Origin of the sequence: Mesorhizobium denitrificans, from assembly GCF_003403035.1 — a bacterium.
Taxonomy (GTDB): Bacteria; Pseudomonadota; Alphaproteobacteria; order Rhizobiales; family Rhizobiaceae; genus Mesorhizobium_G; species Mesorhizobium_G denitrificans.
This window is the reverse complement of sequence record NZ_QURN01000005.1, coordinates 114,105-344,790: the sequence shown is the minus strand read 5'-3', so window position 1 is coordinate 344,790 and position 230,686 is coordinate 114,105. Positions and strand designations below refer to the sequence as shown.

The window sequence follows — 230,686 nt, the reverse complement described above, 5'->3', positions numbered from 1 at the left end:
CGGAACGGATGCGCTCAGGCCGAATAGACAGGCTCACCTGCGTGCCGGCATTCAAGTTGGGCGCGCTCGCTTCAAGTGTGCTTCCACTTGGCAGCTGGATTATTGCGCGACCATCGCCTGATTGTTTGATCGTCCCCATGATGAGGTTTGTTTCACCAACAAATTCCGCAACGAAGCGCGTCGTCGGGTGATCGTAAATCTCCGAGGGTTTTCCGATCTGCTCGATCTTGCCGTGATTGAAAACGGCGATGCGGTCGGACATCGTCAGCGCTTCGCCCTGGTCATGTGTCACGAAAATGATCGTGAGGCCGAGCCTGCGGTGCAACTCGCGTATGTCGAGTTGCATCTGTTCGCGCAACTTCTTGTCCAGCGCACCCAATGGTTCATCCATGAGCACGACTTCCGGTTCGAAAACCAGTGCGCGCGCGAGCGCCACACGCTGCTGCTGTCCACCAGATAGTTGCGATGGCCTGCGCTCGCTCATTGTGCCAAGCTGCACCATGTCCAGCGCGCGCTTGATACGCCCGTCAGCTTCGGCGCGTGGCATTCGGCGCATTTTCAGTGGGAAGCCAACGTTCTCTGCAACGCTCATATGAGGAAAGAGAGCGTAGTTCTGGAAAACGACGCCCATGTTTCGCTTGTGAGGCGGTAGCGCGTCGACCTGCCGACCGCCGACGAAAATCTTGCCGGAGGTGGGCTTTTCGAAGCCGGCAAGCATCATCAGGATCGTCGTCTTGCCAGAACCTGATGGCCCCAGCATGCTGACGAACTCGCCCCTACTGATGGATAGATACAGCTCGTCAACAACGTTGAACGTTCCGAAAGACTTGCTGACTTTTTCAAAACTAATGAATGGGTCTTGCATCAATGCCGCCGCAGAAATCCTGTCAGGAGAAATACAGGTTAGCGCGCATTTGGCGCAGCGCCAGAAAAATCAGCGGAACGTCGCGCAAACGACGTTCCGCTATTGTTAGGCGACCCTACTGTGCGAGCCACGCGTTGAAGCGCTGCGTCAGCTCTTCTGAGTTGTCCGTCCAGAAATCGGCATTAAGCGGAATGGCGTTTTCCAGATTGGCCGGAGTGGTCGGAAGCTCAGGTTGGAATTTCGCATCGACCATTTTGGCTGCCTCGAGATTCGGCAGACCATAGGCGACATATTCCGGGAGCTTCGACTGGTTTTCAGGTTTCCCCGCGAAAGCGATGAAATCCATCGCGGCGTCCTTGTTCTCGCTACCCTTCAGGATCACCCAGCTATCGATAGCATAGATGCTCTGCGGGAAAACAAAGTTGAAATGCTTGCCCTCGGAACGATTGATGCCGGTGATGCGGCCATTATAGGCCGATGTCATAACCACTTCGCCGGAGGACAGGAGCTGCAACGGCTGCGCGCCCGCTTCCCACCAGACCATATGCGGCTTGATCTCATCGAGCTTCTTGAAAGCGCGGTCCACGCCTTCCGGGGTTCCAAGCACCTTGTAGACATCTGCGGGCGCAACGCCGTCAGCCATCAGCGCGAACTCAAGCGAATATTTTGCGCCTTTGCGAAGGCCGCGCTTACCGGGAAACTTCTGCACATCCCAGAAATCTGCCCAGGATTTCGGCCCTTCCTTCAGCTTGTCACCGTCATAGCCAATGCCGGTGGACCAAACGATGGCGCCAACGCCACAATCGCTGACTGCTGCGGGCAGATATGCTTCCTTGCCGCCAAGCTTCGACCAGTCGATTGGTTCGTAGATGCCGTCAGCGCAGCCAAGTGCGAGTTCTTCGGACTCAACCTGCACAGCATCCCAGTTCGGCGAGCCTGCCTTTACCTTAGCCTGGAGAACGCCATAGCCGCCATCCCAGCTTTCATCCAGCAAAGGCTTGCCGGTTTCCTTGGCGAATGGCTCGAAATAGATTTTCTTCTGTGCATCCTGATAGTTTCCGCCCCACGACACGACGGTGAGATCTCGCGCTTGCGTGGTGAGCGTTCCACCGATCAGGGCTGAACAGGCGATGAGTGAAGATATCAGAAGTTTCATTGGCCTTCCCCTTTTTATCCTTCAAAAACACGGCTTTTTGCGCCGCATTAATGACAGAAGATCACAGACAAGCGGTCCTGTCAGTCAATTCGCGCCCTGTGGTGATTATTCTCAACCGGTCAGTAAGTAGGTGGTGTGACGGCGCTAACGATTTCGCTTGTTCCGTCGTGCACATTTCGAAAGCGATGTGGTTGCCGGCTGTCAAAATAATAGCCGTCACCTTCGCGTAGTATCTGGACGTGGTCGCCAACAGTGACCTCCACCGCACCTTTCGTCACCATGCCCGCTTCTTGCGCGGCGTGGGTGAAAGTGTCACCGGAGTCGCCGCCAACAGGATAGATCTCGTGCAGCATCAAGACCTGCCGGTTCGGATGATCCAATCCTATGACGCGGTAAGAAATCGTCTCCGGCCTGCCGATTTCCACCATTTCTGACGCTTTATAGAATGGCGAATAGGGCAGACTGGACTGCAGATCCGAAAAAAATCCGGGCAGGGTGGTGCCCAGCGCGTCGAGTACAGCGCTTAGCGTGTCGATGGACGGCGACATACGATCTCGCTCAATCAGCGATATTGCAGAGTGTGAGACGCCAGATCGTGTCGCGAGTTCACGCACGCCCAAATCGCGCCTGCGCCTGAGTTCTCTAAGCTTCGCGCCTATTCTTGGCATGGTCTTCTCCGCACAAACCGTGGTGAGAATAATGAACGATGATGCCTTGGGCAATTGCCGCATGAGTGGGTTTCAACGAGTGTTGGAGTGGCGCGAGGCCGCATCAATCAGCAAAGGCAATCCAATGGCGACCGGATCGGGATTTGAAAGCAAGATCGTTCATGTAAAGGCGCCCGAGGCAGATGCCGCGTCCGACGCTGTGGCGGTGGAAGCTGCGGTTAAGAAGATCGTTGCGGATGTGCGCGCCGAGGGCGATGCGGCGGTGCGTCGCTATGCAAAGCAGTTCGACAAGTCGGATCTCGAAGTCTTTGAAGTGAGCATGGCGCAGCGCGAAGCCGCTGTTGCCGCGCTGGACCCGCAGACGCGCAAGGACACGGAGTTTGCCATCGGTCGCGTACGAGCTTTTGCCGAGGCGCAGCTTGGTACAATGCTTCCGCTTGAGATCGAGGCGCTGCCGGGCCTTCATCTTGGGCATCGCGTGATACCTATCCATACTGTCGGTGCCTATGTGCCGGGCGGTCGTTATCCGATTCTGTCCGCGCCGGTGATGACAATCGTGCCGGCCAAGGTTGCTGGCTGTGCCGAGGTGATTGCATGTCTGCCGCCCGTAGCGCATGAGGCGATGATTGCTGCCTGCCATCTGTCAGGTGCGGATCGCATTTTCCGGGTGGGCGGGGCGCAGGCCATCGCTGCAATGGCGTTTGGAACGGAAACGATTCCTGCCGTCGACAAGATTGTCGGCCCCGGAAACGCCTATGTAAACGAGGCCAAGCGTCAGGTGTTCGGTCCGGTTGGCATCGACCAGCTCGCTGGGCCGAGCGAAATTTATGTTGTGGCGGATGAGACAGGCAAGGCGGCGATGATTGCCACGGATTTGCTGGCACAGGCGGAGCATGACATTCGCACCCGCGTTGGCCTGATAACCACTGATCGGGCGCTGGCTGAGGCGACCCTGGTCGAGGTGGAGCGCCAACTCGAAACGCTGCCCACGGCGAATGTCGCGGGCGCAGCTTGGCGCAGCAATGGTGAGATTGTTGTTTGCGCCGATGAGGCGGCGATGATCGCTTATTCGGATCATATTGCCGCTGAGCATTTGCAAGTTCACACACGCGACCCGCAGGCAACCGCGAAAAAGCTTTCGAACTACGGCTCACTGTTTATCGGAGAATTGGCGAGCGTCGTGTACTCAGACAAATGCTGCGGCACGAACCACACCCTGCCGACGATGGGCGCGGCGCGCTATACGGGCGGGCTTTGGGTAGGTTCCTACGTCAAGGTCTGCACGCATCAATGGCTTGAAAAGCCCGGCGTTGAAGCCGTTGCACCGCCCGCCATTCGCCAGAGCGCGACAGAAGGTATGGAAGGCCACCGCCGCGCCGCGGCCCTAAGATTGAGCTAAGTTACGAAGTCGAACTGATCGACATCTACGAGCCCGCGATCCGTGATTTTCAGGTGGGGGATCACGGGCAGAGGCAGGAATGCGATCTGCAGGAATGGCTCTTCCAGTGTCGCTCCGAGTTGCTTGGCGGCTGCGCGCAGCGGTCCCAATTGTTGGCGAACATAATCATAGCTTTCGAGACTCATGAGCCCGGCAACGGGAAGAGCGATTTCGGCAAGTACCTTACCTTCGTCAACGACGACGAAACCACCCTCGATTTCAGAGAGACGGGTTACGGCACGAGCCATGTCGGCCTCGCTTGTGCCGACCACGCATATGTTGTGGCAGTCGTGTCCGACTGTTGAGGCGATTGCGCCGCGCTTGAGGCCGAAGCCTTTCACAAAGCCCACCGAAACGTTGCCGTTTCGTCCATGCCGTTCCACAACGGCGACCTTGATGACATCCTGATCGAGGTCGATCAGTGTTTCGCCATTGCCCTGCGGCAGGCCAATCCGCAAATGCTCTGTAATGATCTTGCCGGGAATGACGCCGATGACAGAACTCTCGTTCGCCGGAGCGGCAATGAAATCGGATGCGGAAACAGAACGAATGGAAACACTGCTTCGGCCTACTGGCGCGACCGTTTCGCGGCCATTGAATAGCTCGTCTGTTACGATCCGCCCTGCCGAAATAACGGTCTGCGCATGGCAATTCTCAAGACTGTCGAGGACCACGATATCGGCGCGCCAACCCGGTGCGATCAGGCCGCGGTCACGTAGGCCAAATGCGCGCGCGCCGGAAATACTTGCCGCGCGATAGATTGCCAGCGGTTCGACGCCATTCGCGATGGCGTGGCGGATCATGTAATCCAAGTGACCATGTTCGGCGATGTCGAGCGGATTGCGATCGTCGGTACAGAGCGCGATGAAAGGCGAATATCGTTCGGTGATAATCGGCAGAAGGCTGTCGAGGTCTTTCGAGACGGAGCCTTCGCGGACCAGGATATGCATTCCCTTGGTGAGCTTTTCGCGTGCTTCTTCTGCTGTGGTTGTTTCGTGATCTGTGCTAATGCCTGCAGCGAGATAGCCGTTGAGCGGCTTGCCGCGCAACAAGGGTGCGTGGCCGTCAATGTGGCCTGTCTGAAAAGCCTCCAGCTTGGCTATGCAGGTGGGATCCTTGGCCAGCACACCCGGATAGTTCATGAACTCCGCAAGCCCGATCACTTTGGGATGGTCGGCAAACGGCAACAGGTCTTCGATGTCGAGTCGCGCGCCGGACGTTTCCAGATGAGTGGCCGGAACGCAGCTTGAAAGCTGCACTCGTACGTCCATGATTGTGCGGTCTGCACAATCGAGAAAATAGCGAATACCTTCCGCGCCGAGCACATTGGCGATCTCGTGCGGGTCGCAAATGGCAGTTGTGATTCCGCGCGACAGCACACAGCGGTCAAACTCGAACGGCGTCACCATCGAGGATTCGATGTGGAGATGCGTATCTATGAAGCCGGGAACCAGCACTTTGCCAGATACGTCTATCTCGGTTTTACCTTGATAGCTGTCACAGGTGCCGACGATGCGGTCGCCGCAAATTGCGACATCGCCCGCCACCAACTCACCTGAAACGAGATCGAAGAAACGGCCATTCTTCAGCACGAGTTCGGCGGGCTCGCGACCTATCCCTTGATCGATGCACTGCTCAAGATTGTTGCTCAATACTCTTTTCCCGGATTCGCCTACCGTGCTCCAGAGAGCACGATCCGCCCGGAAAGAGCAATCACTAGCCGTTCGACGCCATACGGATGCCGGTTGACCGTCCACCGCTTGGAATAACGACGATCTGCCTGACCTTGCCTTGCTTAAAGGCTTTCAGGAACTTGTTGTAATCTTTGAAAGCGACGCAGCCATGCGACTCTGCGCGCCCACCGCGCAACAAATAGCTGTGAGTCAGGAAGCCATCGCGGCCGTATTTGTTCCTGCCGTCAACCGGCAGCATGCGGATGGCCTCTACGCCGTGAAACAGGCGCTCGCGCATTTTCAGATTATAGGTGTGAGGCGGGGTAGGGCCGCCCATTTTCACGCTTACATAGCGCGCATTGTCGGCCATTTTGCCAACGCCGGAATGTGCTTCGAGCACCGAACCATCCGGCATGTAAACCTTGGCCGCGCTAATATCGTAAACCGCCACGCCACCGCCACCCTTTATGCTGCCGCTGCCGCCGAAAAGATCGCGCAGTGAACGGCCAAGCGAGCCACGCTCTGGCTGATTTGGCGCATCTGGGCGAGCATAAGCGAGCGAGCGGGGCTTCGTTGCGGGTTCTGGCGCGGGCTTGGCTTGCTCTTCCTGATCGTCCTGAGGCTCGACCTGCTTGGCCGCGCCCATTGGCTTCAAAGGAAGCTGCACGTTGGGACGAAGCTGTGGCAATGGCCCATCGGAAGGCGTTTCGTCATATACGTTTGCGGAATCGTCGTCTGGTGCTGCGCCTTCGTCCGGCACGGCGGCCATATCGTCTTCCTGATCCGCGTCCTCAGACAGCAAGGCCGAGAAGGCGGTAACAGCGCTGGCATCATCGCCCGGCGTCGCATAGGCCAGCATGACTGGCGCTTTATCTGACGCGGCATCCGCGTTGTCGCCAAAGCGCTCGGAAGCGGGCATATCTTCGCTGGCCGCTATGCGCGAGGATTTTGCTGGCGACGGCTTGGCGAAAAGGCTGGCAAGTTTTTTAGAGTTCAGGCCGGCTTTTTTCTGGACGGCTTCAAAGCGCGCGTCAGGCGTTTCAGTATCGCCTTTTAGAGCTAGATCGAATTGACGAGCCAGAGTCTGGCCGTCGACAACAAAGCTGGCCGCAACGACGGGGCGCGAATTCGGCGCGATCAAGAGGCGCTGATGCGCGATATTAACCTTGACGGTTGATGCATCTTGCTGAGGTTCTTCAACTTTTGCGATTGCTGGGCGCGGCATCTTCATATCGGCTGCAAGAGCCAAAGGATGCCCAAACCCCAAAATTCCGGCCATAGCCCAAGCTGCGCCGCCGCAAAAAGCGGTGGCAATGCAAGTAATTAAGAGGCGATGCCGAGACTGAGAACCGACGGGATTATTCACCAACTCATACCAACCAGTTTGTCGCGCAGATACACGCTGTCGGCGAATTTGCCGAGCCTGCACGAATTCCGGATTGTCCCCAATTTGTCCAATCGTTCGAGCGAAGATGGACAAATATGGTTAAATTTTGCTTTGCGGCAACCCTGCTTTTCAATGCTTTTTTCGCCTAATCACCGAAATTATCTAGTTGCGCCGCTTCCATGCAGATCGGATGTGGCGAATTTCTGGCCTCGCTTTAGGTGTTATTTTTGCCTCTCGGTGCCGGACCCAGCAGAGAAAGATCGGCGAGGCTCAGCCTGTCAGACGCGGTCTGCATCTGGTGCCAGTAGGGATACAGAATCGGTGGGGCGCTCACCTCATCCAGTCGCGCGCGCTCCTCATCGGTCAATTTTAGGTCCGCTGCTTTCAGATTGTCAGCGATCTGTGCCTCGGTGCGTCCGCCAATTACGATTGATGTAACCGCAGCGCGCCCGAGCAGCCATGCCAGAGCAACCTGAGCACCGGAAACGCCGCGTGCGTCAGCGATTTCCACCAACGCGTCGACAATATTCCAAAGCCGGTTTTCATCGCGAATTGGCGGTTCGTTCCAACCCGCGAGTTGGCGCGTGCCTGCCGGCGTCTTCTGATTGCGACGGTGTTTTCCCGACAACAAGCCGCCCGCGAGGGGCGACCAGACAAGAATTCCGAGACCTTGATCCAGCGAGATCGGAACGAGTTCGTATTCTGCTTCGCGTGCTTCCAGCGTGTAGTGAATCTGTTGCGAAATGAAGCGAGGCAGGTGCTTCGACTCGCTGACCGCCAGGGCCTTCATGATGTGCCAGCCGGAATAGTTGGAACATCCGACATAGCGGATTTTGCCTTGCTCGATCAGTGTGTGCAGAGCGCCGAGTGTTTCTTCCAGTGGCGTTTGACCGTCCCACTCATGAACCTGATATAGGTCGATTACATCTGTGCGTAGCCGCTTGAGGCTAGCTTCGCACGCACGAATAATATGGTGTCGCGAAAGACCGCGATCATTTGGACCATCACCCATGGGAAAGCGCGCCTTGCTTGCGAGCAAGACACCACCCGGCCTTTTGCCGCCTAGAGCTTCGCCAATGATCTCCTCGCTTCCCCCTCTGGAGTAAACGTCTGCTGTGTCGATCAGATTGACACCAGCATTAATCACCATCTCGATTTGGCGTTTGGCCTCGGCTAACCCGACATTTCCGACCTTTGCGAACGGCCCCTTGCCGCCCATTGTCATGGTGCCGAGTGTAAGCACGGATACTTTCAGACCTGAGCGACCGAGCAGGCGATATTCCATCGAGCGACTCCTTTTGAGGGACGATATTGAACGGTGAATTGGCGACTGTCACCGTTTGTGTGGGGAGATGCTTGCCGACATTCATCAATGAGGCTACGCAATTGTCAAAGTTGAGGGTGACAATGCGGATCTTGCGCAATTTATGGAATTCTCTGACGGCAATCGGCTTGCTGATCGGTACGATATTCTTTGCCTTTTCGCTGACACCCAGTCTCCTGCCACGCGACTTTGTATTGCAGGGAGCTCTGTCGGGGGTCTGCCTGACCGCCGGATATCTTCTAGGCACGATCCTTGTCTGGCTTTGGCGCTATCTGGAATTGCCTCCATTGCCCGAGTACGTCGCACGGGCGTCACTTTGGGTAGCTGCCATAGCCAGCGCCCTGGTCGCGACGGTCTTTCTTTGGAAGTTCGTTGAGTGGCAGAATATCACCCGCTCACTCATGCATATGGAGCCTGTTGAAAGCGGAAGACTGGTTGAGGTCGGCTTGATCGCCCTCGGCGTATTCGTGGTTCTTCTTCTGCTTGGCAGGCTGATCGGAAAGCTCGATCGCGGCGTAAGTGGCAAACTCGGCAATCTCATGCCACGCCGCGTGGCCAATCTGGTGGGTTTGCTACTCGTCGGATGGATCATCTGGGCGGTGACCGACGGTGTGCTTTTCCGGGTAGCGCTGCGCGCGGCAGATTCGTCCCTCCAGCGGCTGGATGCGCTGATCGAACCCGATGTCGCCAGGCCGACAAGCGCGGAAAGAACGGGTGGCCCCGGTTCGATTGTCGGTTGGGAGGGACTTGGTCGAATGGGGCGAGCCTTCGTGGCCTCGGGGCCGAGCGGCAAGGATATTACTGCATTTACGGGCAAAGAGGCGAAAGACCCCATTCGCGTCTATGTCGGGCTGAATTCTGCCGACACTGTGCAGGATCGGGCAAAACTGGCGCTTGAGGAAATGAAGCGCACCGGCGCTTTCGACAGGTCGGTTCTGGTTGTGATAGCGCCTACAGGAACCGGTTGGGTCGACCCGGAGGCGATGGATACACTGGAATATCTGCAGCACGGCGACATTGCGAGCGTGGCGGTTCAGTATTCCTATTTGCTAAGTTGGCTGTCGCTGCTGATCGAGCCTCAATATGGCTCTGACACAGCCAGGGCGCTTTTCAATGAAGTCTATAAATACTGGTCGGCGCTACCAAAAGAGCATCGGCCGCGCCTATACCTGCATGGGCTTAGTCTGGGTTCGCTCAGTTCGGATGCCTCACTGGATATTTTCGACATTGTCGGCGATCCGATACAGGGTGCGCTGTGGAGTGGCCCGCCATTCTCCAGCAGAACCTGGAAATCAGCTACCGCAGGGCGCGAGGCGGGATCGCCAGTATGGCTCCCGCGTTTTCGTGATGGTTCCATTATCCGCTTCTACAGTCAGTCAGGAGTTGCGCCCGGCGATTACGCGCAGTGGGGACCAATACGTATTGCATACCTTCAATATGCGAGTGACCCGGTGGTTTTCTTTGATCCTTTCGCGTCGTATCGAGAGCCGGATTGGATGAAGCCGCCGCGAGGCCCGGATGTTTCGCCAGCTCTACGTTGGTTTCCGATTGTTACACAACTGCAAATCGGGCTGGATATGGCGATTGCCACAAGCACACCGATGGGCTTTGGCCATGTTTACGCGCCAGAAGACTATATCCAGCCTTGGGTAGACGTAACTCAGCCATCCGGCTGGAGTGCTGAAGATATTGAGCGGCTCAAAACCTATTTTCGAGCCAAACGAGACTGAGTTCGACCGTTAGCCGCTGCTTTTTGCATCCTGCTGCGGTTCCGTGATGGCTGCGGGAAGCACGAACTCTCGCTCAAACGCAATGTGTCGCCTCACGGTGTCAAAAAAAGCGCGAAGCATAAAGCCGAGCGCTTCCGGATTGTCGATTTCTCCACCGTGGCCAATCCATAATAGATGCTCGCAGATTTGTTCCGCTGCGCCTTCATCATACATATGCTCGGATTTGAGTCGAAGCACAGTGGCTCTGCGCATCGGATGCACATCGCTCTGCCGCTCGAAAATCGGAAAAAGGACTTCTTCCTCATAGCGGTGAGATTCGCGAAGTAACGGCAGCAGCCGGCTTGCAATGCGAATGCAATCAAGCCTGCATACCCGATATGGCAAACTGTCAGCGATCGATTCAAGTTGGTCGCACAGATATGCTTTTTCCGCGTAAACAAGCGAAAGCTGCACACACGGTGTTTGTTCTCCAGCTTTGCAGACGCATGCGACCATGCATTCGTCGTTGTGGAGGCAAATCAAAGACGTTTTTGACTGCGCAGCCGCCTTCACTGCCTTCTCCCAATTTTTCGGCAAAGCTTATGCGCAAGTAAGTCAGTTGTTTTTGATCTGGATCAAGGCACACTGCGCATGGCAATCATAGGTGTCCAGCAAGCTTGGAAGTCCGATGAGAGGGGTCCATGAGATACGGTACTGAAATCGCACTGTTGGTGCTTTTTACATTCCTAGCCTTGCTGGGTGCGGCTTTTGCCGCTGACGAGCCATTTCGTCAGCATATGACGATTCTGTTCTTCGTCCTTGCTGTCAGCACTGTCGTGCTGCTGCGAAATACGAATTTTGCACCTGCCGCGCCGGTGGACCCCGACGCTTATATGGACGGGCCAGTCCGCTACGGCGCGATTGCTACCGTTTTTTGGGGTGTCGTGGGCTTCCTGATTGGGGTCGTTGTGGCACTCCAACTCGCTTACCCGGACCTCAATATCGAGCCTTGGTTCAATTTTGGGCGTATGCGGCCACTGCATACTTCGGCAGTCATTTTTGCCTTTGGTGGCAACGCGTTGATCGCGACGTCGATGTATGTCGTGCAGCGCACTTCGCGTGCGCGCTTGTTCGGCGGCAATCTCCCCTGGTTTGTGTTCTGGGGCTATCAGCTTTTCATCGTAATGGCTGCGACAGGTTATCTGTTGGGTATCAGTCAGAGCCGCGAATACGCTGAGCCGGAATGGTATGTCGACATTTGGCTGACTATCGTTTGGGTCGCCTATCTCGTCGTTTTCCTCGGCACTATAATCAAGAGAAAAGAACCGCACATCTACGTTGCGAACTGGTTCTATCTCTCGTTTATCGTAACCATCGCGATGCTGCATGTCGTGAACAATCTCGCCATGCCGGTTTCGATCGTCGGTTCGCACAGCTATTCGCTCTTCTCGGGCGTGCAGGATGCGCTGACGCAGTGGTGGTATGGTCACAATGCGGTAGGCTTCTTCCTGACCGCAGGCTTCCTCGGCATGATGTATTACTTTGTGCCTAAGCAGGCTAATCGCCCGGTATACTCCTACCGTCTTTCGATCATTCACTTCTGGGCGCTGATCTTCCTCTACATCTGGGCCGGTCCGCACCACTTGCACTATACGGCGCTTCCCGACTGGGCGCAGACGCTTGGCATGGTGTTCTCCATTATGCTGTGGATGCCTTCGTGGGGCGGCATGATCAACGGTCTGATGACGCTCTCGGGTGCCTGGGACAAGATTCGTACTGACCCAATTATCCGCATGATGGTCACTGCGATCGCGTTCTATGGCATGGCAACGTTCGAGGGGCCGATGATGTCGGTCAAAGCGGTCAATTCGCTTAGCCACTACACAGACTGGACGATCGGTCATGTGCATTCAGGTGCGCTGGGCTGGAATGGTCTGATCACCTTTGCTGCCATGTATTACATGGTGCCGAAACTGTGGGGTCGCGAGCGTCTTTACTCGCTGCGCATGGTTACATGGCACTTCTGGCTCGCGACGCTTGGCATCGTGGTCTACGCAGCAGTCATGTGGGTTGCCGGCATTCAGCAGGGTCTGATGTGGCGCGAATATGATGATCACGGCTTCCTGGTCTATTCCTTCGCGGAAACGGTCGCAGCCATGCATCCCTACTACGTCATGCGTGCGCTTGGTGGTGCCATGTTCCTCGCTGGTGCACTCGTCATGGCCTACAACATCACCATGACTATCCTCGGCTATCAGCGTGAGGAAGAGCCGATTGGCGGTCGTTCAACCGCTCTTCAGCCTGCAGAATAAGGACTGACGCCATGTCGTTGATGGATAAACATGCAATTATCGAAAAGAATGCGACGATATTGCTGATCGGTTCGCTGCTTGTCGTAACGGTCGGCGGTATCGTCGAGATCGCCCCGCTCTTCTATCTCGAGAATACCATCGAGAAAGTCGAGGGAATGCGGCCTTACTCACCGCTGGAACTGGCTGGGCGCGACATATACGTCCGCGAAGGATGCTATGTCTGCCACAGCCAGATGATCCGCCCGTTCCGTGATGAGGTAGAGCGCTATGGTCACTACAGCCTCGCCGCGGAATCTATGTATGATCATCCGTTCCAATGGGGCTCAAAACGCACCGGGCCAGATCTGGCGCGGGTGGGCGACCGCTATTCGAATGCCTGGCATGTCCAGCATCTGGAAGAACCTCGTTCGGTGGTTCCTGAATCGATCATGCCTAGCTATGCGTTCCTGAAGAACACGCAACTCGACGTAAAAGACTTCTCCACTCACCTGGTGGCGAATGCTCGCGTCGGCGTTCCGTATACGCAGGAGATGATAGACAACGCCCAGGCAGATTTGCTTGCGCAGGCTAACCCCGATGCGGATACGACTGGCGTAGAGGCGCGTTACCCCAAGGCTAAGCTCGGCGATTTCGATGGCAATCCGCAAGCGCTTACCGAGATGGACGCGCTTATAGCCTATCTCCAGATGTTGGGCACATTGGTTGACTTCAAGACCTACGATGAAGCCAAGAACGCGCGATAGGAGGGCATGATGGAAACCTATACCGCCATGCGGCACTTCGCAGACAGCTGGGGCCTTTTGGCCATGGCGATTTTCTTCGTCGCAGCAGCAATTTTTGCGTTCCGTCCCGGCAGCCGCAAGTCTGCGGACGATGCAGCGCGCATCCCTTTCAAGGAAGATTGACATGAGCGAGAAACATATTGACGAAATCTCGGGCGTGTCCACAACGGGCCACGAATGGGATGGTATCCGCGAGCTTGATAACCCTATGCCGCGTTGGTGGGTGTGGACGTTTTACGCCACTATCGTCTGGGCAATCGGCTACACGATTGCTTACCCGGCCTGGCCTTTGATCAGCAGCGCAACACCCGGGCTATTGGGTTTTTCAAGCCGGGTTGAAATCCAGAAAGAGCTTGCGGCGGCAAATGACGCGAAGGCGCAATATGTTGCGTCCATCGGAACAAAAACCATTGAAGAGATTCAGGCGGACGATACGCTGCGCACATTCGCGACCGCAGCTGGCGCGGCGGCATTCAAGGTGAATTGCGTGCAATGTCACGGCTCTGGCGCGGAGGGCTCCAAGGGTTTTCCAAACCTGAACGATGACGACTGGCTCTGGGGCGGTAAAATTACCGATATTCAGCAGACAATCGCGCATGGCATTCGTTTTGATGCCGATCCCGACACGCGCATTTCGGAAATGCCGGCATTCAAGGATATACTGCAGCCGGAGCAAATTTCCGCTGTTTCGTCCTATGCCGCATCGCTCATGGGCTTCCCTGCGGATCAGGCGAAGCTGGACGATGGCAAGAAGCTCTTCGCGGAGAATTGTGCCTCTTGCCACGGTGAGGATGGAAAAGGCATGACAGATGTTGGCGCGCCGAATTTGACCGACGCAATCTCGCTTCTGGTTCACTCGGAAGCTGATATTGAGAGCCAGGTTCGTTCGCCGAAACACGGCGTGATGCCTGCATGGCAGGGACGTCTTGGTGAAACGACGGTGAAGGAACTGGCGACCTACGTCTATTCGCTTGGCGGCGGACGATAAGAGCTGGGAGGACTGGCACCGTCGCCCATGTGGATCCGGTAGAAATGCCGGGTCCACGAATTGCTTTCTGGCGTTTGACGCAGGTCAACGCAATTGCTGCCGCCTCGTGCAAAACGGGGTCGCATCGCTCGGCGCGGCAGTCGGGCAGGAGAATATGTGATGCTCGATTCAAGCGAGGTCGAACGGTTGGAAGTCAGTGCGGTTAACTCCGCACACGTTCGCCGACCACTCTATGCAAAGCGCGTCAAGATTTTCCCCAAGCGTACTGAAGGTCGCTTTCGCAGCTTCAAGTGGATCGTCATGGCGGTCACTCTCGGCATCTATTATCTGGTGCCGTGGCTACGCTGGGACCGCGGCCCTTACGCACCGGACCAGGCCGTTTTGGTCGATCTAGCAAACCGGCGTTTCTATTTCTTCTTTATCGAGATTTGGCCGCAAGAATTCTACTTTGTCGCAGGTCTGCTCGTTATGGCGGGCTTTGGTCTGTTCCTTATAACCTCCAGTGTCGGGCGCGCATGGTGCGGCTATACCTGTCCACAAACTGTCTGGGTTGATTTATTCATTGCGGTGGAACGCTTCGTCGAGGGCGACCGCAATGCCCGCATGAAACTCGACCAAGGATCGTGGACTGCGGGCAAGATTTCCAAGCGGGTGCTGAAGCACACCATCTGGCTTTTGATCGCCGTCGCTACGGGCGGTGCATGGATTTTCTACTTTGCCGACGCGCCGACGCTTTTTCTCGACCTTTTCAAGGGTCAAGCCGCTGCGGTGGCATACATCACTGTCGCCGTGCTGACCGCTACGACCTACGTTTTTGGCGGGCTGATGCGCGAACAGGTATGCACATATATGTGCCCGTGGCCTCGCATCCAGGCCGCGATGCTCGACGAAAACTCGCTCACCGTTACCTACAATGACTGGCGAGGAGAGCCGCGTTCGCGCCATGCGAAAAAGGCCGCCGCAACCGGCCAACAGGTCGGCGATTGCGTAGACTGCAATGCATGCGTTGCCGTCTGCCCCATGGGCATTGATATTCGAGACGGTCAGCAGCTTGAATGCATCACCTGCGCCCTCTGCATCGACGCCTGCGATAGCGTTATGGACAAAGTCGGTAAGGAGCGGGGCCTCATTTCCTACGCGACGCTGGCTGACTACAATCGCAATATGGCGCTGGCGACAGCTGGTGGTACGCAGCCAATATCGCCTGAACTGGTTTACGACGACGACAAGAAGATCAAGCCGCAATTCGTGCACTTCCGGTTGCGCGAATTGTTCAGACCGCGCACGCTGATTTACTTTGCGGCCTGGTGTGCGGTGGGCCTTTTTATCATCTACGGCCTGCTTACGCGCGACCGGCTTGAGGTCAATGTTCTGCACGACCGAAATCCGCAATTCGTGCGTCTGTCAGACGGGTCGATCCGCAACGGCTTTACCGTCAAGCTCCTCAACATGATACCGGAACCCCGCACCGTTACTGTTACACTTCAAGGCTTGAAGGGTGCACAGATGACCGTGGTCGGGCTCGATCTGCCGGAAGATCGTGCCTTTGCAGTCGAGGTGGAGCCGGACAAGCTGAAGACGATCAAGGTCTATGTGCGTCAACCGGCGGAAAACATCTCAGAGCCGACGCAAAACTTCAACTTCGTGGTCGAAGATAAATCGAGCTTCGAGACAGACCAGTACACTGCAACTTTTGAGGCGCCGGGAGCGGGCAAATGAGCACGAACGGTCAATCAGCAGGTTTTACAGGGCGCCATATGCTCCTGATAATGCTGGCGTTCTTTGGCGTCATCATTGCAGTCAATTTTCTGATGGCATATTTTGCGCGCTCAAGCTGGACTGGACTTGTCGTTGAAAATTCTTATGTCGCCAGCCAGGAATTCAACGCGAAAATGGCGGAGACGCGAGCGCAGGAAGCCCTTGGCTGGACCGGTAATCTGGTCGTTGCGGATGGCCGCGTGCGTTATAGCCTGACCGACAAGGGTGGCCATGCCGTGCGTCTGAAATCTGTCGGCATTACTTTCATGCATCCCGTCGATGATCGCGAAGACGAGCATATCGATCTCGTGCGCGGGGGCGATGGCATTTTTGACGGGCCGCACACGTTCTCTGATGGAGTCTGGCTGGTGGAGATTGTGGCCGATGCCGGGCTTGAGAAGCCGTATCGTGAAACGCTTCGTGTCCATGTCGAACAGGGAAAAAGAACATGACCTGTTGCGCGCCCGGTGCCGATATGGCGCTTCAAGCTGCAGGCGCTTTGCCTTCGGACGATGAAGTGGTCCTTTCGTCGCGTGCGCTGGGCAATGGACTGCATCAGGTTGAGCTTGCTGTTCCGGGCGTGCATTGCGCCGCTTGCATTCAGACAATCGAGAAGTCACTTGGCAAATTGCCGGACGTAGTAAGCGCCCGTGTGAACCTTTCCACCAAGCGTGTTTCTGTGCAGTGGGTAGGGGAAAAACTGCCGCCCATCGTTCAGACGCTTGTAAGTGTCGGCTACGTGCCGAATCTCTTCAGCACGGAGGCGCTTGCCAGCGACAAAGCGTTGTCCGAACTCATTCGTGCGGTGGCTGTTTCCGGGTTCGCGGCAGCAAACATTATGCTGCTTTCGGTGTCGGTCTGGTCAGGGGCGGAAGGTTCTACGCGTGATCTGTTCCACTGGATTTCGGCGCTGATTGCCATTCCCGCGCTGATGTTTGCCGGACGGATCTATTATCGTTCGGCGTGGAGTGCGTTGCGGCAGGGCCGCATGAACATGGATGTGCCTATCGCGATTGGCATTTCGATGGCGTATGCGATGAGCCTCTACGAGACGATTACCCACGGCCACTACGCCTATTTCGATGCGTCGGTGACGCTGCTGTTTTTCCTATTGATCGGCCGGACGCTCGACCATGTCATGCGGGATCGCGCGCGCTCAGCCGTTATCGGGCTTGCTCGCCTCCAACCGCAGGGCGCGGTGGTGGAAGAAAAGAACGGTCGGCGCGAATACCGTCCGGTCTCGGAAATCGTTGAAGGATCGCGCCTGTTGGTTGCCGTTGGCGAGCGGGTGCCGGTCGATTCAATCGTGGAAAGTGGGCAGTCGGATATCGACGCGTCAATTGCAAATGGTGAGAGCGCGCCGCAGCCTGTCGCGCCGGGCAAGGAGCTTCACGCAGGGGTGCTGAACCTGACTGGCCCGTTGGTACTGCGCGCGTTGCGCCCGGCGTCTTCATCCTTCCTTGCCGAAATGACGCGGTTGATGGAAGTGGCGGAAGGTGGCAAAGCGCGCTATCGGCGCATTGCAGAGCGTGTTTCCACCCTTTACGCGCCAGTGGTTCACCTGACAGCCATTCTTACTTTCGTTGGCTGGATTTTCGCAACGGGCGACTGGCACCGGTCGATCACTGTTGCGATCGCTGTCCTGATCATCACATGCCCCTGCGCACTGGGGCTTGCAGTGCCAATCGTGCAAGTCGTTGCGGCGCGGCGCTTGTTTGAGGGCGGCGTGATGATGAAAGATGGCTCAGCGCTGGAGCGTATGGTCGGCGTTGACACGGTAGTTTTCGACAAAACCGGCACGCTTACGCTTGGTACACCGCGTCTCGTCAATGGGCGCGAAATCAGCCCATCCAAAATGGCAATTGCTAGCGAGTTGGCAACGCATTCGCGTCATCCAGTTTCCAAAGCGATCATGGCCGAGGGCATTGGGATGGGCGAGCGTTTCGATGAAGTGCACGAGGTGCCGGGTTGCGGCGTGAAAGGCCTGCTTGGCAAGGATGAATGGGCACTTGGCCGCGCACAATGGGCCGCACCAAAGTCACTCGATGCAAATGGAACTGTGCTCGCCAAAAATGGCAGTGAGGTTGCGCGATTCGTGTTCGATGATCGGTTGCGTCCTGATGCGAAGTCTGTTGTTGCGGAACTCGCCGGACGTGGTGTTTCCGTTTCGATGTTGTCGGGTGATCAAGAGGCGCAATGCGATGCGGTAGCTGCACGTTTGGGCATTGATGACTACGCTGCTGAATTGTTGCCGGCAGATAAGGTGCTGCGCGTGCAGGCGTTGGCGGAGGAAGGCCGCAACGTGCTGATGGTCGGCGATGGCCTGAATGACGCGCCCGCGCTGGCTGCAGCGAAGGTTTCGATGGCTCCGGCCACGGCTGCTGATATTGGTCGAAACGCCGCCGACTTCGTTTTCCTTGGCGATAGCCTCGATGCAGTTCCACTCGCGATGGAAGTTGCCAAAGGCGCAGACCGGTTGATCAAGGAAAACATTGGGCTGGCGATCTTGTACAATGCACTTGCCGTTCCAATCGCTATTCTTGGCTATGTCACGCCGTTGATCGCGGCGATTGCGATGTCGGCTTCCTCGCTTTTGGTTATTGGCAATGCGCTAAGGCTCATGCGACGCAAGCGGCGGCATAAGGTTGCAGAGGTGGTTGCTCCGCTGCGCGAGGCATTAACGTGACCAATCTGATATTTCTCATTCCCGCGGCGCTGTTTCTTGGCGGCATGAGTCTGATCGGTTTTTTATGGGCTTTGCGCAGTGGTCAATATGAGGATCTCGACGGCGCGTCTCAACGCATCCTGATGGACGATGAAAAAGAAGAGGAAGCCGCGCGCGCGGCCAAAATGCGCTAGCCGTTCGCGGCGCGTGGCGTCTCGCGCACAGGCAGGCCGCCGGCTTCGATAAGAAAATCGATGATTTTGTCCAACCCCTCGCGGCGCCGCATATCCGTGAAGACAAAGGGCCGTTGCCCGCGCTGCTTGATTGTGTCGGAGCGCATCACCTCAAGGTCCGCGCCCACATGTGGTGCAAGGTCGATCTTGTTGACGATCAAAAGGTCAGAGCGCGTGATGCCAGGTCCACCTTTGCGCGGGATTTTTTCACCCGCTGCGACGTCGATCACATAGAGCGTTATGTCGGCAAGGTCTGGCGAGAAGGTGGCCGCGAGATTGTCGCCGCCGGACTCGATAAACACCACGTCCAAGTCAGGAAATCGCCTCCTCATTTCAGCTACCGCCGCGAGGTTGATAGATGCATCTTCGCGGATGGCCGTGTGTGGGCAGCCACCCGTTTCCACGCCAAGGATACGGTCTTCCGGCAGCGCCTGAAGACGATTGAGGATCAGAGCATCTTCCTTGGTGAAAATATCGTTGGTCACGACAGCGACGGAATAGCTGTTACGCATCGCCTTGCAGAGCATTTCGGTTAGCGTCGTTTTACCCGCGCCGACAGGGCCGCCGATGCCTACACGCAGCGGTCCGTTTGGAGAACTCATGAGCGGAACACCCTCGAATATTGCGTTTCGTGCTGCATGGACATGATGTCGGAGCGGAATGCTGCCGAACCCAGATCATCCAGCGTTGAAGAGGCAGCACGCCCCGCGCGCTCCAGTATGGTGCTTTCCAGCCCGGCTAATACTGCAACGCCATCGCGCTGGCCTAGCGGAACCAAGCGTACGGCTGCTTGTATGAGATTGGACGCGAACGCGTGGAGATAGGCGATTACCGCCGGTTCAAGCGCTACGGATTGGCGTGCGGCCATAACGCCAACTGCGACGGGGTAGGGCAGAGGTGAATTGCTATCGCCGCCCCATGCCGCTGCGGCTTCGCCAAAGGCTGCGCCCTGCAATGTGGTTTCCATGTGGCGCTCGCGCGTAGTTGCCATTGCAAGAGCCAGTTCAGCGACGGCAGCACCGTCGCCGCCAACCGCGGCGTCGCGCCAGCTTTCGGCAAGCAGCACGGCATCGTTCCACGCCGAACCTGCTTCGAGCAGATCCCTTATCCAGTCAGCCAGCGTGGCGCGGTCGCGAATAAGCCCGTCATGAATGGCGCGTTCGATGCCGTGACTATAGGCGAAAGCTCCTACTGGAAAGGCTGGCGACAGCCACGACATGAGACGGAGCAGAGACCTCTGGTCAGTCATGGTGACGGTGGTCGTGAAGGTGGTGGCCGTGAGCGTGCGGATGGTGATGGTCGTGATGGTGCGCGTGTTCGTGGCCGCCATGCTGGTGATATGCGCCATGCACCGGCTGGAAGCGTTCGATCACTTCGGTCACATGTACTCCTAAACCTTCCAGCATCGCGCGGATCACGTGGTCGCGCTGGATCAGAATGCGCTCCTCGTCGATCTGCGCGGCAAGATGTCTGTTGCCGAGATGCCAAGCCAGATGCCGGATCGGACAGGCGCTTGTGGGTGTCACCGCGTAGAGCTTTTCCTTGGCTGCAATTATCTCGACGGTCCTGCCATCTTCCATAACCAACCGGTCTCCGTCTGCGAAAAGCACAGGTTCAGGTAGATCCACCATCACCTTGTCGCCTTGACTGGTGGTGATCGCCTTGCGTCTCAAATGCCGCTCGGTGTGGTCGAGCACGACCGTGCCGAACGGTTCGGTTTCGTCTTCATGGCGATGCGAGATAGCGCGAAGCATTGCTCAACCTAGAACAGGAAATAGCGCTGCGCCATCGGCAGAAGCGTCGCGGGTTCGCAGGTGAGCAATTCACCATCGGCGCGCACCTCGTATGTCTCGGGATCGACGTCGATCTGGGGCAGAGCGTTGTTCAGGATCATGGATTGCTTGGAGAGGCCGCCACGCGTGTTTTCTACCGCGACCATGCTCTTGGCGACGCCGAGTTTGGCCTGCAAGCCAAGGTCTATCGCTGCCCGGCTGACGAAAGTGACTGACGAAACAGCAGGGCTGCGACCAAGCGCGCCAAACATGGGACGATAATGCATTGGCTGCGGAGTGGGTATCGATGCATTTGGGTCGCCCATCGGGGCCGCTGCAATGGAGCCGCCTACCAGCACCATTTCCGGTTTTACACCAAAGAAGGCCGGATTCCACAGAACCAGATCGGCGCGTTTGCCGACCTCGATTGAGCCGATATGCTTTGAAAGCCCCTGCGCGATAGCTGGGTTGATCGTGTATTTTGCGATGTAACGGCGCACGCGCAGATTGTCGTTTTCGCCCTTTTCTTCGAGAAGGCGTCCGCGCTGCACCTTCATTTTATGCGCGGTTTGCCAGGTGCGGATCAGCACCTCGCCCACGCGGCCCATCGCCTGGCTGTCCGACGAGATAATGGAAAACGCGCCGATGTCGTGAAGGATGTCCTCTGCCGCGATGGTTTCCTTGCGAATGCGGCTTTCGGCGAAAGCAATATCCTCCGGAATCGACGGCGAAAGATGATGGCAGACCATCAGCATGTCGAGATGCTCTGCAATTGTGTTTTGCGTATACGGGCGGGTCGGATTGGTGGAGGAGGGGATGACATTTATCAACCCGCAAACTTTGATGATGTCAGGCGCGTGGCCGCCGCCCGCGCCTTCTGTGTGGAAGGCGTGAATTGTTCGGCCTTTGAATGCTGCGACCGTATCTTCCACAAAGCCGCTTTCGTTCAGCGTGTCGGTGTGGATCATCACTTGGACGTCGTAATCATCGGCAACCGACAGGCAGGTATCGATTGCGGCGGGCGTGGTTCCCCAATCCTCATGCAGCTTGAGCGCGCAGGCGCCGCCTTCGATCATTTCGATCAGCGCGGCTGGTCGTGACGCGTTGCCCTTTCCAGAAAGGCCGAGATTGATCGGGAACGCGTCGAACGACTGGATCATGCGTCCCAAATGCCACGGGCCGGGGGTGCATGTCGTGGCGAGCGTTCCGTGAGCAGGCCCGGTGCCGCCGCCAAGCATGGTGGTGACGCCCGACATCAGCGCCTCATCGATCTGCTGCGGGCAGATAAAATGGATGTGTGCGTCAACGCCGCCTGCGGTTAGAATGCGGCCTTCGCCGGCAATAATTTCGGTGCCGGGGCCGATGATAATGTCGACGCCGCTCTGCGTGTCAGGATTGCCCGCCTTGCCGATGGCAACGATGCGCCCGTCTTTCAGTGCGACATCGGCTTTCACAATGCCCCAATGATCCACGATCAGCGCGTTTGTGATGACCGTATCCACCGCACCGTCGGCGCGCGAGATCTGGCTTTGGCCCATGCCGTCGCGAATGACCTTGCCGCCGCCGAACTTCACTTCTTCGCCATAGGTGGTGAGGTCTTTTTCGACTTCGATAATGAGGTCTGTGTCCGCCAGCCGCACGCGGTCGCCGACAGTTGGCCCGTACATTTGCGCGTAGGCAGCGCGAGTGATTGTCGCGCGCATCAGAGTTTTCCCATTATCTTTTGCTGGAAGCCGTATACTTCGCGCTTGCCGCCATATGGAACGAGACGCACTTCGCGCGTCTGGCCGGGTTCAAAGCGAACAGCTGTGCCTGCCGCGATATCCAGCCGTTTGCCGCGCGCGACCTCCCGGTCGAAAGCCAAGACGTCGTTGGTTTCAAAGAAGTGGTAGTGTGAGCCGACCTGAATTGGCCGGTCGCCAGTGTTCGCCACGGCAATCGTTACGGGCTCGACGTCTTGGTTGAGCGTGATGAAACCGGGGGCAGTGATTATTTCGCCGGGGATCATGGTTATGCTCCCGCGACCAGCCAGAGCCCGCCGAGGGTGGTAAGCGCACCGGCCATACGGGTCGCGACCCGTCCACTGCGGCCGGTCAGCAACCCAAAGCTGGCACCAAGCCCATGAAGCGTTGCAGTTGCTATCGCGAAGCCCACCATGAAGGGCATTGCGCCTGCTGCGCCAAGCTCGCCGCCATGTGCGTAGCCGTGGAAGAAGGCGAAGAAACCGACCACCACCACTCCGACAATCGTCGGCACTTGCAGCGCGACAAGCGCCAACAGGCCGAGCACAACAACAGAGGCGGCGATGGTAGGTTCAACGAAGGGGAGTGCAATTGGTGTGAACGATGTTGCGAAGCCGAGCACCATCGTGACCACGAAAGCAGCTGGGATAGCCCAGAGCGCGCGACCCCCGAGTAGCGATGCCCACAGGCCGACGCCAACCATCGTCAAAACGTGGTCTGCGCCGAACAGCGGGTGCGAAAAGCCCGCGGCGAGCGAACCGTGTTCGGCAGGGGTGAGATGTGCAAAGGCCGGTGTCGAGAGTGTCAGCGCTGCGAGCAGAATGGCGAATCTTTTCATGGTTCTGTCGTCCTGAATTAACGGATCGGTTCGTGGACCGTGACGAGCTTGACGCCGTCCGGAAAAGTGGCTTCGACCTGAACGTCGTGGATCATCTCAGCAATGCCCTCCATCACCTGTTCGCGGCTCACAACATGTGCGCCTGCTTCCATGAGATCGGCGACCGAGCGACCGTCACGGGCACCTTCGACGACGAAGTCGCTGATGAGGGCTATTGCTTCGGGATGATTCAGCTTAATGCCGCGCTCCAGCCTCTTGCGGGCAACGATCGCAGCCATCGCAATCAGTAGTTTGTCTTTTTCGCGGGGTGTCAGATTCATAAGGATACTCAGATTTGCCAAACTTTGGGTAGAGTTCGCCCGCGCATCAGAATGGCGAGCGCCGGTTCGAGATGTCGGCGCAGCACCAGACTGTCAGGTGCGGTCATACGGGCAACGAGCTTGCCCTCAAAAGCAGTCGCGCCACCAAGGTCGTCAATGGCCTCGCGGACAGGCTGAAGTAACTGTTCCGTGTCGTCGCCGATCAGAAGCAGCGTTGCCATGGCCATTTGGTTGCCGAAGAAACAGGGCCGGGCCAGTTTCTCTGCAATATTGCCTTCAAGCCGAACATCGTCTGCAAAAACCAACTTGCCATCGCGACGGATGCGCCAGCGGTCGTGAAATGAGCCGCAGCGCACCGCTTCATTCATGGCTTTGCGTCCGAACAGAACAGCTTCAACGGCCAACAGTTCTGCGTTTGCGTGAAGTTGGACATCAAGTGTGCGCGCCAACCGCCCCTCGTTGAACAGGATCGTCTCTTGCGGAAGCCAAGCAAGTCGCGCGTTTTCTTCAACGGTCAAACGCGTTGCGACGGTCGCCATGTCGCCGGTTGAGCGATAGATGCGTTCGCAAGCCTGCGTGGTTACGATTGCGTCCGAGCCATTCACTGCGAGGATTTCGGTCTCGATCCGGTCGCCGCCGGTCAGCCCGCCTGCGGTGTTGATGAGAATGGCCTCCTGCGAGGCCTGCGATACCAGCTTTGTGGGCAGGCGCAGCTTCGTGCAGCCCGACTGGAGCAGTTCGCGCACGCGCGTTGCGCCTGCCTTGCGATGTAAAGCAACGCGAACAAGTCCTTCCGCCCGCTGCATGCGCAGCTTGGTAGCGGGCGTTTCAGAGCATAAGATGTCTGCGTACATCTGGATCGTCCAAGCGTGCGGCTTCGCCATCGAATACGATTTCGCCACGATCCATGATCGCGGCGTGGTCCGCAACCCCGCGAGCAAATTCCAGATATTGTTCCACCAAAATGATCGTCCGGTCGCCACTGTCGCGCAGGAACTGAATGGCGCGGGCGCGAGCAAGCCGGTAGCGCTTCCGATACCGACTCGTTTGCCGATGCCTAGTGTGCGATATTATTAGTCTAAAATAGGCGGATCATTTCGGAGCGTTCTTCGCAAGCCAATCCTGCAGTTGCTTAATCTCGCGCTCCTGCGCGGCGATAATATCTTCTGAAAGTTTGCGGATTTCGGGATCCTTCCCGTATTCGAGTTGCGCTTTTGCCATGTCGATGGCTGCCTGATGGTGCGGGATCATGCCTCTTGCGAAATCGACATCGGCATTGCCGCTTGGTTGAACTGATCCCATGTCCGCATGCATTTTGTCCATTGCCGCTTTATAGGCCGCTGCTGCTGGGTCGTTGCTCATATCCATGCCCGGCATTTGATGGTCGGTGTGATCTTGGGCGACTGCCGGGGAGGCTAGGCCAATAAAGGCGAGCGATGCGCAAAGTATGAGGGCGCGGTTCATCCGAATCTCCTGGCTAGATGAGGTCAGGAGGTAGTTCTAGGCCTTCCAGTAGCTGGAAGCTCAAGGGGCTTTTCGGTTCTATTGGCGTTTTGCAACCGGTCGATGTGCTGGCGTATATGTGCAGCTTCGGCGGGAGTATTTGCGAGCGCTATGGCGCGATCGAAGCTGCGTCGCGCTTCTGCGGATTTGCCGACCTGCAATAAATAAGCGCCCTTCACTCCGTGAAAATGAAAATAGCCATCAAGCGCTTTTTCCAAGGGCTTAATCATCACAAGCGCAGCTTCGGCGCCTTGCGTCTTGGAAATCGCAACGGAACGATTGAGTGTTATGACCGGCGAAGGCTGAATGCGTTCCAACAAACCATAGAGCCGGTCAATCTCCCCCCAATTTGTGTCTTCCGCTCTTGCTGCACGCGCATGGGCGGCCGCGAGCGCAGCCTGTATCTGGTATGAGCCGGGGCGGGCATGGCGCAAGGCTTTGTCAATCAGCACCAAGCCCTCATTGATAAGAGTTTGATCCCAACGGGTGCGGTCCTGATCTTCCAGCAAAACGATTTCGCCGCTGGCGTCCAGGCGTGCAGTGGTTCGGGCATGTTGAAGCAGCATGAGCGCTAGTAGGCCCATAACCTCCGGTTCGGCAGGGAACAGCCTCAACAAAAGCCGTGTTAGCCGGATCGCTTCCACGCAAAGCGGTGCGCGCACATGCGCATTGCCTCCCGTTGCCGAGTAGCCTTCGTTGAAAAGAAGGTACAGCATGGCCGCAACCACGCCGAGCCGTTCCATGCGATCGGTCGCGTTTGGCGTTTCGAACTCGCGCCCGGCAGATGAAACGATGCGCTTGGCGCGCGTGATGCGCTGTTCCATTGCCGCTTCGCCAACCAAAAAGGCGCGGGCGATTTCCTTCACCGTCATGCCTGACACGATGCGCAAGGCTAGCGCAATCTGCTGCGTTGCAGGCAAGTCTGGGTGACAGCAGATGAACAGAAGACGCAGGACGTCGTCGCGATAGTGCGAATTGTCGAGCCGTTCGGCCATGTCCGCTTCGCGGTCTTCCAGATCGGAAAGATGCTGCTCATCAGGCAGCACCGTCTGGCGGCTGGTCTTGCGAATCTGGTCGACGCCGAAGTTACGTCCGACAAAGATCAGCCACGCTGCCGGATCGCGTGGTGGCCCTTTGTCTGGCCAACTCTTCAGTGCGCGAAGGCAGGCCTCTTGAAAGGCTTCCTCCGCAGTGTCGAGATCGCCGAAATAGCGCAGCAACGCAGCCACGACCTGTGGCCGTGCCGAAGTGAGCGCCGCGTCTATCCAGCGAAGATCGCTCATGATGCAGCTTTTCCATCCATGAACATAAGGAGAGGACGCACCTCCATCGAGCCTGTTTCCTTATGTCCTGCGAGTTCTGCTGCAAGCGCTAGCGCTTCGTCATGTGTATCTGCATCGATGATCCACAGGCCGAGCAATTGCTCCTTCGTTTCCGCGAATGGACCATCGAGCACGACCGGCTTATCGCCTGAGCGCACCGTCATAGCAGTGCTGGTGGGGAGCAACCGCAGCACAGGGCCAAGCTTGCCACGTTTGGCTATTGGCTTAGTTGCCGCCTGATGCTTGCCGATCACCTCGTCTAATTTGGCATCAGGCCAGGATTCGATAACGGCCTCGTCGTCATAACAGAGTATTGCATATTGCATCGCTTGCATCCTCGTTCATACACAGGACGTACAACTATGCACCGCTCCGACACGGTAGGTCGAGTTTTTGAAAGGGTTTGTTAAAGGTGAAGCAAGCGCGCAACAGCCCTTCCAGAAATGTCTGACAGGCGCTCGCTACCCTGCGTTGCGAAGGGTTGTTGGTTCGCTTTCATCGTGTTAGGCGATTTTTGTTGCGACTGACTGGAGGACGGAGGGGTCCACCGCAAACGTAAATGCGCCATCTTTTTGCTGGCAGTGTCGGGATATTGACCTAGGGCCGGTCGGAGAGGTTTGTTGAAGAATTTGCTATTCCGGCGTTGTGTAGCGTCCGCCGCCATAGCCCTCGCCAGTGTGTTCGCCGGCGCGCCTGCCTATGGATTCGAGCTTTTCGGCATTAAGATTTTCGGGAAAGACAAGCCCGATCCGTCCGAAGATGTTATCGGCGAGCCGCAGCATTATGCCGTGACATTTAATGTCAGCGGCGAAGATAACGCTCTTAAAAAGAAGCTCGAAAGCGCATCCACTCTCGTTAAAGACGATGAGAAGCCTGCATCCGGTGCGGCTGGTCTGTTGGCCAAGGCGCGAGGCGATTACAGGCGCTTGCTGTCCACTCTTTATGGCGAAGGGCGCTACGGCGGCACAATCTCGATTACTATTGATGGTAAGGAGGCCGCTGACCTTCCGCCGGATACACAGCTTCCCGATCCGGCTGCTGTTGTAGTCACAATCGATCCCGGCCCGCTTTTCCATTTTGGTGAGGCGAATATCGTAAACCCTGCACCTCCGGCGCAGCACCATAATGACGAAGTTCCGCTGCCTGCGAATGAAGGCTACGCAACCGGAGAAATCGCGCGTTCCGGCACCATTCTCAGAGCTGAAGCCTTAACCGTTGAGGCATGGCGTCAACAAGGCCACGCGAAAGCGAAGGCGATAGATCGTCGCGTCGAAGCTGCGCATGATCGCGATGTCGTTGATGCAACGGTTGGCGCGGACCCCGGCCCAGTGACTTATTACGGGGACGTCTCTGTTTCCGGCGCGGAGCGAATGGACCCCGCCTACGTTGCTTATATGACCGATTTGTCACGTGGGAAGGAGTTCGATCCAGACGATCTGGAACGCGCGAACAAGCGACTTTCAAAGCTTGAGGTTTTCCGCGCGCTTCGAATCGAAGAAGGCGCGGAGCTTGGGCCGGGAGGCTCGCTGCCAATCAGCGTTATCGTGCAGGAGCGTCTGCCGCGCCGCTTCGGCGTCGGTGCAAATTACTCTACGATCGACGGTGCTGGCTTTGAAGCATACTGGATGCACCGCAACCTTTTCGGCAGGGCCGAGCGCCTTCGCTTCGACGCGAAGGTAGCCGGACTTGGCCCAACCGTTGATCCGGCCGAACTCACATATCGGGCAGGCGTGACGTTCACCAAGCCCGGTGTTTACACGCCGGATACGGATTTCATCGCCTCTCTGATTGGCGAGCGTGAAGTGCTGGATACCTATACGCGCAACGCTGTTACAGCGCAGGCTGGTTTCACGCACATGTTTACCAATGAGCTTCAAGGCAAGCTGTTTGGCGTGGCCTCGCGGTCGCAGTTTGAGGACGACGTTTTCGGCAAGCGCGACTTTATGACTATCGGTATGCTTGGTGGCCTGACTTATGACAGCCGCGATAATCCGGCAGATGCTACCCACGGCATCTTTCTGGATGGCACAATCGAGCCGTTCTATGAGGCCGAATATGGCAACTTCGCCACACGTTTTCAGGGAGAGGCGCGCGGCTATCTTGGCTTTGGCGAAGATCGTCCCTTTGTGCTCGCTGGTCGCGTGAAGCTTGGCTCCATCGTAGGAGCTGACAGTGCAGAATTGCCGCCTGACAAACTCTTCTTTGCAGGCGGTGGCGGATCGGTGCGCGGCTATGGCTACCGTACCATCGGCGTGCCTGTTGCCGGAACCAATGAGGTTATAGGCGGGCGCTCGCTTATCGAAGCCTCGGCTGAAATCCGCGCCAAAGTAACGGATTCCATTGGCGTCGTCGGCTTTATCGATGCTGGCTATGTGGGCGAAGAATCCTTTCCCAATTTTGACGAGGATTTGAAACTGGGTGCGGGCGCAGGTCTTCGCTACTACACCGGCCTTGGTCCGATCCGGCTGGATCTCGCCGTGCCGCTTGATCGTGGGCCTGACGATCCGAGTGTCGCCTTTTATGTTGGCATAGGACAAGCCTTCTGATGCGCTTTCTTGTTGCCCTTCTGATGTTCTTTTTAATCTTGCCCGCACAGGCGCAGGACAATTCTGAGCAGGCAGACCGCTCCTGGCTGGTCGGAATGCTGGAAGACCAGCTTTCGACGCCGAACCGCCAGTTCCGAATTAACGGTATACAGGGCGCGCTGTCTTCGAACGCTACGATCGGCGAAATAAGCATCGCGGATAGGCAGGGTGTATGGCTGCGCATCGTGAATGCGCGCATCGTCTGGACGCGCTCGGCGTTGCTGTTGGGTCGGCTCAATATTGATCAGCTTGGCGCGGAGCGCATTGAAGTTCTGCGCAAACCTTTGCCGGATGAAAGCTTGCCTGCGCCGGAAGCGGGTGGCTTTCAGTTGCCGGAGCTTCCTGTTTCGGTCAATTTGCGCAATCTGGCGGTAGAACGCGTGACCTTCGGACAGGATGTATTCGGACTCGCATCCGAAATGTCCGTCACCGGTCGTGTGTCGCTCGCGGATGGGTCGCTTGATGCTGCGCTGGACATCACCCGTCTTGATGGGCCGGGCGGCAAGCTGACGCTCGCAACGACTTACGCAAACTCCACCCGTCAACTCGCGCTAGACCTCAAGCTGGACGAACCGGCAAACGGCATTGTCGCCAATCTTCTAAGCGTCGACGGTCGCCCGCCGATGCTGCTCACGGTTAATGGCGCAGGGCCGCTCGACGATCTGAAAGTGGCGTTGACACTAGATGCCGATGGCCAGCGCGTGCTTACAGGCTCGACCGATCTTGCCCGCCGCAGTGAGGGCTTAGGCTTCAACGCCAATCTTGAGGGGCCAATCTCGCGCCTCATATCACCGGTTTTTCGCGAGTTCTTTGGTGATGACACGCGGCTCACTGCAGCCGGCTTAGTGCCGGATGCAGGCGGCTTTGTGCTTGAAAGTCTCGATCTGACAAGCGCGGCGCTTAGCCTCAAAGCAGCACTCGAAACGACGCCGGACAAGTTCCTTCGCCGTGTCTCCATTAATGCAGATATCGCAGATGGTAACGGCAAAAAGGTCGTGCTTCCTGTTGCCGGTGGTCAAACCAAGGTTACGCGTGCGCAGTTCAATGTGTCCTACGGCGAAAACGCAGACAATTGGACCGGTAAGCTCGATATTGATGCGTTGGAAACAGGTGCATTCGCTGCTAAAAACGTAGTGGTCGATCTTGGCGGCGATGCGCTCAACCTTGACGATCCAGCTTCGCGGCGCGTGACGTTCAATGCAAAGGGTGCCGCAACCGGTATCACAGCCACCCGCGCCGATGTTGCGGAAGCGCTTGGCGACCGGATCGATCTCGATATTCAAGGTGCTTGGCAGTCAGGACAACCCGTCGAGATCGCGAAAGCGATGCTGACCGGCAACGGCTTGACCGCAGCGCTTTCAGGCACTGTTGCGGACTACGTTTTCAACGGCGATATAGGCTTGCAGGCGGCGAGCATCACCCCCTTTGGCACGCTGGCTGGCCGCGATCTTTCTGGTGCACTCGACCTGAAGGCAAAGGGAACCGTGACGCCAATTGGCGGCGGCTTTGATCTGGTGCTTGACGGTACCGGCAATGAGCTTCGAATCGGGACGCCAGCCGTTGACAATGTCATTCAAGGCGAAACGCGCATCACGGGCCGCGTGGCGCGTGGCGAACAAGGTCTGGTTGCACAAAACCTGAAAATCGCGAACGCGCAGGCTGAGATATTGGCTGATGGGACATACGCGACCGGCGCTGCCGATTTCAATCTCAACATAATGCTAGCTGATCTGGCGCTGCTGTCAGATCGTGCTTCAGGTCGCCTTACCGCGAAGGGCAGGGCGGACGGTGCAGACGGCGTCATCAAGCTTGATTTCGCCGCGGAAGTGCCGCAGGGCACGCTTGTTGGCAAGAGCCTGACAGGCGGCAAGGTCACGTTCCTTGGCCTCGCCCGAAACGGTGGTGTCGATGGCAAGATTGGCGGTGACGCGTTTCTGGACGGCAACCGCGTCTCGCTTTCCAGCAACGTTGCATCCGCGCCGGAAGGCAAGGCTCTCACGGATCTGAATTTTCAGGCTGGCGGAACTACCATAACCGGCAACGTGAAGCAGGGCGCAAGCGGGCTGCTTGACGGCAAACTTGCGCTCAAATCTGCTGATCTTTCGACCGTTGCGGCCTTGATGCTCGTACAGGCGACGGGTGCGGCGCAGGCCGATATTTCATTGCAAGCAGTGGATGGAAAGCAGCAGGCTGCGATAAAGGGGAGCATCCAGAACCTCGTTGCCGATCAAGCTCGGGTTGCCAACGCACAAATCGAGGCAACGCTTGCCGATCTCCTCAATGTACCCATTATAAATGGATCGCTGGAGGCGTCTGGTGTCTCAGCGAGCGGCATCGACATCAACAAGCTTTCCGCTAATGCGCAAAGCCAGGGCGATACCACCAATTTTAACGCAAACGCCGCTCTGAAAAACGGAACGAATGTTGCCACGGACGGTTCTCTTGCTCCCGAAAGCGGCGGTTATCGTGTTAAGCTTTCTAAGCTGGATCTTGCTCAGGGCAAGCTGACCGCAAACCTCGCGGAGCCTGCGTCGGTTCTGGTTCAGGGGCAGAATGTAACTATAGACGCATTCACTCTGAACGCAGGCGGTGGCCGTGTTGCTGTAAAAGGTGGGGTAGCCGAGAATCTTGGCCTCGACGTCAATATTCGCGCGCTGCCACTCGCGCTCGCCAATGCGATCAAGCCTGATCTGGCGCTGGGTGGCACGCTGGACGGTACAGCCACGATTGGTGGTACACGCAGCACGCCAGAGATTCAGTTTACCGTCAATGGTCAGTCGCTTACAGCCGCTGTGCTCAGGCAGGCAGGGCTTTCCACGCTTTCAGTCAACGCCAAGGGCAACTCAACAACCAGCCGCCTGAATTTGGATGCGTTGGTCACTAGTCCTGAAGGGCTGAAAGCTACGGCCAGTGGAGCCGTGCCGCTGGACAAAGGTCAGATGGCGCTCGACGTCAATCTTAACGCGTTTCCCTTGGCGGTGCTAAATGCTGTTGCGAAAGGGCAGGGCCTTGGCGGGACCGTCAGCGGCACCGCACATGTAACGGGCACTTTGGCAAAACCCGCTGCGACCTTCGATGCGCGTGGCTCTGGATTGCGCGCAACGGCGCTCGACAATGCTGGCCTTTCACCACTCGAACTCAATCTTAGCGGGCGCTTTGCGGATCGCACTGTTCACCTGAACTCCGCGAATGTCGCGGGGCCTCAAAGCTTCAATTTGCAGGCATCGGGCGCGATTCCGCTTTCCGGTCCAGGGCTTTCAGTTTCAGTCAAGGGCGATGCACCACTGGCCTTGGCGAACCGCTTTCTCGCAGAGCGCGGCGCGCAGGCGGCTGGTAACATCACGTTGTCAGCGTCCGCGACTGGCAGCATAAGTCAACCGCAGCTTCGCGGCATGTTCTCCACCGTTGGCGCAAGCTTTGTCGATCCGGAATCCAATCTCCGCTTAAACGACATCGCAGTTATGGGCTCGCTTGATGGCGACCGCATTACGCTGCGCAATGCATCTGCAGCGCTGGCTTCCGGCGGTCGCATCAGCGCAACAGGTTCCATCTCAACCAATGCCGCACAGGCGTTTCCGGCGGATATCACGATCAATCTCGACAAGGCGCGTTACGCAGACGGCAATATGTTGATCGCTACCGTGAACGGAGTGCTGCGACTAAGCGGTTCGCTTACGCGCGACCCGATGCTAAGCGGCCGCATCGACGTGGATCGTGCGGAAATCACGGTCCCTGAAAGCCTTGGTGGTGCTGCGGCGGATATCAACGTCAAGCATATTGACGCGTCACGAGCAGTTGAGGCTACGCTCAAGCGTGCAAAGGCGAACGATGGCACTCCGGTGCCTACTGCGCGTCCAAGTGTTTTGCGTCTGAATATTGCACTAAATGCACCGAACCAGATTTTCGTGCGTGGTCGTGGCCTCGACGCTGAACTCGGCGGCTCACTCCAACTGACTGGGCCCGCGACCGCCATTGAGCCGGTCGGTGGCTTCAAGATGATCCGCGGGCGGCTCGGCATTCTCGGTCAGCGCATCACCTTTGATGAGGGGACTGTCACGTTGGTGGGTGACCTCGATCCGTTCCTCGATTTCGTCGCGCGCTCTGATGGCAATGATATCACCGTATTCATCACTGTCCGCGGTCGCGTTTCTGCGTTGAACATTTCTTTTTCCTCGCAGCCGCAACTGCCCGAGGACGAAGTGCTCGCACGCCTCATCTTCAAGCGCGGTATAAACGAGCTTTCGCCGCTTCAGATTGCGCAACTCGCGGCCGCCGCTGCTGAACTCGCCGGCGGTTCCAACACGTCTCTGCTCGGCAGCCTTCGCAATGCGACCGGGCTGGACGATCTGGATGTCGTCACCGACAGCAAGGGCAACGCTGCCGTGCGTGCCGGGCGTTACATTCAGGACAACATTTATCTTGGCGTTGAAGCAGGCGCGGGCGGCACTACGCGAGGTACTGTGAATCTTGACATAACCGATAATCTAAAAGCCAAAGGCGCTGTTGGATCAGATGGCGACTCCAGCGTTGGCGTGTTTTATGAAAAGGATTATTGAGCCTTCCGGCAGGTTGGCGTAATCGGCGCAACCAATCGTGCTTTCAAAGCATTGATTTTTTGCTGGTCGCACCGCGGGGAGGAAAAGCTCGCATGAATATGGCGCAGTGGCTCTCGATCGCGGTTATCGTGCTGATGATGGCGGCGTTCATCTGGGGCAAGTACCGCTATGATCTGGTTGCTGCAGGTGCACTTCTCCTATCCTTGGCATTGGGCGTGGTGCCATTCGAGGACGCGTTTACAGGTTTCTCCAACGACATCGTCATTATCGTAGGCTCGGCTCTACTGGTCAGCGCTGGCGTCGCGCGCTCCGGCATAATGGAGCTGGTTATCCAGCGCATTGCGCCGAACGTTTCGTCGGTGCGGGCGCAACTCGCAATATTGGTTATCGCCGTTACGATTATGTCCGCCTTCGTCAAGAATATTGGCGCATTGGCGATCATGATCCCTATAGCGTTCCAGTTCGCGCGGCGGTCCAATACATCTCCGTCGGTATTTCTTATGCCGATGGCGTTTGGCTCGTTGCTTGGTGGCCTCATGACGCAAATCGGCACCTCGCCGAATATCGTCGTTTCTGGCATCCGCAAAGACATGACTGGAACGGCCTTCACGATGTTCGATTTCACGCCGGTTGGTGCGATACTCGCAGTTGTCGGTGTTGTGTTTCTCGTGCTGTTTTGGTGGCTGGTGCCAATCCGTCACCGCCAAGGCGCGGATATCCATGAAGCCATCAAGATCGAAGATTATATATCAGAGGCAAGAGTTCTCGCAGGCTCGACGATTGTTGGCAAAACCGTTGGCGATCTGATGAAGCTAGCGCAGGGCGATACGCGCGTGACCTCCATCATGCGCGCAAATGATCTGCGCATTGCGCCGCTGCCAGATGCGGTCCTTAAAGAAGGCGACATATTGCTGCTCGAAGGTGATCATGAATCGCTTCACCGACTGGTCGCGCAGTCGAAACTCAGCCTCACCAATGAGCGCCAAGCTGTCAGCAATGGCGGTGAGCTTGGTGCGATTGAAGCCGTTGTTGCGGAAGGCTCGCCATTGATCGGCTGGTCCGCACAGCGGCTAAATCTTTTCGAGCGTTACAATGTCAATCTCCTCGCAGTGAGCCGTAGAGGTGAGCGCCTCACCGAGCGTCTGGGACAGGTCACGCTCCGGCTGGGCGACGTGATTGTGCTTCAGGGCGACCGCGCGAGCCTGCCTGAATTGCTGCGCGATTTCGGGTTGCTGCCGCTGGCGGAGCGAGCGGTGAAACTCGGCAGCGCGCGCAATGGTCTTATTCCCCTTCTGATCCTCGTTACGGCAATGGGCGCGACGGCTATTGGCCTGTTGCCAGTAGGTATTTCGTTCTTTGCCGCTGCCGTGACGATGGTGTTGTTGAAGGTCATCCCTAGCCGCGAAGTCTATTGGGCGATGGATGGGCCAATTTTGGTGATGCTGGCAACGCTTATCCCAGTCAGCGACTCACTGCGCAAAACCGGTGCGACCGATGTTATCGCCAAATGGCTGGCGGAAGTCGGTATGAGCTTGCCGCCCTATGGCTCTCTGGCGCTAATCATGATCGCGGCGATGGCGATCACACCTTTCCTCAACAACGCCGCGACCGTGTTGGTCATGGCACCCATCGCGGCATCGTTTGCTACCAGCCTCCACTTCAAGCCGGAAGCGTTTTTGATGGCCGTTGCGATTGGTGCGGGTTGCGATTTCCTCACGCCCATTGGTCATCAATGCAATACGCTGGTTATGGCTCCGGGTGGATATCGTTTCAGCGACTACCCGCGTCTAGGCTTGCCGCTATCTGTTCTGGTCATTCTGGTTGGCGTACCAGCGCTAATGTTCGTTTGGCCACTGCAATAGCTCGCAGCTTGATTCCGGCAATGTGCGTAATCAATTGTTATTCAACGAAAATGCGCACGCTGGCTGCGCGGCCAGCCGCGTCTATCACCGTAAGAGTGGAGTAACCGCGTCCATCCGGTTGCCACTGGGAAGCGCGGCGTCGATCTGGCGTTGACAATGGCTTGCCATTCGCCAGCCATCGGAAAGGCGCGCGCCCGCCTTGAAGTTTCAGCACAACCGGCATGGTATCTGCGGCGTCATCGCCTATGGCAATATGCGCGCCGTCTGGCGGGAAAACGATGCGCGGCGCCGGTTCCGTCGCCGCAATTATTGTCAGTCCGCCATCTGTGCCGAACCGCCGCATGGTAACGGGCAATTGGTCTGGCGCTTGACGCAGCGCGCCAGCCGGAGCGGGGGGCAATGGCACTGCGGCGAGACCTGAACGCTCGAACGCCTCGAACAAAATTGGAGCAGCCGAGACATAGCCGGAAATGCCAGGCACTGGTTGCCCGTCGGCGCGGCCCGTCCAGACGCCGAGTACATAGCGTCCGTCGAACCCCACCGACCACGCATCGCGATAGCCGTAGGATGTGCCGGTCTTGTAAGCGATGCCGCGCCGTGCTGCGCCTTGTGGCGGCACGACCCCGGATAGAATGTCGCCAACCTGCCATGTCGCGCGTCGATCCAGCAGATATTGGGCAGGATTTTCCGGTTTCTGCTTTTCAGTGCCGTCGTGCAGCGCGCGCACCTGTCCGCGATTGGCGAGGCCGGTATAGAGCTGCACCAGATCGCGCAGCGACATGCCGACACCGCCAAGTGCGATGGCCAATCCCGGCGGCTCGTCGTGCGGCAGCATTGGCGTCACACCGGATTGCCGGAAGCGGGCTACCAATCGCGCAGGACCGACAGCATCCAGAAGCTTTACGGATGGTACGTTGAGCGAAAGCTGCAACGCTTCGCGGATCGTAACGTCTCCCTGATAGGCCATATCGAAATTGCGCGGGCGGTAGCCCGCGAAGTCCGATGGCCGATCTTCGATCATCGTTTCTTGCGCTATCAGTCCCTGTTCAAAAGCAAGGCCATAGATGAACGGTTTGAGTGTCGACCCTGGGGAGCGCACGACCTTTGTCATGTCGATCCAGCCGAACCGGCTGGCATTGAAGAAATCCGCAGAGCCCACTTCGGCCAGAATATCGCCTGTCGTTGCGTCGGCGAGCACCATCGCGACAGAAAGGCGAACACCGAGCTTTTGAGCAGATTCCCGCGCGACCGCCTCCAGATTTTGCTGGACTGCCTTGGTGAGCGTCAGTTGACGCGTAGCTTCCGAGGGAGCGTTGCGCACCGCCGTTTCGGAAGCGTGCGGCGCCAGGAGCGGCAGCGCGAGCCGCTTTTCTGGCAGCGCTTCTTTTGCTGCGCGATCAGCCTCGCGTTGATCGATCATGCCTGCGCTGACCATGCGAGCCAGAACGCGGTCACGTGCGGTGCGCGCGTTGTCGGGATACCGGTCGGGACGGCGGCGCTCGGGAAGTTGAGGCAACGCAACCAGAAGGGCCGCTTCCGAAATCGTCAGGCGTTTCGGCTCCTTGCCGAAGTAAGCGAGCGATGCCGCGCGCACGCTTTCAAGATTGCCGCCATAGGGTGCGAGTGTCAGATAGCGTTCCAGAATTTCATGCTTGCTCAATCGACGCTCAATCTGGACTGCGCGAAAAAGCTGCCGCGCCTTTGCCCACAGGCTGCGGCTCTGGCGCGGCTCTATCAGCCTAGCGACCTGCATGGAAAGCGTCGATCCTCCGGATACGATGCGGCCATTGCTGGCGAACTGAAAGGCTGCGCGAGCGAGCGCGAGAAGATCCACGCCGGAATGGTCGAAAAAGCGCTTGTCCTCATAGGCGATCAGCATGTTGACTAACTTGCGATCCACCTGATCGGTGGTGGTGTTCAGCCGCCATCTGCCATCAAGGGTAGCGAATGCGCGAAGCAACTCTCCGTCGCGGTCATGAACCTCGGTAGAGATGTCGAGGCGTTCCGGCAGCGGTGGCGGAAAAGCCCGGTCCGCCCATTCGAAGGTGAGCCAACCGCCAGCGACGACTGCTGCCGTCCCTGCGATTATCCAACTCACCCGCCGCATTGTCGGTACACCATCACAATTCTGCTCGGTCTATTCCGCCTTTATCTCCATCATGCCCATCGCGGTTCGAGCCGAGAATTGTGGGCGGTACATATCCTCCACACTCGCGGCGGGGAGCGTGTAAACGCCCGGCGTCACGGCTCTCACTACATAGGCCAGTGTGAAGCTGCGATCCTCAGAGCCAGTCCGATCGAATGCCGCCACGAACCGATCATCGCGGAATTCAAGATGCGCGGCTTGCGTCTGTGCCAGCCACTCGAAATTCGAGAGCTCCGCGCTGGATACCAGACCTGGATTGTCGATCTCAAATCCTGCGGGCAGCAGGTCGTTGACCAGAACGCGCGACGGCCATTCATTGTCTTCCGTGACCGAAAGCACAACAACGAACCGCTCGTTTTGCCTGGTCTCGCTGATGTTGGCCTCGCTGCCATCCAGCCGGTAATAGGCGCGCGAGATGGTAAAGCCGTCGCCGCCTGCGGGCAGGGGCTCGCGCGGAGTTGCAACTGTTGTCACGACCGCCTGCACAGGCCGTGCGCCTGTATTGGTGATGCTGATCGGGCTATCGACCAGCGATTCACCTGTCACGCGATTTGCATAAACGCCCTTTTGAGGCGAGCCGTTCACGTCGAGCGTGATGTCATCGCCCTGCGTTTTCAGTGCGCGCGCCGCAAGCAACAGCCAAGCCTGATCCTGCGTGCTGGTCCAGCGCACGCGCGGACGCTCGTCGGAGACATACTTCACCAGTTCCGGCAGAACCGATGGAGCGGGCTGGCTTTCGGCAGCAAGCGATAGCATCGCTGCCCCGTCGCGCAGCTTCGAGCCATAGTCTGAACGATACCAATCATATTCCGGCTGAGACTTTGCAAGTGTAAGCGCTGCCGAGAAGGTCTGGTTCGAACGCTCCACGTCGCCATAAAGCGAAAGCGCTGCTGCAAGTTGGGCCACCGCCATTGGGCTGCTGAAGGCCTCAAGCTTGGTGTCGGTATAGTAGCGCAGATCGCCAATAGCAGCGCGCTTGTTGCGCGCCAGCACATAAATCGCATAAGCGATTTCCGTGCCCCGATCCTCCACGTCGGCATCATAGCCGATCGAGTTCTGAAGGTTGTTCAGCGCTTGAAGCATGGCCTCACGCGGCACGTCATAATTCGCTTCGCGAGCGCGGCTCAAGAAGTCCGTAACATAGGAATCCAGCCACAAATCGCCCGAGCCCGGCGACCAAAGTCCAAAGCTGCCGCTTGATGATTGATAGTTCAACACGCGATAGATCGCGTCTTGCACGCGCTTGCCCAGGTCTGGATCATCACGCATTCCGGCTTCACCGGCCATGTCGTTGACATAGAGCAGTGGCAGGGCGCGACTGGTTGTCTGTTCCGCGCAGCCATAAGGATAGCGGTCGAGCGCCATGAGGAGCGATGGCACGTCCAGCGCCGCCGAGGGCGAAACGCCGACGCTAACGGTCGCGCCTTCGATAAGGCTTGCGGCCAGCAATTCGCGGTCCACCTTGAGGCTCTTGCCGTTCGGTCCAAGATCGACCACCAACCGTTGAGTGACAGGCAGTTGCGCGGGGCGCACTGGCAAATCCAGCACTTGCTCTACGTTAGGCCCGCCATCGCGCGAAATGCGCAGGGTTAGTTGGCTGTCGCCAATCGTATCGGCGCGGAGTGGAACGATCAGAGATTCCCGCTTGCCTGCGGTGAGTTGTACTGTGTCAGGTATGTTTGGCCCGCCTGCAAGAATGCCGCCTTGGGCTTCGATGCCAAGCGTATATTCGCCGTCTGGAGCATCGGTGTTCGCGATATCGAGGCGCAGTTCGGCTCGGTCGCCGGGCGCCATGAATCGCGGCAAACCAGCTGTGATGACAACAGGCTCGCGCACGATGACATCCTGTTCAGCGTTGCCCACACCGTCATCGGTCCACGCAACGGCCATCAGCCGAACGGTTCCGTTGAACTGCGGAATGGCGAAATCGACCGTCGCTTTTCCTTCCGCATCAAGCTTTACCGGCCCGGAGAAAAGCGCGACCAGCTTGCCTTTCGGCGGGCTGCCTTGCGAGGTCATTTGCGCGCCGTCGCCGCCCGTACGCAACTTGCCCGCAACGCCCAGGGAACCGTCGATCAAGCGGCCATAGAGGTCGCGGATTTCAAGGCCGAGTTTACGTTGGCCGAAATACCAATCGACTGCATCCGGCGCCTTGTAGTTCGTCAAGTTGAGTATGCCTACATCTACGGCAGCAACGGTAGCATAGGCTTCCTTGCCTGCTGCACCATCAACTGAAACGGGGACTGAAAGCCTGGCGTTCGGAGTGGATTTTTCAGGCGCGCCAAGCGTCACATTTAATGCCCGCTGTTCGGGATCTACCGACAGCCATTTCAGACCGATCGCGCGCGCTGGCATGCGCGATTCCTGCGTTTCGCCGGGGCGAAATAGCGTGGCGGTGATGTATGCGCCTGCTCCCCAATCCGCTTCGACCGGAATATCGACCGTAGCGCCCTCCTTTGGAACCGAAACGTTGATCGTGCGGTAGAGTCGATCCGCTCCAATCGCGACCAATAGTTCGCCAGCGAAGCGCGGCGAAACTCTCAGCTTGGCCGTTTCGCCGCGCTTGTATTCTTCCTTATCCAGCGCGACTTCCAGACCATCCGGTGTTTCCGTGGAAGTGGCTTCGACATACCATCCAGCATCGAATTCATAGCTTGCAGGCTGACCGCTGCCGTCCGCAGCTTCGACCTCAAGCCGATAGCGTCCCCAATCGACCGGCATGCTGATTTTGCCGGATGCATCGGCAGATACATCCACCGTGCCATTGCCTACCGCTTTTGTCAGCGTCACCGGTTCGTAGTTCCACGAGCCGTCAGACCGATACCATTGATATTGGCGATCCAGCTTTACGAGTGTCCAGATCATGCCCTTGGACGCCTTGCGCGTTCCATCCGGCTGCACGGCAATCACGTCGAACGTCGCAGTGCCGCCTTGTGGAACAGAGTCGCCCTCGAAGCTCGGCTTGATACCGACCATATCGGTCTGCGGGCGAATGGCGAGGTCCAGCTTCTCTTCAACCGCCCGCCCACCGCCTTCGCGCATACGTACGGTGACACCTGCATTTATCAGACGTGTTGTGGAGGGTAGTTGTTCGATGGAAACAGGGAAGGTGGCTTTGCCGTCATCGCCCACCAGCGGAAGATCCGCGAGTGGCTGCTGGATCGCGTCGCCTTGTTCTTCATCCTCAAGGCCGAACGCGTAGCCGGGGAAACGCTTCCAGTCGCGCGTCGTGTTCAAGCGCACGTCGCCTTCAAGCGCCAGACCAGCAGCGGGCGCACCGTAGAGGAAACGCCCATCTACAGTGATATTTGCGGTTTCGCCGGGAGCGATTTCGTCCCGATCTGAAGTCAGCGTGAACTCGATGCGATCCGGCACGAAGTCCTCAACGAGGAACATCTGCGACGCGACCGAAGCTTCCTTCGGGTCGGTGTAGATGTTCATCGTCCAGGTGCCGCGCATGGCGCTGGCGGTCAGCGGAAATTCAACATTGTGGCCGCCTGCATTCGCACCGTCAGAAACAATGCGCCTGTCTTCGACACCATCAGGCCGCGTGAAGATGAAGGTGAGCGGCAGTTTGGGAACGGCCTTCGCCGCATCGTTGCGCGCAAGAGCGGACGCATGCACGGTTTCGCCAACGCGGTAAATGCCGCGCTCTGTCCAAGCGTAGACGTCCAGCGCGCCGGGTGCGTTGCGACCTTCCACGCCACGATCCGAAAGGTCGAAGCCCGCCTTGGTCATGTCGAGGAACACGAAGTCATCGCCACCGCTCGCGCTGGCGGTCAGCACGGCGGGAACCATGCTTTCTTCGCCGCGTGTCAGACCGGCGCTGAAGGTCGCGCGACCATCAGCGTCGGTTGTGGCCTTGCCCAGTACTTCGTTATTGCGGGCAAGTAGGGTCAGTTCCACGCCGGAAAGCGGTTTGGCGGTACCTAGCGAACGAGCGAACACGTTGAGGCCGTCTTGGCCTGTCAACGTCGAAAGACCGATGTCAGAAACAACAAACCATTGTGTGGCTCGGGAATCGTAATCTTCGCCCGCCTTGTCCGGCTGCGCCGTCAGCACGTAGACGCCGGGCTTGCGCTGCGGGATGGCTTCGTCCACCGGGAAGGAAGTTGTCACCTCCTTGTTCAACTGGTTGGTGATGTCGATCTCACCCTTCCAGACGGGGGTACCGAGGGATTCCGAAACATTGCTGATATCGTATCCATCAAGCTGCCGCAGGAATTGATAGCCGGTCAGGAGTTGCGCCAGTGAGCGGTCGCCGATGCGGTAAAGCTCAAGCTTGGCCTTATCCATGTTGACGGTCACGAGCGGAATGCCGCGACGCCCCGTCGCGGGAAGCACAAAACTGTCACCAGTGAAGCGGGCCGATTGCACGCGATCCGGCATGTAGATATTGAGCACGGTTGGCACTGTTGTCACTTCGCCAATCTGCGCGGGAATGCCTTGCCGATAAGTCACGCGATAATTGTGGCCGTGCTCCAGCCCGCCCACGCAAATTTGACGCCCGGATGCCTCAACTGACTGTGGCGCTTGACCATCCACGCTTACGAAGGGTGCAAAATCTACGCCGGCTTTGGTCAAGTCCTCCGAGAACTGCGCGCAGACCCGCGGCGACGAATTATCTGAATCCACCGAGTGATCTACGATGCGGAAACCCTTCCGCGCTTTCAAATCTTCATATTCGGCGCGCAGCGAGGAATTGTTCACGAGCGCAAGGCTCGCCTCATAGGCTTGCAGGGCGGGGCGGAACTGGTCGCGCTTATCGAGCGCCGCGGCCAGCACTGCCAGCGCTGCTGCGCGGTCGTTCGTGGTGTGTGAGGTGGTGTAGCCGTTTATAGCAGCCGCCGTCCCGTTGCGTTGCAGTGTGTAGGTCTCCGAGCCGTTAGCAGGCTGTACGCTAACAATCGCGCGCGCATATTTCGTCCAGATCGCACTGTCGTCCGTCGATAATGTCAGCGCGCGCGCAAACTGGTCCATTGCGGTGCGTGGGTCGCTCGCGGCCATTGCGGTGTCGCCCGCTGCGACAAGTCCGGAAAGCCCAAGCCCGTTACTGTCTTTGGTCGCAGCGGCGCGCTCGCGGCGAAGCGCTGCTGCTTCATCGCTCATTGAAGCCGTTATAAAGCTGAGGGCAGGGGCGGCGCCGATGTCTGGTGCTGCCGCCGCTTCCACAACCTTGCCTGCTACGGCGCCGTTGAAAGGCTTAATTTCGCGGAAGTCTGATTTCAGGAAGCACCAGCGCGCTTTCACGTTATAAGTAAATGCTTTGCAGGCTTGCTCAGAGATGCAGATTGCCTTGCAATCATCAAGCGATACGTCCCGCTCGGCGCGAAGATCGAATCCGAAATAATCGCTGTTTTGAGTGGTTGTGATTTGCCGCTCCTGTGCTTGGGCAGGAGCGAGCCACAAAATCGTCGCCGCGAGCAGGCCGAAAAGCAAGCGCAGTTTCATGAAGTCCCCCTCCAAACGTGCGCGCGACAACCGCATTGTCGCTGCAACGGCATTCTGGATGATTGATTGTGGCGCCTTTGGTGCAGAACGGAAAGCACTAGAATGATTTTTCGTTAAAGCGCGCTGCGCCGGGGTGTTTGTCGCAAATTGTTCCGACTAGAAATTTTGCGCCAATTGTGTCGCATTACAGACAACTGTCCTGCCGGCAACGTTGCAGACTGATACTACTGGGGAACATTCTCGCGGAACTTTGACAGTCCGAACGAGATAGGAAATGATAAAATTCAACGAGACTATAAAAATGGGAGTTGGTCATGGCGTTCTACAAGAGTAACGGGGACGTTGTCCCTGATCATATCCATGAGATGGCGGAGAAGGCCCGCAAGGGTGAGGTAGACCGCCGTGAGTTTCTGGCTTTAGCCACCGTTTTCGGCGCGTCGACAGCAATGGCGTATGGAATGCTGGGTCTTCCAACCCCTGCGCAGGCTCAAGATGCGACACCCAAGCCGGGTGGAGTTCTGCGCGTGCAAATGTTCATCAAGGCGCCGAAGCAGCCGCGTCTCGCGGACTGGACCGAGATCGCAAATACGATGCGCCAGCAGCTCGAAGCGCTCGTCCTCTACACTCCCGAATATACGTTTGAGCCCTATTTGCTCGAGGGTTGGGAGGTAAACGACAACGCTACCGAATACCTCATGAAGCTGCGCAAGAACGTAACGTGGTCTAATGGAGATCCGTTTGTAGCAGACGATTTGATCTACAACCTCAACGCGTGGTCGGACGCAACGGTCGAAGGCAATTCGATGGTTGCGCGCATGGGTACGCTCGCTGACAAGAACACCAAGAAGATCCGTGAAGGCGGCGCGACCAAGGTCGATGACCACACGGTCAAGGTGGTTCTCACTGAGCCGGACATCTCGTTCATTCCGAACCTTGCCGATTATCCGGCCTTGGTCGTTCACAAGACCTTCTATGAATCCGGCGCGGATTTCGTGAAGAACCCCATTGGCACCGGCCCGTTCCAGCTTGTCTCCTTCGACGTTGGCCAGCGCATCGTCTACAAGCGCCGTGAAGACGGCAAATGGTGGGGCGGTGAGGTCATGCTCGATGGCGTTGAATTCATCGATTACGGTACCGACCCAAATGCCGCCGTCAGCGCGTTTGAATCCGGCGAGGTGGATGCCAACTACGAAACCACCCCGGATTATCTGCAGGCGCTCGATGATCTAGGGCTGAAGAAATCGGAAGCCGTTACCTCGATCACCATCGTTGCGCGCACCAACGTCAACAACAAGCCTTATGACGATCAGAAAGTTCGCAATGCGCTCCAGTTGGCGGTGGACAATGCAGTCGTGCTGCAGCTTGGCCAGAACGGCGCAGGTATTCCGGCTGAAAACCACCATGTCGCGCCGATCCATCCGGAATATGTCGAATTGCCGAAGATCGCGCGCGATACGGAGAAGGCAAAGGCACTTCTTACCGAAGCTGGTCAGATCGATTTTGAGCACGAGCTGATCTCGTCGGATGAAGATTGGCACAAGAATACGGGCGACGCTATTGCCGCCCAGTTGCGCGACGCCGGCATCAAGGTGAAGCGCACGGTTCTGCCGGGCTCCACCTTCTGGAACGACTGGACGAAGTATCCGTACTCGCTCACCAACTGGACCATGCGTCCGCTTGGCGTGCAGGTGTTGGCGCTGGCTTATCGCACCGGCGAAGCATGGAACGAGACCGGCTGGTCGAACCCCGACTTTGATAAGGCGCTCGCAGAAGCGCTCTCCATCGTCGATCCGGAAAAGCGCAAAGTGCCGATGAAGACCTGCGAGGAGCTTTTGCAGAGCTCGGGCATTATCATTCAGCCTTTTTGGCGCAAGGTGTATAATCACCATGCTGCAAAGGTGCAGGGTTATGTCCAGCACCCGATGCAGCAACTCAATCTCGGCAAGATCTGGATCTCCGAGAGCTAAGATTACGACAGGAGCGAAGGGCAGACGCCCTTCGCTCATCGTTCGTGGCGGGAATGTAGCCGAGGGGTCATTGCCGCCGCGTCACCCAACCTGATTGGACGGCAGGGGACGCAATGCTTCAATTTATTCTGCGACGGCTAGGCATCATGGCGTTGACCATGCTGTGCTTGACGGTTGTTGTCTTTTTCCTAATCAGTCTTGAGCCGAACCTGAAAAAGCTTGCAATCAGCCAAACTGAATCGCGCGCTACGCAGGAGCAGCTTGAAAGCTGGCTGCTGCGCAATGGCTATCGGCAAAATTTCTTCGTGCGCTATGGCCAGTGGCTGGGGGTGGTGAAGAAACAGCCGAACATTGATGCTTCCACCGGCAAGGCAACACCACGCTTCGTATTTTGCGATGAAGCCGACGTGCCTACTTATTCAGGCATTCTTCAAGGCGACTTCGGGTGCTCGACCAAGTTTCGCGTGCCCGTAGCTGCAAAGCTGTTTCCGGCACTTGGAGCCACCGGCCTGCTCATGTTCTGGGTCATGGTGACGATGGTGCCCGTCTCCCTGTTGATCGGTGTCTTGGCGGGAATGCGAGAAGGCTCGCGCACCGACCGCGTTTTGTCCGCGGCTTCCATTATGACCACGGCCACGCCTGAATATGTGTCGGGCGTTATCTTCTCTGTGGTGTTTGCCTCGTGGCTGGGTTGGCTGAACGGCTCCGCTGCCAGCGCCACCGCGCAGGGGATTACATTCTATAATTTCACGCTGCCGGTCATGACGATGGCGGTATACGGCATCGGCTATATCGCGCGCATGACACGCGCCTCGATGGTCGAGGTCATGACGCAGCAATATATCCGCACCGCGCGCCTGAAAGGATTGTCCTTTAGCGCCGTGGTCATCAAGCACGCGTTGCGCAACGCGCTGATTGCGCCGTTCACGGTCATTATGCTGCAATTCCCGTGGCTGCTTACCGGCGTCGTGATCGTGGAGACGATGTTCCGCTACCAGGGCTTCGGCTACACGCTGGTTGAGGCGGCGAGCAACAACGACATCGACCTGCTGCTCGGTTGTTCGCTCGTGTCGGTGTTCGTCGTGCTGTTCACGCAGCTCCTGTCGGATATCGGCTACGCCTATCTCAATCCACGCATCCGTGTGCAGTGAGGAGCCGAAGCCATGAATCTTGAGCATATCGGCGCATTTCAAATCCTCATCAGCGTGATAGCGCGCTTTTGGCCAGTCTGGATTTGCATGGCTATCGTGATGGGCGCGAGCTATTTCTATCGCAAGAAGCTCGGCCTTTACGGTCAACTTTACGGAACCGGCGTCGGCGTTATCGGTCTCGCGGTCTGCTTCTTCTGGCTGTTTACAGCGATATTCGCATCCGTTATCGCGAATTTCGATCCAATCGCGCAGATCGCTGTGATGAAGGATGCGCTGCCGGGGGCGGTCGTGCCGGAAGGCTCGGGTCACGGAGTCTATCTGTTTGGGGGTGATAAGCTCTCGCGCGATGTCTTCTCGCGCATGGTCTTCGGCAGTCAAATCGTTCTCATCATCGCGCCAGCTGCTACGATGTTCGCGCTTATGGTCGGCGCGACGCTCGGGCTGCCTGCCGGATATTACGGCGGAAAGATCGACACTTTCTTGTCGTTCTTGGCGAACCTTGTTCTGGCTTTCCCTGTGATCTTGCTGTTCTACCTGTTGGTGACGCCGGGCATCATGGAAACGCCGATCCCATATGTGATGGCCGGCATATTCTTCCTGTTTCCTATCATCTTTTTCTGCATGCTGTTTTACACGCGGTTCAAGAGGCGTCCGGACAGGCTTTACATTCTGCTGGGTCTCACGATCCTGATCGGCGGCTGGGTTTATCTGGGATTGGTGTTCAATGCTGACCCGCTTGGCATTGTCGCAATTGACCCGAACCAGTTGAACATCTTCATCGCGGTCGTGTTCGCGTCTAGTCCCGGCGTATTCCGTATCGTGCGCGGTCTTGTGATGGATATCAAAACGCGTGACTATATTGCTGCGGCTCAAACCCGTGGTGAATCACCTTGGTACATCATGCTTTGGGAAATCCTGCCCAATGCGCGCGGCCCACTGATCGTCGATACATGCCTTCGTATTGGCTACACGACGATCCTGCTCGGCACGCTCGGCTATTTCGGTCTAGGTCTTGCGCCTGAGAGCCCCGATTGGGGTACTGCGATCAAGGACGCCAGCCGACTGCTGCGTACTACCATCCATCCGGCGCTGCCCCCCACCATTGCTCTAATGAGCTTCGTGCTGGGGTTGAATCTTCTGGCCGACGCGTTGCGCGAGCAATCGCTGAAGGATTGAGGAAAGAACGATGAACGAAGCGATAAAAGCCACGTCCGTCAAATCCGCAAGACCGATACTCGAAATCGAGAACCTTTCGATTTCGTTTTTTACGAAGCGCGGTGAAATCCCTGCGGTTATGGATTTTTCCTGCACCGTCATGCCGGGCGAGGCGATGGGCATCGTCGGTGAATCGGGCTGCGGAAAGTCGACTGTTTCGCTCGGCATCATGCGCGACCTGTCAAATGTGGGAAAAATCGTCGACGGCCGCATAATCTTTCAGGGCAAAGATATGGGCGAAATGAGCGATGAAGAACTTCGCTCAATTCGTGGCAACAAGATCGCCATGATCTATCAGGAGCCGATGGCGAGCCTGAACCCGGCAATGAAGATCGGCCAGCAGCTCATGGAAGTCCCGCTGATCCACGACAAGGTGTCAAAGGACGAGGCATATAATCGCGCGCTGGAAATGGTGCGTGCAGTGAAGTTGCCAGATCCCGAGCGTATGATGCGCTCGTATCCGCACCAGCTTTCAGGCGGCCAACAACAGCGCATCGTCATTGCAATGGCGCTGCTCTCAAAGCCCGCCCTGTTGCTGCTTGATGAACCGACCACCGCGCTCGATGTTACCGTTGAGGCGGGCATTGTCGACTTGGTAAAAGGGCTTGGCGAGAAGTTCGGCACGTCTATGATTTTCGTGTCGCACAATCTCGGCCTTATCCTTGAAACCTGCGACCGCATTACGGTCATGTATTCGGGAGAGGCTGTCGAAACCGGCAAGATCGAAGACGTTTTCGACCGGATGCGACATCCCTATACGCAGGGGCTTTTCCGGTCGATCCCGCTGCCTGGCGCCGACAAGAACTCCCGACCGCTGGTTGCGATTCCCGGTCAACTGCCATTGCCGCAGGATCGTCCGAAGGGCTGTAACTTCGGGCCGCGCTGCCATCACTTCGTGGATGGCTTGTGTAACGCAGCCGAAATTCCCATGATCCCGGTCGAGGGGCATGACGGCCATTTCAGCCGTTGTGTGCGCTTCAATGAAATCGATTGGGCAGCGCTTCCGCCTGGTGCGGACCGCAAGCATGAGCCAGTCAAGCCGGGCGCGCCAGTTCTCAAGATCAATGATCTTAAGAAATACTACAAGGTCGGCGGCAACGAGGTCTTCGGTGCAAGCGGTGAGGCGCGTGTTGTTAAAGCCAACGAGGCGATCAGCTTCGAAGCTCGAGAGTCCGAAACGGTCGCCATAGTAGGTGAATCCGGCTGCGGCAAGTCTACGCTTGCCAAGGTCTTGCTTGGTCTGGAAACGGCAAGTTCAGGCACAGTCACACTCGACAATATTGATATCGAGTCGAAGCCCATCGAAGTGCGCGACGTGCAGACCGTTTCGGGCATTCAGATGGTGTTCCAGAATCCGTTCGACACGCTCAATCCAAGCCATTCGGTCGGCTCGCAGATCATCCGTACGCTCGAAAAGTTCAACTATGGAAAAACGCCGGACGATCGTCGCAAGCGCATGTTTGAACTGCTCGACCTCGTAAAGTTACCGCGCGCTTTTGCGGACCGCATGCCGCGCCAGCTATCGGGGGGCCAGAAGCAGCGCATCGGCGTCGCGCGGGCATTCGCCGGTCAAGCTAAGGTCGTGGTGGCCGACGAGCCGGTGTCGGCGCTGGACGTGTCCGTTCAGGCGGCAGTTACAGAATTGCTGATGGACATTCAGCGCAAGAACAAGACGACCATGCTGTTCATCAGTCACGACCTCTCTGTCGTGCGCTACATCGCGGACCGTGTGGTGGTCATGTATCTCGGTCACATTGTGGAGCAGGGGACGACGGACCAGATCTTTGCGCCGCCCTACCATCCTTATACAGAGGCGTTGCTGTCGGCGATCCCGATTGCCGATACCAGCGTGGTCAAGAAGCACATTGTTCTTGAGGGCGACATACCGTCAGCAATGAATCCACCACCGGGTTGCCCATTCCAGACGCGTTGTCGCTGGAAGAAGTTCGTCCCGGACAACAGGTGCGAAACGCAGCTTCCGCCACTTCGCGATCTTGGCAATGGTCATAGAAGCCTGTGCTGGCTGGACGACGCAACGCTTGCCACAATGGAGCAGGTCATCCGCTTCGAAGGCGGAACAACCGAACCACCGGCAGAAGATGTTGTGCCAACCGACGAGCCTGCTGCCTTGGAGGAAGCGCGCGAGCGCGTCGCGGTTGCAACGCCAGCACCTCCCAAGCGAGCAAGGTCTACCCCTGCTGTTTCGTTGATAAGCGAACCGCGCAAGACAGCCAAAAAGGCGGCAGCGCCGCTTAAAAAGGACAACAAGCCCGCGCGCATCGCTAAGCCGTCAAAGCCTGATGATCTCAAGATGATTTCCGGCGTCGGGCCGGTGATCGAGTCAAAGCTTCATCAGCTTGGAATCTATACCTTTGCGCAAGTCGCAGCGTGGACCAAGGCCGAGCGCGATTGGGTGGATGAGCACCTTGCATTTCGCGGGCGCATTGAGCGCGAGGACTGGAAACGGCAGGCTAAGGCACTCGCAAAGGGCGGGGCCGCTGAATATCGTAAGGTGTTCGGCAAAGACCCGCGCTAGCGGCAGTTGTTCAGCTGGCCTGCGTAGGAGAGTGCCATCGCTTCCGTGTCGCGAGCAATCTTGTCGATGCCGGGCTCCCAGTTGCCCCGTTTGTAGCCACTCCAGCCGAGGTAATAGGCGAGGTAGAGGCGATATGTATCTGCCGGGTCTATGCCCAGTGCAGCGGCTGAACGCGAATGGTACCAACCAATGAAATCCACCGCATCGTCGAAGTTTGAGCGGCGTGCGCCGAAATTTCCTGTCTCTGCCTTATATGTCGCCCACGTTCCGTCCAGCGCTTGCGAATACCCATAGGCGCTGGACTCACGGCCGAGTGGAATAAAGCCGAGCATTGTCTTGCGCGGGGGACGCGCATTTGACTGGAAACCTGACTCCTTGCGCACTGTTGCCATCAGCACATGCACAGGAACGCCGTACCGCGCTGATGCTTCCTCTGCAGACGAGCGCCAATTGTTGAAAAATCCCTCGCGCTGCTCAAATACAGCGCAGACGTCGTTGATGCGCGTAGGCTGACTAGCGCATCCGGCGACAAGGACCAGTGCGCCGACACATACAATTTTACTCAAATGCGAAATACTCATGTCATGCGCGTATAGCGCTGGATCCTGAATAGAATCTTATGCGCTCCATTAACCATGATGCGCCCGCTGCCTTTCGGCCGCGCCCACGGACTTTTCTTGACTAAAATTATCATATTTTTTCTTATACAAATCAGATACTTATGAAAATTTTTGACCGATTGATAAAATTCCAGACTGTGGTACCGTTCGACAGCGGGAACATAAAAATAGACGGGAGTGAGCATGGCCATAGGTCTGTTCAAGGATGGCATCGAGCCGGGGCGTCTTGCGCCCGCTGAATATGCCGATAATTTTTCCGATCTGCATCCACCGCTCGACAAGCACGAAGCGCTGGTTGAGGCCGATCGCTGCTACTTCTGTTATGACGCGCCATGCATGCAGGCGTGTCCGACATCAATCGACATTCCGATGTTCATTCGGCAGATAGCAACCGGCAATCCGCTCGGTTCAGCCAAGACCATTTTCGATCAGAACATCCTCGGCGGCATGTGCGCGCGTGTATGCCCCACTGAAACGCTCTGCGAAGAAGCCTGTGTGCGCGAAAAGGCTGAGGGCAAGCCGGTACAGATCGGTCGCCTGCAACGCTATGCCACCGACGAAGCGATGGAGCAGGGCAAGCAGTTCTATACCCGCGCTGAGAAATCCGGGCGCAAGGTCGCGATCGTTGGTGCTGGTCCGGCAGGGCTGGCGGCGGCGCACAGGCTGACGAGTTATGGCCATGACGTAACCATTTTCGAGGCCAAGCCGAAAAGTGGCGGCCTGAACGAATATGGTATTGCCGCCTACAAGAGCACACATGATTTCGCGCAGGCTGAAGTCGATTATGTAACCGCGATTGGCGGCATAGAAATCGAGCACGGCAAGGCGCTTGGCCGTGACATTCATTTGGGCGAATTGTCCGAGCAGTATGATGCGGTGTTCCTCGGTATGGGGCTAGCGGGCGTTAACGCGTTGCGCGCGGAAGGTGAGGATGCGCTCGGCGTCACTGACGCGGTTGATTTCATTGCTGAACTGCGCCAGTCGACCAATCTATCGCGGCTGCCGGTCGGTCGCCGCATTGTTGTCATTGGCGGCGGCATGACGGCCATCGATGCTGCGGTTCAATCCAAGTTGCTTGGCGCGCAGGACGTTACGATCTGCTACCGGCGCGGTCAGGAAGACATGAACGCCTCGGAGTTTGAGCAGGATCTTGCGACGGCCAACGGAGTTGTCATCCGTCACTGGATACAGCCGAAGCGCGTGCTCATCGAGAATGGCAAAGTGTCTGGTATCGAGCTTGAATATACCGTCATGAGGGGTGGCAAACTCACCGGCACCGGCGAAACGCTGGTGCTGCCAGCGGATCAGGTGTTCAAGGCCATTGGCCAGCAATTTGACGCGAACGCGCTTAACGGCAGTCGACCGAAAATCGCACTCGAAAAGGGTCGTATCAAAGTCGATTCTGAAGGTCGCACTTCAGTGAAAAATGTTTGGGCTGGCGGTGATTGCGTTGCCGATGCGCGGGAAGATTTGACAGTTGCCGCCGTCGCTGCGGGCCGCGATGCGGCCGAGAGCATCAACCGCTTTTTAAAAGCATAGTTTGTCGAAGGCCTAGGAGAGAAACCCCATGGCAGACATTCGTAATAATTTCGTCGGGATCAAATCGCCGAATCCGTTCTGGCTGGCCTCTGCGCCGCCGACCGACAAGGCCTATAACGTTGTCCGCGCCTTTAAGGCGGGCTGGGGCGGGGTTGTCTGGAAGACGCTAGGCGAGGAGGGCCCGCCTGTCGTCAACGTCAACGGCCCGCGCTATGGCGCAATCTGGGGTGCCGACCGGCGCTTACTCGGCCTCAACAATATCGAGCTTATCACCGACCGTCAGCTTCAACTCAATCTGCAGGAGATAAAGCAGGTCAAGAAAGACTGGCCTGACAGGGCGCTTGTCGTGTCCCTGATGGTTCCTTGTGTAGAGGAAAGCTGGAAGGCGATTCTTCCTGTTGTCGAGGAAACCGAGGCAGACGGCATAGAACTCAACTTCGGCTGCCCGCATGGTATGAGCGAACGCGGCATGGGCGCTGCTGTCGGTCAGGTGCCGGAATACATCGAAATGGTTGTTCGCTGGTGCAAGGCCAATACCCGTATGCCCGTCATCACCAAGCTGACACCGAACATTACAGATGTTCGCCGTCCGGCGCGTGCCGCATTTGCTGGCGGCACCGATGCGGTGTCGCTTATCAATACGATCAATTCCATCACCTCGGTAAATCTCGATACTTTTTCGCCCGAGCCATCCATCGATGGCAAAGGCTCGCACGGCGGCTATTGCGGCCCAGCCGTGAAGCCGATTGCGCTCAACATGGTTGCTGAAATTGCTCGAGATCCGGAAACTGCAGGACTGCCGATTTCCGGCATTGGTGGCGTTACCACTTGGCGCGATGCCGCGGAATTTCTGGCGCTCGGCGCGGGCAATGTTCAGGTCTGCACGGCCGCGATGACCTACGGCTTCAAGATCGTTCAAGAGATGATCGCCGGCCTGGAAAACTGGATGGACGAAAAGGGTCACCAAACGCTGGACGACGTATGTGGTCGCGCGACCAAGAACGTTACCGATTGGCAGTACCTCAACCTGAATTATATCGCTAAGGCGCATATCGATCAGGAAGCCTGCATCAAATGTGGTCGCTGCTACATCGCCTGTGAAGATACTTCACATCAGGCGATCACGAGCTCGGTCAATGGTGTGCGGCACTTTGAGGTGATGGAAGATGAATGCGTGGGCTGCAACCTTTGCGTCAATGTTTGCCCGGTAGAGAACTGCATCACGATGGTGCCGTTGGCTGCGGGCGTGCTGGATCAGCGCACGGGAAAAACCGTTTCACCGGAATATGCGAACTGGACCACGCATCCGAACAATCCGATGTCGAAGCAAGCCGCCGAGTAGGTTCAGGTCTTAGGCCGAAGACCATCCAGATAAAGGTTTTCGAGGAAGCGCGCCGCGTCCTCGAAACGGCCTTCGCCGCCACGGTCGGTACCAAGCACTGCGCGCACCTGCACGTCAAAATCGGCATAATGCTGTGTGGTCGCCCAGATCGAGAAAATCAGATGATAGGGGTCGGTCGGTGCAATCCGCTCGGCTTTTATCCAACTCCTGATGATCTGCACCTTTTCGTCGACTAGCAATTTCAACTCGCCTTCCAGAAGCGGAAGTATGCGCGGTGCGCCTTGTAGAATCTCATTGGCGAACAAGCGACTCTCACGCGGAAAATCTCTGGCCATCTCCAACTTGCGGCGAATGTAGCTGCGAATCTCCACCAGCGGGTCGCGCACATCATCAAGTTCCCGCAACGGTTCCAGCCACGTCGTCAGCAGCTTTTCAATCAGTGTCTCGTGAATGTCTTCCTTGCCGCGAAAATAATAGAGCAGGTTAGGCTTCGACATTCCTGCCGCTTCGGCAATCTGATCGATGGTCGATCCACGGAAGCCATGCGTCGAGAAAATCTCCAGGGCGGCATTCAGGATGAGGTCGCGCTTTTCTGTTTGAATCCGCGTGCGCCGCAATGGTTTGACGGGTGCATTCATTGAATTTTAGCAGGCTGGAATTTGTGAAAGAATCTGGTCTAATCGGCTGGACCAGATGATCGGCTGGTGTGGCGCGGGAAGTTGAATGTTCATTCCCATAGTAATCCCTTGACCGCACCAACGGCGATGCTAACGTTTGTCCAATCGGTCAAAAAAATTTCTAGCACAAAAGTGCAGAAAAAACCAAGCGTTGGCGTTCGCAAACCGGACAAAAGAACCCAAGTTTTTTGGGACCATTGAAAGGAAAGTTTCTCCATGTCCAATCGCTTGAAAGCCATGCCAAACGATCTCTCTGCATTCTGGATGCCGTTCACTGCGAACCGGCAGTTCAAGCAGGCTCCGCGTATGCTTGTTGCCTCAAAGGACATGCACTACACCACCAGCGATGGCCGCAAGGTCATGGACGGCACCGCTGGCCTTTGGTGCGTGAATGCAGGTCACTGCCGTCCGAAGATCACAGAGGCAATTCGCGAGCAGGCCGGTGAACTTGACTATGCGCCAGCCTTCCAGATGGGCCACCCTATCGTGTTCGAACTTGCGAACCGTTTGGTTGATATTGCCCCCGCTGGAATGGACCACGTTTTCTTCACCAATTCCGGTTCGGAATCGGTCGAAACAGCGCTCAAGATTGCTCTGGCTTATCACCGCGCACGTGGCGAAGGTTCGCGCACCCGTTTGATTGGCCGTGAGCGCGGCTACCACGGCGTCAATTTCGGTGGTATTTCGGTCGGTGGCATCGTTAGCAATCGCAAGATGTTTGGCACCTTGCTTGGTGGCGTCGATCATCTGCCGCACACGCATCTGCCTGCGAAGAATGCTTTCACCAAGGGCGAGCCGGAATATGGCGCAGAGCTTGCCGACGAGTTGGAGCGTATCGTCACGCTGCATGACGCTTCGACGATTGCGGCGGTCATTGTGGAGCCGGTTGCAGGTTCGACCGGCGTGCTGATCCCGCCGAAGGGCTACCTCAAAAAGCTGCGCGACATTTGCACCAAGCATGGCATCCTGTTGATCTTCGATGAAGTCATCACCGGCTTTGGGCGTCTCGGAACACCGTTCGCAGCAGATTATTTTGGCGTAGTGCCGGACCTCATCACAACGGCGAAGGGTATCACCAACGGCGTCGTTCCGATGGGCGCTGTGTTTGCCAAGAAGGAAATTCACGACGCCTTCATGAACGGCCCGGAGCATATGATCGAGCTGTTCCACGGCTATACTTATTCCGGAAATCCGATTGCGTGCGCCGCTGCGCTCGGCACACTGGATACCTACAAGGAAGAAGGCTTGCTCACACGCGGAGCGGAACTCGCCCCACATTGGGAAGAAGCGCTGCACTCGCTCAAGGGCGAGCCGCACGTGATCGACATTCGCAACATCGGTCTTGTCGGTGCAATCGAGCTTGAACCGATTGCGGGGCAGCCGACCAAGCGTGCATTTTCGGCATTTATCAAGGCGTTCGAGCGCGGCGCGCTTATCCGCACGACGGGCGACATCATCGCTCTTTCGCCGCCGCTGATCATAACCAAGGGCCAGATCGATGAACTCATCGACCATGTCCGCGAAGTGCTGAGGATGATCGACTGATGATTGCGCGCGAAGTCGCTGAACCCACAGTTTTGATCGATGATGCGCGGGTGAAGGTTACGCGCTGGGACTTTGCTCCTGGCGCGGAAACCGGCTGGCACCGGCACGGCATGGACTACGTGATCACCACGATTACGCCGTGTTCCATGCTGCTTGAAGAGCCGGGTGGTGGCACGCGCAGCGTCGAGTTGGAGGCAGGTATCTCTTACCGGCGCGACGAGGGCGTGGAGCACAACGTCATAAACGGCGGCTCCGCTCCCATGGCTTTTGTTGAAGTTGAATTGAAGTGAGGTTTTGAAAGTGGCGGCTCCCGGCGAGAACCTGAAGATCAATGCTGATCGTTTGTGGGATTCCATACACGAGATGGCAAAGATCGGCCCTGGTGTGGCCGGAGGCAGCAATCGTCAGACGTTGACTGACGAAGATGGTGAGGGCAGGCGGCTTTTCCAGAAATGGTGCGAGGAAGCCGGCCTAACCATGGGAGTGGACGAGATGGGCACGATGTTTGCCCGCCGCGAGGGAACAGACCCGAATGCGCTCCCTGTTTATGTCGGTTCACATCTCGACACGCAGCCGACGGGCGGCCGCTATGACGGCGTTCTCGGTGTGCTTGGTGGCCTTGAAGTTATTCGCTCGATGAACGATCTCGGCATCAAGACCAAGCATCCGGTCATCGCCACGAACTGGACGAATGAGGAAGGCGCGCGTTTCGCTCCGGCAATGCTCGCATCAGGCGTGTTCGCTGGCGTCATTGAACAGGATTGGGCCTATAATCGCGTTGATGCCAAGGGCAAAAAGTTCGGCGAAGAGCTTGAACGGATTGGCTGGAAAGGTGACGAAAAAGTCGGCGCTCGAAAGATGCATGCGTTCTTTGAACTGCATATCGAGCAAGGCCCGATCCTTGAGGACGAAGGCATCGACATTGGCGTGGTAACGCACGGGCAGGGCCTGAAATGGCTTCAGGTCACGATCACGGGCAAGGAAGCCCATACTGGCTCCACTCCGATGCCGAAGCGCCGCAATGCCAGTCTTGGTATGGCGCGCGTTATTGAACTCGTGCACGAAGTTGCGATGGATTATCAGCCCGATGCGGTCGGCGCAGTCGGCCACATCGAGGTCTATCCGAACTCGCGCAATATCATTGCGGGCCGCACGGTTTTCACTATCGATATTCGCTCGCCCGACAAGCGCGTGTTGGACGAAATGGACGCCCGCGTTCGCGAGGGTATCGCGACAATCTGTGACGCACTTGATGTGCAGTATGAGATTGAGCAAGTCGGGCATTTCGATCCCGTTACATTTGATAAGGGCTGCGTGAAAGCTATTCGGAGCTCAGCCAAGCGCTTGGGCTACTCTCATCGCGATATCGTTTCAGGAGCGGGGCATGATGCCTGCTGGATCAACCGCGTTGCGCCAACTGCGATGGTGATGTGTCCCTGCGTGGATGGTTTGTCACATAACGAAGCCGAGGAAATAACGAAGGAATGGGCAGGCGCGGGCTGCGACGTGCTTTTCCATGCGGTGCTGGAAACAGCGGAGATTGTGGAGTGAGCATCGCTCTTTCCAATACTCTCAGCTTCAGGCGACGGACCACATAGATGGACGTCGAGGCACTACTCCAAGGCGTTGTCCGCTTCTCGAACTTCATGACGTCGAGATTGTTGGTTGCCGGGGTGGTGTTTTACGTATTCGCCGGCTTCGTGCCAATCGGCAACGCGACGGAAGGCTTTCTTCCGTCAATGGATCTGCTCAACGGTGTCGTGCAAAACTACCAGAACATTTTCGATACGCTTGGTGTTTCGGATGTCGCGATTTTCCTGATCCTGTTCATCTTCGTTACGACAATTCACATCACTTACGTGCTGTTCGAATCCATTGGTTACTATCTGCCGCCGACAATAATTCCGGCATCGGGATGGGCGGCAATCGATGACATCACGCATAAGGCGTTTGAAACGCTGCGTGTTGCGCGCGGCGAGGAACATACTGAGGAAGAGAACCAGCGCCTTTACGAATTCTCGAAAAAGCTACGTTCCATCGAGATCGAAAGCGACGAACACACTAAAAATAAGGTGCAAAGCACGCTCTCGGCGTTTCGCATTTCCAAGACGTTTGTGGTGCTGTCCCTAGCGGTTTGGCTCTATGCGGAAATATCCGACAGCTATTCGGGCACCGCGCATTATCTGCTCATCGTTTTTGTGGTGGCGGTCGCTGTCGTTGCGATTTCGGCGATGTCCATCTTCCGCATGAACTATGTGCGCATCAGTCGGCTGCGGGCGAACGTAATCGCCGAACTGTTGGAGTTTTCGCGCATCTGGGTTGACGAGGAACATCAACGTCAGATCGCTGCTGATTGCGTTCCCAAGAATATCATGAAGCCTGCGACGATGGCGGTCGCTGTGCCTATCTTTGGAACGCTTGACGCCTTGGTAAAAGATTTGCGCAACTGGCGTTCAAGACGAGCTTAGGGAGTAAGGCTGATGTCAAAGGTCATCAAGAACGGCACGGTCGTTACCGCGGACCGCACATATAAAGCCGATGTTTTTATGAAGCACGGCAAGATTGAGGCGATAGGGCCGGATCTTCACGGCGACCATGAGTTCGATGCGACCGACTGCTACATCATGCCAGGCGGCATCGATCCACATACGCATCTCGAAATGCCTTTCATGGGAACTTACTCTGCCGACGATTTTGAAAGCGGCACGCGCGCCGCGCTTTCCGGTGGCACGACGATGGTCGTGGATTTCTGCCTGCCATCGCCCAATCAATCGCTGCTTGAAGCGCTTACGATGTGGGACAACAAGACCAGCAAAGCGGCCTGCGATTTCTCCTTCCACATGGCAGTTACATGGTGGAGTGAGCAGGTCTTCAATGAAATGAAGACGGTCGTGGAAAAAGGCATCACCACCTTCAAGCACTTCATGGCCTATAAGGGTGCGCTGATGGTGAACGACGACGAGATGTACGCGTCATTCCAGCGCTGCGCCGAGCTTGGCGCGCTGCCGCTTGTCCATGCAGAAAATGGCGATGTGGTTGCCGCGCTCAGCCAGAAACTTCTCGCAGAAGGAAACAACGGGCCCGAGGGCCATGCCTATTCGCGCCCACCGGAGGTCGAAGGAGAGGCAACCAACCGCGCGATCATGATTGCTGATATGGCGGGTGTGCCGCTCTATGTCGTCCACACATCCTGCGAGCAGGCGCATGAAGCGATCCGTCGCGCCCGCCAGAAGGGTATGCGTGTTTACGGCGAGCCGTTGATCCAGCATCTCGTGCTCGACGAAACCGAATATTTCAACAAGGATTGGAACCATTCAGCGCGCCGCGTCATGAGCCCACCCTTCCGCAACAAGCTGCATCAGGATTCGCTCTGGGCCGGACTTCAAGCCGGGTCGTTGCAGGTCGTTGCGACGGATCACTGCGCATTCACCACCAAGCAGAAGCAATTCGGCGTAGGCGATTTCACGAAAATCCCGAACGGCACTGGCGGTCTTGAGGATCGTCTGCCTGTCCTTTGGACGAAAGGCGTCAGCACCGGTCGTCTGACCATGAATGAGTTCGTGGCGGTTACTTCGACCAACATTGCGAAAATCATGAACATGTATCCGAAGAAGGGCGCAATCGTTGAAGGCGCCGATGCGGACATAATCGTCTGGGATCCGAAAAAGAAGAAAACGATCACCGCCAAGAAGCAGCAATCCGTCATCGACTACAACGTGTTCGAGGGCGTCGAAGTCACCAGTCTTCCGCGCTTTGTTTTCACGCGCGGCGAACTGGCGGTGAACGATGGCAAGGTTGATGCTCATCCGGGTCATGGCGAATTCGTTGCACGAGAACCAAACGGCGCGGTCAATCGTGCCCTGTCGAAATGGAAGGAAGTGGTGGCGCCGCGTAAGGTTGAACGCACGGGAATTCCTGCAACGGGCGTGTAATTATCTGGATAGAGGAGGGCTGCGGCAAGGTAGTCTCTTGCCGCGGAGAGACTGTCAGGCAAAACCTGACTCGGGAACATAAAAACAAAATAGCCAGGACCGAAGTTTGAATCCGACCCAGCAATACAAAAGGGCCGATGGAACGCAGAGTGCGGTTATTGCCGCCTCTGGCCTCGGCCTTACATTCCAAACAAATGACGGGCCGGTGCAGGCGTTGTCGAATGTTGATCTCACCATAGGAAAGGGCGAGTTCGTGTCGTTCATCGGGCCGTCCGGCTGCGGAAAAACGACATTCCTGCGCGCCATCGCAGACCTTGAGAAGCCGACTGCCGGAACCCTCACGGTCAATGGCATGACGCCGGAGCAGGCCCGTGAAGCACGCGCCTATGGCTATGTCTTTCAGGCGGCAGCGCTGCTCCCATGGCGGACCATCGAACGCAATGTCGGCCTCCCACTCGAAATTATGGGCAATACCAAAGCCGACCAGCAAGCGCGTATCAAGCGCACACTGGACATGGTGAATCTTACGGGGTTCGAGAAGAAATATCCGTGGCAACTGTCTGGAGGTATGCAGCAGCGTGCATCTATCGCGCGAGCGCTCGCTTTCGACGCCGACTTGCTTTTGATGGATGAACCATTCGGCGCGCTGGATGAGATCGTCCGCGACCATCTTAACGAGCAATTGCTGGAACTTTGGGCGCGCACGAACAAGACGATCTGCTTCGTTACGCACTCTATTCCCGAGGCCGTTTATCTCTCCACTCGTATCGTGGTCATGTCACCTCGACCGGGCCGGGTGACCGATGTAATCGAGTCCACACTGCCGCGCGAGCGCCCGCTGGACATTCGCGAAACGCCGGAATTTCTCTCCATCGCCGCTCGTGTCCGCGATGGCCTCAGGGCAGGGCACAGCTATGACGATTGAGTCCGATTTCGAGGATCCGTCGTGGTCTCGCATCAGTGTTTTAGATCAGCGCGGGGAAACCAGGATTATTATACCTGCTCCCCGAACTTGGTTTGTGATCTTGTTTCTAATTTTCTGGCTGGGCGGGTGGAGCGTCGGTGGTTTCTCTGCTTGGGCGAAATTTCAGGCCGGGTCCGGTGAGGGAAAGACCTTCTTGGGTTTTTGGTTGTGTGCGTGGCTGCTGGGTGAACTTTTTGCTCTGTGGACCCTACTTTGGATGTGCCTTGGAAGAGAGATAGTAGCTGCAACGCAAACCTCTGTTTCTCGTACCTACAGTTTGCTGCTCTTCTCCCGAACACGTTATTTCAAGTCCAGTTCAATTAGTGACCTACGCTGGCAGAAGGGCGAGGCTTTTCCGTCTGAATCGGGGCAGCAATCGTGCATTTCCTTCGAATATGGCCCGAGAACGATTTCCTTCGCAAAGGGCCACGATGCAGGCGTAGCAGCTAAAATTATCTCGACGCTGGAAAAAAATGCCGGGTTGTCGCTGATGCATCGGGCTCGCATGAGTGGCGCAAGATGAACAGCGTCACGGAAAAAATCGTTCCTGTGACGACCATCCTGATCGCCATTGTGATCGGGTGGTATGCGCTGGCGATGGTCATGAATGCGCCGTTCCAGCGCGACATGAACCGTCGCGGCAACGTTACACCGAGCACTGTGGAGTTTCTTGAAAGCACTCTTGCGCAGGCGAAGCCGATTGTTCCAGCTCCGCATCAGGTCGTGCAGAATGTCTACGAAAACACGTTCCTGCGGAAGATCACGAGTAACCGCAGCCTAGTCTATCACGCGGGCGTCACGCTTTCATCCACGCTGCTTGGGTTCACTTTCGGCACCATACTCGGCATCCTGATTGCCGTCGGCATCGTTCATGTCGCTGCGCTTGATCGCAGCCTCATGCCCTGGATCATTGCATCGCAGACGATCCCCATCCTCGCCATCGCGCCCATGATTATCGTCGTGCTTGCGGCGGTAAATATTACGGGTTTGCTGCCCAAGGCGCTGATCTCGACCTATCTGTCATTCTTTCCAGTGGCGGTGGGCATGGTGAAGGGCCTGCGCTCGCCGGAACTCATGCATCTCGATTTGATGCACACCTACAATGCCAGCCCGTCGCAGGTTTTCTGGAAACTGCGCGTTCCGGCATCCGTGCCTTTCTTGTTTGCGTCGATGAAAGTTGCGATTGCCGCCAGCCTTGTCGGCGCGATTGTGGGTGAATTGCCGACCGGCGCGGTCGCCGGCATCGGCGCGAAGCTGCTCAGCGCATCCTACTTCTCGAACACCATCGACATGTGGGCGGCGCTGGTCGCTGGCTCGGTTGTCGCGATGCTGCTGGTCGGTCTGGTCGGGATCGTGTCCCGGCTGGTTGAACGTGCGATGGGAGCGCGACCTGCATGACGTTCGCTGCGCGCTCATGGCAGGCATGGATTGTGCTTCTGCTGACCATTGTGGCGGCGATAACCTTGCCGTTTACAACAAATTCGACGGGCTTCAATTCCACCTCTGCGGTGATCACGCTCGCCTTGCTCATAGCGGCGATCATTATTGATGGATTGCGTCTCGGAAACGCGCTTAAGGCCGTTTTGCTATTCATTGCCGCGCACGGGGCAGCTTGGCTTCTCATTAGCGGGATTGCCGGACAGGAAGGAACGGCGAAGCTGTCCTTTTATCTTGCAATCGCGGCCGCGTGGTTGATCGCCTGGCGCTGCGTCACCTTACTGTCGGGCCTGCGCGTCAAGAACAGGTCCGTCGATACTGCATTGCGGATCCTTATCCCTGCAATATTCGGCGCTTGGATTCTCATCATCTGGGAAGCACTGGTGCGGGGCGCGGGCATCCCGTTTATCCTGCTGCCGCCGCCTGCGGCCATCGGCCAGCGGATTGCGAATTCGCTGCCGGTACTCGGCGCGGACGTGCGCCAGACCATCTTCAAGTCTGTGTTCGTGGGCTATGTCATCGGCTGCGCAGCTGGTTTTGTGACCGCTATCCTCGCCGACCGTGTCCCCTTCCTGCGCAAGGGGCTGCTACCCATCGGCAACATGGTTTCGGCGCTGCCGATCATAGGCGTTGCGCCTATCATGGTCATGTGGTTCGGTTTCGACTGGCCGTCAAAGGCAGCCGTCGTCGTCATCATGACGTTTTTCCCAATGCTGGTGAACACGGTCGCTGGCTTGGCCGCGTCCAGCCACATGGAACGCGATCTCATGCGAACCTATGCGTCCGGCTACTGGCAGACGCTCTGGAAATTGCGGCTGCCCGCTGCTGCTCCGTTCATATTCAATGCACTTAAGATCAACTCGACGTTGGCCCTGATCGGAGCCATCGTGGCGGAATTCTTCGGTACTCCCGTGGTCGGAATGGGCTTCCGCATTTCCACCGAAGTCGGGCGCATGAATATCGACATGGTATGGGCCGAAATCGCTGTTGCAGCGGTCGTTGGTTCGGTCTTCTATGGCGTGATAGCCCTCATCGAGAGGGCAACCACGTTCTGGCATCCGTCTATCCGCGGGGGATAGGCGCGACTTTAACGCAGTGAATCAAAACCAGAGGGTCAATAACATGAAAAAACTGACATTTTCCCTGTTCGCTACGGCGATGGCGCTGGGTGCCTTTCAGGCTCATGCCGCCGATCCGGTGACGCTGCAGCTCAAGTGGGTCACGCAGAGCCAGTTTGCCGGCTACTATGTTGCGAAGGAAAAGGGCTTCTACGAGGACGAAGGGCTCGATGTGACGATCAAGCCGGGCGGTCCCGACATCGCACCTGAACAGGTAATCGCGGGAGGCGGCGCCGATGTGATCGTGGATTGGATGGGTGGTGCGCTGGCGGCTCGCGATAAGGGCGTCGGTCTGGTTAATATCGCACAGCCATTCAAGAAAGCCGGTATGGAACTGGTTTGCCCGAAGGATGGTCCGATCAAGTCGGAAGCTGATTTCAAGGGCCATACGCTGGGCGTCTGGTTCTTCGGCAACGAGTATCCGTTCTATGCATGGATGAACAAGCTCGGTTACTCGACTGAGGGCGGAGCTGATGGTGTTACCGTGCTGAAGCAGTCTTTCGATGTGCAACCGTTGATCCAGAAGCAGGCGGACTGCATTTCGGTCATGACCTACAATGAGTACTGGCAGTTGATCGACGCTGGCTACAAGCCGGACGACCTAATCGTTTTCAACTACACGGCCATGGGCAACGACCTTCTTGAAGATGGTCTCTATGCGATGGAAGACAAGCTCAAGGATCCGGCGTTTGAAGACAAGATGGTTCGCTTTGTGCGCGCGTCGATGAAGGGTTGGAAGTACGCGACGGAACACCCGGACGAAGCTGCGGAAATCGTCGTCGAAAATGGTGGCCAGGACGAAAATCACCAGAAGCGCATGATGGGCGAGGTTGCCAAGCTCATCGATAACGCAGACGGCAAGCTGATTGAAGCCGCGTATGACCGTACGGCGAAGGCGTTGCTCGATCAGAAGATCATCACCAAGGAACCATCCGGCGCCTGGACCAGCGCAATCACCGACAAGGCGATCAAGTGAGGTGAGCGTCTGATGCACCGCACCCGGCCATTTTGTGGCCGGGTGGGGCGATTTCACTTTGTGTTAGCGCTTCTCGCGAATATCCGTCAGCGTGCGCGTGGGTGTGATCGCTTCCGGGTCAAGCCGCACCTCAACAATTGCAGGCTTGCCGCTCGCTCTTGCGCGCTCGAAAGCAGGGGCGAAGTCGGCGGTCTTTTCGACCACTTCCCCATGTCCGCCATAGGCGCGCGCCAGCGCTGCAAAATCCGGGTTGCGAATATCGGTGCCGGAAACGCGGCCCGGATATTCGCGCTCTTGATGCATACGGATTGTGCCGTAAATGCCATTATTCACAACGATGGTGATGATCGGCAGATTATACTGCACCGCAGTCGCGAACTCCTGTCCATGCATCATGTAGCACCCATCGCCAGCGAAGCACACGACCGTGCGATCTGGGTATATGCTTTTCGCGCCAACCGCCGCGGGCAGGCCATAGCCCATTGAGCCGGAGGTCGGCGCTGCCTGCGTGCCGTAGCGGCGAAAGCGATGGAAGCGATGAATCCAGGTCGCGTAATTTCCCGCGCCATTGGTAATGATCGTATCGTCAGGCAGCACGGTTTCGAGATAGGCCATGATCGGTCCCATATGCACTGCGCCCGGTCCACTTTCTGGCGGCGTCGACCAGTCCAGATAGGCTTTGTGCATGGCTTCCGTGCGATCTTCCCACGCTGGCGGAGCCTTCGGCAGAACTTCGACAAACGCACGAACGAAAGCGGACGGCGTCGCGTTTATCGCAAGCGTCGGTCGATAGACCCGGCCAAGCTCATTGGCGTCTGCATGAACATGCACGAGTTTCTGGTCAGGGTAGGGACTTTTCAAGAGCGTGTAGTCCGAAGACGGCATTTCGCCGAACCGCCCGCCGATCAACAGCACGAGATCGGCTTCCTTGACCGCGGCAGCGAGTTTCGGATTGGGACCAATGCCAACGTCGCCCGCATAGCAGGGGTGCAAATGGTCGAACAGCATCTGCCGCCGGAACGAGCAGCCAACCGGTAGCGCCCACGCTTCGGCGGCTTTTTCGATGTCGGATTTGGCCTCTTCGGACCAGCGCGTGCCGCCCAGAATAACGAATGGCCTCTTCGCGTTTGCCAGCATGTCGGCAAGCTGACGCATTTCAGCTTCGCCTGGCGAGGTTTCCACCGGCGTGGCGGGCAGCGCCTTCGGCGCTTCTACCTCAGTCGTTAGCATGTCTTCGGGGAGAGCGATTACAACCGGACCTGGACGCCCGGAGGTCGCCACCGCAAACGCGCGTGTCACCAGTTCGGGCACGCGCGCCGCATCGTCGATCTCCACGACCCATTTGGCTATGTCTCCGAAGAAGCGCTTGTAGTTCACTTCCTGGAATGCCTCGCGTTCGCGGATGCCCGTCGCGATCTGTCCGATGAACAGGATCATCGGGATGGAATCCTGCATGGCAATGTGGATGCCTGCCGACGCGTTGGTCGCGCCGGGGCCGCGTGTCACGAAGCAGACGCCCGGCTTGCCGGTCAGGCGCCCTTCACAATCAGCCATCATCGTCGCACCGCCTTCCTGACGGCAAACGATAGTCTTGATCGGCGAGTCATAAAGCGCGTCCAGCACCGCGAGATAGCTTTCGCCGGGCACGCAGAAAATGCGCTCGACCCCGTTTGCCTCAAGGGCCTCAACGATTAATTGCCCGCCAGTGCGCATCATTTCAGTGTTTCCAGTTCCGCAAGTATTTCTGCTGTGTGCTCACCAAGCCGAGGCGAGGGGCGCTCATAGGTAATAGGTGTTTCCGAGAGCACGATTGGCGTGCGAACAGACGGCAATTTATTCCCATCCTGGTCATTCAGATCAAGCTTCATACCGCGCGCAATTGCCTGCGGGTCGGCAAATGCCTGACCGATATCGTTGATCGGGCTGGCTGGAACGCCCTCTTTTTCGAGTGCGGCCAGCAGCGTTTCGCGGTCAAACGATACCAGCGCAGAAAGCATCAGCGCGCGCAGCGCATCGCGATTAGCTACCCGCGCCGCATTTGTTGCGAAATTGGGATGTGTCGCGCAGTCGTCCAGTCCAACCACGTGGCAGAATTTCCGGAACTGACCGTCGTTACCCACGGCCAAAATGAGATGTCCATCGCGAACCGGCAAAACCTCATACGGTGCGATGTTGGGGTGCGCGTTGCCCATCTGCACAGGCGGCTTGCCGGAAACGAGATAATTCAGGTTCTGGTTGGCCAATACGCCCATCTGCGTGTCCAGCAGCGCCATATCAATATGCTGGCCTTGCCCGGTTGCTTCGGCGTGCCGTAGCGCGGCCTGAATGGCGATGACAGAATAGAGCCCGGTGAAAATATCAGTCACCGCCACGCCGACCTTCTGTGGCTCGCCGCCAGCCGGTCCCGTAATCGACATCAGTCCGGACATGCCCTGCACAATGAAATCATAGCCAGCGCGGGCAGCGTAAGGGCCGTTTTGTCCAAAGCCGGTGATAGAGCAATAAACGAGCCGTGGGTTTTCAGCCTTCAACGTCTCATAATCGAGACCGTATTTCTTGAGTCCGCCAAGTTTGAAATTCTCGATCAGCACATCCGCACTGCGCGCAAGCTTGCGTATGATTTCCGCGCCTTCGGGCGTCGAAAAATCCACTGCGATGGAGCGCTTTCCGCGATTGCAGGAATGGTAGTAAGCAGCCGACAGGTTTTCGCCATGATGCCCTTCCACGAAAGGGGGACCCCATTTGCGCGTATCGTCGCCACCATCGGGATTCTCGACCTTAATGACGTCCGCGCCAAGATCGGCCAGCAACTGACCCGCCCAAGGCCCAGCCAAAATGCGGGCCAGCTCGATAACGCGAATTCCATGAAGCGGGGGTTGAGCCATGTGTGACCTTTGACTTTGCCGTCAGCCAATACAGGCGGCGCTGGATTATGTCACTCGTTGTGCGCTGGTCCAGCCGAATGCAAAGCTGAATCCGCCCATTCAACAAAATCCGCCATCACTTCGTCGCGGTTTATGTCGTTGAGAGATTCGTGGCGAGTTTCTGGATAAATCTTTGAAATGAGATTCGAAAAGCGCATCGCGGACATGCGGCTTGCGAGCATCTCGACTGCCTTGCCACGGTCTGTTCCCGGATCTTTTCCACCGCCGACAAGAAAAAGCGGCAGATCGCGATCAATCTGGATGAAGTTCTTGTTCTTTCCCCCAGAAAATATGAAGCCGAACAGATCGCGCCAGAGCGAAACAGATGCATCCCATCCACAGAATGGATCGGCGATGTATTTGTCTACCTCAATCGGGTCACGCGACAGCCAATCAAAGGGCGTGCGGGCGTTTGGCACTGCTTTGCCCCAGGCCTGAAACGTCAGTCGCGGCAACATGCGCGAAGGTGTGTCTGAACCGAGCCGCATCCGCTCCCATGCGAGAACGATCTGGGCCAGACGGCCCAGTGCGCCGCCGGAAACATTGGCGTTAAAAATGGCGGCACCCTTCAGGTGTGAAGAGTGCTGCTGCAGGAAATTCAGCGCAATTATTGCTCCCATCGAATGTCCGAAAAGGATTAGTGGCAGAGTAGGGTGTTCGCGCCTGATAAGGTCGTGCATGGCCGTAATGTCGGCCAGCACCTTTGTGCGCCCATCCTTCCAAGCGAAAACGCCGAGTGGTGCATCCGGCGCAGTTGTTGCGCCATGCCCGCGATGGTCGTGCGCATAGGTTGTGTAGCCGCATCGCGCCAGAAAATCAGCAAAGCGTGCATAGCGCGCGGAGTGCTCGGCAAGTCCGTGACTGATGTGCACGATCCCGCGCGGCCTGCCTTCGGCTTTCCGCACATAGTAATTCAGCATGGCCCCGGTGGGGGATTGAAGCACGTGCTGTTCGCTGAACCGCATAAAAGTCTCCGAACCGGCGGCGACTGTTGGCGAAAGGCAACGCCAGCGTCAAGTCGTGTCAAGCTTCACGATGATGGATTGCCGTTTTGCGCGTCCTCGCCTACATAGCGCGCAATTCTCCGATCATCGAAGACAGGACAGGCAAGCGTGGCCCGCCAATTTATCTACCATATGTCCGGCCTGACCAAGGCCTACGGCACCAAGAAGGTGCTGGATAACGTGCATCTTTCTTTCTATCCCGACGCCAAGATCGGTATTCTCGGGCCAAACGGCGCGGGTAAGTCCACCATCCTGCGCATTATGGCCGGCATGGATAAGGAATATTCCGGCGAGGCGTGGCTCGCGGAAGGTGCGACCGTCGGCTATCTGGCGCAGGAGCCACATCTCGATCCGAACAAGACCGTGTTTGAGAACGTCATGGAAGGCGTTGCGAAAAAGACCGCCATCATCGAGCGCTACAACGAGCTGATGATGAATTATTCCGACGAGACGGCAGACGAGTCGGCAAAACTTCAGGACGAAATGGACCGCCTCAATCTGTGGGATCTCGAACAACAGATCGAGATGGCCATGGATGCGCTTGCTTGTCCGCCGAAAGATGCGGACGTCACCAAGCTCTCCGGCGGTGAGCGCCGCCGCGTTGCCCTTTGCCGTTTGTTGCTGGAGCAGCCTGACCTCCTGTTGCTGGACGAGCCGACCAACCACCTTGATGCCGAAACGACCGCTTGGCTGGAAAAGCATCTGCGCGCATATCCCGGCTCAGTGCTGATCATCACCCACGATCGTTACTTCCTCGACAATGTGACCGGTTGGATTCTCGAACTCGACCGTGGTCGTAGCATTCCATACGAGGGCAATTACACGGCCTATCTGGAAGCCAAGGCCAAGCGCCTCAAACAGGAAGGCCGCGAGGACGACGCCCGCCAGAAGGCCATCACGCGCGAGCGCGAGTGGATCGCTTCCAGCCCGAAGGCACGCCAGACCAAATCCAAGGCACGTATCAAGGCGTTCGAGGAATTGCTGGAGCAGGCGGACAGCCGCAGGCCAACCGATACGCAGATCGTCATTCCGCATGGTGAGCGTCTGGGCAATGTAGTTATTGAGGTCGACGGTCTGTCCAAGGGCTATGGCGACAGGCTCTTGATTGAAGACTTGGACTTCAAGCTCCCGCCCGGCGGCATTGTCGGCGTGATCGGCCCGAACGGTGCTGGTAAAACCACGCTGTTCCGTATGATCACCGGGCAGGAAACGCCGGATCAGGGCTCAATTCGCGTAGGTGAAACCGTCAAGCTCGGCTATGTCGACCAAAGCCGTGACGCGCTGGATCCTAACAAGACCGTTTGGGAGGAAATCTCTGGCGGGGCCGAAGTGGTCAAGCTCGGTAAGTTCGAGGCGAATACGCGCGCTTACTGCTCCTCGTTCAACTTCCGTGGCGGTGATCAGCAGCAGAAGGTGGGCAACCTTTCCGGCGGTCAGCGCAACCGCGTCCACTTGGCCAAGATGCTGCGCACTGGCGGCAATGTTTTGCTGCTGGACGAGCCGACCAACGACCTCGACACCGAAACGCTTGCTGCGCTTGAAGACGCGCTGGAAAACTTCGGCGGCTGCGCGGTCATCATCAGCCACGATCGTATGTTCCTTGACCGTCTTGCGACTCACATTCTCGCCTTCGAGGGCGACAGCCATGTCGAATGGTTCGAGGGCAACTTCGAGGATTACGAGCAGGACAAAATCCGCCGTCTCGGCCCCGAAGCGGTGAATCCGCACCGCATGACCTACAAGCGCCTGACGCGCTGACCTTATCCACCGCGCCGGTCTGGCATCGTCTGGCATCGGCGCGGCGGGCTTTCTTCTGCCGTTGTTCTGGCGTAAAGGGCGCGGGCAATTGCGGAGTTGCACGGTCGTCGGTGGTCGTGCCTGTGAAAGAAGACTTGCATGAATCGCGTAATCATTAGCGGCATCGGGGTGGAAATTCCCGAAGCGGTCGTCACCAATGACGAACTTGTCACCAGCTTCAACACATGGGTCGATCAGGAAAACGCGCGCCGCGAAGGCACTGGTCAGGAGCCTTTGCAGAAATCGTCATCGGCATTCATCGAGCATGCCTCCGGCATTCGCACCCGTTATATGATCGATCGCGAAGGCGTGCTTGATCCGAACCGTATGGCCCCGCGCATTGCGCCGCGCGCCGACGAAGAGCTTTCCGTGGAAGCAGAGTTCGGCCTCGCTGCAGCGCGCCGCGCCATTGAGCATGCGGGGTGCAAGCCACAGGATATTGATCTGGTGATCTGCTCGTCCTCGCATCATCAGCGGCCCTATCCGGCAATCGCCATCGAGATCCAGAATGCACTCGGAACCTCCGGCGCGGGGTTCGACATGGGGTTGGGCTGTTCTTCGGCAGCGGCTGCGCTGCATGTCGCGTGCAACATGATCCGCGCCGGTGGGCAGAAGCGCATCCTCGTTGTCGTGCCTGAAATCGTTACATCGCCGCTCGATTTCCGCGACCGGCAAACGCATTTCATCTTCGGCGATGCCGCGGTGGCAATGGTGGTCGAGCCGCGCAATGGCAGACGTTCGGGACGCTTCGAAGTCATCGACTCGCGCACCTGGACGCAGTTTTCCTCAAATATTCGCAATAATCTCGGCTTCCTCACGCGCTCGGAACAAGAGGATCCTTATACGATCGACATGCAAGGCAATCTGATCAAGCAGGTTGGGAACAAGGTTTTCAAGGAAGTCACGGTCGCGGGTCACAAGTTCATCGTAGATTTCCTCGCTCACCATGATCTGACACCGCACGACATGCGCCGTTTCTGGCTGCATCAGGCGAATGCCCGTATGAACTCCATGATCCTGAAACTCGCATTCGGCGAAGAGGTTGGTCACGATCGCGCCCCGATGGTTCTTGACCGATATGGCAACACCGCTGGGGCTGGTGCGGTCATCGCGCTAAAGGAAAATCACGAGGACATGAAAATCGGCGACTATGGATTGCTCTGTGCGTTTGGCGCGGGCTACTCCATCGGCGGTGCTCTGCTCAGGATGATGTGATGGACAACGCTGGAGTGGCACTCGAAGAAGGCGTCGTCGCGCAGCAGAAATTGGCGGCGCGAGTTGACGGCGTTTTTGCTGCTCCGTTCGACCATTTCGAGACGCGCTCGGTTGATGCGCTTGAACTCGGCTTCGATGGCATAGCCAATGATTTCCATGCTGGTATCACGCGGAAATCCGGTGGCCGCGAGCCCTGGTATCCGCGCGGAACCGAAATGCGCAACGAGCGGCAGCTGACAATCGTATCGCCGGACGAGTTGGCGATCATTGCACGGCGAATGAATCTGCCGGAAATCAAGTCGGAGTGGATCGGCGCAAACCTGCTGGTTTCCGGCCTTCCTCGATTGTCGTTCCTGCCCGCGGGCAGTTTGCTGTTTTTCCGTAACGGCGTGACCTTGAAGGTCGATGCGATGAACCATCCATGCCGTCTGGCGGGTCGCGCGATTGCCGAAAATGCGAAGATGCCGGACCATAAGGTTGGAGCGCTCGAATTCGCTCGCCAAGGTCGCCGTCTACGCGGTCTCACCGCTTGGGTTGAAAAGCCGGGCCGCATCGTTGCAGGCGAGGAAATCACCGTTCGCGTACCAGAACAGTGGATTTATCGCGCCTAGCTGTCCTCGTCGTCCGGGTCCAGCAGGCGCGTGGCGCGCCAACGCGTCAGCACGTCATTGATTTTGTTAATCACGAAAAATCGCGCAGAATCGCGGTCATAGCCCTCAGCCAGCAGCCGGTCATATTCGGTGTGCTGGTGGCGCACATGCGCGACCGTAGCCAGCCAAATCGCAACGGATGGTGGCAACGTTTTCATATGCACAGCGTTCGCGTCCGCTCGAATAACTTCCGTGTCCGCATAAGGCGCCCACGGCAACAGTGTCGTGAGCGCCTTCGCTATGGCGCGTTGACGTTGCGTTGCCATCAGAACTTGCCGGGTCGCGTCGCGTCGGGAATCGCATCGGTCGACGCGTAGTACGGCTTGATGTCGATTACCGGCGTGCCATCCAACACGTCGATTGCCTCGAGCGTCAGCAGACCCTTTTCCTTGTCGATCCCGGTCAGGCGAACGATATGCAGGCCGATGGGATTGGGGCGGGCAGGGGAGCGTATCGCGAAAACGCCTTTCGTTTCAGTCGCATGGCGCGGCTTCTGGATAATCAGATTCCGTTTGGCGCGGTCGAGCCATGTCAGGATCGCGATGTGGCTATAACCTTCCAGTCCTAGTAATCCGTGCCGATAGGCCGCATCAAGCTCCAGAACAGCCTGCTTCCCGGTTTCGCGCGCCTGCGTCGTATTCTTCGGGCAATCTTCGCGGGCGGTCCACGGCGAGCGAATACGCCCGATGAACACGATCTGCCCATCCGCCGCTGCATGGCCCGGATCGAACGGCAGGGCGACTTCTCCTTCGCGCAATTCATTCATATGGATCGGTCCGCTTGCATGGTGTGCATTTTTCACATAAAGATATGTTTATGTCTTTCATGGATTGGCAGCCATGCGTGTTTCATTGAGCAAGGTCGTTGATAGCTTGAAGGCGGCTGCGGAATCCAGCCGCATGCGCATTCTTGCGCTTCTGTCGCAGGGTGATCTCACCGTGTCCGACCTTACGGAGATTCTCAACCAGTCGCAGCCGCGCGTTTCGCGCCATCTGCGGCTGCTGCTGGAGGCCAGCCTTATCGACCGTTATCAGGAAGGGTCGTGGGCCTTTTTCCGCCTTACTGACACGGAAGCTGACCGCGCCTTCGTTAAAGGCCTCATCGAGCGCATCGACCTTGACGATGTGCAAATTCAGCGCGATTTTGAGCGGTTGGCAGACGTCAAGCGCCGTCGGCAAGACACTGCCCGCGCCTATTTCTCCGAACACGCGGAAAGCTGGGATCAGCTTCGTTTACTTCATGCGCCCGACAAAGCGGTCGAAGCTGCCTTGCTAAAGCTCATAGGTAAGCGGCCATTCCAGTCCATGCTCGACCTCGGCACCGGCACGGGTCGCCTGCTCGAAATCCTCGCGCCATACTACACGCGCGGCGTCGGCATAGACCTCTCCCGCGAAATGCTGTCGGTTGCGCGCGCTAATCTCGATCGCGCAGGTGTCACGCATGCGCAGGTGCGGCAGGGTGATATTTTCGCGGCGCAGATCGAGCGCAACGCCTTTGACCTGGTGACCATGCATCAGGTGCTGCACTATCTGGACGATCCGGCCCGAGCCATCCGCGAGGCAGGGCGCATGTTGCGTCCGGGCGGCCGGCTCGTGGTTGTAGATTTTGCCCCGCATTCGCTGGAAATACTGCGCGATCACCACGCGCATCAGCGCCTCGGCTTTTCCGACCAGCAGATTCGCGAATGGTTTGAGGCTGCGGAACTCAAACTTGAGGAATCGCAGGCTTTCCAGCCATCTGCACCGGGCGACGACAAGTTGACCGTAAAGCTTTGGCTTGGGCGTGACCAGCGCCTGCTCATCGCCGATAATGCCACCCAAGATTCAAGAGTAACAGCCTGATGTCCCAGTCCCGATTTTCGCGCCTTCCCGATCTCGGAGACCGCATCAAGGTTTCCTTCGAATTTTTTCCTCCGAAATCCGACGATATGGAAACGCGGCTTTGGGAAACCGTGAAGCGGCTTGAACCGCTGAATCCGCATTTTGTGTCTGTCACGTATGGCGCGGGCGGCTCAACGCGTGAGCGCACTGCGCGCACGGTTGGCCGCATTCTCGGCGAAACGACCCTGTTGCCCGCCGCGCACCTCACCTGCATTGATGCGACATGCGAAGAGGTGGATGGGGTTATCCGGCAGTTTGTCGATCTTGGCGTGAAGCGCTTCGTCGCGCTGCGCGGTGATCCGGCGTCGGGTGTTGGCACGCGCTATCAGCCACATGAAGGCGGTTACGCGAACGGCGCGGAAATGGTCGCGGCGATCAGCCAGCACGGCAGTTTCGACATTTCTGTTTCCGCCTACCCGGAAAAGCACCCCGAAAGCCCGGACTTCGCCACTGACATCGACATGCTGAAGCGCAAGGTCGACAATGGCGCCACCCGCGCTATCACCCAATTCTTCTTCGATAACGACATTTATGAGCGGTTTGTGGAGCGTGTTCGCCGTGCTGGCATCTACATTCCCATCGTTCCGGGCATTCTGCCGGTGCACAACATCAAGCAGGTCGGCAACTTCTCAGCTCGCGCTGGAGCGCACGTTCCTGCTTGGCTACTTGAGCGTTTTGAGGGGTTGGAGAACGATCCGCAAACACACATGCTGGTCGCGGCGGCTGTTGCTGCAGAGCAGGTGCTGGACCTGATTGAACGCGGCGTTGGCGATTTCCATTTCTACACGATGAACCGCGCTGATCTCGCCTTCGCCATCTGCCACATGATTGGCGTGCGTCCGCAGCATGCATTGAGCGCAGTAGCTGAAACGACTTCCGCTGCGGCCTAAAGCAAAAGGCCGGGTTAAAACCCGGCCTTCTGGAACTGTCGTATTGCCTGAGTAGCTGCCTTCGGGGCTTAGGGCAGGACACCCATTATGAGGGCGCCCACAAATGCAAAAGCAGCACAAAACATTAGGGCGTTAATTGGCCTTGTCAGTCCCATGCATAGCCTCCTTCAACTAAAGAGCTATATCGTGGAATCTAGGTGAGTTTCGGCTTCGAGCAAGCGCAAACTATGCTGCATTGCGACACGATTGTGAAAAAAACGCCTCAATGTCGCCGGTTTTCCAAACAGTTCCAAGAAGATAACACCGCGAAACATTTTGTGAAAAAAGTTTTGATCGATTGGTCAAATACGCCTGAAAACCCGTCCATCGATCGTGATGAGGCCCAACCCGATCAAAACCATGCCCATCATTTCGAATGTTTCCAGCGCTTCGCCCAGAAAAATTACGCCGAGCAATATCGCGCTCACAGGCACGATCAGCGTCACCAGCGAGGCATTTGTTGCGCCCGCTGATGCCAATATCCGGAAGTAAAGAATATAGGCGAAGGCGGTTGAAACCAGCGCTAGCGCTAAAATCGCGGCCCACACGTGGCTGCTTGCGGTCATCACAATCGTAGGGCTGTAGAGTGTGGCTACAACGGGAATCATGATTATAGTTGCGGCGCTTAGCTGCCCTGAAGCCACGACAGGCGCGGGGACGCCGACAAATTTCTTGCGCGCAAGCACAAGCGCGAATGCGTAGGAAAGTGCTGCACCAACAAGCGCGAGTTTCGCCCATACAGGACCGCCGAGGCCCGCAATGGCACCCGGCCCTATCATCACGGCAGTGCCTGCTATTCCGAGCACAATCCCGATGGATTTATTTACTGTCAGCTTTTCGTCGGCGGTCAGCATGCTGGCGATGATCAGCGTCCACATGGGCGTGGTTGCGTTTAGAACCGACGCCAATCCGGCGCCCATTTGCGTTTGTCCAGCAAAGATCAGCGAGAAAGGGATTACATTGTTCAGCAAGGCCAGTGCGAAAAATGGCCCGATCCGTTCTAGAACGGGCTTGAATGATATTCCCGTTGCAGACAGATAGATCTGTAATGCAATAGCTGCGATGGCGACGCGGAGCAGCACCAGAACCAGTGGTGGAATTTCCTGCACGGCAACGCGCGCGAAAAAGAAAGAGCCGCCCCAGATCGCGCCGAGAACCAATAGAAGCGCCCAGTCGCGAGCGGACATTGGCCGGGGTGCGGATTGCGCGATTGCGGTCATCTAAATTTGCCTTTGGTCTTGTTTACGTGGTCCTAGCTCGCGCATCTGGCTCGCGCCACCCGATTCACACTTACCAGAGCGCTTGTTCGGTGGTTTCTTCAATCTCGAAAACCCAATAGGGTCCGGCAAAAATCGAGGTGGTCGATGCAGCGATTCGAAAGCGCCCGTGAGGCGGCCCGGACATTGCGCCCAGATGCGCCGGTTTATTGTTTCCGGCCAGATGTGCTGAAGGCGGATGCTCGCCGCTTTATGGAAATGTTTCCGGGGCGCACCGCTTATGCGGTCAAGACCAATGGCGAGGAACTGGTTTTGCGAACGCTGGCGGAGGCGGGCGTCACTATGTTCGACGTTGCCTCGCCGGGCGAGTTCGAGGCTGTTCGTGCCGTCTCGCGTGGTGCAGAGATGATCTACATGCATCCCGTCAAGGCGCAGTCCGATATTCGGCTGGCGCTGGAAAGCTACGGCATTCGCGTTTTGGCGGTCGATCATGAGGATGAGGTTGCGAAACTTACCCGCGTCGTGCGCGCACTCGACATCGATCCGGGATCAATCACGGTTTTTGTCCGCATTCAGACCAAGGGCCACGCGGCGTATGAGCTTTCCAAAAAGTTCGGTGCAGGCCCGGCCCACGCGGTCGAGATCGGCGAAAGGCTCAACAAAATCGGCTACCGCGTTGGGCTTTGTTTTCATGTCGGGAGCCAGATCGAGGACCCCGACACCTACGAGCGTGCGCTTGCTTCCGCCGATTGGGTGCGCAACCGACTGAGCTTTGACATTGCTGGCCTGGATGTGGGTGGCGGGTTTCCTGCTGAATATGGCCTTGATCCCAACAGCAAAAAACCGCCAATGCCCGCGCTCGGACAATTGATGTCGCGCGTGCGCGGCGATCTGAAAGAGTATGGTTTCGACGAAGTTCCCCTTGTTGCCGAGCCGGGCCGCGTCATCGTTGCGCGCGCGTTCTCGCTCATCGTGCGGGTGCTGCTGAGAAAAGGCCGCAGGCTCTACATAAATGACGGCATCTGGGCGTCGCTGTCCGATAGTTGGACCGGCAAGATTACGCTGCCCGCACGCTATATTCCCGATCCGGCGATAAAGAGCCGGGCAGGGGAAGCGGACAAGATCGTGCCGTTTCGTGTTTGTGGCGCGACCTGTGATTCGGTTGACATTCTCTCGCGCCCGTTCTGGCTGCCCGAGACCGTCCACACCGGCGACTGGATCGAAATCGGTCACATTGGGGCCTACTCGCTATCGCTGCGCACGCGGTTCAACGGCTTTTATCCCGACACCTTTGTTGAGGTCACCACGCCATTTGATGAGGGTGACACGCCTGAAGGCTTCGCCAGTCTAGAAACGATGGCCGGTGCGATGGATTTGCCAGAGGGGTGACGAATGGGGTGACGAATGGTCCGCAAGCGGACGAAAAGCCCCATAAATGTCCAGAGCCATATCAGAGCCGCGCAGTTTTATCCTCACATTCTTCCGTCATCCTCGGGCCAAGCCCGAGAATGACTGCAGTGAATTGATGGCGGTTGTGGATCGAGGTGTCATGCCCGGCCACAAGCTTCAATAGCGCGACCTAAGCGGTCACCGAGAGGCTGTATTGCTGCGGCTTTTAAGCCGAAGCTCTGGGCATGGCTGCAGCCTCCCATGGTTTAGCCGCGCTGTTCGCCGAGCTTGGGCACCAGACGTATCATCGCTGATATCATTCCTCTTAACTGGAGAGAGCAGCATGAGCGGATCATATGATTACTATGTGGGTCTCGACGTCTCGCGGAAGATGACCTCGGTTTGCGTGATCGACGTTGCGGGCACGAAACAGTGTGAAGGCAAATGCAATTCGCGGCCGCAGGACATTGGTGGCTGGTTGAGCAATCGCGTTGCGGCAGGCAAGACGCTGCGGATTGGCCTGGAAGCCGGCAGCGGCTGACACCACGTCAGTTCCAATCCGGGGAAACAAACTTCATGGGCACCATCTCTCGTCGGGGCGACCCGGCAACCCGCCGGGTTCTGGTCAGCAAAACCAGCTTCTGGCGCGCTGGAGCAAACCGGCGGCGCAATGATATTGCGTTCTCACCCAGCCTTGAAAAGGCACGCCATCACAAAATCAACGGCTTAGCCTAGACAAAAAGAAAATTGACAGCCGCGCGACTAGAGATCGGCCATAAGACACGAGGAGATGCCGCTTTCGATCGACATCGACCGCCTGTTATGGGGTTTCTAAGGCCCCGGAACCGGCCGGACGACCGGTTCCGCCGAAGTCATATTCCATCAATTGCTAAAATAAAAGAGCAATATTGATCCTCTGGAATGGCGAGGGGGCAGCGCGAAGTCGGCGAGTGTCTTATTTGATCTACAAACTGCCGAGCAATTGCTGTGTCGGCCAGCCGTCCACGATCAGCCCAAGACGCATTTGTTCCTGCCGAACCGCTTCGCGCGTGTTGGTGCCGAGTACACCATCCACGGATCCGACGTCATAGCCGCGTGCTTCCAGCTTGGTCTGCAGGGCTTTCATTTGATCGAATGTCAGCGCATCCACCGGCTGGCGTCTCTCAAACGGCGGTGCGCCTGCAAGCTGTGCCGCCAGATTCGCGGCCGTTAGCGTATATGTGCCGGATTGGTTCCATTGCAGATAGACATCATAATTGTCGTAGACGAGGAAGGCCGGACCACGATGGCCCATCGGCAACGACAAGCCCGCTTTTAACCCGTTATCAGTCAGCGGTTTGCCTTGGTGATCCGTCACGCCCCACGCGATCCACTGCGATAGCGGCAGCCTGTTCTCGCGGCCCGTCTGGTCCCACGGCAGACTGTCGGGCACGCGCACTTCCTGAATCCAAGGTTCGCCGCGTTTCCAGCCGCGCGACAGGATCTTGTTCGCGGTAGTCATGATCACGTCTGCGGGATCGTTGCGCAGGTCCACCATGCCGTCGCCATCGCCATCGATGCCACGCAGCAGATAATCCGATGGCAAGATTTGCGTTTGTCCAACTTCGCCGGCCCACGCGCCCTTCACATCGACTGGAAGTGTACCGTCGTCGAACAGCTTGAGAAGCGGCACGATCTGCTGGCGGAACAGGTCCGGGCGGCGGCAATCATGCGCCAGCGTGACCAGTGCATTCAGTGTGCCGAAATTGCCCTGCACGGCGCCGAAATCTGTTTCCAGCGCCCAGAATGCGGCCACGACCGGACCCGGCACACCGAACTCCTGCTCGGCGCGCGCAAAAATATCCGCATATTTCTTGAGATTCGCCGCCCCTTGCTTCAGCCGGTACGCGGAAATCATGCGGTCCGAGAACTGAAGAAAATTCTGCGAAAAAACACCCTGCGCGCGGTCACGCTTCAGCACCTCGGGGTCGATGCGCGCATTGTCCAGTGCGGTCAGGCCCGTTTCGCCGACGCCTGCCTGCTGCGCCTCGGCGTGCATTGCGGCCTTCCACGCCGCGAAATCACCGCCGCATTGCTGCGCGAGCGCGGGGGAAGTCGCGGCGAGAACGCCAACAACAAGGGCACCCGCGCGGCGGGTTATCGCAATTCGGAATCTGCAACGCATGGCGCGGCTGTTGCCCAGCACTTCCGTCAAAAATGTGATCCAGCAGATGCATGGCTACCATGCAAGCCCGCCCGGTACATGACCGTTAATTTTCGGTCAATGCGTGTTTTGTGCGATCCATTGCCGCCATTCGCGGTGCGTGCCGTTGAAAACGTTGATATCGGCGTTGCCGCGAATGCCCGGAATGACCCCTGTTCCGGTATATTGCCAGAAAGAGAAGGGGTGGCTTCCATATTTCTCGGTTGGATGACCCGCCACTGATCGCAACCAGTAGCGATAGCCCGCAAAGGTCGCGAGATTGTTATCGTCGAAGAAGTCGATGGACGTGTAGATAATCGGCTTCTTGCCGTAGTAGCGCTCGACCGTTTCGAGGAAAATCTTCATCTCGCTGCGCACTGTGGCCGCAGACGGACGCAGCTTGCAGGTCGGAGAATCGGGGTTCCACTCCATGTCCAGCACTGGCGGCATTGCGCCTTTTTCGCGCGGCACATTGCGGATGTACCAGGCGGCCTGCTCGGACGCCGGACGGCAGAAATAGTAGAAATGGTACGCGCCGCGAGGCACGCCGGCTGCACGCGCATTTGTCCAATGTTCGCGGAACTTGTCGTCTACGCGGTCGCCGCCCTCGGTCGCCTTGATGAAAGCGAAGGAAATGCCGTTCGAGCGTGCTGCTTCCCAGTCGATATTCGTCTGATATTTGGAAACGTCAGTTCCGTGAACCGCATATTCCCAAGGCTTCTGCGCCTGCCAATCATGCGGGTCGTTGTCGCCAAAGCGTGGGAAGGTTTTTGCGATGCTGCCAGTGACTTGTTTGGTCGCGACGGCGTTATACGCGCCGTCTGGCATCATGTCGTCAACGGTCGAGCAGCCACCAAGCGCGGCCACGCCAAGAATAACGCCGATCTTCCACGCCGAATTGAGTGGCATCCCGTCCCCGAAAACCTTGTTGCCCTATTATGCAGTCAACGCGCCGTAAAGTCACGATGCGGTTTGTCTGTATATGAATGCCCTATGGTTGATTTTACGTTGACGTATTAGCGGTTGGTTCTATGAAGGCCACCATGTCGATTTGGCAGAGACTCGGCGAGTTCGCCTCGCGCATATCAACGGCAGTGATAACGGGCGCGTCGTCCGTCGTTGCCGCAGTGAAAACTGCATTTGGCGGTGATCCTGAACTGCGCCGCAAGGTTGCCTTTTCTGTCGCGATGATTGCGCTTTCGGCAAAGATGGCAAAAGCGGACGGCGTCGTTACGCAGGACGAGATTCGCGCTTTCCACGAGATATTTTCCGCGCCCGATCACGAACTGCGCAACGTCGCGCGCCTTTATGAACTTGCGCAGACCGATACTGCTGGATTCGAGGCGTATGCCGCTCAAGTTGTGCGGTTATGCGGTTCGGGCGACTCCAACTGTGCGATCCTTGAAGATATTCTCGACGGCCTGTTCCATATCGCCAAAGCAGATGGCGTGCTGCACGAGCGCGAACACCTTTTTCTCCACCGCATCGCGGAAATATTCCAGATCAGCGAAGATCACTACCACAGCATCGTTGCGCGACATCTCGATCTGGGTGAGGCAGATCCCTATGTCGTGCTCGGCGTCGCGCGCAACAAATCCTTTGATGAAATCCGCACGGTCTACCGCAAACTTGTCGCCGAAAACCACCCGGACCGCCTGATAGGGCGTGGTATGCCGGAAGAGTTCATAGCCATCGCGACGCGACGGCTCTCCGCCATTAATGCCGCTTTCGAGTTCATTGAGCGGGAGCGCAGGGCAGCATGAGCGGTTTTGTAGCAGACCATCAGGGTGCTGAAGTGCGCGTTTCGCCGAATTTCGGTTTGCGCGCCAACGGCCAGCAGCCCGACATGATCATCCTTCACTACACCGGTATGGAAACCGGGCAGGGAGCCGAGGAATGGCTCTGCAATCCGGCTAGCGAGGTTTCGTCGCATTATCTCGTGCATGAAGATGGCCGCGTGGTTCAGATGGTTCGTGAATCTGACCGCGCGTGGCATGCGGGAAAAAGCTTCTGGCGCGGAGTGACCGATATCAACTCCTACTCAGTCGGAATCGAAATCGTAAATCCGGGCCATGCCTTTGGATATGTCGATTTTCCTGAGCCGCAAATGGCCAGTGTTGTTGATTTATGCTGCGGCATTGCGGCGCGGCACGACATTCGCCCGGAGCGCGTTCTTGCGCATTCGGATGTCGCGCCGGGGCGCAAGGTGGACCCCGGCGAAAAGTTTGATTGGCGGCGCTTGGCGCAGCATGGTCTTGGCCAGTTTGTCGAGCCGGAACCGCTGCGTCCCGGCTCCGTGCTAAAGTACGGAGATCGCGGAATTCGCGTGCAAACTCTGCAATCTATGCTTGCGATGTATGGGTACGCCATCGAAATCAGCATGGAATATGATCGGCAGACCGAAACAGTCGTGTCCGCTTTTCAGCGCCATTTTCGGCCCGCTTTGGTAGACGGGATAGCCGACCGCTCCACCGGAGCCACCCTTTTGAAACTCGTTCGTTCGCTACCCAATTGCATGAACTGGGAAGTCGCGTAATATTACGCGTTGAAACAAAGTGTGATCTATACGGTCACTTTCGAGTCTGATTTCGCCTCCACACGCCGGAACATTCACTGTGTCGCTTCGTCTGAAGCGGTGCGAGGCCCAGAAAAACGCCGCCATACATCCACTCTCCGAGCGGCGAGCCAATAAGCAAAGGTCACAATGACAATTCGGTTGTTTGTAGCGGCAGCGCTTGCTGCCGGCATGATTTCTGTTGCCGCGAAAGCCGAGGAGCTTCCAAAGGACCGGGCTGGAGGCGTCGTTCGCGCCATCGATAAGCCCGCCTCAAAGAAGGCTTCCAAGGAAGGCGCGAAAACCCGCACCGCCAAAGCTCAGACAGGTAAGGCGGAGAAGAAGACGGCAGCGAAGTCATCAAAAAGGAAATCACAAGTTGCGCTCATGGCGCGTGAGCGCAAGTCAGGAAAAGCGCTTCGCAAGGGCCGCAGTGTGCCCGCATCGGTTGATAAGATGACGACTGCCGGGATTGCAGGCGTTGTCGCTGCCCGCACTGCCGTTGATGCCAGCGCATACAGTTCGATCATCGCGCGCTATGCCAATCAGTACAGCGTGCCGCTTTCGCTCGCACACGCCGTCATTCAGGTCGAAAGCAATTACAGGCCTGGGATCGTCGGCAGCGCTGGCGAAATAGGACTGATGCAAATCAAGCCATCGACGGCGCGTATGCTCGGTTATAGTGGTTCCGTCGCGGGTCTGCACGATCCAGAAACCAACATCCGCTTTGGCATGAAATATCTTTCGATGGCAAAGGAATTGGGCGACGGAAGCACTTGCGGAACCATACTGAAATACAATGCGGGCCACGCGGCAACGCGCATGAACCCGACATCTTCGGCCTACTGCGCCAAAGTTACAAAGCTTATCGCAGGCATTTAAATATATAAGCATCTTGCAAAACAGGTGCGGCTCCCCTTATTACGGCCTGCCAGCTGGCCGGGCGGCCGCACGTGCAAGCGCCGAAAGGCCGCATGTGAGGAAAGTCCGGGCTCCATGGAACACGGTGCCGGATAACGTCCGGCGGGGGCGACCCCAGGGACAGTGCCACAGAAAGCAAACCGCCATCGCCTTCGGGTGATGGCAAGGGTGAAAGGGTGGGGTAAGAGCCCACCGCGCGGCTGGCAACAGTCGTGGCAAGGCAAACCCCACCGGGAGCAAAACCGAATAGGGACAGCGAGAGGGGAAACCCTTGGGGCTTGTTTCAGCCCGCTGTCCGGGTTGGTTGCGTGAGGTGCATGGCAACGTGCCCCCAAGATGAATGGCCGCCACGTTCTGCTCGTGAGGGCGGGGCCATACAAAACCCGGCTTACAGGCCAGCTGGCGCCTGCTCCTGAAATGCGAATCCAATCAAGCGCTTATGCGGCTTGGCTGGAATCGCGATTCATCTGGTTGATGTTTTGATTCAACGCGTTTTCGCGGCAAAACAACCACACCAATCACTTAACAAATATTTGCATCGAATGCGCTCTAATAACCCTTCGTTAGCCTTAATGGACGATAAAGCGGGATGGTGCTGGATGGAGGGGTTTCCCTGCGGCTGGCTACCATCAAATTTGAATCGGATTTTATCGAAGACTGATGGCCTGCCGTGCATATGCGCACAGTCGAGTTGAAAATTCCGGTGGCAGAACCACCGAGAGAAGGCGTGGCGTGCGTCCGTTTGGCCGCACCCTGCGGAGGCATGTTGCGCACATGAGCCAGCATAATACCAACGAGCGGCATGTTCCGGTACTTCTGAACGAAGTGCTTGAGGCGCTTCGTCCGACAGCGGGTGAGGTGATCGTAGATGGCACCTTCGGCGCCGGCGGCTATACGCGCGCGATTCTTGGCGCGGGCGCGTCCGTGTTGGCTTTCGACCGTGATCCAACCGCGATTGCTGCGGGCCGGGCTCTTGTTGCCACTTCGAATGATCAATTGAAATTGGTCGAGGCTCCATTCTCGACGATGGATGAGCATGTCGAAGCCGTCGATGGTGTGGTGCTTGATATTGGCGTGTCGTCGATGCAACTTGATGAGGCCGTGCGCGGCTTTTCGTTCCGCAATGACGGACCGCTCGACATGCGCATGTCGGGGCAGGGCCTCAGTGCCGCTGATGTCGTCAACACCTACAAGGTTGGTGACCTTGCTCGCATCTTCAATTTCCTCGGCGAAGAAAAGCATGCGGGCCGCATCGCGCATATGATCGTTGGCCGCAGGCAGAAGCGGCCATTCGAGCGCACCTTGGATCTCGCCGATGCCATCGCGACCGATATCGGGCGTGGGCCGAAAGACAAGATTCATCCGGCGACGCGCGTTTTCCAGGCACTCCGCATTTACGTGAACGATGAGCTAGGCGAACTGGCTCGCGCGTTGATCGCCGCCGAACGCATTTTGAAACCCAACGGCCGGCTGGTCGTGGTCAGCTTTCATTCGCTCGAAGACCGCATCGCCAAGCGTTTCATTGCAGATCGCAGCGAGACGCAGGGCGGCTCCCGCCACATGCCGCAAGTGGTCAGCCGAGCGGCAACATTCCAGAAGCTTGGCGGCGCGGTGAGCGCTTCCGAGGCCGAAACCGATGCCAATCCCCGCGCCCGTTCCGCGAAACTGCGCGCCGCGCTGCGCACAGATGCTCCGGCTCGCACTGCCGATTTTGCACTTTTCGATCTCCCGAAGCTTCCAGAGCTTCAGCATCCAGCGGAGTTGTGACCCTTGTTTCGTACCACTGACACTGTGTTGATTGCGGTGATGGTTGCGGCGGCGGCGCTGACCTACAAGACCAAGCATGACGCCGAAAACCGTCTGCGCGAGGTGCGCAAGATCGAGCGCTCCATCCGCTACGAGGAAGACACAATTGCAATTCTCAAAGCCGACTGGTCGCTACTGACACAGCCTGCGCGCCTGCAAAAACTTGTCGAGAGCTATCAGGCGCAGCTCAACCTCGGACCCTCCGATCCGCGCCGGATCGTTGGGCTGGATGCTATCCCGGAGAAAGAGTTGAAGGTTGAAGACCTGCTGGCTGGCGAGCCGAAGCCAGAACAAGACAAGACGACGACCGGGAGTGTTTCGCAATGATCGGCTGGCTCAAGAAAAGGCTATCCAGCGGCAAGGTCTCCACGGCCTCCCAAATGGTTTTTGAGGCAACTCGCCAGCCTTCCGGCGGCAGGTCGCGCAATCGCACGCGCATGGCAATGGGCGCATTCTTCCTGTTCTACGCGGTCATTGCAGGTCGGCTCGTTTATTTTGGCTTTCAAGATCCCAATGGCGATGGTGGTCCCGCCGCTCACATCACCGCGTCCCGGCCTGATATCGTTGACCGTAACGGCTCAGTACTTGCGACCGACATCAAGACCTTTTCGCTTTTTGCTGAACCGCGCCGCATTATCGATGCGGACGAAACAATCGAAAAGCTCTCTACCGTCCTTCCCGATCTCGCGATGGAAGAAACCTATAAGAAGCTCAAGAGCGGCAAGGGTTTCATCTGGTTGCGCCGCCAGCTTTCGCCACGCCAGCAGAATGACATTATGCAGCTTGGGCTTCCGGGCATCGGCTTCCGCACCGAGAACCGCCGCTTTTATCCTGCCGGTCCGGTTGCATCATATATTGTCGGCCTGACGAACAGGGATAATCAAGGCATTTCCGGCCTTGAAAAATACATTGACGATCAAGGGCTTGCAGATTTGCAGGCAAGCGGCCTGGCAACGCCCGCTGACCTTAAGCCGGTCAAGCTTTCCATTGATCTGCGCGTGCAGCACATCGTGCGTGATGAAGCACTGCAAGCGATGCAGCGTTTCCACGCCATCGCCGCTGGTGCTGTGGTCATCAATGCCAAGACCGGAGAGATTGTTGCGATGGCTTCTGTGCCGGATTTCGACCCGAACAATCCTGTGGGCGCAAACGACAAGGACAAGCTGAACCGCATGTCCGCGGGCCTTTATGAGATGGGCTCGACCATCAAGAGCTTCACCACCGCGATGGCGCTGGATTCCGGCAAGGTCAATCTCAACAGTACATTCGACGCGCGGCGTCCCATCGTTATCGGGCGCCGCACCATCCGCGACTTCCACGGCAAGAACCGCATTCTCAGCGTGCCGGAAGTCTTTATTTATTCATCCAACATTGGTTCCGCGCGCGAAGCAGATGTGGTCGGCATTGAAGGCCACCGTGAATTTCTCAAGCGCATGGGCCTGCTGGATCGTATGCAGACCGAACTGCCGGAAGTCGCAAAGCCAACCGAGCCGAAAGTATGGAAAAAAGTGCATTCGATCACGATTGCTTTCGGTCACGGCATGTCCACCACGCCGCTGCAAACGGCAGTCGGTGCGGTTGCGCTCATGAATGGCGGAAGGTTGATGCCGCCGACTTTCCTGCCGCGCACGCTTGATGAGGCAATGGCTGTCTCGAAGCAGGTTGTCACCGAGAAAACCAGCGAGGACATGCGCTACCTGTATCGTCTGAACGCCGAGAAGGGTTCGGGCAAAAAGGCCGAAGTCCCAGGCTATCGCGTCGGTGGTAAAACCGGCACGGCCGAAAAGGTGGTGAACGGCCGTTATTCCAGCAATAAGCGCTTCAATGCGTTCCTTGCTGCCTTCCCGATGGACGATCCGCAATATGTGGTTCTGTCGATCATTGATGAGCCAGAACCCGAAAAACCAGGCATGGGCGCGACGGCAGGCTCGAACGCTGCACCTATTGTTGCCAATATTATTCGTCGTTCTGCGTCAATGCTTGGCGTTAAGCCTGATTTCAGACAAGAGGAGCCTGTTACTCTTGTATCATATGAATGATTCGAGAATTTCCTGAGCTAGTGAACGAATTTCATGCGCTTTTCTGAATTTGCCGATGTCCTTCCTTCTGAAAACTCCCTTTCGGGAGCTTTTGACGTTGCGGGCGTTACTTCAGACTCTCGGCACGTTGCACCGGGGGCGCTTTTTTTTGCGGTTGCCGGTTCCAAAGCCGATGGTGCTGCCTATGCCGCCGACGCGGCGCGCAAAGGCGCAGCAGCAATCGTTGCCGGTCTGGGCGCTGATCTCGGCCCGCTGACCATTCCCGCCATCCGTGTAGAAGATCCCCGACGCGCATTGGCACTGGTTGCGGCGCGCTTTTATGGAGCGCAGCCTGCTACGATGGTTGCAGTTACAGGCACTAGCGGCAAAACCTCGGTCGCTTCGTTCACGCGACAGATCTGGGAGTATGATGGCCTCGCCGCCGCCAGCATTGGTACGACCGGCGTGGTTGCGCCGGGCCGTAACGATTACGGCTCGCTGACAACGCCCGATCCGGTCGCGCTGCATAAACTGCTGTCAGAACTTGCAACATCCGGCGTTACCCACGCCGCGATGGAAGCTTCGAGCCACGGCCTCGACCAGCGCCGCTTGGATGGTGTTCGCCTCGCCGCTGCCGGTTTCACCAATCTTGGTCGTGACCACATGGATTATCATCCTACGGTCGAGGACTATCTGAACGCCAAGATGCGGCTCTTCGATACGCTGCTTCCGAAAAGCGCGCCCGCCGTCATTTTCGCTGACGATCCATATTCAACCCCCGCTATCAAGGCTGCCACTGCGGCTGGGCTTGATGTTCGCACAGTTGGCCGCCACGGCGATTTTCTGCAACTGAAGCGCGTCGAGCACGAGCGCTATCGTCAGCGTGCGGAAATCGCTGCAGGTGGTGAGATTTTTGAAGTCGATTTGCCATTGGCGGGTGACTTCCAGATTTACAACGCGCTCGTCGCAGTGGGTCTGGCGATCTCAACCGGCGTTCCCTTCGCCAAGGCCATGAAAGCTTTGGAGAAATTAAAGGGCGCTTCTGGCCGTCTTGAACTCGTCGGAACAACTCCAACCGGGGCGCCCGCCTACGTCGATTACGCGCATAAACCGGATGCATTGGAAAACGTGCTGAGTTCTGTGCGCCCCTTCACGACTGGTCGCATCATTGTGGTTTTCGGCTGCGGCGGCGATCGGGATCGTGGCAAGCGTCCAATTATGGGCGAAATCGCCACGCGCCTTGCTGATGTGACCATCGTTACCGACGATAATCCGCGCTCTGAGGTTCCCGCAGAAATTCGCGCGGCAATCATGGCCGCAGCGCCCGGCGCCATTGAAATCGGCGATCGTCGCGAGGCTATTCACGAAGCCGTGTCGATGCTCAAGGCGGGTGATACGCTGATTGTTGCGGGCAAAGGCCATGAAGAAGGCCAGACCATCGGCGCTGAGACTTTTCCCTTCTCGGATCATGACGAAGTGCGCAAAGCGCTTAAGGAATGGTCTGCATGAACCATCTCTGGACCGCCGACGAAATCATTGAAGCGACTGGCGGCCGGCCGTTCGGCACAATGCCTGAAAGCGTTGGCGGTATTTCCATCGACAGCCGCAGCCTGACGCCGGGCGATGCGTTCTTCGCGATCAAGGGCGATGCGATGGATGGCCATGATTTCATCACAGCTGCCGTCGCAGCGGGTGCGGCGCTGTTCATTGTTTCAGAAGGCAAATTGCCTGCTCTTGGGCGACTCAACATTCCCATGATCGTCGTGCCGGATGTGCTTGCTGCATTGGAAAAGCTCGGCGTTGCGGCGCGGGCGCGCACGAAGGCGAAGGTAATCGCCGTTACTGGTTCTGCGGGCAAAACCAGCACCAAGGAAGCGCTGCGCCACTGTTTGTCAGCGGTTGGGCAAGTTCACGCCTCGGACAAGTCTTTCAACAATCATTGGGGTGTGCCGCTTAGCCTCGCGCGTATGCCCGCCGATTGCCAATATGCGATCTTTGAAATCGGTATGAACCACCCGGATGAAATCCGTCCGCTGGTCAAGATGGTTCGTCCGCATGTTGCGTTGGTCACGCTTATTGCAGCTGCGCATCTTGGCCATTTCAAGAACCTTGCAGAAATTGCCAAGGCCAAGGCTGAGATTTTCGAGGGACTGGTTCCGAACGGGACTGCGCTTATCAATCGCGACGATGCGCATTGGAAATCGCTGGAGAAAGACGCCACTGCGGCTGGCGTGAAGAACATCGCCTTTTTCGGTGAGCATATCCGCGCAACCTATCGGCTGCTTGATATAAAGCTGCACTCTGATCATTCCACGTTTGTCGCGAAGATTGGCGGCAAGGAAATTCTGGCGCGCGTCGGCGCTGCAGGTCGTCACATGGTGCAAAACGCGCTTGCCGTTCTTGCCTGTGCGCACCTTGTTGGCGCAGCACTTCCTGCTGTGGCTCTCGCGCTGGGCGATCTCAAAGCCGAGGCCGGTCGTGGTAAGCGCCATCGTCTGCGCCACCCGAAGGGCGCGTTTACGCTCATCGACGAAAGCTACAACGCCAATCCAGCTTCCATGCAGGCCGCGCTATCGCTTCTGAAGGCTATGGAAATACCCGAGCGTGGCAAGCGCATCGCCGTGCTGGGCGATATGCTGGAGCTTGGCAATCATTCGCCAAAGCTTCATGTCGAGCTTGGCGAATTGCTGGTCGATGCAGGCGCGCAGCGTGTGTTTCTGGGCGGTGAAGCCATGCGCGCACTCGCAGATGCGATGCCTCAAGGTATCAAATTCGAGTATCGCGCAAAGACGGATGAATTGCTTCCGCTTGTTTTGGCGGCAGTGCGGCCGGGGGATGCGGTCGTGGTTAAGTCGTCAAAATCGACGGGCTTTTCCAAAATCGTCGATGCAATGCTGAAACAGTTTCCGGCAGACACCGGAAACGCAAAAGCGTCTTAGCAGGGGCGGGGGACAAGCCAGACCGATGCTTACATTTCTGGTCAATTTTGCGGAACATGTCTCGTTCTTCAACGTGTTTCGCTACATCACTTTCCGCACCGGTGGAGCCCTGATCACATCAGCGCTGATCGTTTTCATTTTTGGACCCCAGATTATCAATTCGCTGCGCGTCAGGCAGGGCAAGGGCCAGCCAATCCGTGCAGACGGACCCCAAACCCATTTCAAGAAGGCGGGCACCCCGACAATGGGTGGCCTGATGATACTCAGCGGCATCATCGTCTCGACGCTGCTTTGGACAAATCTGTCCTCTATTTATGTCTGGGTGGTGCTGCTGGTGGCGCTCGGTTTCGGTGCAATCGGCTTCTATGACGACTATCTCAAGGTCACAAAACAGTCGCATCTCGGTCTTTCGGGCAAGAAGCGCCTCGGCATCGAATTCATTATCGCGGCTGTGGCTGTAACGATCATCACCTGGGCCGGTCAGTCGCCATTTTCTACCTCGCTGACATTCCCGTTCTTTAAAGACGTATTGCTGAATCTCGGCTGGTTTTTCGTTCCGTTTGGCTGTTTCGTCATTGTCGGGGCCGGCAATGCGGTAAACCTGACCGACGGTCTGGACGGCCTCGCCATCGTGCCTATCATGATTGCCGCCGCAACCTTCGGCGTTATCGCTTATCTTTCGGGTAACGCGGTCTTCGCTGATTATCTGCAAATTCACTTCGTTCCCGGCACCGGCGAACTCGCCGTTGTGCTTGGCTCGGTCATTGGCGCGGGCCTCGGCTTTTTATGGTTCAACGCTCCGCCCGCCGCGATCTTCATGGGCGACACGGGTTCGCTCGCGCTCGGCGGGCTCATTGGCACCATCGCGGTAGCGATCAAGCACGAGATCGTGCTTGCGATCGTCGGAGGCCTGTTCGTCATGGAAGCGCTGTCGGTCATCATTCAGGTCGGCGTATTCAAGATGACCGGCAAGCGGGTCTTCCTGATGGCCCCGATTCATCACCATTTCGAAAAACTCGGCTGGACGGAGAGTCAGGTCGTGATCCGCTTCTGGATCATCGCCGTCATTCTCGCGCTCCTCGGCCTCTCCACCCTCAAGCTGAGGTAGTATCGTGATTCCAGCGTCGTCCTTTAGCGGCAGGCGGGTAGCTCTCTTCGGGCTTGGCGGTTCCGGCATGGCCACGGCACGCTCGCTTATCGAAGGCGGCGCTCAGGTCGTTTGTTGGGATGACAACCCCGAAAGCGTGGCAAAGGCGGAAGACGAAGGTCTTCCTGTTGGCGATCTGCGTGGCGAGGACTGGTCGCGCTTCTGCTCATTCGTGCTGTCGCCGGGCGTTCCGCTCACGCATCCCAAGCCCCATTGGACAGTCGAGTTGGCCCGCGCCGCGGGTGTCGAGATCATCGGTGATGTCGAATTATTCGTGCGAGAGCGCAATCTTCGCGCGCCGGATGCGCCATTCTTCGCCATCACCGGCACGAACGGCAAGTCAACAACCACGGCGCTCACCGCGCATATTCTCAGATCAGCCGGTCGTGATGCGCAGATGGGCGGCAATATTGGCCGTGCAGTCATGACACTCGATCCGCCTGCGCCGAGCCGCTTTTACGTTATCGAGTGCTCGTCCTATCAGATCGACCTCGCACCTTCGATCAATCCGACGGCAGGCGTGCTGCTCAACCTCACGCCGGACCACCTTGACCGTCACGGCACGATGCAGCGTTACGCGGCCATCAAGGAACAGTTGGTCGGTGGTTCGCAGACAGCCATTGTCGGCGTGGACGATCCATTCTGCGCGCAAATCGCGGACAGGCTCGAACTGGCAGGTCGCAAGGTCGTGCGCATTTCCAAGCGTCTTTCGCTTACCGATGGATATTACGCAGAGGGCACGGATTTGATGGAGGCGAAGGACGGCCATTACAGCCGTATCGCTTTCCTCGAAGGTATTGGCTCGTTGCGCGGGCAGCACAATGCGCAAAACGCGCTGGCTGCCGTTGTAGCTTGCCTCGCGGTTGGGCTTGATCTGGGCGAAATCCAGTCAGGTCTGGAGAGCTTTCCGGGTCTTGCGCATCGCATGGAACAGGTTGGACGCAAGGACAATGTCCTGTTCGTCAACGACTCCAAGGCCACCAATGCGGATGCTTCTGCGCCCGCGCTGTCCAGCTTCCCGCGCATCTATTGGATTGCGGGCGGCTTGCCGAAAGAGGGTGGCATAGAACCGTTGCGCGGCCTCTTTCCGCGAATCGCTCGTGCCTACTTGATTGGCGAGGCCGCACCGGCTTTTTCCGCTACGCTCGGCGGCTCGGTACCATACGAGATTTCCGGCACGCTCACGGCAGCCGTGGAACACGCCGCGCAGGATGCCGCAAAGGACGAAAGCGGAGAGGTGGTTGTGCTGTTATCGCCTGCCTGTGCCAGCTTCGATCAATTCAAGAATTTCGAGGTCCGTGGGGACGCCTTCCGCAAGGCTGTCCACTCGATTGAAGGTATCACACTGCTCGGAGGGGAATAATGCTGAGCCGTCTGGATAAAAGCCCTGTTGCCACCTGGTGGTGGACTGTTGATCGCTGGTTTCTCGCGGCGTTTCTATCGCTCATGGGGTTAGGCATTGTGCTGTCCTTCGCGGCCAGCCCCGCCGTCGCGGATCGCATCGGTCTGGATACGTTCCATTTTGCGACCCGCCAGATCATGTTCATGATCCCGGCGCTCGGTGCGATGCTTGCGGTTTCATTTCTCTCGCCCCGGCAAGTCAGGCGCATGGCGCTCATCATGCTCGGAATATTCCTCGTCATGATGGTTGCTGTGCTGTTCATGGGTGTGGAAGTGAAGGGCGCGCGGCGCTGGCTATCGTTCGGCGGCCTTTCTGTTCAGCCCTCCGAGTTCCTCAAGCCCGCCTTCGTCGTCATCTGCGCATGGCTGTTTGCGGAGCAGGCCAAGCGCACAATTCCCGGCAATATACTGGCAATTGGATTGCTTGCGGTTGTCATCAGCCTGCTCGTGCTTCAACCCGATCTCGGTCAAACCATGCTCACGCTCGGCACGTGGGGCGTGATGTTCTTCCTCGCGGGCATGTCGTGGTTCTGGATCGCGCTATTCGGCGGCGTCGGCGTAACAGGTGCATTCGCCGCCTATACGATCTTCCCCCACGTCGCGAGCCGTCTCGACCGATTCCTGTCGGGCGAGGGTGATATGTATCAGGTCGATATGGGCCGCGATGCGGTAATCGCCGGCGGCTGGTTCGGTGTTGGCCCCGGTGAAGGCGTCGTGAAGCGCATGATCCCCGACAGCCACGCAGACTTCGTGTTTTCCGTTGCGGGCGAAGAGTTCGGCATTATGGCGTGCATGCTCATCATGTCCATCTTCGCTTTCATCGTCCTGCGTGGCATGAAGATTGCGCTCAAGGAGCATGATGAGTTCACTCGGCTGGCCGTCGCCGGTCTGGTCACGGTGTTCGGCTTCCAGTCCATCATCAATATGGGTGTGAACCTGCAATTGCTGCCCGCAAAGGGCATGACGCTGCCATTCATTTCCTATGGCGGTTCTTCGCTGATCGCTATTGCAATTTCGATGGGCATGGTGCTGGCGCTCACGAGGCGCGGACCTGAAAAGCTCAAGAACCATCGGCTTTCCATGCCACGCACTCTGGTTCCGGCTGAGTGATGGCGAAGCGCACCGCATTGCTTGCGGCAGGCGGTACGGGAGGCCATCTGTTTCCCGCCGAAGCGCTGGCGCATGAGTTGAAGGCGCGCGGGTGGTCCGTGCATCTGGCAAGCGATGATCGTGCAAACCGCTATGCCGGATCGTTTCCTGCCGATGCGATTCATCCGATTGCGTCGGCAACATTTGGCTCCAAGAATCCGGTCGCTCTGGCGAAATCCTTTTGGACCATCTGGAAGGGTGTCCGGCAGGCATCGGGCGTTATCAAGAAAATCGACCCCGCAGTGGTGATCGGCTTTGGGGGCTATCCTACTCTGCCGCCGCTCTTCGCTGCGACCCGGCGCGGGGTGCCAAGCCTGATACACGAGCAAAACGCCGTCATGGGTCGCGCAAACCGCGCCTTGGCTGGTCGCGTTACGGCAATAGCAGGCGGCTTCCTCGATCCCGCCAAATCGGGCTACGCGGAAAAGACCTTCGTAACCGGCAATCCCGTGCGTCCCGCCGTGCTGGCTCTAGCTGGCGCGCCTTACGTGCAAGCGCGGTCCGCCGATCCGTTCAGCCTGCTGGTGTTTGGCGGCAGCCAAGGCGCGCAGTTCTTTTCTCAAGCTGTTCCGGCAGCAATCGCCAAGCTTCCGGCCAGTGAACGCAAGCGGCTCGTGCTGACCCAGCAGGCTCGCAAGGAAGATGCCGAAGGCGTTATTGCGGCTTATGCTGCACTCGGTGTACAGGCGGACGTCTCGCCCTTCTTCACCGATATGGCGCAGCGCATTGCTGATACTCAACTCGTCATTGCGCGTTCGGGCGCATCCACCGTTTCCGAAATCGGCATCATTGGTCGCCCCGCAATGCTGGTTCCATATCCGCACGCGCTCGACCACGATCAGGCCGCAAACGCCGCTGCACTGGAGGCTGCGGGCGGCGCAGAGGTCCACCAGCAATCCACGCTTTCGCCGGAGCGTCTTGCGGAATTGATTTTCGCCTTTATGACAAGCCCAACGCGACTCGCGACCATGGCGGCTGCGTCGCTTTCAGTGGGCAGGCCACACGCTGCGCAGTTGTTGGCCGATCTCGCAGAGGCCGTCGCCAGCCGTGCATCCTTGGAAACGTTCAGGAAGGAAACCAGCGCATGAAGATGCCGCAAACGATAGGGCTGGTGCATTTCATTGGCATTGGCGGCATCGGCATGAGCGGTATTGCCGAAGTCCTGCACAATCTGGGCTATCGTGTGCAGGGTTCCGATCAGGCCGACAGCGCCAATGTGCAGCGCCTGCGCGCCAAGGGCATCGAGTGCTTTGTTGGACATCGGGCGGAAAACATTGGCGATGCGGAAGTCGTCGTTGTTTCCACTGCCATCAAGAAAAGCAATCCCGAACTGATTGCTGCCCGCGAAAAGCTGCTGCCAATCGTTCGTCGCGCTGAAATGCTGGCGGAACTTATGCGCTTCCGCCAGGCGGTCGCCATTGGTGGCACGCATGGCAAAACCACTACAACGTCAATGGTCGCTACACTGCTGGAAGCCGGTGGTCTGGACCCGACCGTTATCAATGGCGGCATCATCAACGCTTACGGGACCAACGCACGCATGGGCGAGGGTGAGTGGATGGTGGTGGAAGCCGACGAGAGCGACGGGACGTTCCTCAAGCTGCCCGCGGACATCGCTGTTGTCACCAATATCGACCCCGAGCATCTCGATCATTACGGCACCTTCGACAAGGTGCGCGAGGCGTTCCGCCAGTTTGTCGAAAACGTTCCGTTCTATGGCTTCGGCGTCATGTGCACTGACCACCCGGAAGTGCAGGCGCTTGTCTCGCGCATCGAAGATCGCCGCGTCATAACCTACGGCGAAAATGCGCAGGCCGATGTGCGGTTCACCAATCACCGCATGGAGGGCGCGACCTCGCGCTTCGACGTTGTGATCCGTGATCGCAAGAGCGGCCAGCATACGACAATCAAGGATTTGTCATTGCCCATGCCGGGACGGCACAACGTTTCAAACGCCACTGCGGCAATCGCCGTTGCGCATGAGCTCGGGCTCGATGATGAGGCCGTCAAACGCGGGCTTTCGTCGTTCGGTGGTGTGAAGCGCCGTTTTACACCGACCGGCAACTGGAATGGCGTCCACGTCTTCGACGACTATGGACACCATCCGGTTGAGATCAAGGCGGTGCTCAGCGCGGCACGCGATGCCACCAAAGGCCGCATCATTGCTATCGCCCAACCGCATCGCTTCACACGCCTGCGTGACCTTTTTGATGAATTTTCCGCCTGTTTCAACGACGCAGACACCGTTCTGGTCGCGCCCGTTTATCCGGCTGGCGAAGACCCGATTGAAGGCGTGAACTCGCAAGCGCTCGTTTCGCGCATTCGCTCCGGCGGACATCGCGACGCGCGCCTGATTGAAAGTCCTACAGAAATCGCGCCGCTGGTGCGCAAGCTCGCGAAAGATGGCGATTTTGTCGTTTTCCTCGGCGCAGGCAACATCACGAATTGGGCCTATGCGCTTCCGAAGGAATTGGAAAGCGAGGCCGCATGAGTCGCGGGCAGGATCTTCTCGCACGCCTCGGCGATCAGCTATCAGCCATTCAGGGCCGTCTCACGCCGGATGCCGAGATGGACAAGATCACGTGGTTCCGCGCGGGCGGTAAAGCAGATATTCTTTTTCAACCGGCAGACGAGGCCGATCTCGCTGCCTTTCTGAAACTTCTTCCGGCTGATGTGCCGTTGCTGGTTGTGGGTGTCGGGTCGAACCTGCTTGTTCGCGAAGGCGGCGTACGTGGCGTGGTGATCCGGCTTTCCGCCAAAGGCTTTGGTGAGGCCGAACGCATTTCGGATACGCGCATCAGGGCAGGGGCCGCCTGTCCCGACAAGCGGGTCGCAGCGCTCGCGCTCGACTCCGGCATTGGCGGTTTTCATTTCTACCACGGCATTCCGGGCGCCATCGGCGGCGCACTGCGCATGAACGCCGGCGCAAATGGCGTCGAAACCCGCGAGCGGGTCATCGAGGTGCGCGCGCTAGATCGCCAAGGCAATGTCCATACGCTTTCAAATGCGGATATGGGTTATGCCTATCGCCACTCTTCCGCTCCTGCCGACTTCATTTTCGTGTCGGCTGTTTTCGAGGGCTATCCCGAAGATGCCGCGACCATCCGCGCAGCGATGGATGCCGTGCAGCATCATCGCGAAACAGTGCAGCCGATTCGCGAGAAAACGGGCGGCTCCACCTTCAAGAATCCAGAGGGTACCTCGGCGTGGAAAGAGATCGACCGCGCCGGTTGTCGCGGCTTGATGATCGGCGGCGCGCAGATGTCGCCCATGCATTGCAATTTCATGATCAACACCGGCAGCGCGACCGGCTACGACCTCGAATATCTTGGCGAAACAGTGCGCGCCCGCGTGCTGGAAACCTCTGGCATTCGGTTGCAATGGGAAATCAAGCGCGTTGGTGAGTTCAAGCTGGGCCGTGAGGTCCAGGAGTTTTTAGGGCAGCTTCTTTAGCTTCGCCAAACCGTTGCTAATGCGCATCATTTCGCGATGATCGGCATTTGATTCAAAAAATATGAATCAATCCGAGTCAAATGCGTTGCGCGCGAATCAAGTATATGATTCCTTGGGTTCAAGCGTTTCCTGATTTGAGTCGTAGCAACATCGTCCAACTGTCGCGGGCGGGTCGGCAGACTCTGGTTTGTGAAGCAGGACTAGGCAGCCCGATCAGAGGGGAAGACCGGGTATGGCATTAAAGCATGTGGCAGTTCTTATGGGAGGGTTCTCGTCCGAACGCCCTGTTTCTTTGTCATCCGGCGAAGCGTGCGCGAGAGCCCTTGAAGGTGAGGGATATCATGTCACTCGGGTCGATGTGGATCGCAATATTGCGACTGTACTGTCTAATCTGAAGCCGGACGTTGCTTTCAATGCGCTGCATGGGCCTTTCGGAGAAGATGGAACTATACAGGGCGTCCTTGAATATCTGCAGATCCCGTATACCCATTCGGGCGTGCTGGCCTCGGCGCTCGCTATGAACAAAGAGCGCGCAAAGGTTGTTACTCGCGCTGCCGGAATTCCGGTTGCTGAATCGAAAGTCGTGAACAGGTTCGCCATCGGCGCCAAGCATCCGATGAAGCCGCCTTATGTGGTCAAGCCCGTCAATGAAGGATCAAGCTTTGGCGTCGTGATCGTCAAGGAAGATCAGTCCCACGCGCCGCAAATCATCTCGTCGCCAGAATGGCGTTATGGCGAGCAGGTCATGGTGGAGCGCTATGTGCACGGCCGCGAGTTGACTTGCGCGGTCATGGGCGATGTTGCGCTTGGTGTCTGCGAAATCATCCCTACAGGTCATAGCTTTTACGATTATGACTCGAAATATGTGCCTGGCGGCTCAAAGCATGAGGTGCCGGCTAAAATTTCATTAAATATTTACCAAAAAGTTCAAACACTCGCGCTGGCGGCTCACCAAGCAATCGGATGCCGCGGGGTTTCGCGTTCCGACTTCCGCTATGATGATCGTTTCTCGGAGAATGGCGAGCTGATCTGGCTGGAGGTTAACACCCAGCCGGGCATGACGCCGACCTCGCTCGTACCAGATATTGCTTCGGCCGCAGGGCACTCGTTTGGCGAGTTATTGCGTTGGTTAGTGGAGGACGCGTCTTGTTCTCGGTGAGGCGATTGAATCGGATGTTGAACGGCCTTTGGCGGCCGGTTCCCGGCTCGCGCCTGGAAGCCGAGCAGGGCTTCGTTCTGCCTCGCCCTTTGCGCAAGCCAGTGCGTTTTCTAGCTCGCTATTGTCGGGGCGAAATCCAGCCTCCGCGCTATACCAACGCCGCCATGACGGCATTCCTTTTTGCTGCCACTGGCATTTACGGCACCTATCTCGGTGGGTTCATGCCGGATGTTGCGCAGGCGGTTACGGCTCGCACCGGTTTCGCTGTCGATGAGATCAATGTCACCGGCAATCGCGAAGTCTCGGAGATCGATGTTCTCGACCGCCTCGAGTTGACCGGCTGGACTTCACTGATCGGCTTTGATGCTTCCGCCGCGCGGGATCGCATTACGAAGCTGCCTTGGGTGGAGAATGCTTCGGTCCGCAAGATTTATCCCGATACAATCGAAGTGAAACTGGACGAGCGCAAGCCATTCGCCATCTGGCAACATGATGGCCAATTGTCGGTGATTGAGCGCTCCGGCAACATCATCGCCTCATACAATGATGGTACGCGCAGCCCGCTGCCGCTGTTGCTTGGTCTGGGCGCGCCGGAGGTTGGCGCAAACTTCGTTTCCAGCATGCAGGACCATCCCGACATCGCGACCCGCGTGCGCGCTTATATTCGTGTTGCCGATCGCCGCTGGGACTTGAAGCTCGATAATGGTGTGGACGTCATGTTGCCGGAAACCAGCGTTGATGAAGCGCTGGACAGGCTCGACAAGATGAGCCGTGAGCAAAAAATCTTTGATCGTGACATCGTTTCTATCGACCTGCGTCTCGCGGATCGTGCCGTCTTTGCTTTGACTGATGAAGCAATGATCCGCCGCGAAACAGAGTTGAAAGAACAGGCTGCCGCGAACCGCAAGAAAAAGCCGGAGACAAGAACATGAGCTGGCTCGCCGGCCAAAAGGATGGGGTGCAGCGGTCAGGCATCGTTACTGTGCTCGACGTCGGCTCAAGCAAGGTGTGCTGCGTTGTTGCGCGGCTCAAGCCTTGTGGTGACAGCCAGCTTCTTCGCGCTCGCACGCACAAGGCGCATGTCATTGGCATCGGCCATCAGAAATCGCAGGGCGTGAAGTCCGGCGTGGTGATTGATCTTGACCGCGCTGAGCAGTCGATCCGCCAGTGTGTTGATGCCGCTGAGCGAATGGCTGGACTTACGGTCGACTCGCTCATCGTGAATGTTTCCGCTGGCCGTATGCGCAGCGAATCCTTCTCCGCCACTATCAATCTGCGCGGTGGCGAAGTGAATGAGTACGACATCGATAAAGTGCTGGCTGCCGGCGCAAAACAGGCCATGAAAGCCGAGCGCCAGGTCATGCATTCGCTGCCGGTCGCCTTCTCGCTGGATCAGGAGCGCGGTGTGCGCGATCCCCGTGGCATGGTGGGCGAAACGCTCGGCGTGGACATGCATGTGCTGACCGGCGATGCAGCGCCGCTGCGCAATCTGGAAGCAGCAATTAATCGCTCGCATCTCAGCGTAGAGCGCATGGTCGCGACGCCTTACGCCAGCGGTTTGGCAGCGTTAGTCGACGATGAATTGGAAATGGGTGCGGCCTGCATCGATATGGGCGGCGGTACAACGACCGTTTCCGTGTTCTCGGAAGGAAAATTTGTTTACGCAGACTCGGTTCCTTTGGGCGGGAATCATGTAACGCTTGATTTGGCGCGCGGACTCTCTGTGCGCATTGAGGATGCAGAGCGTTTGAAGGTTATGCATAGTTCCGCATTGCCGGGCGGCGGTGACGACCATGACATCGTTAGCGTCAGCCCCATGAGCGGTGACGATCACGAGCCGCCATTGCAGGTGCCGCGTTCGGCCATCACGCGCATTGTGCGCGCTCGCGTTGACGAAACGCTCGAAATGCTGCGCGACAGGCTGGCCAAATCTGGCTACGGCGCGACTGTGGGACGTCGTGTGGTGCTTACCGGCGGCGCGAGCCAGCTTGCAGGACTGCCGGAGGCTGCGCGGCGCATCCTTGGAAGAAATGTGCGAATCGGTCGCCCGCTCGGCGTGGCCGGTTTGCCGGAAGCCGCTAAGGGCCCGGCATTCTCCACTGCGGTTGGTCTGCTGATCTATCCGCAACTGGCGACGTTCGAGAGTGAGAGCATCAACAGCAGTATGCGTTTCAAGTTGACCGGTACCGGGGGGCGGTTCCACCGGATGAGTCAGTGGATACGAGAAAGCTTCTAGTTTGGCAGGGGATAGCCCCATAGCGCCGCGCGGCGAGGCGGCAAAAAGGCAGAGGACAGACACAATGACGATCAATCTACAAAAGCCGGACATTACAGAACTTAAGCCACGCATCACTGTGTTCGGCGTTGGCGGTGGTGGCGGAAACGCAGTCAACAACATGATTTCCGCCGGTCTGCGCGGCGTTGAATTCGTGGTTGCAAATACTGATGCGCAAGCGCTGACAATGTCGAAGGCCGACCGGCTCATCCAGCTGGGCGCCAACGTCACTGAGGGCCTGGGGGCGGGTTCTCAGCCTGAAGTCGGTCGTGCTGCTGCCGAAGAGTGCATCGACGAAATCAACGATCATCTGTCAAATACGCATATGTGCTTCGTCACCGCAGGTATGGGCGGCGGCACCGGCACGGGCGCTGCTCCGGTTGTGGCGCGCGCTGCTCGCGAACGCGGCATCCTCACCGTCGGCGTCGTCACCAAGCCTTTCCATTTTGAAGGCATGCGCCGCATGAAAACTGCAGACCTCGGCATTGAGGAACTGCAGAAGAGCGTCGATACGCTCATCGTCATTCCGAACCAGAATCTGTTCCGTCTTGCCAATGACAAGACCACCTTCGCCGACGCGTTCGCGATGGCCGATCAGGTGCTTTATTCGGGCGTTGCCTGCATCACCGACCTGATGGTCAAGGAAGGTCTTATCAATCTCGATTTCGCTGACGTTCGCTCTGTCATGCGCGAGATGGGAAAGGCGATGATGGGCACCGGCGAAGCTTCAGGTGAAGGCCGTGCGATGGCCGCTGCCGAAGCTGCTATATCCAACCCGCTGCTTGACGAAACGTCGATGCGCGGCGCGAAGGGCCTGCTGATCTCCATCACCGGTGGTCGTGATCTTACGCTGTTTGAAGTTGACGAAGCTGCAACCCGCATCCGCGAGGAAGTGGACCAGGAAGCCAACATTATTCTTGGCGCAACCTTCGACGAAGATCTGGAAGGCGTTATTCGCGTGTCCGTCGTTGCCACCGGAATCGATAAGACGGCAGCGGAAATCGCAGCTACGCCAATCGCTATCCGTCAGCCGATCAAGCAGCAGCCTGCACCGCGTCCAGCGGCTGAGGCTCCAATTGCGGCCCAGAAGCCGGCTGTGTCAGATCCGGTTGCAGAAGCGATGCGCGCAGCCGAACAGGGTGGTTATGAAGCTCCGCGGGCCCAGGCGGTGCCCGCTGATGACTTTCGCCCCCAGAGCAAACTCTTTCAGCAGCCGCAACCAGTAGCCGCAGCTCCAGCGCAGGTCGCACAGCAGCCCGCTCCTCAGCCGGTTCGCGAAATGCCGCAGCCGATGCGTGAAATGCAGCAGGCTCCGCAGCAACGTATGCCACGTGTAGAGGATTTTCCTCCGGTCGTGCGTGCTGAGGTTGAAGCGAAGAGCCGTCCAGCGGCCGAGCAGCACGATAGCGGCCCGATGGGTCTGCTCAAGCGCCTGACCAGCGGACTGACCCGCCATGTTGAAGAGCCGGCGCGTCCGGTCGTTGCCGAACAGCCTCGCGAGCCGAAGCTGCGCCAAATGGCTCCGGAAGCTCGCCGCCTGAACACCAATGACGCGCAGCTTTATGCGCCGCGTCGCGGCCAGCTTGATGATCATGGTCGCCTGACGCCGCAGAACAAGGCGGTTCACGAGGAGGATCAGCTGGAGATTCCTGCTTTCCTTCGCCGGCAAGCGAACTAAATCCCGCCCCATATATTAACGGGTGCTAACCTTCGCGAAACACGGGCGTCATCGGCGCCCGTTTTCATTTTATAAAACATTCTGTTTTTCAATAGCTTGCGCTGATTCGGCGAAAGATTTTTGAGTAACAGTGGGTAAGAATCCGTGATTTGGCGTCTGCCACTTGCGCCATTATCTTCGCGGCGAAATCAGAGAGCTTTCCGGGGAGGGGACGCTTCTCGAAAAGTGCAGATGAGCAGGTGGTCACGAGACGAAAGCTTGGCCGCTCGCATGTAAGAGTACGGGGATTGAATTGCACGATTTGCAAACAACGCTGAAGGCGCGGGTTTCGCTGTCCGGTACGGGCGTTCATAGCGGTCAACCCGTTAGCATCCATTTCATCCCTGCGGATCCGGATACGGGCGTTATCTTCAATCTCGCTGAGAACGATGGCACGACGCGCGAAGTGCGTGCGCTTGTCTCGGAGGTTGGCGCGACTGATCTTTGCACCGCGCTTGGTGATCGCGGCGGCGCCTATGCTGCGACGGTTGAACACCTCATGGCTGCGCTTTCCGGCCTTGGCATCGACAATCTCATTGTCGAGCTCGATGGCAAGGAAGTTCCGATTCTTGATGGCAGCGCAGCAACCTTCGTGGACGCATTCGATCAGGTCGGGCTCGAAACCCAGCCGGTCAAGCGGCGCTATATCCGCGTCTTGAAGCCGGTTCGCATTGAAAACGGCGCCTCATGGGCGGAGTTCCGGCCTTACACCGGCACTCGTTTTGAGGTCGAAATCGATTTCGAAAATCCTGCCATTGGTCGTCAGGCTTATGCTGCTGATATGGATGCTGAAACGTTCCGCCGGGACATTGCTCGCGCGCGCACGTTCGGCTTTATGAAAGACGTAGAGCGTCTTTGGGCAGCAGGCTTTGCGCTCGGCGCATCGCTGGATAATTCGGTCGTTATTGGCGACGATAGCAAGATCATCAATGCAGAAGGTCTTCGCTATTCGAACGAGTTCGTGCGTCACAAGACGCTGGACGCAATGGGTGATCTGGCACTCGCTGGTGCGCGCTTCCTTGGTTGCTTCCGTTCATATCGCGGTGGACATCGCCTTAACGCGATGGCGTTGCAGCGATTGTTGTCTGATCGCACGGCGTTCGAATTTGTGGAAGCGGGCCGCCGTGAGCGTGGCCGCCGTGTGGACCTCGTGGCCGTAAACGCGCCCGTTTATGCGCCTTGGGTTCTCTGAAACCGTCAACCATCGTTAAGGTTTTTCGGGCTATTGCTGTGGGTAAGGCCTCGTCGCCTGTTAACTTTGCGACGATGCGTCGGCAGATTGCCACAAAAATGCACCATTGGCAGACCAATGCGTTGCCGCGATGGGGGCGTTTGTGGTTAATGGCCGCGTGTTTTTCGAATGTTCGAAGCGCCCGAAAGGCGGAATTGTAATCATGGCATTTGAACTTCTGAAATTACGGTTCACCCGCACATTGGTTTGCGCGTCGATTATCGTCACGCCGCTGGTCGTTTCGGGTTGCATGTCAAAAGACGATGACGTGGACCTCGCCACTTATGTCGACCAGACCGAACCGCCAGATCAGCTTTACAATCAGGGCCTTGCAAACTTGAACGCAGGCCGCCTTGGTGAAGCCAGCAAGAAGTTTCAGGCGCTTGATCGCCAGCATCCTTATTCAGACCAGGCACGCAAGGCTATGGTTATGGATGCGTTCGCCAGCTACAGGCAGGGCCGCTATCCGGACGCCATCAACGCCGGTCAGCGTTATGTGCAGCTTTATCCGTCGTCGCCCGACGCGGCTTATGCGCAGTATATTGTTGGCCTCAGCTATTTCCGCCAGATTCCAGACGTGACCCGCGACCAGAAGGCATCGCGTCGCGCCATCGAGGCGATGGAGGAGGTCGAGACTCGTTGGCCTGATTCGGAATATGTGGATGACGCAAACGAGAAGATTCGCTTTGCGCGCGACCAGCTCGCCGGCAAGGAAATGCAGGTTGGCCGCTATTATCTTGAGCGCCGCGAATATATCGCCGGCATCAAGCGCTTCCGTTATGTTGTGGAGAATTATTCCAACACGCGGCACGTGGAAGAAGCGCTCGCGCGCCTCACGGAAGCCTATTACGCTATGGGCTTGACCTCGGAAGCGCAGGCAGCAGCTGCGGTTCTGGGCCAGAATTACCCCGATAGCCCGTGGTACAAGGACAGCTACAAGCTGCTGCAGTCCAAGGGACTTGAGCCGCGCGAGAACAGCGGTTCGTGGCTTGCGAAGATCGCAAAGCCGGTTACGGGCTAGCCAGAAATACGGAATCTGATCTAAGAGGTCTCGATGCTTTCGAGACTGTCGATCCGCGACATCGTACTCATAGAACGGCTGGACATCGATCTGACGTCCGGCCTTTCTGTGTTGACTGGCGAAACTGGCGCGGGCAAGTCGATCCTGCTGGATGCGCTTTCGCTGGCGCTCGGCGCGCGCGGAGATGCCTCGCTCGTGCGGCAAGGCGCTGCGCAAGGGCAGGTTATTGCGGTTTTCGACGTTCCCGTCGGCCATCCCGTCCGCGCGCTTTTGGCTGAAAATGCTATCGAAGACGATGGCGATGTTATCCTGCGCCGCGTTCAGACAGCCGATGGCCGCACGCGTGTTTTCATCAATGATCAGCCTGCAAGTGTCACGCTCATGCGCGATCTTGGCCGTGCGCTGGTCGAAATTCACGGACAGCATGACGAGCGCGCGCTGGTTGATCCGGCTGCGCATCGCGCTTTGCTGGATGCGTTTGGCGGGCATACCGGCGCCCTGAACGCCTCCCGCGAAGCCTGGCGACAGTGGCGGCACGCGGAAGGCGCGTTGGCGCGGCTGAAAGCGCGCGTCGAATCGGCTGCGCGAGAGGCCGAATTCCTGCGTTCGTCGGTGGATGAACTTGTGCAGCTTGATCCTCAGCCCGGCGAGGAAAGTGCGCTGGCGGAAAAGCGCGCTGAAATGATGCGGTCTGAAAAGATTGCCGGAGATGTTCGCGAGGCCGAGGAAATGCTTGCCGGCCCATCTGCGCCGTCGCCGCAGCTTGCTGGTCTGCTGCGCCGTTTGCAGCGCAAGGCGGCGGATGTTCCGGGCCTGCTGGATGATGTCGTGCAGTCGCTCGACCAGGCATTGATTGCACTTGATGCCGCGCAGTCCGGTGTGCAAATCGCGCTGCGAACCATCGATTTCGAACCGCAGGCGCTTGAACGCGCGGAGGAACGTCTGTTCGCGTTGCGGGCAGTGGCGCGCAAGCACAATGTCGCCGTGGATGATCTCGCTGAATTGCGTGACACCATGTCCGCCAATCTGGCTGACCTGGATGCGGGCGCGGATCGCCTCTCAAAGCTCGAAGGCGAATCGATCGTTGCTCGCAAAACTTTTGACGATGCCGCCGCTCATCTCTCGGAATTGCGAGAATCGGCCGCCGCGGCACTTATGCAATCAGTCATGGCCGAGTTGCCTGCACTCAAGCTGGAGCGTGCAGAGTTCATCGTCGCCATTTCTACTGACGCTGAGAATCGCGCGGAAGAGGGCATTGACCAGATCGAGTTCTGGGTTCGCACCAATCCGGGCTCTCGCCCCGGTCCGATGATGAAAGTTGCCTCAGGTGGCGAGCTTTCGCGATTTCTGCTGGCGCTCAAAGTTGCGCTGGCGGATCGCGGTTCTGCGCCCACACTGGTTTTTGACGAGATCGATTCCGGCGTCGGCGGCGCGGTTGCTGATGCCATCGGCCAACGCCTCGAACGGCTTGCTGAGCGCGTTCAGGTGCTCACCGTCACGCATGCGCCACAGGTCGCCGCGCGTGCGCTCGCCCATTTCCTGATTTCCAAATCCGGGGCAGACCGCGTCGCGACGAAGGTGGAGCAGATGGATCAAGGTGCGCGGCAGGAAGAAATTGCGCGTATGCTGGCGGGCGCAACAATCACCGACGAGGCGCGTGCAGCAGCGGGCAAGTTGCTTGCGCGTTGACAGTAGACTTCGCCGCAGCCACTTGAAATTTCAGCCGCGCGGCAATCATAGTCCGGCTCGAATGGAAGCGGAGAAACGCCCATGTCCGACAAGTTGAAATCCGTCGAGGCACTGGACGAAATCGAAGCTGCGGAAGAGCTTGCGCGTCTCGCGCTGGAAATTTCCGGTCACGACGAACGCTATTATGCCGAGGACGCGCCCACCGTTTCAGACGCCGAGTATGACGCGTTGCGCCGGCGCAATTTGGCAATCGAGCAACGATTTCCCGCGTTGGTCCGCGAGGATTCACCGTCTCGTAAGGTCGGTGCTGCCGTATCCGCCAAGTTCGCCAAGGTCGCCCATGCGGTGCCTATGCTGTCGCTGGACAATGCTTTCAGTGATCAAGACGTTCGCGAGTTCGTTGAGCGTATCCGCCGCTTTTTGCGTCTCGCGCCGCATCAACCGGTTCCGATCACCGCAGAGCCGAAAATCGATGGCCTGTCCCTCTCTCTTCGCTATGAGTCTGGCCGGCTCGTGTCGGCGGCGACCCGTGGCGACGGAGCGGTCGGTGAAAACGTCACCGCCAATGCGCGCACCATCACCGACATTCCGAATGTGCTTTCCGGCGATGCACCCGACATTCTGGAGGTGCGCGGCGAGGTCTATATGAGCCATGCAGATTTTGCCGAGCTTAACCGCCGTAATGCTGCGGCGGAAAAGCAGATTTTCGCTAACCCGCGCAATGCGGCTGCTGGCTCGCTGCGTCAGTTGGATACGTCGATCACCGCCAGCCGTCCGCTCCGCTTCTTTGCCTATGCGTGGGGGGAGGTCAGCAAAATGCCTGCCGACACGCAGATGGGCATGGTCGCAGCATTCGCGAGCTATGGTTTCAAGACAAATCCGTTGATGCGGCTGTTCGACAATGTCGACGACATGCTGGCCCATTACCGGGCGGTTGAGGAGCAGCGAGCCACGCTCGGCTATGATATTGACGGTGTCGTCTACAAAGTGGATAGCCTTGAACTGCAGAGTAGGCTTGGCTTTGTATCCCGCTCGCCGCGCTGGGCCATCGCGCATAAATTCCCCGCCGAAAAGGCTTCGACGGTTCTCACCGGCATAGACATTCAGGTGGGCCGCACCGGCGCGCTTACGCCGGTTGCGCGTCTCGCGCCTGTGACTGTTGGCGGCGTCGTTGTAACCAACGCAACCTTGCACAATGAGGATTACATCAAGAGCCTCGATATTCGCGTTGGCGATACGGTGCGCATCCAGCGGGCAGGGGACGTCATCCCGCAGGTTCTCGGCGTGGAACTCGACAAGCGCCCCGCTGATGCTGCGCCATACGAGTTCCCGCACACCTGTCCGGTTTGCGGGAGTCATGCGGTTCGCGAAGATGGCGAGGCGGTGCGCCGTTGTACCGGTGGTCTCATCTGCAAGGCTCAAGCCGTCGAGCGGCTCCGTCATTTCGTTTCGCGCGGCGCGTTCGACATTGAAGGTCTTGGTGAAAAGCAGATCGAGTTCTTCTTCAACGCCGAGGATCCCGCGCTTTCCATCCACTCCCCGGCCGATATTTTCACGCTGCGCAAGCGGCAGGCCGAATCGCTCACCAAGCTGGAGAACATTGAGGGCTTCGGCACAACATCCGTGCGCAAGCTTTTCGACGCGATAGACGACCGCCGTACGATAGATTTTTGGCGCTTCCTGCACGGGCTTGGCCTCCGCCATGTTGGCGAAACCAATTCCAAGCGCCTCGCGCGGCATTTCATCGGCTTCGCAGCTTTGCGAGAGGCAGGCGAGCAAGCCGTCGCACCACAGGGCAAAGGCGATCCGGGCAACGCCGCGTGGCAGGAATTGCGCTCCGTTTCCGGCATCGGCGATGTGGTTGCCGAAGCCGTGGTCGATTTCTTCGGCGAAGAACACAATCGCGAAGTGCTGAATGCGTTGCTCGCTGAAGTGACGCCGCGTGATGAGGAGCGCATTGCCGCAAGCTCTTCGCCTGTAGCCGGCAAGACCGTGGTTTTCACCGGTTCGTTGGAAAAAATGTCGCGCGACGAGGCCAAGGCGATGGCCGAAAAGCTCGGTGCAAAAGTTTCCGGTTCTGTGTCCAAGAAAACCGATCTCGTCGTTGCTGGCCCCGGCGCGGGTTCCAAACTCAAACTCGCGACCGAATTAGGCATTGAAGTCATCACCGAGGATCAATGGTTCGAGCGGGTTGCTGGCTGATCCATCAATCGCGCTCACCGAAAGGTTCAGCGAAATTCGCGTGACATTGCAGCGCGTCGTCCCTACCTAGCAGGCTCTTGGAGTCTGGAAATGTCAGCCGAAATAATTACTCAATTGCCTGCGCGAAGATCCTCGCTTTCCGAGTTTCTCGATGGCGCGCGTCGGGCCATTCCTGTCGTCGTCGCTTCGTCGCCTTTCGCGGTGCTGTTTGGCGCGCTGGCCATCGACAATGGCCTGACGCCGTTTGACGCGCTGTTCATGAGCATGACCGTTTTCGGCGGCGCAAGCCAGATGGTTGGCATTGAGCTTTTTGGCCATAAAATTGCGCCTTGGCTCATTGTGCTTTCGATCTTTGCCGTGAATTTCCGGCACGTGCTGTATTCGGCGGCAATTGGCCGTCATTTTGCGCATTGGCCGCTCTGGCAGCAGGCTTTGGCCTATTTTCTGCTGACTGATCCTCAGTTTGCGGAAGCTGAAAGCCGCGCGCAGCGGGAGCGTGTTCCCTTCGCCTGGTATTTCGGAATGGGCCTCTGCATCTATGTTTTCTGGAATATGGCAACGCTCGCCGGTGCGCTGTTCGGACGGCTCATACCGGACCCGCATGCAATCGGGCTGGATTTCCTGTTGCCGATTTATTTCCTTGGCATCGTCATGGGCTTCCGCAAGCGGCCCATGTGGTTGCCGCTGGTTCTGGTCAGCGGCGTCGCATCCATGATCGCCTACAAATTTGTCGGCTCGCCTTGGCACGTTTCGCTAGGTGCGCTGGCAGGCATAATTCTGGCGCTCATCGTGCCGCCATCTTCGCAAAAGGCATAGGCCATGAACGAAACGATCTGGATCATCATCGCCTCGGCTATCGCGACCTATTTCACGCGCGTTGGCGGCCATCTCGTGTTGTCGCGGTTTGAAACGATCCATCCGCGCATTGAAGCGGCACTCAACGCTGTACCTGCTGCGGTTTTGACTACGCTCGTCGCGCCGTCATTGCTTAGCGCCGGACCACGGGAAATGATAGCGATTGTCGTTGCCGGTCTTGTCGCGCTGCGAGGCGGCATCATGACGATGTTTATCACCGGCGCCTTGGTGCTTATCCTGCTCCGCAATTTTACCTGACGGATTACCCGATCGGCGCGGTCGCTGCCTCCAGCCATTTCAGCGTTTCGCCATCGACCATCGGGCCGATCTCGGCCAGTACGCGTGCGTGATATGCATTGAGCCAACTCAGTTCTCCGGTGCTCAGCAGGTCCGCGCGCACCAACCGCCTGTCGAATGGCGCAAGGGTCAGCGTCTCGAAGCTGTGCATTTCAATATCGCCGTTCTCAATCTTGCTCGGCGCATCGACCACGATCAGGTTTTCGCAGCGAATGCCGTAATGGCCTTCCTTATAGTACCCTGGCTCGTTGGAAAGTATCATGCCGGTCAGCAGCTTTTCCGTGCCGGTTTTCGCCAGCCGTTGCGGGCCTTCGTGCACCGCCAGATATGATCCCACGCCGTGACCGGTGCCGTGCGCGTAGTCGAATCCATGCTGCCACAACGCGTAGCGCGCGAATGCGTCGAGGTCGGAGCCTCGCGTTCCGGGCGGAAAGCGCAGCCGCGAAATCGCCATAAGCCCTTGCAGAACCAGCGTGAACCGCTCGCGCATTTCATCGCTTGGCGTACCGATAGCGATTGTGCGCGTTATGTCGGTCGTACCGTCTTGATATTGCGCGCCGGAATCGAGCAGGAACAATTCGTCCTTGCCGAGCTGGCGATTAGACGCGCGCGAGACGCGATAGTGGATGATAGCGCCATTCGGACCTGAACCTGAAATCGTCTCGAACGAGACATCTTTCAGCGCGCGCTGCGTTTCTTCGCCAACACGATGGCGCGCTTCTTCAAGCCGTGTCACGGCGGTTATCTCATCAATAGTGCCGGGCTGCTGCGCATCCAGCCAGCACAGGAACCGTACCACTGCCGCGCCGTCGCGCCGATGTGCGGCGCGCGAACCAGCCAGCTCCGCCTCTTTTTTTGTCGCGCGGGGCAAGCGGGCCGGGTCCGCCGCTTCGACAACCTTACCGCCATTGCCCTCCACGATCATGCGCAGTCGGTCGGCGGCCAGCACAGGGTCGAGCGAGATCCGCGAACCGGCTTTCGCCAGTTTCGCAATTTCACCTTCCAATGAATCGGGCGCGCGCAGATCGGCCAGTTGGGTCAGATAGGCCTCGGCCTCAATCCCGAGCTTGCGCTCGTCGATGAAAAGCAGATGCGGCCCTTTTGCCGCGATCACAGCAAAGCCCAGCGCCAGCGGTGTGTGCGGTACATCGGCACCGCGAATGTTGAAGGCCCAGGCAATTGAGGAAGGATCTGTCAGCACCGCATAGTCAGCGCCTTGCTTGGCAACCGCCTCCGCGAGCCTTGCCAGCTTGTCGCGCGCCAGCTCTCCTGCCAACTCATTTGGCTGAAGCGTAACCGCGCCCAGCGGCGGCCGAGGGCGATCCTTCCAGATGGCATCAATCGGATTTTGCTCCAGCGGCAGCAATTCAGCGCCTGCGCGCGCGGTAGACCTGCGCATCGCCGCCGCCTCTGCAATAGTGTGCAGCCAAGGGTCGAAGGCAATTCGCGCGCCCTTGCCGACATTTTCGGCCAGCCATTGCGCAGGCGGGTTTTCAACCAGACTTTCGACCTTGAACAGGTTCATATCGGCCTGGTGCCGCACTTGAAGCGTGTAGCGACCATCTACGAAAATTACCGCCCGGTCGCGCAATACGATTGCCACCCCCGCCGAACCGGAAAACCCGGTCAGCCAGCGCAGCCGTTCGGAGCAGGGGGCGACGTACTCGCCCTGATGTTCATCGGAGCGCGGCACGATAAACCCATCGAGATCGTGCTTTGCCAGCCATTCGCGCAGCAACGCCACGCGAGGCACGCCGACCGAGGGATCGCCGGTGACTTCAAAATCCTGAAACTGCGCTTCATACATGGGCTTCAATTCTCCGCCTTCGCGGCAAGTGCTATCCGAAGTCCCGTCCGAAATCAAAGCTATGTGCTCTGTGCGTAGATGCCTTGCGTTCCGGTTTTTATTGCCGGGTACAAAAGGTCATGACCGCGCTGCGCTCAAACGGGCAGCACGCTTTTAGCGCTTGAGATGAAGTGTCACCCAGCCTTCGCGATGCAGGGTGGTAATGTGGCGGAACGATTGGCCGACATAGGCCGAAATCACTGCATCACGCTGGCGATCCAGAATGCCGGAAAGTATCACGGATCCGCCCGGAAGAATAAACCGCGCCATTTGTGGTGCCAGCCGCATCAGTGGCCTCGCAAGAATATTTGCAACGATCAGATCAAACGGCGCGCGCCGCGCAAAAGCGGGATTGCCAAAGCCAGTCGCGGTCAACGCCTCGACATACGCGCCAACCCCATTTAGTCGCGCATTTTCGTGCGCGACCTTCGTGGCTATAGGGTCAATGTCTGTGGCAAGCACTGGAATATGCGCCAACTTTGCGAGAGCAATGGCCAGAACCGCGCTGCCGGTGCCAAGGTCCAGCGCGTTGCGCGGATTCTCGCGTCGCACGACGCGTTCGATCATTTCGAGACACCCCGCCGTGGTGCCGTGATGGCCCGTACCGAACGCCAGCCCGGCCTCAATCTCGATGGCAATGTCGCCGATGTGCCGCTTTTCGCGATCGTGCGAGCCGTGAACGAGGAACCGTCCTGCGCGCACCGGCTTCAGCCCTTCCAGCGACTTGGCGACCCAGTCGATGTCCGGCAGCACTTCGACTTCCAGCGGCGCGGAGATGGAAAGCTCCTGCAGCCGCCGCGCGGTCGCCGCGCGCACCTCATCCGGGTCGTGCTCCACATAGATCGAAAGCTCGTGAATATCCGCATCCTCATCAACTTCGAGGATTGCGATTGGATGGCCGACATCTTCGAAATCCAATTCGAGAGCGGCAAAGGCGCGCTCGACATCGGCGCGGTTCATGCGAGCAAAGATGCGTGTCTGGGTCATGGAGCGGCGATAGCCGAAATCAGCCTTCCGCCGCCAGTCTTTTCAGCTTGGCAAGCGCTGTATCCTGATTTTCGCCATAGGCGATTGTCCCGAAGAACTGTCCGTTACTGCCAAGCAGCAGAACAGACGCTGTGTGATCCATGGTGTAGTCGCCGCCATCCGTCGGCACTTTCCGCGCATAGATTTTGAAGTCCTTGACCATCTGGTCGACCTTCGCTGGGTCGCCGGTGATCCCCATGATGCGGCTGGAAACGTTGGTCACATAATCATTCATCACCTGCGGCGTGTCGCGTTCGGGATCGACCGAAACGAAATAGGCGTGAATGTTCTTGCCTTCATCGCCGAGCGTTTTCAGCCAACCATCCATTTCGACCAGAGTCGTTGGGCAAACTTCCGGGCAATGCGTAAAGCCGAAGAACACTATCGTTGGGTGGCCGCGAAATGCCTGCTCATCGATTGCCGCGCCGCGACTGTCAACAAGCTGAAACTTTCCGCCAAAAGCTTCCTCGCCATGTGTCGTGCGGTACCAGTCAAAAGTCATCCAGCCGACAGCGATTGCCATCAGAAAAATAATGCCGGCCAGAATGAAGCGCATCATACGATAATTTCCAGTTTTGTCGTGAGATCAGTAGCTTACATGCACCAGGCGAGGCCGGATTCAACCACGGAAAGGAAAATTCCGTCCGCGTTGTTCATCCACCCAGCGAATGCGATGCCGGTAATACCAGCCAGCAGTGCCGCTGCCAGCGCCACCTTGCCGCCTGTCCAGATCATGGTCTTTGAACTAGGTTTCATTACAAAAATATAAGATGCACGCCTTTGCAAAGAAAGGCACCATATCGTCGCTGTCAGGTTTGGACCATCAGAATGAAAACATCCACCGGATATTCGGGCTTTCAAATCGCGCTGCATTGGACGATCGCAGCACTTATCGCCTTCCAGTTTTTGGCCTCGGATGGCATCGGGCAGGCGTGGCGTGCATTTCGACGTGATGGTGTCGTTGGCGATGCATTTTCCCCGCTCGCATTGGCTCACATCGTCGCTGGCGTGGCAGTATTGTTGCTCATGGCGGTGCGGATCTGGCTACGGCTCAAATATGGTGCTCCGCCTGCCGACCCAACTGAGCCGGTGGCGCTGCAATGGCTGGCCAAGCTCGCGCATATCGCGCTTTATCTGCTGCTGATCGTCCTGCCCATTTCCGGCCTGGCGGGCTGGGTTTTCGGCGCGAGCGCGTCCATTCAGGTGCATCTCATCGCGAAAACAATTCTGCTGCCGCTGATTGGCCTGCATGTGCTGGGGGCGTTGGCGCATCACTTCGTTTGGAAGACAAAAGTTCTGCGGCGCATGATGGTGCCTGCGGCCTGATACTTGCACCGGCCGTGCAGATATCCCATCTGTGGCGCATCGAACCGCAGTTCATCAGGGAGCACTCGATGCGCAATGTCTTGGCGGCCTTGGCCGTAGCTTCAGCCGCGATTTTCGCCGCCCCGGCCTATGCCGATCAAGTCGGCCAGGTTGGCGTTGACTGGTTTGGCAATGACATCATGGTCGAAGCCATCAAAGACCCCAAAGTTGAGGGCGTAACTTGCCATGTTTCTTATTTTGAGCGTGGCATTGTGGACCGCCTGCAGAAAGGCAACTGGTTCGAGGATCCGTCTGACACCGCCATTTCCTGCAATCAAACTGGCCCGATCAAGATTGGCGAAATCGATCTAGACCAGGGCGGCGAAGAGGTTTTCAAGCAGGGCATCAGCCTGATCTGGAAGAAGCAGGTCGTGAATCGCATTTACGACAAGGCTAACAACACCCTCATTTATCTGTCGCATTCGCGGCAGGTTCAGGATGGTTCGGCCAAAATGGCGATTTCTACCGTTCCGCTGTTCGGTCAGAATGTCGTCTGGGAAAAAGGCCAACCGCAGTAGCGCCTGCCGCGCGTTCGCGCTAATCGAACTTATGGACGACGCGCTTCGCTTTCAGGACCCGCAGCCCCGTATTCACTCGACAGCAGAGCTTAAATCCTGCCGTCTTGGTAAATACGCGTCCATCGGCGAGCGCTGCGTGCTTCGCGAGGTCATTGTCGGCGACTTCACTTATTTTGAGCGCCACGCCGAAGCCATTTATGCAGACATCGGCAAGTTTTGCTCCATCGCGGCCAACACCCGCATCAACGCGCTTGAACATCCGATTGAGCGCATCACCCAGCACAAGATCAGCTACAGGCCGAACGAATATTTTCGCTATCAGGGCGTGGATGCCGCCTTTCGCGAGCGTCGCCAGTCCAAGCGCGTGCGTATCGGTCACGATGTCTGGATCGGTCACGGCGCGGTCATTATGCCCGGTGTAGCCGTAGGCAACGGCGCAGTGATCGGCGCGAATGCGGTGGTAACGCGCGATGTCGCATCCTATCAAATCGTTGCCGGAAGTCCCGCCAAGCCGATCCGTTCCCGTTTCAGCCAGCCAATTGCCGAACGCATTGAGCGCCTGCAATGGTGGGATTGGCCGGTCGCGCGGCTTTTCGAGGCAATTCCGGATATGCAGAATTTTTCTATCGAATTGTTTCTTGAACGCTGGGAAGGCACAGCAGGGCAGGGAACCTGAACCACAGAAGCTCGTTTCTGTCTCGCGCATTGTCGAGCGAAACGATCTCCATGGAAAAAATCTTTACACGCATCGCGAATAAGGTTGCTTACGCAACCGGTACTCCGATTGCGTTTATACTCTGCGTATCCATCGTGGTTATTTGGGCGGTGAGCGGCCCGGTCTTCGATTTTTCTGATACGTGGCAGCTTATCATCAACACCGGCACAACAATCGTGACCTTCCTGATGGTGTTCCTTATTCAAAACACGCAAAACCGCGACGGAGCAGCCATTCAGGCCAAGCTTGATGAACTAATCCGCGTCGGCGAGGCGGGGAACCACTTCATCGGCATCGAGCACCTTACTGAGAGCGAAGTCGAGGAAATCCGCCGCAAATGCGAACAGGCAGCCAAACGCGCCGAAAAGGGTGAGGCACCTAGCTCGCTTTCTGACGATGAAAAGCCGCAGCGCGCCAATTCCCGCGCGCGCAAAAACACGACCAAGCCGAAGACCACGCACTCAGCCTAATCCTTACCCTCTTTTTCCTTCTCCCGAAGGGTCGGATGAGGGGCAGCGCGAAGCTATCCCAGCAAATTAGCAGCGACGCGCATGAAAATGCGCGCGCCCGGCTCGATCAATGCATCTGGAAAATCAAAATCCGGGTTGTGAAGTTGCGGCGTGTTTTCTCCTGATCCGAACAGAAACATCGCAGCCTTTGCCGAGCGTCCGAACAACCCAAAATCTTCCGAGCCGCGCATGGGGTCGCTTTCACCATGCGACACGCCTTCGTCGTCGAACGCTTGCCGGAGCAGTTTCACCGCTTCCGCGTCGTTGTCGCAGTGATGGAAAACATCGTGATAAGTAATTTCGATCCCAAGCCCACAACGCGACGCGCTCTCGCGCACGAGAGCCTCAGCTTCGGCACACATTGCGTCCATTTTTTCATCGCGCAGTGTACGCAAGGTTGCCCAGATTTCCGCGTAACCAGGCGCGATGCCAAATGCCGGTTCGCCCATTCTCGCGTGCGTAACCGTCACCAGCCGATAGTTTTCGTCCAGCGCGCCGCCTTTGCCCAATGCGGTTAGTGCCGGCATCAGATCGGCGACCGCCCGCATAGGCGAACGGCCAGCTTCCGGCACCGAGGCGTGCGAAGTCTTGCCTGACAGCGAAATGCGCATTCCGCGAGAAGCGCAATTCGCCGGTCCGGCCGAAAGCGTTGCAAACCCCAGCGGCAGGCCGGGCATGTTGTGCAAGGCAAATGCGTAGTCCGGCTCGATTTCTGCGAATTTGGGGTCAGCAATAACCGCCGCCGCGCCCGCGCCGTTCTCCTCTGCAGGCTGAAACAGCAGCACCGCGCGCCCGTGCCTGGGCGGCTCGCGATGGAGTGCCCGCGCCAGCGCGGCTAGAATTGTCATGTGTCCATCATGGCCACACAGATGGCCTTTGCCCGGCACTTCGGAGCGATAAGACGAGTCTGAAATCTCCTGAATCGGCAGTGCATCCAGTTCGCAGCGGAACATCGCCGTTGGCCCCGGTTTCCCGCTGTCAAAAATCGCCGCAACACCATGTCCGCCGAGTTCAGTGATTATGCGATCAGGCCGTGCCGCTTGCAGAAACCGCACGACGCGCCGAGCCGTGTCACGCTCCTCGCCCGAAATCTCCGGCGAGAGATGCAACGCGTGCCGGAAATCGATCAGTTCAACGATGTCCGCATTCGAAAAAAGCGCCGAGCCGTGCTGGATCATTGGTGCACCATAGAATGTCGGTTTTTGCTGCCGAAACGCTTTATACTTCGGTTTGCGAATTAAGAAGAACTCGCGTAACTCCCGGATTGACAACAAATATATGCTAATATAGCAACTTTGAATTCAATTTGCCTGTTGCGTTAGGGGTGAGTGGTATTGAAAATCGCTGGGTTCGAAGAGCAAATTCGATCTCTCGGAGCTGTTTCCGGCGACGTTCTGTATATGCGGGCATCACTCAGCAAGATCGGCCTGCCTCGACCTGAGATTGAGACTGTCTTTCTACAGGCGGTGCGCAACGTACTTGGATCCAGTGGAACGATCATCGTTCCCGCATTCGTCAAACAGTATCCTCGCTGGAAGCGAAACATCCCTGTTTCCGACAAGGATACCCCCTCAAATGCGGGTGCGTTGGCGCAATTGATCCTCTCACTGCCGGGTGCGATTCGGTCAGAGCATCCGACCCATTCGTTTGCGGGTTATGGACCCAGAGCCCGCGAAATTCTGGAAGGCCATATAGGCGACAGGGCGTGCTTCGAGCCCATGCGGTCGATCGCGGAAATGAACGCGTTGATGTTGCTGGTCGGTTGCGTTGAGGAAAGCCCCGGCTTCTCCACGGTGCATCTTGCCCAGTTTGATCTCGGCTTATCACAACAACACTATCTGAAATATGTCAGCCACGTTCGCGTACGAGACAAATCGGGTGGCGAAAGCTTCTTTCATCCAATCGAATCTCCCGGGTGCAGTAAGCAATTCGGACGGTTCTACGAGGTCTATTCTGAGCAAACAGCTGGCTTGATCGGCAAAGCTTCGTCGATGTCTGTGCGAGCAAAATCAGCATTGAACATAGAGAAATCAGTACTGGAGAGAAATCCACGTTTTACTATTTGCGATAATGGAAAATGTTTGAGCTGTTCCCTAAGGGGATACAATAAATCGTCAATACCAAAGTATTTCTTATCAAGAATACAGAGAATATTCGAATAGCCTAACAAATGATTGCAGCCAGTTCTGTCGATCTGACGCCAGATCGAACCCTTCCGCTCGTCGGTTATGCAGCTACATTGCGAGAATCCGATGGAGTAAGATCCAGACTCGAATCCAACGTAATTCTCTTTGAAACGAACACCGCAAGGGTGGCTCTGCTGGGAATTGACGCGCTGTTTATCGGCTCGAGCTTCATTGACGCCGTGCGCGGCGACCTTATCGATCCCACCGTTGAGCTACTGTTCGTCGCAACGCACACGCATTATGCTCCCTCTCTGGATCAGTCCAAACCTCGGCTCGGCGAGACCGACAATGACTGGTTCTATAAAGCGGCAAAAATCGTAGCGGCGCAGATCAACGCGCTGCTGGGAGAACGGGGAATTGATGCTCGCGCTTCCTACGGCTCGCTCCCTTGCAACCTCTCGGTGTATAGGCGGCGGAGAATACCTACGCCGAAATCGCGATTTCCATTTCTGCAAGGCAAGATTTTGCTTGTTCCCAACCGGTCCAGGAAAAATCCGAATGAACTTCAGCTCTTTCAATTGCAAACCATGGAAGGGGTGCCGCTGGCGGTCATATGGAGTTGGCCCTGCCACCCGGTGGAGGCGTCGAACCGCAACTCCATCAACGCCGCGTTTCCTGGCGCCGTGAAGGCCGCGATCCGTGCTGCGACCGGGCTTGAACAACTGCCTGTGATTTTCCTTCCCGGCTTCTGTGGGGACATTCGCCCCGCGATTACTCAGTCAGTGGCAAGAACGGCCTTTATCGAGATGTTCAAAGCTCCCTCGAAAGGAGACATTGAGGCTTTTGAAAAGGGAGTGTGTGCGTCCGCGCTGAAAGTTCTTGCCAGTGCCAGTCCTGTCGATTTGGCCGAAAGTTTTCAATTTCAGCGCTTGGAAATGCCGCTGTCTGAGTTGCTGGAAGATTCTACTTCGACATTGCCGATCGCGTCCCTTTCCTGCGGCCCGTTCAGCGTGACAGCACTCGGAGCGGAGGTTTGTTCGCCTTACCTTGACCAACTTGGCTTCAACGCCTCAAAGCCGACTTTCTTCACAGGCTGCGCAGCTCCGACATTTGGCTATTTGCCCACCGACGCGCAAATTGCGGAAGGGGGTTATGAGGCTGAACGGTTCAAGGAATTTTTCGGCGTTACCGGATCGTGGAAACCGAAGGTAACAGCGCGTGTCGTTTCGGAGATGCGCGCCGTTACTCGAGCGCCGACTTCCATCTCAAGCCGGCGTCACAAACCCGTCGAGGACCTTCTTCTGCCCGGCCTTGTCGAAGTCGATGGTTAGCTTGTTGCCTTCGATTGCCGAGACATTGCCGTTGCCGAACTTCTGGTGAAACACGCGGTCGCCGATGCTGAAAGCTGAAGGGAAATCCGAGACAGATTTGGCGACCAGTTCTCCGTCAATGACCCGGCCTTTGACGGAGCCGCGCCCCGCGCCGAAACCAGAATCCGCTTCGCCGTAACCGATGCGTTCAAAGTTGTGGCCGGAACGTGAGCCCCAGTTCCGGTCTGTCGCCTCCGTGCGATTTGCTTTCGCACGCGCCCATCCCGGCGTGGCGTAGTTGTTGGAAAACGACTTTTCGCCAACGCTGTCGAAGCGCGAGGCTCCATAAGGGTTTTGTCGTCCATATCCTCCGCGCCCGGTTGCAAATCCGGATTGGCCATATCCGCCATACGAATTGCCCGCATCGGCGATTTCGACATGTTGCTCCGGCAGTTCTTCGAGAAACCGCGACGGAATTGTCGATTGCCAGAGCCCGTGAATGCGTCGGTTTGAAACAAACCACAGGTGCAAATTCTTTTTCGCGCGCGTCAGCCCGACATAGGCCAGTCGCCGCTCTTCTTCCAACCCGGAGCGACCGCCTTCATCCAGCGCGCGTTGATGCGGGAAAAGCCCTTCTTCCCAGCCCGGCAGATACACCGTCTCGAATTCAAGGCCCTTGGCCGAGTGCAGCGTCATGATCGAAACGGCATCGAGTTCTTCGTTCTTCTCCGCATCCATCACCAGTGCGACGTGTTCAAGGAACGAGCGCAGCGACTCATAATCCTCCATCGAGCGGATCAGTTCCTTGAGGTTTTCCAGCCGCCCCGGCGCATCTGCGGAACGGTCGTTCTTCCACATATCCGTGTAGCCGCTCTCCTCTAGGATTGTTTCCGCAAGTTCGGTATGCGGCGTCGTTTCCAGCGCCTTCTGCCAGCGCTCGAAATTGGCGGCCACCTCGCGCAGAGCCGCGCGCGGCACGGGCTTCAACTCGTCGCTTTCAGCGAGCTTGGCGGCAGCCTCCAGCATCGGGACGCGAAGTGCGCGAGCCGTGGCGTGAATCTGACTGATCGTTGCCTCTCCGATTTTGCGCTTCGGCACGTTCACAATGCGCTCAAATGCCAGATCGTCGGCGGGTTGCGCCACCACGCGGAAATACGCCATCGCGTCTCGAATTTCCTGCCGCTCATAGAAGCGCGGACCACCGATCACGCGATAGTTCAGCCCAAGCGTTACGAACCGGTCTTCGAATTCGCGCATCTGGAACGACGCCCGCACAAGGATCGCCATGTCGTTCAGCTTTTCGCCTTTGCGCTGATACTGCTCTATCGCCTCGCCAACTGCGCGCGCTTCCTCCTCCGAGTCCCAGGCGGCGTGTACGTTCACCTTGGGATCGTCGGGGGCAGGGTGGTCGGTGAACAGCGTTTTGCCGAGACGTCCCTCATTATGCGCAATCAAATGCGAGGCGGCGCCGAGAATATGCGCCGTCGAACGATAATTTCGTTCCAGCCGAATAACCGTTGCGCCGGGAAAATCCTTGTCGAAGCGCAGGATATTGTCCACTTCCGCGCCGCGCCATCCATAGATGGATTGGTCGTCATCGCCCACGCAGCAAATATTGACACCCTGTCCGCGCGGCCTTTGTGCAAGCAACCGCAGCCACATATATTGAGCGGTGTTGGTGTCCTGATATTCGTCCACCAAGATATATTTGAATTTGCGGTGATATTCCTCCAGCACATCCGGCTTTGAGCGGAATATGCGGATCGGATGCAGCAGCAAATCGCCGAAGTCGCAGGCGTTCAGCGTGGCGAGACGCTCCTGATAGGCGCGGTATAGTTCGCGGCCCTTGCCATTTGCAAAGGCGCGCGCGTCACCCTCTGCGATCTCTGAGGGCGCAAGCCCCTTGTTCTTCCATCCATCGATCATCTGGGCGAACTGGCGCGCCGGCCAGCGCTTGTCGTCCAGACCTTCCGCTTGAATAAGCTGCTTTATCAACCTGATCTGGTCGTCGGTATCGAGGATGGTGAAATCGGTCCGCAATCCAGCCAGTTCGGCGTGGCGGCGCAGAAGCTTCACGCCAATCGAGTGAAACGTGCCGAGCCACGGCATACCTTCCACATTGCCTTCGCCAATCAGCAGGGCAATTCGCTGCTTCATTTCGCGCGCAGCTTTATTCGTGAAAGTCACCGCGAGTATTTGGCTCGGATACGCCAACCCTGTTGCCAGAATATGCGCGATACGGGTCGTCAGCACACGTGTCTTCCCGGTCCCGGCACCTGCCAGCACCAGAACTGGTCCTTCGGTCGTCTCCACTGCAAGGCGCTGTTCGGGGTTTAAGCCCTCAAGATAGTTTGGCGCAGAAGCGCGCCGCGCGGCCATCGCTCGCGCAGCTATCCCGCCCGCTTGCACACTCGGCTGCGGCGCAGGGTCTTCGTCAAAGAAGGGCATATCATCGGGGAATCCGGACATCGCGCCCGAATGTAGTGATTCCGCTGCGAAAGGCCAGCAATGTTTCTGGTTTGTACTGAAAAATGCCCACTAACCGGCCGCCCAAGCCGACGACAACCGAGATGCGAGCGTAAAACTCTCCGGTTGCGCCACAGCTGGCGGCGGGCGCCTGATCCCTTGTTCCAGATATTGCAGGCTGGTCAGCAGCCCATTGATCGAATAGGGCTTTGCGATCACACCACATGCTCCGGCAAGATCCTCGGGAAGTCGTTTCGGATTCGCGGTAAGAAACACGTAGTATATCGAGGGAAATCGGCCCAAATGGCGAGCGACATCTATGCCGCTGCCGCCGTCGCGCAACTGTACATCGATGAAGGCGAGGTCGATCGGCGTGCTTTCGATAATCCCCATCGCTTCCTTCACGCCGGGCGCCCACCCCGCTACGTTGTGTCCCGCCTCTTCGATCAGGCTCTCCAATTCCAGCGCGAGAAGGGCCTCATCTTCGACTATCAATATCTTCATAGGCTGTGCGTTCATCGCGACGTTCCTCTTATGATATCTGGCTCGCCGGAACTGAGAGACGCACGAGCGTGCCGGGTTTGGTCGGCACCCATTGCGCACGAGTCCTGAGTTGTTGCCCGAGCGACTCGATCAGCTTCATGCCGAATGAAGCAGTCGAACCCTTGCCTTCGAAGCCCTTGCCGTCGTCGGCAACTTCGACGATCACCTTGCCGTCACCATCCTTAACGCGAACGTAAATCTTGCCCGGCTGCTCGGGCTCAAACGCATGTTTCAGTGCGTTCGTCACGAGTTCATTGATCAGCAGCGCTATTGGTGACGCCTTTTCTGCTGGAACTTCAATGTCATCGAGATCGAAGCTCACGGCAATATTTTCGCGCGCAGACGAAGCCATAAGGTTTGTTACAAGGTCGCGCACCAGGTGGGCGACGTTTAGCAGCGGCAAATCATTGCTCTGGTACAGCAGCTTGTGGACCGCGCTGAGCGCTTCAATTCTGCCCAGCACAGAACGCAACGTGTCGCGCGCCGCTTCATCCTTCACGTTTCGGCTTTGCATCAAAATCAGCGATGCGACGATCTGCAGATTATTCTTTACGCGATGATCCACTTCATGGATCAGCGTGTTCTTGGACTCCAGCGCGCGTTCCAGTTCCTTGGTCCGCGCACGCACGGCCACTTCAAAACTAGTCTTTTGCTGGAAAATTTCCTGTTCCGCCTGCTTCCTTTCTGTGACGTCCAGTTGGGAAGCAAAAAAATAGAGCAGTTTGCCGGACTCATCGATCACGGGGCTCATATACAGGGCATTCCAAAAGGAGCTGCCATCCTTGCGGTAGTTCAATAAATCAACGGCAATATCTTCCCTGTTCTGAACCGCATCCCGAATTTTTGCCACATCGTTGAAGTTGGTCTGTGGACCTTGCAGAAATCGACAATTCTTGCCGATCACTTCACAGTGTGAATATCCGGTCAGCTTGAAAAATGCCTCATTGGCGAAGACGATTGGGTTGTCCGGCTGGTTCGGATCGGTAATCAGCATTGGCATTCTGGTTGCGCGGATCGCAGCAGCAAACGGGTCTCCCTTGCCCCTGGGGGCGTGCAAATCGTCCGTCTGATGCCAGTCGTTTCTGTTTGTCGCGTCGTTCATTCCGTTGCCTGTTGAGCGAACCTGTAACATTCAACGGCGAAACAATGCGTTTGGTTCAACGCAAATGGCTATTTTCCTTCGACTTCCGGACGGCACACAGCCATAAGAATATTGCCGGTCGAGCGCATGGAGGAAAAGATGGCTTTGAAGGACTTGGCTGCGGTGGCGCGCAACGAAAACGGTATCGCAGCGATGCTTGGTATTTTGAAGCAGCGTTTTGGCGACCGCTTTCAGACCGGCAATGCCATTCGTGAGCAGCACGGCCACACCACGACCTACATTCCCAATCAGGCTCCCGACGCGGTCGTGTTTCCGGAGAATACGGAGGAGGTTCAGGAAATCGTTCGCGCCTGCGCCGAGCACCGCGTGCCGGTGATTGCTTATGGCACCGGCACGTCGCTGGAAGGTCATGTCAATGCGCCGGGCGGTGGCATCTGCGTCGATACATCCCGCATGAACCGAATTCTTGCGGTCAACAGCGAGGATCTGGATTGTACCGTCGAGCCGGGCGTCACCCGCGAAGACCTAAATCGGCATCTGCGCGACAGTGGCCTGTTTTTCCCGATTGATCCGGGCGCGAATGCCAGTCTTGGCGGGATGGCGGCAACGCGCGCTTCCGGGACCAATGCTGTGCGCTATGGCACCATGCGCGAAAACGTTATTGCGCTGACCGCCGTCATGGCCAATGGCCGCGCCATCACTACTGCAAGCCGCGCGCGCAAGAGTTCGGCGGGCTACGATCTCACGCGGCTGCTCGTTGGATCAGAAGGCACGCTGGGCATCATCACCTCGCTGACACTCAAACTCGCCGGAATCCCTCAGGCAATCTCCGGCGGCGTCTGTCCGTTTCCGAGTGTGGAGGCGGCGTGCAACGCCGTCATCATGACTATTCAGATGGGCATTCCCGTCGCCCGCATCGAGCTTGTCAATCAGCTTCAGATGCGTGCCATGATTGCTTATTCGAAGCTCAATTACCCGGAAAGTCCGTGCCTGTTTCTCGAATTTCACGGCTCCGAGGCCAGTGTTGCTGAGCAGGCCGAAACTTTCGGGGAAATCGCGTCCGAGTTCGGTGGCGGTCCATTTCTGTGGACGACTGTCGCGGAAGAGCGCAACGAGTTGTGGAAGGCGCGACATAACGCCTATTGGTCGTCGCAAACCCTGCGTCCCGGCGCGAAAGCCTTATCCACCGACGTGTGCGTGCCGATTTCTCGCCTGGCGGAATGCATTGCCGCCACGGAGGAAGATATTGCCCGTTCGAGCCTTGTAGCGCCGATCGTCGGCCATGTCGGCGATGGCAATTTCCACGTTCTTGTTCTCATGAATCCCGATGATCCAAAGGAGATCGAGGCGGCGGAAAGCTTTGTGGCGCGGCTGAACGCGCGAGCAGTCGCAATGGACGGAACCTGCACCGGCGAGCATGGAATAGGGCAGGGGAAAATGGGATTTCTCCGGCATGAACTTGGTGATGCCGTCGACTTCATGGTTGCCATAAAGCACGCACTGGACCCGCACGACATAATGAACCCCGGTAAGGTGTTCTTTCGCTATTGATTTATTGCTTTATCGGCTCAATGAAGCGTTTAAGATAAGCCCAACTCGCTGTAACTGTTCAGCGAGCCAAACCCCGGCCAGTTGTTGAGAGTCGATGCTCGCTCGCCTTTTTGTTTTTGTCGGCAGCCTGATCGTACTGGCGCTTATGGTCGCGCTGGTGGGGCCGTATTTTATTGACTGGACATCCTACCGCTCGGATTTCGAGCGGGAGGCCAGTGCCGTTCTTGGCCGCGAGGTAAAGGTCAATGGCTCGGCCACGGCTCGAATCCTGCCCTTTCCGTCCGTGACCTTCTCCGATGTAAGCGTGCGCGATGCCTCTGGTGAGCTTGCCATGACCGTCGATCAATTCTCGATGGATGCGGAGCTTGCGCCGTTTCTCAGCGGCGATGTTTTGATTTTCGATATGCGGCTCGTACGACCCAAGGCCAGCATCAATATCGACAATGACGGCAAGGTTGATTGGGTGCTTCGCCCGAATACGCCGTTCGATCCTCGCAACATCACGTTAGAGCATGTCGCCATCACGGATGGCGAAGTCAGCATTCGCTCTGCAAATGGCATCCAGCGCGAGATTACCGAGGTCAACGCCACCGTTTCTGCGCGAAGCCTTGCCGGACCTTGGCGGGCTGACGGTAGTCTGCGCTTCAACGGACGCAAAGCGACCTTGTCCGGCTCGTCCGGCGTGGCAGATGCCGAAGGCTTGCGGCTTAAAGTCAAGGTTGAACCCGCTGATCTGCCGGTCACTGCCGAGCTTGAAGGTTTGGCCGCCAGCAATAGTGGGGTGCTTAGCTATAAGGGGCAGTTCCATGCCAATGAACGCCTTCCTGCCGCGAAGGGTAACAGGCAAGGCAATGCTACTGAGGCGCAGGTAGGAAATCGCGCCAGCGGTCGTTTTGAGCTTGGCGACAAGCGCCTGTCGATTGAAGAATTCCGCTTCGAGGCGGGGCCGGTCGATGATCCTTATGTTGCTAACGGAACGGCGACCGTTGAATTGGGTGCCGAGCCACACTTCTCCGTCACTGCAACGGGGCAGCAAATCAGGCTTGGCGATGATGCCGACCAGCAAGGCGCAAGCGATGCAACAATGGCGCAACGCTTTGATACGATCGAATCCCTGTTGGGCAGTATTCCGCTGCCCACAATGCCCGGTGCAGTGGACATCAAACTTCCTGCCATCGTAGCCGGTGGCACAACTGTTCGCGATGTTGCCTTCACGGCCACCACCGCCGAGCGCGGCTGGAACATCGACAAGCTGACAGCATCGTTGCCGGGTCGCACGACTCTGGAAGCGAATGGCGTTTTTTCCGCGCGTCCGTCGCTCGGATTCAACGGAAAATTGCTTGTGGCAGTTGGCCAGCCTTCCGGCTTCGCAAGTTGGCTCGCAAATGACATCGACGCGCCGGTTCGCCGCTTGTCCAACGCTGGGGTCGAAGCGAATGTCGAGCTTACCCCCGATAAGCAAGTGCTCAACGATCTCGAGCTCATTCTTGGCGGCGCGCGCTTCAAAGGCACTGTTGCGCGCACCCAAGGGCAGGGCGCAAAGCCCCATCTTGCGGTCACCCTCGATGGCGGCGCGACCAGTTATGATTCCGCCGCAGCACTCGCGTCATTCTTCTTCGATGCGGATTGGAAAAACCGTTTCACGGATCATGATGTCGATTTGAAGCTTACGGCCGGACCGGTCGGCGATGCTCCTCAGGCTGCGGACAATATCGCCCTTGCTCTGCGCCTGTCTGACCAGACGGCGGATATTGATCGCCTGTCCATATCCGGCCTCGCGGGCGCTTCCATTGCCGCAACGGGACAAGTGGAACAACTTGGCACGCAACCGAAAGCCAAGCTCGACGCCACGCTCATTGGCGATGACCTCGCGCCACTCATGCAGTTGGCTGAGCAATCGTCCTCCAGCAAATTCGCTGCATGGATGGCGCGCAGCGCGCAGGACTACACCGGCCTGCTCAAGGACGCGCGGATCGACGTCGTTGCCAATGCGAACGTGCATGATGATGACGAGGCGAACTTGCACCTCACCGCGAAGGGAACTGCAGGCGGCACCGCAATCGATGCGGTATTTTCGGCGTCTGGTGCGCTCGATAAACCCGATGCCGCAGTGCTCGATGTGAAAGCCAATCTCTCCGCTGAGGATGGAGCAGCGCTGCTGGCGCTTGGCGGCTCACCTGTGCTGCCGCTCGGCCTCATTGGACCCGCAAAGGCGGAAATTACATCCAACGGCATTGCCGCGACCGGTCTGCAAACTTCGATCAAACTAAGTTCGGACACTGGCTCAGCTTCCTTTGCCGGTATGGTTGCCGCGCCCGCCGATGGCTTGCGTCTTCGTGGCGCTGCCTCGCTGGATACCACCGATATCGAGCCGTGGCTCATGACGTCCGGCCTTGCTTTTCCCGGCATGGGCACAGGAATGGGCGCAAAGCTCAAGGCGGATGTTGATTATGCAAAAGCGTTGCTCGTGCTCGGCAATCTTGGCGGCACGCTAGCCGACCGTGCCGTTTCTGGCGACCTGAACGTCGAGGTGCGCGAGGGCCTGCCGAATATCACCGGCACTCTGGTCACGGACGAAATCGATCTGGGGCAAGCCGCCGAGATGGTGCTTGGGCCAAATGCTTTCGACCACGCGGGCGAGGGTTGGCCATCCGCGCCCTTCCAGTCCGATATGAATGCGCCGGTGCGCGCGGATCTCGATGTCAGCGCGGCCTCGCTCGTTTTCGGCGCAGATGTCGCCGCGCAGGATGCCGTCTTGTCGCTCAAGCTCGACGATGAGGGTTTGAAGGTTCCCGAATTTAGCGCGCGCTTCAATGACGGCACGCTAACGGGCCTGTTCGACCTCAAGAATAGCGCCGCCACCGGCCTGTTTACGGGACAGTTTCGCCTTGCCGGTGCGAAGCTCGAAAACGTGCTTCCGACGCTCGGCGTGGATTCCTCTGCATTGTCCGGCGCGGCCGATATTTCCGCCAGTCTTACCGCCAGCGGCAAATCCATCAGCGCCATGATTTCATCGCTGGCGGGGTCCGGCAGCGCGTCACTCAAAGGCGTTGTGTTCAAAGGGCTGGACCCCTCTGCTTTCCCCGAACTTATCAAAGCGGCCGATGCGATTGGCCGCGATGTCGATGCACCGCGCACCGCGCGCTTCGCGCCGGAAATCGTGCGCAAGGCTACGTTCGACGCGGGCGATACGGATGTAGCTTTCACTGTCGCTGGCGGCGTCATGCGGGTCCCGCCTATCCGGTTTGAGCGTGCCGATAGCGTGCTAACCGGTGAAATCAAACTCGACCTCAATCGTTTCGACGTCGAAGCCAAGGGCTCGCTCGCCTACAATCCCGGCGACGAAAAGCTTGTCGGGTCAGAGCCCACGATTGCCTTCACGCTCGCCGGACCGCTGGCCAGTCCGGCAATCACGCTGGACACTCAACCACTCGGCCAGTTCCTCACACAAAGAGCTTTGGAGATTGAACAGGCGAGGGTGGAGGCTATGCAGGCCGCGCTGCTCGAAAAACAACGTCTGCGCCGCGAGGCAAACTATTACGCATCGCTTGACCTGGAGCGCAAACGCGCTGCCGAAGAACAGCGCCGCCTTGAAGAAGAGGCACGTCGCAAGGCTGAAGAAGAAGCCCGCGTGAAAGCCGAGGAAGAGGCGCGGCGTCTGGCCGAAGAAGCCGCCGCGCGCAAAGCGCAGGAAGAAGCCGCTCGCAAGGCGGAGGAAGAGGCTCGCGCCCGCGCTGCTGAAGAAGCTCGTAAGGCAGAAGAAGTGCGTAAGGCCGAAGAGGCTCGTAAGGCGGAAGAAGCGCGCAAGATCGAGGAAGCGCGCAAGGCTGAGGAAGCTCGAAAAGCGGCGGAGGAGCGTGCACGCGCTGCACAACCGGAAACTGAACCTCCGGCGGATCAAACGCCGCCTGCTGCGCCGAATCCTGCTCCCGCAGACACCTCGCCGCCAGTGCCCACGCCAGCTCCGGCACCGGCTGCGCCGGTGGAAGCCGTCGTTCCTCAAACGGCGCCCACGCCACAAGCAAGGCCAGAGCAGCCACCCGCTCAGGAGCGTCCCGCGCCGGCGCCTCAACCTGCTCCGCGCCGTGCAGTTCCCGCGCAGCCGCAACAGTTCCCGCCTGCGCCAAAGCCGTCCACCATCACGGACTTCTTGCGTTCACTTGGTGCTGGCGGCTAGCTCGTGTATCGGCGGCGTTGGTAGACAACGTAACGAGTAGCGTGGCTGTCGCGCTCGCCTGCTGGATGGTCCGTGCTTTCGATGGCTTCCCAATCAACCGGTGAAATTGCTGGAAAATGCGTATCGCCCGGCACTTCGCCCAATACATGCGTCACGTTGAGCCTGTCGGCTTGATCGAAAAGCAAGCGGAAAATATCCCCGCCACCAATTACCGCAATCTCGTCCGCCCCCGCATCGCACGCAATTCGCAGCGCGTCATCGACAGAAGTCGCCAGCGCAGCGCCATCTGCGACATAGGAGGGATCGCGGGTAACAACGATATTCAGCCGTCCCGGCAAGGGGCGACGCGGCAGGCTTTCCCAGGTTTTGCGCCCCATAATGAGGGGCTTGCCCATTGTATCAGCTTTGAAACGCTTGAGATCGGAGGATAGTCGCCACGGAAGTCCGCCCTTATGACCAATGACGCCATTGTCAGCGATGGCAACGTAAAAGGCGATGCGCATGGATACGATCAGACCGCGATCGGCGCTTTAATCGAGGCATCCGCGACATAGTTTTCCAGCCGGAAATCCTCGTATTTGAACGCAAACAAATCCTTCACCGCAGGATTGATCCACATCGTAGGCAGCGGCTTCGGAGTGCGGGTCAATTGCTCGCGCGCCTGCTCGAAATGGTTCGAATAGAGATGCGCATCGCCCAGCGTATGAACGAAATCACCCAGACCAAGGCCGCGCACCTGCGCAACCATCATGGTCAGCAGCGCGTAAGACGCGATATTAAACGGTACGCCGAGGAAAATATCGGCGGATCGCTGATAGAGCTGACAGGAAAGCCGTCCGTCTGACACATAAAACTGGAACAGGCAGTGGCAGGGCGGCAGAGCCATCGCCTCCACTTCGGCAGGGTTCCAGGCTGAAACGATCAGTCGTCGCGAATAGGGGTTGCGCTCCAATTCGCGGAGAAGATTTTTGATCTGGTCGATGGGCTGGCCATCATGACCGCCCGGCCATGAGCGCCACTGCTTGCCATAAACCGGACCCAGATCACCATTCTCGTCGGCCCACTCGTCCCAGATGGTTACATTGTGGTCCTTCAGATATTTGATATTCGTATCGCCCGCCAAAAACCACAGCAGCTCATGTATGATCGATTTGAGGTGCAGCTTCTTGGTAGTCAGAAGCGGGAATCCCTGCGAGAGATCAAACCGCATCTGATAGCCGAAAACACCACGCGTTCCCGTGCCGGTGCGGTCGCTCCGGTCGGTTCCGTGATCCAGTACGTGCTGCAGAAGGTCAAGATATTGGCGCATGGCTGCCACTGATTCGGGTTCGTGGCTCAAGATAACGAACGGCGCAGAGCAGCGCTATCTGCTCCGCGCCGATTCGGATGAACTGTGGAAAGAACTCAGAGGCTGGCGAGCTTCCCATAGTGCTTCGCGACCAGATAATAGAAGGTCACGCGTGCCTTGGTGCGGTCCGCCGACATGGCCTGACATACCTTTTCCAGAATGGAATCAGCCTTGGAAGCGTCAGATTCGCCAAGTTTCTTGGCGATAAAGCCCTTTTTGATGCGATCCAGCTCTTCCCGGTCGGAGCACGACACCAGCGCTGCATCTGCATTGCGCAAGGCAATACCCAAATGTTTTACGATCTTGTCCACGACCTCCTGCGAAGCGGTCGCGTCATACTTTTTCACGTCTGCAAGATAGTCAGCCATTATTCCCTCCGTCTCAACCACAGCTTGCGCTTTAATGCATCGCCTGCGGTCCACATAACCAAGCTGCGATTTTTGGCGGTTTCAAGTCAAGTTCAAGACGCTTTTCTTTTTGTCTGTGCATGCCTATATGTGCCGCGTCAGCTTGCCTGACTATGGCGATAAACGGCCGATGAAATAAGCCATTCGGACCCGGGGGCGGTACCCGGCGCCTCCACCACAAACCGCAGCGACATTGTGCGCTGCGGCTTGTGATGGGGGCGAAATAGGATCGACGAGGGTGTAAAGATCGGACTTTTGCCCGGCATAGTACCACCGTTATCGGGCTAAACTTATAGTTGCAAACGACAACTATGCTGAGGCACGTCTCGCTGCTTAATGCGGCGCGATAGTCTCGAATAAAGCCCTGTGGGTTAGCACCTTCAGGCGGGGTTCGGAGGTACCTGGCAACAGAAACCTCCACTTTTCTCCACAGCTATGATCTTCAAGAAATTGCCGAGGTTTGCGCGCCCGCGGTGTTGTCACTCGTCAATTTCGCGTTCCAGCGCGCGATAGCAGTTTACCTAGGCGTCAAGCTTGACTAGACGTATGCAACGGAATCGAAAGAAACTTGAGCCCCATGGCGGAAGACCAAATCCGATATGACATTCTAGCCCAGGAGGCCTTGCGCGGTGTTATGCGTAAGGTGCTGGCGGAGGTCGCGCGCACCGGGCTGCCGGGCAACCATCACTTCTTCATCACATTTCTCACAGGCGCGCCGGGTGTCCGTGTTTCAAGCCGCCTGCGCGAGCGCTACCCGGAACAGATGACCATCGTGCTGCAATTCCAGTATTGGGATTTGAAGGTCACGGAGACAGGTTTCGAGGTCGGGCTTTCCTTTGCCGACGTGCCGGAAAAGCTGGAGATTCCTTTCTCCGCAGTGCGCGGTTTCTATGATCCGTCGGTCAATTTCGAGCTGGAGTTCGATGTAAAGACCGATACGGTCGTGGAAGAGCCGGTTTCGCTGGTTCCCGAGAAGAAGACCAAGACGAAGAGCGAAAAAGCCAAGAAGGCTGTAGCCGAACAGCCTGCAGAACCAGCGACCGACGATTCCGAAAACGGAAAAGGCGCGCAGGTGGTTTCGCTCGACGCATTCCGCAAGAAATAGGCATGGCTGAAATCGTCAATCTGCGCATGGCTCGCAAGCGGAAGCAGCGGGCCGATGCACAGAGCGTTGCCGAGGAAAACCGCTTGCTGCACGGGCGCAGTAAGGCGGAAAAGCGCATTGCCGAAGCAGAACAAGAAGCGGCCGTGCGGCATCTGGACGGCCACCGCCGTGACGTGCCGGACGACAAATGAGCGCTGTCGCAAAGCGCTCAGTCTCCATTCGCGGCCACCGCACATCATTTTCCGTTGAGCAGCCATTCTTTGAGGCATTGCAGGAAATTGCTGCTGTGCGTGGGCAGGCCTTCGCTGCACTTATTGCCGAAATTGATGAAACGCGCTCGCGTGATACGAACCTGTCGTCTGCGATCAGACTCTACGTATTGGAATATATGCGCGCGCGCCAACAGGCATCCTGATGCGCAATGTCGCAGATATCTGAGATTCTCTTATCCAATTGGTCACAAAATGCGGCGCGAAGGCTTGGCCGCGTTGAAAGGCGCGTGTCCACTCCCTATAGAGGATAAAAATCTTCGACGCCGGCCTTCAACCCGGCGCAGCGGGAAAGGACTTTCATGCCCTGGAATAATCAGAGTGGCGGCAATGGCGGCGGCCCTTGGGGAGGCGGCGGCAATAATGGCGGACCGTGGGGTCAAGGCCCCAAAGGTCCAAGCGGACCGCAAGGTTCGCCGCCCGATCTGGAAGATATTATTCGTCGGGGTCAGGATCGCCTTAAGAACGCGCTGCCGGGTGGCGGCACATCGCGCACAGCAATCGCCGCATTTGTCGTGCTGGCGCTGCTGGCTGGCTGGCTGTTCAAATCGATCTACACCGTCCAGCCGGACGAACTCGGCGTAGAACTGGTGTTCGGCAAACCCAAGGCAGAACTATCGCAGCCCGGTTTGCATTTCCATTTTTGGCCGGTTGAGACTGTCGAAAAGGTCAACACCGCCGAAAAGCTCGTGACCATCGGCTCGCGTTCGCGCGATGCCGCGACTTCCGGCCTCATGCTTTCTGGCGACCAGAATATTGTCGATGTCCAATTCTCGATCGCCTATCAGGTAAGTGACCCGAAAGCCTATCTGTTCGATGTCACAGACCCCGATTCGATGGTGCGTCAGCTTGGTGAAAGCGCGATGCGCGAGGTTGTTGGCCGTCGTCCCGCGCAGGATATTTTCCGCGACGACCGTCAGGGCATTGCCGATAATGTTCGCAGCATCGTGCAGAGTTCGTTGGACGAATACCGTACCGGCGTGACCGTCAACGCGATTTCCATTGAAGATGCGTCGCCACCGCCAGAAGTTGCGGATGCATTCAATGAGGTGCAGCGCGCCGAGCAGGACGAAGACCGTTTTGTCGAGGAAGCGAACCAGTATTCCAACCAGAAGCTCGGTCAGGCGCGCGGACAGGGTGCGCAGATTACCGAAGACGCCGCCGCTTACAAAAACCGCGTTGTGCAGGAAGCGGAAGGTGAGGCCCAGCGCTTCATTTCTGTCTATGACGAGTACGCCAAGGCGCCGGATGTGACCCGCAAGCGTCTCTTCCTTGAAACAATGGAACGTGTTCTGAAGGATTCGAACAAGGTGATTGTCGACGAAAAGGGAGGGCAGGGCATCGTCCCTTATCTGCCGCTGCCTGAGTTGCAGAAGCGTGCCGTTGAGGGAGCGAACTAATGTTGACCCGTCTCCAGATCATCGGCGCAGCCATCGCTATTATCGCCGTTCTCGTCTATTCGTCCGTATTCGTGGTGAACGAGCGCGAGCAGGCAATCGTCCTGCGCTTCGGCGAAATCGTCGACGTAAAAAGCGATCCGGGCATTTATTTCAAGCTGCCCTTCGGCATGTTTGACGCTGACAATGTCCAGATCATCGAAGATCGCCTGATGCGCTTCGACATGGACAACATCCGTGTGCAGGTGTCAGGCGGCAAGTTCTATGATGTCGATGCGTTCGTCGCTTATCGCATTGCCGATCCTCGCCGTTTCCGCGCAGCGGTTTCCGGTCAGGTCAGCCTTGCTGAACAGCGTATTCGCACGCGTCTCGACGCTGCATTGCGCCGTGTATATGGCCAGCGCGGTTTCGAGGCGGCGCTGTCGGAAGAACGCGGTGTCATGATGGGCGAAGTCCAGCAACAGATAGCGCCTGACGCGATGTCGCTTGGCCTTGAAATCAAGGATGTACGCATTCGCCGTACCGACCTGACGGCGGAAGTCTCGCAGCAGACCTATGAGCGTATGAAGGCCGAGCGTCTTGCTGAGGCCGAAAGGCTTCGCGCAAACGGTCGTGAGGCCGCGCAGCGTATTAAGGCGCGTGCGGATCGTGAGGTTGTCGAAATCGTTGCCGCTGCCCAGCGCGACGCGGAAATCGTGCGTGGTCAAGGCGAAGCTGAACGTAACAAGACTTTCGCCGAGGCGTTTGGCCGTGACCCGGAATTCTTTGAATTCTATCGCTCGATGAATGCCTATACACAGGCGCTCGACGGGCAGGGCACCACCATGCTGCTGTCGCCGGATTCCGAGTTCTTCCGGTATTTCAAGAATTCCGGTGGAAACGTGCCGGCTGGCGCGCAAGCGCCTGCAACTCCAGCTACGCCTGCGCCGGCCCAATAGTCCGTGGAGTACTTATTCACGGCTGTCGGGCTGGTTTTGGTGTTCGAAGGTCTGGTTTATGGAGGGTTTCCAAACGCTGCGAAGCGTTTGGCCCGCGATATGATCGAGATGCCAGAACCTGTGCTCAGAATTTCGGGCATTGCTGCAATGGCGGCTGGCGTGCTGATTGTTTGGTTGGCGCATGGCTGATTATCACGAAACAGCGGTTTGGAGCCTAAAGCCCCAAACCCGCCCCATTTTTATCCAAGAACCGGCGGGCTGAAATTCCGCCAACATCACGACTGCCGGGAGGCGCTTTTTCGATGACCAGACTCCGCAGCTATGTATTGGCCATGAGCGCGGCGCTCATGTTGGGAGCGGCAACCTTACCCGCGACGAGCATTCCGGCTTTCGCGAAGGGTCCAGAATCAGTGGCCGATCTGGCCGAAGGGCTGATGCCTTCTGTCGTGAACATTTCCAGTTCGCAGCGTTCAAAGAGCGGCGGGCCCGAAGCGGTGCCGATGCCGAAGCTGCCGGATGGTTCGCCCTTTCAGGATTATTTCGACGAATTCTTCAAGAACCGCGAGGACGGCGAGCAGGATAGCGGCCCGCAAACTGCGCAGTCGCTCGGCTCTGGCTTTGTCGTGGATTCAGCCAAGGGGCTGATTGTCACGAACAATCACGTCATTGCCGATGCCGATGACATCGAGGTCAATTTCTCGGACGGCTCCAAACTCAAGGCTGATTTGGTCGGCACCGACACCAAGACCGACATTGCGCTGCTCAAGGTCAATCCCGGCGCAAAGACGCTCAAGGCGGTCAAATTTGGTGATTCCAACAAGATGCGCGTTGGCGATTGGGTGATGGCGATCGGCAACCCATTCGGCCTTGGCGGCACCGTCACGGTCGGCATCGTGTCTGCGCGCAATCGCGACATCAACTCCGGTCCATATGACGATTTCCTCCAGACCGATGCTGCAATCAATCGCGGCAACTCGGGCGGACCGCTGTTCAACATGGATGGCGAAGTCATCGGCATCAACACGGCAATCATTTCGCCAAGCGGCGGCTCCATCGGAATTGGCTTCTCCATTCCGTCGCAGATTGCGCAGGGTGTCGTTGCCCAACTTGGTGAGTTTGGTGAAACGCGCCGCGGCTGGCTCGGTGTGCGTATCCAGCCGGTCACGGACGAAATCGCCGAAAGCCTCGGCATGAAGGGCGCAAAGGGTGCGCTGGTGGCTGGCACGATCAATGGCGGCCCGATCAAGGATGGCACGATTCAGGCTGGCGACGTCATCATCAAGTTCGATGGCCGTGACATTGATGAAATGCGCGATCTTCCCCGCATTGTCGCGGAAAGCCCGGTGGGCAAGGAAGTCGAAATCGTAATCGTTCGTAAGGGCGTCGAGCAGACCGTAAAGGTCACGCTTGGACGTCTTGAAGACGGCGAAAAGCTGGATGAAGGCTCAGCCGCAGACGACACGCAGAAACCTGCCCAAAAGCCTGCCGAAGCTACGACTGTGCTGGGCATGACTGTTGGCGATCTGGATGATGCCGCTCGCGAGAAATTCGGCATCGGCAAGGATGTGGTCGGCGTTGTCGTGACAGAAGTTAAGCCGGACTCCGTTGCGGCCGAGCGCGGCGTCGTCGTCGGTGAAGTCATCACGGAAATCGCGCAAGAGTCAGTCAAGACTCCGAAGGAAGTTGCAGAGCGCATTTCGAAGCTCAAACAGCAGGGCCGCAAGAACGCGCTGCTGATGCTCGCATCGAAGAACGGCGAATTGCGCTTCGTGACAATGCGGATGGATTGAGTCCGAAAATGTGCGTAACCGGTTGATCGAATAGTAAAACCCTTATCCTCGGGCTTGCCCCGAGGATCTGCCGCGATAATCAGATATTTGTCGCTTCACGCCACGAATTGCGCCTGCCGATAGCCTTGAATGTAGAGCAGGGCGGTCAGGTCGCTGTGGTCGATCCGCATCCGCGCCTGTGCTGCCACGGTCGGCTTGGCGTGCAGCGCAACGCCGGTGCCTGCCAGACGGATCATGTCGAGGTCGTTTGCGCCGTCGCCCACTGCTATTGCGTCGGCTGGCGTCAACCCTAGTCGCGCCGAAATCTCGTTCAGCGCCACGGCCTTTGCCTCGCGCCCTAAAATCGGGTCGCGTACGGTGCCCGCCAACTTGCCATCCGCCGATATCAGATGATTGGCGCGGTTTTCGTCAAAGCCAAGCTTCGCTGCAATCGGCCCGGTGAACACATCGAAGCCACCCGAGACCAGCGCCGTCCAGCATCCGTTAGCGCGCATAGTCTGCACGAGTTCGCGCCCGCCCGCCGCCAGTGTGATGCGGTTGGCGATAATCCGGTCGATCACGTTCGCATTCAGTCCTTTCAGCAGCGCCACGCGTTCGCGCAGTGCGGGCTCGAATTCAATTTCGCCATTCATTGAACGCTCGGTAATTGCCGCGACGCGTTCCTTCACGCCCACTACGTCGGCCAGTTCGTCGATGCATTCCTGATCGATCATGGTCGAATCCATGTCTGCAATCAGCAGCTTCTTGCGTCGCGTCGCGGCATCGTGCACGACAATATCGATGGGCTGGCCCGCCAGCGCCGCCGCTACGTGGCTGTTGCATTCTGCTGCGGTCAATGCTGCATCGGGGGTGAGATCACAGGCTATGCCCGCGCCGAGCCAATCTGGCGCATTCGCGCGGATGGCAGATGCGGCTTGCGCAGCGAGGTCGGATGACAATGCGCGTCCGACAGGATTGGAAATGAGGGTAACGATTAGCGGCATGGGTGAGCCCAAGGCAAATAGGCACGAGGGCCTGTTGAAGAATGCGATTTTGATAGCCGGACCGACCGCCAGCGGCAAGTCGGCGCTTGCACTGCGCTTTGCGCACGAGCGTGATGGCGTGATTATCAATGCGGATTCCATGCAGGTCTATGACGGGCTACGCCTGTTGACCGCGCGCCCCGACGATGTAGACCTGAATGCCGCTGATCATCGGCTATATGGGCATGGGCCGCCCGAACATGCCTATTCGACCGCCGAATGGCTGCGCGATGTCGAGGGGGTCGTACTGAAAGGCCGCGCGCCGATCTTCGTCGGTGGAACGGGGCTATATTTCACCTCGCTCACCGAGGGGCTATCATCCATGCCAGCGATACCCTCCGAGATTCGTGCGCATTGGCGGGGACGGGCGCAGGCCGAGGGCGCGGCTTCTCTTCACGCAGTGCTGTCCGAGCGCGACCCCGAAACGGCTGCGCGGCTTCGCAATACCGATGGCCAGCGCATTGTTCGCGCGCTGGAAGTTCTGGAGGCGTCGGAACGCTCGATTCTGCATTGGCAGCAACAGCGCGAAACGCCGTTGGTCGACCTCGCATCCGCCAGAGCTATTGTCATCGAGCCTGAACGTCAGGCGCTTGCCGAGCGTATCGCGCGCCGGTTTGATCTCATGATGGAGCAGGGCGCGTTAGCGGAAGCCGAGAGCCTTCTGTCCCGCAAGCTCGATCCGTTACTGCCGATTATGAAAGCAATCGGCCTGCGCGAGTTGGGCGCTTATCTTGATGGCGAGTTTTCCATTGACGAAGCTATCTCACGTGCCAAAACCGCAACTCGCCAATACGCCAAGCGTCAGATGACGTGGTTCCGAAACCAGTTCGGCCCCGAATGGCAGCGCGTGCCGATGGGGTAAACGACGCGGGTGGAGCAGCCGACAGAAACTACCGCGAGCCGAAGCCGAAAGCTCTCGGCGTTGGCGCTGTTGCCTGTGCTTCTGGTTCTTTTGCCGCCGGAGCAGCCGGGCGCGGCGCATATGGTGCGCCGGGCGTAACCGGTGGCACTGGCGTTTCGAGGAATGAGCCTTGCGCGGCAGCAAATGACTTCGGATCTGGAACGTTGCGCAGACGATTGACCACGGCCACGAGATCCACCTCGCGCTTGGTCTTTTCGCCGCCTGTATCCTGATGCCCCGGCAACTCATCGCGCCGCAGCTTCACGAATTTCAGGCGCATTGTGGTCGAAACGCCTTCACCGAACGCAATTGCCTCGCGCTGGCCCATGGATGACAGAAACGCCAGCGTCGAAGCAGACGAATCCGCGATTGCCGAGCGGATGATCGCCTGGTCTTTTTCGTTCGCAAGGCGCATCGCGAAAACGGTGGAGCACTGCGAAAGAATGGTCGAGTCGAGCTCGCCCGGACGCTGCGTCACGACACCGAGATAGCAGCCGTATTTACGGCCTTCCTTCGCGATACGCGAGAGTGCGTGACGGGTCGGTGCGAAGCCCAGTTTCGCGTCGGCAGGCATGTAGCGGTGCGCCTCTTCGCAGAGCACCAGCAGTTCCATCTTGCCTTCGCTCCACAGCGTGAGATCGAACGCAAGTCGCGCCAGAACGGAGCACACAGCGTTGACGATTTCGGACGGCATACCCGCCATTTCAAAGCAGGTGATCTGCTTGCCATTGTGCGGCAGGCGGAAAATCTTGCCGATTGTCTCGTGGATCGTGTCTTCGATCATGCGCGAGCCGAACATGAATTTGTAGCGCGGGTCCACGATGGCCGATTCGATGCGTGCCTTGAGTGCGCGGAAAACCGGGCGGTCGGATTTGGCATCCAGCGCGCCCATGCGCTCGTCCAGAAGCTTCAGCAAATCCACCATGCGGTAAGGTACTGGCGTATCGGCTGTCAGCGCGTCGCCACTGCCGCCACCGCGTCGCATCAACCCTGCGCCGGGTGTGCGGTAATGCTGTTTTGCCATCGGAATGATATCGCGCAAAATCTCGACTTCATCCATATCGATCTCGCGACCACGGAACAGCACCTCGGCAAACTCTTCCAGCCTGAACATCCAGAAGGGCAGGTCGAGCGTTTCGGCATCGATCCTGAAAGCAACGTCGCCCAGCGACGGGCCAAATTCGTTGTGCGGGTCGAACACCAGAACGCGCAGTTCCGGGCGTGCCTCGATGGCGCGGCGCAGGAGGATCGTGACGGCGGTGGATTTACCGACGCCGGTCGTTCCCACAACCGCGAAGTGGCGCGTCAGCGTATCCTGAATGGCGATGTTTGCGTCAATCGTCTCATCCTGCGAAAGTGTGCCGACATTGACCGATTGCCGCCCCGCCAGATCGTAGATCGCTTTCAGGTCGCGGGCGCGGATGCGGTGCGCAATTGCGCCGATATGCGGATAGCGGGTAATGCCTCGGTCGAAAATCGGCGGCGCGCCGGGCGTAACGTCGCGAACCTCGCCAACGAGTTCGATGCTGATTTCGATCGGGTTGTTCGCTTCCTCGTGCCATTCAGGCGTCGTCTTGGCGATTTCATAGACAAGGCCAACCGTGCGCGTGGAGCCGAGGTTGATTGAAATCATGCGCCCAACGACCCATTGGTCAGTCGTTGCGTTGCCATCGTCGGGGGAGACTTCTGCCGCCAGCGTCGCTCGCGCGCCATCACAGCGGATAACGTGTCCAAGCAAACGCACGTCATTTTGTGTTCCGTCGCGTCGCTCTTGTGAAGTCGCTTCGCCAGCGGCTGTGGTCTGCTCATACATGTTTGCGCTATCCCCGGTTTTCGGTCACGCTACGGGTATGAGGTTAAATCTGAATGCAAAATGATGGTTTACTCGCAATGAAATAGACTCTGAAAATTCTATGCAATTTCGATTGTAATTCGCCATTGACAGCTACCGCCATTCGCAATTAGTGTCCGCGCCCATGAAGATGGCACTCATTCTTGTAGTAGGAAGGCGCGTGGGCATGGCGGTGTAACCGCCGGGCAAGTTCCTCCCATGCGCTTCAAACAGGCTCCCACCGGGGCCTTTTTTATTGCCCAAATTCCAACTAAACGACCCAAAGCGACAAAACAGGACCAGACCCGATGAGCAAGCAGAGCGAACGGCGAGAAATGACCGGCGCCGAAATGGTGGTGCAGGCATTGAAGGACAACGGAGTCCAGCACCTGTTTGGCTATCCCGGCGGCGCGGTCCTTCCGATTTACGACGAGCTGTTCCAGCAGGATGACATCCAGCACATTCTTGTGCGTCATGAGCAGGGGGCAGGGCACGCCGCAGAAGGTTATGCTCGCTCCACCGGCAAGCCGGGCGTCATGCTGGTCACGTCGGGGCCGGGCGCAACCAATGCCGTCACACCGCTGCAAGACGCATTGATGGACTCTATTCCGTTGGTCTGCATCACGGGTCAGGTGCCAACCTCGCTCATCGGCTCGGACGCTTTTCAGGAATGCGATACGGTTGGCATCACGCGGCCCTGCACCAAGCACAATTGGCTGGTGAAAGACGTGAACGATCTGTCGCGCATTTTGCATCAGGCGTTCGTCGTCGCCACCACGGGCCGCCCCGGTCCGGTCGTTGTCGATGTGCCGAAAGATGTGCAGTTCGCCAAGGGCATTTACACGCCGCCCGAAATGGCGCCACGCACAAGCTATCAGCCGAAAACGCAGGGTGACCTCGAGCAGATCAAGGCAGCTGTTGATTTGATGTCCAAAGCCAAGCGTCCGGTCATCTACTCCGGCGGTGGCGTCATCAATTCCGGGCCTGAGGCCAGCCATTTGCTGCGCGAATTGGTTGACCTCACCGGCTTCCCCATCACCTCGACTCTCATGGGTCTGGGCGCTTATCCGGCGTCGGGCAAAAACTGGCTGGGAATGCTCGGCATGCACGGCTCTTATGAAGCCAACATGGTGATGCATGATTGCGACGTCATGGTCTGCATCGGTGCGCGTTTCGACGATCGTATCACTGGTCGCCTGAATGCGTTCTCGCCGAACTCGAAGAAGATCCACATCGATATCGATCCGTCGTCGCTGAACAAGAATGTCCGCGTTGATATCCCGATCCTTGGTGATGTCGGTCTGGTGCTGGAAGATATGGTTCGCCTGTGGCGCGCGACCGCCCGCAAGGACAAGAAAGAACTGTATCCGTGGTGGGAGCAGATCGCGCGCTGGCGTGCGCGCAACTCGTTTGCCTACACGAAGAACAAAGACGTCATCATGCCGCAATACGCCATTGAGCGGCTGTTTGAACTGACCAGGGATAAGGACACTTACATCACCACCGAGGTCGGCCAGCACCAGATGTGGGCCGCGCAGCTATTTGGTTTCGACAAGCCCAATCGCTGGATGACGTCGGGCGGTCTTGGCACGATGGGCTATGGCCTGCCAGCGGCGCTGGGTGTGCAGATCGCGCACCCGGAATCGCTGGTTATCGACATTGCGGGCGATGCGTCCGTTCAGATGACCATTCAGGAAATGAGCGCGGCGGTGCAGTATGATGCGCCAATCAAAATCTTCATCCTGAACAATCAATATATGGGCATGGTGCGCCAGTGGCAGCAGCTGTTGCACGGCAACCGACTGTCGCATTCCTATACGGAAGCGATGCCGGATTTCGTGAAGTTGGCGGAAGCATATGGGGGTCACGGCATTCGTTGCGACAAGCCGGACGAACTGGACGATGCGATCAAGGAAATGATCTCCGTCAACAAGCCGGTGATCTTCGATTGCCGTGTCGCGGCGCTCGCCAACTGCTTCCCGATGATACCGTCAGGCAAGGCGCATAATGAAATGTTGCTGCCTGATGAGGCCACCGACGAAGCCGTGGCGAACGCCATCGACGCCAAGGGCAGAGAACTCGTTTAGCCGAACCCGAAGATCGAAAGACGGAAAGAAATACATGTCTGCTCAAATGCAACCAACCGGTTCGGCCTACTTCATCGCCAAGGAAACGGCGCGGCCCGAAACACATACGCTGTCCGTGCTCGTGGACAACGAACCGGGCGTTCTCGCCCGCGTTATCGGCCTGTTCTCGGGTCGCGGCTACAACATTGAAAGCCTAACGGTCTCCGAGACGGAACACGAGAAGCACCTGTCGCGCATCACTGTCGTTACGCGCGGCACCCCGCATGTTCTCGAGCAGATCAAGAGCCAGCTTGAGCGCATCGTGCCGGTTCACCGCGTGGTGGATCTTTCCGTTCGCGCTGAGGAGCTCGGCCAGGACAGGCCGCTCGCGCGCGAGCTTGCGCTGATTAAGGTAGCTGGCACGGGTGACGCGCGCGTCGAAGCGCTTCGTTTGGCGGAAGCGTTCCGCGCGAAGGTCATTGACGCAAACACCGGTCATTTCATTTTCGAGATCACCGGGGCGGTCGCGAAGATCGAGCAATTTATCGGCATCATGGCTCCTCTCGGCTTGGTGGAAGTTTGCCGCACAGGCGTCGCCGCCATGAACCGCGGCGCGCAGGGCATGTAGGCAAAACAATCCTCATCCCGCTACCGCGAACTTCTCCCACAAGGTGAGAAGGAGAAAATTGCAACAACGTTTCAGCCTTTAACGTTGCAGATTGCGCGAGACGTCTCAGCTGTTCCCCTTCTCCCCTTGTGGGAGAAGGGGCCGGCAGGCGGATGAGGGGTATATCTAACTATCGTCGTCGGGGCGGCTAGGCTCATCTGCCTCAATTGTCACCGGGACAACAATGGGTTGGACAGTTGCGTATTGCTTTGGCAACTGTCCGCGCCGATCTATTTCGGATTCCTGACATGACATACGAAACACTTGTCGCCTTGCTGGTTTATGCGTTTGTGACCTCGATCACTCCGGGGCCGAACAACTTCATGTTGTTGGCTTCAGGTGTGAATTTCGGTTTCGTCCGCACGATCCCGCATATGTGCGGAATTGGCTTTGGCTTCTTCACGTTGCTGATGGGTGTTGGTTTTGGTCTTGGCGCGATCCTGACCGCCTTTCCGCAACTGCACTTTGCATTGAAAGTTCTTGGCGGCACGTATCTGCTTTATCTTGCGTGGAAGATCGCGATGTCGCGCAAGATGGGCAGCGGTGGCGATGAAAAGCTGCGGCCTATGAGCTTTGTTGAGGCCTCGCTTTTCCAATGGGTAAATCCGAAAGCATGGGTCATGGCGATAACCGCCATGGCGCTCTATCAGGATGCGCAGAACCCTTATCAGTCCGTGCTGTTGATTGGGCTGGTTTTCGCGCTTACGAATTTTCCTTCGGTTTCGACGTGGGCAGCGTTTGGCGTTGGGCTTCGTGGCTTCCTGTCCAACCCGGTCCGGCTCAAATGGTTCAACATCGCAATGGGTGTGCTGCTTGCTGCGACGCTCTGGCCTATGCTGAAATAATCGCCTCGACATCAACGAAATCTGCGACTGGACGGCGGCGCCGCAGTGGATATTGTCAGGCGAGAATAGTTGAGGGGTCGGCGGTAATGGCTTTGCAGCGTTTGCGTTCGCTAATCGTGACAGCCGTCTTGATGATGCTGGCTCTAATCATGCCCGCCTTTAGCCAGGCACAGAGTGCGCCATCACCCGAAAAAGTTGATCAGCTGATTCAGCTCCTGTCAGATCCGACGGTTAAGGATTGGCTCGCGAAACAATCATCGCAAGCGGCTCAGCCTGCAGATGCCGCGCCCGCGCAACCCGACGACGCAATGTCGAAGTCGATGGTTTCTACCGGGCTTGAGCGGATAAGGGAGCATGTGCAGCGCATCATTCGGGCGGTGCCGCAGTTGCCTGAAGAGTTTGCGCGCGCGCGCACCATCACCATGCTCGAATTCGCGAATCGCGGATTGTTCGGCGTGTTCCTGATCGTTGCCACGTTCATCGTTGCGGGTGTTGTATTATCGGCGATCATTTACCGGCTGACAGCGCGCTTGCGGCAGTGGATCATCAAGCTGCCCCACACGACGCCGCTTGGGCGGGCAAAACGGTTCGGCGGGCGCAATCTCTATGCGACGCTTCTGATTTGCGCTTTCGTGGTCGGCAGCGCCGGAGCGTTTCTGATGTTTCAATGGCCGCCCTTGCTGCGCGAAATCGTGCTGGCTTATCTCACTGCCGCTATCGGGGTGTGGGCTGTGCGAGCCTATGTTGCCAGCACGTTGATCCCTACGTTCATGCAAATTGATAATGCTGAGGCACTTCGGGCACTGCCAATTTCGAATGCGGCGGCAGATCATTGGTTCCGGTGGCTGCTCATAATTGCGGTTTGGTTTGGGCTCGTGGCGGCGACTCTTTCATTTGCTCCGCTGCTCGGCTTTACCAAGGACGGCATGTTGGCAATGTCAGTTCCAACCAGCACGATTCTGCTGATCTTGACGCTTCTTGCCGTCTGGTTGCGCCCGCGCGATGCGAGCCTCATTCCCCACAAACGAAAGCTTGGGCACACTGCCATAACTTGGTTGCTCACTCTGTTTTTCATCATTTTCTGGCTAATGCGGCTTGCCGGCCTTTGGTTTGCAATGTGGCTGACGATTGCCGCCGTGGGTGTGCCCTTCCTGATCTATCTCGCGCACAGAGCAGTTCACTATTTGCTGCGGGCCGATCCTGCCGATGAGCCGGGTTCTGCTATGCCAGCCATAAGTGTTGCATTGATTGATCGCGGCATCCGTGTCGCACTTATCGCGCTGAGTGCGTATCTGCTGGCGCGTGCATTTGGGCTTGGCATATCCAGTATGCAAAGCCAGGAGCATCCGACGCTGAACTTGATCCTGCGTGCGTTGCTCAACGCTGCTGTCATCGTACTCGCCGCAGATTTCGGCTGGAGCATTATCAAGGCTGTTATTGAGCGTCGTCTTGGCGTTGCGCGGATATCCGGCGGCGAAGCCGCTCACGAGATCGATACTCGTCAGATGCGATTGCTGACGCTGTTGCCGATTATCAAAAACATGGTTTTCGCGGTCATCGTTGTGATGGCGGTACTGATGATCCTGTCGTCGATAGGCATTCAGATTGGGCCGCTTATCGCAGGTGCGGGCGTTGTCGGCGTCGCGGTCGGCTTCGGTGCGCAAACGCTCGTAAAAGATATCATATCCGGCATTTTCTATCTTCTCGATGATGCGTTCCGCGTCGGCGAATACATCAGTAGCGGAAAGTACATGGGTACGGTGGAAAGCTTCAGTCTTCGCTCCGTAAAGCTCCGACACCACCGCGGTGCGCTGTACACCATCCCGTTCGGCGAACTCGGTGCGGTGCAGAACCAGAGCCGCGACTGGACCACCGACAAATTTAATATCACGGTCGGCTATGACACTGACATCGATGCCGCCCGCAAGCTTATCAAGAAGGTCGGGCTGCAGATTGCAGAAGATCCAGAGTTCGCCCCTTACGTTATCGAGCCTATAAAAATGCAGGGTGTGCAGGATTTCGGCGAATATGGTGTTGTTTTGCGGCTCAAATCCACGCGCAAGCCGGGTCAAGCATTCGGCATGAAGCGCAGGTTCTATATCGCGATCAAGCAAGCCTTCAAGGAAGCAGGAATCATTATTCCTATCGCCTCTGTCCATGTCCATCATGATGAGGCAGCAGACGATAAGGTTGCTGCAACGGCAACGCGTATCCGCCGGCGCAAGGCTGCGGCCAGTGGGGGAGACGGAAGCTAAATAAAGCCGGGACTTGTGTTCCTGTTATGTTCTGGTATCGGATGATTCAGGCACTTGTCTATTAAACCCGAATCCTGCCACTCGAATGTTATGGAATTTTCACCCCAACAGGACGAAGCGCTAAAAGCGGTCGCGCGCTGGCTGAAGAGCGGGCGTCCGCAAATGTTCCGGCTTTTCGGCTATGCAGGAACGGGCAAAACCACGCTCGCGCGCTACTTTGCTGAGCATGTGGACGGACAGGTTCAATTCGCTGCCTTCACGGGCAAGGCCGCACAGGTGTTGCGTTCGAAAGGCGCCACCAATGCGCGCACGATCCATTCGCTGATCTATCGTCCGCGCGGCGAAGAGCAGGTCGAGGATGAGTCGACCGGCAAGACCACCATGTCGCCGACCTTCTCGCTGAACAGACAGAGCCCGGTCGCCAAGGCCAAGCTTATTATCATTGACGAATGCTCTATGGTGGATGAGCAGCTCGGGCGCGACCTGATGTCGTTCGGCACGCCCATTCTCGTGCTTGGCGATCCTGGCCAGTTGCCGCCCATTTCTGGCGGCGGCTTCTTTACGGAGCATGAGCCGGACTATCTGCTGACGGAAATTCATCGTCAGGCGCGTGACAATCCCATTATCAAGCTGGCTTTGGACGTGCGTGAGGGACGTGACGTCGAGCACGGAGACTATGGCAGTGCGCGCGTCATCGATCGCGACGAAATCAATCAAGAGATCGTATTGGCTGCCGATCAGGTTTTGGTGGGCCGTAACCAGACCCGGCGCAGATACAATAAAAGGCTCCGCCAATTGAAGGGGTTTGAGGCGGCGCATCCGCAGGCCGGAGACAAGCTCGTTTGCCTGCGCAATGATCCCGCCAAAGGCTTGCTGAACGGCTCGCTGTGGAAGGTCATGACATCTTCGCGCGAGACTGTGAAACCCGGCATAAATCTGCTTGTTTCGCCTGAAGAGGACGATCCGGATCGCGGTGTCGCAAAGATCAAGCTCCTGAAAGCTGCGTTTGAGGATCAGGAAGAGGAAATTCCGTGGCAAACCAAGAAGCGCTACGATGATTTCGACTTCGGCTATGCCCTGACCGTACATAAGGCGCAGGGTTCGCAGTGGAACAATGTGGTGCTTTTCGATGAGAGCTACGCGTTCAAGGAAACCCGCCAGCGATGGCTATACACCGCCATCACCCGCGCTGCGGAGCAATTGACCATTGTGCGATAATCTGGACCAAAACACCGGCCCAGCATCTTGCGCGGAATTGTCGTAGCGTCGCGCAAATTCCACGGAAACGAACATGCCAGCGAAATTGTCAGTCAATCTCAACGCAGTGGCGCTCTTGCGAAACAGGCGTGACCTGCCTTGGCCGAGCGTAACGCATCTTGGTCGCATCGCGCTCGCAGCGGGCGCGCATGGCCTGACCGTTCATCCAAGGCCGGACGAGCGCCACACGCGCAATTCCGATCTTCCAGAAATTCGCGCGCTGATTGACGACGAATTTCCACAGGCGGAATTCAACATTGAAGGTTATCCGACCGAGGAATTTCTCCAGCTTGTGGAAAAAAATCAGCCGGAGCAGGTAACGCTTGTGCCGGATGATCCCGCCCAGCCCACCTCCGATCACGGTTGGGATTTTCGCAAGCAAGGCGCGTATCTCGCTCCAATCGTCAAGCGGCTCAAGAAATCGGGCTTCCGCGTTTCGCTCTTTTCAGACCCGGATGCGGAAGGAATGCGCGCGGCTGCGGATACTGGAACAGATCGGATTGAGCTCTATACGGGGCCGTATGGCGGCTGCCACGATGATTCTGAAAGGGCGCGCAAGCAGTTGGATTTGCTGCAAAAAGCGGCGGAGGCCGCAAGCGCCGCCGGGCTGGATGTCAATGCTGGGCATGACCTTACGGTAGCCAATCTTCCGGCGCTGATGAAGCGCGTCCCTTTCCTTGCGGAGGTTTCCATAGGGCATGGCCTCACCGCGGACGCGCTGGAGTTCGGAATGCCGGAAACGGTACGCCGCTTTTTGAAAGCTTGTGGCTGGGCTGGCGCTCGGTCGCAAATGTGAAATAGAGTATCTATATGGGCGAAGAGAGGGGCCCGCGCGCAACGCCACTTGATTTTGCACTGCAACGTGACTAGTTCAGCGCGCTCACAATTTTGGAGTGGTCCAGGAATGGCCAATGCCGAAATCGGCCCAGAATCCGGTCAGCAGCCGGTTTATGCCGATCATACGGGTCACCCCCAGCAAAGCATGGGTGTGCTAACCCTAGGTGCTCTTGGTGTCGTCTATGGCGATATCGGCACAAGCCCGATCTATGCCTTTCGCGAAGCGCTCATCGCTTCGGCGAGCGGGCAGGTTGCGTCGCGCGAGGATATTCTGGGCGTGCTGTCGCTCATCATCTGGGCGCTGACGATCATCGTCACCATCAAATACATCATGTTCGTTCTGCGGGCGGACAATAAGGGCGAGGGCGGTACGCTGTCGCTGATGGCGCTCGCGCGCAGCAGCTTCAAGAGCAGGCCCGCATCGATTCTCATCATCGGCATGCTTGGCGCTTCGCTGTTTTACGGCGATGCCGTCATTACGCCTGCGATTTCGGTGCTGTCGGCGGTCGAGGGCCTGAAAACGGTCACGCCCTCTTTCGATCCCTATGTGGTGCCCATAACGATCGTGATTCTGGTTGGGTTGTTTGCCGTCCAGCGCTTTGGAACCGGCAATGTGGGTATCGTGTTCGGCCCAATCACCTTGGTTTGGTTTCTGGCCATCGGTGCGTCCGGGCTGGGTCACATTTTCGACGATCCAACGATCCTCTATGCCGTCAATCCCTATTACATCATCGGGTTTCTGACACATCAGCCCGATGTGGCCTTCGTCACCATCGGTGCGATTTTCCTCGCCGTCACCGGTGCGGAAGCGCTGTATGCGGACCTTGGGCACTTCGGGCGTAAACCGATCGTTCTGGCCTGGCTGTCGGTGGTTTTCCCCTGTCTGTTGCTGAACTACGTGGGGCAGGGGGCGTATGTGCTCTCGCATCAGGGCGACATCGGCCATCCGTTCTTTGAAATGAATCGCGGCTGGGCTTTGATCCCGATGGTTGGCCTCGCGACCTGCGCAACGGTCATAGCAAGTCAGGCCGTTATTTCCGGTGCGTTCTCGTTGACGCGGCAGGCGGTGCAGCTCAATCTGCTGCCGCGCTTGAATATTCTGCACACGTCTGAAACGCAGTCGGGCCAGATTTATATGCCGCGCGTCAATTTCCTGCTGGCCGTCGTGGTGCTGTTGCTGGTGATTGGCTTTGAGGAATCGAGCGATCTGGCCGCTGCATATGGCATTTCCGTCACCGGCAACATGTTGATGACGACGCTGCTGCTGTTCGTGGTCATGACGCGCATCTGGAAGATGCCGCTTTGGCTCGCGGGTGGATTGACCGCTGTGTTCGCCTTCATCGACATAGGCTTCTTCTCGTCCAACATCGTGAAGGTGCTGGATGGCGGTTGGGCATCGCTGGCGGTTGCGTTCACTGTTCTGCTGGTCATGTGGACCTGGGTGCGTGGCAGCCGCTATCTCTTCGATAAAACGCGCAAGAACGAAATTCCGTTGGAAGTGCTGGTCGACAGCCTTTCGCGGAAGCCGCCGCAAATTGTTTCCGGCACGGCTGTGTTCCTGACGTCGGACCCGCAAAGCGCGCCAACCGCGCTTATGCACAGCCTCAAGCACTACAAGGTCCTGCACGAGCAGAATGTCGTTTTGTCTGTCGTAACCGCACCCACGCCGACCGTCGCCAAGGGCGAGCGCGTCAAGATCGAGCAGATCAATGATCTGTTCATGCGCGTGTCCATGACGTTCGGCTATATGGAGCAGCCAAACATTCCGAAGGCCTTGGCAATCTGCCGCAAGCAGGGCTGGAAGTTCGACATTATGACGACATCGTTCTTCCTGTCGCGTCGCGCGTTGAAGGCTTCGGCCAATTCGGGAATGCCAATGTGGCAGGACAAGCTGTTCATTTCGCTGGCGCGCACCGCTGCCGATGCGACGGAGTATTTCCAGATTCCGACCGGGCGCGTTGTTGAAGTTGGCACGCAGGTCACGATCTAGCCGATGCCGGGCGAACTGGTTCTTGTAACAGGTGGTTCGGGCTTTCTTGGCTCACACTGCATCGTCAAGCTGTTGGAAAAGGGCTATCGCGTTCGCACGACCGTCCGGCGACCAGAGCGTGAGGCAGAGCTTCGCACTTTGCTCGCAAATGCCGGTGTAGACGCCCGCCAGCTTGAGTTTGCGGTTGCCGATCTTTCTGCGGATGCGGCATGGCGCGAAGCCGCTGCGGGCTGCGCGTTTGTCCTGCATGTCGCTTCGCCATTTCCTGAAAAACAGCCCGCCAATGAAGACGAGTTGATTATACCGGCGCGGGATGGCTCGCTGCGGGTCTTGCGCGCCGCGCGTGACGCTGGCGTCAAGCGCGTGGTGCTGACATCCTCCTTCGCCGCCGTCGGCTATCGTCGCGCCCCGAAGCGCGAGCCGTTCACCGAAGCTGATTGGACCGACGAGAAGGCAGACATTACGCCCTACGTAAAATCCAAGACGGTGGCCGAGCGTGCGGCATGGGAGTTCGTGCGTGGGGACGGCGCTGGTCTTGAGCTTGCCGTCATCAACCCTGTCGGCATCTTCGGCCCGCTTCTGGGGCCGGACTATCCGCCGTCAATCGCGTCTGTAAAATCCATGCTGGAAGGTAGCGTGCCTTTCCTGCCAAGGCTGATGTTCGGCGTGGTAGATGTACGCGACGTGGCGGATCTTCACATCGCCGCCATGACCGCTCCGACGGCGGCAGGCGAGCGGTTCATCGCGGTCGCTGGCGATTTCATGACGGTCAAGGAAATCGCGCAGGCGCTTAAACACGCGCTTGGCTCTGCCGCCTCCCGTGTTTCCACGCGTGTGCTGCCTGATTGGGTGGTACGCGTCGCCGGTCTGTTCAGCGCAACCGCGCGGCAGGCGGGCAAGGCGGAACTTGGGCGCACCAAGAATGCCAGCAGTGAGAAAGCGCGCCGCCTGTTAGGCTGGCAGCCGCGCTCGCGCGAAGAGGCAATTGTCGCCAGCGGTCGCTCGCTGATAGATCGCGGGCTGCTCAAAAGGTAAGAGCCCGCCGCGCAAGCACGCGGCGAGCTGCCCTGCGCTTAGCCTGCGAGGCCCTTGGCGTTTTCCTTGATGAAGGTGGCAACAGCCTTCGGCTTGCGTCCGGTAAGCTTCTCAATATCGCTGGTCACGATAGAGAGGTCGCCTTCGCGCGCCGCCGTATCGAAAGACACCAGCGTCGGGATAAACGCCTCGGGCACGCCGGCTGCCTTCATGCCGCCCGCAAGCTGCTCATCGGTAAGATCGACCACGGCAAGCGGCTTTCCGGTTGCGTTGGCGGCCAGCTTGGCGATTTCGGCGGGCGGCAGTGCTTCTGCACCGGTCAGCGTATAAATGGCGCTCGCCCCTGCCGGTGCGGCCAGCGCGGCAGCTATGGCATCGGCAATGTCTTCGCGTGCGGCAAATGCCGTGCGTCCAGCACCCGCCGAGGTGTACCATTGTCCGCTCTTGAATGCGTTTGGCAGGCTCATGAACAGATTTTCCTGATACCAGTTGTTGCGGAAGATCAGGTAGGGCAGGCCAGTTGCCTTGATCGCCTGTTCAGTCCCCAGATGATCAGGCGCGAATGAGACGTGCGACGCGTCCGGCACTGGCAGCGACGTGTAAGCCAGCCGCTTTGCGCCCACCGCAACTGCTGCCTTCACTGCGGCGCGATGCTGCTTCAGGCGCGTGCCGGCAGCGTCCAGTGCGTCCGTCGAAACGATCAGAATCGTATCGGCACCGGCGAACGCCTTGGATAGATTGGCCTCGTCATTAAAATCCACCTTGCGCGTTTCAATGCCTTTTGCGGCGAGGTCTGCCAACTTCGCCGTGTCGCGCGTGCCGGCGATGATGTTGGACGGAGCGACGCCGCGCGCCAGCAGTTTCTTGACAATAAGTCCGCCAAGGTGCCCGGAGGCGCCCGTCACCAGAATTTTCTCAGCCATCTTCGTTTCCTGTCTCGTGAATATTAGTCTCGATTTGAGAGCAGATATAGATTATGCTCTTTGTTGCGCCCGTAAAGAAGGCAGTTTTGCGGGAGCTAGGCACAGAAAGGGAACCACCTATGGACGCGCGCCCGGTCAGCATGCGCATCAAGCTGGAAAGCTATCGCGCCTCGAAGGATGGCGAACGCGGGCTGGCGAATTGCCCCGTGCGCACGGTCATCGATACGCTAGGCGGTCGCTGGGCCACGCTGCTGCTCTCCGCGCTGGCGGAAAAACCGTACCGCTTCGGCGAGTTGCGCCGTCTGGTGCCGGACATCTCGCAGCGCATGTTGACCCAGACGCTGGCCGACCTGCAGCGCGATGGTTATGTGCATCGCGAGGTGTTTCCCACCAAGCCTCCATCCGTGGAATATAGCCTGACCGATCTTGGTCGCTCCATGTTCGAGGCGCTTGCGCATGTGCTCGGTTGGGCGGAGCGAAACCACCAGGCGGTGCGCACGGCGCGGGCCGCTTATGACCGCGCAGCCGAAGGCATCGAATAGCGCGCAGATTCCAGTTGCAATGAGGCGCGCCGAGGCTTAACAAGCCGAACCGTAACGTACGGTACGGTTCGCATGAGCCAATTGGCGCGCAAGATTGAAGACTTTGAGGCTGACCCGCTGACAGAGCGGCAGCAAGCCGTATTGGATGCGGTTCTGGCGCTTATGGTGGAGCAGGGCGGCAGCCTGACCATGACCGATATTGCGCGCCGCGCCTCATGCTCCAAGGAAACGCTTTACAAATGGTTCGGTGATCGTGATGGCGTGCTGACGGCCACCGTGCGCTGGCAAGCCTCCAAGGTTCGTGCAGGCAATTACGATGCGCAGAAGCTGGATGCCGCAGCCTTGCGCGAAAGCCTCGAAAACTTCGCGCGCAATTGGCTGACGGTTATTTCGTCCAGCACGTCCATTGCGCTGAACCGCGTCGCCATCAGCGAGGCGGCGTCGCGCAAGAGCGACCTTGGCCGCATCGTGCTTGCCAATGGGCGGCTGGCAATCGGGGAGCGCCTCAAACCGCTATTGGAAGCTGCGCGTGCTGCCGGGTTGCTCCAATTCACCGATGCAGAAACAGCCTTTCGCACTTTCTTCGGATTGGTCGGCCGCGACGTTCAAATCCGGCTTTTGCTGGGCGATGCGGTGAAGTATCCATCGCCGGAAATCGCAGCGGACGCCGCGCGCGCCACCGACCAGTTTCTCACCCTCTTCAAACCACACACCAAAGCCTAGGAAGGAAAAAACATGCGCGTTTATTATGATCGCGACGCCGATCTCAATCTCATCAAGGGCAAGAAGGTTGCCATCATCGGCTACGGCTCGCAGGGCCGCGCCCATGCGCTCAACCTCAAGGATTCCGGTGCGAAGGAAATCGCTATCGGCTTGAAGCCGGGTTCTGCCACTGCCAAGAAGGTCGAAGCCGACGGCCTCAAGGTCATGACCGTTGCTGATGCGGCCAAGTGGGCAGACCTCATGATGATGGCGACGCCGGACGAGTTGCAGGCCGACATCTACAAGAACGAGATTGCTCCGAACATTCGCGACGGCGCCGCGATTGCCTTCGCCCACGGCCTCAATGTTCACTTCGGCCTCATTGAGCCAAAGTCGACCGTTGACGTGCTGATGGTTGCGCCGAAGGGCCCTGGCCACACCGTGCGCGGCGAATATCAGAAGGGCGGTGGCGTGCCTTGCCTCGTTGCCGTGCATCAGGATGCATCCGGCAATGCGCTCGACCTCGGCCTGTCCTATGCTTGCGGCGTTGGCGGCGGTCGTTCCGGCATCATCGAGACGAGCTTCAAGGAAGAGTGCGAAACCGATCTGTTCGGCGAACAAGTCGTGCTTTGCGGCGGTCTGGTCGAACTCATCCGCGCTGGCTTCGAAACGCTGGTTGAAGGCGGCTACGCTCCCGAGATGGCTTATTTCGAGTGCTTGCACGAGGTAAAGCTGATCGTCGATCTGATTTACGAAGGCGGCATCGCCAACATGAACTACTCGATCTCCAACACCGCTGAGTGGGGCGAATATGTCACCGGTCCGCGCATCATCACCGCAGACACCAAAGCTGAGATGAAGCGCGTGCTCAAAGATATCCAGACCGGTAAGTTCACCTCGGAGTGGATGCAGGAATACCGCTCCGGCCTCGCTCGCTTCAAGGGCATTCGCCGCATGAACGACAGCCACCAGATCGAACAGGTCGGTGAAAAGCTGCGTGGCATGATGCCGTGGATTTCCAAGAACAAGCTTGTCGACAAAGCAAAGAACTAAGCCTTCTGGCTAATCAGGGTGGCACGCTGTGCCATCCTGTTGCACGACACCGCTACCTGTCTCACCACCAAAAGCCGTAAATCGAAAGATTGGTCGATTTCCCGCAAAAGTTGTGCCGTTTCGACACAGATTCAGTTGGCACGGAACTGGCATATTATTTTATGTGGCGGGATAGGAACTGAGACGAGGATCATGAACGTAATAGCGGAGAAATCCATCGGGCTTGATGGAATTGTGTTTCGGGAGCGCAGGGACGGGCGTCGGCAGAAAGTGCTGAAGCATGGGGTTATTAGCTTCGACCGAAATCGCAAAGTCTTCGAATGCGTCGTGAGAAACGAGAGCGATACTGGGGCAACGCTCTTCCTCAATCAGGCCGATGCGCTGCCGGAAGTGTTCAACATCACGATCCTTCCAAGCAGCCGCAAGTGCCACGCGCGTATTCGGTGGAGATCTGGGGAACGGGTGGGCGTCTCCTTCGAATGAGTAAACAAACCGGCGCCTCGGCGCCGGTTTTGTTTTTTGGGCAAGGCTTGCGCGCTTCGCTATCGACGCCATCCCGCCTTGCCGATCATCCGCGCCATCCCGCCTTGCCGATCATCGACGCCATCCCGCCTTGTCGATCATCGACGCCATCCCGCCTTGCCGATCATCGACGCCATCCCGCCTTGCCGATCATCGATGCCATCCCGCCTTGCCGATCATCGACGCCATCTCGCCTTGCCGATCATCCGCGCCATTCCGCCGTCGACGCCCTTCCTGCCATCATCTCCACCACGCAACACCGTCATTCTCGGGCTTGTCCCGAGAATCTGCTACATTCCAAGGCCAAGCGCCAAGGTGCTCAGCCATATGGCGACTGGCACTGTTTTCGCGGGCCTGACAAAGGTTTGTAGCTGTTGTCCGCCGCGCGATAGGAGCGATAGCGTTCCGCGCACCACTCCTTGTGCTGCTGTGACGTGCCTATAATCCGGGTGCTGGGGTCGGATGGTCTGATGTGCAGCATTTTTGGCTGGTTAGGTTTGATGCGCGGCACGCGATAATCCATCTGCGGCTGCTGCAATTTGATGGGTGGGCGCGGTGGCGACTGGCGAAACCATTCTGTGCCTGGCGGCTGCGTGCCTCGCAAATATGGCTGGCGGATTGGCCCTGTCGTATAGCAAGTCGGCCCGACACAGTTGAGCTGAACCTGCGTGGCCGAAGTTGCCGTCGCAGGCACGACCACGGGCACCGCATGTGCTGCCGCTGATATTCCCAGCAACATGCCCGCACCGATCAGCAATCTCGCGAATTTCATGTTTCGCCTCCGTGTTCGTACTCAATTTGGGGTTGCAAAGCTCCAACGTCAAACTTTGCGCACTTGAGTTTCGCGGCGCTTGCAGGCAAAGCTCCGAACCATGTCGCTGCGCCTTGCCACATTCAATGTCGAAAACCTCATGCGGCGGTTCGACTATTCCGGTTATCGAAATCAGCTCAATCAGGACAGGGTGCTGTCGCTGTATGAGATCAAGGACGAACAGGAATATCGCATTCTCGAACAGGCGCGCGAAATGGCTGGCGCGGACGATACCCGGCAGCAAACCGCGCTGGCGATTGCCGCAACCCGCGCTGACATCATCTGTCTGCAGGAAGTCGATAACATCGAATCGCTGAACGCGTTCGAATATGGCTATCTGTTCAAAATGGTGGGGCAGGGGTATCGGCAGAAATACACGACTGCCGGAAACGACAGTCGCGGCATCGATGTCGGCATAATGATGCGCGAGCAAACTGCCGATGGGCAGCTAATCGAGTTCGTGCGCATGACCAGCCATGCGCATCACACCTTCGAGGAATTCGGCCTCTATAGCCCTGAACTGGGCGAGTTGGGCGAAAAGCCGTACGAGCGCATTTTCCGGCGCGATTGCCTTGAGATTGACGTGAAAATCGGCGGCGTTCCGCTGACCATTTATATCGTTCACCAAAAATCGATGGGTAGCCCGCGAAACGGAATATCGGGCCGCGACATAACCATGCCCGTGCGAATTGCTGAGGCAAGCGCCACGCGCCGCATCATCGAAGATCGCTTCGGCAAGGATCACGCGTCCAACAAGCGCTGGGTGATCTGCGGGGATTTCAACGATTATTACGAGCGGCTCGTGATCACTGGCGACCAGTTTTCTGGTTACGCTTTCGAGCCGGTTGTCGAGAGCCAATCCTCCCTAAACGTGCTGCTGCGTGATGGGTTTGCTGAAAATCTCGTCGCTCGTCGTCCTGAGATCGATCGTTGGACGCTTTTCCATAGCCGCGGACCAGAGGAGCGGCATTTGTGCCAGCTCGACTACATTCTGGCCTCGCCGCTGCTCGCTCGGCAAAACTCCAAGGCCATTCCCGAAATTATCCGAAACGGCCAGCCCTATCGCACACCGTTTCCGCCGGGGCAGGATGTCAATCGCTATCCACGCATCGGTTGGGACAGACCCAAGGCGTCGGATCACTGCCCGGTCGCGGTCAAGTTGGATATACTTTCATGAGCTTTCGACTGCCGCGTGGGGTCGTTCTGCCGGTCCACGAAATCGACGTGCGCCTGCTGGATTCGCCGCATCCCTATGAGGCTTCGCATACGGATGCGATTGCGGCGAACTGGCAGCAGGAACATGCGGCTAACCCACATCTGTTCAACGGCACGATGGTGCTTTTATCGTCGTTCGAGTTGTCGGACGCGCGGCTGGTCGGCGAGTGTCATCCGGTAAAATACGCAACTATGCTCCATTGGCGGAAGCACAAAGGGCCGAATGGCGTCGAACACAGCTTCGCATTTCCGGCGCTGGTTTCGCGTGACAATGCGCTGGTGGCAATCAGGATGGGTAAGCACACGGCAAATCCCGGTCGCATTTATTTCGCGGCGGGTTCATTCGAGCCAAGCGATTTCATTGACGGACAGGTTGATCTGCACGGCAATATGAGCCGGGAAGTGATCGAGGAAACTGGCCTCAATATCAACGCCGCCCCGCACGATCCGCACTGCCACATCTATTCGGAAAACTACTCGACCGTGATCTTCCGCCGCTATTGGTTGGATGAGGATGCGGACGTGCTCGCGCGCCGTATCGAGGAGTTCGTCGCTTCCGAGGAAGAGCCCGAAATCGAAGGCCCGGTCATCATTCGCAAGGATGACATGCCTGAGGGAATGTCACCGCACATGGCTGCAATTGTCCGCTGGCACTTCGGATAGGCTACTCGTGCCTTAGCGCGTCAATCGGGTCGAGCCTTGCGCCGCGCAAGGCTGGGAAAAACCCGAAAATCATTCCGATAAGCGCCGAAAAACCCACTGCGAGCAGCACTACTGCAGCGCTGGGAACAAACGGCACGCTCAGCACCCATGACGCCGCATAGGCGAGGCCAAGCCCCAACGCGATGCCCAGCAATCCGCCAAACAGCGAAAGTACGGTCGCTTCTACAAGAAACTGCACGAGGATATGCCGCTCGTGTGCGCCAATGGCCAGCCGAATGCCAATCTCGCGCGTTCGTTCCGTAACCGACACCAGCATGATGTTCATGATGCCAATACCGCCAACGAGCAGGCTGACTCCTGCCACCGCGCCCAACATGCCGGTCATCACCGTGGTGGCAGACGCCATCGTTTCCGCCACCTGTGTCATGTCGCGAATGTTAAAATCATTGTCCTTATCGGCTGGCACACGCCGCACATCGCGCAAAATGCCTTCGACGCTATCCTGCAAATCACTGGTCGAAACATTCTCTTCCGCCGAGATATAAATGGAATCGACATCGCGATTGCCCGCGATGCGCCGCTGGAACGCTGTGATCGGCATGATGACTACATTGTCCTGATCCTGCCCGAAGCCGGTTGTGCCTTTCGGCTCCAGCAGGCCAATCACCTTGCAGCTCATTTTGTTCACGCGGATAGTCGCGTCGCCGGGATCGCCCGCACCGAAAAATTGCTGACGCACCGTCTCGCCAATCAGGCACACGCCGGCGCCGCCGCGCGCTTCTTGATCCGTAAATGGCCGGCCGCTGGCAATCTGCCAATCGCGCGCGACAAGAAAATCGGGGTCTGCGCCGGTTACGCCCACCGTCAGGCTTTCGTTGCCATAAACCACGCGCACCTGCTTTTGCGCGGCCCCGGCCACGGCGCGCGCGCCCTCAAGATGCGTGCGCAGCGCCTCTACTTCCTTGTCGCCAAGTTCGCGTATCACCCGATCTGGCCGGGAGCCCGGAACGGGCGGACGCCCTGCATTCACGATCAAAAGGTTTGAGCCGAGCTTGGCGATGTCGCTCTTCACCTTCTCGGTTGTGCCGGAGCCGATGGTGATCATCGCAATCACCGCAGCCACGCCGATAACGATGCCGAGCAGCGTCAAAATCGAGCGCATGACGTTGCGCCGGATCGACAGCATCGCCAGCCGTATGGTTTCCCACAACATCAGGCGGCCTCCGCCGAAATGCCGTCGGAAACGATGTGACCGTCCAGAAACCGAATGGTGCGGTCGGCATATTCCGCAATGTCGGCCTCGTGGGTCACCATTGCGATTGTCAGCCCGCGCTCATGATTGAAGCTGGTGAGAAGTTCCATCACCTCGTGGCTGCGTTGCGTGTCCAGATTGCCAGTCGGTTCGTCTGCAACCAGCAGCGTTGGATTGGTCACGATTGCACGCGCGATTGCCACGCGCTGCTGTTGTCCGCCGGAAAGCTCGGCAGGCGTATGGTCGGCGCGGTTTGCCAGGCCAACCTGATCCAGCGCCTCCAGCGCCAGCCGTCGCCGATCCGCCGCACCAATTCCGCGATAGACCAGCGGAAGCTCGACATTTTCCGCTGCTGTCGTGCGCGGAAGCAAATTGTAGCCCTGAAAGATAAAGCCGATGTGTCGGTTGCGCAGTATGGCGCGGCGGCCCCGGTCGAGATCACCGGCATCAATACCCAGAAAATCATAGCGCCCACGCGTTGGCGTATCGAGACAGCCGATAATGTTCATCGCCGTGGATTTGCCCGAGCCGGACGGCCCCATGATTGCGACGAACTCGCCACGCGGGATGGAGAAGCTCACGCCTGCCAGTGCGTTTACGCGCGCTTCGCCCTCGCCATAGGTCTTCCAGACCTTCTCGAATTTGATGAGCGGCTGGCTCATCGTGGTGGCCGGTTGCCGTTTTGCGTGCCGGTCGAGGTGCCTACAATCACCTGGTCGCCCACCGCAAGCCCCGAGAGAATTTCGGTGCGCTCCGCGTCACTCGAACCGGTTTTCACGTAGGTGATCTGCGGTTGCCCGTCCTTCAAAATGTACAGTGGGCGCGAGCCATCCGTGCGCTGTGGGCGCGTGTCCCTGTCGCGGCGCGACATGCGCGGCGGCTGGAAAATGCGCTCAAGACTCCAGCCGCGGCTTTCCTGAACAACTGGCGGGCGATAGCGGAATGCAGCACTCGGAACGGTCAGAATATCCTTGGCCTCGCGCGTTACGATTTCAACCGTCGCAGTCATGCCGGGGCGCAGCAGAAGCTCCGTGTTGTCCACGTCCAGCCGCGCATTATAGGTCACGACGCCGTCCGTCGTGGCCGATGCATAGGCGATGTCGCGAATATTGGCGTCGAATGTGCGGCCCGGAAATGCGTCGACTGTAAAGCGCGCCTTCTGGCCCGCTTTAACGCCGCCAATATCGGCTTCATCGACTGCAGCTTGCAGTTCCATCTTGCGCAAATCCGCTGCGATTACGAACAGGACCGGCGCTTGCAGCGACGACGCGACTGTTTGACCGGGATCGACCGAGCGCGTCAGCACAATGCCGTCGATGGGCGCAAAGATTGTGCTCTTTTCCAGATCGGCCTGCTGCAGCTTCAATTCAGCAACCGCAATTGCGGCATTTGCGTCTGCCGCAGCCAGTGCTGCCTGCGCCCGGTCACGCGCGGCGGTCGCAGCTTCCAGCGATTGCTCCGTGGCCATGCCCCTGCCAGCGAGTCGCGCGGCGCGCTCTTGTGCGGTTGTCGTCTCGTTGAGCGTTGTGCGAGCATCCACGATCTTGGCGTCTGCCGATTTAACGGACGCCTCGGCGCGCTCGATTTCCGCCAGCAGGCGCGTGGTGTCGAGCGAAGCCAGCACGTCACCCTTCTTCACATATTGGTTCTCATCCACCGCTACCGAGCGAACGACGCCGGAAAGCTCGCTCGAAATATCCACCTGGGTCAGCGGCTGCAATGTGCCCGTGGCCGTGACCTCAACGGTCAGGTCGCTGGTTTCGGCGGGAACGGTATTAAACGTGACGACGGACGCCTGCGATGTATGGCGCGAATAGTAGAAGCCACCGCCCGCCAGCAGGGCAAGGGCGAGAAAAGCATAGAGCCAGCCGCGTCCGCGACGTGCGCGGCCCTTGCGGTCCAGTCCAAGCTCGGCTTCGATTGAGCCGGTATCTGCCGAATCGGGCAGTTTCACGCGTTGATCCATATCATTTTCCGGGTCGGGTCTAGAGGTACAGATCGGTGCGAAGTCGCTGAATTACAACTTAAATCTTTGCAATGTACATGAACGCAAGGTGAATGGCTGCATGACTCAGTTGAGCTATCAGGTGTTGGACGTTTTCACGGATCGAACGCTTGCGGGTAACCCGCTTGCCGTCGTGCTGGAGGCATCGAGCCTCGACACGCAGCAGATGCAGCGCATTGCGCGCGAGTTCAACCTGTCTGAGACCGTGTTTGTGCTGCCGCCGGAAAACGAGGCGCACCGCGCGCGCATACGCATCTTTACGCCCGATTACGAGATGCCCTTCGCAGGCCACCCCACCGTGGGCAGTGCGATAGCTTTGGCCTCGATCGATGGCATAGACACCGGCATTTTTGTGCTTGAGGAAAATATCGGGCCGGTTCGCTGCGCTGTATCGACGCAAGGCGCGCTGCAATTTGCCGAGTTTGACATTCCTATGCTGCCGAAGCCGATCTCGCTCGAAGTAGAACCTGCCGTGGTTGCCGCTGCGCTGGGGCTCGATCCGCAGGACATTGGCTTCGAGAATCACCGGATATCGGTCTGGTCGGCTGGCGTCCCTTATGTGGCAGTGCCGGTGCGCGATCTGGCGGCAGCAGCGCGTGCGCGACTCAATAACGATGCGTGGTTTCAGTTTTCCCCGGAAAAAGCACCTGACAAGGTGGCGTCTGCATATGTCTACACGCGGGAGACTGTGGGGCACGACATGTCGTTCCATTCGCGCATGTTTGTGCCGGGCAATCCATCTTATGAAGATCCGGCTACCGGCTCTGCTGCGGCGGCATTTACCGGAGTTGTCGTGCATTTCGACCGGCCCATCGACGGTTCTTCGCTCGTGTGGATAGAGCAGGGCATCGAGATGGGGCGCCCATCGCGTATCCGGCTTGAAATCGAGATGAAGCAGGGCGCGTTGCATCAGGCGCGCATCGGCGGCAACGCGGTGAAGGTGATCGAAGGCGTGCTTCATCTGTAGAAAGATTTTTTCGACGCATTATTTCCGTCATGCGGGCTGGACAGGTGGGATCAGCGCGGCTATATGGCCGCCATCCCCGACGTCAGTCGGCCCGTGGGTGTGTAGCTCAGTTGGTAGAGCAGCTGACTCTTAATCAGCGGGTCTCAGGTTCGATCCCTGACACACCCACCAAAATCATCAATAAAATCAACATTTTACGCCAAGCGTCATGAGCCATGATAGGGCTTGCGGATTTCGTGTCCGCATGATGTCCGGATTTCAGGGCGGACACGGATTCTGATACGTTGGGCCGGGAGACAGCGGCGTATAGCAATCATCGGGCGCACCGGTGCTAAGTCCCTGATCTCGATGTGCATAAGTGCAGAATCCAGTTGCTTTGGATTCGCGAGTTCTAATGAAACACGCTAGATATTGATTCGGCCAGTTTCCAAGGCCGAAAGCGAAGATTGCGTCTGAAACGGGCGGACGCAATCCCGCGTTTCGGTCAACCGGGGACTTTCCCGGCGGAGATCAAAAGCATGACTATCTCATGCTCTTGGCCCAAATCCGTCTACGTACGCTTCTATGTACGTATTCGGTTCGGACGACTTGAACTCGTCCGGCACCACTGTCGCGGGCTTCCCTCCCGCTAATGTGGCATCTGCACTGGAGACCCCGCTTCGGCGGGGTCTTTTTTAGGCATGACAGATTCGCCAAATCTATCAACCTCAGTCGTACACCAAACGTTCCTTAAAAATCCGATTTCTTGCGATTGGCACAGGTTTTTCCGCTCCCCTCACTCATCCTGCCAGATGACGCGCCGCTCGTACTTGATTGTGACCAAGCGCCGGAACTTGATGCTTAGTGCTTCCTCGCCGCGAGGGATGAAGAAATCAACGTTGGTGTAGTAGCGCTGCTTGCACTGCTCGCAACGCATTTTCTCCCTGACCATTGTGGTCGGTATGTCGCCGAAAACCTCTTTCAGATCGTAAGGGCGGTAGAAGCGCGTTGTCCTGCAACAGCTGCACCAGACCTTCGCCACCTGACCCGCATTGTGTGCCTGTGACAGATAGTAGAAATCGGAAATCTTAGGTCTGCGTGATCCCATGCCCGTTCTCGCAAGATGAGAACATAGTAGGAACAAATGCCTCCTGACAGTCAAGTATGGACTCACCGCGAAGTGCTGCGGTAGTCGTTAGCAATGTGCAATCTGTACAACCTCACCTCCACCCACAGGGCAATGGTCGAGTTCGCCCGCGCCTTGCGCGATCTGTCGGGCAATTTGGAACCGTCGCTGCACGTTTACCCCGACCGCCCTGCCCCTATCGTTCGCAACGCGCTCGATGGGCAAAGAGAAATGGTCAGGATTCGCTGGGGTTTGCCGAGTTCCAAGCAAGCGCTCTATCAGGCGGCATCCAAACGTGCGGACAAGTTGCGCGCCAAGGGCAAACCCGTCGACTTTGATCTGCTGCTAAAGATGGAACCGGACGGCGGCACCACCAACGTGCGGAACACAGCGAGCAAGCATTGGACGCGATGGTTAGATGTGCAAAACCGCTGTGTCGTGCCATTCACCAGCTTCGCTGAACCTGATCCCGCATCCAAGATTGAGGGTGAGCGCACCCCGAATGCTTGGTTCTCAATTGATGAGTCTCGACCCTTGGCATGGTTCGCCGGGATTTGGGTTCCGCAATGGGAGAGCGTGCGAAAGGTCAGGGACGGACTCGAGACGCTCGACCTTTACGGGTTCCTTACAACTGATCCTAACGGGGTCGTTGCGCCGGTTCATCAAAAAGCGATGCCGGTGATCCTGACAACACAGGAGGAAGTTGAAACTTGGCTGACAGCGCCATGGTCGGAAGCGAAAGGGTTGCAACGACCCTTGCCGGAATCGCTCTTGCAACGAGTGCCGGAACCGCAGGGTGCGGCAGTCGCCGCCGCCCTCAGTCCGTAACGATCTCTACCCGCGCCCTTACCGCGTTCGCCTTCGATCTGCTCGACAGGTAAACGACCGACGCTTCCAACTCGCCATCGCGAATTGCCTGTGCCACTCGATCTGTGGCGCGGTTCAGCAAGTCGCTTTCGATCTGCAATCGAAGCTCCTGAAACTCGGGATTCTCGCGGATGAACTCGTAGAGGTTTTGGCGGCTGCACTTGAGCAGTTTCGCAGCCACGGCGACTTTTGCCCCGGCGTTGTGCAAGGCAGTGGCAACTCGGTCAGGGGTCAATCTCATCTTGGTTCTCGCTTCTCGTTTGAATGAGACGCCGGGGAGACCGACGCTCACAGCCTCCCCGACGCTATTGACGGCAGCTACAAGTCTGTGGATGCAGACGAGCTTGCCGCCAATCGACTCCAAGACGGCGCAGGAGACACAACGCCCCCTTGGAGCGTTCCAACGGCGATGATCTTGTGTCAGTTGGCATCCGAGCAAGACCATCGCCGTTGGACTATTCAGCCGGCAATTCTATGCCGAGTTGCTTTGCCGCGACGACCGCAGCAGAGCGGTCCCATTGCAAACTTTGGCGGATCGCATTGGCTCGATTGAATGCCTGCTCGTCTGCCGCACGTTGAGCATGTCGGGCCGCGGCTTCTTCGAGCGATGCGAGTTCCGCCTTTAGCCCCTCCACGTTGTCAACGTAGGTCGAGACTGCAAACTTCAAACGATCCTGCTCCCGGGCGGCGGTTGCTTTCGCAGCGGAGGCGGCACGCTCGTCCAACTTTCGCAACCAGCCGCGAACGTGGACCGCTTCAAGCACCATTTCCGCCGCATCATTATCCCGGCGAGCGGGGCGCATGCCTTTGAAACCGAGTGCGACCCAACGCCAATTCGGCGCGGTACCCGCTTCAAAGAGCAATTCCTTCGCCTGCTCCGCTTCCGCTTTCGTTGGCGGACGCAAATCTTCTGTGCCCTTGTTCAGCATGTAGCGCAGGCGCTTCAGTCGGTTCTCAGCATCGAAGCGGGAGAAGGACGGATTCATCCGGCGCGAGTTTTCGTCCATCAACGGCCAGTCAGGGCAATCATTGGCGTCCGGCCACAGAACTTCCGGGTCGAACGTCATGGCAAGGTCAAAAGGTTTCACGCTCATCGGATCAATCCTCCGCCTTCGGCAACGCAAAACCTGTTTTGCTGACGGTGCCGGTCTTGCCGTCGCCATCGTCGGCTTTCGGCAATTTGAACTCGCTCACGCGGCTTTCTCGATTGTGAACCGACTTGCCCTGCGCCGCCGCCTGCGATTTCTCGACCTCGGCAAGGCGGGTCAGCATCGGCTTGATTGCTTCCGTGACGTGATTATGGACGATCTCGGCCAATCGCTTGGTGAAGTCGTCCATATTCAGTTCAACGGTGCGCTCTTCCTGTGCACCTGTGGCGATCATCTGCTTAGTCATGGTGTTATCCTTTCAAATTGCGAAGGGGCTGAGGACGTGGAGGCGCTTGCCGTCAATCGAACCGAAGCCAGTGACGCGCTTGCCCGTGAACTCGACGCGGAGAATGCCGTCCGGGGTTGCAAGCTCGTCGAATGACGCCATCTTGCAAATGCCGATGGCCACATCTCGCAAGCGTTTCGGATTGCTGAGCGTGATCCGATCAATAAAAACCTTGTCGGTACCGTCGAGCGCTTTGAGTTTCACGTCCATATATCTCGCGCCGTTGCGTTGTCGGAAACTAGTTCCAAGTATTTTCACAAGTATCATGAGCATCTAACCTGTGCTGTTATTTCAATGATGCTCGGACTATGCAACGTCCCTGCCAAAACATATTAGGGCAAGCGAAAAGGTGACATTATTGTTGTCTAAAATGCACGTTGTCGGGTTTGGAAGGTACGGCGCGTTGCGACACAGGCGAGCGTTGACGCTCAAACGCTGCGCGATGCCCGATTACTCGCGCCGTGAGCGCGGTAACGGCGATTGCCGGGGCAATGGGCGGGCGTGATTGGAAATCGCTTGTATGCGGGGATTACGTGAACCGAGAGACAGCGGGCGGTTACAAGGTGAGCCGCATCGGAGGGGATGGAAGGAGCGTTTGGGTTGGTAGTTCCGCACCAAGTACGTCCACGCGCGTCCGCATACGTGCGAGGGGATTAGCTCGGCAGCAACTTTTGAGATAGTTATGCCTTTTGGTCTATCGCAATTGGGTTCAACGGGAAGTCCGAAATGTCGATCTTGAAACTGAGTGCTGTCGCGTTGTCTGGATCGGTAGCGGCTTTCAATGTTGCGTCTGCCGAGGAATGCAGCGCCTATGACAAGGAAGTTGCCGAGGTCGCGCAAACGATACGGTCATTCCAGTCAGATGAGGACTTCAAGACATACGGCTTCGGGCTGGGCGGGCCTTTCAACAAGTGGACAGTCAAAGCACAAAAACTTGCTTCACGAGAAGAGGCCCGCACCTTTGTGGGAACGTACGGATTCACGCCTGACTTGACCGCTGACATTGCGCTTGCATATCGGTCGGGGAAGCCGCTCAACGTTTTGCTTGCGAAGGTTGAAACTGAGATCAGCGCGTTCTTAGACAAATGTGCCTGACAACGAGCTTTTGCAGACATGCTGCGGACACAAGATCGAAAGCCGGCGCGTCCGCATAAGGAAATCAACTAGCTAGATTCTGCGCTCAACTGACTATCAATCAGTTGCCACGCTCAAACTACATCCCCCCTGTCTCTCGGTTCAGCACATCCCCGATCTCATGCCCTATCGAAACTGTGTAATGTGCGTAATCACTGTAAACACCGTAAACTGTGTAAACTCTGTCCGGTGCCCACCGTACAGGGTTTCCCCCCACCAGACGCACCAGACGCACCAGACAGGGTTTCCTCACGCGCGCGCGTATACGCGAGGGTCGCGTAAAACCCCCCTTTAGGGGGGTCATTGTGCTGGATCACGGGGGAATTGGATAACATTGTTTTCGTCTTGGGCGGTTTTCGGCTGGCAGTACCATTTTCCGCCCTGATTTTTCTTGACTAAGTACTTGCTGCTGTTCCCCTGCCACCAACGTGAAGTCGCCATCCCCGCCATCAGTGCAGCGGCCTTAACTTCATCTACTAGTTGCCAAGGCTCGCTCGGTTTTTCCGCAAAATGTTGCCGAAGCCAAAAGCCGAAGACCGCTTCAAATTTGCTGACAGGCCCGCGTGTTGATTTTCCAACCATGCTTTCCGGCGTCAACGTGCTGTCCAACGCCTCCCAAACTGGATGTGTCGCGTTGATCGGTTTACCGCTTTCAGGGTCGCTCGCGACCTGAACCTTTGCCGTGCTAAATTTCCACGACCCATCGGGATGCTCGGGCAAGTTCACCTTGACCTGCACTAGCGCTTTGGCATGTCGGCCTTCTCCCTCTCGAGCGACCACCGCCACTAGGCTACGGCAAGTCTGCGCGAAGGCTGCAGAGCCGAGAACTCGATGTAGCATTGAGCGTGAAGTGTCTTTCGCAAAGTGCGTCACGCAGACAATCGCGATGCTGAACTCCTGCGCTAGCACAAGCCAAGGCTCCAAGATCGAACGCAGTTGACCCGCGTCATTCATATCGACTTTGCGCAATTCCCTGCCGGGGAGGTAGCTGGTCACGGGGTCGATTACGAGCATCGTGAAGGGGTTGCCTTCATTACGGGCATACCTAAGATATTCTTCGACGCCTGCAATGTCGTCTTGCAGGGAGAAGGTTTTGCGCTCGCCCTGCTGCACAGCGCCGTCGATGTTGATAACTTTACCGCAGTCGGCTTTGCACGCCACAAGGCGGGGTTTGGTCATTTCTGAAATGCCATCCTCGCTGCCCAGCCACAAAACTCGACCGGGTGTGCGCCTATGCGTTTCATTTTCTCCCGGCCACGGAGCACCTGTCGTCACCCGAGCTGTCACATCCGCAAGCACGGTCGATTTGCCCGCGCCGGTTTCGCCCGCTAGGAGTGTGACGTAACCCTTCGGAATCCACCCTGTCCAAAGCCAATCTATAGCCCGCATAGCGACGCCATCGAGCGAGCGCCCGACCAGCCTGTGTTCGGTGTTTGGTGAGTAATCTTTCGTCATTTCAAACCGCCTCTTTTAGAATTAGAGGCTGCTGAAATGGACTGGTGACGTGATGGGGCGTTTCGCCTATTGTCAACGTGCATTTCAACAGCACCTTCCAAGCATTTGACCCGCAAGAGTTCACCGCTCTTTGCGGGTCGTTTATTTTCACGATGCGCTCGCCCGCGTGGCGCGTCTTCCACGGCCACAGCCGCAGCTCATCGTTCTGCCGTCTCGCAGATGCTCGCCACTCACGACGCTGGTATTCCCGCAATCGCATTGGCAGTGCCAAAATGCTTTTCCGTGAGTGTTAGTGTGCGAGCGCCCAGTGACGACCAATTTGCCCACGCGCTTGCCTGCCATCTCAATTGCTCTGCTGCTCATTCTCGTCTTCCGTTTCGCATCATTGAAATGACCCTCCCACAATCATTGGCGGACGCTCACCGAGCAAAATAGGATCCGATTTCGATTACCTCGATCTGAGGTAATCGGTGACAATGACGCGGGCTTGCGGCTCGATACGGGTGACAATCGCCTTGAGCCAAAGCGCTGTCTGATAATCTATCAGTCGCCAAACAGCCGGATTTCCAAGCAGCACAAGGGTTGCCGGTATCCGCGGTGACCCCGTGTCCGTCCTGTGTCTCCAAACTGGCGTCATGGCTCGATGACCGCCGCTGTCTCACGGTTTTAAGGTCTGCCCCAATGGCTTGCCATTGACGGTGAAGTTTCGGAATCCTTCGGGTATCTGTGCCGCTTCCGGCTCAAAATTGAAGTCGCTTGCCGCGCTTAACACCATCCGCTCAATCGCCGCCGTGAACCCTGTTTCCGTTGGATGCTCGTTCCAATACTTGATAGCGCACCCATGCCGATACTTGGCGAGGATGAGGCGGTGCATGTCGGCGCGGGAGATGCCGGCGCGAAAGCCTTGTCGAATGCCGCGCCAGAGTTGATGGCTGCGATTCTCCGTACCGGGGATCGGACGGCCATCTCGGTCGAGTTTTGCAACTAGACGCCCTGTCGGCTCAATGAGCAGGTTGTAACCCTTGTGCGGATAATAGGCGCGGAGCTTCGCCTCGAGCTGGTCGATAGTCAGGTTGGATGGCTCACCGAGCGACAGCGCGGCGCGATTTGGGGGCAGGTCATCGCAGGGCGGCAGGATTTGCCGCAACTCGTTGATCGGTTGAAGCCGGTTGCCGTATTCCAAGATGAATGTCGGCTCCGCGTCTCGGTCCTCATCCTCGACCTTATCGCGGGTGGGATAGTTGACTGTTCCCGGCAGTCTGTAAGGCTGCACTGTAACGCCGGTGGCATTGTCCATCCCCGTGCCGCGTCTCAGGCTGATCCCGAGCTGAAACGCTACCCTGTAGGGGGCACCCATCAAGAACCAATATTGGCGGTTCCTTGCCGATGTTTGCACGGTCATGGCTGGTATCATGCCAGCGAGTAGTTGGCCTTCGCCGTCTTGGTCCGCAATAAGAGCAAACACTAAAACAATGTCTATTTCCTCCGGCGTTGCTCCCGGTTCGAGATCATTGCGAAAGAGGCTGGCGCGAACGTAGAAATTGTAGCCGCGCTGCGACCAGTAGATCGCATCATCCGCCATGCGTTTGTGTTCGCCGATCTTGTATCGGAGCGACCGTATGCAATCTTTGCTGCCGTCCGGCATGTTCTTGAACATGAAGCAATAGATTACGCCGGGTTCGTTTTTGGCCAAACCGACAGCTGCGCGCTTCATTTCGGCCATCTCCTCCGCGAAGTCGTGGAGCAGTTGGGAGGAATAGCGAATCTGCTGCTCGTTCAGAAGATCGGGGCGAGGCGTATTGCATCGCAGGAGCCGCACGTCCTCGCTATAGATGAGGGGCAAGACCGAGCGAGCATCAAAATTCAAAGCAACCACTTTCAGCATCCTTTGTCGTAGCGGATGCTCGATGCGTCGGTGACATTCTCGGGTCACGCCCGTATGATCGCCGTTGCATCAAGCATCCTTCCTGTTACCGACCCGCTCCGGCTGCATACCGGGGCGGGTTATTCGTTTGACGATTGCACAGCGAACGCGGACGCTTCACCGGGGAAACAAATTGGCGACAATGACGCGGCTGCTGGCTCTGTATTGGAGCCGTAGGCGCGGCCCCCGATTTGCTGCCCGTCGCCTGCGCTCAATCCCTCGCGCAATCACCATTTCCAGCGCCGTGGGGCGCGTTTCGCCCTTGCGCCCGTGCGATGGGCGCAAGGGTAATGGAATGCGCTTCACGCGGCGGTTGTGGCGGTTCGAACAGCTCTTCGAGTGCATAATTGAGCATGTTGATGCGCTCTGCATTGGCACGCTCGCGCTTTTCTTCCGCAGCTTTGATCTCAGGGTGGATGCGATCAAACAGTTCGCGAACTCGCTTCACCTTGTCATGAACGACAGAATGATAGGACTCTGCCCCTTCAACATCATCGTCTGCGAAGAGCGCTGAAACAAACATCTCCAATTCCACGATGCAGCCACGCATGTGATCGAGGACAACAGTCTGAGCTGGTTTGCTGAAGCTTTTGAATGGCATTTCAGTTCCTTTCCGTTGCCCGCCGATTGATGAACCCTGAACCCCCGTGACGGGCATACCGAAAGGCGCAGGAAGGCTGTCCGCTGATGAAACATCAGTGGGTTGATCCGTCTAAGTTTTTGATTCTGCTGTCTTAAGTTCCGAGGCGCGATCTCATGTCCGCGTCAGATCAGCATTCAAACGGGTTTTCCGCCCCCATGCGCTCGCATCGGCACTTGCCAACCGAACCTTGCAGCTTGCAAGCAGGCGCCGGAACAGTAGCGCGAGGTGCTTGAGACATAGCGCAGGCGCTTGCCGCAATGGCCGCAGTTCTTAGGCGGCGCTTTCCTTTCGGGCACTCGGTCGCGTGAGCCGCAGATATGAGGTTTGCGTGGCATCACCGCGACCGCCTAGTTGGGTTGGGGTGACGTTCGTGCTTTTCAATCCATCGCTGAACGGATGCGCGATTGTAGAGCACGCGCCTGCCAAACTTCGTGAAGGGCAGGCCGTCCGGCTGCTGCTGGTAGCGAATGATCGTGAGGTGATGAACACCTAGTTCCTGAGCGAGTTGTTCTCGCGTCAAGTATCCATCGAGAAGGGCGGGCATTGGCTTGTATCCGTGCTGTTGAGTTGCACGAATACTTATTGAGATGCGGCGATGTTCGCGACCTTGCAAGGGTTCATCAGCAAGGGTCGAAGGGTTCAACCCATTCTCTTGTTGCCGCCCTTCATCGCATCGTGCGACCGACAGAACGTTGCAAGATATTGGGCCTGAGCTTTAGTAATGGGCTTGCCATCTGGCAGTTTCTGGTTGCGGAAATGCGCTTCCAATATTTCTTTTTTCTCATGGTTTATGGCCGTGATTCCGAAGCGCCTTACGGCTTCAAGCATCATCTGGATGAACGGTGACAGATATGCGCCGTCCGTGCTCGGAACTGCCGCCGGTGTCTCGGACGCCTTAACGAAATGGCGAGCGTGCGCGTCCTTTAGAAATTCGGCTAGTCGCTCGTTGGCGTCTACACCCTCTTTCGGGTCCCATGCCCACCAAAGCTTCCCGGGAACTTCAAGCAAGTCGCCATTAGACTCCATAGTGAATATGACGCGGCGCTGCTGCTTAAGATCATTTGCGTAGGACTCGAGTGTTTTAATCCATCGATCATGCGCAGCATCATCGACGGCAGACGAATCGACTTCGGCCCCCGTCCACTTGCCGGCGAATTTCTCGCTCCCCAACTTCTCGAAGTCTTGTCGAAGGGTGACAAATCCGGGTGGCGTAACCGTCATTGTCCTGCTCCCTTAACTGGGATGATCTCCGCGGACGGCTTGCCGGTCAGGATCGCGCCTGCCGTTTCCGTCGCCTTCTTGAGCGGGTCGTCCATTAGATGCGCATAGCGTTTCGTTGTCGCCTCCTGCGAGTGACCGAGCAACGCGCCGATGATGGGTAGAGAAAGACCGGCACTTACAAGAACCGAAGCGTATGTGTGGCGAAGGTCGTGGACGCGAAAATCCGTGATTTCCGCAGCCTTCAAAATTTCAGCCCATGCCTTCTTAATCTCGGTCAGGTAAGGCTTTTCACCACGACCGGGGAACACGTATTCGCTGACGGGTTTGCCTTGCTTCGCCGCCTGTCTCTCGGCGTCGGCACGTATCGAAACCAGCAACGCGAGGGCAGGGGCGGATAATGGGATTGCATGCTCTTCATTCTGTTTCGTTGAACTCGCAGGCTTTGTCCAAACGCCGGTGCTCAGATCGAATTGATCCCAGCGGACGCCTTCTTTGTCGAACCGCTTGCCGTCGACCACAATGTTCTTTCCGAGCAATTCACCGGACCGAGCGCCCGTCAGCATTAGCAGCCGAACAACGTTCGCAGATTGTTGCGCCCGAGCGTCAACGTAAGTCGTGCCGTCCTTGCGCTCGCGGATTGGGTAGGCGTCGAGCGCGGCTCCAAGTTTGGCGATATGCGCGGGTTTCAAATACGTCTTGCGCTTGTTTTCGGCGTTCTTCTCAACGCCCGTCGCCGGATTGCCTGCAGCGTTGTCCCGCCATTTCCATTTGATGATGGCTAGCGAAAACATCTTTGACAGTACGGCAACAGTGCGATTTGCCCTGATCTTTGCGCCACGCTTTGCGATCTTGTGGTGCAATCCGTCTATTTTTTCATGCTGCACAGTAGCGACAAGTTCAGTTCCTAAAGCCGGACGAATCTCATTGTTGATGACTGACGTGTAGTCGCGGATCGTCGAGGGCCGTTTGTTTGGCAGGTAGTCCGAAATGAAGCGGTCACAGAGATCGGCAACGGTTTTGGCATTCCGGTCTGCTTCGACCTTCGCCAGAGGATCATGCCCTCTCTTGATCTTATGTTTGAGATCTTCGGCTTCTTTTCGTGCTGCGACAGTACCCCATTCTGGAAACGGCCGGAGTGTAAGCCTGCGCTCTTTGCCTGTCTGTGTGCCTTGGAGCGTACCGGGGCCGGCATTTTCAGCCGTGTTCGATTTGGTGCGATAATTAAGGATAAACGACTTTGCGCCCTTCGCCGTTACGCGAATGCCGAAGCCGCGCACCTCCGTATCGTAGGTTATCGCCATGCCCTTTGCTGGCAGGGGCAGGTTCTTGATTATTGTGTCCGTAAGTTTTATTGCCATGGTCGTGTCCGCTCTGTGTCAGCAAATTATCTGATAGCGAACATATATTCAATGCTAACACGTGTAACTCAGTGCAACTGAAATAAAGTAGATATTTCAATTTGTTATCTTCGTATTTTGGAAATTCGTAGGGATTTCAAGGCGTTGCCAATGGCGTAAAAATAGAACTCTTAATCAGCGGGTCTCAGGTTCGATCCCTGACACACCCACCAATATTTTCAATGACTTAGCCGTTTCGTTTTCCAGAGGGCGACACTTCGCCAATGCAAAAACTCGGCTGAGCATAATGTCTTGATGTAAGCGACATGACGCCGAAACCATCGCGCGCCGGCAAGTCTTATACCGCGGGTCTTATGGAATCTCGAAGACTTTGACGTTGCGACCAATGCCCTTCAACAGCACATCGTGAGGTTGAGCCTGCAGTGATCTTTGTCTGAGAACTTCGAGCGTTTTGGCGTCGGATACAATGGCGTCGGTGACGAAGATCGACTGGGAATTGGCGAGCCCCTGAACACGCGATGCAATATTGATTGTCTGCCCGAAATAATCCTGCCGTTCGTTCATCATAACTGCAATGCAAGGACCTTCGTGCAGACCGATTTTGAGAAGAAATTCTCCACCGTCCGGGGTAGTTCTCATTGCGCGCATTTCCTCACGCATTTTCAAGGCCGCTGTCATCGCGCGGTCCGGTGTCGGAAACGTCGCCATAACGGCATCGCCTATCGTTTTGACAACGGCGCCTGCCTCCGACGCAACGACTTCATCCAGCCTTTGGAAATGAGAGCGCACTAGGTCAAAGGCGGCGAGATCGCCGACGCGTTCATATAGTTCGGTTGACCCACGCAAGTCGGTAAAAAGAAACGTAAGGCTAGTTATCTTCAGTCGTTGGTCTACATCCAGCGTTTCAGTCCTGAATAGATTTCTAAAAGTCTGATTGGTAAGCAGTTTCTTTGCGCTTAGAAAGCTTCGGCGCTTCGCCAGCATGCCGTGTAATGCCTCGCCTGCTATGAAGATGCTTGGCAGAACACGGTCGCTGGTGCGATTCTCGACGGATAGCCGCAGTGGACCTGGACGCATCTCGAGCGTTTCATTGTGCACATGCTCCCTATCGTAAGCTATCGAAAGTAGCTGGCGCTCTCGTGTCGGCTCGCCCTTTACATCAATGAATTGAACCGCATGTGTGACTGGTTCGAAAACGATCACAAATGCGCTTGGCAGCGTTACCGAAAGGACAGCGCGTTCGCCAGCTGCTGCTTCGACATGTTCGATGAGAAACTGATCGATCAGGTCTTCGTAGCCCGGCTCTGGCAGGTCTACTGAAGAGCCCCAATACAATTGTCGGTAGTATTCGAGTACAGGTAACTGCTCTGGCGAGTGTGCTGCTATGCGACGAACACGCGCGTTGACCGTGAAGGTCACTTCAACCATCTCGTCCAGTGTTGGCGCATAGCCTTCAGCGCACAATGAACAGACATACTCGTCCTTGCGGATAGACTTCAGGCTAGCGTTTGTATCGAGTACGCCGCCGCATCCTGGGCAAAGTACATTCCATGCAATGTCAAACAGTCCAATTTTCGAGGCGTGAAGAAAACTGCTGATAGTCCGTTCGGCATCGAGTTTGTTGTGTTCCGCAAATGCAAATGGATTAATTCGAAACAACCGATAGTCTGGCGCAGAAGCAATCTCATTCACCATTGCGTCCACAACCTCGGGGGCCGCGTGCTGCCTCAATATATCGAACAATTTCTCGACGTCGCTCATCGGACATCTCTAAAGCGCAAAGTGATCAGGTCACGCCTGCTAGATGGCTACTTTAGCATATTACTGGTCCTTCGCAGAGTTCTTATCTTAAACCTCCTCTGTTACGCCTCGAGGGCTTGCGCTTAGCCTGTGACGGCCAAGTTTCCGCTCGCTATGTCGCTTCGAGAACCATGTTGAGTGGCGTTTGCGCTGCTCGGCGAACCTTGTTGAAGCCAGCGGAGCGGATGACTTCGGTAAGGCGCTTTTCGCCAGCCTGCGCGCCCAGCGCGAGTCCGGTTTCCTGAGCCAGCGAGGTCGGCACGCAAATCATCGTCGAGGCTGAATAATAGAGGCGGCCGACCGGATTGATGTTTTCGTCGAGGCTGTCACCCGCCATCGGTTCCACCACCATCCATGTGCCGCCTTTTTTCAAGGCGCTGCGAATGTGGGCTGCTGCGGCCTCCGGGTCGCCCATGTCGTGGAGGCAATCGAAGCAGGCAATCAGATCGTAATCGCGGCCTCCAAAATCCTGCGCGCGCCCAACCTCGAATTTTATGTTTTTCACGCCGTGCGCTCGCGCATGGGCGGTCGCCGAGGCAATTGAGGCCGGATGGAAGTCATATCCGGTGAAATCGGAGTTTGGATATGCCTGCGCCATCAGAATTGTCGAAAGTCCGTGCCCGCAACCCACGTCGGCCACCTTGGCGCCGGTTTTCAACTTGGCGACAACGCCGTCGAGCGCCGGGAGCCAATCCTGCACGAGCGCATTCACATAGCCGGGGCGGAACATCCGCGCGACCGCACAGAACAGGCAGCCAGCCTGATCGCCCCAGGCGACACCCTTTCCTGTCTTGAACGCTAACTGCACCTTTGGCTGGTTCTCAACCATCGCCGCCGCTGTGTCGAAAGCGCCAATCAAATTCACCGGGCTGTCAGGTTCGGTAAAAATCAGCGCCTGTTCGGGCGACAGCGAAAACTTGCCCTTGTCGTGGCGGATATAGCCCGATGCCGCCTGCGCGGAGAGCCATTCGCGCACGTAGCGAGGTGCGCAATCTGCTTCTGCAGCAATCTCTTCCGGCGTCGCCGGGCCGATCCGTTTGACCGCGTCGTAGAGGCCAAGCGAATCGCCGATCCGCACGAGCGGCACGCTAACCGCGCCTCCAAGGTCGCCGAGAATGCGGCCCACCAATTCATTCAGTTTGGTTTCATCAACCTGTGCCATGTCGGTTTCTCCTGAATATCGCAGTCAAGAATGCCGCTGATTTCAGGTGGCCACATGAGGCGAATGTCCCGCGCGTCGTCAGATATCCGTCATTCTGCGGGACAGGTGTCCCGTGCTTAGTGCGAAAGCGATTTGATGATCGCCTGCGAGCGGTTGTGAACGCCGAGCTTGCTGAAGATCACGGATAGCTGGTTTCGAACGGTTTTGACGCTTTTGCCGAGACGTTGGGCGATGGACGGATTGTCGAGCCCTTCCACCACTAGGGAAAGAATAGCAGCTTCGCTGGCGGTAAGTCCTGCATCGCGAATGGTACGCATCGGTGCATCCCGTTCTTGGCCCAGGAAGCTTGCAAGCTCCGCGTGAAAAACGGCCCAGGCTGGTTCGTCCTGCAGCAGTACATGGTTCTTGCTCTCCAGCGGTACAAATCGCGCGCCGGGAATTGCTGCGGCCAGTTTGCAGCCCTCGTTGAAAGGCACGCGCATGTCGCCGCGGCTGTGTGCGATGAGGGTAGGGACGTTGAGCTTCGCAGCTTCGTCCAGCACGTCGATGCGTTGCATTTGCCAAAGTAGCTGTGCCGCAACGTCGGCTGATGCGGTTTCGCGTTCTAGATCGCCCCACCAGCGATGCTGTTCAGGCGTTCCGTCAGGAATGAAGAGATTTGTGAAGAACTGGCAGAATGCTGGGTTGTCGCGACCCCAGCCAATGCGAATGAAATTGACCAGCGTTTCTGCTTCCAGCCGCTCGGCGTCCGTCCGTGCGCGCGCAAATCCACCCTGGCCGTAGGCATTCACCAACACCAGATGTGAGACCCGCTCGGGGTGCCTGAGCACATATGAAATGGCCAGCGCACCGCCTTGCGACAGACCCAGAAGCACGAAGCGGGGCTCTTCAATGGATGCCGCGACCGCATCGATATCGTCATGCCAGGCCGCGACGGATAAATCCTCGACATGCCGGTCGGATAGGCCGCAGCCGCGCGGATCATAGCGCACAAAGCAATTTTGGGCGGAAAGCGCAGCCAGCCACGGGCGGTAAACCGGGCTTTCGAGATCGTAGTTCACATGGCTCAGCCAATGCGCCGCGCGCAAGATCACCGGCCCTTCGCCGCAGGAGGCCACAGCGATACGCGTGCCGTCCGAAGACGTCGAAAACCGTATGCTTTGCCGAAGCTTCATCCACTCATAATACCGCAGGTCGAGCGCAGCGGACAGCCAGACGTCAAGTGGTTTGAAACACCAAAGAACGCGATTTGCTTTATCGGTTCACTGGAGTGTTGTCGTGCACTGCTGTGGGGCTGAAATCTATTCCGCCGCAGCGCGAATTGGGATCAGTCGCCGCTCCACCTGCTGCAGGTGCGCGCGCATTGCGCTTGCCGCGCCTGCCAAGTCGCGCTCTTCAATCGCGCTGACAATGCGCTCGTGGTCGGTAAAGCTGTGATGGTCGGCAGGGGGGCGAGAGCCATCAGCTCGCAGGCGACCCCAGACGACCGTTCGGCGCACCGCGTTCAGCACATCGAAAAGGCCGAGCAACACATTGTTCCGGCTCGCCTGCGCGATCTGCCGGTGCAGCAAGTTGTCGATATTTTCATATTGCCGCCATGTTGCGGCCTCGCGCGTCTGTTCGAGCGAATGGCGCATCGCCGCTATGTCGGCAGTCGTTGCGTGCAATGCGGCCTCACGAGCAATCTCAGGCTCAATAATCAAGCGAGCGTGCATCACATCTGCCGGGCTGGAGCTTCCCGCGATTTCCAGAATACCGATGGTTTCCTCAACGGGACCGCTGCCCACAAAAGTGCCTTTGCCGACGTGACGCCAGATGTGGCCATCGCGCTCCAGCACGTCCAGCGCTTTGCGAAGATCGCCACGCGAAACGCCCAGCGTGTCGCAAAGTTCGCGCTCGGACGGCAGGCGCCCATCGCTCGGCAGGTCGATCTGGGCGAGGTAGGCCTGAAGCTGCACGAGCGCTGCGCGGCCGCCGTTGCCAATCTTGTCCATTGGTTCGCTCAATCATCATCTCCAATGCTAGTTCGCGTAGTAGAACGAAGCTATAGCGCCGTCAATCGACGTTTATGCGGATTTTTGGCGATGCTCGCTTGACCAATACTGTATTTGGTCATAACCAATAAAGAAATTGGTTAGAACAATAATGGGAGGAAAAAAGTGTCCATTTTGTCGAGACGTACGATTCTCGGAACAGCGTTGGCCATGATAATGGGTGCCGCAGCCACCGCTTCCGCATTCGCCGGCGATATGCGCATCGCTTTCGGCGATCTGCCGGGCATTGAATCTATCCAGACTTTGGCAGCCATCGAGCGCGCCAAAGAGCGCGGCGTGAACGTCGAACTGATCATTCTCAACGACGAAGATCTTGCCGCGCAGGCCGTTGTTGGCGGTCAGGCGGATGTGGGAATTGGGGCGCCCTATACGCTGATTCAGAAGGTAGGCGTGCCGATCCGTGTGTTCGCGCAGATTTCCACTTTGCGGTTCTTCCCTGTGGTCAACAGTGAATTTTACAAGACATGGAAGGATCTCGACGGTCAGGACATTGCCGTGCAGGCGCGTGGCTCTGGCACTGAGGCGGTAATGTTGCTGATGGCCAAGAACCACGGCATCACGCTTGGCAAGATCAGCTATGTGCCGGGTTCGGAAGTGCGTCGCAACGCGCTGTTGCAAGGCACGATCAAGGCGTCAATCGTTGATGCTGCCAACCGTCGCGCGATCGAATCGGAAGCGCCAGGCAAGTTCGTCGTGCTGCCGGTCGAAAACCTCAAGGCGACCGACGAGGCCGTTTTCGCGACTGCGGACTATCTCAAGAACAACGCTGCTGATGTCGATATTCTCGTGGAAGAGCTTCTCAAAACGGCCCGCGAGATCACGGCAAACCCTGCTGCCGCGGTCGAGCTGCGCCACAAGTACAAGCTGCTGGCCGATCTTGGCGCAGAGGCAGATTCTGAAATCACCGAATACTATAAGGAAACGGCAGAGGCCGGTGCACTTGCGCTGAACGGCGGCGGTGCAGATGCTGCCGCGGATGACTTCGCATTCTTCAGCCTTGCAGGGCAGATCGAAGGTGACCCGGCAACACTCAAGGTTGAGCAATTCTGGGATGTTTCGGCTCTTGATCGCGCCATCGCGAAGCTGGGCGCGAAGTAAGCATGGCCAGCGTCAGAACAGAGGGCGAGGCGCTTGGCCTCGCCACTATTGGGCGAGGGGAGGCCAGAAGTTGGGAGAACAATCCCACGCTTCTTCGTCTGGTTTCCGTCATTCTGTTTGCTGGCATCTGGCAGATCGCCGGAATGATCCCGGTCAGCTTCGCCTTCCCGACATTCTTTGAAACGGTCACGGCGCTGGTGAGCATGATCGCCGATGGCAGCTTGCCGAAAGCCTATCTCTCCACGCTGCAACCGCTGCTGCTCGGCGTCATTCTGTCTGCATTTCTCGGCGTTGGCATTGGCACATTGTGCGGTCTGTGGCGTCCGGGCGAGTGGCTGATGATCCCGATATTCATCGTGCTGCAAGCCGCACCTGTCGCAGCCTTCATCCCGATGGTGACGTTCATCTACGGAATTGGAATGACCGCAAAAACGCTTGCCGTGATGATCCTCGCGCTGCCCGTCATCGTGCTCAACACCTACAAGGCGGTGCGCAACGTCAATGTCTCCTTGATCGCGATGTGCAAATCGTTCCTCGGAACGCGCTGGCAGATCGTGTCGAAGATCATATTGCCGGACGCGAGCCCGGTCATTTTCGCCGGTCTGCGGCTTGGTGTCGCCGCCGGGTTTGTCGGCGTTGTGCTCGCAGAACTGCTGATCACACCCACCGGCATTGGCGACCTCATCACCTACCATCGCTCGCGCGCAAACTACGCCGAAATGTACGCAACAATCGCCTCGATTATCGCCCTTTCAACACTCACGCTGGTCGCGTTGCAGTGGGTTGAGTCGCGTGTTTTCAGGCCTGAAAAGAGAGGCGCCTGACCATGCGCAACGCAACATTGAGAAAAGTGCCGACGGAGCAGCCCGCCATGATGGACTCTATCGTCGAAGTTCGGGGCATCAGCAAAAGCTATGGCAACGTTGAAGCGCTGCGCAGCATCGATCTCGACTTTCCGCGCGGCAAGCTGACCAGCCTGTTGGGGCCGAGCGGTTGCGGGAAAACCACGCTGTTGAAGATCATCGCCGGTTTGATCGAGCCGGATGGCGGCAAGGTTTCCGTCAATGGTCGCGAGGTCAGCAAGCCCGGCCCGGAACGCGCCTTCGTATTTCAGGATTTCGCGCTGCTGCCGTGGGCAACGGTACTGCGCAACGTGGCTTTCGGGCTCGAGCTTCGCGGTAGGCCCGTCGCCGAACGCGAGAAGGTCGCGCGGCACTACATTGCAGAGGTTGGCCTGTCCGGCTTTGAAGACAAATATCCGCATGAATTGTCGGGCGGTATGCGCCAGCGCGTAGGTTTGGCGCGGGCGCTGTCGGTCGATGCCGATGTGCTGTTGCTGGACGAGCCTTTCTCTGCCGTAGACGAGCAGAACCGCCGCAAGTTTCAGGAAGACCTCATTCGGCTGCGCACGAACCAGAACAAGACCTTCATCTTCGTCACCCACTCCATCGAGGAGGCGGTTTATATCTCAGACCGCATCGTGCTCCTGTCGCCGCGTCCGGGTCGCGTGTCGCAGATCATCGAGCCGGAAATCGACCGCTCGGTCGATCCCGACCGCATCCATCGCGACAAGCATTATCTCGATACGGTGGAGGAAATCTGGCAGGGGTTGAAGCAATATGTCGACTGAGGCCTCGTCATGAATCTGTTCGGATATCGTGTGCCGATGATGGCCTCGCTGCTGGTGTGGTGCGTCATCTGGGAGATCGTCGGGCGGCTCGACCTGATGCTCATGCTGCCGCCTTTCACGGAAGTGCTGCAAGCTGCCGTCGGGCTGGTGCAAACCGCGTCCTGGCAGAGCGCCACGGTCACGACGCTGCGCGCATTCGTCATGGGCATGGCGCTTTCAATCGTCGTCGGCGTGCCGCTTGGCATCCTCATGGGCCGTGTGAAGCTCGCGGATGAGTTGCTTGGTATGTGGGTCAGCATCTTCTCCAGCGCGCCGCTTTCGGCGCTCGTGCCAGTGCTTATGATCCTGTTCGGCTTCGGAGAAAAAACAATCGTCGCGGCGGTGTTCCTCTTCGCAATCTGGATCATCGTGCTCGACACGCGCGCCGGGGTAAGACACATCTCGCCATCCCTCTTGGAAATGGCGCGATCCTACGGAGCGTCCAAATGGGCGCTGTACAGGATCATCCTATGGGCCGCGCTGCCGGAAATCCTTGCCGGCATCCGTCTGGGGTTGATCCGTGGCGTCAAGGGCGTGGTCATTGGCCAGTTGCTGGTCGCCATCGTCGGCTATGGCGCGCTGTTTGAAACCTTCTCCCGAAACTTCCGGATGGCGGATTTCTGGGCACTCACCATCATCCTTTTTGCCTTCGCGCTGCTGATCGCTGAATTGATCGAGCGGCTTGAAGCCAAGGTCGAATTTTACGCAGGAGCAAGACAATGAACATCAAGGCCGCGGCCTCCAAATATGTTATCGAACCGGCCTCAATCCCGGCCATACCGATTGCGGGAACGGATCAGTTTTTCCCGGTTCATCGTGTCTATTGCGTGGGGCGCAACTACGCCGCACATGCGGTCGAGATGGGCCATGATCCGAACAAGGAGCCGCCATTCTTCTTCCAGAAAAATGCGGACAATCTGGATACGAGCGGCAGCTTCCCATACCCATCGGCATCTAACGATGTTCACCATGAGATCGAAATGGTCGTTGCGCTGAAAAGCGGTGGCGTGGATATTCCCGTCGAGAAGGCGCTGGACTGCGTTTATGGCTATGGCGTCGGCTTGGATATGACCCGCCGCGACTTGCAGGGCAAAGCCAAGGACATGGGCCGACCGTGGGAGGTCGGCAAAGCCTTCGAGCAATCCGCACCGTGCTCGCCTCTGGTTCCTGCGTCGAAGATCGGCCACCCTACGGACGGCGCCGTCTGGCTGGATGTGAATGGCGAGCGTAAGCAGACGGGCGACCTGAACCAGATGATCTGGAAAGTGCCGGAAATGATCAGCTATCTATCTGGCCTGTTCCGCCTCGCTCCCGGCGACGTTATCATGACCGGCACGCCCTCCGGCGTTGGTCCCGTCAAGAAGGGCGATGTGCTGAAAGGCCATGTCGACGGCGTCGGCGACATTGAGGTTCGCGTGGTCTGACGACCTGCCAGTCAGCACGTAAATGGCTACCGGCGCGGACGACGCGCCGGTTCTCCCTGGCTGGCAGCCTGCTGTCAGGCGCTATTGTCGGAAACGCCAGCCTCAGCGAAACTCGCCATGCCGTTGTGGCAAGCAACTGCCGCGTGAAGAACATTGATCGCGACAGCCGCGCCCGAACCTTCTCCAAGTCTCATACCAAGATTGAGCAGCGGTTGCAGTTTCAGCGCTTCCAGCAGCCCGCGATGGCCGGCCTCAGCAGACACATGCCCTGCAACCGCGTGAGCGAGAGCGTCCGCATTCAGCTTGAACAATGGCGCGACGGCGGCACTGGTCACGAAGCCATCCAGCAGCAGCGGAACGCCATGCTTGCGCGCAGCCAGCGCAGCACCAAGCATCGCGGCAAGCTCACGCCCGCCAAGCGCGGCAGCTACGCGCAGCGGATCGTTCAGTATGTCGCGATGGCGCGTGAGCCCGGCTTCAATCGCGGTCGCCTTGCGCTTCAATCCCGCGTCGTCAACGCCCGTGCCGCGCCCAACCCATTTGTCCGCCCCGCCGCCGAACAGGGCCGTCGCTAGTGCTGCAGCGGTCGTCGTGTTGCCAATGCCCATTTCGCCGAGACTCACCAGATCGAGGTCGCTTGAAACGGCGTCATAGCCCGTCGCGACCGCGCTCAGAAATTCGGCCTCGCTCATTGCCGCTTCCTGCGTGAAATCGCCTGTCGGCTGCTCGACCTGTAGCGGAATGACTTCGAGTTCAGCACCTGCCACTTTCGCGAGCTGATTGATTGCGGCGCCGCCTGCCGCGAAATTCGCGACCATCTGGGCGGTTACTTCGGCGGGGAATGCGGATACGCCTTGCGCAGTCACGCCGTGCGATCCGGCAAACACCACGATCTTCATGCGGTCGAGTTGCGGCTTTGCGCGCCCCTGCCAGCGCGCCAGCCATATCGCCACTTCTTCCAGCCGTCCCAAGCTGCCCTGTGGCTTGGTGAGTGTGTTCTGCCGCGCGGCAGCGGCGCGAGCAGCCTCGTCATTTCCTGCGGGCAGGCCGAGAATTGCCTGACGCAACTCATCAAATGATCTGAATGACATAACTGGATATGCTCCGAAAGTGAATTAGGATAGAATTGCGCCAGCGGCGACGAGCACCGCGATCTCGATGACCTGTTGCGCAGCGCCCAGCGTATCGCCCGTAATGCCGCCAACCTGCCGAATGAAAAGTCCGCGCAGCCAGTAGGCGATGCATGCCACCAGCATACCCATCAGAATGCCCTGACCAATGCCAAGCAGCAGCAGCGGCAGTGCGCCAAGGCCGAGCGCCGCAAGTGCAACCGGATCGCTGACCGTGCCGACAGATGCGCCCAGCCCATCCTCCCGCGCGGCTGGCGTGCGTTGGATCAGCACCGCAAGAACACCGCGCGAAGCCGCGTGTGCGGCGAGTAGGGCGCATACGGCGCTCGCACCGCCGGGCAGCGACGCCAGCGAGGTCCAGCGCAGCAGCACAGACATTACAAGCGCCGCCGCGCCATATGTTCCGATGCGGCTGTCTCGCATGATCTCCAGCTTGCGCGCGATGGTGCGCCCGCCGCCAAATGCGTCGGCTGTGTCGGCAAGACCGTCTTCATGCAGACAGCCTGTCGCGAACATCGTCACCGCCAGCGTGATTGCGGCAGCAACGCCCTCATTGATGCCCATCGCATGCCCGAGCGTGTAGGCAACACCGCCCGCCAGCGCCACCATCATGCCGACGATGGGTGCTGCCCAAAGCGCATCGGCCAGTTTGCGTCCCGGAATTTCGAAATGCGGCAGCGGCAGGCGCGTGAAAAACACCAGCGCAATCGCGAGGTCCGACATGATCGAGCGCGCGTCTATGCCCCTCATGGCGCTTTGTCCAATGCGATTGCGTGGAAGAATGTGCCCGTGACGTTTCCGCGCCGCCCGCCGGAGGGGCCAAGCGCATTGCCCTGGCCGTCGAAGAGGTCCGCGAACGCTTCGTCGCTGCCCGGCGAAACCAGCCGCGCATAGTGAAATTCATGGCCGCGCACCCACACGCCCGCCGCTCCAAGCGGACCATCTGCAAGCACGCGCGCCAGCCTGTAGCCAAGGTTCATCTTGCGCTGGAAAAAGCTGGTCGCGTGGCCGAGCAGTCCTAGCATCGGATGCGTCATGCCCTGCGAATCTTCAATGCTTTCTCCAAGCACCATGAACCCACCGCACTCGCCGTGAACAGGCTTTTTCTCCGCAAAGCGCCGCGTGCCTTCAATGAAGTTGCGCGCTTCGGAAAGCTTGCCCGCGTGCAGTTCGGGATAGCCGCCCGGCAGCCAGCACGCATCGCAATGGGGCGAGGGGGCCTCGTCCGCAAGCGGCGAAAACGGCACGATCTCTGCGCCGGCGCGGTGCCAGTCCCGCGCCAAATGCGGATACAAAAAGCTGAATGCACTGTCCGTGGCCAGCGCAATGCGTTGACCCGGCGGCGGGATTGCCACCGCGCCACTCGGCGGCGCAACCGCACCAAGTGGCACGGCCGCCGCGAGGATCGCGTCAAGGTCCAGCGACCGCTCCATCGCATCGGCGAGACGGTCGATATGCGTGTCGATGTCGCCATGCTCGTGCGCTTGCACGAGGCCCAGATGCCGCTCCGGCAGCGTTAGTTCGGAGTTGCGTAGCACCGCGCCGAGCACGGGCAGGCCGATTGCCTCCACCGCTTCGCCTGCCAGTTTGCGGTGCCGCTCGCTGCCAAGTTTGTTCAGCACAACACCCGCCATTTTCACGTCAGGATCGTATGCGGCAAAACCCTTCGCGACCGCCGCGGCAGTCTGCGACTGGCCGGAAACATCCAGCACCAGCAACACGGGAATGCCATAGCGCCGCGCCAGATCGGCTGCGGAGCCCGACCGGCCCGCCTCTCCGCCAATGCCGTCGAACAGCCCCATCGCGCTTTCGATGACCAGAACATCCGTGTCCGCCGCGCTTTCTGACAGCAGCGTTGCGATGAGGTCCGGTCGCATTGCCCACGTATCCAGATTGACACCCGGCAGCCCGGTCGCGGCCGCGTGAAATCCGGGGTCGATATAGTCTGGCCCGGATTTCGCTCCGCGCACTTTCAGGCGGCGACGGGCAAGCGCGCGCAGCAGGCCGATGGTGACGCTGGTCTTGCCCGAACCCGAGCGCGGCGCGCCGATGATGATCGCGCGGGCACTCATGGCATCAGTCTTTCGCGCAGCGCCACGATGCCGCCCACCACGATCAGCGCGGGTGAAACGATATTCTCCCGCTGTGCCGCTTCTACCAGCGTGCCGAGCGTCGCGGTCACGGTGCGTTCCTGCGGCAGTGTTGCGTTTTCGATCAGCGCGGCGGGCGTATCGATTGCAAGTCCACCTTCCAGAAGGTCCGCCACTGTCTGCGTCATATGCGTAAGACCCATATAGATGATGATCGGCTGGCCCGTTCGCGCGAGCGCGGCCCAGTCGGGACGGTCGTCGCTGGTGGCCGCAAAACCTGTTGCGAGAATGATTGCGCCGTTCACGCCGCGCATCGTTGCCGGAATGCCTGCCGAGGTCAGTCCACCGAAAGCCGACGTAATGCCCGGCAGCACACGATATGGAACCCCATGCTCTACCAGCGCCAGCGTTTCCTCGCCGCCGCGACCGAAAACGTAAGGATGTCCGCCCTTCAGCCGCACAACCTTGCGCCCTTCCTTCGCAAGCCGCACGAGCATGCCGTTGATGTCGGCCTGCGGAATCGAAAGCCTGCCGCCGCGCTTACCCACGAAGAAGCGCTCTGCGTTCTCCGCCAACTCGACGATTTCCGGCGAAACAAGTGCATCGTGTACCAGCGCGTCGGCCTGATCCAGCGCCGAAAGTACCTCTATGGTCAGCAGTCCTGGGTCGCCCGGTCCTGCGCCAGCAAGCCACACATGGCCAGGTTCCAGACGAGGCGTTCGGTTGATAAGCTGCGTTATGGCGGTATCGATGCTCATTTCAGACGCTTTCAGCGATGACGCCGCGATGCGACGAACGTATAGAAGGCCGCATGAGCGAGAATGAAAGACCGCTGCGGCGGGGCTGGACGACGGGCGCGTGTGCCACTGCCGCCAGCAAGGCTGCCTGCGCCGCACTGCTGACTGGCGAATTTCCCGACCCGGTCGAGATCACTTTGCCCAGCGGGCAGAAGGTCGCGTTCGCGCTTGCGCAGCACGAAATCGGCGTAGGCTTTGCTCGCGCTGCGATCGTGAAAGATGCGGGCGACGATCCGGACGTGACGCATGGAGCGCTGATTGTTTCGACCGTCCGGCGTGGGCCGGAAGGCTCCGGCATAAGCTTTCTGCGTGGCGAGGGCGTTGGTCTGGTCACGCGTCCCGGCCTGCCGATTGCGCCCGGCGAACCGGCTATCAATCCCGTGCCGCGCCGCATGATAACGCAAGCCGTAGCCGAGGTGGCGGGGAGGGGTGCGAATATATCTGTCGAAATTTCCGTGCCTGACGGAGAAAAAATGGCCGAGCGCACGCTGAACGGGCGGCTGGGCATTTTGCACGGCATCTCCATTCTCGGAACGACCGGCATCGTCATTCCCTATTCCTGTTCGTCGTGGATTCATTCGATCCATCGCGGCATCGACGTTGCTCGCGCAATGGGATTTTCCCACGTCGCAGGCTCCACCGGCAATGCCTCCGAACTCGCCGTTCAGAAGCGCTACGACATGCATGAAGTGCAGTTGATCGATATGGGCGATTTTGTCGGCGGCATGCTGAAGTATCTCGCCAAGCATCCCGTGCCGCGCGTGACCATCGCGGGCGGCGTCGCCAAAATGACCAAGCTGGCGCAGGGCATGCTGGACCTTCATTCCAAGCGCGGCCCCGCAGATATGGACGGCGTCGCCGCCGTCGCGGGCAAGGCTGGCGCTTCGCCCGGTCTGGTCGCGCAAATGCGTGCGGCCAACACTGTAGCGCACACCTTTGAACTTGCGCAGGGTGAGGGCATTCCGCTGGGCGATGCCATTGCCGAGGCTGCGCACGAAACCGCTGTGCCGGTTCTCGGTGGCGCGCCGGTCGAGGTCGAAGTCCTTGTTTTCGACCGCGAGGGCAATCTGCGCGGGCAGTTTCCGCGAGGCTGAAATCATTCGCCCCTCCCGCGAAACCGCCTTTGGTAATAGGCGTCGTAGAGCGACGATTCCTTGAAATCCTCTGCAGCAAGCGAGTGGCCGACAAATATGATGGCCGTGCGCTCAATCGGGTCGCGCGCGAGGTCCGCCGCCAATGCTCCAAGCGTCGTTCGGATAATGCGCTCATTCGGCCATGAGGCGCGAAATACCACCGCCACCGGGCAATCTGCGCCGTAAAGCGGCGTCAGCCGCGCGGCAATCTGCTCAGCCTCATGAATGGCCAGGTGGATGGCCAATGTCGTGCCGGTCGCGCCAAAGGCTTCCAGCGTTTCGCGTTCCGGCATTTTTGATGCGCGACCGGAAACACGGGTCAGCACGAGGCTCTGCGCCACTTCCGGTATGGTAAGCTCGCGTTTCATCGCCGCCGCTGCAGCCGCGAACGAAGGCACGCCGGGCGTCAGCGTGTAGTGGATGCCAAGCCGCTCAAGCCGTCTGATTTGCTCAGCCACCGCGCTCCACACGGACAGGTCGCCGGAGTGCAACCGCGCAACGTCTTGTCCTGCGTCAAACGCGCGTTTGTACTCGGCTTCGATCTCGTCAAGCGACAGCGGTGCCGTATCGATCAGTCGAGCGTCTGCGGGACAATAGTTCAGCAGTTCAGGCGAAACGATTGAGCCTGCGTAGAGGCAAACGGGGCAGGCGGCCAGCAGGTCGCGCCCGCGAACGGTAATGAGGTCGGCGGCGCCGGGGCCTGCTCCGATGAAGTGAACTGTCATGCGTCGCTTTCCGGTTTGGCAAGGGCGCAAGTCACGCCATCCTGCGCGAAGCGTGGTCCGAGAAGCCGCGCATTTTTACCCGCGACAAACAGCGCCGCAGCTTCCGAAAGTGAGGGCGCGCCCGTCAGTTTCATGGATTTCTCCGAAAACGTCAGGCAGCGTGCGGAGGTGGACTCCAGCCCGGCATTATTAACGATCAGCAGCGGCACGTTCAAATTCTGCGCGGCAAGCGAAATGCCGAGTTCAGTCCTTTTGAACTCTCCCGTTGCCAATCGGTCAATTGCGGCGGTGGTCAACCCATGCTCGGCAAGAGCATTCCCAATCGCGCTTGCGATTGCATCAGCGCTGCTGCCTCTGCGGCATCCGATACCCGCAACGATCATGGCTTTCTCCAGCGCCATTGCGTCACCGGCATTGCAGCGCGCCAGCCCTGCATCGAACCCACAGGCTGCGCGCGGCTCACCGCAATGCGTATCAGCTCGCCGCCAAGTCGCGCGTGGTGGTCCAGCAGCAGCGCCTCCATCTCCAGCGTCACCGCATTTGCGACCAGCCTGCCGCCCGGTTTCAACCCCTTGATGCAAGCGGGAATGACACCAGGATCAGATCCGCCGCCGCCGATAAAAATCGCGTCCGGCGTTTCCAGATTTGCGAGTGCTTCCGGCGCTGCGCCTTCAATCAACTTCAGCCCCGGCACGCCGCAGCTATTCGCATTCGCCGTGACGCGCGCTGCGCGCTCCTTGTTTGCCTCAATTGCAATTGCGCGTATGGAAGGGTCCGCCAGCATCCATTCGATCGCGATTGAGCCGGACCCCGCGCCCACATCCCAAAGCAATTCACCCCGCCGGGGTGCGAGCCCCGAAAGCGTAACCGCGCGGACCTCGCTCTTGGTCAACTGGCCGTCCGTATCGAACAGGGCATCCGGCAGGCCGTTGGCCAGCGAAATGATCCGCGCTTCGGAGTTTGATTCAACTTCGATGGCCAAAACATTGAGCGGGCTTATGTTTTCGATGTCGAATGAATCTGCTGTAGCCCATCGTATCCGCTCGGCGGGGCCTCCCAAAGCTTCAAGCACGGCAATTCGCGAACCACCGAATCCAATAGAAGTGATCAACGCTGCAATTTCACCCGGCGCTAATCCATCCGAGGTCAGCGCCAATATATGGCGATGCGGATGCAGCAAGGGACGGAGGAGGTTGATCGAGCGCCCATGCAGCGAAACACACTCCACGTTCTGCAAGGGCCAGCCCAATCGTGAGGCCGCGAGGCTGAACGCGGAAGGAGACGGGAGGCAGCGAATTTCCGCTGCTGGAATCCGTCGGGTGAGCGCTATACCCGCGCCGTAGAAAAACGGATCGCCGGATGCCAATACGCACACGGATTGACCCCGCAGCGCCAGGACCGGATCAATCGCAAACGGCACCGGCCATTGTTCGGCTTGCCCTTTGATGATGCCCCGCGCGAGTTCAAGGTGACGCGCGCCGCCAAACACATGGCGTGCGCCCGAAATCGCGCGCTTGGCCTCGTCGCCCAGACCGGCTATGCCGTCTTCACCGATGCCCACAATAGTCAGCCATTTTTCAACGGACGTCATGCGCAAATCCGTCCTCATCCTCGGCGGCACGACCGAAGCCCGCCAATTGGCTGGCAAACTCGCAGCGCATGAAGCGCTGCGCGTTACGCTTTCCCTCGCGGGTCGCACCGAGCATCCCGTCGCGCAGGGTGTACCCACGCGGATGGGCGGGTTCGGCGGGCCGGAAGGTCTTGCTGCCTATTTCCGCGAACATCGCATCGACCTGTTGATAGACGCCACACATCCTTATGCCGCGCGAATTTCCGCCAATGCGGCGGAGGCGGCGAAGCTCGCTGACGTGCCATTGCTGGCGCTGCGACGGCCCGGCTGGGAGCAGGTTTCCGGCGACCGCTGGTCGCTGGTTGACGATTCGACGGGCGCTGTCACCGCCTTGGGCAGCGTGCCGCGCCGCGTGTTTCTCGCGCTTGGCCGTCAGGAGCTTTTGCCCTTCGAACAAGCCCCGCAGCACAGCTATCTGGTTCGCAGCGTCGATCCTGTCGAGCCACCACTGGCGGTGCCGAACGCGACCTATTTTCTCGCACGCGGTCCGTTTGACCGAGATGCCGAGCGCGCCATGCTGCAAGCTCACCGCACTGAAATCATTGTGTGCAAGAACAGCGGCGGCGGTGCTACCTACGCCAAGATCGAAGCCGCGCGCGAACTCGGAATCGAGGTGGTCATGTTCCGGCGTCCGCTCCTGCCAGCCGTGCCGGGCGCGGAAAGCATCGACGCGCTGGTCCAGTTGGCGCTTCACGAGTGCGACCTCACCGAGCGCGGCGAATAGACTAGCGCCGGCTTGTCGCCTCGCTCCACAATGCGTGTCGCTGCCGATCCTATGATAACGCAGGTCGCCATGTCGGCGTCCTCTGCCTTGGCATCGCAAAGCAGTTGCACGCCCATCGCTTCGTCGTTGCGCCCGGCGGCGCGCCCGAAAATCACCGGCGTTTCGGGCGGCAGCACGGCCGATACGGCATCGAACGCGCGGCCTAGCTGCCATTGCCGCGATTTGCTGATCGGGTTGTAGAGCGCGATCACAAATCCCGCGCTTGCTGCGGCCACCAGCCGCGTTTCGATAACGTCCCACGGCTTGAGATTGTCCGAAAGGTTCACCGCGCAGAAATCGTGGCCGAGCGGCGCGCCCATCCGTGCTGCGACGGCCAGCATGGCGGTAACGCCCGGAATGATTTCCAGATCGACGTCGCGCCATTGGTCCACGCCTTCCTCAATCGCCTCGCACACCGCCGCTGCCATCGCGAAAACGCCGGGATCACCGCCGGAGACGATGGCGACTGTGGTGCCGGTTGCGGCTCGGTCAAGCGCGTCTTTGGCGCGCGCCAATTCCTCGCGATTGTCGGATGCAACCGCCACCTGATCGGCGCGTAGTTTCAGGCGGCTGACATAGGGCTTGTAGCCGTAGAAATGCGTTGAAGCCGCAATTGCGTCCAGCGCCTGTGGGGTTATCTGCTTGTCTGATCCCGGCCCAAGGCCAATGACATAGAGTTTCCCGTTCATGACGCGGCTTCCGGTCTGTCGGGCCAACCCGGCACGAGAACAATTGCGAAATAGGGTGCTTCGTCGTCGGGCTTTTCCGCCAGCAGTGCGCTCGCCGTATTCTGCATCGTTCCGCGCTCGACATAGACCGCCGTATCGAGCTTGCCGGTCGTGTTCAGCGCGCGGCGGATTTTGCCAAGGTTGCGCCCAACCTTCATAATCACGGCAGCATCAGTATCAGCAAGGCGGCGCGCGAGTTCCATTTCACTCAGCGTGCCGGGCAGCACGGTCAGGATTTCGTCGCCCTGAACCAGCGGCAACCCAACCTGCGACCAGCAGCCGGACATGGCCGTCACGCCCGCGATAACCTCAGCAGGAAAGCGTGGCGCAAGCCGCACATGCAGATGCATGTAGGAGCCATAAAACAGCGGGTCGCCTTCGGAGAGAATCGCCACCGTTTTGCCCGCGCTCAAATGCTCCGCCACCTTATCTGCAGAGGCTTCATAAAAGCCCAGGATTTGCGATTTGTAGCTGTCGTCGTCTTTTTCGATTTCGGTCGTAACCGGATAGTGCAGCGGCAGTTCTTCCATGCCGTCGCGGATATGCGCTTTCACAATCGCGCGCGCATTGCCTGTCGTGCCGCGCTTGGCGAAATAGGCCAGCACATCGGCCTGCTCGATTGCGCGCACAGCCTTGACCGTCAGCAATTCGGGATCGCCCGGACCCGTACCGACACCGATCAACCGGCCAGTCTTTTGCCCGGCAATCACAATCCCGGCCTCGCCAATGAATTGAGCGCGGCTGCCGTCATAGCGCTGCCGCCCAGGCGTCCCCGAACAATTGCAAACGGAACGCCGTAGGAGTTTTCCGCAAGCGCGTCCTTGGACTCTGCTGCTCCGACAAACCCAACCGGCATGCCAAGTATCGCCGCTGGCTTCGGGGCGCCGTCGCGCAGCTTTTCCAGCAGATAAAACAGTGCGGTGGGTGCATTGCCGATGGCAACGACAGCTCCAGCCATCCGCTCGCCCCACAGGTCAATCGCCGCTGCCGAACGTGTATTTCTTATCTCAGCCGCAAGCGATGCAGTGCGCGGATCGCGCAGCGTGCAAACAACCTCATTGTTTGCAGGCAAGCGCGCTTGCGTCACGCCGCGCGCCACCATTTCCGCATCGCACAGGATCGGCGCGCCATTCTTTAGCGCCGTCCGCGCGGCCTCGACAAAACCCGGCGAGAATACGAAATGGCGCGCGGCTTCCACCTGTCCGCAAGCGTGGATCATGCGGATAGCGACATCGGCCTCTTCCGCATCGAAGCGCGAAAGGTCCGCCTCGGCCCGGATGATTGCGAAGGAGCGCTCATAGATCGCCGTCCCGTCGCGGATATAGTCGTATTCGGTCATTCCATTTCCTTCAGCGCGTCGACCAGCGCATTAGGTTGAGCGTAGGCAAGAGGCAAGCTCCGGGCTGTTCCACCCACGACAATTCCAACCGTTTCGGCCTCGCCAACAAGAGTGAGGGCTGCTTGTGAAGGATGTGCACAGCCTTTCGCGCAGCCTGAAACGTGAAGCGAAAATGCGTTGTCGGTGAAGAGTTCGGGCACTTCACGCACAATATTGCGCGCTGTTTCGCGGGTTTTGAACGTTCCCGAAGTGCAGGCCGGTTTGCCGGGGCAGGCAAATATCCGCATCGCCGGATCGCGAGCATCGACCACAAAGCCGAGTTCTTGCGCGATTTTCAGAATTCCCTCTACGTTTGGCGCATCGAGCAACATGATCAGCGCGCGAGGTGGCACGGCACGAAATTCCGTCGCGCCAAGCGCTTGCGCCTGTTTCGCAAATTCAGCCAGAACACCCGCTTCCACGGAGCCAAATGGCAGCACGACCGCCATGGCGTTGCGATCCTTGAGCGCAAGATTGCCAAGCGGAATCGCGCGGGGCGCACGTTCCGCAACATCTGTTGCGCCGATGTTCAGGTCGCGTGCCCGTGCCATCGGGCCGCGCGCTGCAACCGCTTCCAGAGCTTCCAGCACAACCGCCGCTGCGTGCGCCTCCGCAAAACGCCCCAGCGTGCGCGGTTCGTCGCCAATCGCAACGTGCCACAGAGCACCATCCGCCCTGCAGCGAATATCGGCCTGCAAGTCATCGAGGCTCCATGCCCCACCACCGTCCACGACAACAGACACCTTGGGCGCGAGCCTGCCGTTCAGTCCAAGGCGCGTAATCCCGTCGCGAATGCTTTGCGCAAGCGGGCGCGGATCGGCGACCTCATCCGGATCCATACCGGCCAGCGGACCAGTCGCAACCGTCGTGCCGGTTCGCACATCTATGTCCAGCCGGTTGATGTCGTCCGCCAGCGCGAGCGCGGACGGCTCCGTCAGGCCGCGTATTTGAAGACTGCCGCGCGAGGTTATCTCGACAATTCCATTGCCGTGCCGCAACGCGCATTCGCAGAGTCCAATCAACTGCTTTGCGCTCAACCCTTCGCGCACTGGATTAAGCCGCGCGAGTAATCCGTCGCCGGTTTGCATCGGCGCAGCGAGAGCGGGGCATGCACCGCGCACATTGATGTCGCGAGCGGCGGCCATCATGCGGCGGCCTCTGCAATCAGTTCCGCAAGCTCGTCGTCAATTGCGTTGCGCAGCGGACGCCACAAGCCGCGCCGTCTGGCATCCGCGAGTCGCTTGGCGATTGCGCGCGCGGCCTTTGGGTTTTCGCGCAGCAGAAATGCGCGCACCGTTTCGTCGCCCAGATATGCGTCATGAACCGCGCCAATCAGGTCGCCGGAGATTGCATTCGTCGTTTCGGCAAAGGCGACCAGCCGATCCACCGTTTCGGCAAACTCCGCAGCGCCGCGCGGCCCGTGCCGCATCTGGCCTGCAATAAATCGCGGGTTTACTGCTCGCGCCCGAACCACACGGCCAACCGCCTGCGCTACCGAGCGCGGTCGTGGGCGGTTCGGGTCGGTCGTGTCCAGCACCACCACATCGGCGTTGCGGCCAAGCGCGGCAAGTGCTGCGGCGAACCCGCCGATAAAAGCCACATCCGCCGAGCCTTCCAGAATATCGCGGCCCGGATCGTCGCCCGTGTGTACCAGCAGATCGGCCTCTGCCAATCGTTCCGCGAAGGCTCCCGGCGCTTCTGTCGCCGCACCTTCCGCCCCGCCGAAAGCGTGCGAGGTTGCCGCCAGATAAGCATGTCCAATTTCGCTGCGATCTGCCCAATCGCTGCGCGCAAGCTGGTCCTCGATTCCTGCGCCATAAGTACCGGGCGAAGAACCATAGACGCGGGCAGGGGCCTTGCCTGTCTCGCGCACCGTGGCTGCAAGCGGGTTTTCGTCTGCGGATTCATCTCGCGCTGCAACCGCCTGCGCAGCGGCGTCGAGCAGCGCGATTTGCGTGGGGAACATGTCGCGAAACAGGCCGGAAATGCGGAATGTTACGTCCACGCGCGGACGCCCCAGCGTCGCTGGCACAAGCACTTCCACGCCGGTCACGCGGCCTGTCGCGGCGTCCCATTGCGGGCGGCACCCCATCAACCAGAGCCCTTGCGCGATTTCCTCACCGCCGGTGCGCAGCGAAGCGCTGCCCCATAGGTCGATCACGAGCGCCCGCGGCCAGTCGCCGTGGCTCTGCAGATAATCGCGCAACACTTCGTCCGCCGCTGCCTTGCCAAGATCAAACGCGGTCGGCGTCGGCATGGTGCGCGGGTCAGCGGTGTAGAGGTTGCGCCCGGTCGGGAACACGTCAGAACGGCCACGCGCCGGAGCGCCGGATGGCCCCGCCGCAATATGCCTGCCGTCCAGCGTTTTCAAAAGGTTCGCGCGTTCGTTTGCTGCGCTTTCGGCATTGTCGCCATCCGTGCGGCCATAGATATGCAGACCGTCCTTAATGGCGAAATCTTTCAGGTCGCAGAGCCACGCATCGATGCGCCGTAAGGCTTCGTCCGGCGCGTCCGTGCGGGCAACGCCAGCATCCGTCGCAAGGCCCGTTTCCGTCGCGGTTTCCACGATCAGCCGCGCGAGCCGGTCGCGGCGACGGCGGTCCAGCCCATCGGCCTGCGCATATTCGTCCACAAGCCGCTGCAGCTTTTGTTGCTTCTCGTCCAGTTCGGCGCTCGCCAACGGCGGCGGCAGATGGCCGAGCGTGATGGCAGAAATGCGCCGCTTGGCCTGCGCGGCCTCGCCGGGATTGGAGACAATAAACGGATAGATCACCGGCAGGCCGCCGGTCACGATTTCGGGGAAGCAATCGCGGCTGAGCGCTACCGTCTTGCCCGGCAGCCATTCCAGCGTGCCATGCGCGCCAACGTGAATAATGGCGTGAACGCCCAGCGCGTTCTGGAGCCAGAATCCGAACGCGACCAGATCATGCTGTGGCGCAAGCGTCGGATCGTGATAGTCAGCCCTGCGATCCGCAGATCGGCCCCGGTCCGGTGCGAGCGCTACCGTGACATTACCGAACGTCGATGCGCGGAAGTTGATGCGGTTTTCCGATGGTCCGCCCCATGTCGCGATAAGCTTCTCGCGGGCAGCGTCGGGCAAGGTCGCCAACGCTTTTGCGTAGTCGTCCGCATTGAAACCTTCGCTACCACGATCCAGCAGATCGAGAAGTTCGCGCGGGGATTCTGGAATCGAGTCAACGATGTATCCTGCATCCCTCAAGTCATTCAGCATGGCCAGCACGCTTGAAGGCACGTCCAGCCCCACCGCATAGCCGGTGCGCCCCTCAGCAGCCGGGTAGTCCGGTATGAGTATAAGCAGCTTTCGGTTCTCGCGTGTTGTGTCGGCCAGCCGCAGGAAACGCTCGATCCGCGCCGCGACCTGCTCGATGCGGTTCGGTTCCGGCTGGTTGCTTAGCCCGCGATAGTCATTTGATTGCGATTGCGCCTTGAATGAAATCGCGCCCGCCAGAATACGCCCGTCGAGTTCGGGTAGCACCACATGCATGGCAAGGTCGGCAGGTGCCAATCCGCGCTGGTTTTCTTCCCACGCCTCGCGGCGTGTTGTTGCGGTGATAACTTGAAACACCGGCACACCCGCGCGGTCGAACAGCGTCTGCTCGCCGGGTTCGGCCCCTGCGGCGAACGCCGTGGCGGTAATGATCGCGGCGGGGTTCAGTTCGGCCAGCGCCTTTTCCACGAAAGCAAGCGAAGCCGGGTCTTTCAGTGACGTTACAAAAATTGGCACCGCCGAAATGCCTCTGGCTTCCAGCGCCCTGGTCAATTCGTCAATCGGCGCGGCATCCGCCGCCAGCAGCATCGACCGATAAAAGAGAATGGGGATGATTGGTTGAGTCTGGCTATCAGAAAGTTGTTCTGATTCACCCCTCAACCGCCTGTCGGCAGGCTGATGAGCGCTGAGGATATTCTGGCCCTTACCTGCAGGCACATAAAACCCGGCCTTCGGCACTTCACTCGCTGTCTCGCTGCTTTCTTCGCCGCGCGCCATGGCGCCCAGACTGCGCGCGAGCGCCTGCATATTTCCCGGCCCGCCTTCACGGAAAAACCCGAGCAAATGCGCTAGTTCATCCGGCCCAACCGTCGAAAGTTCTGCCAGCCGCGCATCATCCTCGCGGCATTCGCCCGGCAGTAGCGCCAGCTTAATCCCTTGCGCGCTGGCAATGCTCGCAAGCTGGTCGCACCCATAGCGCCACCAGTCATACCCGCCGAGGATGCGCACCAGAATGACCTTCGCGTGGCGCGCAACGCTGTCGATCCAGAGATCGACCGACATGGGGTGCCGCAAGTCGCGCAGCGCGGCCAATCCGAGCGAGGGCAAGGCATCCTTCTGCGCCTGCCAACCGGCGGCAAGTGCCGCCAGATCTGAGTCCGTAAACGACAATGCCACCACATCTGCCGGCGTCTGTTTCAGATCGACCGGTTCTATTAGATCCTCAAGCGAGGCAGATGTGGTTGCCAGAATATGCATCAGCCGATGAGGATCTTTTCAATCGCGGCGCGGTCAAGCCCTTTCAGGCCGATCACGACGACGCTCGAACGGCGCGGCTCGCCCGCAGTCCACGCGCGGTCATAATAGTGGTTCACGCGCGGGCCGACCGCCTGCACCAGCAGCCGCATAGGCTTGCCGGTCACTTCGACGAACCCTTTCAGCCGCAGCACGTTTTCCTTTTCGGCAGCTTCCGCCACGCGAGCTGCCAGCGTCGCCGGGTCCGACACTGCCGGAATATCGATCACATAGGTGTCGAAATCATCATGTTCGTGATCGAGTTCATCATCATGATGCGTCTTGCGGTTTTCGATGTCGTCTTCAACGCCGAGGCCGAGGCCGAGCAGCACAGACGGATCGACTTTGCCATGTGCGGTAGGAACGACCTTCACGGCGCGCGCGCTATGTTCACCGATGATCGCATTGGCGCGGGCAGCACCGTCGGCATCGATCAGATCACTCTTGGAGAGAATAATTAGATCGGCGCAAGCCACCTGATCTTCGAACACTTCTTCGACCGGGTCCTCGTGGTCGAGCGACTCGTCGGCGGAGCGCTGTGCTGCCAGTGCGTCCATATCGGATGCCACCTGTCCTTCAGCGAGTGCCGCACCATCCACCACCGCGACCACGCCGTCGACAGTCACGCGGCTTTTAACGCTCGGCCATTGAAACGCCTGAACCAGCGGCTTCGGCAGCGCCAGCCCGGATGTCTCGATCAATATGTGATCAACTCTCGGCTCGCGTGCCAGAATCTGATCCAGCGCTGGCACAAAGTCATCCGCCACGGTGCAGCAGATGCAACCATTCGCCAGTTCGACGATATTTTCTTCCGGGCAGGTGTCGATGCCGCAGCCCTTCAGAATGTCGCCATCAATGCCGACATCGCCGAACTCATTGACGATCACCGCCAGCCTTTTGCCCTTGGTGTTTTCGATCAGGTTGCGCACAAGCGTGGTTTTGCCTGCGCCCAGAAAGCCGGTAATGACCGTGCACGGAACGCGTTCGAGAGCCTGTGTCATATAATATCCTTCAGGAAATCAGAGGGCGGAATGCGCGCGATCAAGCCGCGCTTGAGAGAATCGGGGCGGCCACGCCAGGGCAGCGTGCCGTCAACGGTCTGGGTGAATAGTTCAGCGCCGGTCAAAAGGTCTGCGCCGCTATGTTCGGTCAGGTCGCCGAACACGTAGCTCCAGCAGCCATCGCGCAACAGGGCCGCGCTCAGTCGCCGTTTGCAATTGCCGAGGCATTCCACTTGCTGAACCCGCACCGGCTTTCCGCGAGATACTTCGCGGGTTGCCTGCGCCAGCCTTTCGCCTGCGCGTGGATGGGCGTCCGAACCCGACTCATCGCGGCACGATGCGCACACGACAATCGTGACCTCGGCGGAGGTTTGTCCTTCTGCGCGGAATTCTTCGGCGTCCAAAACGTGCTCCTTGCCCGGACACCCGCCGGGCGGTCGGAAGTTGATGTTCAACGGCAGGTCTCCTGGCTCACGGCTTTTGCGCCTCGCCGCCTTCCCGGTTGCCCAGTGGCGTTGGCTTCGGCTTGCCGTTCACAGTTGCGGGTACAGCTGCGGCATTGCCCAGGCGGGCGCACCGCATTCCCTCTTCGCCTTGCTGGTTAGGCAAGGAACCGTTTGCGTGGATTTAGGCGTTACTGGCAGGTAGAGTCAACGCGCAGCTACGACGCGGAGAGCTTCGCCAGCGTCGGGCCGAGATCACCGGCAGTCGTAATCTCGATTTGCTCCAGCCCAAGCCAGTTCTGCATGGTGTGAAGTTCTCGCAGCAGCGCTTCGGCAGTTTCGGGCGGCGCGCCGGGTTCGGCATAGGCTGCCAGCACGCGCAATACACCCTTTGGCCTGTCGGCGCGCAGGTCTACACGCGCCACGATTGCATCGTTCAGCAGGAACGGCAGAACATAGTATCCATAGCGCCGCTTTTCGGCGGGTGTGTAAATCTCGATGCGATAATGGAAGTCGAACAGCTTTTCTGTCCGCGTGCGCTCGAATACCAGCGGATCGAACGGCGCGAGCAGCGCCTGCGTTTCCACTTTGCGCGGCCTGCGTGCGTCCTTCGAGACATAGCCCGGTCGATGCCAGCCCTCGATTTTCACGGGTAGCAATTCGCCTTCCTCAACCAACTCGTCAATTCGCCCGACAATATCGGCAGGCGACAGGCGGAAATAATCCCGCAGGCATTGCGCAGTTCCAACGCCAAGAGCGCGCGCCGAAATCTTTAGCAATTCGCGGTGCGCGTCCGCGGTGTCTGGCACCGGCATATCAATCACGGCTTTCGGCAGTGCCCGTTCCGGCAGATCATAAAGCCGCTCAAAGGAGCGTCGGGAGTGTGCCGTTATGCGGCCTGCCCAGAAAAGCCACTCAAACGCTGCCTTGGCATCAGACCAGCCCCACCAGCCGCCGCTGCCCTTGTGGCCTTCGATGTCCGATGCGGCGATTGGCCCGCGCGCTTTCACCTCCTCGAAAATCTCTTCGATGAAGGATTGCTTTTCCTCTGCCCAGCGCGCCAGTCCGGAATAAATTTCCGAATGTTCGCGCGCTCGCGCCATCCGCCATTGCATCAGCGGCCATAGTTCCAGCGGCAGAAACGATGCCTCATGCGCCCAATATTCAAAGACGAGTCTTTTCTTCGGCCCGGTTGCTTCATCGAGAAGTTGCATGGGGTAGGGGCCGAGCCGCGAGAACATCGGCATATAGTGTGCGCGCACCACGGCGCTGACGGAATCAATTTGCAAAAGACCGATCCGCCCCAACAGGCGGTTCAAGTGGCCTCGATTGATAGGGCTGGTCGGCCGGGGCTCGGAAAAACCCTGTGCAGCCAGCGTGATGCGGCGGGCTTGAGCCAGACTGATTTTTTCACTCTTCATAGGTAAAATTTCGGCGGCTGGAATCGGCAAATCACTGGTGAGACTAGCAGAAATGTGCGCAAGAGGCTGTCAGGATAAAAACATGAGTAAATTGGTATAGAAATCAATGGGTAGGCCCGCGACATTTCTGCCTAATTTTGGACAAGCTTTGGCTTGCGTCGGGGTGGTGGCTGCGCTAACCCTCCCGCAACGCAGCATCGGTTTTGAACCGGTTAAGCGCGATTGCTGTTGCCCAGACATCTTGCAGGTGGTCTTGTCGTTGTAGCGGTCGCCAAGCGGAAAGTTGGACTATGAGCGCTCTACTGAGTTCCTATCTGCCGATTATCATTTTCATAGGCGTAGCCATGATTGTCGGGCTCGCGCTGATTGTAGCTCCCTTCCTCGTTGCATATCGCAACCCGGACCCGGAGAAGTTGTCTGCATACGAGTGCGGCTTCAATTCTTTTGATGACGCGCGCATGAAGTTCGATGTGCGCTTCTATCTTGTGTCGATCCTGTTCATCATCTTCGATCTGGAAGTTGCGTTTCTGTTTCCGTGGGCCGTGTCCTTTGGCAAAATCGGGATGCTCGGCTTCTGGTCGATGATGGTTTTCCTCGGTGTGCTCACCATCGGCTTTATCTATGAATGGAAGAAAGGCGCGCTGGAATGGGATTGAACGATAGTTCCGGCACGCTCATCGCGCCGAAGCCGAAGGGAATCATCGATCCGCGCACGGGCAAGCCTGTGGGGTCGGACGACATATTTTTCGGTGAATTGAATAATGAGTTGTCCGACAAGGGCTTTCTGGTCACTTCGTCGGAAGCACTTATTACCTGGGCGCGCACCGGTTCGCTGATGTGGATGACGTTCGGCCTCGCCTGTTGCGCGGTCGAGATGATGCATATTTCCATGCCGCGCTATGACGCCGAGAGGTTCGGCATCGCGCCGCGCGCCTCGCCGCGTCAGTCGGATGTGATGATCGTTGCCGGCACGCTGACCAACAAGATGGCTCCCGCGCTGCGTAAGGTTTACGATCAGATGCCGGAACCGCGTTACGTGATCTCGATGGGATCGTGCGCAAACGGTGGCGGCTACTATCATTATTCCTATTCGGTCGTGCGCGGTTGTGATCGCGTCGTGCCGGTAGACATCTATGTTCCGGGTTGCCCTCCCACTGCGGAGGCGCTGCTTTACGGCATTCTTCTTCTGCAGAAGAAGATTCGCCGCACCGGCACGATTGAGCGGTGAGGCATTAGAATGAGTGAAGCGCTCAATGATCTCGCGGCCTATATCGGCGAAAAGCTCCCCGGCACGATCGAGGAATCGCTTGTCGCTTATGGCGAGCTGACAATCACCGTCGAGCCGGCGGAAATCGTGGCTGTGCTCAATTTCCTGCGCCGCGACGTACAGTGCGAGTTCATCTCGATCATCGATATTTCCGGCGCGGATTATCCCTCGCGAGCCCAGCGCTTCGATGTCGTCTATCACTTGCTTTCGCCGCGGCAGAATCAGCGCATCCGCGTCAAGATCCGCGCTGATGAACATACTCCGGTTCCATCCGTCACGGGAGTTTTCCCGGGCGCTGATTGGTATGAGCGCGAGGCGTACGACCTTTACGGCATTCTGTTTTCAGGGCACCCGGATCTGCGTCGCCTGCTGACCGACTATGGCTTCGAGGGGCACCCGCTGCGCAAGGATTTCCCGCTCACCGGCTTTGTCGAGGTTCGCTACGACGATGAAGTGAAGCGGGTTGTTTACGAGCCTGTTGAATTGAAGCAGGAATTCCGCAATTTCGATTTTCTGTCGCCGTGGGAGGGTACGGATTACGTGCTGCCCGGCGATGAAAAAGCCAAGACGAATTGAGGCGCCGAATGGCTGAAACCTCCGTCCGCAATTTCAATATCAATTTTGGGCCGCAGCATCCGGCGGCGCACGGCGTCCTTCGTCTCGTGCTAGAGTTGGATGGCGAGGTGGTGGATCGCGTCGATCCGCATATCGGCCTGCTTCATCGCGGCACCGAAAAGCTGATCGAAGCCAAGACATATCTTCAGGCCGTGCCTTACTTCGACCGGCTCGATTACGTGGCGCCGATGAATCAGGAGCACGCCTTTGCCCTGGCCGTCGAGCGGTTGCTGGAAATCGAGGTGCCGAAGCGCGGGCAGTTGATCCGCGTTCTTTATTCCGAGATCGGGCGCATTCTCTCGCACTTGCTGAACGTCACCACGCAGGCGATGGATGTGGGTGCGCTGACGCCGCCGCTCTGGGGCTTCGAGGAACGCGAAAAGCTCATGGTATTTTATGAGCGTGCATGCGGTGCGCGCATGCACGCTGCCTATTTCCGTCCGGGCGGCGTCCATCAGGATTTGCCGCAGAAGCTGGTCGAAGACATCGGCAAGTGGATCGACCCGTTCCTGAAGACGGTTACCGACCTTGACGATCTTCTGACGCCGAACCGCATCTTCAAGCAGCGCAATGTCGATATCGGCGTGGTTTCGCTCGATGACGCATGGGCGTGGGGCTTTTCGGGCGTGATGGTGCGCGGTTCCGGCGCGGCGTGGGATCTGCGCAAAAGCCAACCCTATGAGTGCTACCCGGAAATGGAATTCGATATTCCAATCGGCAAGAACGGCGACTGCTACGACCGCTATCTGATCCGCATGGAAGAAATGCGCCAGTCCGCGCGCATCATGCGTCAGTGCGTGGATCGCCTGCTCGGTGCTGAATCGGTCGGTCCAGTCTCGAATCTTGATGGCAAGGTCGTGCCGCCCAAGCGTGGCGCGATGAAGCGCTCGATGGAAGCGCTGATCCATCACTTCAAGCTTTATACCGAGGGCTATCACGTCCCGGCCGGTGAGGTTTACGCCGCCGTCGAAGCGCCCAAGGGTGAGTTCGGCGTCTATCTCGTGTCGGATGGCACCAACAAGCCGTACCGATGCAAGCTTCGCGCGCCGGGTTTTGCCCATTTGCAGGCGATGGATTTCCTGTGTCGCGGCCACATGCTGGCTGACATATCAGCCATCCTTGGCTCCCTCGACATCGTGTTTGGTGAGGTTGACCGCTAAATGAGTGTTCGTCGTCTCGCAGAGCCAGCCTATCAGCCGCCAGCTTTCGCCTTCAACAAGGCAATGGCTGCGCAGGCAAAGACATGGATCAAGAAATATCCCAAGGGTCGTGAGCAGTCGGCAGTCATCCCGCTGCTGATGTTGGCGCAGGAGCAGGAAGGCTGGGTCACGCGCGCGGCCATCGAGCATGTCGCCGATACGCTCGCAATGCCCTACATTCGCGTGCTCGAGGTCGCGACTTTCTATACCCAGTTCCAGTTGAAACCGGTCGGCACCCGCGCGCATGTTCAGGTATGCGGCACCACGCCTTGCGCTCTGCGCGGTGCGGAGGAACTCAAGGAAGTCTGCCGCAACAAGATCCATCACGAGCAGTTCCACACCAATGCGAGCGGCACGCTTTCATGGGAAGAGGTCGAGTGCCTTGGCGCGTGCGTGAATGCTCCGATGGTTATGATCTTCAAGGACACGTATGAAGACCTGACGCCGGAGCGGCTGGCTGAAATCATCGATGAGTTCGAGGCAGGCAAGGGAGCCAAGGTTCCGACCGGCCCGCAGATTGATCGCTGGTTCTCGGCTCCGGAAAGCGGGTTCACATCGCTTGCCGATGAAAAGGCATTGAAGAAGGGCGCAAAGAGCAAACCTGCGGCTGCCGCAAAGGCTCCGGCTGCAGCCGTACCGCCGTCAAACGCTGCGAAGCCAAAGACTGCATCGGAACAGGCCAGCCCGGCGGTGAAATCGCCTGGCAAGAAGGCCGCTGAAAAGCCTTCGCTGGATCACAAAGACCGCCCGAAAGGCATCGAGCGTCCGGCCAAGACCGACGATCTCAAGCTCATTTCCGGCGTTGGTCCGAAGATTGAAAAAACACTGCACAGCATTGGCATCTTCACCTATGCGCAGGTAGCATCGTGGAAGAAGGCCGAGCGCGATTGGGTTGACGGCTATCTGGCCTTCCACGGGCGCATTGAACGTGAGGACTGGGTCAAGCAGGCCAAGGCGCTCGCCAAGGGCGGTGTGGAAGAATATGTCCGCGTTTTCGGCAAAAAGCCGGTTTGAGGTGTGAGCTATGCTTGCTGACAAAGACCGAATTTTTACAAACATCTACGGCCGCTACGACAAGTCGCTCGCGGGCGCGATGTCGCGCGGTTGCTGGGATGGCACGGCGGGCATCATCGCCAAGGGTCGCGAGTGGATCGTCAATGAAATGAAGGCGTCCGGACTGCGCGGTCGCGGTGGCGCCGGTTTTCCCACCGGCCTCAAATGGTCGTTCATGCCGAAGGTCAGCGATGGCCGTCCGTCCTACCTCGTCGTCAACGCCGACGAGTCCGAGCCGGGCACCTGTAAGGACCGCGAAATCCTGCGCCACGATCCGCACACGCTGGTGGAGGGCTGCTTGCTCGCTGGCTTCGCGATGGGCGCGGTTGCGGCCTACATCTATGTGCGCGGCGAATTTATCCGCGAGCGCGAAGCTCTGCAGCGCGCCATCGATGAGGCGTATGACGCCAAGCTGATTGGCAAGAATAACAAGAACGGCTACGATTTCGAAATTTACGTCCATCACGGCGCGGGCGCTTACATTTGCGGTGAGGAAACCGCGCTGCTCGAAAGCCTTGAAGGCAAGAAAGGCCAGCCGCGCCTGAAGCCGCCATTCCCGGCCAATATGGGTCTCTATGGTTGCCCGACCACCGTCAACAATGTGGAATCCATTGCTGTTGCGCCGACGATCCTTCGGCGCGGCGCGGCGTGGTTCTCGTCTATCGGTCGCCCAAACAATGTCGGCACCAAGCTGTTCATGCTGGTCGGTCACGTCAACACGCCTTGCGTGGTCGAAGAGGCGATGGGCATCACCTTCCGTGAATTGGTCGAAACGCATGGCGGTGGAATTCGCGGCGGTTGGGATAATCTGCTGGCGGTAATTCCCGGCGGCGCGTCCTGTCCGGTCGTCAAGGCCGAAGACATTATCGACTGCCCGATGGATTTCGACGGCCTGCGCGAGCGCAAGTCTTCGTTCGGCACTGCGGCGGTGATTGTCATGGACAAGTCCACCGACATCATCAAGGCAATCGCGCGCCTGTCTTACTTCTTCAAGCATGAAAGCTGCGGCCAGTGCACGCCGTGCCGCGAGGGTACGGGCTGGATGTGGCGCGTCATGGAGCGTCTGGTGCGCGGTGAAGCGCAGAAGCGCGAAATCGACATGCTGCTGGATGTCACCAAGCAGGTCGAAGGCCACACGATTTGCGCGCTTGGCGACGCTGCGGCTTGGCCGATCCAGGGTCTCATTCGCAATTTCCGTCCGGAGATCGAGCGGCGCATTGATGAGTTCACTCGCAATTCACACAATGTCACGCCGGTTCTGGAAGCTGCGGAATAATTAAGGGAAGCAAACGGTTAGACGATGAGCGACAAGTCCGACAAAGAGCAGAAAGGGCAGGCAGAAGCGGTTGACGCTTTTGCAACGGCCACTGCTGTCGGCTTGGCCGTCGCCAGCCGTACGATGGAAATGTGGTTCGGTGCCATGTCCGGTTTTGCGCGTGCGTCGCGCGAAATTCTTGCGCCCCACATGGAAGCGCAATTGAAGGAAGAAGCCACGCCGCCTGCGCCCAAGGGTGAGCCCGCAAAGGACGCCGGTGTTGTCGATTTTCCGACTGCCAAAAAGGCGAGGGCAAGCGCACCCGCAAAGGCGAAAGCCGAAGCCTCTGCATCGGCAAAGCGCGCGCCGAAGCCGATCGAGCGCCCGGCCACAGTTGATGATCTCAAGCAGATCACCGGCGTCGGCCCCAAGCTTGAGGAGGTGCTGAACGGCTTCGGGGTTTGGACCTACGCGCAGATTGCGAATTTGCAGGCGGAGGAACTCGCTTGGCTGGATGATGTTCTGGGCCTCAATGGCCGGATTGCTACGGACAAATGGCTGGAACAGGCGCAAGCGCTTGGGCAAGCTGGAATGGGTAAGAGGGATGTTGCGGCGGGCTGACCCCCGACGTGATGAGTGCGGGATGCCGCAAAGGTTTGAAACGAATGGCTAAGATCAAGGTCGACGGCAAAGAGATCGAGGTCCCGGACCACTACACGCTACTGCAGGCGGCGGAGGAGGCGGGGGCTGAGGTGCCGCGCTTTTGCTTCCACGAGCGGCTGTCGATTGCCGGCAATTGCCGCATGTGCCTCGTTGAAGTGAAGGGAGGCCCGCCCAAGCCGGCCGCTTCCTGTGCCATGAATGTCCGCGATTTGCGCCCAGGTCCAAATGGCGAAGCGCCGGAAATCTTCACCAACACGCCGATGGTCAAGAAGGCGCGCGAAGGGGTGATGGAGTTCCTGCTTATCAACCATCCGCTCGATTGCCCGATCTGCGATCAGGGCGGCGAGTGCGACCTGCAGGATCAGGCTATGGCATTCGGCGTCGATGCGTCGCGCTACAAGGAAAACAAGCGCGCTGTCGAAGACAAATATATCGGCCCGTTGGTCAAGACGGTGATGACGCGCTGCATTCACTGCACGCGCTGCGTCCGCTTCACTACCGAGGTGGCTGGCATTTCCGAACTCGGCCTGATCGGTCGTGGCGAAGATGCCGAAATCACCACCTATCTCGAACAGGCAATGACCTCTGAATTGCAGGGCAATGTCATCGACCTCTGCCCGGTCGGCGCGCTCACTTCGCGTCCGTTCGCCTTCCACGCGCGTCCATGGGAGCTGACAAAGACTGAATCCATCGACGTCATGGATGCTGTCGGCTCGGCCATCCGCGTCGATACGCGTGGCCGCGAAGTGATGCGCATCATGCCGCGCGTCAATGAGCAGGTGAACGAGGAATGGATTTCCGACAAGACCCGATTCATCTGGGATGGCCTGCGTACGCAGCGTCTTGACCGTCCGTATGTCCGCAAGGGCGGCAAGCTCCAGCCCGTCACTTGGCCGGAAGCATTCGCGGTCATTAAGGAAGCGGTTGATCGCACGGCGCCCGAGAAGATCGGCGCGATTGCTGGCGATCTGTCGAGCGTCGAAGAAATGTACGCGCTGAAGGCGCTGCTCGCATCGCTCGGTTCGGCGAATATTGACTGCCGTCAGGATGGCACTGCGCTGCATCCTTCGCATGGGCGCGCGAGCTACATTTTCAACCCGACGATTGAGGGCATCGAGAAGGCCGACGCTGTTCTCATCATCGGCTCCAATCCGCGTTTTGAAGCATCGGTGCTGAATGCCCGCATTCGCAAGCGCTGGCGTCAGGATGTGCCGGTCGCGGTAATCGGCGATATTGGCGATCTGCGCTACGACTACGAACAGCTGGGCGCAGGCGCAGAAACGCTGAAAGACCTCGCAGGCGGCGCGGGCAAGTTTTTCAACGTCCTGAAAAAGGCCAAGCATCCGCTGATCATCGTCGGGCAGGGCGCTTTGGTGCGTGGCGACGGAGCCGCCGTGCTCGGTCAGGCCGCGAAGCTGGCGCAAGCCGTTGGCGCAGTCACGCCGGAGTGGAATGGCTTTGCAGTTCTGCACACGGCAGCAGCCCGCGTTGGCGGTCTGGACGTTGGTTTCGTCCCACAGGATGCGCGCAGGAACGTCGCGGACGTGCTCGAATCGTCCGAACTTCTGTTCCTGCTTGGCGCGGATGAGTTTGACATGAAGCGCACAGGCAATGCGTTCGTCGTTTATATCGGCACGCATGGCGACGCTGGTGCGCATCGTGCTGATGTCATTCTGCCCGGTTCGACATACACTGAAAAGTTCGGCACCTACATCAACACGGAAGGCCGCGTGCAGCAGACCAGCCGCGCTGGTTTTGCGCCGGGTCAGGCGAAGGAAGATTGGGCCGTCATCCGCGCGCTTTCGGATGTGCTTGGTCACAAGTTGCCGTTCGACTCGCTGGCGCAGCTTCGTGCTGCGCTGCGCGCCGAGTATCCACATCTGGCTAAAATCGACCATATTGCGCATGGCGACGCCGCTGATATCGCGCGGCTGGCCAAGCTCGGCGGCGCGTTGCGCAAGCCGCCGTTCATATCGTCAATGGGTGATTTCTACCTCACCAACCCAATCGCGCGCGCGTCGGCTGTCATGGCCGAGTGCTCCGCGCTGGCCCGCAACGGCTTCAAGCAGGCGGCGGAGTAAGGCACGCAATGGATACCTTCTTCACCATCTACGTGCTGCCTGCACTGCTGATCCTGCTCAAGTCGGTCGTGCTGATTGTCGTGCTGCTGATCTTTGTAGCCTACATTCTGTATGCCGACCGCAAGATCTGGGCAGCGGTGCAGTTGCGTCGCGGCCCGAACGTCGTCGGTCCGTGGGGCCTGCTCCAGGCCTTCGCCGACCTGCTGAAATTCGTATTTAAAGAGCCGGTCATCCCGTCAGGCGCGAACAAGGGCGTGTTCCTGCTTGCGCCGCTGGTTTCCGCAATTCTCGCCATCGCCGCATGGGCCGTCATTCCGGTCAATGAGGGCTGGGCGATTGCCAATATCAATGTCGGCATTCTCTACGTCTTCGCTATTTCCTCGCTTGAGGTCTATGGCGTGATCATGGGTGGCTGGGCATCGAACTCGAAATATCCGTTCCTTGGCGCGCTGCGTTCGGCGGCGCAGATGGTGTCTTACGAAGTCTCCATCGGCTTCGTCATTGTCACCGTTCTGCTCTGCGTCGGTTCGCTCAACATGACTGACATCGTGCTGTCGCAGCGCGACGGGCTTGGCACGCATCTCGGCCTGCCGAACACGCTGCTCGACTGGCACTGGCTCGGCCTGTTCCCGATGTTTGTCATCTTCTTCATCTCGGCTCTGGCCGAAACGAACCGCCCGCCCTTCGATCTTGTCGAGGCCGAGTCGGAACTCGTTGCCGGTCACATGATCGAATATTCGTCCACGCCGTTCCTGCTGTTCTTCCTCGGTGAATATGTCGCCATCGTGCTGATGTGCGCGCTCACCACCATCCTGTTCCTTGGTGGATGGCTGCCGCCATTCGACTTTGCGCCGTTCACCTGGGTGCCGGGCGTTATCTGGTTCATCCTCAAGGTCTGTCTGGTGTTCTTCATGTTCTCGATGGTGAAGGCGTTCGTGCCGCGCTATCGCTACGACCAGTTGATGCGGCTGGGCTGGAAAGTCTTCCTGCCGATCTCGCTGGCGATGGTTGTAATCACCGCTGCCTTCCTCAAACTGACGGGGCTTGCCTGATGTCTGCTCTCGCACAAGCAGCAAAATCGCTGCTCCTTAAGGACTTCGTGGATGCGTTCTTCCTTTCGATGCGGCAGTTTTTTGCACCGAAAGCTACGCTGAACTATCCGCACGAGAAGGGCCCGGTCAGTCCGCGCTTCCGTGGCGAGCATGCGTTGCGCCGTTATCCGAACGGCGAAGAGCGCTGCATTGCCTGCAAGCTCTGCGAAGCGATCTGCCCGGCGCAAGCCATTACGATCGAGGCTGGTCCGCGCCGGAATGACGGCACGCGCCGCACGGTGCGTTACGACATTGACATGGTGAAGTGCATCTATTGCGGGTTCTGTCAGGAAGCCTGTCCGGTAGACGCAATTGTTGAGGGGCCGAATTTCGAGTTCGCGACGGAGAGCCGTGAAGAACTCTATTACGACAAGGAAAAACTGCTTTCGAATGGCGACCGTTGGGAGCGCGAGCTCGCGCGCAACATTGCAATGGATGCGCCGTATCGGTGAGGGGTAAATGCTCCCAGCATTTCGGTGGGAGATGCAACAACATTGATGGACGGGCACATTCGTCCCGTCTAAAGAACCACGCGATTTCGTGAGCCCATTGGGCCGCGGGGTCAGACCGGAAAAGACAGCGCTCTTTTTCGAGAGAAAGAGAAACCGGGGGAACCCATGCTAAACGGACTAGAGGCGGTATTCTTCTACCTCTTCGCCTTTATCGCGGTCGCGTCGGCCTTCATGGTCATTTCGGCGCGCAACCCGGTGCATTCGGTGTTGTTCCTCATTCTCACCTTCTTCAACGCGGCGGCGCTATTCCTTCTCACTGGCGCCGAGTTCCTCGCGATGATCCTGCTCGTGGTTTATGTCGGCGCAGTCGCGGTGCTGTTCCTGTTTGTCGTCATGATGCTCGACGTCGATTTCGCGGAGTTGAAGCAGGGGGCGCTGCAATATGCGCCGGTGGGGGCACTGGTTGGCCTCATCCTTGCGGCAGAGCTTATCATCGTGACTGGTGGTTACGCGTTTGCGCCGAAGCTGGGCGAAACCGTTGCGCTGCCGACGCCAGATGTTGCCACGCGCAACAACACGGCCGCGCTCGGTGACATTCTCTATACGGATTACATTTTCTATTTCCAGGTGGCGGGTCTGGTTCTGCTGGTCGCGATGATCGGCGCAATCGTGCTGACGCTGCGCCACAAGGAAAATGTCAAGCGCCAGTCCATCTCGCAGCAGGTGGCGCGCACGCCGGAAACGGCAATTGAAATCAAGAAGGTCGAAACGGGCAAGGGCATCTGATCATGCAGGTCGGTATCTCACATTTTCTGGCCGTTTCGGCGATCCTGTTCACGCTCGGCGTGTTCGGCATTTTCCTGAACCGCAAAAACGTGATCGTCATCCTGATGTCGATCGAGCTCATCCTGCTCGCGGTCAACATCAACTTCGTCGCATTTTCGGCGGCGCTGGGAGATCTGGTCGGCCAGGTTTTCGCGCTGTTCGTACTGACCGTCGCGGCTGCGGAAGCGGCGATCGGGCTTGCAATTCTCGTCGTCTTCTTCCGCAACCGCGGTTCCATCGCGGTGGAAGACGTCAACATGATGAAAGGCTGAGAAGCGCGCCATGGATCAGATGTATCTGGCTATCGTCTTTCTGCCGCTTCTCGGCTTCCTGATTGTCGGCCTGTTCGGCAATTCTCTGGGCGCGAAGGCGTCGGAATACATTACGTCCGGCTTCCTGGTGATCAGCGCTGTGCTGTCGTGGGTCGCGTTTTTTCAGGTAGCGCTCGGCGATACGGAAGCGTTCACCGTGCCGGTGCTGCGCTTTATAGATTCCGGCGCGCTGCAGGCGGATTGGGCACTGCGTATCGACACGCTGACCGTTGTCATGTTGGTCGTGGTCAACACCGTGTCGTCGCTGGTGCACATTTATTCGATCGGCTACATGCATCACGATCCGCATCGGCCGCGCTTCTTCGCTTATCTGTCGCTGTTCACCTTCGCCATGCTCATGCTGGTGACGTCGAACAATCTGGTACAGATGTTCTTCGGTTGGGAGGGCGTCGGCCTGGCATCGTACTTGCTGATCGGTTTCTGGTACCAGAAACCCTCGGCAAATGCTGCCGCCATCAAGGCGTTCGTTGTAAACCGCGTGGGTGACTTTGGCTTCGCGCTCGGTATCTTCGGCGTGTTTGTGCTGTTCGGCTCGATCAATTTCGACACCATTTTTGCCAATGCGGCCACCTATCTGCCGGCTGCCGCCGCGCACGGCACAGATGCTGCCGCGCAAGGTGCCGACGCAGCCGTCGCGCATGGCGACACGGTGCTGAACTTCCTCGGCTATCACCTCGATAAGGCTGCTGCGATGACGGTCGTCTGTCTGTTGCTCTTCATGGGCGCGATGGGCAAGTCCGCACAGGTGCCGTTGCACACATGGTTGCCGGACGCGATGGAAGGCCCGACTCCGGTGTCCGCGCTGATCCACGCTGCAACCATGGTCACCGCCGGCGTGTTCATGCTGGCGCGTCTGTCGCCGCTGTTCGAGCTTTCGCATTCGGCGCTGACAGTCGTCACCTTCATTGGTGCGCTGACGGCGTTTTTCGCTGCGACGGTCGGACTGGTGCAAAACGACATCAAGCGCGTTATCGCGTATTCAACCTGTTCGCAGTTGGGTTACATGTTCGTCGCACTCGGCGTTGGTGCTTATGGCGCGGCGATCTTCCACCTGTTCACGCACGCTTTCTTCAAGGCGCTGTTGTTCCTTGGTTCAGGTTCGGTCATCCATGCGATGTCGGACGAGCAGGACATGCGAAAGATGGGCGGCATACGCAAGCTCATCCCGACAACCTACTGGATGATGGTCATCGGCACGCTGGCGCTGACTGGCGTCGGCATTCCGGCCACGATCATCGGTACGGCGGGCTTCTTCTCGAAGGACGCGATCATCGAAAGCGCATTCGTCGGCCACAATGCTGTTGCGGGTCTGGCCTTCGCGCTTCTGGTTGTCGCGGCGTGCTTCACCAGCTTCTATTCGTGGCGTCTCATTTTCATGACCTTCCACGGCAAGCCGCGCGCCAGCCATGATGTCATGCACCACGTTCATGAATCGCCCCCTGTCATGCTGGTTCCGCTGTTCATTCTGGCGATCGGCGCGCTCTTTGCCGGTGTCGTGTTCCATGACTATTTCATCGGCGAGGCCTATGCCGAGTTCTGGAAGAAGGCGCTGTTCACGCTGGAGAGCAATCACATTCTGCACGACATGCATGGTGTGCCAATGTGGGTGAAGCTGTCGCCGTTTGTCGCCATGCTGCTCGGTCTGCTGGTGTCGTGGCACTTCTATATCCGCAACCCGCAGGCGCCGGTGCGCTTGGCCGCGCGCCATCACGGGCTGTATCAGTTCCTGCTCAACAAATGGTACTTTGACGAACTGTACGATTTCCTCTTCGTGCGGGCGGCGAAGCGCCTCGGCTATTTCCTCTGGAAGAAGGGGGATGGCGTCGTCATTGACGGTCTGGGACCGGATGGCATTTCGGCCGGCGTCATTGACGTCACAGATCGTGTCGTCAAGCTCCAGACCGGTTATCTATACCACTATGCTTTTGCCATGCTGATCGGTGTCGCCGCGCTCGCCACCTGGATGATGCTCGGGGGTTCATTCTGATGATCGACTGGCCGATCCTATCTACGGTCACTTTTCTGCCGCTGGTTGGCGCGCTGCTTATCCTGTTCATCACGGATGAGGGCGAAAATGCGCGGCGCAATATCCGCGCGGTAGCGCTGTTCACGACCGTCTTTACCTTCATTGTTTCGCTCTGGATCTGGATTGGCTTCGACAATTCGACGCCGAATTTCCAGTTTGTCGAAAAGTTCGATTTCCTCGGCTCGATCGCGTCTTACCATATGGGCGTAGATGGCATTTCGATGCTGTTTGTGATCCTGACCACCTTCCTGATGCCGCTCTGCATTCTGGCGTCGTGGGAGTCGATCGATAAGCGCGTCAAGGAATATATGATTGCGTTTCTGCTGCTGGAAACGCTGATGATCGGTGTGTTCTGCGCGCTGGATATCGTGCTGTTCTACGTGTTTTTCGAAGCGGGCCTCATTCCGATGTTCATCATCATCGGCGTGTGGGGCGGCAAGCGCCGCGTATATGCGTCGTTCAAGTTCTTCCTGTATACGCTGCTCGGCTCGGTGCTGATGCTGCTGGCCGTCATGGCAATGTACTGGCAGGCTGGAACGACAGACATTCCGACCCTGCTGACGCATGATTTCCCTGCCAATATGCAGACATGGTTATGGCTCGCCTTCTTCGCTTCCTTTGCGGTGAAGATGCCGATGTGGCCGGTGCACACGTGGTTGCCGGATGCCCACGTTGAGGCTCCGACCGCCGGCTCGGTCATTCTGGCGGGCATCCTGCTGAAGATGGGCGGTTACGGCTTTCTGCGTTTCTCGCTGCCAATGTTCCCGCTCGCATCGGAATATTTTGCGCCATTCGTCTTCACGCTATCTGTCGTCGCCATCATCTACACCTCGCTGGTGGCGCTCATGCAGGAGGACATCAAGAAGCTGATTGCTTACTCGTCCGTCGCGCATATGGGTTACGTGACGATGGGTATCTTCGCGATGAATCAGGAAGGCGTGCAGGGCGCGATCTTCCAGATGCTCAGCCATGGTCTGGTTTCCGGTGCGCTCTTCCTCTGCGTCGGCGTCATATATGACCGGCTGCACACGCGCGAAATCTCGGCCTATGGCGGTCTGGTGAACATCATGCCGAAATATGCGGTGGCGTTCCTGATCTTCACCATGGCCAATGTCGGCCTGCCGGGCACCAGCGGCTTCATTGGTGAGTTCCTGACTTTGCTCGGTGTGTTCAAGGTCAACACATGGGTTGCGCTGTTTGCTACCACCGGTGTTATCCTGTCGGCGGCCTATGCACTGTGGCTCTATCGCCGTGTCGTGTTGGGTGCGCTGACCAAGGACAGCCTCAAGGGCATGCTCGATCTCTCGCTGCGCGAGAAGCTCGTGATTTATCCGCTGGTCGTGCTGACAATCTTCTACGGCGTCTATCCGGCGCCGGTGTTCGACGCCACTGCGGCCTCGGTCAAGAATCTCGTCGATCAGGTTTCCATCTCAATTCAGGCGGCCCCGCAGGCCGCCCCGGCGCCGGCAGCGGAAGCTCCGGCAGCAGCGCATTGACAGGATAGGGCAAGATGACCCCAGACCTTTCCCTCAGCCTCTCGCTCGCCGCGCCCGAACTGATTATCGCAATCGGTGCGCTGGTTCTGCTGATGATCGGCGCGTTTTCGGGTGAACGCGCCAACACCACCGTAACTGGCCTCGCCGTCGCCGTCCTGATCGGCGCGGGCGCATGGCTGGTGCTTTTCACCGGAACGGGCGAAGCGTTCGGCAGCGCGTTTGTCAGCGATTCCTTCGCGCGCTTCATGAAGGTGCTGACGCTGATTGGCTCGGTCGTCACGCTCATCATGTCGGTTGGCTTTGCCAAGGCGGAAAAGTTCGACAAGTTCGAATTTCCGGTCCTCATCATGCTCTCGACGCTCGGCATGATGGTGATGATCTCCGCGAACAATATGATCGCGCTGTATCTCGGTATGGAGTTGCAGTCGCTGGCGCTCTACGTGGTCGCCGCGATCAATCGTGACAGCGTGCGCTCCACCGAGGCTGGCCTGAAATATTTCGTCCTCGGTGCGCTGTCGTCAGGCATGATGCTTTATGGCATTAGCTTGATCTACGGCTACACCGGCCATGTCGGCTTTGCGGAAATCACCAACGCGCTCATGGGCGGCGAGCGTCAGCTCGGCCTCGTCTTCGGTCTGGTGTTCCTGCTCGCGGGCATTGCGTTCAAGATCTCCGCAGTCCCGTTCCATATGTGGACGCCAGACGTTTATGAAGGCGCGCCGACGCCGGTCACGGCCTTTTTTGCGGCCGCGCCGAAAATGGCGGCAATGGCTCTGCTGGTCCGCGTCACGGTCGGCACGTTTGGCCCCGTCGCGCATGACTGGCAGCAGATTCTCGTCTTCGTCTCCATCGCGTCGATGGTGCTCGGCGCCTTCGCCGCCATCGGGCAGAAGAACATCAAACGCCTGATGGCATACTCGTCCATCGGCCACATGGGATACGCGCTTGTCGGCCTCGCTGCAGCAAATGAAGCGGGCGTGCGTGGCGTCATCATTTATATGACGATCTATCTTGGCATGACGCTCGGCACCTTCGCCTTCATCCTTGCCATGCGCCGGCGTGACGGCAATGTAGAGTCCATCAGCGATCTGGCTGGCCTTTCGAACACAAACCCGGTCATGGCGACGATCCTGACGATCCTCATGTTCTCGCTGGCTGGCATTCCGCCGCTCGCGGGCTTCTGGGGCAAGTGGTACGTCTTCCTCGCGGCAATCGACGCCAAGCTTTATGCGCTGGCGGTCATTGGCGTGCTGGCCTCCGTGGTGGGCGCTTATTATTATCTGCGCATCATCAAGATCATGTGGTTTGATGAGCCGGTTGGCGGCTTCCAGCCAATGGCGGGCGAGTTGCGGCTGGTGCTCGGCATTTCGGGCGCGTTCGTGCTGCTCTATATGCTGTTCATGGGGCCGCTTGAGGCTGTTGCTCAAACAGCGGCAAAGACGTTTTTTTGACCGGCTTTCAACTCGCGCCGACAGCGCTGCTGTCTGGCTATCGCCTCGAAGCATATGAGAGCGTTGGGTCGACAAACGCGCTCGCTCTGGAGCGGGCGCGCGAGGCTGACAGCGGCAATCTCTGGATAGCGGCGCTGCAGCAGGAAGCGGGCAGGGGGAGACGCGGTCGGGTTTGGGCCACGCCAAAAGGTAATCTGGCGGCGACCCTTCTGGTCGTTCTCGAGCGCAATTTTCAACATGCCGCAACGCTCGGTTTCGTTGCGGGTCTGGCGCTGGCGGATGCGCTAGACGCTGTCGCTCCAGGCCGCACGGTCAAGATCGCGCTGGATGGTGCGAGTGCGGGCCGCAACCGCTTCGAGTTGAAATGGCCGAACGACGTTCTGGCCGATGGCGCGAAGATGGCGGGCATTCTGCTTGAATCGTCCATGCTCGCGCCGGACCGCATGGCGGTCGCTGTTGGCATTGGCGTCAATGTTGTTGAGCATCCCAGGGATGTGCCATACCCCGCAACGTCGCTGACGAATCTCGGCGCGCAATGCGACGCTCAGACCCTGTTCGTCGCGCTGTCGGATGCGTGGGTCGCGCATTTCGCAAGCTGGCGCGCCGGAGAGGGACTGGCGGCGATCCGCAATCTTTGGCTGTCGCGCGCAGCGGGCTTGGGCGGTGAGGTCGCGGTGCGTGTCGACGGGCAGGTCAAGCGCGGTATATTTGAGACGATTGACGAGGAATGCCGTTTCGTCATCCGGGATGAGGACGGCCAGCGGCTTGCGATTTCGGCGGGTGACGTTCATTTCGGTGCGGTTGCGTCGGCTGGAACGGCATAGCGGGACAGGGGAATTTTGATGGCGGATAAGAATAGCGCCGAACTGGTTTTCGTGCCGCTGGGCGGCATTGGCGAGATCGGCATGAATTTCGCGCTTTACGGCTTTGGCCCCTCGCAAAATCGCGAATGGCTCATCGTCGATGTGGGCGTGACCTTCCCGGACGAGAAGCACCCCGGCGTCGATCTCATCCTGCCGGATACGCGCTTTATCGAAGGAAATATCGACAATCTGCGCGGCATCGTCATCACGCATGTCCACGAGGATCATTATGGCGCGCTGCACGATCTTTGGCCGCGCCTCAAGGTCCCGGTGTGGATGACAGCGTTCGGCGCTGGCCTGCTGGAGGCGAAGCGCCAGTCGGAACATGGCGCGCCGGATATTCCGGTTCAGATTTATCGCGGCGGAGAAAAGTTTACCGTCGGCCCGTTCCAGATTGAGGCCGTTCCGGTCGCGCACTCGATTCCGGAGCCGATGGCGCTGGCCATCACCACCCCCGCCGGCACGGTTGTGCACACGGGCGACTGGCGCATCGATCCTGCGCCCCAGATTGGCCCCAAGACGGACGAAGCCCGCCTGCGCGCAATTGGCGACGCTGGCGTGTTGGCGCTCATTTGCGATTCCACCAATGCGCTGCGCGAAGGCGAGTCACCGTCGGAAAAGGCGGTCGGCGAGAGCCTTGAAAAGATCATCTCGGAAGCCGCGGGGCGTGTTGCGATCACCACCTTTTCGTCCAATGTCGGGCGCATCCGGTCGATTGCGGAGGCTGCCGCCAGAGCGGGGCGCAGGGTCCTGCTGCTTGGCCGCTCGCTGAAGCGCGTTGTCGGTGTGGCGACCGAACTTGGCTACATGGATGGCCTGCCGCCATTTCTGGCCGAGGAGGACTATCCCTATATTGCGCGCAAGGAGTTGGTCGTCATCTGCACGGGCAGCCAGGGCGAGCCGCAGGCGGCGCTTGCCAAGCTTTCGCGTGAGGAGATGAAGGCGGTTCCGCTCACGCCGGGCGACAGCGTCATCTTCTCGTCGCGCGCAATTCCCGGCAACGAGCGCGCCATCCTCGAAATCAAGAATCGCTTGATCGACATGGGCATGCGCATCATCGAAGACACGGATGCGCTGGTGCATGTGTCGGGCCATCCGCGCCGTGGCGAATTGAAAAAGATGTACGAATGGGTGCGCCCGCAGATCGGCGTTCCGGCGCATGGCGAGGCGGCGCATCTGGTCGCGCAGGGTTCGCTGATGGCCATGTCCGGCATACCTCAGGTCGCGCAGGTGCGCGATGGTGATATGCTGCGCTTGTGGCCCGGCGCGCCCGAAATTATCGATCAGGTTCCGTTCGGCAGGCTTTACAAAGACGGCAATCTCATCGGGTCCGATGAGGACATGGGCGTGCGTGACAGGCGCAAGCTGTCCTTCGCCGGCCATGTGGCCGTCAATGTCGTGCTGGATGACCGCTACGAGCTTTCCGGCGATCCGGATATTGTGGCAATCGGCGTTCCGCAGACGGATGCGAGGGGCGATGACCTTGAAGAGGTTATGCTGGATGCGGCAATCGGCGCGCTGGATTCCATACCGCGTCAGCGGCGAAAAGACCTCGACCTCGTGCAAGAGGCGGTTCGCCGCGCGGTGCGCGGTGCGGCCAATCAGGCATGGGGCAAGAAGCCGCTCGTGACGGTGTTCGTCACGCGATAGCGGCAGCAGGGAAGGATGCACTGGAATGCTCGGTCGGCTCAATCACGTTGCCATCGCAGTCCCTGACATGAAGGCCGCGAGTGCGCTTTATCGCGATACGCTCGGCGCGCGCCTGTCGGAACCGCAGCTGTTGCCGGAGCATGGTGTCACCGTGGTGTTCATCGATGTGGGCAACACCAAGATCGAGTTGCTGGAACCGCTGGGCGAAAACTCGCCCATCGCGACCTTTCTTGAGAAAAGCCCTGCGGGTGGCATGCACCACATCTGCTACGAGGTGGATGACATAATTGCCGCGCGCGACCGGCTGAAATCGCAGGGCGCGCGCGTGCTTGGCGATGGCGAGCCGAAAATCGGAGCGCATGGCAAGCCTGTGCTTTTCCTGCATCCGAAGGATTTTCTGGGCACACTGGTAGAGTTGGAGCAGGCCGGGTGAGCTGGTTTTCCGCATTTGCGGTCTTTTTCGTTGTCTGGTGGCTCGTGCTGTTTGCCGTGCTGCCGTTTGGCCTGAAAACGCAGGATGAAGATGGCGAGGTAACGCTCGGCACGGTCCCCAGCGCGCCGCGCGGACCGCACATATTCCGCGCGATGGTCTGGGCGACAATTGTCGCGCTCATCATTTGCGGCGGGTTCTTTTATCTCACGCGCGGCCTTGGCTACACCTTTGCCGACATCCCGCGTCTCGCGCCCGAGGCTCACGAATTGAAGTGAGCTGTGCGAGGCATCGCAGTTGTCCCCTTCTCCCCCTGAGGGGTGAGGAGTGGTCCGCGCAGCGGATGAAAAGCCCCAGAATGGGCTTTTCAAATGACGAACGCCCAGAGCCATAGCGGAGGGCGGGGTAGTGCCGGCAGGCGGTTGAGGGGTAAGCGCTCGATTTGCGCAGAAAACACTTCCGGTGCTGCGCAAATTCTTTCGGCTAAATTTTGCGAAACTGCACAAAAAAAAAGCAAGGCCCGAAGCCTTGCAGTTTAACGCGTTCTGATCTGTTTTCCGGTTTTCCGGCGGCAGCGGATTAGCGCGCCTAGATCACATCCTCCCAAGACTTTGACCGCGTAAGAGGGCGAATTGTTTTTCGCCCATTCGATTATGCAGTGGCACATTAGACCAAGGTTGCGTCTAATGTCACGAAAAATGTTGCTGCGTAATGCACAGATTCTGTGCTGCGCTGCACAATTCCATATCATTCCATTTCGTGAAGCGTTGAATGCCGATTCAAAGCGGCTTTTGGTTTTCATTCGGTCATGAAATGGCTATGAAGCCGGGTCAAATCAGCATATTCCCCAGCCGATTCACTGCGGCCCATTTTCACGGACTATCGAATGCGTCTGTCTCGCTATTTCCTGCCCATCCTGAAAGAGAACCCCCGCGAGGCCGAGATTGTCTCGCATCGCCTGATGTTGCGCGCGGGTATGATCCGCCAGCAAGGGCAGGGCAGTTTCACCATGCTGCCAATAGGCAAGCGCGTGATGGACAAGGTTTGCCAGATCATTCGCGAGGAGCAGAACCGCGCCGGCGCGCTGGAAATCCTGATGCCCACCATTCAGTCCGCCGAGTTGTGGCGCGAGAGCGGTCGCTACGACGACTACGGCAAGGAGATGCTGCGCATCAAGGACCGGCAGGATCGCGAACTCCTTTATGGACCGACCAACGAGGAAATGGTCACCGAGATTTTCCGCTCCTACGTGAAGTCCTACAAGGATTTGCCGCTCAATCTCTATCACATTCAGTGGAAGTTCCGCGATGAGGTCCGCCCTCGTTTCGGCGTCATGCGCGGCCGCGAATTTCTGATGAAGGATGCCTATTCGTTCGACCTCAATTATGAGGGCGCGAAGGCCGCCTATAATCGCATGTTCGTCGCTTATCTGCGCACCTTCACGCGCATGGGGCTGAAGGCGATTCCGATGCGCGCCGATACTGGTCCGATTGGCGGCGACCTCAGTCACGAATTCATCATTCTGGCCGAAACGGGCGAGAGTCAGGTTTTCTGTGATCGCGAATTTCTCGATCTGGAAGTGCCCGGCGCGTCGACGGATTTCGGCAATGATGCGCAGATTGCGCACATCGTGAAGGAGTGGACGACACCCTACGCCGCAACGGACGAAATGCATGACGAAGCCGCGTGGGACAAAATCCCGGCGGATGACCGTCTGTCTGCGCGCGGTATCGAGGTTGGCCATATTTTCCACTTCGGCGAGAAATATTCGAAGCCGATGGGTGCGAAAGTGCAGGGGCCGGATGGCAAGGAGCACAATGTTTCGATGGGATCGTATGGCATTGGCCCGACGCGCCTCATCGCAGCGATCATCGAAGCCAGCCACGACGATGCAGGCATCATCTGGCCGGAAAGCGTTGCGCCATTCGACATCGCGCTCATCAACATGAAGGTCGGCGATCACGAATGCGACAGCATCTGTGAGCGGCTTTATGATGCGTTCCAGGCAGCGGGCAAGGATGTGCTCTACGATGATACAGACCAGCGCGCGGGCGGCAAGTTCGCGACTGCCGACCTCATCGGCTTGCCGTGGCAGGTCATCGTAGGTCCGCGCGGCGCGGCTGCTGGCGAAGTCGAAATCAAGAATCGGCGCACCGGCGAGCGAGAAACAGTTTCGCTGGCTGTGGCGCTGGAGCGTTTCGGAGCGGCTGAATGAGCGCCGCTCCCGCGCGCGGAGCGGGGCCGTTTTCGGCGTTTGAGCGGATGGTTGCGTGGCGCTATCTGCGCGCCAAGCGCAAGGAAGGCGTCACCTCCATGGTGGCGATCATTTCCTTCGCGGGCATCATGCTCGGCGTCGCGGCGCTCATCGTTGTCATGGCAGTTATGAACGGCTTCCGTGCCGAACTGCTCGACAAGCTCCTCGGCGCGAACGGCCACCTCATCGTCGCGCCAATCGACACGATGATGGACGATTACGCGGCGGTTACAGACCGCATCAGCAAGGTGCCGGGCGTGCGTCTGGCAATGCCGTTGATCGAGGGCCAGGTGCTGGCGCAGGGTAACACGCCTTCTGGCAATGGCGCGCTGGTGCGGGGTGTTCGTGGCTCGGATCTGGCGAAGGTCGATCTTGTAGCCAAGAACATCAAGCAGGGCACTATCGAGAATTTCGACGCCAGCGAAGGTGTGGCCATTGGCCAGCGTTTGGCGGATTCGCTCGGCCTCGTTCTTGGCGACACGATCACGTTGATTTCGCCGGATGGCGACGTCACGCCAATCGGCACCACGCCGCGCGTGAAGGGCTATCCGGTTGTGGCGATTTTCGAAGTCGGCATGTCGGAATACGATGCCTCGGTCATCTATATGCCGCTGTCCGAGGCGCAGCTCTTTTTCAATCTTGAGAACATCGCGCAGAGTATCGAGCTTTACGTAAACTCGCCGGATGCGGTTGAATCGCTGAAAAAGCCTGTCGAGGAGGCGGCGCAGCGGCCCGTCTATCTGACGGATTGGCGGCAGCGCAACGAGACGTTTTTCTCGGCGCTGCAGGTCGAGCGAAACGTCATGTTCATGATCCTGTCGCTGGTCGTTTTGGTGGCGGCGCTGAATATCATTTCCGGCCTCATCATGCTGGTGAAGGACAAGGGCCGCGACATCGCGATCCTGCGAACGATGGGCGCAACGCGCGGTTCGGTCATGCGCATTTTCCTCATGACGGGCGCGACCATCGGCATTGCCGGAACGGCGGCGGGTGTGCTGCTCGGCTACATCATCTGCCTGAACGTCGAGTCCATCCGGCAGTTCTTTTCGTGGCTCACCGGCACGATTCTGTTCAATCCCGAACTCTATTTCCTCAGTAAGCTGCCCGCGAAGATGGATTTCAGCGAAGTGCTTTCAGTCGTCATCATGGCGATGGTGCTCACATTCTTCGCTTGCATCGTGCCTGCATGGCGCGCGGCCCGGCTCGATCCTGTTGAAGCGTTGCGTTACGAATAATGGCTCAACCCGCAATCATTGAACTAAAGGGCGTCGAGCGCCACTACCAGCAAGGTGAGCGTAAGCTCATCATTCTGAGCGGTGCCGATTTCAGCCTTAAGCGCGGCGAAATGGTTGCGCTTGTCGCGCCGTCCGGCACGGGCAAGTCAACCTTGCTGCACACTGCCGGCCTGCTGGAGCGCCCCGATGGTGGGGAGGTTTTCGTCGCTGGACGTGCCTGCGGCAAGTTGGGCGACGATGCGCGGACTGCCATTCGTCGCAACGAAATCGGTTTCGTCTATCAGTTTCATCATCTCCTGCCGGAGTTTTCCGCGCTGGAAAACATCGTCGTTCCGCAGATGGTCAAGGGGCTGTCGCGGGCCGAAGCGGCATCGCGCGGCGCGCAATTGCTTGACTATATGCAGATCGGCCATCGCGGAAACCATCGCCCCGCCGAGCTTTCGGGCGGCGAACAGCAGCGGGTGGCGATTGCCCGCGCCGTTGCAAACGCGCCGCAGGTGTTGCTGGCCGACGAACCGACCGGCAACCTCGACCCGAAAACGGCGCATTATGTGTTCGACGCGCTCGAAGCCTTGGTGCGGCAGTCGGGACTTTCCGCGCTCATCGCCACGCATAATTTTGAGCTGGCCGCGCGCATGGACCGCCGTGTCACGCTCGCAGACGGCAAGGTAGTTCCGCTCTGATTTCTCATGGAAGCGACTGTTAATATTAGTAATGTGTGATATTCATTCGCGCGTCGAAAAGATTCCCGCAGGTCGGCGCGCAGATGAAGATAAGTTTTCTGAACAACAGCCATCTCGGTTTTGATCCCCACACGCCGTTGAATCGGCCATTGGGCGGAACAGAATCTGCTATTGCTTATCTCGCCTCTGCGCTTGTGCGCGCGGGCGTTCAGGTAACACTTTTCAATCATTGTGAAACTGCATCGACGGTTGATGGCGTTCGCGTTATCCCGACAAAGAGCGCGAGCGTTGGCCTGCTGACGGATTGCGATCTGCTGGTTGTCGTTTCCTCCGCAGTCGGAAGTCATATTCGTGCCGCGGTGGGCAAGAGTGTTCCGATGGTGCTTTGGGGGCATCATGACATTAATCAGCCTCCCATTCTGCGCCTTCAAGAGCCGGAAGAACGCGCATCCTGGGACGGCCATGTCATGGTCAGCAACTGGCAGGCGCGGCGTTTCATTGCCCGGTTTGCGTTGCCGCAAAGCGATGTGCATGTGATCGGCAATGCGGTTTCTCCAGCAATGCTGGCGGAGCCTGTTGCCCCCGCATGGTATGAAACCGGAGCGCACCCGACGCTGGTATATTGCAGTACACCGAACCGTGGGCTTGAGGTATTGCTTCAGTGCTTTCCATCGATTCGCGCTCGCGTACCTGATGTTCGGCTTCGAATACATTCGTCGATGAAAGTCTACGGGATTAACCCGGAAGCGGACCAATACATTTACTTATATAATCTGGCGAGATCGTTGCGCGGGGTGGATTATATAGGCTCAGTGTCTCAATCTGATCTGGCGAAATCGCTCAGCAGCGTTGCCGCGTTGGCGTATCCCAGCACCTTCATGGAAACGTCCTGTATCGCGGTCATGGAGTCGATGGCCAGCGGCGCGGACATTTATACCACGAGTTTCGGGGCATTGCCCGAGACGCTCAACGGATTTGGCAAGCTTATGCCGTCCGAGAACAATGGCGTTCTAGCCTCAGGCGCTAACCTTGCGAACGGCTATATAAAGCTTGTGTGTGATGGATTGCTGGAAGCAAGAGCCAATCCGTCCGCCGCCGCAGTGCAACGCCGCGAGCGGGTCGAATTTGCACGCCGCAACTATAATTGGGACGCCCGCGCGCAGCAATGGATCGCCCTTGCGCAGCGCTTTATGACAGGTGGCAGGTTCGCCACTAAGCCCCTTATCCCGGAACCTGTCGCAGACATTGCTTGATAGTTTGTCTAGGCTTTGGCAGGCGAGCACGAACGCGGCCAACGCGGACTATTGTGCGTTCCCGTTGGGCATTCCGTACTCGTTCCAAAGTAGGGTATTGTCTTATATTAGATTATACTTTATTAAGTAGGACATAACATCTCTTGAAGTCTCGCAAGTCGTAAGATTTGTGCAGAGCCCCGTTTGCCCCCGGTGCGTCGCTTTTCGGCGGCGCTTCGCAAGAGATTGTTTGAAAGTTTTGGCTGCCTAATCCGCGACCTCCCCCGGTCGCGAGTGGCTGAATGTAGCGGCAATGTAAGCCGTTACATTCCCGCGCTTGATTGGGTTGGCAAGACTTTCGGTTTTCGCATTTTGGAGCAAACGGAGTTTTAAGTGGCAGGCATTTCGACCTCAGTAACCGACACTGATCCAGCAAACGTCGATCCTTCAACCGGCATTTCCAACGGTGAGCCGGGTACTGCAAATGCCCCGATCATTACCGAGGGTGAAACGGCGCTTTATGCGGGGCCGGACCCCTTCACCGAGCCGGAGACGAAAGCCCGGCCGGAGAACCGCACACCGGGCATCTATGTCGGGGAGAACCTCGACCCGGCGCCATCGCTTTATGTCGATAATGAGAAGGTTGCGTCGACCTATGATCCGGTGAGCGGCATGCTAACGCCGGTGGAACCGCTCAACGATGGTTATCACACCTTCCAATATACGCTGAGCGATACCAACGGCAATGAAAGCCAGCGGAGCCGTCCGCTGGATATCACGGTCGATGGCGCACCGGATGCACCGGTCATCAGCGCAGTCACCGACGATGTAGGTACGGTGACTGGGGCGATTGTCTCCGGCGGTGTGACCAATGATGCACAGCCTCAATTTACAGGTGCTGGCGGCGAAGCGGGCGCAGTGATTGCGCTGATCGAGAATGGCAGCATGATCGGCACGGCAATCGTGGCCGGCGACGGCACATGGAGTGTCAGCCCGACGGCGGCACTTGCCGACGGCAACCACAGCCTGACGCTGGTGCAGATCGATACGACCGGTCACACCAGCCCGACCAGCAGCGCGTTCAACCTGACCGTCAATACTGTCTATTCCGGGCCGAACCCGGTCGTCGTGCCTCCAACTGATCACGAGACGGATAACCGCACGCCGGGCATCTATGTCGGGGAGAACCTCGACCCGGTGCCATCGCTTTATGTCGATGGTGAGAAGGTTGCGTCGACCTATGATCCGGTGATCGGCATGCTAACGCCGGTGGAACCGCTCCGCGATGGCGATCACACCTTCCAATATACGCTGACCGACAGCAACGGCAATGAGAGCCAGCGGAGCGATCCGCTGGACATCACGGTCTATGTCGCGCCTCACCCGCTCGTTCTGACAGTAGTAACCGATGAAATGGGCTACGTTGCCAGAACTATAGAATCCAACGTAGCGACAACAGACACGCAGCCGGTCTTTCATGGCATCGGGGGGGCACGCGGTGCGAGGATAAGCCTGCAGAACGGAGGGGTCGAAATTGGATGGTCCTTCGTAGCTCCAGACGGCACATGGACCGTTACGCCAACAGTGCCGCTCACGGATGGCAGCTATACGCTTACTTTGGTCCAGTTGCATTCGTATGAGGGCACCAGCGAGCCATCGGAACCGTTCCATCTGATTGTTGATACGCATGTATCAGAGCCGGTGATTAAATATGTCTGGTCTGCGGCAGAGCCGTCTGCCGAGCCTGTCAAACCAGTTTTTGCAACGGGCGAAACCAACAATACCCGCCCTGTAATCAGCGGCGCGGGCGGGGGAGCTGGCTCCACGATCCGACTGATGGATCGCAATGCGATCATAGGCACCGCTACCGTTGCCGCCGACGGCACTTGGAACGTTCAGCCGACAGCCGCGCTGTCCGATGGCGTTCACAGCTTCACCATTGTCGCGGTTGATAAGGCCGGAAAGGTGCTCGGTGCATCAAGCGCAGTCGCGCTAACTATAGATACGCTTTACAACGGTCCTGATCCGGAGGTTGCCCCGGTGACCGATCAGCCAGGTGTAGCATATCCCCCCATCGAAGTGGCGAGCGTTACGGGAACCAACTGGTCGTTTACCGACAGTTTGTCGGCTGGCGGTAATCACGTCTACACGGCTCACGTCGTGAACCAATTGGGACAGACCAGTTCCGAGTCTGCGGAGTTCTCACTGAACGTGCTTCCGAACTTTACGATCTCGGGCAATGTTTTCAGCTTTGGGGAAGGCAACCACACGCTTGATCTGACCAAGGTTCCTGATGGGCTTCTATCAGGTGTTGAAACCATTGATATTGGTGGAAACGGCGCGAACACCATCAATCTGAACGAGCATGACGTGCTCGATCTGTCGGCAACCAATCAGATCCTGAAAATCAAGGGAACAGGCGACGATACGGTGCGGCTTGATGGGAATGCGCATTTTGCGCTCAGCCATCCGGGCTATGTGGATGGCAAGGATGGCACGACATACGATGTCTACGAGAACAGCTCCAACGGCACCCTTGTCTATATCGACCACGACATCAACAATGTGATCCTGATTTAACAGGCTCCGCTCGGAGTTCTGAACCGGGGGCTTCGGTCCCCGGTTTTTTTATGCGGCCTAATAATGGTCCGTCTCGCGCCACCGAAAAATGTCAGGAGCGTTTGTTCGTCCTTCGTTCGTATATTGACTTTGAACAAAAATGGAACAAAATACGAACAATCAACAAACAGGAGGACGCGATGAGCGAGATTCTTCAAGACGTTGTATCGATGGTGTGCATGAGCGCGTTTCTTATTTCGACGGCATTGTGGATCGGCGCGCTTTAGCTGAAGCGATGTTTTTACTGCGCGGCGAGCAATGTCGCTGCCGCGCGGGCGGGACCGAAAATCTCTTCAAAGGCTTGCTTTAGAGCGATGTCGTAATCAGCCATCGTTACGGGCAATCCGAGATCGACAAGGCTGGTCACGCCATACCCTCTGATGCCGCAAGGCACGATCCCGGAAAAATGCGTGAGGTCAGGCTCCACATTCACGGCGATGCCGTGGAAGCTGACCCAGCGCCGTAGCCTGATGCCAATGGCTGCGATCTTGTCTTCGGCAGGCGCTCCGCTCGGCAGGGCAGGGCGGTCCGGTCGAACGACCCACACGCCGACACGATCCTCGCGGCGCTCGCCCTTCACATTGAAATGGGCGAGCGAGCGAATGATCCATTCTTCGAGCGCAGCCACGAAGGCGCGAACATCCGGTCTTCTGCGCTTGAGGTCCAGCATCACATACGCGACCCGCTGGCCGGGACCGTGATATGTATATTCGCCGCCGCGTCCCGCCTCGAAAACCGGAAAGCGGTTAGGTTCAACGAGATCTTCCGCATGCGCGCTGGTGCCAGCCGTATAGAGTGGCGGGTGCTCCACGAGCCAGATCAATTCTGCAGCGGTCCCTGCGTGGATGGCTTCGGCCCGCGCTTCCATGAAGCTTAGCGCGGTTTGGTAGTCCGTCAGTCCGGGCTCTATCAGCCACTCCACGGGCTCGGATGCATCCGTGGGCTCAAATGACGTGGCTATGGTCTGGCGGCTGGTCATGTCGCAGAGCATATGGTCCCAAATCTGCCTTGCGTCGAGTCCCGCTTGCGGCAAATCGAGCGCGCGGCTGGCCGGTTCGATGGTTGCAGCCACATTGAAATGGGTTGGACGGTCGGCTTCTCGGACCAGCTTGAATGCTACAGCACGCCCCATCGAGCGACGTAGCTTTTGGCGAGAAGCAGTCTCTCGATAAATATTTCGCAGTTTGGGAAAAGCTCGCTGAACTGCCGATAGGAAACAAGGTTTATTTCATCAATATGCGATCGCTTTTCCTCCAGCGATAGCCGCCTATAGCATGGCCAGACCGAAAGAGCTTTGTGTCTCACCGGTTTGCTGAACCAGTGAACGAATGGCAATTGAAAATGCGGCTCGATTGGAAATTCCCAGGCAGGTGTCTGAACCCAGCCGGAGGAGCCCACACGCCGCGCTTCTTTGGCCATTGCAAACATGTCCGGCCAGTCGCCCACGTGCTCGATAACCGAATTCGAGTGAACCAGATCAAAGGACTTATCGCTATAGGCGGACAAATCCCGCGCATCGCCACTCGCAAACTCGAAAACGTTCGAGGGCACGGGGCGCCTGAGTTCGGATGGGTCGTTGTTGAGGACGTGCAAAACGCCAACGCCATCAAGATTCACGTTATACCAATAGTCTGGTCTGCCACCGATATCGAGGATGGTAATGTTTCGTCCAAGTTTCTCCCGCAAGCGGGAGATTTGTCGCGCAAGTATCTTGCCTCTGGCCATGCGGAATCGATTGATGGTCAGATCTCTGATGGCGCTCTCCCGAATCATCGAAAAGTAGATCAAGTATAGTACTTTTATAGCGAGTGCTTGCCAGCTAATCAAACTAGCTACCGTTGCCAGATACCAATGGCGCACAAGTATTTCGGGCTACCTGAGCAGATCCGACTGGTCAATCAAAACTGAGGTCTAGATTAAAACTCCGGGCCTTCTGTCCGGGGGAGCGCTTCGCTCCGCGTCACCCAAGCCGCGTGCTAGGTCAGCGCTTGCGCGCGATCCACAGCTTTGGCGGCGGCCTCGATCAGCGCCAGGTCGGACTCTATCATACCCGTCTTGCTGGCTCGAACGATGGCCTCGCGCGAATGGCGGATGGCGTTGGCGCGGTAGCGCTCTTCTCCGATCCTGGCCAGCGCGACAAGCGCCTTTTGCAGCCGCAGTTGAATCTCAACCAATGCCGCTCCGTCGCGTGCAATCGGCCGAAAAGCGTCGTCGAACAAGTCGTTGATCTCCAGGTCCGGCACGCGGACCCGATGGCTCAGTGGTTCATCAGGCGTCGGTTGAGGTTCGGCCCAGATCGCGAGAATGCGCAAATGACGCCCGATGACGTCGATGGCCGTGCCTGGATCATTGACGGCTGGCGACAGCGCACGCGAGGCGATCTCGGTCAGCACGCATAATCCGAAACGTGGGTCCTGGTCGAAGGCGCGCACATCGTCGATCTCGAAAGCCCGCGCGAATTCTGCTTGCATGTCGCTGCTGATACCGGCCGTCGTGACGACCGCAACGGGTTGGTTCGGTCCTACGTAACTGCCGGGCAAGCAGAAAATGTCCACTTCGGCGCGGGTTTGTTTACACAGCCGGTCGAGCAGCCCGACATCGACATGCTGCACATAGCCATACTGCGTTACGTTGACCGGAGTACCCAGCATGGCGGCGGTGGCTAAATCGAGGTCCCGTTGGCGCATCACGCCGCCAAGATAGGGTATCTGCCTGCGCTGCCTGATGGCCTTTGTCGCCGCATCCTCAACGCGGTCGGTCGTGTCGGTGATGCGGCCGAAAGTCGATAGGTGTTCGATCCAGCGCAATAGAGTGCCGACGATGATGGTGATCATGATGATCGTGGCGGCGAACAGGACGGTCCGGCCCTGTTGGTTATAGGCGCCTGCCCCCAGCGCAATCAGGCCGACAAGACTAAACAAAAACGCGCCCAGAAAGGTCGACAGCACATTGTGGGTGGTTTTGTCGGCCATAAGCAGGCGACCGGCGCGCGGGGTGACGTTTTGTGTGGCGGCCACCAGCGCGCCAACCATGGCAGTCAGCGAAAATGTCGTTACGGCCAGCATGCTCGAGGCGATGATGGCGAGGATGGACTGGACCGAATCCGCGCCGATCTTCGAGGGCAGCCAGTCGGGAACAAAAAAGCCCAGATGGTTAGCGAACACCGCCACAAAGACCGCGGCAAAACAAAAGATCGATGCCCGCAACCAAAGCGCTTGCCCAATCTTGCGAAGCCGCCAATTCCAGATTGTCATCAAGGGTCTCCGCTTGGGCCATCCTGCCCGAACGGACCATCAACGCGAGGCTGCGTCAATCGATCAGCGCATTCCGGGCGCTGGGCTTCCTGGACCGTATTTTGACCGTTGGAGGTCGGACAGCATGTCGAAGCCGTACCCCGCACTCGCCTCGCGGTTTCATATGCCGTGCCATTGCCAAAGAATGGTCGAAGCGCGAGCGCTATCAATGCGCGCTTCCGGTTTTTGGGGGATTTTTGAGGTGGAAACTTATTGCAGGAGTGTCGATAAACCCTTTGAATTCAATGGTTTCAAAGGGTTACATATAAGTTCGTGATGGTGCGGTCGAGAAGACTCGAACTTCCACGGGTTGCCCCACAGCGACCTCAACGCTGCGCGTCTACCAATTCCGCCACGACCGCACGTCACGAAAGGGCCGGTCGAACCGGCACGCGGCATGTAGCAAATCGCATACTGCGAAACAAGGCGTTGTCGCGATAAAAAGCGCGATCTTTGCAATGGTTTTGAATTTCAACTTAGAGCGGCAAAATCAGAAGGGCTTTTGCCATTTTGCCGGGTAAAATTCGCAGATTCAGAGAGTGTTTAGCCTCTCATGTTCTTTTGCGTCGAATTTTCTGTGGAAAGGTGCGGGTGACTGATCATCCAAACATGCGCATGGCGTTGCGCTATGCGGGCATTCGGGTGGCGCTTGAGGCAATTGGCGCTTTGCCGGCTGCTGTCGCGCGCGCTCCGTGGTCGGGAAGGGGGCTGATCTTCACGCTGCATCATGTGCGCCCGCCGGATTCGAATCAGTTTCAGCCGAATGCGCTCCTGTCGATCACGCCTGAGTTTCTTGATGCTGCGCTGAAGACCGCGCTGGATAGCGGGCTGATCCCCGTGCGGCTTGAGGATATTCTCGCGCTGGAATCGCAAGGCGAGGCGGGCCGCTTCTTTGCCGTCACGCTGGACGATGGCTATCGTGACAATGCCGAGCACGCCGCGCCAATTTTCCGCCGTTACGGCGTTCCGTACACGATCTTCGCAACGTCGGGCTTTGTGCAGCGCTCCTGCGCGCCGTGGTGGGAAACAGCGGAGCGCCTGCTTCAGCAGTCCGAGAAAATCCGAATCGATCTGGGCCACGGGCAGGAAACGTTCAATGCTTCCACCAATCGGAAGAAGTCGGCGCTGTTTGGCCGGATTGCTGATTTCGTCAAAACATATGATGAAGATGTCGCGGTTGGCCGAATCGACGCTGCTGCCAAAAGCGCCGGCATCGATCCCTATGCGCTCGTCAGCGAGTTGGTGATGGATGCGGCAGAGTTGCGCAAGCTGATCGCCAGTGACCCGCTCCTGTCCATCGGGGCGCACACCGTCACCCATTGCAACCTCCGGCGCGTCGATCCGAGGCGCCTTCATGAGGAAATTTCCGATTCCGTCAGCGCTATTGAATTGATAACCGGTCGAAAACCCACGACCTTTGCCTATCCATATGGTTGGTCCAGCGCTGCGAGCGAGCGCGAAGCCAGAGCGGTTGAAGCGTGCGGTGTGTCGCTCGCGGTCACAACCATGCCCGGCATGTTGCGCCGGGGCCGGGATAATTATCTTTTG

At 58.1% G+C, this 230,686-nt stretch carries 208 protein-coding genes, 2 tRNA genes, 2 other RNA genes and 1 riboswitch (2 of these 213 only partly in view); of the genes, 131 read left to right on the top strand and 81 right to left on the bottom strand.

All coding sequences use genetic code 11. The features are described from left to right. From DY251_RS08490 to DY251_RS08480, 3 genes are all read right to left on the bottom strand, one after another. Positions 1–865: the 5' portion of an ABC transporter ATP-binding protein gene (locus DY251_RS08490; protein ID WP_116623431.1), read on the bottom strand. 200 nt of this gene lie to the left of the window's left edge; only the first 865 of its 1,065 coding nucleotides appear in the window; its start codon is at positions 863–865; its stop codon lies beyond the left edge, outside the window. 115 nt (positions 866–980) lie between these two features. After that, positions 981–2,021, bottom strand: a complete 1,041-nt coding sequence (locus DY251_RS08485) for an ABC transporter substrate-binding protein (RefSeq protein ID WP_116623430.1) — start codon at positions 2,019–2,021, stop codon at positions 981–983. Between the two features lie 119 nt (positions 2,022–2,140). Next, the gene (locus tag DY251_RS08480) at positions 2,141–2,689 is read right to left on the bottom strand and encodes a cupin domain-containing protein (protein ID WP_116623476.1); all 549 of its coding nucleotides are present in this window, start codon (positions 2,687–2,689) and stop codon (positions 2,141–2,143) included. 124 nt (positions 2,690–2,813) lie between these two features. On the opposite strand from DY251_RS08480, the gene hisD reads away from it, so the two are divergent. Then, the gene (hisD, locus tag DY251_RS08475; RefSeq protein ID WP_116623475.1) at positions 2,814–4,088 is read left to right on the top strand and encodes a histidinol dehydrogenase; all 1,275 of its coding nucleotides are present in this window, start codon (positions 2,814–2,816) and stop codon (positions 4,086–4,088) included. On the opposite strand, the gene ade is transcribed toward hisD, so the two are convergent. From ade to DY251_RS08460, 3 genes are all read right to left on the bottom strand, one after another. Next, complete coding sequence (ade, locus tag DY251_RS08470; protein ID WP_116623429.1) at positions 4,085–5,779, bottom strand: adenine deaminase; 1,695 nt, start codon at positions 5,777–5,779, stop codon at positions 4,085–4,087. The two genes, hisD and ade, sit on opposite strands and share 4 nt — an antisense overlap. Positions 5,780–5,843: 64 nt before the next feature. Next, positions 5,844–7,025, bottom strand: a complete 1,182-nt coding sequence (locus DY251_RS08465) for a DUF2778 domain-containing protein (RefSeq protein WP_245415898.1) — start codon at positions 7,023–7,025, stop codon at positions 5,844–5,846. Between the two features lie 376 nt (positions 7,026–7,401). After that, entirely contained in the window at positions 7,402–8,472 is a 1,071-nt protein-coding gene (locus tag DY251_RS08460; protein WP_116623427.1) for an aldo/keto reductase, read from the bottom strand. Between the two features lie 122 nt (positions 8,473–8,594). Between DY251_RS08460 and DY251_RS08455 the strand changes: the two genes are divergently transcribed. Beyond that, positions 8,595–10,241: an alpha/beta hydrolase gene (locus DY251_RS08455; RefSeq protein ID WP_116623426.1), complete on the top strand. Its 1,647-nt coding sequence runs from the start codon at positions 8,595–8,597 to the stop codon at positions 10,239–10,241. Between the two features lie 9 nt (positions 10,242–10,250). Here the strand turns inward: DY251_RS08455 and DY251_RS08450 are convergent, their stop codons facing one another. Next, positions 10,251–10,793, bottom strand: a complete 543-nt coding sequence (locus DY251_RS08450; protein WP_245415897.1) for a hemerythrin domain-containing protein — start codon at positions 10,791–10,793, stop codon at positions 10,251–10,253. A gap of 128 nt (positions 10,794–10,921) precedes the next feature. Between DY251_RS08450 and ccoN the strand changes: the two genes are divergently transcribed. From ccoN to ccoS, 8 genes are all read left to right on the top strand, one after another. Continuing rightward, positions 10,922–12,532, top strand: coding sequence for a cytochrome-c oxidase, cbb3-type subunit I (gene ccoN, locus DY251_RS08445; protein WP_116623424.1), 1,611 nt, complete (start codon positions 10,922–10,924; stop codon positions 12,530–12,532). A gap of 11 nt (positions 12,533–12,543) precedes the next feature. Next, complete coding sequence (ccoO, locus tag DY251_RS08440) at positions 12,544–13,275, top strand: cytochrome-c oxidase, cbb3-type subunit II (protein ID WP_116623423.1); 732 nt, start codon at positions 12,544–12,546, stop codon at positions 13,273–13,275. A gap of 9 nt (positions 13,276–13,284) precedes the next feature. After that, positions 13,285–13,437 (top strand): cbb3-type cytochrome c oxidase subunit 3, encoded by a 153-nt coding sequence (locus DY251_RS08435; RefSeq protein ID WP_116623474.1) that lies wholly within the window; start codon positions 13,285–13,287, stop codon positions 13,435–13,437. Between the two features lies 1 nt (position 13,438). Continuing rightward, positions 13,439–14,302 carry a cytochrome-c oxidase, cbb3-type subunit III gene (gene ccoP / locus DY251_RS08430; RefSeq protein ID WP_116623422.1) on the top strand — a complete coding sequence of 288 codons (864 nt, stop codon included), beginning with the start codon at positions 13,439–13,441 and terminating at the stop codon, positions 14,300–14,302. Between the two features lie 159 nt (positions 14,303–14,461). Further along, positions 14,462–16,021 carry a cytochrome c oxidase accessory protein CcoG gene (gene ccoG, locus DY251_RS08425; protein ID WP_116623421.1) on the top strand — a complete coding sequence of 520 codons (1,560 nt, stop codon included), beginning with the start codon at positions 14,462–14,464 and terminating at the stop codon, positions 16,019–16,021. Further along, the gene (locus tag DY251_RS08420) at positions 16,018–16,512 is read left to right on the top strand and encodes a FixH family protein (protein ID WP_116623420.1); all 495 of its coding nucleotides are present in this window, start codon (positions 16,018–16,020) and stop codon (positions 16,510–16,512) included. The genes ccoG and DY251_RS08420 overlap by 4 nt, the downstream gene beginning before the upstream one ends. Further along, complete coding sequence (locus tag DY251_RS08415) at positions 16,509–18,746, top strand: cation-translocating P-type ATPase (protein ID WP_116623419.1); 2,238 nt, start codon at positions 16,509–16,511, stop codon at positions 18,744–18,746. Before DY251_RS08420 ends, DY251_RS08415 begins: the two co-directional genes overlap by 4 nt. Further along, positions 18,743–18,919 carry a cbb3-type cytochrome oxidase assembly protein CcoS gene (ccoS, locus tag DY251_RS08410; protein WP_116623418.1) on the top strand — a complete coding sequence of 59 codons (177 nt, stop codon included), beginning with the start codon at positions 18,743–18,745 and terminating at the stop codon, positions 18,917–18,919. The genes DY251_RS08415 and ccoS overlap by 4 nt, the downstream gene beginning before the upstream one ends. Here the strand turns inward: ccoS and ureG are convergent. The 8 genes from ureG to DY251_RS08370 are packed head-to-tail and all read right to left on the bottom strand — an operon-like array spanning position 18,916 to position 24,484. After that, positions 18,916–19,560 (bottom strand): urease accessory protein UreG, encoded by a 645-nt coding sequence (ureG, locus tag DY251_RS08405; RefSeq protein WP_116623417.1) that lies wholly within the window; start codon positions 19,558–19,560, stop codon positions 18,916–18,918. The genes ccoS and ureG overlap by 4 nt on opposite strands. After that, on the bottom strand, positions 19,557–20,207 hold the full coding sequence (locus tag DY251_RS08400) for an urease accessory protein UreF (RefSeq protein WP_116623416.1): 651 nt from the start codon (positions 20,205–20,207) through the stop codon (positions 19,557–19,559). Before DY251_RS08400 ends, ureG begins: the two co-directional genes overlap by 4 nt. Continuing rightward, positions 20,200–20,712, bottom strand: coding sequence for an urease accessory protein UreE (locus DY251_RS08395; RefSeq protein WP_116623415.1), 513 nt, complete (start codon positions 20,710–20,712; stop codon positions 20,200–20,202). Before DY251_RS08395 ends, DY251_RS08400 begins: the two co-directional genes overlap by 8 nt. Positions 20,713–20,720: 8 nt before the next feature. Further along, the gene (gene ureC, locus DY251_RS08390) at positions 20,721–22,433 is read right to left on the bottom strand and encodes an urease subunit alpha (RefSeq protein ID WP_116623414.1); all 1,713 of its coding nucleotides are present in this window, start codon (positions 22,431–22,433) and stop codon (positions 20,721–20,723) included. After that, positions 22,433–22,738 (bottom strand): urease subunit beta, encoded by a 306-nt coding sequence (locus DY251_RS08385; protein ID WP_116623413.1) that lies wholly within the window; start codon positions 22,736–22,738, stop codon positions 22,433–22,435. Before DY251_RS08385 ends, ureC begins: the two co-directional genes overlap by 1 nt. A gap of 2 nt (positions 22,739–22,740) precedes the next feature. Beyond that, on the bottom strand, positions 22,741–23,310 hold the full coding sequence (locus DY251_RS08380) for a HupE/UreJ family protein (protein ID WP_116623412.1): 570 nt from the start codon (positions 23,308–23,310) through the stop codon (positions 22,741–22,743). Positions 23,311–23,327: 17 nt separating this feature from the next. Next, on the bottom strand, positions 23,328–23,630 hold the full coding sequence (locus DY251_RS08375; protein WP_116623411.1) for an urease subunit gamma: 303 nt from the start codon (positions 23,628–23,630) through the stop codon (positions 23,328–23,330). Between the two features lie 8 nt (positions 23,631–23,638). Further along, complete coding sequence (locus DY251_RS08370) at positions 23,639–24,484, bottom strand: urease accessory protein UreD (protein WP_158553235.1); 846 nt, start codon at positions 24,482–24,484, stop codon at positions 23,639–23,641. On the opposite strand from DY251_RS08370, the gene DY251_RS21445 reads away from it, so the two are divergent. After that, on the top strand, positions 24,471–24,707 hold the full coding sequence (locus DY251_RS21445) for a hypothetical protein (RefSeq protein WP_158553234.1): 237 nt from the start codon (positions 24,471–24,473) through the stop codon (positions 24,705–24,707). The genes DY251_RS08370 and DY251_RS21445 overlap by 14 nt on opposite strands. Positions 24,708–24,722: 15 nt before the next feature. Here DY251_RS21445 and copM read toward each other — a convergent pair whose 3' ends face one another. Genes copM through DY251_RS08355 form a run of 3 tightly spaced genes read right to left on the bottom strand, consistent with a single transcriptional unit; the run spans position 24,723 to position 26,781 of the window. Continuing rightward, positions 24,723–25,094, bottom strand: coding sequence for a CopM family metallochaperone (gene copM, locus DY251_RS08365; protein ID WP_116623409.1), 372 nt, complete (start codon positions 25,092–25,094; stop codon positions 24,723–24,725). Between the two features lie 23 nt (positions 25,095–25,117). Next, a complete protein-coding gene (locus DY251_RS08360; RefSeq protein ID WP_116623408.1) occupies positions 25,118–26,416 on the bottom strand; it encodes an RNA polymerase sigma factor in 1,299 nt (432 codons plus the stop codon). Then, positions 26,413–26,781 carry a YciI family protein gene (locus DY251_RS08355; protein ID WP_116623473.1) on the bottom strand — a complete coding sequence of 123 codons (369 nt, stop codon included), beginning with the start codon at positions 26,779–26,781 and terminating at the stop codon, positions 26,413–26,415. The genes DY251_RS08360 and DY251_RS08355 overlap by 4 nt, the downstream gene beginning before the upstream one ends. Before the next feature lie 303 nt (positions 26,782–27,084). On the opposite strand from DY251_RS08355, the gene DY251_RS08350 reads away from it, so the two are divergent. The 3 genes from DY251_RS08350 (at position 27,085) to DY251_RS08340 (ending at position 35,458) form a co-directional block, all read left to right on the top strand. Continuing rightward, positions 27,085–29,001, top strand: a complete 1,917-nt coding sequence (locus DY251_RS08350) for an autotransporter assembly complex protein TamA (protein ID WP_116623472.1) — start codon at positions 27,085–27,087, stop codon at positions 28,999–29,001. After that, positions 29,001–33,596 (top strand): translocation/assembly module TamB domain-containing protein, encoded by a 4,596-nt coding sequence (locus DY251_RS08345; RefSeq protein ID WP_245415895.1) that lies wholly within the window; start codon positions 29,001–29,003, stop codon positions 33,594–33,596. The genes DY251_RS08350 and DY251_RS08345 overlap by 1 nt, the downstream gene beginning before the upstream one ends. A 92-nt stretch (positions 33,597–33,688) precedes the next feature. Beyond that, on the top strand, positions 33,689–35,458 hold the full coding sequence (locus DY251_RS08340) for an SLC13 family permease (RefSeq protein ID WP_116623406.1): 1,770 nt from the start codon (positions 33,689–33,691) through the stop codon (positions 35,456–35,458). A 37-nt stretch (positions 35,459–35,495) separates the two neighbouring features. Here DY251_RS08340 and pbpC read toward each other — a convergent pair whose 3' ends face one another. Together pbpC and DY251_RS08330 are read right to left on the bottom strand one after the other, a co-directional pair. Beyond that, entirely contained in the window at positions 35,496–37,565 is a 2,070-nt protein-coding gene (gene pbpC, locus DY251_RS08335; protein ID WP_116623405.1) for a penicillin-binding protein 1C, read from the bottom strand. 30 nt (positions 37,566–37,595) lie between these two features. Further along, the gene (locus tag DY251_RS08330; RefSeq protein ID WP_116623471.1) at positions 37,596–43,055 is read right to left on the bottom strand and encodes an alpha-2-macroglobulin family protein; all 5,460 of its coding nucleotides are present in this window, start codon (positions 43,053–43,055) and stop codon (positions 37,596–37,598) included. A gap of 314 nt (positions 43,056–43,369) precedes the next feature. Here DY251_RS08330 and DY251_RS08325 point away from each other — a divergent pair, with 314 nt between their 5' ends. The 4 genes from DY251_RS08325 to DY251_RS08310 all read left to right on the top strand — a co-directional run bounded on the left by DY251_RS08325 (position 43,370) and on the right by DY251_RS08310 (position 49,924). Continuing rightward, on the top strand, positions 43,370–45,022 hold the full coding sequence (locus DY251_RS08325) for an ABC transporter substrate-binding protein (RefSeq protein WP_116623404.1): 1,653 nt from the start codon (positions 43,370–43,372) through the stop codon (positions 45,020–45,022). A gap of 113 nt (positions 45,023–45,135) precedes the next feature. Then, positions 45,136–46,173, top strand: a complete 1,038-nt coding sequence (locus DY251_RS08320) for an ABC transporter permease (RefSeq protein ID WP_116623403.1) — start codon at positions 45,136–45,138, stop codon at positions 46,171–46,173. 12 nt (positions 46,174–46,185) lie between these two features. Continuing rightward, a complete protein-coding gene (locus DY251_RS08315; protein ID WP_116623402.1) occupies positions 46,186–47,349 on the top strand; it encodes an ABC transporter permease in 1,164 nt (387 codons plus the stop codon). 10 nt (positions 47,350–47,359) lie between these two features. Next, positions 47,360–49,924: a dipeptide ABC transporter ATP-binding protein gene (locus DY251_RS08310; RefSeq protein ID WP_116623401.1), complete on the top strand. Its 2,565-nt coding sequence runs from the start codon at positions 47,360–47,362 to the stop codon at positions 49,922–49,924. On the opposite strand, the gene DY251_RS08305 is transcribed toward DY251_RS08310, so the two are convergent. Next, on the bottom strand, positions 49,921–50,505 hold the full coding sequence (locus tag DY251_RS08305) for a transglycosylase SLT domain-containing protein (RefSeq protein WP_116623400.1): 585 nt from the start codon (positions 50,503–50,505) through the stop codon (positions 49,921–49,923). The two genes, DY251_RS08310 and DY251_RS08305, sit on opposite strands and share 4 nt — an antisense overlap. A 222-nt stretch (positions 50,506–50,727) precedes the next feature. Between DY251_RS08305 and DY251_RS08295 the strand changes: the two genes are divergently transcribed. Next, positions 50,728–52,083: an NAD(P)-dependent oxidoreductase gene (locus DY251_RS08295; protein ID WP_116623398.1), complete on the top strand. Its 1,356-nt coding sequence runs from the start codon at positions 50,728–50,730 to the stop codon at positions 52,081–52,083. A 28-nt stretch (positions 52,084–52,111) separates the two neighbouring features. Continuing rightward, positions 52,112–53,425, top strand: coding sequence for an NAD-dependent dihydropyrimidine dehydrogenase subunit PreA (preA, locus tag DY251_RS08290; protein WP_116623397.1), 1,314 nt, complete (start codon positions 52,112–52,114; stop codon positions 53,423–53,425). Between the two features lie 2 nt (positions 53,426–53,427). Here the strand turns inward: preA and DY251_RS08285 are convergent, their stop codons facing one another. Further along, positions 53,428–54,063, bottom strand: a complete 636-nt coding sequence (locus DY251_RS08285; protein WP_116623396.1) for a TetR family transcriptional regulator C-terminal domain-containing protein — start codon at positions 54,061–54,063, stop codon at positions 53,428–53,430. A 255-nt stretch (positions 54,064–54,318) separates the two neighbouring features. Between DY251_RS08285 and aptA the strand changes: the two genes are divergently transcribed. The 10 genes from aptA (at position 54,319) to DY251_RS08235 (ending at position 64,074) form a co-directional block, all read left to right on the top strand. Further along, on the top strand, positions 54,319–55,647 hold the full coding sequence (gene aptA, locus DY251_RS08280) for an omega-aminotransferase AptA (protein ID WP_116623395.1): 1,329 nt from the start codon (positions 54,319–54,321) through the stop codon (positions 55,645–55,647). Then, on the top strand, positions 55,647–55,937 hold the full coding sequence (locus DY251_RS08275) for a cupin domain-containing protein (RefSeq protein WP_116623394.1): 291 nt from the start codon (positions 55,647–55,649) through the stop codon (positions 55,935–55,937). Before aptA ends, DY251_RS08275 begins: the two co-directional genes overlap by 1 nt. Before the next feature lie 10 nt (positions 55,938–55,947). Beyond that, on the top strand, positions 55,948–57,198 hold the full coding sequence (locus DY251_RS08270; protein WP_116623393.1) for a Zn-dependent hydrolase: 1,251 nt from the start codon (positions 55,948–55,950) through the stop codon (positions 57,196–57,198). Between the two features lie 47 nt (positions 57,199–57,245). Beyond that, a complete protein-coding gene (locus tag DY251_RS08265) occupies positions 57,246–58,115 on the top strand; it encodes a hypothetical protein (RefSeq protein ID WP_116623392.1) in 870 nt (289 codons plus the stop codon). Positions 58,116–58,127: 12 nt separating this feature from the next. Next, a complete protein-coding gene (gene hydA, locus DY251_RS08260) occupies positions 58,128–59,579 on the top strand; it encodes a dihydropyrimidinase (protein ID WP_116623391.1) in 1,452 nt (483 codons plus the stop codon). Positions 59,580–59,685: 106 nt separating this feature from the next. Beyond that, a complete protein-coding gene (locus tag DY251_RS08255) occupies positions 59,686–60,504 on the top strand; it encodes an ABC transporter ATP-binding protein (RefSeq protein ID WP_116623390.1) in 819 nt (272 codons plus the stop codon). Beyond that, entirely contained in the window at positions 60,494–61,066 is a 573-nt protein-coding gene (locus DY251_RS08250; RefSeq protein ID WP_137113511.1) for a hypothetical protein, read from the top strand. The genes DY251_RS08255 and DY251_RS08250 overlap by 11 nt, the downstream gene beginning before the upstream one ends. Further along, entirely contained in the window at positions 61,063–61,941 is an 879-nt protein-coding gene (locus DY251_RS08245; protein WP_116623388.1) for an ABC transporter permease, read from the top strand. Before DY251_RS08250 ends, DY251_RS08245 begins: the two co-directional genes overlap by 4 nt. After that, the gene (locus DY251_RS08240; RefSeq protein WP_116623387.1) at positions 61,938–63,059 is read left to right on the top strand and encodes an ABC transporter permease; all 1,122 of its coding nucleotides are present in this window, start codon (positions 61,938–61,940) and stop codon (positions 63,057–63,059) included. Before DY251_RS08245 ends, DY251_RS08240 begins: the two co-directional genes overlap by 4 nt. Before the next feature lie 43 nt (positions 63,060–63,102). Then, positions 63,103–64,074, top strand: coding sequence for an ABC transporter substrate-binding protein (locus DY251_RS08235; protein ID WP_116623386.1), 972 nt, complete (start codon positions 63,103–63,105; stop codon positions 64,072–64,074). Between the two features lie 63 nt (positions 64,075–64,137). Here DY251_RS08235 and DY251_RS08230 read toward each other — a convergent pair whose 3' ends face one another. From DY251_RS08230 to DY251_RS08220, 3 genes are read right to left on the bottom strand one after another with little or no spacing between them, the layout of a single operon-like run. After that, positions 64,138–65,787 (bottom strand): thiamine pyrophosphate-binding protein, encoded by a 1,650-nt coding sequence (locus DY251_RS08230; RefSeq protein WP_116623385.1) that lies wholly within the window; start codon positions 65,785–65,787, stop codon positions 64,138–64,140. Then, positions 65,787–66,959 carry a CaiB/BaiF CoA transferase family protein gene (locus DY251_RS08225; protein WP_116623384.1) on the bottom strand — a complete coding sequence of 391 codons (1,173 nt, stop codon included), beginning with the start codon at positions 66,957–66,959 and terminating at the stop codon, positions 65,787–65,789. The genes DY251_RS08230 and DY251_RS08225 overlap by 1 nt, the downstream gene beginning before the upstream one ends. A 50-nt stretch (positions 66,960–67,009) precedes the next feature. Then, positions 67,010–67,963, bottom strand: a complete 954-nt coding sequence (locus tag DY251_RS08220) for an alpha/beta fold hydrolase (RefSeq protein ID WP_116623383.1) — start codon at positions 67,961–67,963, stop codon at positions 67,010–67,012. A 147-nt stretch (positions 67,964–68,110) separates the two neighbouring features. On the opposite strand from DY251_RS08220, the gene ettA reads away from it, so the two are divergent. The 3 genes from ettA (at position 68,111) to DY251_RS08205 (ending at position 71,625) form a co-directional block, all read left to right on the top strand. Beyond that, positions 68,111–69,760 carry an energy-dependent translational throttle protein EttA gene (gene ettA / locus DY251_RS08215; protein ID WP_116623382.1) on the top strand — a complete coding sequence of 550 codons (1,650 nt, stop codon included), beginning with the start codon at positions 68,111–68,113 and terminating at the stop codon, positions 69,758–69,760. Between the two features lie 138 nt (positions 69,761–69,898). Next, entirely contained in the window at positions 69,899–71,014 is a 1,116-nt protein-coding gene (locus DY251_RS08210; protein ID WP_116623381.1) for a beta-ketoacyl-ACP synthase III, read from the top strand. Further along, the gene (locus DY251_RS08205) at positions 71,014–71,625 is read left to right on the top strand and encodes an MOSC domain-containing protein (RefSeq protein ID WP_116623380.1); all 612 of its coding nucleotides are present in this window, start codon (positions 71,014–71,016) and stop codon (positions 71,623–71,625) included. The genes DY251_RS08210 and DY251_RS08205 overlap by 1 nt, the downstream gene beginning before the upstream one ends. Here the strand turns inward: DY251_RS08205 and DY251_RS08200 are convergent. Next, entirely contained in the window at positions 71,622–71,930 is a 309-nt protein-coding gene (locus DY251_RS08200; protein WP_116623379.1) for a DUF2293 domain-containing protein, read from the bottom strand. The genes DY251_RS08205 and DY251_RS08200 overlap by 4 nt on opposite strands. Then, entirely contained in the window at positions 71,930–72,430 is a 501-nt protein-coding gene (gene tsaA / locus DY251_RS08195) for a tRNA (N6-threonylcarbamoyladenosine(37)-N6)-methyltransferase TrmO (protein ID WP_116623378.1), read from the bottom strand. The genes DY251_RS08200 and tsaA overlap by 1 nt, the downstream gene beginning before the upstream one ends. Positions 72,431–72,503: 73 nt before the next feature. Here tsaA and DY251_RS08190 point away from each other — a divergent pair, with 73 nt between their 5' ends. After that, the gene (locus tag DY251_RS08190) at positions 72,504–73,505 is read left to right on the top strand and encodes an ArsR/SmtB family transcription factor (protein ID WP_116623470.1); all 1,002 of its coding nucleotides are present in this window, start codon (positions 72,504–72,506) and stop codon (positions 73,503–73,505) included. Beyond that, positions 73,505–74,434, top strand: coding sequence for a methylenetetrahydrofolate reductase [NAD(P)H] (gene metF / locus DY251_RS08185; protein ID WP_116623377.1), 930 nt, complete (start codon positions 73,505–73,507; stop codon positions 74,432–74,434). Before DY251_RS08190 ends, metF begins: the two co-directional genes overlap by 1 nt. Before the next feature lie 341 nt (positions 74,435–74,775). On the opposite strand, the gene DY251_RS08180 is transcribed toward metF, so the two are convergent. Further along, the gene (locus DY251_RS08180; RefSeq protein WP_116623376.1) at positions 74,776–75,693 is read right to left on the bottom strand and encodes a DMT family transporter; all 918 of its coding nucleotides are present in this window, start codon (positions 75,691–75,693) and stop codon (positions 74,776–74,778) included. 144 nt (positions 75,694–75,837) lie between these two features. Between DY251_RS08180 and DY251_RS08175 the strand changes: the two genes are divergently transcribed. From DY251_RS08175 to DY251_RS21945, 3 genes are all read left to right on the top strand, one after another. Continuing rightward, the gene (locus DY251_RS08175; protein WP_116623375.1) at positions 75,838–77,079 is read left to right on the top strand and encodes an alanine racemase; all 1,242 of its coding nucleotides are present in this window, start codon (positions 75,838–75,840) and stop codon (positions 77,077–77,079) included. A 343-nt stretch (positions 77,080–77,422) separates the two neighbouring features. Further along, complete coding sequence (locus DY251_RS08170; RefSeq protein ID WP_199498806.1) at positions 77,423–77,620, top strand: hypothetical protein; 198 nt, start codon at positions 77,423–77,425, stop codon at positions 77,618–77,620. Between the two features lie 35 nt (positions 77,621–77,655). Beyond that, positions 77,656–77,814, top strand: a complete 159-nt coding sequence (locus DY251_RS21945) for a hypothetical protein (RefSeq protein ID WP_425373284.1) — start codon at positions 77,656–77,658, stop codon at positions 77,812–77,814. 229 nt (positions 77,815–78,043) lie between these two features. Here the strand turns inward: DY251_RS21945 and DY251_RS08160 are convergent, their stop codons facing one another. Further along, positions 78,044–79,243, bottom strand: a complete 1,200-nt coding sequence (locus DY251_RS08160) for a lytic murein transglycosylase (protein WP_116623469.1) — start codon at positions 79,241–79,243, stop codon at positions 78,044–78,046. 96 nt (positions 79,244–79,339) lie between these two features. Beyond that, complete coding sequence (locus DY251_RS08155) at positions 79,340–80,170, bottom strand: glycoside hydrolase family 25 protein (RefSeq protein WP_116623373.1); 831 nt, start codon at positions 80,168–80,170, stop codon at positions 79,340–79,342. A gap of 134 nt (positions 80,171–80,304) precedes the next feature. On the opposite strand from DY251_RS08155, the gene DY251_RS08150 reads away from it, so the two are divergent. From DY251_RS08150 to DY251_RS08030, 25 genes are all read left to right on the top strand, one after another. Continuing rightward, positions 80,305–81,024, top strand: a complete 720-nt coding sequence (locus DY251_RS08150; protein ID WP_116623468.1) for a J domain-containing protein — start codon at positions 80,305–80,307, stop codon at positions 81,022–81,024. After that, positions 81,021–81,797 (top strand): N-acetylmuramoyl-L-alanine amidase, encoded by a 777-nt coding sequence (locus DY251_RS08145; RefSeq protein ID WP_116623372.1) that lies wholly within the window; start codon positions 81,021–81,023, stop codon positions 81,795–81,797. Before DY251_RS08150 ends, DY251_RS08145 begins: the two co-directional genes overlap by 4 nt. A 168-nt stretch (positions 81,798–81,965) precedes the next feature. Continuing rightward, positions 81,966–82,697, top strand: coding sequence for a lytic transglycosylase domain-containing protein (locus tag DY251_RS08140; RefSeq protein ID WP_116623371.1), 732 nt, complete (start codon positions 81,966–81,968; stop codon positions 82,695–82,697). 49 nt (positions 82,698–82,746) lie between these two features. Next, positions 82,747–83,143, top strand: an RNA gene (rnpB, locus tag DY251_RS08135) — RNase P RNA component class A. 367 nt (positions 83,144–83,510) lie between these two features. Next, positions 83,511–84,503 (top strand): 16S rRNA (cytosine(1402)-N(4))-methyltransferase RsmH, encoded by a 993-nt coding sequence (rsmH, locus tag DY251_RS08130; protein WP_116623467.1) that lies wholly within the window; start codon positions 83,511–83,513, stop codon positions 84,501–84,503. Positions 84,504–84,506: 3 nt separating this feature from the next. Further along, positions 84,507–84,869, top strand: a complete 363-nt coding sequence (gene ftsL / locus DY251_RS08125; protein ID WP_116623370.1) for a cell division protein FtsL — start codon at positions 84,507–84,509, stop codon at positions 84,867–84,869. After that, complete coding sequence (locus DY251_RS08120; protein ID WP_116623369.1) at positions 84,866–86,581, top strand: peptidoglycan D,D-transpeptidase FtsI family protein; 1,716 nt, start codon at positions 84,866–84,868, stop codon at positions 86,579–86,581. Before ftsL ends, DY251_RS08120 begins: the two co-directional genes overlap by 4 nt. Positions 86,582–86,614: 33 nt before the next feature. Next, positions 86,615–88,069, top strand: coding sequence for a UDP-N-acetylmuramoyl-L-alanyl-D-glutamate--2,6-diaminopimelate ligase (locus tag DY251_RS08115; protein ID WP_116623368.1), 1,455 nt, complete (start codon positions 86,615–86,617; stop codon positions 88,067–88,069). Continuing rightward, positions 88,066–89,499, top strand: coding sequence for a UDP-N-acetylmuramoylalanyl-D-glutamyl-2,6-diaminopimelate--D-alanyl-D-alanine ligase (locus DY251_RS08110; RefSeq protein ID WP_116623367.1), 1,434 nt, complete (start codon positions 88,066–88,068; stop codon positions 89,497–89,499). Before DY251_RS08115 ends, DY251_RS08110 begins: the two co-directional genes overlap by 4 nt. A 25-nt stretch (positions 89,500–89,524) precedes the next feature. After that, complete coding sequence (gene mraY, locus DY251_RS08105) at positions 89,525–90,607, top strand: phospho-N-acetylmuramoyl-pentapeptide-transferase (RefSeq protein WP_116623366.1); 1,083 nt, start codon at positions 89,525–89,527, stop codon at positions 90,605–90,607. A 4-nt stretch (positions 90,608–90,611) separates the two neighbouring features. Further along, positions 90,612–92,009 (top strand): UDP-N-acetylmuramoyl-L-alanine--D-glutamate ligase, encoded by a 1,398-nt coding sequence (gene murD / locus DY251_RS08100; protein WP_116623365.1) that lies wholly within the window; start codon positions 90,612–90,614, stop codon positions 92,007–92,009. Beyond that, a complete protein-coding gene (gene ftsW / locus DY251_RS08095; RefSeq protein ID WP_116623364.1) occupies positions 92,009–93,157 on the top strand; it encodes a putative lipid II flippase FtsW in 1,149 nt (382 codons plus the stop codon). The genes murD and ftsW overlap by 1 nt, the downstream gene beginning before the upstream one ends. Next, on the top strand, positions 93,157–94,284 hold the full coding sequence (gene murG, locus DY251_RS08090) for an undecaprenyldiphospho-muramoylpentapeptide beta-N-acetylglucosaminyltransferase (RefSeq protein WP_116623363.1): 1,128 nt from the start codon (positions 93,157–93,159) through the stop codon (positions 94,282–94,284). Before ftsW ends, murG begins: the two co-directional genes overlap by 1 nt. Continuing rightward, positions 94,281–95,687 (top strand): UDP-N-acetylmuramate--L-alanine ligase, encoded by a 1,407-nt coding sequence (gene murC / locus DY251_RS08085; RefSeq protein ID WP_116623362.1) that lies wholly within the window; start codon positions 94,281–94,283, stop codon positions 95,685–95,687. Before murG ends, murC begins: the two co-directional genes overlap by 4 nt. Further along, positions 95,684–96,649: a UDP-N-acetylmuramate dehydrogenase gene (gene murB / locus DY251_RS08080; RefSeq protein ID WP_116623361.1), complete on the top strand. Its 966-nt coding sequence runs from the start codon at positions 95,684–95,686 to the stop codon at positions 96,647–96,649. Before murC ends, murB begins: the two co-directional genes overlap by 4 nt. A 232-nt stretch (positions 96,650–96,881) precedes the next feature. Next, positions 96,882–97,808, top strand: a complete 927-nt coding sequence (locus DY251_RS08075) for a D-alanine--D-alanine ligase (protein ID WP_116623360.1) — start codon at positions 96,882–96,884, stop codon at positions 97,806–97,808. A 14-nt stretch (positions 97,809–97,822) separates the two neighbouring features. Continuing rightward, positions 97,823–98,740 carry a cell division protein FtsQ/DivIB gene (locus DY251_RS08070; RefSeq protein ID WP_116623359.1) on the top strand — a complete coding sequence of 306 codons (918 nt, stop codon included), beginning with the start codon at positions 97,823–97,825 and terminating at the stop codon, positions 98,738–98,740. Further along, a complete protein-coding gene (ftsA, locus tag DY251_RS08065; protein ID WP_116623358.1) occupies positions 98,737–100,044 on the top strand; it encodes a cell division protein FtsA in 1,308 nt (435 codons plus the stop codon). The genes DY251_RS08070 and ftsA overlap by 4 nt, the downstream gene beginning before the upstream one ends. Positions 100,045–100,108: 64 nt before the next feature. Then, the gene (ftsZ, locus tag DY251_RS08060; RefSeq protein WP_116623357.1) at positions 100,109–101,761 is read left to right on the top strand and encodes a cell division protein FtsZ; all 1,653 of its coding nucleotides are present in this window, start codon (positions 100,109–100,111) and stop codon (positions 101,759–101,761) included. A 292-nt stretch (positions 101,762–102,053) separates the two neighbouring features. After that, entirely contained in the window at positions 102,054–102,992 is a 939-nt protein-coding gene (lpxC, locus tag DY251_RS08055; protein WP_116623356.1) for a UDP-3-O-acyl-N-acetylglucosamine deacetylase, read from the top strand. 202 nt (positions 102,993–103,194) lie between these two features. Next, positions 103,195–104,052 (top strand): outer membrane protein assembly factor BamD, encoded by an 858-nt coding sequence (locus DY251_RS08050; protein WP_116623466.1) that lies wholly within the window; start codon positions 103,195–103,197, stop codon positions 104,050–104,052. A 33-nt stretch (positions 104,053–104,085) separates the two neighbouring features. Further along, positions 104,086–105,741, top strand: a complete 1,656-nt coding sequence (gene recN / locus DY251_RS08045) for a DNA repair protein RecN (RefSeq protein ID WP_116623355.1) — start codon at positions 104,086–104,088, stop codon at positions 105,739–105,741. 81 nt (positions 105,742–105,822) lie between these two features. After that, positions 105,823–107,943 (top strand): NAD-dependent DNA ligase LigA, encoded by a 2,121-nt coding sequence (ligA, locus tag DY251_RS08040; RefSeq protein WP_116623354.1) that lies wholly within the window; start codon positions 105,823–105,825, stop codon positions 107,941–107,943. A gap of 90 nt (positions 107,944–108,033) precedes the next feature. Next, entirely contained in the window at positions 108,034–108,759 is a 726-nt protein-coding gene (locus DY251_RS08035) for an AzlC family ABC transporter permease (protein WP_116623353.1), read from the top strand. A 3-nt stretch (positions 108,760–108,762) separates the two neighbouring features. Then, a complete protein-coding gene (locus tag DY251_RS08030) occupies positions 108,763–109,056 on the top strand; it encodes an AzlD family protein (protein ID WP_116623352.1) in 294 nt (97 codons plus the stop codon). A gap of 4 nt (positions 109,057–109,060) precedes the next feature. Here DY251_RS08030 and DY251_RS08025 read toward each other — a convergent pair whose 3' ends face one another. The 4 genes from DY251_RS08025 to DY251_RS21440 all read right to left on the bottom strand — a co-directional run bounded on the left by DY251_RS08025 (position 109,061) and on the right by DY251_RS21440 (position 112,723). Next, a complete protein-coding gene (locus tag DY251_RS08025) occupies positions 109,061–110,902 on the bottom strand; it encodes an aminopeptidase P family protein (RefSeq protein ID WP_116623351.1) in 1,842 nt (613 codons plus the stop codon). A 153-nt stretch (positions 110,903–111,055) separates the two neighbouring features. Beyond that, positions 111,056–111,928: a 50S ribosomal protein L11 methyltransferase gene (locus DY251_RS08020; RefSeq protein WP_116623350.1), complete on the bottom strand. Its 873-nt coding sequence runs from the start codon at positions 111,926–111,928 to the stop codon at positions 111,056–111,058. Positions 111,929–111,947: 19 nt separating this feature from the next. Beyond that, positions 111,948–112,526, bottom strand: a complete 579-nt coding sequence (locus DY251_RS08015) for an SCO family protein (protein WP_116623349.1) — start codon at positions 112,524–112,526, stop codon at positions 111,948–111,950. Between the two features lie 35 nt (positions 112,527–112,561). Then, positions 112,562–112,723, bottom strand: a complete 162-nt coding sequence (locus DY251_RS21440) for a hypothetical protein (RefSeq protein ID WP_158553233.1) — start codon at positions 112,721–112,723, stop codon at positions 112,562–112,564. Positions 112,724–112,795: 72 nt separating this feature from the next. Here DY251_RS21440 and DY251_RS08010 point away from each other — a divergent pair, with 72 nt between their 5' ends. The 4 genes from DY251_RS08010 to DY251_RS07995 all read left to right on the top strand — a co-directional run bounded on the left by DY251_RS08010 (position 112,796) and on the right by DY251_RS07995 (position 115,035). Then, a complete protein-coding gene (locus DY251_RS08010; protein WP_116623348.1) occupies positions 112,796–113,293 on the top strand; it encodes a cytochrome b in 498 nt (165 codons plus the stop codon). Positions 113,294–113,361: 68 nt separating this feature from the next. Then, entirely contained in the window at positions 113,362–113,850 is a 489-nt protein-coding gene (locus DY251_RS08005; RefSeq protein WP_116623465.1) for a CreA family protein, read from the top strand. Between the two features lie 31 nt (positions 113,851–113,881). Then, entirely contained in the window at positions 113,882–114,526 is a 645-nt protein-coding gene (locus DY251_RS08000) for a DapH/DapD/GlmU-related protein (RefSeq protein ID WP_116623464.1), read from the top strand. A 50-nt stretch (positions 114,527–114,576) separates the two neighbouring features. Beyond that, positions 114,577–115,035, top strand: coding sequence for a low affinity iron permease family protein (locus DY251_RS07995; RefSeq protein WP_116623347.1), 459 nt, complete (start codon positions 114,577–114,579; stop codon positions 115,033–115,035). Between the two features lie 53 nt (positions 115,036–115,088). Here the strand turns inward: DY251_RS07995 and DY251_RS07990 are convergent, their stop codons facing one another. Next, on the bottom strand, positions 115,089–116,252 hold the full coding sequence (locus tag DY251_RS07990; protein ID WP_116623346.1) for an amidohydrolase: 1,164 nt from the start codon (positions 116,250–116,252) through the stop codon (positions 115,089–115,091). A 156-nt stretch (positions 116,253–116,408) separates the two neighbouring features. Here DY251_RS07990 and DY251_RS07985 point away from each other — a divergent pair, with 156 nt between their 5' ends. Both DY251_RS07985 and DY251_RS07980 read left to right on the top strand, forming a co-directional pair. Beyond that, a complete protein-coding gene (locus DY251_RS07985) occupies positions 116,409–117,236 on the top strand; it encodes an AAC(3) family N-acetyltransferase (RefSeq protein WP_116623345.1) in 828 nt (275 codons plus the stop codon). Between the two features lie 8 nt (positions 117,237–117,244). After that, the gene (locus DY251_RS07980; protein WP_116623344.1) at positions 117,245–118,531 is read left to right on the top strand and encodes a hypothetical protein; all 1,287 of its coding nucleotides are present in this window, start codon (positions 117,245–117,247) and stop codon (positions 118,529–118,531) included. Here DY251_RS07980 and DY251_RS07975 read toward each other — a convergent pair. The 3 genes from DY251_RS07975 to DY251_RS07965 all read right to left on the bottom strand — a co-directional run bounded on the left by DY251_RS07975 (position 118,466) and on the right by DY251_RS07965 (position 122,621). Beyond that, on the bottom strand, positions 118,466–120,979 hold the full coding sequence (locus DY251_RS07975; protein WP_116623343.1) for an ATP-dependent helicase: 2,514 nt from the start codon (positions 120,977–120,979) through the stop codon (positions 118,466–118,468). The genes DY251_RS07980 and DY251_RS07975 overlap by 66 nt on opposite strands. Before the next feature lie 69 nt (positions 120,980–121,048). After that, a complete protein-coding gene (locus DY251_RS07970; RefSeq protein ID WP_116623342.1) occupies positions 121,049–121,495 on the bottom strand; it encodes a response regulator in 447 nt (148 codons plus the stop codon). A gap of 13 nt (positions 121,496–121,508) precedes the next feature. Next, positions 121,509–122,621 carry a histidine kinase dimerization/phosphoacceptor domain -containing protein gene (locus DY251_RS07965; RefSeq protein ID WP_116623463.1) on the bottom strand — a complete coding sequence of 371 codons (1,113 nt, stop codon included), beginning with the start codon at positions 122,619–122,621 and terminating at the stop codon, positions 121,509–121,511. A 138-nt stretch (positions 122,622–122,759) separates the two neighbouring features. Between DY251_RS07965 and DY251_RS07960 the strand changes: the two genes are divergently transcribed. Further along, positions 122,760–124,172 (top strand): FAD-binding oxidoreductase, encoded by a 1,413-nt coding sequence (locus tag DY251_RS07960; protein ID WP_116623462.1) that lies wholly within the window; start codon positions 122,760–122,762, stop codon positions 124,170–124,172. Positions 124,173–124,266: 94 nt separating this feature from the next. Then, the gene (locus DY251_RS07955) at positions 124,267–128,349 is read left to right on the top strand and encodes an AsmA family protein (RefSeq protein ID WP_116623341.1); all 4,083 of its coding nucleotides are present in this window, start codon (positions 124,267–124,269) and stop codon (positions 128,347–128,349) included. Here the strand turns inward: DY251_RS07955 and DY251_RS07950 are convergent. The 3 genes from DY251_RS07950 to DY251_RS07940 all read right to left on the bottom strand — a co-directional run bounded on the left by DY251_RS07950 (position 128,346) and on the right by DY251_RS07940 (position 130,065). Further along, positions 128,346–128,852, bottom strand: a complete 507-nt coding sequence (locus DY251_RS07950) for a dihydrofolate reductase (RefSeq protein ID WP_116623340.1) — start codon at positions 128,850–128,852, stop codon at positions 128,346–128,348. The genes DY251_RS07955 and DY251_RS07950 overlap by 4 nt on opposite strands. An 8-nt stretch (positions 128,853–128,860) precedes the next feature. Next, positions 128,861–129,658 (bottom strand): thymidylate synthase, encoded by a 798-nt coding sequence (locus tag DY251_RS07945; protein WP_116623339.1) that lies wholly within the window; start codon positions 129,656–129,658, stop codon positions 128,861–128,863. A gap of 95 nt (positions 129,659–129,753) precedes the next feature. Beyond that, a complete protein-coding gene (locus DY251_RS07940; protein ID WP_116623338.1) occupies positions 129,754–130,065 on the bottom strand; it encodes a DUF2853 family protein in 312 nt (103 codons plus the stop codon). A gap of 97 nt (positions 130,066–130,162) precedes the next feature. Between DY251_RS07940 and ssrA the strand changes: the two genes are divergently transcribed. The 8 genes from ssrA to DY251_RS07900 all read left to right on the top strand — a co-directional run bounded on the left by ssrA (position 130,163) and on the right by DY251_RS07900 (position 135,603). Next, positions 130,163–130,526: a transfer-messenger RNA gene (gene ssrA, locus DY251_RS07935) on the top strand. A gap of 155 nt (positions 130,527–130,681) precedes the next feature. Continuing rightward, entirely contained in the window at positions 130,682–131,209 is a 528-nt protein-coding gene (locus DY251_RS07930; protein WP_116623337.1) for an SspB family protein, read from the top strand. A 2-nt stretch (positions 131,210–131,211) separates the two neighbouring features. Next, positions 131,212–131,400: a DUF4169 family protein gene (locus DY251_RS07925; RefSeq protein WP_116623336.1), complete on the top strand. Its 189-nt coding sequence runs from the start codon at positions 131,212–131,214 to the stop codon at positions 131,398–131,400. Beyond that, a complete protein-coding gene (locus DY251_RS07920) occupies positions 131,397–131,624 on the top strand; it encodes a ribbon-helix-helix domain-containing protein (RefSeq protein ID WP_116623335.1) in 228 nt (75 codons plus the stop codon). Before DY251_RS07925 ends, DY251_RS07920 begins: the two co-directional genes overlap by 4 nt. A 156-nt stretch (positions 131,625–131,780) precedes the next feature. Continuing rightward, a complete protein-coding gene (hflK, locus tag DY251_RS07915) occupies positions 131,781–132,878 on the top strand; it encodes an FtsH protease activity modulator HflK (RefSeq protein WP_116623334.1) in 1,098 nt (365 codons plus the stop codon). Continuing rightward, positions 132,878–133,813 (top strand): protease modulator HflC, encoded by a 936-nt coding sequence (hflC, locus tag DY251_RS07910; RefSeq protein ID WP_116623333.1) that lies wholly within the window; start codon positions 132,878–132,880, stop codon positions 133,811–133,813. Before hflK ends, hflC begins: the two co-directional genes overlap by 1 nt. 3 nt (positions 133,814–133,816) lie before the next feature. Continuing rightward, positions 133,817–134,002 carry a DUF2065 domain-containing protein gene (locus DY251_RS07905; RefSeq protein ID WP_116623332.1) on the top strand — a complete coding sequence of 62 codons (186 nt, stop codon included), beginning with the start codon at positions 133,817–133,819 and terminating at the stop codon, positions 134,000–134,002. Between the two features lie 113 nt (positions 134,003–134,115). Further along, complete coding sequence (locus DY251_RS07900) at positions 134,116–135,603, top strand: Do family serine endopeptidase (RefSeq protein ID WP_116623331.1); 1,488 nt, start codon at positions 134,116–134,118, stop codon at positions 135,601–135,603. Between the two features lie 95 nt (positions 135,604–135,698). Here DY251_RS07900 and serB read toward each other — a convergent pair whose 3' ends face one another. Continuing rightward, on the bottom strand, positions 135,699–136,586 hold the full coding sequence (gene serB / locus DY251_RS07895) for a phosphoserine phosphatase SerB (protein WP_116623330.1): 888 nt from the start codon (positions 136,584–136,586) through the stop codon (positions 135,699–135,701). Here serB and miaA point away from each other — a divergent pair. Next, the gene (gene miaA, locus DY251_RS07890) at positions 136,564–137,487 is read left to right on the top strand and encodes a tRNA (adenosine(37)-N6)-dimethylallyltransferase MiaA (protein WP_245415894.1); all 924 of its coding nucleotides are present in this window, start codon (positions 136,564–136,566) and stop codon (positions 137,485–137,487) included. The genes serB and miaA overlap by 23 nt on opposite strands. A 28-nt stretch (positions 137,488–137,515) precedes the next feature. Here the strand turns inward: miaA and DY251_RS07885 are convergent, their stop codons facing one another. Then, positions 137,516–139,339 carry an ATP-binding protein gene (locus tag DY251_RS07885; RefSeq protein ID WP_116623328.1) on the bottom strand — a complete coding sequence of 608 codons (1,824 nt, stop codon included), beginning with the start codon at positions 139,337–139,339 and terminating at the stop codon, positions 137,516–137,518. Between the two features lie 326 nt (positions 139,340–139,665). Here DY251_RS07885 and DY251_RS07880 point away from each other — a divergent pair, with 326 nt between their 5' ends. The 8 genes from DY251_RS07880 (at position 139,666) to DY251_RS07845 (ending at position 150,309) form a co-directional block, all read left to right on the top strand. Continuing rightward, positions 139,666–141,444 (top strand): acetolactate synthase 3 large subunit, encoded by a 1,779-nt coding sequence (locus tag DY251_RS07880; RefSeq protein ID WP_116623327.1) that lies wholly within the window; start codon positions 139,666–139,668, stop codon positions 141,442–141,444. Between the two features lie 34 nt (positions 141,445–141,478). Next, positions 141,479–142,051 carry an acetolactate synthase small subunit gene (ilvN, locus tag DY251_RS07875; protein ID WP_116623326.1) on the top strand — a complete coding sequence of 191 codons (573 nt, stop codon included), beginning with the start codon at positions 141,479–141,481 and terminating at the stop codon, positions 142,049–142,051. A 287-nt stretch (positions 142,052–142,338) separates the two neighbouring features. Beyond that, complete coding sequence (locus tag DY251_RS07870; protein ID WP_116623325.1) at positions 142,339–142,935, top strand: LysE family translocator; 597 nt, start codon at positions 142,339–142,341, stop codon at positions 142,933–142,935. A gap of 86 nt (positions 142,936–143,021) precedes the next feature. After that, a complete protein-coding gene (locus DY251_RS07865) occupies positions 143,022–145,190 on the top strand; it encodes a mechanosensitive ion channel family protein (RefSeq protein ID WP_158553232.1) in 2,169 nt (722 codons plus the stop codon). A gap of 90 nt (positions 145,191–145,280) precedes the next feature. After that, on the top strand, positions 145,281–146,408 hold the full coding sequence (locus DY251_RS07860) for an ATP-dependent DNA helicase (protein ID WP_116623323.1): 1,128 nt from the start codon (positions 145,281–145,283) through the stop codon (positions 146,406–146,408). A 73-nt stretch (positions 146,409–146,481) separates the two neighbouring features. Further along, positions 146,482–147,243 (top strand): pyridoxine 5'-phosphate synthase, encoded by a 762-nt coding sequence (locus DY251_RS07855; protein ID WP_116623322.1) that lies wholly within the window; start codon positions 146,482–146,484, stop codon positions 147,241–147,243. Between the two features lie 108 nt (positions 147,244–147,351). Beyond that, positions 147,352–149,274: a potassium transporter Kup gene (locus DY251_RS07850; protein WP_116623321.1), complete on the top strand. Its 1,923-nt coding sequence runs from the start codon at positions 147,352–147,354 to the stop codon at positions 149,272–149,274. Between the two features lie 3 nt (positions 149,275–149,277). Continuing rightward, entirely contained in the window at positions 149,278–150,309 is a 1,032-nt protein-coding gene (locus DY251_RS07845) for an SDR family oxidoreductase (protein ID WP_116623320.1), read from the top strand. A 38-nt stretch (positions 150,310–150,347) separates the two neighbouring features. On the opposite strand, the gene DY251_RS07840 is transcribed toward DY251_RS07845, so the two are convergent. Beyond that, on the bottom strand, positions 150,348–151,232 hold the full coding sequence (locus DY251_RS07840) for an NmrA family NAD(P)-binding protein (protein ID WP_116623319.1): 885 nt from the start codon (positions 151,230–151,232) through the stop codon (positions 150,348–150,350). Positions 151,233–151,351: 119 nt separating this feature from the next. On the opposite strand from DY251_RS07840, the gene DY251_RS07835 reads away from it, so the two are divergent. The 4 genes from DY251_RS07835 (at position 151,352) to DY251_RS07820 (ending at position 154,012) form a co-directional block, all read left to right on the top strand. After that, the gene (locus tag DY251_RS07835; protein ID WP_116623461.1) at positions 151,352–151,774 is read left to right on the top strand and encodes a winged helix-turn-helix transcriptional regulator; all 423 of its coding nucleotides are present in this window, start codon (positions 151,352–151,354) and stop codon (positions 151,772–151,774) included. A gap of 72 nt (positions 151,775–151,846) precedes the next feature. After that, complete coding sequence (locus DY251_RS07830; RefSeq protein ID WP_116623318.1) at positions 151,847–152,497, top strand: TetR/AcrR family transcriptional regulator C-terminal domain-containing protein; 651 nt, start codon at positions 151,847–151,849, stop codon at positions 152,495–152,497. Between the two features lie 12 nt (positions 152,498–152,509). After that, complete coding sequence (gene ilvC / locus DY251_RS07825) at positions 152,510–153,529, top strand: ketol-acid reductoisomerase (protein WP_116623317.1); 1,020 nt, start codon at positions 152,510–152,512, stop codon at positions 153,527–153,529. A gap of 192 nt (positions 153,530–153,721) precedes the next feature. After that, on the top strand, positions 153,722–154,012 hold the full coding sequence (locus tag DY251_RS07820; protein ID WP_116623316.1) for a PilZ domain-containing protein: 291 nt from the start codon (positions 153,722–153,724) through the stop codon (positions 154,010–154,012). A gap of 358 nt (positions 154,013–154,370) precedes the next feature. On the opposite strand, the gene DY251_RS07815 is transcribed toward DY251_RS07820, so the two are convergent. Next, positions 154,371–154,823 carry a BA14K family protein gene (locus tag DY251_RS07815; protein ID WP_116623315.1) on the bottom strand — a complete coding sequence of 151 codons (453 nt, stop codon included), beginning with the start codon at positions 154,821–154,823 and terminating at the stop codon, positions 154,371–154,373. Positions 154,824–154,923: 100 nt separating this feature from the next. Here DY251_RS07815 and DY251_RS07810 point away from each other — a divergent pair, with 100 nt between their 5' ends. Together DY251_RS07810 and DY251_RS07805 are read left to right on the top strand one after the other, a co-directional pair. Beyond that, positions 154,924–156,039 carry an endonuclease/exonuclease/phosphatase family protein gene (locus DY251_RS07810; protein ID WP_116623314.1) on the top strand — a complete coding sequence of 372 codons (1,116 nt, stop codon included), beginning with the start codon at positions 154,924–154,926 and terminating at the stop codon, positions 156,037–156,039. After that, positions 156,036–156,740: a hypothetical protein gene (locus DY251_RS07805; RefSeq protein ID WP_116623313.1), complete on the top strand. Its 705-nt coding sequence runs from the start codon at positions 156,036–156,038 to the stop codon at positions 156,738–156,740. The genes DY251_RS07810 and DY251_RS07805 overlap by 4 nt, the downstream gene beginning before the upstream one ends. Position 156,741: 1 nt before the next feature. Here DY251_RS07805 and DY251_RS07800 read toward each other — a convergent pair whose 3' ends face one another. The 3 genes from DY251_RS07800 to DY251_RS07790 are packed head-to-tail and all read right to left on the bottom strand — an operon-like array spanning position 156,742 to position 159,958. Continuing rightward, complete coding sequence (locus tag DY251_RS07800; RefSeq protein ID WP_116623312.1) at positions 156,742–157,953, bottom strand: ABC transporter permease; 1,212 nt, start codon at positions 157,951–157,953, stop codon at positions 156,742–156,744. After that, entirely contained in the window at positions 157,953–158,654 is a 702-nt protein-coding gene (locus tag DY251_RS07795; RefSeq protein ID WP_116623311.1) for an ABC transporter ATP-binding protein, read from the bottom strand. The genes DY251_RS07800 and DY251_RS07795 overlap by 1 nt, the downstream gene beginning before the upstream one ends. Continuing rightward, complete coding sequence (locus tag DY251_RS07790; RefSeq protein ID WP_116623310.1) at positions 158,651–159,958, bottom strand: efflux RND transporter periplasmic adaptor subunit; 1,308 nt, start codon at positions 159,956–159,958, stop codon at positions 158,651–158,653. Before DY251_RS07790 ends, DY251_RS07795 begins: the two co-directional genes overlap by 4 nt. A 100-nt stretch (positions 159,959–160,058) precedes the next feature. Here DY251_RS07790 and DY251_RS07785 point away from each other — a divergent pair, with 100 nt between their 5' ends. Together DY251_RS07785 and DY251_RS07780 are read left to right on the top strand one after the other, a co-directional pair. After that, positions 160,059–160,964: a PhzF family phenazine biosynthesis protein gene (locus tag DY251_RS07785; protein ID WP_116623309.1), complete on the top strand. Its 906-nt coding sequence runs from the start codon at positions 160,059–160,061 to the stop codon at positions 160,962–160,964. A gap of 95 nt (positions 160,965–161,059) precedes the next feature. After that, positions 161,060–161,135 (top strand) — tRNA-Lys (locus tag DY251_RS07780). A gap of 604 nt (positions 161,136–161,739) precedes the next feature. Here DY251_RS07780 and DY251_RS07770 read toward each other — a convergent pair. Further along, on the bottom strand, positions 161,740–162,051 hold the full coding sequence (locus DY251_RS07770) for a hypothetical protein (protein ID WP_116623307.1): 312 nt from the start codon (positions 162,049–162,051) through the stop codon (positions 161,740–161,742). Between the two features lie 153 nt (positions 162,052–162,204). Between DY251_RS07770 and DY251_RS07765 the strand changes: the two genes are divergently transcribed. Beyond that, positions 162,205–162,897, top strand: a complete 693-nt coding sequence (locus DY251_RS07765; RefSeq protein ID WP_342633553.1) for an SOS response-associated peptidase family protein — start codon at positions 162,205–162,207, stop codon at positions 162,895–162,897. On the opposite strand, the gene DY251_RS21250 is transcribed toward DY251_RS07765, so the two are convergent. The 4 genes from DY251_RS21250 to DY251_RS07745 all read right to left on the bottom strand — a co-directional run bounded on the left by DY251_RS21250 (position 162,887) and on the right by DY251_RS07745 (position 164,580). Continuing rightward, entirely contained in the window at positions 162,887–163,177 is a 291-nt protein-coding gene (locus DY251_RS21250) for a hypothetical protein (RefSeq protein ID WP_137113505.1), read from the bottom strand. The two genes, DY251_RS07765 and DY251_RS21250, sit on opposite strands and share 11 nt — an antisense overlap. Positions 163,178–163,391: 214 nt before the next feature. Then, the gene (locus DY251_RS07755; protein WP_116623304.1) at positions 163,392–164,030 is read right to left on the bottom strand and encodes a hypothetical protein; all 639 of its coding nucleotides are present in this window, start codon (positions 164,028–164,030) and stop codon (positions 163,392–163,394) included. 4 nt (positions 164,031–164,034) lie between these two features. Further along, positions 164,035–164,331: a hypothetical protein gene (locus DY251_RS07750; RefSeq protein ID WP_137113504.1), complete on the bottom strand. Its 297-nt coding sequence runs from the start codon at positions 164,329–164,331 to the stop codon at positions 164,035–164,037. A 12-nt stretch (positions 164,332–164,343) separates the two neighbouring features. Continuing rightward, positions 164,344–164,580 carry a hypothetical protein gene (locus DY251_RS07745; RefSeq protein WP_116623302.1) on the bottom strand — a complete coding sequence of 79 codons (237 nt, stop codon included), beginning with the start codon at positions 164,578–164,580 and terminating at the stop codon, positions 164,344–164,346. A 516-nt stretch (positions 164,581–165,096) separates the two neighbouring features. Between DY251_RS07745 and DY251_RS07740 the strand changes: the two genes are divergently transcribed. Next, the gene (locus DY251_RS07740; RefSeq protein ID WP_116623301.1) at positions 165,097–165,465 is read left to right on the top strand and encodes a hypothetical protein; all 369 of its coding nucleotides are present in this window, start codon (positions 165,097–165,099) and stop codon (positions 165,463–165,465) included. Positions 165,466–165,804: 339 nt separating this feature from the next. On the opposite strand, the gene DY251_RS07735 is transcribed toward DY251_RS07740, so the two are convergent. The 3 genes from DY251_RS07735 to DY251_RS07715 form a co-directional block, all read right to left on the bottom strand. Next, the gene (locus DY251_RS07735; RefSeq protein ID WP_116623300.1) at positions 165,805–166,959 is read right to left on the bottom strand and encodes an AAA family ATPase; all 1,155 of its coding nucleotides are present in this window, start codon (positions 166,957–166,959) and stop codon (positions 165,805–165,807) included. Between the two features lie 658 nt (positions 166,960–167,617). Continuing rightward, entirely contained in the window at positions 167,618–168,835 is a 1,218-nt protein-coding gene (locus tag DY251_RS07725; RefSeq protein ID WP_158553231.1) for a DNA-primase RepB domain-containing protein, read from the bottom strand. A 259-nt stretch (positions 168,836–169,094) separates the two neighbouring features. Further along, a complete protein-coding gene (locus tag DY251_RS07715) occupies positions 169,095–169,484 on the bottom strand; it encodes a hypothetical protein (RefSeq protein ID WP_116623296.1) in 390 nt (129 codons plus the stop codon). 370 nt (positions 169,485–169,854) lie between these two features. Between DY251_RS07715 and DY251_RS21740 the strand changes: the two genes are divergently transcribed. Beyond that, the gene (locus DY251_RS21740) at positions 169,855–170,019 is read left to right on the top strand and encodes a hypothetical protein (protein WP_245415893.1); all 165 of its coding nucleotides are present in this window, start codon (positions 169,855–169,857) and stop codon (positions 170,017–170,019) included. Positions 170,020–170,165: 146 nt separating this feature from the next. Here DY251_RS21740 and DY251_RS07705 read toward each other — a convergent pair whose 3' ends face one another. From DY251_RS07705 to DY251_RS07680, 6 genes are all read right to left on the bottom strand, one after another. After that, positions 170,166–170,747: a hypothetical protein gene (locus DY251_RS07705; RefSeq protein ID WP_116623294.1), complete on the bottom strand. Its 582-nt coding sequence runs from the start codon at positions 170,745–170,747 to the stop codon at positions 170,166–170,168. Then, positions 170,744–172,105 carry a tyrosine-type recombinase/integrase gene (locus DY251_RS07700; RefSeq protein ID WP_116623293.1) on the bottom strand — a complete coding sequence of 454 codons (1,362 nt, stop codon included), beginning with the start codon at positions 172,103–172,105 and terminating at the stop codon, positions 170,744–170,746. Before DY251_RS07700 ends, DY251_RS07705 begins: the two co-directional genes overlap by 4 nt. A gap of 351 nt (positions 172,106–172,456) precedes the next feature. Beyond that, positions 172,457–173,866: an adenylate/guanylate cyclase domain-containing protein gene (locus tag DY251_RS07695; protein WP_116623292.1), complete on the bottom strand. Its 1,410-nt coding sequence runs from the start codon at positions 173,864–173,866 to the stop codon at positions 172,457–172,459. 151 nt (positions 173,867–174,017) lie between these two features. Continuing rightward, the gene (locus tag DY251_RS07690; RefSeq protein WP_116623291.1) at positions 174,018–175,067 is read right to left on the bottom strand and encodes a class I SAM-dependent methyltransferase; all 1,050 of its coding nucleotides are present in this window, start codon (positions 175,065–175,067) and stop codon (positions 174,018–174,020) included. Between the two features lie 116 nt (positions 175,068–175,183). After that, positions 175,184–176,242: an alpha/beta fold hydrolase gene (locus DY251_RS07685; protein WP_116623290.1), complete on the bottom strand. Its 1,059-nt coding sequence runs from the start codon at positions 176,240–176,242 to the stop codon at positions 175,184–175,186. A gap of 126 nt (positions 176,243–176,368) precedes the next feature. After that, on the bottom strand, positions 176,369–177,061 hold the full coding sequence (locus DY251_RS07680) for a FadR/GntR family transcriptional regulator (RefSeq protein ID WP_116623289.1): 693 nt from the start codon (positions 177,059–177,061) through the stop codon (positions 176,369–176,371). Positions 177,062–177,226: 165 nt separating this feature from the next. Here DY251_RS07680 and DY251_RS07675 point away from each other — a divergent pair, with 165 nt between their 5' ends. The 5 genes from DY251_RS07675 to DY251_RS07655 are packed head-to-tail and all read left to right on the top strand — an operon-like array spanning position 177,227 to position 181,312. Continuing rightward, on the top strand, positions 177,227–178,219 hold the full coding sequence (locus DY251_RS07675; RefSeq protein WP_170971329.1) for an ABC transporter substrate-binding protein: 993 nt from the start codon (positions 177,227–177,229) through the stop codon (positions 178,217–178,219). A gap of 2 nt (positions 178,220–178,221) precedes the next feature. After that, positions 178,222–179,043, top strand: coding sequence for an ABC transporter permease (locus DY251_RS07670; RefSeq protein WP_116623287.1), 822 nt, complete (start codon positions 178,222–178,224; stop codon positions 179,041–179,043). Between the two features lie 2 nt (positions 179,044–179,045). Then, positions 179,046–179,849 carry an ABC transporter ATP-binding protein gene (locus DY251_RS07665; RefSeq protein WP_116623286.1) on the top strand — a complete coding sequence of 268 codons (804 nt, stop codon included), beginning with the start codon at positions 179,046–179,048 and terminating at the stop codon, positions 179,847–179,849. A gap of 9 nt (positions 179,850–179,858) precedes the next feature. Next, positions 179,859–180,611: an ABC transporter permease gene (locus tag DY251_RS07660; protein ID WP_116623285.1), complete on the top strand. Its 753-nt coding sequence runs from the start codon at positions 179,859–179,861 to the stop codon at positions 180,609–180,611. After that, the gene (locus DY251_RS07655; RefSeq protein WP_116623284.1) at positions 180,608–181,312 is read left to right on the top strand and encodes a fumarylacetoacetate hydrolase family protein; all 705 of its coding nucleotides are present in this window, start codon (positions 180,608–180,610) and stop codon (positions 181,310–181,312) included. The genes DY251_RS07660 and DY251_RS07655 overlap by 4 nt, the downstream gene beginning before the upstream one ends. Positions 181,313–181,386: 74 nt before the next feature. Here DY251_RS07655 and cobT read toward each other — a convergent pair whose 3' ends face one another. Genes cobT through cobA form a run of 4 tightly spaced genes read right to left on the bottom strand, consistent with a single transcriptional unit; the run spans position 181,387 to position 185,290 of the window. Next, on the bottom strand, positions 181,387–182,403 hold the full coding sequence (cobT, locus tag DY251_RS07650; protein WP_116623283.1) for a nicotinate-nucleotide--dimethylbenzimidazole phosphoribosyltransferase: 1,017 nt from the start codon (positions 182,401–182,403) through the stop codon (positions 181,387–181,389). Positions 182,404–182,427: 24 nt separating this feature from the next. Next, the gene (gene cobS / locus DY251_RS07645) at positions 182,428–183,192 is read right to left on the bottom strand and encodes an adenosylcobinamide-GDP ribazoletransferase (protein WP_116623282.1); all 765 of its coding nucleotides are present in this window, start codon (positions 183,190–183,192) and stop codon (positions 182,428–182,430) included. Then, positions 183,189–184,514 carry a cobyrinic acid a,c-diamide synthase CobB gene (locus DY251_RS07640; RefSeq protein ID WP_116623281.1) on the bottom strand — a complete coding sequence of 442 codons (1,326 nt, stop codon included), beginning with the start codon at positions 184,512–184,514 and terminating at the stop codon, positions 183,189–183,191. Before DY251_RS07640 ends, cobS begins: the two co-directional genes overlap by 4 nt. Next, on the bottom strand, positions 184,511–185,290 hold the full coding sequence (gene cobA, locus DY251_RS07635) for a uroporphyrinogen-III C-methyltransferase (protein ID WP_116623280.1): 780 nt from the start codon (positions 185,288–185,290) through the stop codon (positions 184,511–184,513). The genes DY251_RS07640 and cobA overlap by 4 nt, the downstream gene beginning before the upstream one ends. Before the next feature lie 53 nt (positions 185,291–185,343). Here cobA and DY251_RS07630 point away from each other — a divergent pair, with 53 nt between their 5' ends. After that, positions 185,344–186,423: a cobalt-precorrin-5B (C(1))-methyltransferase gene (locus DY251_RS07630; RefSeq protein WP_116623460.1), complete on the top strand. Its 1,080-nt coding sequence runs from the start codon at positions 185,344–185,346 to the stop codon at positions 186,421–186,423. Between the two features lie 2 nt (positions 186,424–186,425). Here the strand turns inward: DY251_RS07630 and cobM are convergent, their stop codons facing one another. The 3 genes from cobM to cbiE are packed head-to-tail and all read right to left on the bottom strand — an operon-like array spanning position 186,426 to position 188,778. Further along, complete coding sequence (gene cobM, locus DY251_RS07625; protein WP_116623279.1) at positions 186,426–187,187, bottom strand: precorrin-4 C(11)-methyltransferase; 762 nt, start codon at positions 187,185–187,187, stop codon at positions 186,426–186,428. Further along, positions 187,184–187,570 carry a cobalamin biosynthesis protein gene (locus DY251_RS07620; protein WP_245415892.1) on the bottom strand — a complete coding sequence of 129 codons (387 nt, stop codon included), beginning with the start codon at positions 187,568–187,570 and terminating at the stop codon, positions 187,184–187,186. The genes cobM and DY251_RS07620 overlap by 4 nt, the downstream gene beginning before the upstream one ends. Next, on the bottom strand, positions 187,567–188,778 hold the full coding sequence (cbiE, locus tag DY251_RS07615; protein WP_245415891.1) for a precorrin-6y C5,15-methyltransferase (decarboxylating) subunit CbiE: 1,212 nt from the start codon (positions 188,776–188,778) through the stop codon (positions 187,567–187,569). The genes DY251_RS07620 and cbiE overlap by 4 nt, the downstream gene beginning before the upstream one ends. Here cbiE and DY251_RS07610 point away from each other — a divergent pair. Then, positions 188,777–189,541 (top strand): cobalt-precorrin-6A reductase, encoded by a 765-nt coding sequence (locus DY251_RS07610; protein WP_116623277.1) that lies wholly within the window; start codon positions 188,777–188,779, stop codon positions 189,539–189,541. The two genes, cbiE and DY251_RS07610, sit on opposite strands and share 2 nt — an antisense overlap. Here the strand turns inward: DY251_RS07610 and DY251_RS07605 are convergent. From DY251_RS07605 to DY251_RS07570, 8 genes are all read right to left on the bottom strand, one after another. Continuing rightward, positions 189,508–190,269, bottom strand: a complete 762-nt coding sequence (locus DY251_RS07605; RefSeq protein WP_116623276.1) for a precorrin-3B C(17)-methyltransferase — start codon at positions 190,267–190,269, stop codon at positions 189,508–189,510. The genes DY251_RS07610 and DY251_RS07605 overlap by 34 nt on opposite strands. Further along, a complete protein-coding gene (locus DY251_RS07600) occupies positions 190,266–191,015 on the bottom strand; it encodes a precorrin-2 C(20)-methyltransferase (RefSeq protein WP_116623458.1) in 750 nt (249 codons plus the stop codon). The genes DY251_RS07605 and DY251_RS07600 overlap by 4 nt, the downstream gene beginning before the upstream one ends. Continuing rightward, positions 191,015–191,647 carry a precorrin-8X methylmutase gene (locus tag DY251_RS07595; protein ID WP_116623275.1) on the bottom strand — a complete coding sequence of 211 codons (633 nt, stop codon included), beginning with the start codon at positions 191,645–191,647 and terminating at the stop codon, positions 191,015–191,017. The genes DY251_RS07600 and DY251_RS07595 overlap by 1 nt, the downstream gene beginning before the upstream one ends. Then, on the bottom strand, positions 191,644–192,834 hold the full coding sequence (gene cobG / locus DY251_RS07590; protein ID WP_116623274.1) for a precorrin-3B synthase: 1,191 nt from the start codon (positions 192,832–192,834) through the stop codon (positions 191,644–191,646). The genes DY251_RS07595 and cobG overlap by 4 nt, the downstream gene beginning before the upstream one ends. Then, on the bottom strand, positions 192,831–196,172 hold the full coding sequence (cobN, locus tag DY251_RS07585; protein WP_116623273.1) for a cobaltochelatase subunit CobN: 3,342 nt from the start codon (positions 196,170–196,172) through the stop codon (positions 192,831–192,833). The genes cobG and cobN overlap by 4 nt, the downstream gene beginning before the upstream one ends. Then, positions 196,172–197,209, bottom strand: coding sequence for a cobalamin biosynthesis protein CobW (cobW, locus tag DY251_RS07580; protein ID WP_116623272.1), 1,038 nt, complete (start codon positions 197,207–197,209; stop codon positions 196,172–196,174). Before cobW ends, cobN begins: the two co-directional genes overlap by 1 nt. Beyond that, entirely contained in the window at positions 197,206–197,613 is a 408-nt protein-coding gene (locus DY251_RS07575) for a DUF1636 family protein (protein ID WP_116623457.1), read from the bottom strand. The genes cobW and DY251_RS07575 overlap by 4 nt, the downstream gene beginning before the upstream one ends. Positions 197,614–197,648: 35 nt before the next feature. After that, a riboswitch (cobalamin riboswitch) is annotated at positions 197,649–197,842 on the bottom strand. Between the two features lie 28 nt (positions 197,843–197,870). Beyond that, positions 197,871–199,073 carry a winged helix-turn-helix domain-containing protein gene (locus tag DY251_RS07570; protein ID WP_116623271.1) on the bottom strand — a complete coding sequence of 401 codons (1,203 nt, stop codon included), beginning with the start codon at positions 199,071–199,073 and terminating at the stop codon, positions 197,871–197,873. Between the two features lie 290 nt (positions 199,074–199,363). Here DY251_RS07570 and DY251_RS07565 point away from each other — a divergent pair, with 290 nt between their 5' ends. The 24 genes from DY251_RS07565 (at position 199,364) to DY251_RS07450 (ending at position 225,806) form a co-directional block, all read left to right on the top strand. Next, positions 199,364–199,729, top strand: a complete 366-nt coding sequence (locus tag DY251_RS07565; RefSeq protein WP_116623270.1) for an NADH-quinone oxidoreductase subunit A — start codon at positions 199,364–199,366, stop codon at positions 199,727–199,729. Then, the gene (locus tag DY251_RS07560) at positions 199,720–200,301 is read left to right on the top strand and encodes a NuoB/complex I 20 kDa subunit family protein (RefSeq protein WP_116623269.1); all 582 of its coding nucleotides are present in this window, start codon (positions 199,720–199,722) and stop codon (positions 200,299–200,301) included. Before DY251_RS07565 ends, DY251_RS07560 begins: the two co-directional genes overlap by 10 nt. 9 nt (positions 200,302–200,310) lie before the next feature. Then, a complete protein-coding gene (locus DY251_RS07555; protein WP_116623268.1) occupies positions 200,311–200,916 on the top strand; it encodes an NADH-quinone oxidoreductase subunit C in 606 nt (201 codons plus the stop codon). 8 nt (positions 200,917–200,924) lie between these two features. After that, complete coding sequence (locus tag DY251_RS07550) at positions 200,925–202,115, top strand: NADH-quinone oxidoreductase subunit D (RefSeq protein ID WP_116623267.1); 1,191 nt, start codon at positions 200,925–200,927, stop codon at positions 202,113–202,115. Beyond that, on the top strand, positions 202,116–203,168 hold the full coding sequence (gene nuoE, locus DY251_RS07545) for an NADH-quinone oxidoreductase subunit NuoE (RefSeq protein WP_116623266.1): 1,053 nt from the start codon (positions 202,116–202,118) through the stop codon (positions 203,166–203,168). A gap of 10 nt (positions 203,169–203,178) precedes the next feature. Further along, positions 203,179–204,483, top strand: a complete 1,305-nt coding sequence (gene nuoF, locus DY251_RS07540; protein ID WP_116623265.1) for an NADH-quinone oxidoreductase subunit NuoF — start codon at positions 203,179–203,181, stop codon at positions 204,481–204,483. A gap of 24 nt (positions 204,484–204,507) precedes the next feature. Beyond that, on the top strand, positions 204,508–205,083 hold the full coding sequence (locus tag DY251_RS07535; RefSeq protein ID WP_116623264.1) for an NADH-ubiquinone dehydrogenase: 576 nt from the start codon (positions 204,508–204,510) through the stop codon (positions 205,081–205,083). A 44-nt stretch (positions 205,084–205,127) separates the two neighbouring features. Continuing rightward, positions 205,128–207,206 carry an NADH-quinone oxidoreductase subunit NuoG gene (nuoG, locus tag DY251_RS07530; RefSeq protein ID WP_116623263.1) on the top strand — a complete coding sequence of 693 codons (2,079 nt, stop codon included), beginning with the start codon at positions 205,128–205,130 and terminating at the stop codon, positions 207,204–207,206. Between the two features lie 8 nt (positions 207,207–207,214). Further along, positions 207,215–208,258: an NADH-quinone oxidoreductase subunit NuoH gene (gene nuoH, locus DY251_RS07525; RefSeq protein WP_116623262.1), complete on the top strand. Its 1,044-nt coding sequence runs from the start codon at positions 207,215–207,217 to the stop codon at positions 208,256–208,258. Beyond that, a complete protein-coding gene (nuoI, locus tag DY251_RS07520) occupies positions 208,258–208,749 on the top strand; it encodes an NADH-quinone oxidoreductase subunit NuoI (RefSeq protein ID WP_116623261.1) in 492 nt (163 codons plus the stop codon). The genes nuoH and nuoI overlap by 1 nt, the downstream gene beginning before the upstream one ends. Positions 208,750–208,914: 165 nt before the next feature. Next, positions 208,915–209,535 (top strand): NADH-quinone oxidoreductase subunit J, encoded by a 621-nt coding sequence (locus tag DY251_RS07515; RefSeq protein WP_116623260.1) that lies wholly within the window; start codon positions 208,915–208,917, stop codon positions 209,533–209,535. Positions 209,536–209,537: 2 nt separating this feature from the next. Continuing rightward, a complete protein-coding gene (gene nuoK, locus DY251_RS07510) occupies positions 209,538–209,846 on the top strand; it encodes an NADH-quinone oxidoreductase subunit NuoK (protein WP_116623259.1) in 309 nt (102 codons plus the stop codon). Positions 209,847–209,865: 19 nt separating this feature from the next. Then, the gene (gene nuoL / locus DY251_RS07505) at positions 209,866–211,893 is read left to right on the top strand and encodes an NADH-quinone oxidoreductase subunit L (RefSeq protein ID WP_116623456.1); all 2,028 of its coding nucleotides are present in this window, start codon (positions 209,866–209,868) and stop codon (positions 211,891–211,893) included. Beyond that, complete coding sequence (locus tag DY251_RS07500; RefSeq protein WP_116623258.1) at positions 211,893–213,428, top strand: NADH-quinone oxidoreductase subunit M; 1,536 nt, start codon at positions 211,893–211,895, stop codon at positions 213,426–213,428. Before nuoL ends, DY251_RS07500 begins: the two co-directional genes overlap by 1 nt. A gap of 14 nt (positions 213,429–213,442) precedes the next feature. Continuing rightward, positions 213,443–214,879, top strand: coding sequence for an NADH-quinone oxidoreductase subunit NuoN (gene nuoN / locus DY251_RS07495; RefSeq protein WP_116623257.1), 1,437 nt, complete (start codon positions 213,443–213,445; stop codon positions 214,877–214,879). Next, positions 214,876–215,703: a biotin--[acetyl-CoA-carboxylase] ligase gene (locus tag DY251_RS07490; RefSeq protein ID WP_116623256.1), complete on the top strand. Its 828-nt coding sequence runs from the start codon at positions 214,876–214,878 to the stop codon at positions 215,701–215,703. Before nuoN ends, DY251_RS07490 begins: the two co-directional genes overlap by 4 nt. Before the next feature lie 18 nt (positions 215,704–215,721). Next, the gene (locus DY251_RS07485) at positions 215,722–217,392 is read left to right on the top strand and encodes a ribonuclease J (RefSeq protein ID WP_116623255.1); all 1,671 of its coding nucleotides are present in this window, start codon (positions 215,722–215,724) and stop codon (positions 217,390–217,392) included. A 25-nt stretch (positions 217,393–217,417) separates the two neighbouring features. Next, the gene (mce, locus tag DY251_RS07480; RefSeq protein WP_116623254.1) at positions 217,418–217,825 is read left to right on the top strand and encodes a methylmalonyl-CoA epimerase; all 408 of its coding nucleotides are present in this window, start codon (positions 217,418–217,420) and stop codon (positions 217,823–217,825) included. Further along, entirely contained in the window at positions 217,822–218,100 is a 279-nt protein-coding gene (locus DY251_RS07475; RefSeq protein WP_116623253.1) for a DUF1467 family protein, read from the top strand. The genes mce and DY251_RS07475 overlap by 4 nt, the downstream gene beginning before the upstream one ends. Before the next feature lie 608 nt (positions 218,101–218,708). Next, a complete protein-coding gene (gene proS, locus DY251_RS07470) occupies positions 218,709–220,037 on the top strand; it encodes a proline--tRNA ligase (RefSeq protein WP_116623252.1) in 1,329 nt (442 codons plus the stop codon). Next, complete coding sequence (locus DY251_RS07465) at positions 220,034–221,311, top strand: lipoprotein-releasing ABC transporter permease subunit (RefSeq protein WP_116623251.1); 1,278 nt, start codon at positions 220,034–220,036, stop codon at positions 221,309–221,311. The genes proS and DY251_RS07465 overlap by 4 nt, the downstream gene beginning before the upstream one ends. Continuing rightward, on the top strand, positions 221,311–221,994 hold the full coding sequence (locus tag DY251_RS07460; RefSeq protein ID WP_116623250.1) for an ABC transporter ATP-binding protein: 684 nt from the start codon (positions 221,311–221,313) through the stop codon (positions 221,992–221,994). Before DY251_RS07465 ends, DY251_RS07460 begins: the two co-directional genes overlap by 1 nt. A gap of 83 nt (positions 221,995–222,077) precedes the next feature. Beyond that, positions 222,078–223,247, top strand: coding sequence for a glycosyltransferase family 4 protein (locus DY251_RS07455; RefSeq protein ID WP_137113499.1), 1,170 nt, complete (start codon positions 222,078–222,080; stop codon positions 223,245–223,247). Between the two features lie 372 nt (positions 223,248–223,619). Continuing rightward, a complete protein-coding gene (locus DY251_RS07450) occupies positions 223,620–225,806 on the top strand; it encodes an Ig-like domain-containing protein (protein ID WP_116623248.1) in 2,187 nt (728 codons plus the stop codon). A 280-nt stretch (positions 225,807–226,086) separates the two neighbouring features. On the opposite strand, the gene lipB is transcribed toward DY251_RS07450, so the two are convergent. From lipB to DY251_RS07425, 4 genes are all read right to left on the bottom strand, one after another. Beyond that, entirely contained in the window at positions 226,087–226,824 is a 738-nt protein-coding gene (lipB, locus tag DY251_RS07440) for a lipoyl(octanoyl) transferase LipB (RefSeq protein WP_116623455.1), read from the bottom strand. A gap of 137 nt (positions 226,825–226,961) precedes the next feature. After that, positions 226,962–227,672, bottom strand: a complete 711-nt coding sequence (locus DY251_RS07435) for a class I SAM-dependent methyltransferase (RefSeq protein WP_199498802.1) — start codon at positions 227,670–227,672, stop codon at positions 226,962–226,964. 149 nt (positions 227,673–227,821) lie between these two features. Next, positions 227,822–229,099 (bottom strand): DUF2254 domain-containing protein, encoded by a 1,278-nt coding sequence (locus DY251_RS07430; RefSeq protein ID WP_116623245.1) that lies wholly within the window; start codon positions 229,097–229,099, stop codon positions 227,822–227,824. A gap of 316 nt (positions 229,100–229,415) precedes the next feature. Next, positions 229,416–229,500, bottom strand: a tRNA-Leu gene (locus DY251_RS07425). A 229-nt stretch (positions 229,501–229,729) separates the two neighbouring features. On the opposite strand from DY251_RS07425, the gene DY251_RS07420 reads away from it, so the two are divergent. Further along, positions 229,730–230,686: the 5' portion of a polysaccharide deacetylase family protein gene (locus tag DY251_RS07420; protein ID WP_245415890.1), read on the top strand. The gene runs 84 nt beyond the window's last position; only the first 957 of its 1,041 coding nucleotides appear in the window; the start codon lies at positions 229,730–229,732; its stop codon lies beyond the right edge, outside the window.

Excerpts from the sequence above, each read along its gene's own strand:
- ccoP (WP_116623422.1), top strand. The coding sequence starts at position 13,439 with ATGAGCGAGAAACATATTGACGAAATCTCGGGCGTGTCCACAACGGGC.
- DY251_RS08175 (WP_116623375.1), top strand. The coding sequence starts at position 75,838 with ATGCAGCGATTCGAAAGCGCCCGTGAGGCGGCCCGGACATTGCGCCCA.
- DY251_RS08155 (WP_116623373.1), bottom strand. The coding sequence starts at position 80,170 with ATGCCACTCAATTCGGCGTGGAAGATCGGCGTTATTCTTGGCGTGGCC.
- DY251_RS08480 (WP_116623476.1), bottom strand. The coding sequence starts at position 2,689 with ATGCCAAGAATAGGCGCGAAGCTTAGAGAACTCAGGCGCAGGCGCGAT.
- DY251_RS07430 (WP_116623245.1), bottom strand. The coding sequence starts at position 229,099 with ATGACAATCTGGAATTGGCGGCTTCGCAAGATTGGGCAAGCGCTTTGG.
- DY251_RS07740 (WP_116623301.1), top strand. The coding sequence starts at position 165,097 with ATGTCGATCTTGAAACTGAGTGCTGTCGCGTTGTCTGGATCGGTAGCG.
- miaA (WP_245415894.1), top strand. The coding sequence starts at position 136,564 with ATGAGGGTAACGATTAGCGGCATGGGTGAGCCCAAGGCAAATAGGCAC.
- DY251_RS07840 (WP_116623319.1), bottom strand. The coding sequence starts at position 151,232 with ATGGCTGAGAAAATTCTGGTGACGGGCGCCTCCGGGCACCTTGGCGGA.
- DY251_RS08220 (WP_116623383.1), bottom strand. The coding sequence starts at position 67,963 with ATGCGGTTCAGCGAACAGCACGTGCTTCAATCCCCCACCGGGGCCATG.
- DY251_RS08385 (WP_116623413.1), bottom strand. The coding sequence starts at position 22,738 with ATGATCCCCGGCGAAATAATCACTGCCCCCGGTTTCATCACGCTCAAC.
- DY251_RS08145 (WP_116623372.1), top strand. The coding sequence starts at position 81,021 with ATGAGCGGTTTTGTAGCAGACCATCAGGGTGCTGAAGTGCGCGTTTCG.
- DY251_RS07535 (WP_116623264.1), top strand. The coding sequence starts at position 204,508 with ATGAGCGACAAGTCCGACAAAGAGCAGAAAGGGCAGGCAGAAGCGGTT.
- DY251_RS07835 (WP_116623461.1), top strand. The coding sequence starts at position 151,352 with ATGGACGCGCGCCCGGTCAGCATGCGCATCAAGCTGGAAAGCTATCGC.
- nuoH (WP_116623262.1), top strand. The coding sequence starts at position 207,215 with ATGGATACCTTCTTCACCATCTACGTGCTGCCTGCACTGCTGATCCTG.
- DY251_RS08310 (WP_116623401.1), top strand. The coding sequence starts at position 47,360 with ATGAACGAAGCGATAAAAGCCACGTCCGTCAAATCCGCAAGACCGATA.
- hydA (WP_116623391.1), top strand. The coding sequence starts at position 58,128 with ATGTCAAAGGTCATCAAGAACGGCACGGTCGTTACCGCGGACCGCACA.
- DY251_RS08250 (WP_137113511.1), top strand. The coding sequence starts at position 60,494 with ATGACGATTGAGTCCGATTTCGAGGATCCGTCGTGGTCTCGCATCAGT.
- DY251_RS07690 (WP_116623291.1), bottom strand. The coding sequence starts at position 175,067 with ATGGCACAGGTTGATGAAACCAAACTGAATGAATTGGTGGGCCGCATT.
- DY251_RS07565 (WP_116623270.1), top strand. The coding sequence starts at position 199,364 with ATGAGCGCTCTACTGAGTTCCTATCTGCCGATTATCATTTTCATAGGC.
- DY251_RS08050 (WP_116623466.1), top strand. The coding sequence starts at position 103,195 with ATGGCATTTGAACTTCTGAAATTACGGTTCACCCGCACATTGGTTTGC.
- DY251_RS07800 (WP_116623312.1), bottom strand. The coding sequence starts at position 157,953 with ATGTTGTGGGAAACCATACGGCTGGCGATGCTGTCGATCCGGCGCAAC.
- DY251_RS07940 (WP_116623338.1), bottom strand. The coding sequence starts at position 130,065 with ATGGCTGACTATCTTGCAGACGTGAAAAAGTATGACGCGACCGCTTCG.
- DY251_RS07685 (WP_116623290.1), bottom strand. The coding sequence starts at position 176,242 with ATGAAGCTTCGGCAAAGCATACGGTTTTCGACGTCTTCGGACGGCACG.
- DY251_RS07980 (WP_116623344.1), top strand. The coding sequence starts at position 117,245 with ATGATTGCAGCCAGTTCTGTCGATCTGACGCCAGATCGAACCCTTCCG.
- DY251_RS07670 (WP_116623287.1), top strand. The coding sequence starts at position 178,222 with ATGGCCAGCGTCAGAACAGAGGGCGAGGCGCTTGGCCTCGCCACTATT.
- DY251_RS08325 (WP_116623404.1), top strand. The coding sequence starts at position 43,370 with ATGGCGTTCTACAAGAGTAACGGGGACGTTGTCCCTGATCATATCCAT.
- DY251_RS07820 (WP_116623316.1), top strand. The coding sequence starts at position 153,722 with ATGAACGTAATAGCGGAGAAATCCATCGGGCTTGATGGAATTGTGTTT.
- DY251_RS07790 (WP_116623310.1), bottom strand. The coding sequence starts at position 159,958 with ATGGATCAACGCGTGAAACTGCCCGATTCGGCAGATACCGGCTCAATC.
- DY251_RS08140 (WP_116623371.1), top strand. The coding sequence starts at position 81,966 with ATGACAATTCGGTTGTTTGTAGCGGCAGCGCTTGCTGCCGGCATGATT.
- nuoN (WP_116623257.1), top strand. The coding sequence starts at position 213,443 with ATGACCCCAGACCTTTCCCTCAGCCTCTCGCTCGCCGCGCCCGAACTG.
- ureC (WP_116623414.1), bottom strand. The coding sequence starts at position 22,433 with ATGCGCGCGACAATCACTCGCGCTGCCTACGCGCAAATGTACGGGCCA.
- DY251_RS08370 (WP_158553235.1), bottom strand. The coding sequence starts at position 24,484 with ATGTACGCAGACATCTTATGCTCTGAAACGCCCGCTACCAAGCTGCGC.
- DY251_RS08120 (WP_116623369.1), top strand. The coding sequence starts at position 84,866 with ATGATCGGCTGGCTCAAGAAAAGGCTATCCAGCGGCAAGGTCTCCACG.
- DY251_RS08070 (WP_116623359.1), top strand. The coding sequence starts at position 97,823 with ATGTTGAACGGCCTTTGGCGGCCGGTTCCCGGCTCGCGCCTGGAAGCC.
- nuoI (WP_116623261.1), top strand. The coding sequence starts at position 208,258 with ATGTCTGCTCTCGCACAAGCAGCAAAATCGCTGCTCCTTAAGGACTTC.
- copM (WP_116623409.1), bottom strand. The coding sequence starts at position 25,094 with ATGAACCGCGCCCTCATACTTTGCGCATCGCTCGCCTTTATTGGCCTA.
- DY251_RS07990 (WP_116623346.1), bottom strand. The coding sequence starts at position 116,252 with ATGATCCAGCACGGCTCGGCGCTTTTTTCGAATGCGGACATCGTTGAA.
- DY251_RS21445 (WP_158553234.1), top strand. The coding sequence starts at position 24,471 with ATGTCTGCGTACATCTGGATCGTCCAAGCGTGCGGCTTCGCCATCGAA.
- DY251_RS08435 (WP_116623474.1), top strand. The coding sequence starts at position 13,285 with ATGGAAACCTATACCGCCATGCGGCACTTCGCAGACAGCTGGGGCCTT.
- DY251_RS08180 (WP_116623376.1), bottom strand. The coding sequence starts at position 75,693 with ATGACCGCAATCGCGCAATCCGCACCCCGGCCAATGTCCGCTCGCGAC.
- DY251_RS08000 (WP_116623464.1), top strand. The coding sequence starts at position 113,882 with ATGGACGACGCGCTTCGCTTTCAGGACCCGCAGCCCCGTATTCACTCG.
- DY251_RS07755 (WP_116623304.1), bottom strand. The coding sequence starts at position 164,030 with ATGAGCGTGAAACCTTTTGACCTTGCCATGACGTTCGACCCGGAAGTT.
- DY251_RS08110 (WP_116623367.1), top strand. The coding sequence starts at position 88,066 with ATGAACCATCTCTGGACCGCCGACGAAATCATTGAAGCGACTGGCGGC.
- DY251_RS07970 (WP_116623342.1), bottom strand. The coding sequence starts at position 121,495 with ATGAACGCACAGCCTATGAAGATATTGATAGTCGAAGATGAGGCCCTT.
- DY251_RS08025 (WP_116623351.1), bottom strand. The coding sequence starts at position 110,902 with ATGTATGAAGCGCAGTTTCAGGATTTTGAAGTCACCGGCGATCCCTCG.
- DY251_RS07605 (WP_116623276.1), bottom strand. The coding sequence starts at position 190,269 with ATGAACGGGAAACTCTATGTCATTGGCCTTGGGCCGGGATCAGACAAG.
- murC (WP_116623362.1), top strand. The coding sequence starts at position 94,281 with ATGAAGATGCCGCAAACGATAGGGCTGGTGCATTTCATTGGCATTGGC.
- DY251_RS08415 (WP_116623419.1), top strand. The coding sequence starts at position 16,509 with ATGACCTGTTGCGCGCCCGGTGCCGATATGGCGCTTCAAGCTGCAGGC.
- DY251_RS07700 (WP_116623293.1), bottom strand. The coding sequence starts at position 172,105 with ATGGCAATAAAACTTACGGACACAATAATCAAGAACCTGCCCCTGCCA.
- DY251_RS07885 (WP_116623328.1), bottom strand. The coding sequence starts at position 139,339 with ATGTATGAGCAGACCACAGCCGCTGGCGAAGCGACTTCACAAGAGCGA.
- DY251_RS07770 (WP_116623307.1), bottom strand. The coding sequence starts at position 162,051 with ATGGGATCACGCAGACCTAAGATTTCCGATTTCTACTATCTGTCACAG.
- DY251_RS08150 (WP_116623468.1), top strand. The coding sequence starts at position 80,305 with ATGTCGATTTGGCAGAGACTCGGCGAGTTCGCCTCGCGCATATCAACG.
- cobS (WP_116623282.1), bottom strand. The coding sequence starts at position 183,192 with ATGAGGGGCATAGACGCGCGCTCGATCATGTCGGACCTCGCGATTGCG.
- DY251_RS08015 (WP_116623349.1), bottom strand. The coding sequence starts at position 112,526 with ATGATGCGCTTCATTCTGGCCGGCATTATTTTTCTGATGGCAATCGCT.
- DY251_RS08235 (WP_116623386.1), top strand. The coding sequence starts at position 63,103 with ATGAAAAAACTGACATTTTCCCTGTTCGCTACGGCGATGGCGCTGGGT.
- DY251_RS07665 (WP_116623286.1), top strand. The coding sequence starts at position 179,046 with ATGCGCAACGCAACATTGAGAAAAGTGCCGACGGAGCAGCCCGCCATG.
- DY251_RS08460 (WP_116623427.1), bottom strand. The coding sequence starts at position 8,472 with ATGGAATATCGCCTGCTCGGTCGCTCAGGTCTGAAAGTATCCGTGCTT.
- DY251_RS07815 (WP_116623315.1), bottom strand. The coding sequence starts at position 154,823 with ATGAAATTCGCGAGATTGCTGATCGGTGCGGGCATGTTGCTGGGAATA.
- DY251_RS08160 (WP_116623469.1), bottom strand. The coding sequence starts at position 79,243 with ATGCGTTGCAGATTCCGAATTGCGATAACCCGCCGCGCGGGTGCCCTT.
- DY251_RS08465 (WP_245415898.1), bottom strand. The coding sequence starts at position 7,025 with ATGCCGCGCCCAGCAATCGCAAAAGTTGAAGAACCTCAGCAAGATGCA.
- DY251_RS07900 (WP_116623331.1), top strand. The coding sequence starts at position 134,116 with ATGACCAGACTCCGCAGCTATGTATTGGCCATGAGCGCGGCGCTCATG.
- nuoL (WP_116623456.1), top strand. The coding sequence starts at position 209,866 with ATGTATCTGGCTATCGTCTTTCTGCCGCTTCTCGGCTTCCTGATTGTC.
- DY251_RS07455 (WP_137113499.1), top strand. The coding sequence starts at position 222,078 with ATGAAGATAAGTTTTCTGAACAACAGCCATCTCGGTTTTGATCCCCAC.
- mce (WP_116623254.1), top strand. The coding sequence starts at position 217,418 with ATGCTCGGTCGGCTCAATCACGTTGCCATCGCAGTCCCTGACATGAAG.
- DY251_RS08210 (WP_116623381.1), top strand. The coding sequence starts at position 69,899 with ATGAATCGCGTAATCATTAGCGGCATCGGGGTGGAAATTCCCGAAGCG.
- DY251_RS07595 (WP_116623275.1), bottom strand. The coding sequence starts at position 191,647 with ATGACCGAATACGACTATATCCGCGACGGGACGGCGATCTATGAGCGC.
- DY251_RS07955 (WP_116623341.1), top strand. The coding sequence starts at position 124,267 with ATGCTCGCTCGCCTTTTTGTTTTTGTCGGCAGCCTGATCGTACTGGCG.
- hflK (WP_116623334.1), top strand. The coding sequence starts at position 131,781 with ATGCCCTGGAATAATCAGAGTGGCGGCAATGGCGGCGGCCCTTGGGGA.
- DY251_RS07735 (WP_116623300.1), bottom strand. The coding sequence starts at position 166,959 with ATGACGAAAGATTACTCACCAAACACCGAACACAGGCTGGTCGGGCGC.
- DY251_RS07660 (WP_116623285.1), top strand. The coding sequence starts at position 179,859 with ATGAATCTGTTCGGATATCGTGTGCCGATGATGGCCTCGCTGCTGGTG.
- DY251_RS21440 (WP_158553233.1), bottom strand. The coding sequence starts at position 112,723 with ATGAAACCTAGTTCAAAGACCATGATCTGGACAGGCGGCAAGGTGGCG.
- DY251_RS21945 (WP_425373284.1), top strand. The coding sequence starts at position 77,656 with ATGGGCACCATCTCTCGTCGGGGCGACCCGGCAACCCGCCGGGTTCTG.
- cbiE (WP_245415891.1), bottom strand. The coding sequence starts at position 188,778 with ATGACGTCCGTTGAAAAATGGCTGACTATTGTGGGCATCGGTGAAGAC.
- hflC (WP_116623333.1), top strand. The coding sequence starts at position 132,878 with ATGTTGACCCGTCTCCAGATCATCGGCGCAGCCATCGCTATTATCGCC.
- recN (WP_116623355.1), top strand. The coding sequence starts at position 104,086 with ATGCTTTCGAGACTGTCGATCCGCGACATCGTACTCATAGAACGGCTG.
- DY251_RS08380 (WP_116623412.1), bottom strand. The coding sequence starts at position 23,310 with ATGAAAAGATTCGCCATTCTGCTCGCAGCGCTGACACTCTCGACACCG.
- DY251_RS07865 (WP_158553232.1), top strand. The coding sequence starts at position 143,022 with ATGGCTTTGCAGCGTTTGCGTTCGCTAATCGTGACAGCCGTCTTGATG.
- DY251_RS07880 (WP_116623327.1), top strand. The coding sequence starts at position 139,666 with ATGAGCAAGCAGAGCGAACGGCGAGAAATGACCGGCGCCGAAATGGTG.
- DY251_RS07845 (WP_116623320.1), top strand. The coding sequence starts at position 149,278 with ATGCCGGGCGAACTGGTTCTTGTAACAGGTGGTTCGGGCTTTCTTGGC.
- nuoK (WP_116623259.1), top strand. The coding sequence starts at position 209,538 with ATGCAGGTCGGTATCTCACATTTTCTGGCCGTTTCGGCGATCCTGTTC.
- DY251_RS07500 (WP_116623258.1), top strand. The coding sequence starts at position 211,893 with ATGATCGACTGGCCGATCCTATCTACGGTCACTTTTCTGCCGCTGGTT.
- DY251_RS08275 (WP_116623394.1), top strand. The coding sequence starts at position 55,647 with ATGATTGCGCGCGAAGTCGCTGAACCCACAGTTTTGATCGATGATGCG.
- DY251_RS07850 (WP_116623321.1), top strand. The coding sequence starts at position 147,352 with ATGGCCAATGCCGAAATCGGCCCAGAATCCGGTCAGCAGCCGGTTTAT.
- DY251_RS08295 (WP_116623398.1), top strand. The coding sequence starts at position 50,728 with ATGGCCATAGGTCTGTTCAAGGATGGCATCGAGCCGGGGCGTCTTGCG.
- nuoG (WP_116623263.1), top strand. The coding sequence starts at position 205,128 with ATGGCTAAGATCAAGGTCGACGGCAAAGAGATCGAGGTCCCGGACCAC.
- ccoN (WP_116623424.1), top strand. The coding sequence starts at position 10,922 with ATGAGATACGGTACTGAAATCGCACTGTTGGTGCTTTTTACATTCCTA.
- DY251_RS07855 (WP_116623322.1), top strand. The coding sequence starts at position 146,482 with ATGCCAGCGAAATTGTCAGTCAATCTCAACGCAGTGGCGCTCTTGCGA.
- ligA (WP_116623354.1), top strand. The coding sequence starts at position 105,823 with ATGTCCGACAAGTTGAAATCCGTCGAGGCACTGGACGAAATCGAAGCT.
- DY251_RS07975 (WP_116623343.1), bottom strand. The coding sequence starts at position 120,979 with ATGTCCGGATTCCCCGATGATATGCCCTTCTTTGACGAAGACCCTGCG.
- DY251_RS07610 (WP_116623277.1), top strand. The coding sequence starts at position 188,777 with ATGCGCAAATCCGTCCTCATCCTCGGCGGCACGACCGAAGCCCGCCAA.
- DY251_RS08005 (WP_116623465.1), top strand. The coding sequence starts at position 113,362 with ATGCGCAATGTCTTGGCGGCCTTGGCCGTAGCTTCAGCCGCGATTTTC.
- DY251_RS08420 (WP_116623420.1), top strand. The coding sequence starts at position 16,018 with ATGAGCACGAACGGTCAATCAGCAGGTTTTACAGGGCGCCATATGCTC.
- DY251_RS08240 (WP_116623387.1), top strand. The coding sequence starts at position 61,938 with ATGACGTTCGCTGCGCGCTCATGGCAGGCATGGATTGTGCTTCTGCTG.
- DY251_RS08285 (WP_116623396.1), bottom strand. The coding sequence starts at position 54,063 with ATGAATGCACCCGTCAAACCATTGCGGCGCACGCGGATTCAAACAGAA.
- ureG (WP_116623417.1), bottom strand. The coding sequence starts at position 19,560 with ATGAGTTCTCCAAACGGACCGCTGCGTGTAGGCATCGGCGGCCCTGTC.
- DY251_RS07640 (WP_116623281.1), bottom strand. The coding sequence starts at position 184,514 with ATGAGTGCCCGCGCGATCATCATCGGCGCGCCGCGCTCGGGTTCGGGC.
- rsmH (WP_116623467.1), top strand. The coding sequence starts at position 83,511 with ATGAGCCAGCATAATACCAACGAGCGGCATGTTCCGGTACTTCTGAAC.
- DY251_RS08265 (WP_116623392.1), top strand. The coding sequence starts at position 57,246 with ATGGACGTCGAGGCACTACTCCAAGGCGTTGTCCGCTTCTCGAACTTC.
- DY251_RS08485 (WP_116623430.1), bottom strand. The coding sequence starts at position 2,021 with ATGAAACTTCTGATATCTTCACTCATCGCCTGTTCAGCCCTGATCGGT.
- DY251_RS08035 (WP_116623353.1), top strand. The coding sequence starts at position 108,034 with ATGTCAGCCGAAATAATTACTCAATTGCCTGCGCGAAGATCCTCGCTT.
- DY251_RS07965 (WP_116623463.1), bottom strand. The coding sequence starts at position 122,621 with ATGAACGACGCGACAAACAGAAACGACTGGCATCAGACGGACGATTTG.
- lipB (WP_116623455.1), bottom strand. The coding sequence starts at position 226,824 with ATGACCAGCCGCCAGACCATAGCCACGTCATTTGAGCCCACGGATGCA.
- DY251_RS08355 (WP_116623473.1), bottom strand. The coding sequence starts at position 26,781 with ATGCAATATGCAATACTCTGTTATGACGACGAGGCCGTTATCGAATCC.
- ccoO (WP_116623423.1), top strand. The coding sequence starts at position 12,544 with ATGTCGTTGATGGATAAACATGCAATTATCGAAAAGAATGCGACGATA.
- DY251_RS08345 (WP_245415895.1), top strand. The coding sequence starts at position 29,001 with ATGCGCTTTCTTGTTGCCCTTCTGATGTTCTTTTTAATCTTGCCCGCA.
- DY251_RS07630 (WP_116623460.1), top strand. The coding sequence starts at position 185,344 with ATGAGCGAGAATGAAAGACCGCTGCGGCGGGGCTGGACGACGGGCGCG.
- DY251_RS07920 (WP_116623335.1), top strand. The coding sequence starts at position 131,397 with ATGAGCGCTGTCGCAAAGCGCTCAGTCTCCATTCGCGGCCACCGCACA.
- DY251_RS07745 (WP_116623302.1), bottom strand. The coding sequence starts at position 164,580 with ATGGACGTGAAACTCAAAGCGCTCGACGGTACCGACAAGGTTTTTATT.
- DY251_RS08320 (WP_116623403.1), top strand. The coding sequence starts at position 45,136 with ATGCTTCAATTTATTCTGCGACGGCTAGGCATCATGGCGTTGACCATG.
- DY251_RS07750 (WP_137113504.1), bottom strand. The coding sequence starts at position 164,331 with ATGACTAAGCAGATGATCGCCACAGGTGCACAGGAAGAGCGCACCGTT.
- preA (WP_116623397.1), top strand. The coding sequence starts at position 52,112 with ATGGCAGACATTCGTAATAATTTCGTCGGGATCAAATCGCCGAATCCG.
- aptA (WP_116623395.1), top strand. The coding sequence starts at position 54,319 with ATGTCCAATCGCTTGAAAGCCATGCCAAACGATCTCTCTGCATTCTGG.
- DY251_RS07550 (WP_116623267.1), top strand. The coding sequence starts at position 200,925 with ATGGCTGAAACCTCCGTCCGCAATTTCAATATCAATTTTGGGCCGCAG.
- DY251_RS08330 (WP_116623471.1), bottom strand. The coding sequence starts at position 43,055 with ATGAAACTGCGCTTGCTTTTCGGCCTGCTCGCGGCGACGATTTTGTGG.
- ilvC (WP_116623317.1), top strand. The coding sequence starts at position 152,510 with ATGCGCGTTTATTATGATCGCGACGCCGATCTCAATCTCATCAAGGGC.
- proS (WP_116623252.1), top strand. The coding sequence starts at position 218,709 with ATGCGTCTGTCTCGCTATTTCCTGCCCATCCTGAAAGAGAACCCCCGC.
- DY251_RS07515 (WP_116623260.1), top strand. The coding sequence starts at position 208,915 with ATGCTAAACGGACTAGAGGCGGTATTCTTCTACCTCTTCGCCTTTATC.
- DY251_RS07795 (WP_116623311.1), bottom strand. The coding sequence starts at position 158,654 with ATGAGCCAGCCGCTCATCAAATTCGAGAAGGTCTGGAAGACCTATGGC.
- DY251_RS07805 (WP_116623313.1), top strand. The coding sequence starts at position 156,036 with ATGAGCTTTCGACTGCCGCGTGGGGTCGTTCTGCCGGTCCACGAAATC.
- DY251_RS08010 (WP_116623348.1), top strand. The coding sequence starts at position 112,796 with ATGAAAACATCCACCGGATATTCGGGCTTTCAAATCGCGCTGCATTGG.
- DY251_RS21250 (WP_137113505.1), bottom strand. The coding sequence starts at position 163,177 with ATGAGATTGACCCCTGACCGAGTTGCCACTGCCTTGCACAACGCCGGG.
- DY251_RS07785 (WP_116623309.1), top strand. The coding sequence starts at position 160,059 with ATGACTCAGTTGAGCTATCAGGTGTTGGACGTTTTCACGGATCGAACG.
- DY251_RS07705 (WP_116623294.1), bottom strand. The coding sequence starts at position 170,747 with ATGACGGTTACGCCACCCGGATTTGTCACCCTTCGACAAGACTTCGAG.
- cobA (WP_116623280.1), bottom strand. The coding sequence starts at position 185,290 with ATGAGCATCGATACCGCCATAACGCAGCTTATCAACCGAACGCCTCGT.
- nuoE (WP_116623266.1), top strand. The coding sequence starts at position 202,116 with ATGAGTGTTCGTCGTCTCGCAGAGCCAGCCTATCAGCCGCCAGCTTTC.
- DY251_RS07560 (WP_116623269.1), top strand. The coding sequence starts at position 199,720 with ATGGGATTGAACGATAGTTCCGGCACGCTCATCGCGCCGAAGCCGAAG.
- mraY (WP_116623366.1), top strand. The coding sequence starts at position 89,525 with ATGCTTACATTTCTGGTCAATTTTGCGGAACATGTCTCGTTCTTCAAC.
- cobN (WP_116623273.1), bottom strand. The coding sequence starts at position 196,172 with ATGCATATTCTGGCAACCACATCTGCCTCGCTTGAGGATCTAATAGAA.
- DY251_RS08190 (WP_116623470.1), top strand. The coding sequence starts at position 72,504 with ATGCGTGTTTCATTGAGCAAGGTCGTTGATAGCTTGAAGGCGGCTGCG.
- DY251_RS07695 (WP_116623292.1), bottom strand. The coding sequence starts at position 173,866 with ATGAGCGACGTCGAGAAATTGTTCGATATATTGAGGCAGCACGCGGCC.
- DY251_RS08305 (WP_116623400.1), bottom strand. The coding sequence starts at position 50,505 with ATGAGTATTTCGCATTTGAGTAAAATTGTATGTGTCGGCGCACTGGTC.
- pbpC (WP_116623405.1), bottom strand. The coding sequence starts at position 37,565 with ATGCGGCGGGTGAGTTGGATAATCGCAGGGACGGCAGCAGTCGTCGCT.
- DY251_RS08400 (WP_116623416.1), bottom strand. The coding sequence starts at position 20,207 with ATGACTGACCAGAGGTCTCTGCTCCGTCTCATGTCGTGGCTGTCGCCA.
- tsaA (WP_116623378.1), bottom strand. The coding sequence starts at position 72,430 with ATGAATGAATTGCGCGAAGGAGAAGTCGCCCTGCCGTTCGATCCGGGC.
- DY251_RS08375 (WP_116623411.1), bottom strand. The coding sequence starts at position 23,630 with ATGAATCTGACACCCCGCGAAAAAGACAAACTACTGATTGCGATGGCT.
- cobT (WP_116623283.1), bottom strand. The coding sequence starts at position 182,403 with ATGTCATTCAGATCATTTGATGAGTTGCGTCAGGCAATTCTCGGCCTG.
- DY251_RS07485 (WP_116623255.1), top strand. The coding sequence starts at position 215,722 with ATGGCGGATAAGAATAGCGCCGAACTGGTTTTCGTGCCGCTGGGCGGC.
- DY251_RS08245 (WP_116623388.1), top strand. The coding sequence starts at position 61,063 with ATGAACAGCGTCACGGAAAAAATCGTTCCTGTGACGACCATCCTGATC.
- ftsZ (WP_116623357.1), top strand. The coding sequence starts at position 100,109 with ATGACGATCAATCTACAAAAGCCGGACATTACAGAACTTAAGCCACGC.
- DY251_RS07995 (WP_116623347.1), top strand. The coding sequence starts at position 114,577 with ATGGAAAAAATCTTTACACGCATCGCGAATAAGGTTGCTTACGCAACC.
- ftsA (WP_116623358.1), top strand. The coding sequence starts at position 98,737 with ATGAGCTGGCTCGCCGGCCAAAAGGATGGGGTGCAGCGGTCAGGCATC.
- DY251_RS07620 (WP_245415892.1), bottom strand. The coding sequence starts at position 187,570 with ATGATCGTTGCGGGTATCGGATGCCGCAGAGGCAGCAGCGCTGATGCA.
- DY251_RS07860 (WP_116623323.1), top strand. The coding sequence starts at position 145,281 with ATGGAATTTTCACCCCAACAGGACGAAGCGCTAAAAGCGGTCGCGCGC.
- DY251_RS07950 (WP_116623340.1), bottom strand. The coding sequence starts at position 128,852 with ATGCGCATCGCCTTTTACGTTGCCATCGCTGACAATGGCGTCATTGGT.
- DY251_RS08020 (WP_116623350.1), bottom strand. The coding sequence starts at position 111,928 with ATGACCCAGACACGCATCTTTGCTCGCATGAACCGCGCCGATGTCGAG.
- DY251_RS08395 (WP_116623415.1), bottom strand. The coding sequence starts at position 20,712 with ATGCTTCGCGCTATCTCGCATCGCCATGAAGACGAAACCGAACCGTTC.
- DY251_RS08205 (WP_116623380.1), top strand. The coding sequence starts at position 71,014 with ATGGACAACGCTGGAGTGGCACTCGAAGAAGGCGTCGTCGCGCAGCAG.
- DY251_RS08075 (WP_116623360.1), top strand. The coding sequence starts at position 96,882 with ATGGCATTAAAGCATGTGGCAGTTCTTATGGGAGGGTTCTCGTCCGAA.
- DY251_RS08200 (WP_116623379.1), bottom strand. The coding sequence starts at position 71,930 with ATGGCAACGCAACGTCAACGCGCCATAGCGAAGGCGCTCACGACACTG.
- DY251_RS07945 (WP_116623339.1), bottom strand. The coding sequence starts at position 129,658 with ATGCGCCAATATCTTGACCTTCTGCAGCACGTACTGGATCACGGAACC.
- DY251_RS07870 (WP_116623325.1), top strand. The coding sequence starts at position 142,339 with ATGACATACGAAACACTTGTCGCCTTGCTGGTTTATGCGTTTGTGACC.
- ccoG (WP_116623421.1), top strand. The coding sequence starts at position 14,462 with ATGCTCGATTCAAGCGAGGTCGAACGGTTGGAAGTCAGTGCGGTTAAC.
- DY251_RS07930 (WP_116623337.1), top strand. The coding sequence starts at position 130,682 with ATGGCGGAAGACCAAATCCGATATGACATTCTAGCCCAGGAGGCCTTG.
- metF (WP_116623377.1), top strand. The coding sequence starts at position 73,505 with ATGTCCCAGTCCCGATTTTCGCGCCTTCCCGATCTCGGAGACCGCATC.
- DY251_RS07655 (WP_116623284.1), top strand. The coding sequence starts at position 180,608 with ATGAACATCAAGGCCGCGGCCTCCAAATATGTTATCGAACCGGCCTCA.
- ilvN (WP_116623326.1), top strand. The coding sequence starts at position 141,479 with ATGTCTGCTCAAATGCAACCAACCGGTTCGGCCTACTTCATCGCCAAG.
- DY251_RS08230 (WP_116623385.1), bottom strand. The coding sequence starts at position 65,787 with ATGCGCACTGGCGGGCAATTAATCGTTGAGGCCCTTGAGGCAAACGGG.
- DY251_RS08315 (WP_116623402.1), top strand. The coding sequence starts at position 46,186 with ATGAATCTTGAGCATATCGGCGCATTTCAAATCCTCATCAGCGTGATA.
- DY251_RS08360 (WP_116623408.1), bottom strand. The coding sequence starts at position 26,416 with ATGAGCGATCTTCGCTGGATAGACGCGGCGCTCACTTCGGCACGGCCA.
- DY251_RS07680 (WP_116623289.1), bottom strand. The coding sequence starts at position 177,061 with ATGGACAAGATTGGCAACGGCGGCCGCGCAGCGCTCGTGCAGCTTCAG.
- ftsW (WP_116623364.1), top strand. The coding sequence starts at position 92,009 with ATGCTGAGCCGTCTGGATAAAAGCCCTGTTGCCACCTGGTGGTGGACT.
- DY251_RS07715 (WP_116623296.1), bottom strand. The coding sequence starts at position 169,484 with ATGCCATTCAAAAGCTTCAGCAAACCAGCTCAGACTGTTGTCCTCGAT.
- cobG (WP_116623274.1), bottom strand. The coding sequence starts at position 192,834 with ATGATGGCCGCCGCTCGCGACATCAATGTGCGCGGTGCATGCCCCGCT.
- DY251_RS08340 (WP_116623406.1), top strand. The coding sequence starts at position 33,689 with ATGAATATGGCGCAGTGGCTCTCGATCGCGGTTATCGTGCTGATGATG.
- DY251_RS07960 (WP_116623462.1), top strand. The coding sequence starts at position 122,760 with ATGGCTTTGAAGGACTTGGCTGCGGTGGCGCGCAACGAAAACGGTATC.
- DY251_RS08030 (WP_116623352.1), top strand. The coding sequence starts at position 108,763 with ATGAACGAAACGATCTGGATCATCATCGCCTCGGCTATCGCGACCTAT.
- DY251_RS07830 (WP_116623318.1), top strand. The coding sequence starts at position 151,847 with ATGAGCCAATTGGCGCGCAAGATTGAAGACTTTGAGGCTGACCCGCTG.
- murB (WP_116623361.1), top strand. The coding sequence starts at position 95,684 with ATGAGTCGCGGGCAGGATCTTCTCGCACGCCTCGGCGATCAGCTATCA.
- DY251_RS07465 (WP_116623251.1), top strand. The coding sequence starts at position 220,034 with ATGAGCGCCGCTCCCGCGCGCGGAGCGGGGCCGTTTTCGGCGTTTGAG.
- serB (WP_116623330.1), bottom strand. The coding sequence starts at position 136,586 with ATGCCGCTAATCGTTACCCTCATTTCCAATCCTGTCGGACGCGCATTG.
- cobW (WP_116623272.1), bottom strand. The coding sequence starts at position 197,209 with ATGACACAGGCTCTCGAACGCGTTCCGTGCACGGTCATTACCGGCTTT.
- DY251_RS08225 (WP_116623384.1), bottom strand. The coding sequence starts at position 66,959 with ATGGCTCAACCCCCGCTTCATGGAATTCGCGTTATCGAGCTGGCCCGC.
- murG (WP_116623363.1), top strand. The coding sequence starts at position 93,157 with ATGGCGAAGCGCACCGCATTGCTTGCGGCAGGCGGTACGGGAGGCCAT.
- DY251_RS08455 (WP_116623426.1), top strand. The coding sequence starts at position 8,595 with ATGCGGATCTTGCGCAATTTATGGAATTCTCTGACGGCAATCGGCTTG.
- DY251_RS07810 (WP_116623314.1), top strand. The coding sequence starts at position 154,924 with ATGTCGCTGCGCCTTGCCACATTCAATGTCGAAAACCTCATGCGGCGG.
- DY251_RS07925 (WP_116623336.1), top strand. The coding sequence starts at position 131,212 with ATGGCTGAAATCGTCAATCTGCGCATGGCTCGCAAGCGGAAGCAGCGG.
- nuoF (WP_116623265.1), top strand. The coding sequence starts at position 203,179 with ATGCTTGCTGACAAAGACCGAATTTTTACAAACATCTACGGCCGCTAC.
- cobM (WP_116623279.1), bottom strand. The coding sequence starts at position 187,187 with ATGACAGTTCACTTCATCGGAGCAGGCCCCGGCGCCGCCGACCTCATT.
- DY251_RS07460 (WP_116623250.1), top strand. The coding sequence starts at position 221,311 with ATGGCTCAACCCGCAATCATTGAACTAAAGGGCGTCGAGCGCCACTAC.
- hisD (WP_116623475.1), top strand. The coding sequence starts at position 2,814 with ATGGCGACCGGATCGGGATTTGAAAGCAAGATCGTTCATGTAAAGGCG.
- DY251_RS08170 (WP_199498806.1), top strand. The coding sequence starts at position 77,423 with ATGAGCGGATCATATGATTACTATGTGGGTCTCGACGTCTCGCGGAAG.
- DY251_RS07555 (WP_116623268.1), top strand. The coding sequence starts at position 200,311 with ATGAGTGAAGCGCTCAATGATCTCGCGGCCTATATCGGCGAAAAGCTC.
- DY251_RS07570 (WP_116623271.1), bottom strand. The coding sequence starts at position 199,073 with ATGAAGAGTGAAAAAATCAGTCTGGCTCAAGCCCGCCGCATCACGCTG.
- DY251_RS08115 (WP_116623368.1), top strand. The coding sequence starts at position 86,615 with ATGCGCTTTTCTGAATTTGCCGATGTCCTTCCTTCTGAAAACTCCCTT.